Source organism: Polymorphobacter megasporae, assembly GCF_018982885.2.
GTDB classification, from domain to species: Bacteria; Pseudomonadota; Alphaproteobacteria; order Sphingomonadales; family Sphingomonadaceae; genus Polymorphobacter_B; species Polymorphobacter_B megasporae.
The window spans coordinates 2847854-3077606 of sequence record NZ_CP081848.1 but is presented as its reverse complement, the minus strand read 5'-3'; the positions used below and the strand labels follow the sequence as shown (position 1 = coordinate 3077606).

Below are 229753 nucleotides of genomic sequence, written 5' to 3'. Positions count from 1 at the left end.
CGCGGCGAGGCGGACGAACGATCGACGGAAGTCGGCGACGATCCCCGGATAGCCGGTGTTGTCGACAAGCGCGTTTCCGGCGACGGTCAGGCTGCACGCGAAGACGACGCGCAACGGCCGCCCGCGTTCGATGGCAGTCATCGTCCATGTCGTGCACCCCGGCGTGTGGCCGGGCGTAACGATAGGGGTCATCGCGAGGTCGCCGAGGCGGACGGGCTCGCCGTCGACCAGGACCCGGTCGATCTTCACCGGCGGGAACGCGACGACGCCGTAGTCCACCACGCTCGGCGGGACACCGCTTTCTAGCGCGCCGCGGTCGCCCGCGCTGGCCAGCATCGTGGCACCGGTATCGCGCTTGAGGCGGGCAAGCCCGGCTGCGTGGTCGAAATGCGCGTGGCTGTTGAGCAGGATACGGATGTCGCGCAGCCGGAAGCCGAGCGACACGATGTTTGCCTCGATCTGCGGAACGTTCCCCTCGAGCGTGGCGTCGAGCAGGATCAGGCTCCGCGGCGACGCGATCAGATACGCCGCGAGCCCCTTCGTCCCGACATAGTAGATATTTCCGACGATGCGGAACGGCGGAGTGGGTTCGGACCATGCGGGCGCATCCGGCGCTTTGCTAAATCCAGCGAGCAGGAGCGCGAGCAAGGCCCAGCACCGGCGCATCGTCAGAACGGCAGCATCGCGAGGCGCTTCGGCGCGCTTGCCCGCCAGCTTCGCGCCAGCCAGTCCTCGATATGTCCCCAGTCGATCTCGCAATCGAGGCGGATGCCGATCCAGCCTGACGGGCCGAAATAGGCCGGACGATAATACAGGTCGGGATCGCGTTCGATCAGGCTGGTCTGCTCCTCGGTTCCGCTTGTTTTGACCAGCAGGGCGGTCACCCCGTCATTGTGGTGGTCGCGCGTGAAATACGCGAAGAACTTGCCGCCGGTGACGAAGAACCCGGCCATGCCGTGCGACTGCTTCTCGGCGGCGGCGGGGAGCGCGAGTGCGAGGACGCGAAGCCGGTCGAGGATTGGGGGAGTTAAGTCCTTTCCGACAAGATCGGCGATAACTCGCGGATAAAGCTGGTGCTCGGCGATCAGAACTCGCGCCGCGAGCGTCACCGCCGTGTCCCCCGGCAGCACTACGACCTGAACCTGACCCAAGATCGGGCCGCCATCGAGGTCGCTCGTCACGAGGTGAACAGTGCAGCCCGTCACGCTTTCGCCCGCCGCGAGCACGCCCTCATGGACGTCGAGTCCCTTGTGCGCGGGGAGCAGGGAAGGGTGGATATTCACCATCCGCCCCGCCCAGCGCTCGACAAAACCGTCTGAGAGCAACCGCATGTACCCCGCGAGCGCGACATGCGTCGCCCCGGCGCGGGTCAGTTCGGCGTCGATCAGCGTGTCGAAGTCGGCGCGCTTCATCCCGCGATGGTCGTGGGAGAACGTCTCGACGCCCTCGGCGGCGGCGAGGGCCAGCCCGGCGGCATCGGGCACGTTCGACGCAACGAGCACGACCTCGAACGGGCAGTCGGCCAGTCGCGATGCGTACAGCAATGCCGCCATGTTCGACCCGCGTCCCGAGATCAGGACCGCGAGGCGTGCGCGTTCAGCCAAGGTGCGTCGCTTCCCATGCGCCTTGGGCATTCCAGATCTCGTCGGCGCCGAAGACCGTGCAGCCCTTGTCACCGGGCTCGACGGCACCAATGACATGAACGACTTCGCCGTTTGCGTTAAGCGCCGATGTCACCTCGTCGACCCGGTCGGGAGCGACGCAAAGGACCATCCCGATCCCGCAATTGAACGTCCGCGCAAGCTCGCCAGGCTCGATCCGCCCCTGCGCCTGAAGCCATGCGAACAGCGGCGACTGCGGCCATGCGCCCGCGTCGATCCGGGCGTGACACCCGGCGGGCAGGATGCGCGGAACGTTCTCGAGCAGCCCGCCGCCGGTGATGTGCGCGAGCGCACGGATCGCCCCCGACTTGAGGATCGGAAGCAACGAACGGACATAAATCCTTGTCGGCTCGAGCAAAGCTTCGCCGAGCAGAACCTCGATATCGAACGGTGCCGGGCGGTCGAGCCGCGCACCGCTGCGTTCGACCAGCTTGCGGATCAGCGAGAAGCCGTTCGAATGCGCCCCCGACGATGCCAGCCCGAGCAGGACGTCGCCCGCGCGAACCTTGTCCCCGGTCAACTGCTCCCCGCGCTCGACCGCGCCGACCGAGAAGCCCGCGAGATCGTAGTCGCCGGGGGCGTACATCCCCGGCATTTCGGCGGTCTCGCCGCCGATCAGCGCACAGCCGGCTTGTCTGCACCCCTCGGCGATCCCGGCGACGACACGCGCGGCGACTCCGGTGTCGAGCTTCGCGCTGGCGAAATAGTCGAGGAAGAACAGCGGCTCGGCGCCTTGGACGATCAGGTCGTTGACGCACATCGCCACGAGGTCGATCCCGACTGTGTCGTGCTGCCCGGTCTCGATCGCGAGCTTGAGCTTGGTGCCGACGCCGTCGTTCGCCGCAACGAGCAACGGGTCGACGAACCCCGCCGCTTTGAGGTCGAAGAAGCCGCCGAAACCGCCGAGCTCGGCGTCGGCCCCGCGTCGCGCGGTGGCACGGGCGAGCGGCGCGATCATCTTGACCAGCGCGTTGCCGGTGGCGATCGAAACGCCGGCGTCGGCGTATGTCAGGGGCGTCTTGTCATCCATCGGACATCCCGTAACGACTTGCGGCTTGGATTTCGACCCTCCTTCGGCCAAAGACGCTGGCGATGGTCCGGTACGCCCTTTTCTGGCTGATGTTGGCGTTCGCGGTTCCGGCGCTCGCCGTCCCGACCGGTCCGGGTGCGTACAAGATCGGCGGCGTTTCGGTCGACGTCGTCGCGAGCAACTCGACCGACGCGCGCGCCAATGCTTATCGCGACGCCGAGCGCCGAGCATGGCCATTGCTGTGGGCACGGCTGACCGGCGGCGAACCCGCTGCGGCACCCAAGCTCGCCGATGGCGCGATCGAGGGCATGGTCGCCGGTGTCGAGATCGAGGTCGAGCATTTCTCGCTGACGCGTTACATCGGGCGGCTGGCGATCGTCTTCGATCGCGACCGCGCGAGCGGCTATCTCGGCGGTGCCTTTGCCAGCGCCCCGCCGCCGATGCTGCTGCTGCCGGTGACGATCGAGGGTGGGACGCGCACTCTATACCAGACGAAGACGCCGTGGCTGTCGGCGTGGCTGCGTTTCAGAGACACCGCGAGCGCGCTCGATTATGTCATCCCGGCGGCGAGTGCGGGCGATAACGTCGTGCTCACCGCCTATCAGAGCCGCCGCGCCGACCGGACGTTGTGGCGTAACATCCTCAGCCGCTTCAAGGCTGCCGACGTCCTGACCGCCGAGCTTTGGCTGACGCGGACCTATCCCGGCGGCCCCGTGACGGCGACGGTCATCGCGCGCCACGGCCCCGATTCGGCAGAACTCGGGCGGGCCAGCCTGCGTGCGGCGAATACCGCCGGGGTCGACGCGATGCTCGACGACGCGGTGCGGCAGGTCGATGCGATCTACGTTCGCGCGCTTCAGGCGGGCCTGCTGCGCACCGAGAAGGGGCTGACCGTCGAGCTCGAACCGCTGATCGGCACTGCGCCGTTCATCGGTGCGCCGGCGGCCGAAGCGAGCGTCGGCGGGACCGAGGCGAACGTCATCACCCCCGACGCGAAGTCGTGGGCGGCGATGGAGACCGCGGTGCGTGGGACGCCGACGGTGACCGGGGTCGGGCTTATCAGCCTATCGCTCGGCGGGACATCGCGGATCGTCATTCGCCATAGCGACACGCCCGAGATGCTCGCCTACCAGCTCGACCAGCGCGGCTTCCGGCTTGCGCCTGACGGGGCAGGGGTTCTGCTGCGGCGGAAGGTGCCCGGCGACCCCGTCGTGTCCGCACCGCTGTCGGCGGCCGAATTGAACTCGGCAGAGGTCGTTGCCGAGCCCGACGCGGCTCCCGTGGCGAAGCCCGATGCAGCTAAGCCAATCGCGCCTGCGAAACCCGCCGTGGCTAAGCCCGATCTGCCCGCTAAGCCTGCCGCGTCGCCGCCGAAGCCACGGCGCGATCCGCTCGCCCCGAACTAGTGCCGCAGCTCCCGCTGCCGCTTGCCTACCCGCCCGCGCAAGGACGCGCCGATTTCGTCATTGCCGCCGCCAACGCCGATGCGGTCGCGTGGCTGGCGGGGGCACCCGCGCCGCGCTCGCTACTCGTCGGGCCGCCGGGGTCGGGGAAAACCCACCTCGGGCGCATCTTCGCCGAACGGCATCAGGCGACACTGATCGACGACGCCGACCGGCGCGGGGACGACGTCGCTCTGTTCCACGCGTGGAACGCCGCAAGTGCAGCCGCGCCGCTGCTGATGACCGCGCAGGCGCTGCCGCGCTACTGGATCAAGCTGCCCGACCTCGCCTCGCGGCTGGCGGCGACGCCGACTCTGGTCATCGCCGAGCCCGACGACGCATTGCTCGCCGCCGTCATCGCCAAGCAGTTCGCTGACCGCGGCGTCCGCGTCACGCCGGATGTCATCGGCTTCATCGTGCTGCGGATCGAGCGCAGCTTCGCCGCCGCCGCCGCGACCGTCGCCGCGATCGAATCGGTCGGGCTGGCAAGTCGACGCGACATCACCGTGCCGCTCGCCCGCGACGTTCTCGCGCGTGATGTGCTCGGACGCCAGCGCGACTGGATCGACGACGGTACGGTTGATGACGCCGCTATCATCGACCTGTCATCCTCTGTGGGTTAAATAGCCGGATGGATACCGCACTCACCGTGACCGCCGCCCGCAAGCCATCGCCCGTCGTCGACGGCGTCGCCGACACCGAGCGCTATTTCAATCGCGAGCTGTCGTGGCTGTCGTTCAACGAGCGGGTCCTCGACGAGGCGACCAACCCGAACCATCCGCTGCTCGAACGGCTGCGCTTCCTGTCGATCTCGGGCAATAACCTCGACGAATTCTACATGGTCCGCGTCGCGGGGCTGCGCGGGCAGGTCAATGCCGGGATCGAGACGCGCTCGCCCGAGGGCGCAACCCCCGCCGAACAACTCGCCGCGATCGCGCGGACCGCCGACCGGCTGATGGACGACCAGCAGCGCGCGTGGGGGGACCTGCGGCGGCGGCTCGCGGGGGTCGACTTTCACGTCCTCAAAGCGGGCGACCTCAGCCGCGACGACACCGCGTGGCTTGAACGGCATTTCCTCGAGCAGGTTTTCCCGGTCCTGACCCCGCAGGCGATCGACCCGGCGCACCCGTTCCCGTTCATCCCGAACAAGGGCTTCAGCCTGATTCTCGAACTGCGGCGCAATTCGGACGAGGAGATCCTCCGCGCCTTGCTGATGCTGCCGTCGATGCTGCCGCGCTTCACCCGGCTGCCCGGTAAGATCGCGCGCTACATCAGCCTCGAGGACACGATCCGGCTGTTCTTCGACCAGTTGTTCCCGGGCTATGAGTTGCTCGGCGACGGCGCGTTCCGCGTCATCCGCGACTCGGACATCGAGATCGAGGAGGAGGCTGAGGACCTCGTTCGCTATTACCAGAGTGCGATCAAGCGGCGGCGGCGCGGCGAGGTCATCCGGCTCAAGATTGAGGCCGCGACTCCGCCGGGACTCCACGCGCTCGTCCGCGATGCGCTCCATGTCGGCGAGCGCGACGTCACCGTCGTCACCGGCATCCTCGGCATCGCCGACCTCGGCGTGCTCGTCGACGAGGACCGTCCCGACCTCAAGTTCGAGCCGTACACCCCGCGCTTCCCCGAGCGGATCCGCGAGCATGGCGGCGACTGCTTCGCCGCGATCCGCGACAAGGACCTTGTCGTCCATCACCCATACGAGAGCTTCGAGGTCGTCCTCGCCTTCCTCAAGCAGGCGGCGCTCGACCCCGACGTCATCGCGATCAAGCAGACGCTGTATCGCGCGGGCAAGAACTCGCCAATTGTCCGCGCGCTGATCGACGCCGCAGAGGCGGGCAAGTCGGTCACCGCCGTGGTCGAACTGAAGGCGCGCTTCGACGAGGAGCAGAATTTGATGTGGGCGGCGGCGCTCGAACGCGCCGGGGTCCAGGTCGTCTACGGTTTCGTCGAGTGGAAGACCCACGCCAAGCTGTCGATGGTCGTCCGCCGCGAGGGCGAGGAGCTGCGGACCTACGTCCATTTCGGCACCGGCAATTATCACCCGGTAACCGCGCGGATCTACACCGACCTGTCGTTCTTCACCGCCGATCCGGTCCTCGCGCGCGACGCGGCGCAGGTGCTCAACTACATCACCGGCTACGTCCAGCCGACCCGGCTGGCGAAACTCGGCATGTCGCCGCTGACGATGCGTGCAAAGCTGTACGGGTTGATCGACGGTGAGATCGAAAACGCCCGCGCCGGGCGTCCGGCGGCGATCTGGCTCAAGCTCAACAGCCTCGTCGACACCCCGATCATCGAGAAATTGTACGAGGCGAGTAATGCCGGGGTCGAGATCGACCTGATTATCCGCGGCATCTGCTGCCTCCGACCCGGCGTACCCGGCATGTCGGAAAACATCAGCGTGCGCTCGGTCATCGGGCGGTTCCTCGAACACAGCCGCATCCTCGCCTTCGGCAATGGCCAGCCGATGCCGTCGCCCGAAGCCAAATTGTTCATCAGCTCGGCCGACTGGATGCCGCGCAACCTCGACCGCCGGGTCGAAGTGCTGGTGCCGATCGAGAATCCGACGGTTCATGCCCAGATCCTCGATCAGGTCATGCTCGCGAACCTCAAGGATACCGAGCAGTCGTGGACGCTTGGGCCCGACGGCCTGTCGACGCGCATCGTCCGGGGTGCGCACGAGGCGTTCAATCTCCATCGCTACTTCATGACCAATCCGTCGCTGTCGGGCCGCGGCACCGCGCTGCGCGGGCACGATGCGGTCCCGCGGCTGATGCTCGACAGCGATATCGATGAGATGAATGCGCTTCCCGACGCTGGAGCCGCGCGCGAATGAGCTTGATCCTGCCGTGGTCGCGAACCAAGACACCAATCGTGGCGCCCGATAACGACCTTAGCGGTATCATCGACATCGGCTCGAACTCGGTCCGGCTCGTCGTCTATCAGGGGCGCAACCGGACGCCGGCGGTGATCTTCAACGAGAAGGTCATGGCTGGGCTCGGGCGCGGGATCGCCAGCGAAGGCCGGCTGAGCGAAAGCTCGATCCGCGTCGCGGTCACCGCGCTGTCCCGCTTCGCGCATCTCGCGCGCGACATGGGAGTCTCCGACCTGCGCACCGTCGCCACCGCTGCGGTCCGTGAGGCGCGCAACTCACAGCGCTTCATCGATGTCGTCGCCGAGCGCTGCGGCCTGACGATCGAGGTCATCAGCGGCGAGGCCGAGGCGCGCGGCGCGGCGCTCGGCGTGATCGCGGGCATCCCTGCCGCCGACGGCATTGTCGGCGATCTCGGCGGGGGCAGCCTCGAACTGATCCGCGTCGAGGGCGGCGAGGCGCACGAACGCATCTCGCTGCCGATCGGCGCGCTGCGGCTCGATGCGGTGCGGAAGCGCGGCAGCCGGGCGCTGCGCCCGTTCATCGCTGCCGCGCTCGACCAGGTTGACTGGGCGGCGAAGGGCGCGGGCAAGCCGTTCTACATGGTCGGCGGATCTTGGCGCGCGCTCGTCCAGCTCCACATCTACCTCCACGATTACCCGCTGCCGGTAATTCACGAATATTCGATGGACCCCGGCTCGCCCGACCGGCTGGTCCGCTCGCTCGCGCGGATCGACCCGAAGACACTGAAGGACGTCACCGCGATCTCGACCTCACGGCTGCCGTCGCTGCCCGGTGCGGCGCTCCTGCTCGGCGCGGTGGTCAAACGGCTGGGCAGCAGCACGATCGTCGCGAGCGCATACGGCCTGCGCGAGGGGCTGCTGTATGAACGCATGCCGCCCGCGCTCCGCGCCGAAGACCCGCTGATCGCCGCCGCGCGCGACGAGGGCGCACGCCAGGGGCGCTTTCCGGAGCACGGCGACATGCTGATGGCGTGGATGGACGGGCTGTTCGGGACCAAGGAAGCCCCCGACATGCGGCGGCTGCGCCTCGCGACGTGCCTGTTAAGCGACGTCGCGTGGCGCGCGCATCCCGACTTCCGTCCCGAACGCGGGCTCGACGTCGCACTCCACGGCAATTGGGTGGCGGTCGATGCGCGTGAACGGGCGCTGCTTGCCGCCTCGTTGGTTGCGTGTTTCGGCGGCTCTCCGTCGGGGCCGGCGGCGGAGTTGCTCGCGCGGCTCGCCGATGCGCCGAGCCTCGCCACCGCACGCTGCTGGGGTCTCGCGCTCCGCCTCGGCCAGCGGTTGACCGGGGGAACGGCGGTCGCACTGCAATCGAGCCGCCTCGAAGTCGTCGACGGGGTGCTGACGCTGACGGTGGCCGAACGCGATGCGCCGCTTTACGGCGAGGCGGTCGCGCGTCGGCTCAAGCTGTTGGCGACCGCGCTTGGATATGAGGCGGCGCACCGCTTCAACTGACGTTACGCGCGGCGCCACGCGATTCGGCATCGACAATGCCGCATTTTTACTTCCGTCAACCACTAAAATTATTGCGCTGTCGCAATAAAACACGCAAATACCGACGCACAGACCCGAAACGATATGGCTTTCGACTCGACCATTGGTTGTTTTAGAAAGATTGATGTGCGTTATTTATTTGTAGGTTTTTATTCGTTATTTGCGGCTTTCCAGTTATCGGCGGCTCCGTATGTGGTCGATTCGGCTCTAGACCATAATTCGATCGAGAGCCTCGTCGATCACGAACGATCGATTGCGGGCAGGCACGCCGTCGCGGACAGCCCGGCGGTTTTCCCTGGCCAGTCGGCGTCGCCGATGACGCGCGGACCACTCGTGCTCGCCGGCCCGGCGATCGCGTCGTCGATCCCGCTGCCCGCTTTGCGACCGGCAATGACATCGTTCGAATTCTGCAAAATCCCCGAGGCCAAGCCGCGGGAGCAGATGATGGTCACGGCCAAGCGCTATGCCGGTCGTGCGGCGATCATCGTGGCCGGGGCACTCGGGGCTCTCGCCCTGATCGCCGCGCTCATGGAATCGTATCGCCTCAGTCGTCGGACGAAGACCGGCAGCGCCGTCCGCATCATGCGCACCATCGCGCCGGCCGCCCCCGTCCGCACGGGGGTCACGGTATCATTGCGGTCGTACACCGGCCCCGATCGCCGCGTCTGCCAGATGATCGATCAGCGCGCCGGCGAACTGCGTCGCACGACCGACATCCCGCTGAGCGGGCACAAGCGCAACCCGCCCCCGTTTTCGGCGCTGTTCCGCTTTCCCGTCGCGATCGAGAAGCTCGAGGCCTGACGCCGGCGCTTTACGCCGCGGTCGACGTCATCGTCAGCCGTCCGGCCTTGACCGTGAACCCGAGCCGCCCGTCGATCAGCGCGAGCGCGTCCTTGCCGAAGACGTCGTAGCGCCAGCCGCCGAGGACGACCAACCCATCGCGGACCCCCCCGGCGATCGCGTCGAGCTCGTCGCCGCGCGCGATCAGCTTCGGCGCGACGTTCGCCTCCTTGGCGCGGATCTTGAGTAGCAGCTTGAGCAGGTCGGCGATCAGCGCGCCCTCGGTCGACAGTCCCGGTCGGGCGACTTCGCGGGTCGGCATGTCGGCGGCGGCCATCGGCTCGGCCTCCTCCAGCGCCCGCATCAGCCGACGCCCAATGTCGTTCGACGCCCAGGCTGCCGACAGGCCGCGCACCTTGGCGAGGTCGGCCTGCGACTTCGGCGCGGTCGCGGCAAGGTCGCCCAGCGTCTCATCCTTGACGATTCGCCCGCGCGGGACGTCCTTCGACTTCGCCTCGCGCTCGCGCCACGCCGCGAGCGCCTTGAGGCGGCCGAGCACCTCGGGCTTGCGGCTCGGCACGCGGAGGCGGAGCCACGCGGTCTCGGGATCGTTGGCGTAGGTCGCGGGATCGCAGACCCGCGCCATCTCGTCGTCGAGCCACGCGCCGCGCCCGGTCGAGCGCAACTTGTCGACCATCTTGGGGAACAGCTGCGCGAGATAGGTGACGTCGCCGATCGCATAGTCGATCTGGCGGTCGTTGAGCGGACGCCGTGCCCAATCGGTGAAGCGCGCGCCCTTGTCGACCGCGACGCCGAGATACGACTGGACAAGGTTCGTGTAGCTGACCTGCTCGCCCTGGCCGAGCGCCATCGCCGCGACCTGCGTGTCGAACAACGGGGAGGGGGTCTTGCCGGTCAGGTTGTAGATGATCTCGAGGTCTTGCCCGGCGGCGTGGAACACCTTGAGGACGTCGTCCTCGACGAGCAGCTTGAGCAGCGGCGCAAGGTCGATGCCGGGGGCCTTGGGGTCGATCGCCGCCGCCTCGCCGCCGCCGGCGATCTGGAGCAGGCAAAGATCGGGGAAAAAAGTGTTCTCGCGCATGAATTCGGTGTCGACCGTGACAAAATCAACGGTCTTCAGGCGGTCACACAAAGCGGAAAGCGTAACAGTATCGGTAATCAACGGGTGAATCAGCATCGCCTTGCATAACCGTTGCGGCGGATAAGGGCTAGAGGCGTCCCCGCACGCTCGGCCGGAGCCGAAGACCTGGCGACCGGCGTGCGCAAGACGACGATCACGCCGCGACGGGCGCCCGCCGCTGCCGCAACACCGCTCCGGCCAAGGCAAAGCCAGCGATCATCAGTGACCATGCGGCGGGTTCGGGGACCGAAGTGGTCACTGTGACGAAACCGCCGTTATCATTGTAATAGCTCGCCGAGCCGGTCAGCGCATAGCCATCGGCGAACCCGAAGTAGAGCTTGGTCGCCCCGGTCGGCACGACGATCGTGAAGCTCGAGCCGATGTTCAGGACCGCATTCGAGGTGCCGCCGGTAAACGTCCCGAGCAGCCCGAACGAGCGCGTGCCGAGATAGTCGGCGACGCCGCTCCCAGTCGGGTTGGTCACGACCGCGCTGCCGGCGACCGGGTTCGTCGCAAAGCCGTCGGCATCGGTGACGAGACCGGACCCGATCGCCGGGGTCACCGTGCCGAAGGCCGAAATCCGCAGCTTCTCGCCCGCGAACACCGTGATCGACGGCGGCAGCGTTCCGCCGCCGCCGGGCAGCGCCGGGAGGGTGGTCAAGCCGGCCGCGAAGATGATCGAGTTCGCCGGGACGACGAAAGTTGCGGCATGTGCCGAACCAGCCAGCAAAAGCCCGAGCGCCGCGATCGTCCGAACCATCGAAAATTCCCTGTCTACGAGCCTTGGTGACTCGCGGCAGACGAAGCAATATTCGTGCCATATCCGTAACGATATGGGATGGCAGGGCTTTGGCTTGGCACCTGCAGGACAGTGTGTCGGATGTGTAAAGTCCACCGACACTTTTGCGCGAAGTCGCCTGCAAGGCCGATCGCGAAAGTTCGCCTAATTCTGCACCTCGAAACCGGGCATGGGCGGAACGGTCGCCTTGGGATCGAGCGACAGCAGGGCGCGGGCGTGGGTCTTGTAGCGCTCGGCGAGTTGATCGAACTCGGCGCGGCGGCCCTCGATCCGCGCGCTGGTCAGCGCCGACGACAGCATCGCGACCGAATTGCGGTGGAAGGCGATGCGCCGCTCGTTTGCCGCCAGCAGCCAGACGATCGGGCGGCGGCGAAAGTGGAAAAGCACCGCAACGACCACCGCGACGGTGATCAGCCCGAAGCCGGTCGTCATCAATCCAATCAGCGTGCTGCTCGACATCGTGTCCCTAACCGGGCGCGATGCCCATCCGCTCAACTAAGTACAGTGGGCGATGGGTAAAGTGCCGCGATGCCGCAGTCGAGTGCTTCCGCTCAGCCGACCCATTGTGCGAGCCAGTCGGCGAGCGCCTGCGGGGTCATGTTGCGGGCGTCCGACAGCGCAGCGTAGCGGTCGGGATTGCGCGTCTTGCCCAACACCGGATCGACGATCATCACCATCGGCACGCCCTTGACGCTGGCGCCGTACGCCTCGGCGACGTCGAGGTTCTTGTCGCGGCGGCCGATGTCGATCGTCACGACCTCGTAGTGCTTGGCGAGGAACGCCTTGACCTCGGGCACTGCCATTACCCCGGCGAGGACGCGGCAGTCGGGGCACCAGTTGCCGCCGAGGTCGATCAGCAGCAGCTTGTGGCTCGCCTTCGCCCGCTTGCGCGCCGCGTCGACCTGCACCTTGCCGACCGCTTCGGTGTCGTACGGGATGGGGAGCGGCTGGGGCAGGTCGTCGAGGGTCGCGATGCTGACCCGCGGCGCGGCGGCGGCATTGGCAGGTGCCGCGGCGAGCGCGGCGACAATAGCAGCGGCGGCGAGAACGAGCTTCATCTGGGTCTCCAATTGGTTGGTGCCGATTGCCGGAGCGCGCCGCCGCTGACCAACAACAAGTCCTTGCCGGTGCCCAAGCCCTGAAGCGTCCGCCTTGACAAAATCGACGTCAGCGTGTGTCACCCCCGTCGCTCACCGCCCAGTTCGAACGGTTCATCCATGCACGCCTATCGCACCCACACCTGCGCCGCGCTTCGCGCCGAGGACGCCGGCACGACCGCCCGCCTGTCGGGGTGGGTCCACCGCAAGCGCGATCATGGCGGCGTGTTGTTCGTCGACCTGCGCGACCATTACGGCCTGACCCAGATCGTCGCCAACACCGGCTCCGAGGCGTTCGACATCCTCGACAAGCTGCGCGCCGAGAGCGTCGTCACGATCACCGGCGATGTCGTCGCGCGCGCCCCCGAAGCGGTCAACCCGAAGATGCCGACCGGGGCGATCGAGCTTCGCGCTGCCGACGTCACCGTCCAGTCGCGCGCTGACGAACTGCCGCTGCCGGTCGCGGGCGAGGCCGACTACCCCGAGGAAATCCGCCTCAAGTACCGCTATCTCGATCTTCGCCGCGAGCGGCTGCATCGCAACATCATGCTGCGGTCGAACGTCATTGCCTCGCTGCGCCGCCGGATGATCGACCAGGGCTTCACCGAGTTCCAGACCCCGATCCTGACCGCGAGCAGCCCCGAGGGCGCGCGCGACTTCCTCGTTCCCAGCCGCGTCCACCCGGGCAAGTTCTACGCGCTGCCGCAGGCGCCGCAGATGTTCAAGCAGCTGCTGATGGTCGCCGGCTTCGACCGCTATTTCCAGATCGCGCCGTGCTTCCGCGACGAGGACGCCCGTGCCGATCGCTCGCCCGGTGAGTTCTACCAGCTCGACTTCGAGATGAGCTTCGTCACGCAAGACGATGTTTTCGCTGCGATCGAGCCGGTACTTGCGGGCGTGTTCGTCGAGTTCACCGGCTTCGTCGACGGCAAGCCCAAGATCGTGACCGACACCCCGTTCCCGCGCATCGCCTACGCCGAGTCGATGCTGAAGTACGGCAACGACAAGCCCGACCTGCGCAACCCGCTCGTCATCGAAGACGTTACCGAGCACTTCCGTGGCAGCGGCTTCGGCATCTTCGCGCGGATGATCGAAAGCGGCGCCGTCGTCCGTGCCGTCCCGGCTCCCGGTGCAGGCCTCAAGGCGCGCAGCTTCTTCGACGGCATGAACGACTGGGCGCGCGCCGAGGGCTGGGCGGGCTTGGGCTACATGAACTTCAAGAGCGGCGAGCCCGGCGGCCCGATCGCCAAGAACCTTGGCCCCGAGCGCGTCGCGGCGATCGTCGCGCAGCTTGGTCTCGGCCCCGACGACGGCGTCTTCTTTGCCGCCGACAAGCCATTGAAGGCCGCCAAGCTTGCCGGGCTCGCCCGGACGAAGGTCGGCGAGGACCTTGGGCTGATCGAGCAGGGCGTGTTCAAGTTCTGCTGGATCGTCGATTTCCCGATGTTCGAATATGACGAGGACGCGAAGAAGCTCGACTTCAGCCACAACCCGTTTTCGATGCCGCAGGGTGAGCTCGAAGCGTTGGAGACGAAGGATCCGCTCGACATCCTCGCCTACCAGTATGACATCGTGTGCAACGGCGTCGAACTGTCGTCGGGCGCGATCCGTAATCACCGCCCGGAAATCATGTATAAGGCGTTCGAAATCGCCGGCTATTCGCAGGCCGACGTCGACCGCGATTTCGCGGGCATGATCAACGCCTTCAAGTTCGGCGCGCCCCCGCACGGCGGTTCGGCCCCGGGTGTCGACCGCATTGTCATGCTGCTGGCGGACGAGCCGAACATCCGTGAGGTCGTCGTCTTCCCGATGAACCAGAAGGCCGAAGACCTGATGATGAATGCGCCGAGCGCAGTTCCGGTGAAGTCGTTGCGCGAATTGCATATCCGCACGGTCGAACCGATCGGCAAGGCATAACTGCTCCCCTCCCCTTTAGGGGAGGGGTCGGGGGTGGGGCAGTCGCCGCAAAGTCCTCGCCCCGAACTTCCCCACCCCCGGGCCGGCGCAAGCGCGCCGTCTCTCGCCCCTCCCCTGAAGGGGAGGGGAGCAAGGACGAAAAATGAGCAAGATCCGCCTCAAGGACTATGAGGGCACGCCCGAGATCAAGCGGGCCGACTACGACACACAACTCGTCGCGCTCCAGTACAAGCTCCAGCTGATCCAGGCGGCGTACATTACGCAGGGGTTGCGCGGGATCGTTGCGATCGAGGGCTGGGACGCCGCGGGCAAGGGCGGGCTGATCCAGCGGATGACGACCGAGCTCGACCAGCGCTATAGCGATGTCTGGTCGATCGGCGCCCCGACCAAGGACGAACTCAACCACCATTTCCTGTGGCGTTTCTGGGCGAAGCTGCCCGGCTGCCGTGAGATCGCGATCTTCGACCGGACATGGTACGGGCGCGTCCTCGTCGAGCGGGTCGACAAATTGATCCCCAAGCCCGACTGGAAGCGCGGCTACGACGAGATCAACGATTTCGAAGCGCAGCAGATCGCCGACGGCACGCGCATCGCCAAGATCTTCCTCCACATCACCCAGCGCGAGCAGGATAAGCGCCTGCGCGAACGCCTCGAAACGCCGTACAAACGGTGGAAGACCGGGCCTGAGGATTATCACAACCGCTCGATGCGCGACGCTTATTGCGAGGCGTACGAGGACATGTTCGACAAGACTTCGACCCCGCACGCGCCGTGGACGGTGATCGCCGCCGACGACAAGAAGACTGCGCGGATCGCCGCGATCGAGGCGGTGATCGCGACGCTCGGCGAGGATGTCGATTTGACGTATCCGCCGGTTTCGCCGGAGTTGCGCGCGCTGGCGGAAGCGGCGCTTGGGGTCACGCTAAAGGTTTAGGTGCGGCGGGGAGGAGAGGGGCGGCCCAGCAATAACCGACTCCAGTACCACGACAACTAACCGTTAAGTCGTCATTCCGGCGAAGGCCGGGAGCCACGGTTGTGCGCAACGCGGATTTCGTCGCCTGGCACGACGGTGGATCCCGGCCTTCGCCGGGATGACGCTGAGGGTGTGGGGCTGTTAAACGCTCTTTCCCCTGTCCTACACCCCCGAAAAAGCGATACGCCTGCACCTTAGTAGAGTCGCCACCGGGCGGCAGGAAATGTGTGCGTTCTCATCGCTGGTGTCTTGTTCGCCCCGAAAAAGCGCAAGCGAAAAAACACACGCTTTAGTGTGAACTTATTTTGAACTTAGCGTTGGATCGCTGTCGGCAATACTCGACGGATTGTGTACGATCGCGCCTCAACCCGTTGCAATCGCACACTTAATCACCCCGGCGTCCGCTTCCCCAGATACGCGCTCAGCCGGTTCGACGCCGGCATCGTTGCGGTCGACGGGTGGAGCAGGTCGTAGACCACCGCGTTCGCCAGCACCCGCTGGACATAGTCGCGGGTCTCGCTGAACGGGATCAGCTCGACCCAGTCGACGACGTCGGTGCCGGGAATGCGCGGATCGCCGTTGAGCGCGAGGAACTTGCGGACGTTGCCCGGCCCTGCGTTGTACGCCGCGACCGCAAGCACGTTGCTGCCGCCGAGGTTGTCGCGGATGCGCCCGTAATACGCTGCGCCGAGCGTGACGTTGAACACCGGGTCGTCGGTCAGGCGGCTCATCGAGTACGGCAGGCCGAGCTTGGCCGCCTGCTCCGACGCGGTCGCCGGGAGCAATTGCATCAGCCCGCGGGCGTTGGCGGAACTGACCGCGGCGCGGTCGAACTGCGTCTCCTGCCGAGCGATCGCGTGAACCATCGTGAAATCGGCCGCAAGCGTCGGCGGCAGGCTGAGCAACGGGTAGGCGACGTCGAGCAGCGCCAGTTCGCCGCCCAAGCGCGCCGCCTTGCCGGTCAGCACGCCAAGGTCGGGACGGTCGAGCGCGGCACCGAGGTCGGCGAGCAGGCGCTGCTGCTCGGGTGTCTCGGCATGGTCAACGAGCGCCTTCATGAACAAAGTCTGCCGCGCCCGGTCGCCGATCTCGCCGAGCGCGCGCGTCACCCGGACGAGCTCGTCGGCGTTGAACTTGTCGCGCGCCTCGCGACTGACCGCGACCGGGGTGGCGGCGGGGAGGCTCAGCGTCGGGGCGATGTGTTCGGCGGCGAGCTGGCCGTAGTAATAGTCGGCGTGGGTCGCGGCGGCGGCGTAATAGACCCTGGCGTCGGGGTTGGCCGCCGCCTCGGCGGCGCGGCCCGACCAGTAATCGCCGCGTGCCTGGCTGACGGGGGTCAGGGCGGCGTCGCGGACGCGCTCGAAATGGGTCAGCGCCATCGCCGGCTGGTTGAGGCGGCGCAGCGCGATCCAGCCTGCCAGCCACTCGTTGTCGATCAAGCCCTGCCGCTCGCCGAGCGTCTGCTCGCTCAACGGCTTGCCGAGCGCGAAGGCGTGGTGGCCGTCGGCGATCTTGTAGGCTAGGTCGAACTGGCCGTCGCGCATCGCCGCGCGTGCAAGCTCGAGCCGCAGCTTGAGCCACTGCTCGGGATCGGTCACCAGCCCCGGCGCGCCGTCGTAGGTCGCCATCGCCGCCCGCGCGCCAGCCATGTCGCCGGTGCGCTTGAGCCACGTCGCCTGGGCGTAGATCACTCCGGGATCGTTGCGGGCCGCCGCTGGCAGGCTCGCCAGCGCACTGCTCGCACCGACGCCGGTCAGCATCGCGATCCGCGCCGCCGCAACCGCGCGGACGTCGGGCGGAACGAGACCGAGCATCCGGCCCGCGGCGGTCGTCTCGCCGCGCCACAGCAGCCGGTCGAGGCGCGCGACATTGTCGGCGGGGGTCAGCGCGGTGGCGAACTCGTTCTGCAGCTGGATCTCCGCGACGGCGTCGAGCCCGCCCGACACCCACGCGGCGCGGGCATTGGCGTTCGCCGAGGCGAAGTCGCGCGCCACGAGCTGCGCCTCGGCGAGGCGGAACTTCGCCAGCGACGACAAAGGCGGGTAGTCGCGGAAAAAGGCGATGCGTTCGGGGAAGCCGACGCGGTCGTCGATCAGCTTTTCGGCGCGGCGGCGGAGCAGCGTTTCCGATGGCCAGCCAGGGTGTGCCCGGAGGAAGGCGGAAATCTCGGCGAAGCTCGCCGGACCGGTGTCGCGGCGCAGCCGGTCCCACACGACGACGGCGTCCATCAGCGGGTCGGTCGCCGGATTGACGATCGGCGACAGCGGCAGGGTGTTGAACCGCCCCGCCGCGGTTTCGGCCAGCCGGGCGGTGTAATACGCCCTCACCGCAGGGCTCAGCGCCGCCGCCGCGGTCGATGCCGCCAGCAGGATCGCAACCCCGAGCCAGCGGAGTTTGCGGAAGCCGCGCCTTGGCTCCATATCACGCATTGAGATACTCATCCGCGCCTGACTAGACGGTCGAGCGGCGCGGCGGAAGGCAAGGCATGTTTAACGGATCGATTCCGGCGCTGGTGACCCCGTTCAAGGACGGCAAGGTCGACGAAACGGCGTTCGCCAGCTTCGTCGACTGGCAAATTGCGAGCGGCTCGACCGCACTCGTCCCGTGCGGCACCACCGGCGAATCGGCGACGCTGACGATCGACGAGCACAACCGCGTCATCGCGCTGACGGTCGAGGCGGCGGCGGGGCGCGTGCCGGTGATCGCGGGGTGCGGATCGAACGACACCGCGACCGCGCTGGTCCACATGCGCCACGCCAAGCACGTCGGTGCCGATGCCGCGCTCGTCGTCTGCCCCTATTACAACAAGCCGAGCCAGGCGGGGCTGATCGCCCACTTCACCGCGCTCGCCGAGGGCTGCGATCTGCCGATCATCATCTACAACATCCCCGGCCGCTCGGTCGTCGACATGTCGGTCGAGACGATGGCGACGCTGGCGAAGCTGCCGGGCATTATCGGGGTCAAGGACGCGACCGGCAATCTCGGGCGGGTGTCGGCGCAGCGTGCGGCGTGCGGCGTCGACTTCTGCCAGCTGTCGGGCAACGACGAGACCGCGCTCGGCTACATGGCGATGGGCGGCGCGGGGTGCATCTCGGTCACCGCCAATGTCGCGCCCGCCCTGTGCGCGCAATTCCAGACCGCCTGCGCTGCCGGGGATTACGCTGCCGCACTAGCGCTGCAGGACCGCCTCTACCCGCTCCACGACGCGCTGTTCAGCGATGCAAGTCCCGGACCGACCAAGTACGCGCTCGAACGCCTCGGCCGCATGAGCATCGCCACCCGCCTGCCAATTACCCCGCCGTCGCCCGCCGCACGCGCCCGCGTCGATGCGGCGCTCGCCCATGCAGGGCTGGTTTGATGGCGCGCGCATTCGTCAACACCGGCATCAAGGCCAAGATCGTCGCCGAGAACCGCAAGGCGCGGTACGAGTTCTTCATCGACGAGGTCGTCGAGGCGGGGATCGCGCTCGCCGGGACCGAGGTCAAGGCGCTGCGGCAGGGCGAAGGCTCAATCGCCGAGTCGTACGCCGAATTGAAGGACGGCCAGATGTGGCTGGTCAACGCCAACATCCCCGAATTTAGCCACGGCAACCGCAACAACCACGAGCCAAAGCGCCCGCGCAAGCTGCTGATGCACGCCAAGCAGATCAGCAAGTTCAACGGCGCGGTGACGCGGCAGGGGATGACGGTCATCCCGCTGATGATCTATTTCAACGACCGCGGCCGCGCCAAGGTCGAACTCGCGCTCGCCAAGGGCAAGAAACTCCACGACAAGCGCGAGACCGAGAAGACGCGCGACTGGAAGCGCGACGCGGCGCGGATCATGCGCGAGCGAGGGTGACGATGGCCGACGACGATATTACCGCCGAGCCGGGCTTTCGCGACAAGCTCGTTGCGTCGAAGCAGGCGTGGGCGCGCGCCGGGAGGCTGCTGACCGGCAAGGACGCCGATCCCGCCACCGACCGCCTGCCGCCGGGGCAGCGGCTCACCGACAACTGGCCGGTGCTCGATCTGGGTATTCAGCCCGACGTGCCGCGCGATCAGTGGGAACTGACTGTCGGCGGGCTTGTCGAGACGCCGGTGACGTGGAACTTCGCCGCTTTGATGGCCGAGCCGCAGTTCCAGGATACTTCGGACATCCACTGCGTGACGTCGTGGTCGCGCTACGACAATCGCTGGCAGGGTGTGTCGACGCGGCACCTGATCGACGTCGTCCGGCCGAAGCCCGAAGCCGCGCACGTCATCCTCCACGGCTATGATGGCTACGTGACCAACCTGCGGCTCGCCGACTTCGCTGACGACGATTGCCTGCTCGCCCACAGCCACGACGGCCAGCCGATCACCCGCGAGCACGGCGGCCCGGTCCGCGTGATCATTCCGCGTTACTATTTGTGGAAGTCGGCGAAGTGGCTAAAGGCGATCGAGTTCGTCGCCGCCGACCATCCCGGTTTCTGGGAGACACGCGGCTACCACAATATCGCCGACCCGTGGCTGGAACAGCGCTATAGTTGATTACCCTCCTCCATTCAGCATCGGGGCGACGCTAGGCGCGCTCCGTGTCATGAATATCCTCCCGCTCGGGTTGGCGCTGCTCGACGGCGGCGGCCAGTGCATCCAGACGAATGCGGTGTTCAACGAAACCGTCGGCAGCGATTGCACGAGCGGCGACGGCATCCTCGCGCTCGCGGTCGAGGACGACCGGGCACAGCTCGCCAAGGCGATCGTCCAGGTTCTCGACGGGACGGTCGACGGGCAGGAAGTGCGGCTCCGCCTCGCGGCGCGTCCCGACGAGACCGTCGTCGTGACCCTCGCGCCCGCGCCCGCCAACTGGGGATTCGCGGCGCTGATCGCGGTCCGCGATATCCGCGAGCAGGTCCGCCTCGAGCAACAGGTCGCGCAGGCGACGAAGATGCAGGCGGTCGGCCAGCTGGCCGGCGGCATCGCGCACGACTTCAACAATATCCTCACCGCCATTCTCGGCCTGTGCGATCAGCTGCTCGACCGGCATCCGGAAGGCACACCCGACTTCGAGGACATCGATCAGGTTCGCCAGAACGGCAACCGGGCAGCCAACCTCGTCCGCCAGCTGCTCGCTTTTGCCCGCCAGCAGACGCTGCGTCCGCAGGTGCTCGATGTCGCGAGTGTCATCGACGCTTTGAAGCCGTTGCTCCGGCGGCTCGTCGGCCCCGATGTCGACCTCATCGTCGTCAACCATGGCGGTGCGGGATCGGTTCGCGCCGACCCCGGCCAGCTCGAGCAGGTTCTGGTCAACCTGTCGGTCAACGCGCGTGATGCGATGAGCGCCAAGGGACGGCTGACGATCACGATCCGCGGTGTTCCGGCAGCCGAAGTGTCCGGTTTGGGCCACCGCATCATCCCGACGATCGATCTTGTTGCGATTTCGGTCAGCGACACCGGGACCGGCATTCCGCCCGAGATCGCCGCGAAAATCTTCGAGCCGTTCTTCACGACCAAGCCGGTCGGGCAGGGGACGGGCCTTGGTCTGTCGACGGTTTATGGCATCGTCAAGCAGACCGGCGGCTTCGTCTTCGCCGAGCCGGTTGCCGAAGGTGGAACGTGTTTCGTCGTCTATCTGCCGGCAAGCGCGGCGCCGGCGGTGGTGCCCGTCGCGCAACGGCCGCGACAGCGTCCGCCGCTGATGGGGACGGTGCTTTTGGTCGAAGACGACCGCGCGGTCCGGCTCGTCGTCGAACGGGCGCTGCGCCGCCATGGTCTCGGGGTCATCGCGCTCGGCGATGCGTCGACCGCGCTCGATCTGATCGAGCAGGGGGAGACGCTGATCGACCTGCTCGTTTCCGATGTCGTCATGCCGGGAATGGACGGTGTCGATCTGCTCCGTCGCGCTCGGGCGCGTTGCCCGGCACTGCCGGTCGTCTTGATGTCAGGCTATGCCGAGCCGCCGCAGCGGCGTGCGCTGGTTCGCGCCGGCGTCGTCTTCCTGCCGAAGCCATTTTCGGTCGAAGATCTGCTCGACGCGGTCCATACCGCGCTCGCCGCGGTCCCGCTTGACATGCCCCGGCCTCCTTCTATCGGTGCTTAGCGTGAACCAAACTGTAGTTTTGCCATGAATACCGCAGCACAGGCGCAATCGCAGGCGACGGGATCACGCCGCGTCCTCATCGTCGAAGACGAGGTCCTGATCGCCATGGTGCTCGAGGACGTGCTCGACCTGCTCGGACATCGGGTCGTCGGCACCCCATCGACATACGCCGAGGCCGACGCCGCCATTGCAGCGGGCGGGTTCGATCTCGCCATTCTCGACGTCAATCTTGGGAACGACCCGGTCTTTCCGCTTGCCGACAAGCTGCAGGAGAGCGGGGTGGCGATCATCTTCGCGACCGGATCGCACCGCGATTCACTGCCGTCGCGCTTCGCGAATGCGCCTGTTCTTGAAAAGCCGTACGCGGTGCAGGCCGTCGAGACGGCACTCGGCGAACTCGCATAGTTCACGACTTGTTCTTGTAGAACAGACATGGTACGGCTCGGCCCTGGATACGGCAGGGAGACGGGTGATGGCGGCGGCGCTGAAAGTGGTTGGGGGCGACATGGACAAGGCAAAGGCGCTGGAAGCAGCGCTGGCACAGATCGATCGCGCCTTCGGCAAGGGCTCGGTGATGAAGCTTGGCTCGCGCGCCACGATGGAGATCGAGAGCAGCCCGACGGGTTCGCTCGGCCTCGATATCGCGCTCGGCATCGGCGGCCTGCCCCGCGGCCGCGTCATTGAGATTTATGGCCCCGAGAGTTCGGGCAAGACGACGCTCGCGCTGCACGCGATCGCCGAGGCGCAGAAGAATGGCGGGACCGCGGCCTTCGTCGACGCCGAACACGCGCTCGATCCGGCCTATGCCAAGAAGCTCGGCGTCAACATCGACGAACTGATCGTGTCGCAGCCCGACACCGGTGAGCAGGCGCTCGAGATCGTCGATACGCTCGTCCGGTCGAATGCGATCGATGTGCTAGTAATCGATTCGGTCGCCGCCCTCGTTCCCCGCGCCGAAATCGAAGGCGAGATGGGCGACAGCCATGTCGGTCTCCAAGCGCGATTGATGAGCCAGTCGCTGCGCAAGCTGACCGGGTCGATCAGCCGCTCGCGCTGCATCGTCATCTTCATCAACCAGCTGCGGATGAAGATCGGCGTGATGTACGGCAATCCGGAGACGACGACCGGCGGCAACGCGCTCAAATTCTATGCCAGCGTCCGCCTCGACATCCGCCGCACCGGCCAGATCAAGGATCGCGACGAAGTCGTCGGCAACACCACTCGGGTGAAGGTCGTCAAGAACAAGGTGTCGCCGCCGTTCAAGCAGGTCGAATTCGACATCATGTACGGCGAGGGTATTTCGAAGATCGGCGAAATCCTCGATCTCGGCGTCAAGGCAGGCGTCGTCGAGAAGTCGGGGGCGTGGTTCAGCTACGACTCGATCAGGATCGGTCAGGGCCGCGAGAATTCGAAGAAGTTCCTCAAGGAAAACCCCGACATTCGCGACCGGATCGAGAAGGCCGTGCGCGACAACGCGGCTGGCATCGGGGAAGCTTTGATGGTTGGCCCGTCGGCCGACGACGACACGGGTGACGACGAAATGTGAGATGTCGGGCGAGCGTGCCGCGCTTGAGATGCGCGGCTCGCTCGCCTAGGTTCGGCGCATGATTACCACCAACGAAATCCGGCGCTCGTTTCTCGACTATTTCGGTAATACGGGCCACCGTATCGTGCCCTCGGCGCCGCTGGTGCCGCAGAACGACCCGACGCTGATGTTCGTCAATGCGGGCATGGTGCCGTTCAAGAACGTCTTCACCGGCCAGGAGCGGCGGCCTTACGTCTTGGCCACCTCGTCCCAGAAGTGCGTCCGCGCCGGGGGCAAGCATAACGACCTCGACAATGTCGGCTACACTGCGCGGCACCACACTTTTTTCGAGATGCTCGGTAATTTTTCGTTTGGCGAGTATTTCAAGGCGCAGGCGATCGAGCATGCATGGACGCTCCTGACCCGCGACTGGGGCATCGATCCGAACCGGCTGACAGTCACCGTCTACCACACCGACGACGAAGCCTTCGATCTGTGGAAGCGGATTGCCGGGCTGCCCGACGATCGGATCATCCGCATCGCGACCAACGATAATTTCTGGTCGATGGGCGACACCGGCCCGTGCGGACCGTGCAGCGAGATCTTCTTCGATCACGGCGCGCATATTCCGGGTGGTCCGCCAGGATCGCCCGACGAGGACGGCGATCGCTTCGTCGAAATCTGGAACCTCGTCTTCATGCAGTACGAGCAGGTCGATACCGCGACCCGCCTTGATCTGCCGCGTCCCTCGATCGACACCGGGATGGGGCTTGAGCGGATCGCCGCCGTTCTGCAGGGCGTCCACGACAATTACGACACCGATACATTCCGCAACCTGATCGACGCTAGCCGCGAACAGATCGGGCGGGACACCGGGGTGTCGTCGTCGACGCCCGACAGCCGCGTCTCGCACCGGGTCATCGCCGACCACCTTCGCGCAAGCTGCTTCCTGATCGCCGACGGTGTACTTCCTGCCGCCGACGGACGGGGCTATGTCCTTCGTCGGATCATGCGCCGGGCGATGCGCCATGCCCAGCTGCTCGGCGCGCGCGACCCGTTGATGCATCGTCTCGTGCCCGCGCTCGTCGCCGAAATGGGGGTCGCTTTTCCCGAATTGATCCGCGCCCAGTCGCTGATCGAAGCGACGCTCGAGCTCGAGGAAACGCGGTTCCGCTCGACGCTCAGCAACGGTCTGCGTCTGCTTGGCGAGGCAACTGCGACGCTCCGACCCGGCGACACGCTCCCGGGTGATGTCGCGTTCAAGCTCTACGATACCTTTGGCTTCCCCTACGACCTGACCGAGGATGCGTTACGCGCGCAGGAAATCGTCGTCGATCGCGCCGGCTTCGACACCGCGATGGCGGAACAGCGTCGCGCGGCACGCGCGGCGTGGACCGGCTCGGGCCAGACAGCATCGGCGACGGTGTGGTTCGACATCCTCGACGAAAGCGGTGCGACCGAGTTCACCGGCTATTCGACAGATTCCGCTCAAGGCCAGATCGTTGCGATCGTCAAGGACGGCGTCCGCGTCACCTCAGCTACCGCGGGCGATAAGGTGGCGATCGTAACGAACCAGACGCCATTCTATGCCGAATCGGGCGGGCAGGCGGGTGACGCGGGCACGATCGGCAGCGACACGGTCAAAATGACCGTCGAGGACACGTCGAAGCAGCTTGGCAAGCTTCACGTTCACCTTGGCACCATCGACTCCGGATCGGTTGCGGTCGGCGAAACCGTCACGCTGGCGATCGACCACGACCGCCGCGCGCAGCTCCGCGCCAATCACTCGGCGACGCATTTGCTCCACGCTGCGCTGCGCGAGCGGCTCGGCGACCATGTCACGCAAAAGGGGTCACTCGTCGCGCCCGAGCGGCTGCGCTTCGACTTTAGCCAGACCCGCGCGCTGACTCGCGAAGAACTCACCACGGTTGAAGCCGACGTCAACCGGCACATCCGCGAGAATACCACGGTGTCGACACGACTGATGTCCCCTGACGCGGCGATCGCCGCCGGGGCGATGGCGCTGTTCGGTGAGAAATACGGTGAGGAAGTTCGGGTCCTGAGCATGGGACTCGCTGGCGAGGCCAATTACTCGACCGAGCTTTGCGGCGGGACCCACGTTGCCGCGCTCGGCGAGATCGGGCTGTTCAAGATCGTCAGCGAAGGCGCGGTGGCAAGCGGCGTGCGACGGATCGAGGCGCTGACCGGCGAGGCCGCGCGCGTCTTCCTTACCGAACAGGAAAACCAGCTCAAGACTGCGGCGACGCTGCTGAAATCGCGGCCCGACGAAGTGTCCACGCGGATCGCCGCCCTGATCGAAGACCGACGCCGCCTTGAACGCGAACTCGCCGACGCGCGACGGGCGAGCGCGCTCGGCGGTGGCAAATCGGAGGGCGCGGTGTCTGAGCAGGTCGGCGGCACCGGCTTCATCGGCCAGGTCATCCCCGGCCTCGATGCCAAGAACTTGCGCGGCCTTGTCGATGACGCAAAAAAGCAGATCGCGAGCGGCATCGTTGTGCTCGTCGCGGTCAACGACGGACGCGCCACCGTTGCGGTCGGCGTTACCGAAGACCAGGTTTCGCACCACAATGCAGTCGACCTTGTTCGGATAGCAGCCGCTGCGATCGGCGGTCAGGGCGGAGGCGGCCGTCCCGACATGGCGCAGGCCGGCGGGCCCGATGGCGCACGCGCGAGTGCCGCGATCGACGCGGTCCGCGCCGCACTGACCGGCGTCGCTGCGGCGGCTTAAATCCGCGAGGCGACCACGGCAAAGCCCAGCGCCGCCGCGGCCGCGGGCCAGAGTGCGCCGAGGCCAAGCAGCGGAAAGATCAACGCCCCGGTCACGGCGCCGCTCACGAGCCCGAGCCAAAGCAACAAATAGGGTGCCCAAGCGAAGCGCGGGCCGCCAAGTAACGTCGTCGTCAGGCGTTGGCCGAGCTTGACCAGCGTCCCGGTCATGTACGTCAGCCCGACGACCTCGCCGTCGCGCTCGAACACGGCATTTTCCGCGCCCATGGCGAGGACCATCGCGATTGTCGCGCCCTCGGTCGATCCGGCGATACCGAACGCCGCAGCGGCAGCGAGGAGCAGCGCGACGAACGCTAGTACCATCTGCGCGCGACGGGCCTTGGCGCGAACCCCGACATACGATCCAGCGACGACTCCGATAACAAATGTCGCGATTAATCCGGCGGCGAGCGGTTCGGCGGAGGTTTGGTTTGCGATCCCGATCGCCAACCGCGTCGAGTTTCCGCTCATGAACGACGTGAAAAAGCCGCCGAGTGTCAGAAATCCGATCGCGTCGACGTAGCCGGCGAGTGCCGCCAACGCGGCGGCGAGCAGGCGGCTACGCCGGTCGAAACGGTTCACTGGAGCCCGGACAGCATCGTCGAAGCCCCCCTCATCGCGCAGTTTCGCTCGGCCGGCGATCCGCCTTTTCCGTCCTTTGCCCGATCGCCGACCAAGATGACGGCGTTTCTGACGACGGTTCGACTAGCCGGCGACCGGTGCCGCCATCGCCGCGTCGAGGTTCTTGCGAACCGCCTCGAAGAACTGTTCGGTCGTCATCCACGCCTGATCGGGTCCGATCAGGATCGCGAGATCCTTGGTCATTGCGCCCGCCTCGACGGTTTCAACGCAGACGCGCTCAAGCGTCTCGGCGAAGTGCGTCACTTCAGGGGTGCTGTCGAGCTTACCGCGATGCTTGAGGCCACCCGTCCACGCAAAGATCGATGCGATCGGATTGGTTGACGTCGGCTTGCCCTGCTGGTGCATCCGGTAATGGCGCGTGACGGTGCCATGCGCCGCCTCGGCCTCGACGGTCTGGCCATCGGGAGTGAGCAGGACGCTGGTCATCAGGCCGAGCGAGCCGAACCCCTGCGCGACCATGTCCGACTGGACGTCGCCGTCGTAATTCTTGCACGCCCAGATGAAATTGCCTGACCATTTGAGCGCCGAGGCGACGAGATCGTCGATCAGGCGATGTTCGTAGACGATGCCAAGCTTGGCGTACTTGTCCTTGAATTCGGTGACATAAACTTCCTCGAACAGGTCCTTGAAGCGGCCGTCATATGCCTTGAGGATCGTGTTCTTGGTCGACAGATAAACCGGCCATTTCCGGGCGACGCCGTAGGCGAGGCACGCTCGCGCGAAGTCGCGGATCGAGTCATCGAGGTTGTACATGCCCATCGCGACGCCCGCGCTGGGATATTGGAAGACCTCGTGTTCAATGACCTGGCCGTCTTCGCCGGTGAATTTCATTACCAGCGTGCCGGGGCCGGGGACGAGGAAGTCGGTTGCGCGATATTGGTCGCCGAAGGCGTGGCGGCCGACGACGATCGGGCTGGTCCAGCCGGGAACGAGGCGGGGCACCGACGGAATGACGATCGGCTCGCGGAAGACGACGCCGCCGAGGATGTTGCGGATCGTGCCGTTCGGCGACTTCCACATCTTTTTGAGGTTGAATTCGGTGACACGCGCTTCGTCGGGGGTGATCGTCGCGCATTTGACGCCGACGCCGTGCTGCTTGATCGCGTTCGCCGACTGGACGGTAACACGGTCGTCGGTGGCGTCGCGGTTCTCGATCGACAGGTCGAAATAGATCAGGTCGACGTCGAGATACGGCAAAATCAGCTGTTCGCGGATCCATTGCCAGATGATCCGGGTCATTTCGTCGCCGTCGAGCTCGACGACGGGGTTCTTCACCTTGATCTTTGACATAGCGTCCTCGTTCTGGTCGGCACCGTGTAGGGGGCTTGCGCGGCGCGGGTCAACGGTCGACGAACGCGGCGAGGCCGACGAGGTCGACCGTCTCGATCAGTGCGAACAGTCCCGGATAGGCGAACCCGGCGCGATCGAGGTGGCCCAGCAGGCCGAGGAACGGCTGCCAGAAGCGGCCGCCGAGCAGGAAGATCGGCTTCGTGTGGAGGCCGAGGTTGCGCCACGTCATTACCTCGAACAATTCGTCCATCGTGCCGATGCCGCCGGGCAGGACGACGATCGCGTCCGATTTCGCGAACATCAGCGCCTTGCGCTCGTGCAGCGTCGCGGTGACGATCAATTCGGACAGGCCCGGCTGCGCGACCTCGCGTGCTTCGAGCGCCGCCGGGATGATGCCGATGACTTCGGTGCCGCCCGCAAGCGCCGCGCGGGCAGCGATCCCCATCAGACCGAAGGTGCCGCCGCCATAGACCAGCGTCAGGCCGCGTTCGGCGCAGAAAGCACCGAAATCAGCAGCGAGTTCGGCTGCCGCAGGGTCGACCCCCGGCATCGAACCGCAGAACAGGCAGAGCGAACCGATGGTCATTGCGTCGCTTAGCAAGCCGCGTCGTCGTTGTCAGCGCGCTTGCTTCGGACTAGGTGAGTTAGATGCTTACGACAGAGACGCCGAACCTGCCGGCGACGGCAAAATACCACCTCCCCCCAATGCATCCCGAGGGGCGCAAGTTCGTCGGGGCGGCGGCGGTCGTCACGTTGCTTCTCGGCTTCGCGCTGCACTGGACGACCGGCGGCTGGCTGATGGCCGGGATAACGGCGTGGGTCGCGCTGTTCTTTCGCGATCCCGAGCGGACGACACCGCAGGGCGAGGGGCTGATCATCTCGCCCGCCGACGGTATGGTCTGCATGGTCGCCGACGTCGCAATCCCGCGGCAGCTCGACGGCGACGGCGGCCTTGGCACGACGATGGTCAAGCGCGTGTCGGTGTTCATGAACGTATTCGATGTTCATATTAATCGCACACCGATCAGCGGCACGGTCAGCCGCGTGACGTATGTTCCAGGCAAATTCCTCAACGCCGACCTCGACAAGGCGTCGGACGATAACGAGCGCCAGTATTTCATCGTCGAGGCCGCCGATGGAACGCGGGTCGGCTTCACGCAGATCGCCGGGCTCGTGGCGCGAAGGATCATGCGCTTCGTCCAGCCGGGCGATTCGGTCGTCGCCGGGCAGCGGGTCGGGCTGATCCGTTTCGGCAGCCGGGTCGATGTCTATTTGCCAGCGGGTTATCAGTGCCAGGTCCTGCCGGGGCAGCGCTGCGTTGCGGGCGAGACGGTGCTCGCGCGCCGCGACCTCGCCGAAGTCATCGTCGGTATAACGCAATGATCCCGGGCTGGACCCGAGGGTGACCTGTTGATCGAGCCCCGCCGTTTCGGCCGGGTCATTCCGATCCGGGCGTTGATCCCCAACGCCGTGACGGTACTGGCGTTGTGCTTTGGACTGACCGGCGTGCGCTTCGGCATTGCCGGAGAGTGGGAGAAGGCGGTCGCGGCGGTCGTCGTTGCGGGCGTTCTCGACGGGATCGACGGGCGGATTGCGCGGTTGCTCAAGGGCACGAGCCGCTTTGGGGCCGAACTCGACTCGCTGTCGGATGTCATCGCCTTCGGCGTCGCCCCGGCGCTGATCATGTATCTGTGGGCGCTCCAGTTTCTCCCGGCGTTCGGCTGGATCGTCGCACTTGCGCATGCGGTGACGTGTGCGCTGCGGCTGGCGCGGTTCAATGCGGGGATCGGCGCGACCGATCCCGCGGTCAAGCGCGCCGGTTATCTGATCGGGGTACCCGCCCCGGTCGGGGCCGGACTCGCGCTCAGCCCGATCTTCGTCTGGCTGTGGCTCGGGCCATGGCTAGCGGCGGTGGCCCCGAACGATCCGCAGCTCTCGCTTTACGTCCGTGCCGGAGTCAGCGCGGTGGTGATGATCGCCGTCGCGGTGATGATGGCATCGAGCCTGCCGACCTTTAGCTGGGGTTCGACCAGGCTTCGCCCCGAATGGCGTCTGGTTGCGCTGCTCGGAATCGGACTGTTTGCTGGAGCCTTGTTCACCGTGCCGTGGATGACGCTGTCGCTGCTCAGCCTGGCGTATGGCGCCTCGATCCCGTTCGGGATCCGCGCCGCACGGCGGGTCAGGCGGCCACTGCTTGCAGCGGTGCCACCGGCGCAGTGACGGCGGACGCAAGCGGATCGTCGAACAGCGCCGCCGCGATGGCGACCCGCGCCCGAATGAACCCAACCACGATACCCCCAAGCAACCCGACAATCAGCGCCGAGTTGACGATCGAACAAATTAGAACAGCGATCATTGCCCATCTCCCTGTTAGAGGTGCAATGTTCCTCATATGTTCCATGATGTCAAGCCGGTTTGCGGGGGCACCGGCGCGCTGATAGCGTGCCGCTTCAAGGAGACGCTCGATGATCGGCGCGATGCAGGACTGGCCGTTGACGCTCGGACGCTTGATCGATCATGCCGCGGTCAATCATCCGCAGCGTGAGATCGTCAGTCTGCTCGTCGAAGGAGGCGAGCATCGGACCAACTGGGCGGAAGTGCGCGATCGTGCCCGCCGCCTCGCCGCCGGACTGACAGCGCTTGGAATGCGACCCGACGACCGGATCGCGACGCTGGCGTGGAATACGCACCGCCACGTCGAATGCCTGTACGGCATTGCCGGCATGGGCGGGGTCGCGCACACGATCAACCCGCGGCTGTTCGACGACCAGATCGTCTTCATCGCCAACCACGCCGCCGACCGCGTCCTGCTGTTCGACCTGAGCTTTATCGTGCTGGTCGAGCGAATCGCGCCGCGATTGGAGACGATCGAACATTTCGTCGTCCTGACCGATCGCGCGCACATGCCCGAGTCGAGCCTCAACCTGACGTGCTATGAGGAGCTAGTCGCCGCCGCCGACCCCGACTTCGCCTGGGTGGCGCGCGAGGAGAACGCGCCGGCGGGGCTGTGCTACACCAGCGGGACCACGGGCAATCCCAAGGGCGTGCTGTACAGCCACCGCTCGACCGTCCTTCACGCGATGGCGGCGTGCACCGCCGACGCCTTTGCGATCGGTGCGCGGACGGTCGTGCTGCCGGTATCGCCGATCTACCACGCCAGCGCGTGGAGCATTCCGTACGCCTCGGCCGTCGCGGGCGCGAAGCTGGTGCTCGCCGGGCCGCACTTCGACGGGGCGACGCTCCAGCGGCTGATCGTTGCCGAGGACGTCGACTTCGCGCTCGCGGTGCCGACGATCTGGCTGACGATGCTCCATTATCTCGATGCCAGCGGCCTTGGGCTGGGCAAGCTCGACCGGCTGGCGATCGGGGGATCGGCGGTGCCGCGGTCGATGATCGAGGCGTTCGCCGCGCGCGGGGTCACCGTCAGTCATCTATGGGGGATGACCGAGATGTCGCCGGTCGGCAGCGTGGGGGCGCCAACCCCCGAAATCGTCGCGCAGGGCGACGAGGCCGACCTGGCCGCGCGGATGAAGCAGGGGCGCGCGCTGTTCGGGGTCGAGATGAAAGTCGTCGACGACGCCAACGCCGATTGCCCGCGCGACGGCACCAGCTTCGGACGGTTGCTCGTGCGCGGGCCGTGGACCGTCGCGACATATTTCCGCGGCGACGGTGGGCAGGTGACCGACGCCGAGGGCTGGTTCGACACCGGCGACGTCGCGACGATCGATCGCTTCGGCTATATGGCGATCGTCGACCGGTCGAAGGACGTCATCAAGTCGGGCGGCGAATGGATCAGCTCGATCGAGCTCGAGAACGCCGCGGTAGGCTGCCCCGGTGTGCTCGAGGCGGCGGTGATTGGCGTGCCGCACCCGAAATGGGACGAGCGACCGCTGCTGATCGTCGTCCGCAAGCCCGGCGCAAGCGTGACCCGCGCCGACATGCTCGCGTATCTGACCGGTCGCATCGCCAAATGGTGGATGCCCGACGACGTCGTCTTCGTCGACGAGCTGCCGCACACTGCGACGGGCAAGCTCCTCAAGACCGCGCTCCGGGAGCAGTTTCGCGGGCATGTTCTCGCGGCGTGATCGCCGCCGCTCAGAATAGTCCCAACTGCTTCGGCCCCGGCGCGTCGAACAGGTCGGTTCGCAGCGCCGGGCGCGGCGCGTCGAGACCGAGGCGCGCCTTCGCCAGCGCCACGCGGCGATGGAGGAGCGCGGCGTAGGGGCCGGTCCCCTTCATCCGCGTGCCGAATTCCGCATTATTGTCGCGACCCTCGCGCATCGACTGGATCAACGACATCGTGTGCCCGGCGCGGCCGGGATGATGCGTATCGAGCCATTGCCGGAATAGCGGCGCGACCTCGTTAGGCAGGCGGACCGGGCGTGCGAAGGCACCGACTGCGCCGGCAGCGGCAGCGGCTTCGATAATCGCTTCGATCTCGTGATCGGTAATCGCGGGGACGATCGGCGACACCGAGACATAGGCGGGCACGCCTGCGGCGCTCAAAGCCGCAATCGCCGCTAGACGCCTCGTAGGGGTTGCCGCACGCGGTTCAAGGGTGCGGGCGATCGTCCGGTCGAGGCTCGTCACCGAGATCACCACGGCGACAAGGCCGTCGACGGCGAGGCTGGTGAGGATGTCGAGATCGGCGACGACTCGATCGGACTTGGTAGTGATCGACACCGGATGGTTGAACGCGCGCAAAACCTCGAGCATCTCGCGGGTGATGTGATGGGTCGCTTCGATCGGCTGGTACGGGTCGGTATTCGTCCCCATCGCCAACACTGCCGGCATATAGCCCTTGCGGCTCAATTCCTTGCGGAGCAGCGCGGGGGCGGTCGGCTTGGCGAACAGCCGCGATTCGAAATCGAGTCCCGGCGACAGGCCCAGATAGGCGTGAGTCGGGCGGGCAAAACAATAGATGCAACCGTGCTCGCACCCCCGATAGGCGTTGACCGAGCGATCGAACGGGATGTCGGGCGAAGTGTTGCGGGTGATAATCGTCCGCGGCGTCTCGATCGTCACCGTCGTCCGTAGCGGCGGCGCGCCATCATCGACAGTCATCTGGTCATCGAGCCAGTCGAGATCAGCCTCGCGACCCGGCTCGTCAAAGCGCGCACTCGGCGCATTGGTCGGCGCGCCGCGACCGCGAACGGGCAGGGGGATCTGCATCCCCCTGCCTAGCGCGCTTATGAGAACATTACAAGAACAAGCTTACGCGAAGACGCCGTAGCGGACCTCGGCTATGCGTCGCGTCCCGTTCTCGACGAGGAGCAGGTCGGGACCGTAACGGACCCAATGATAGCCGTAAGGCGGCGCGTAGAGCCCGAGCGACTGGTAATCGTTGAAGAAGTACGACGTTGAAAACAGCAGCGACGGCAGCAGCAGGCCCGGCGACCAGCGGCGATACGAGTAGCCGCGTGGATAGTTGTACCCCGACCCTCGCACGCGCGGACGGTTCCAGTTGTTGCCGTTCCAATAGCCCGGGGGCGGGCGATACGATGGCGGGCGCTGGAAGTTTCCGCCGGGGCGGCCGGGACGAATATCGCCCGGACGATTGTCGCCCGGACGTCCGGGACGATTATCGTTGCCGGGACCGCCGGGTCGGTTGTTGCCAAAGCCGGGGCGATCGCCGCCGGGCTGTCCCGGGCGATTATCCCCTCCCGGACGTCCGGGCCGATCGTCGCCGCCGGGGCGACCGGGACGATTGTCGCCACCGGGACGGCCGGGCTGGACCTGCTGCCCGGGCGAAGGCCTTGGCTGCTGAACTTGCGGGCCGGGGCGCTGCCCGCCGTTGACGTCGCCGGGGCGCTGGCCGGGACCGCCGGGGCGCTGTCCACCGGGTTGGCCGCCGCCGGGCCGTTGCCCGCGGTCTTCGCCTGCGCGCTGCCGATCCTGATCGGGGCCGCGATCCTGCGCGGCGGCGAGGTCGGGCACGACGTTCAATGCGGCGACGGCGACGAGGAGCAAACGCTTCATAGGTCGACCTTTACTGTTGCGACGCAACTGTAACGATCGGGCTATTCTAACGCTCCATCAGCCGGGGCATCAGCTCGACGAAGTTGCAGGGGCGGTGGCGGCTGTCGAGTTGGGTCGACAAGATGCCCGCCCACGCGTCGCGCACCGCGCCGGTCGATCCGGGGAGGGCGAAGATATAGGTGCCGCGTGCGACCCCGGCGGTGGCGCGCGACTGGACCGTCGAGGTGCCGATCGTCGCGTAGCTCAGCCAGCGGAACAGCTCGCCGAAGCCGGGGATTTCCTTGTCCCAGACCATCGCCAGCGCTTCGGGCGTGACGTCGCGCCCGGTGACGCCGGTGCCGCCGGTGGTAATGATGCAGTCGATCTCCGGGTCGACGATCCATGCGTCGAACTGCGCAACGAGCGCGGGAACGTCGTCGCGGACGATCTCGCGCGCGGCGAGGATGTGTCCTGCCTCGGTCAGCAGCGCGGCGAGCGTGTCGCCGGATCGGTCATCGGCGCGAGTGCGGGTGTCGGAGACGGTCAGCGTCGCGATGCGGACCGGGCGGAAGGGGAGGGTGAGGTCGATGGGCATGCGGGGAGCCTAGCACACCAAGAAGTGTTGCCCACTCCCCGGGCGTTATCCCCGCGAAGGCGGGGATCCATCAGCCCATCCATTTGAACTTTGCAATGCCGCTCGACCATCCGTGGCCAACACCGATTGTCGCTGGAAAATGGGTCCCCGCCTTCGCGGGATGACGACATTGTCGGGCGAACCGCCGCTCTCGATGTCATCCCGACGAAGGTCGTAATGACATTGAAATGCGGAAAATTGGACTGCCGTACAACGGAGCGTAACCCAGCAGAGCATCGGCCGAGGACAGTAAAGCCACCGCTGCCAGCCACCCGCCGCTAAAGCGAACTTGCAACCACAGTGGTATCGTCGGGCAATATCGGCAGCGGGCGGACGATCGGCATCAGCGGCGCGGTCATCGTCGGGATGCCGACGACGCCGGTCGCGCCCGGCATCCCGGGGAAGCGCGGCCACAGTCCCGCAGCGAGCGCGTCGATCGACGACGGGCTTTGTCCGGCGCGAAGCTGGTACATCCAGTAGTTGCGCAGCACGACCTCGACATAATGCCGTGTCTCGCGGAACGGGATCGATTCGATGAACAGGAGCGGATCGCCGTTATCGCGGACCGTGGCATTCCACTTTTGCACCGATCCGGGACCGGCGTTGTACGCGGCGATCACCTTGGGCAGCAGCCCGGCGGTGTAGCTCATGTCGCGCAGGTCCTCGAGGTAGCTTTGGCCACACTCGATGTTGAACTCGGGATCGGTCAGGTCGCGGGTGACGACGAGGACCTCGGTGCCGTCGGCCATCCGCGCGGACACTTTTTTCGCGGTCGCGGGCATCAACTGCATGATGCCCTTGGCCCCGGCCTTCGACGTTGCGCCAGTGACGAAGTTCGATTCCTGCAGCGCGTGCGCGAAGACGAGGCTCTTGTCGACACGCCAGCCTTTAGCCGGGGTCCATGTAGGTTCGGGGTAGCGCGCCGACAGCGGTGGATCGATCCCCTCGGGCGGGTGGTGCGCGAGCCAGAACTGTGTCGCCGGCAGGTTGAGGCGCGCCGCGAGGCGGAGCAGCGCGGCATAATTGCCGGTGTCGGTGATCGTGGCGAGATACTTGAGCTCGCGGTCGGCAAGGCCAAGCTGCCCGATCTCGACGAGCGCGGCGGCGCGGCGGGCTCCCGGGATCGCCGACAGATGGTTCCAGTCGGCGGTGATGAAGTCGGGTTCGGCCCAGTCGAGCGGCTGGCCGAGACCGAGCGTCCGCAGCGCGAGCATGCCGTAGAAGCTGTCGGGACGCGCGGCGGCGACCTTCAACCGCGCCGCGACCTTGTCGGGTTTGCCGCAGGCGAGATAGGCGCGCGCCGACCAGAACGCGGCTGCGGGCGCGATATCCTCGCCACCGAAGCGCGTGCCGACGAGGTCGAATGCGGTCGAGGCGGCGGCGCAATCACCACGCCGGAACGCGGCGAGCCCGGCGGTCCATGCGCCGAGCGACGACCATTCGCTGCTGCCGGTCGCGGCGATCCGGCCCATCCGCTCCGCCGCCATGTCGTCGCCCGCGCCATAATAGCTCCACGCGGTCCGCTGCGCCCATTCGGCGGCGACGTCGGATGACAGCGCGCCGCGCTGCGAAGCGAGGAATGCCTCAGCATCGGCGTTGCGGTCGGCGGCGAGGAGCGGCTTGAGCCGGGCCACGGCGGCGGCATCGACGCTGCCGGTCGAGAAGCTCGACTTCGGCGACATCGGCGGCTGGAAACTGACCGTGCGGAGGAGGCGGCCGATCGGCAGCGTCGGCATGTCGGGACTGCGGACCGCGAGCGCGATCAGCTTCGGCGCCTGCGGCAGGTCGGCGTTCGCGCTGAGCCACGTCGCGATGCCGTCGCCGCGAACCGAGCCGCGCGCGAGCATCAACTGCGCCTTCGCCGAAGCGTGGAGCGGGCCGTCGCCGAGCGCCGACAGCTTCGCTTCGGCAGCGGCATAGCGTCCGGCATCGATGTCGACGAAGATCGCGTGATACGCGGTGCGCTGCGGGATCGTCAGCTGCTGCGGCACCCGGCGCTGCGCGGCGGTGATCCCGGCGTAACCGGTCACGGTGATCGTATCGCCCGCCATGTCGGGCGCGGCGGGCTCGGCTGCCGCAGCGGTCAGCGGTAGCAGCGCCGCAGCGAGAGCGAGAAGACGCTTCATCCGTCGAGCCTTGCGCGGAACACACACAGGTCGGCCCATGCGAGCGCCTTGTGTCCCGGGTGGAGCAGGAGGTGCGACGGGGCGAAGGTCGGCATCACCGCGACCCCGCCGTCGGCCATCTCGTGCCAGCGCCCGCGCAGCCGGTTGATGCCGGCGGTCGAGCCGGTCAGCGCGCTCGCCGCCGCCTGGCCGAGCGCAAGGATCGCGCGGGGGCGGGCGAGCTGGATCTGGCGGCGGAGGAACGGGGCAAAGGCGGCGACTTCGGCGGCGGTCGCGGCGCGGTCACCCGGCAGCGCGACGATATTGGCGAGCATCGCAGTGTCGCGACCGCGCCCGATGCTCAGCAGCATTTTGTCGAGCAGCGCCCCGGCAGCGTCGCCGAACACGCGGCCCGCGGCGGCATCGGCCATCGTCGGGCGCTCGCCGATCACCATGATGTCGCCCGCGCCGTCGGCGAACAGCGCGGCGGGGTACGCTTCGGCCATCGCGGCGGCGAGTGCGGCGAGGCTGTCGACGTTGATCGCGACGGCTTCGCTGCGGACGACGATGGGGGCCATCGGGGCGGCGGCAGGCGCGATCGGGCCGGCGTCGGCAAGCCACGCGAACGGCGCATCGCCGACGACGGTATCGACCCCGGCGTCGACCAGCCAGCCGAGTGCGGCGGCGATCTCGTGACGGCTTGCGGTGTGGGCCCCGGTCATGCACCGCCATAGTGCGACGCGGCTGGTACTGGTCAAGCGCAACCCGGCCCCGTATCTGACGAACAACACTATTTCAGCGACGTGCCGATGGCCTGGGGAAGATCATGAGCGAAAATAACGCCCAACGGGAGTCCCAAAGGGAGTCTATGCCCTATGACGTCGTCATCGTCGGCGGCGGTCCGGCGGGGCTGTCGGCGGCGATCCGGGTTAAGCAGGCGGCGGCCGAAAAGGGCATCGAGGTGTCGGTCTGCGTTCTCGAAAAGGGGGCCGAGATCGGCGCGCATATCCTGTCGGGGGCGGTCGTCGACCCGCGCGCATTGGACGAGCTGCTGCCGAACTGGAAGGACCTCGACAGCCCGATGACGGTGCCGGTGGTCGAGAACCATCACTGGATCCTGACCGAAGGCAAGAAATACGACTTCCCCCACGGCCTGATGCCGCCGTTCATGAACAACAAGGGCTGCTACACGCTCAGCCTCGGCAATTTCTGCCGCTGGCTGTCGACGCAGGCCGAGGCGCTCGGGGTCGAGATCTTCCCCGGCTTCGCCGCCGCCGAGATCCTTTACGACGAGCACGGCGCGGTGATGGGCGTCGCGACCGGCGACATGGGCGTGGCGCGCGACGGGACGCACAAGGACAGCTACACCCCGGGGCTCGAACTCCACGCCAAATACACCTTCTTCGCCGAGGGCGTCCGCGGTCACCTGTCGAAACAGCTCATCCGCCAGTTCAAGCTCGATGAGAACAGCCAGCCGCAAGTCTATGGTATCGGGATCAAGGAGCTGTGGGACATCGACCCGGCCAAGCACGTCCCCGGCAAGGTCATCCACACTCAGGGCTGGCCGCTCAGCGATGCCAACGGCGGCGGCTTCATCTATCACCAGGCGAACAACCAGGTCGCGCTCGGCTTCGTCGTCTGGCTCAACTATTCCAACCCCTACCTCTCGCCGTTCGACGAGATGCAGCGGTGGAAGACCCACCCCGCGCTCAAGGAGATGCTCACCGGCGGCCGCCGCGTCAGCTACGGCGCGCGCGCGATCAACGACGGCGGCTACCAGTCGGTGCCCAAGCTGACCTTCCCCGGCGGCGCGCTGATCGGGTGCAGCGCGGGCTTCGTCAACGTGCCGCGGATCAAGGGCAGCCACACCGCGATGAAGACCGGCATGATGGCCGCCGACGCCGCCGTCGACGCGATCGTCTCGCAGCGCGCGAACGACAGCCTCGCCGCGTATCAGGACGCGTACGACGCAAGCTGGGTCAAGGAGGAGCTGCGCGGCGTCCGCAACACGCTCCCGGCGGTCGAGAAGTTTGGCAACGTCGCCGGCACCGGCGTCGCCGGCGTAACGATGTGGGCCGAGCACCTCGGGATCCGCATGCCGTTCACGATGGGGCACCACAAGGACAACGAACAGCTCAAGCGCAAGGAGCATGTCCACAAGATCGTCTACCCCAAGCCCGACGGCGTCTTCAGCTTCGACAAATTGACCAGCGTCTTCCTGTCGAACACCAACCACGAGGAAGACCAGCCGATCCACCTGACGCTCAAGGACGCAACCGTCCCCGTCGAGGTCAACCTGCCGCTCTACGACGAACCGGCGCAGCGCTACTGCCCGGCGGGGGTCTATGAGATCGTCGAGGAGGAGCGCGGCCCGCGCCTCCAGATCAACGCGCAGAACTGCGTCCACTGCAAGACGTGCGATATCAAGGATCCGACGCAGAATATCGTCTGGGTGGTGCCGGAAGGCGGGGGCGGGCCGAACTATCCGAATATGTAGCGCGGCGCGGCAAGCGTAGCGAAGCGAACGCACTTCGCGTTCGTTAGCAGCGCGAAGACTCGCGCCGCGCCCGGCCGGCGGGGCGGCGGCCATAGGGCCGCCGAACCCGTCCGACGACCGGCGCGGCTTTGCCGCGACGCTGCCGTTCGGAAGTTGCGCGGATCGTGAGCCGATTGTTGCGGCGGTGGACCGCCATAGCAGACTTTATTCGCAGGCGCATGAATTAAGCTAAAAATGGCGATCGTCAGCAACGGCTGTAACTAATACAGCAATGCGTTCACCAAGTTCTGGATGGTCCTGTAATGTAAATAATTTCGCTTTGGCCAAGTCAAAGTCGGTGAAAAGATCAACATTGTCTCGATTGAGAACTTTGTAGCTGCCCCGATCACTGCTTGTTATCTCGCTCGTCAGCTTTTCGAGTACGCGGACGAACCCTTCATCTGATATAATCTCTTTTTCAATGAGGTGGCGAGGTCCTTCTGGATCGCCTGCTTGACTCCAAGCGTAAAGGAGGTTGGCGGGATCTATCTCATTTAGGACTTGATCTATTGTCATTGACTGGAATCGCGCCAGCATGACCGAATTGATTTGTTCTAATTCTATGTCCGTGAACACCCATTCGTTTTCCGGCCTCCGTTTTTCGCCGAAGCGACCGTGGGCAAAAGTCTCCCGGCGGAACACTCTCGTAAGCCAACCGAGGGCTGCGCCGTTCGAAAACATTTCTGTTAAAGTCGCTTCGCGTCGCTGTAGATTGAGACGTTCGAGGAGAAGTGGCAGGATGCGTTCCGCGCGGTCCCAAACCGAGTTGATCCAAAAGCGGTCGAACGAGCGGCGGCGGTACGCTTCGTCGAGAACCCCGGCTAGCGCAGTCAGCAGTGCTTCAATCTGATCGGGGCTCAGCCTAAGATACTCGCCATCCTTAAGACGCTCCAAAAGTATATCGGCGAGCGTTATCGATCCGCCTGCGCTTTGCATATAAAGATGCAGAAAGGCTGTCCCTGCTTCCGCTGCGCCCAGCGAGAAGGCCTCCCAGACATCTCTTATCTCATTGATCGGTAGCGCGTGTGACGGATCCGTCAGTGCAAAATAGAGGCGGTAGTGATCGGGGCTTGCAAGCCGCCGTCCGCGAAGAGACTCGCTTCGCTCGCGATCAGTCTGTCGTTCAAAGATGCTGAACGGTAATTTGTTCGCGTCGTAGTTAGCCTCTACTCCCGGAAGCTGATCGGCGAAGTGGTTTCGATATTCGAGGGACGCAAAATGGTCTTCAGGCACAGCTTTCATCAACGCCGCTAGCTCGGCAGCCTTTTCAGCCTCATCAATGCGAGCGATGCCGACAGATACAACTGCAGATGTCGCGCAGTAACGTTCGATCCAGCGATAGAGATCGGGATTGCCATCTTTTATTAGCTGCAGCCACACGAGATCAGCTAGGTCGGCTCCGATCTGACGAAGCGGCGGCCAGAAAAACCTTATTGCATCAAGCGCACGTACCACGGAGCGTGGCGTTTTGAACTGTCGGCTACCTTCGAAATCAATGACTTGCTGCAAGCGCTGACGCTCCCTGTCATCTTTGACCGCAGCAATCGAATGAAGTTCATCAGTAAACCACTGCCGCAATCGCATCGGCTCAGGTTCGGGCACCATGATCGTGAGTTGCACAATCTTCTCAAGGTAAGCCCTGCCATTCTCGACCCTCGCAGCCTCCTTGATGCTGTGAGAAAGTATGCCATTAGCATAACATAACAGGTAGATGACATTTGGTAGGTCCATGACAGAGCGCACCAGTCGCAGTACCTCTAGCGCCTCAGCGGGTTCAAGGCGATCAACGTCGTCGATGGTCACGATGAAGCGATGGTCCAGTTCACGCAGCACCCGGATTAGGCGATCCTTGAGTTCCGAGAGTTGAGGCTGTTCTGACTCGCCAGCCGTCACTTCGCCCGCTGCCTTAACACCTTGGCCAGCCAATTCGAGAAGTCCAAGCCCACTTGCCCTGCCGGCGAATTCGAGCACTGCACCGACCTTGCCAAGTCCATTCATAAACCCGCGCAGGGCATCTCCTGCTTCCCGCGCTTTAGCGACCGATACACGTGTTGAATCACCGGCCAGAAGTGCGATCGCGTCGAGTTCCCTTGAAAATTCCCCGAACAGGCTTCGGATCAGCGCATCGCGATCACCAACCAGCCACGGCTGAAATGTGATTCGGGTCGGCCGTCGATCCTGATGCATTTGATCCATTTCAGCGGCAACTAGAAACAAGAGACTCGATTTCCCGGCACCCCAGCTCCCCTCGATGCCTACTACAAGACCGTCGTCAGACGCGTGATCGACAAGCGATGTCGCGATGCGAGCGGCGATGGCTTGGAAGCCCAGCCGATCACTTTCGGCTAAGCCTAGAGCGCGGTCACCACGAATACTTCGTGCGTCATCCTCATGCATTATGTGTCGCTATCATTTAGCCATCCCCGCCCCAACGATATTTCGCCAAATTGACCTGACCGTCCTGCACTTGCAACTTTTCTCTGTCCTACACCCCCCGCCTTACGTTACCCTCTCCCTGTCGCCACCGGGCAACACGCGCTCTTTCTCATTGGTACATCCCCCACGTCGATCCCGCCGGAAAGGCGAGACGAAAAAGCACACGCTTTAGTGTGAACTTATTTTGAACTTAGGGTCGGACCGGCCGACGCCCCCAAAGGCGCGGCGCCAAGAACCGCTGTTCGACGCCCCCCGATCCGCGTTACCCTTGGCCGGTACGAGTCTCGGAGCCTCACCTTATGCCCACCCTCTCGCTCAGCCGCAGCGCCTCGCGGCTCCCTCGCACTGGGAGGAGGTTTCAACTCGACGTGGCGTCAGGTTCGTCAACTTCCGCGGCTTTTGCACTTATCTGGTTAGCACTGGCCGCCCCCGCGCTGGCGACGCCGCGCCCGGCGATCTCGCCGCTCCACGGCTATATCCTCGGGCGCTTCGCCGATGCCGACAACCGGCTCGACGATGCCGCGCATTATTACGACGATGCGCTCAAGGCCGATCCGGGGGACCTGACGCTCCAGCGGCGGACGTTCGACACCGCGGTCGCGGCGGGGGACGAGAAGCTTGCGGTCGAGCTGGCGAAGCGGCTCGATGCGGCGAAGGCGGGGGATTCGACGACCGCGCTGGTCCGCCTCGCCGATGCGCTCAAGCGGCGCGACTGGAACGCCGCCGATGCCGCGCGCCCGGGGCTGGCCGACGCGGGCTATGCCGCGGTCGTCGGGCCGATCGTCGAGGGCTGGACGCTGTACGGGCGGGGCAAGACCGACGAGGCGCTCAGCGTTCTCGACCCGGCCAAGTTCCAGGGCTTCGCGCGGAGCTACGTCACCGAGCATCGCGCGCTGATGCTGTCGGCGGCGAAGCGCTGGGACGAGGCGGCGCCGCTGTACGCCGTGCTGCTGACCGGGGAGGCGCGCGCGGTCGTCCGGCTCCGGGTGGCCGGGGCGGCGGCGCTCCAGGCGGCGCACAAGGATGCCGAGGCGAAGGCGCTGCTGGTCAAGGGTGGGGCGGACCCCGTGCTCGATGCGGCGCTCAAGCGTCTCGATGCGGGGCGGGCGCTCGATGCCGGGCCGACCGAGCCGCGGCAGGGGGTGGCCTTGCTCGTGGCGCGGCTGGCGGGGGATCTGGCGCGCGAGAAGCCGGTGCCGCTGGCGCTGGTGTTCGCCCGGGTCGCGACCTTCCTCAGCCCCGAGACCGCCGATACGTGGCTGATCACCGGCGATGTCCTCGCCCGGAGCGAACGGCCCGAGGCGGCGATCGCGGCGTTCGCGCACATCGCGCCGAAGGACCCGCAAGCGGGCCTCGCGGCGATCCACCGGGCGGCGGCGCTGTCCGACCTGGGGCGCGATGCCGAGGCGCGGAAGCTGTTCGAGGCGGCGGCGAACGGACCGGAGGCGACGAGCGACGACTGGCAGCGGCTGGGGGATTTCGAGCGCAAGCTCAATCGCAACGCGGCGGCGGCGGCGGATTACGGGCACGCGATCAGCCTCGCGACGCCCGCCGATCCGCCGGGGTGGATGCTGTATTTCCTGCGCGGCGCGGCCTTTGAGCAGAGTGGCGACTGGGGGCATGCCGAGCCCGATCTGCGCGCGGCGCTCGCGCTGGCCCCTGAGGAGCCGACGGTGCTCAATTATCTGGGCTATGCGCTGCTCGACCGCGGGTTGAAGCTCCCCGAGGCGCAGACGCTGATCGGGACTGCTGCCAAGCTGCGTCCCGACGACGGCTTCATCGCCGATTCGCTGGGGTGGGCGTATTACCGGACCGGGCAGTTCGCCAAGGCGGTGACGACGCTCGAGGGTGCGGCGCGGCTCGAAACCGGCGACGCCACGATCAACGAGCATCTTGGCGATGCGTATTGGCGGGCGGGGCGGAGGATCGAGGCGCGGTTCAGCTGGCGGGCGGCGCGCGACTTGTCACCGACTCCGGAGCAGGGGGCGCTGATCGCGAAGAAGCTCGACTTCGGGCTCGATGTCGCCACCGCGCAGGCGGCGCAACTTCCCTCAGCCGCCGCGCCCAAGCCTTGATCGAGGCGGCACCGGCGAAGGTCAACCTCGCGCTCCACCTTCGGCGGCGGCGCGAGGACGGCTATCACGATCTCGAAACCGTGTTTGTTTTCACCGAGTTTGGCGACACGCTTCACGTCCGGTCCGGGGCAGGGCTCAGCCTCGCGATGACCGGTCCGCTTGCTCAGGCGGTCGGCGACGGCGACAACCTGGTCCTCCGCGCTGCGAGGGCTCTGGCGGAAGCAGCTGGGGTACCAGCAAACGCGGCATTGACGCTGGACAAGCATATCCCGGTCGCGGCGGGCCTCGGCGGCGGATCGGCGGATGCGGCGGCGGCGCTCCGCCTGCTCAACCGCTTCTGGAAGCTGGAGTGGCCGATAGAGCGTTTGTTGCCGATCGCCGCGTCGCTCGGTGCCGACGTTCCCGCGTGTCTCGTCGGTCGGACGGTTACCGGGACGGGCAGGGGGGAGGTGCTCACCCCTGTCGATCTCGATATCGCGGGCACGCCGATCCTGCTGGTCAACCCGCGCGTCGCGGTGCCGACCGGCCCGGTATTCTCCGGCTGGGACCGGATCGATCGCGGGCCGCTCGACCCAACGGCGTGGCGCGGGGCGCGCAACGATCTGGCTGAGCCAGCGATCCGGCTTGCACCCGTCATCGCCGAAGTCCTTGCCGCACTCGCGAACACAGGGGCTTGTCTCGTACGCATGTCGGGGTCGGGAGCGACGTGTTTCGCGCTCTACGCTAGCGCAGCGGGGCGCGACTCGGCAGCGCGATCGCTCAGTGAGGCTAGCCCGGGATGGTGGACCTGCCCGACGAGCATCGTCTGAGCCGGCATCCGACGATTCTTGTTGCGCCGCAGCATGAGCCGTGCTCAAAACAATTTTGATTTACGCTCAGTTCTCGCTTGACGATCTTCTGAGTGTAACTTAGATCGGCCTCAGTTGTTCTGAGTGAAACTCAAGTCTGCCCTCCCCCGTGTCGCTTGTCAGGAGATCCACCATGTTCGCCCGCTTCATCACCACAGCCCCGGTTGCCATCGCAATCAGCGCCGCTTTCATTGCAGCCGCCGCTCCCGCAGCAGCCGCGCAGTCGGCAGCGACCTGCACGACCACCCCGAACCAGCTCCGCGCTGCCGCGAGCACCGCAACGACGGACCGGCAGAAGTCGGCGTTGATTCTGATCTCGACCGGCGAGCGCCTGTGCGCGGTCGACGCAACGTCCGAAGCTGCCAAGAAGTTCGCCGCCGCTGCCCGCACGCTGGGCGTCGACATGGCGGCGTTGCCGGCGTCGACGACGGCTTCGACCCAGTAAGTTTCGACCTTCGACCCAGAACTGGCCGCGCACTCGATGGGTGCGCGGCCTTTTTGTTGGGGTTGCCCGATGCGGCCCGATCGGTGACACGCGGGAGATGACCGATTACCTTCATCTCCAGATAGACGGCGGCGTCGCCCGCCTTGTCATCGACCGCGCTGCCAAGCGCAACGCCTTCGACCAAACGATGTGGGAAGCATTCCCCAAACTGGTCGATCGAGCCATGGCCGACCCCGCGGTCCGCGTCCTGATCGTCGGCGGCGGACAGGGGCCGTTCTGCGCCGGGGCCGACATCGGTGAATTTGCAACCCATGCCGCCGACCCGGTCTGGCGGGGGCGCAACAACGCCGCCATCCGGGCGACGCAGATTACGCTTGCCCGTGCCCCTAAGCCGACGCTTGCAGCGATCGATGGCGATTGCATCGGCGGCGGGCTCGGCATCGCGCTGGCGTGCGATGTCCGGCTGGCGTCGCCCGCGGCGCGCTTCGGCCTGACCCCGGCGAAGCTCGGGCTGGTCTATCCGCTCCACGATACCAAGCTGCTCGTCGACCTCGTCGGCCCGAGCCAGGCCAAGCGCATGCTGTTCACCGCACGCACCTTCGATGCGGCCGAGGCGCTCAGACTCGGACTGGTCGATGACGTCGCCGATAGCCTTGCCGCAGCGGTCGACGACTTCGCCGCCCGGGTCGTCTCGCTGTCGCCCGCGACCCAGTTGGCCGCCAAGGCGATCGTCTGGCGGATCCTCGACGGCGCGAGCGACGACGATGCCGCTTCGGCGGCGCAGTTCGATGCGGCCTTCGACTCGCCCGACTTCGCCGAAGGCGTTGCTGCCTTCCTCGCCAAGCGGCCGCCGCGCTTTACTTGAGGGCGCGGTTACGGCCATGAACAGGCCCATGAGCTTCGATAAATCACGGCTGCCGAGCCGCCACGTCACCGTTGGACCCGAGCGCGCGCCGCACCGGTCGTATTATTATGCGATGGGCCTGACCGCGGAGGACATCGCCAAGCCGTTCGTCGGCGTCGTCTCGGCGGGCAACGACTCGGCGCCGTGCAACACGACGCTCGATGCGCAGGCCGATGCGGCGCGGGCCGGGGTGATCGCCGCCGGGGGGACGCCGCGCCGGTTCAACACGATCACCGTCACCGACGGCATCGCGATGGGCCACCAAGGGATGAAGTCGTCTCTCGTCAGCCGCGAGGTCATCGCCGACTCGGTCGAACTGTCGATGCGCGGCCACAGCTACGACGCGCTCCTGACCTTCGCCGGCTGCGACAAGTCGCTGCCGGGAATGATGATGGCGATGCTCCGCCTCAACGTGCCCGCGGTGTTCGTCTATGGCGGGTCGATCCTGCCGGGGCGGTTCGAGGACAAGGACGTCACCGTCGTTGACGTCTTCGAGGCGGTCGGCCAGTTCGCCGCTGGGGCCTGCCCGCTCGCCCGGCTGACCGCGCTAGAGAAGGTCGCGTGCCCGGGGCACGGCGCGTGCGGCGGCCAGTTCACCGCGAACACGATGGCGTGCGTTGCCGAGGCGATCGGCCTGTCGTTGCCCAATTCGAACATGATGCCCGCGCCGTACGAGGGGCGTGCCGCGCTCGCCGTCGCGGCGGGGGAGGCGGTGATGCACTGCCTCGAAGCTAACCTCCGTCCGCGTGACATCTGCACGCGCAAAGCCTTTGAAAATGCTGCGACGGTCGTTGCCGCGACGGGCGGGTCGACCAACGCCGCGCTGCATTTGCCGGCGATGGCGAACGAGGCGGGGATCGAGTTCACGCTGTTCGACGTCGCCGAGATCTTCAAGCGGACCCCGTATATCACCGACCTCAAGCCCGGCGGGCGCTACGTCGCGCGCGATCTCTACGACGCGGGCGGCATCTACATGGTGATGAAGACGCTGATGGACGGCGGCTTCCTCCACGGCGACTGCATGACGGTGACCGGCAAGACGCTCGCGGAAAACCTCGCGCAGGTCACGTGGAACGCGAACCAGGACGTCATCCGCCCGGTGTCGAACCCGATCACGCCGACAGGCGGCGTCGTCGGCCTGCGCGGGTCGCTCGCCCCCGATGGCGCGATCGTCAAGGTCGCGGGGATGCACACGCTCGTTTTCGAGGGCCCGGCGCGGGTGTTCGACTGCGAGGAAGACGCCTTTGCGGCGGTCGAGGCACGCTCGATTCGCGAGGGCGAGGTCCTCGTCATCCGCTACGAGGGGCCCAAGGGCGGCCCCGGGATGCGCGAGATGCTGTCGACCACTGCCGCGCTCTACGGCCTCGGCATGGGCGAGAAGGTCGCGCTGATCACCGACGGACGCTTCTCGGGCGGAACGCGCGGCTTTTGCATCGGCCATGTCGGACCCGAAGCCGCCGACGGCGGACCGATCGCGCTCGTCGAGAACGGCGACCTTATCCGCATCGACGCCGAAGCCGGGACGATCGACTTACTCGTCGACCCCGCCGAACTCGCCAGCCGCCGCGCCCTATGGCAGCCGCGGGTCAACGCCTATCAGGCGGGGGCGCTTTGGCGCTACGCGAAGACCGTTGGCCCGGCATGGACGGGCGCGGTGACCCACCCAGGAGCAAAGGCGGAACGGCACGTTTACGCGGACATTTGAACGACTTAGCCGGATCAAAAATACTCCTTGAGCTGGTAGCGGCTACTAGGCGTGACGCTAAGTTCAAAATAAGTTCACACAAACGACGGTGTTTTTCGCGTTCGCCCCTGCCTTGAGGCGGGTGCCCTTATTGCCGTAATTGCGCGACCCGCTTCCGCCTCGAGCGTGGACGCGCTCGCCCCGCGTGACTCTAAGTTCAAAATAAGTTCACACAAACGACGGTGTTCTTCGCGTTTGCCTCTGCCGCGAGGAGGGTGATGCTATCGCCCCCATAGCGCGACCCGCTTCCGCAAAGCGCGCGATCAAAAATGCACCGATGAGAAAGAACACGCGCCGCCCGGTGACGACGAGGGGCAGGCTAGCGCAGGCCGTGGGGTGTAGGACAGCGCGTTTTTTTGAGGCTCGTCACGCGCCTGTCGAGGACCGATGATGCTGTTTCCCGGGAATCATGCGTCGTCGCATCGAAGGTCGGCTGAGCGGCCGATCAGCGTCGTCAGCTAATTGCCGCGCAGCGTCCGGTCGAACAAAGCGAGCATCGCGACCCAGCCGCGCTCGGCTTCATCATGGTCGTAGACGGGAAAGTCCGGCATCATCCAGCCGTGTGCCGCGCGGTAAGTCGCGGTATCGTAGCGCACGCCGGCTTGATCGAGTGCCTGCTCGAACCGCTCCGCCATGTCTGGCGGATAGCTGCCATCGTTCTCGGCGGCGCCGATATAGACTTCGGCCTCTAACCTCGGCGCCAGCCGGTGTGGGCTCGCCGGGGCGTCGGTCGCAAGATTGCCGCCGTGAAAACTGGCCACGGCGGCGAATCGATCCGGATACGTCCCGGCCGCCGCAAGCGCCATTCCGCCGCCCATGCAAAACCCGACCGCGCCGCACTTGCTGCCCGCCACGTCGTCACGCGAACCGAGATAGGCGAAGAACGCCTCGCTATCCTCGGCGGCCCTGTCGTTGCCGGTCGTCGCCATCAGCGGACCGATAATCGCGCGAAAATCACCGGCGAAAACTTCGGCGGGGACGAGCGGTCCATAGGACCCATAGCGGTAGAATAGGTCAGGGAGCAGGACGACATAGCCGGCGTCGGCGAGGCATTGCGCCATGTCGAGCATGGCAGGCCGCATGCCGCCGGCGTCGGTGTAGAAGATGATTGCAGGCCATGGGCCGCTACCGTCGGGCGTGACGGCGTAGCAAGGGCAGATGCCATCGCGGGTCGTAATGGCGACGTGCTTATGCGGCATCAGGCGGACCTCATAACCCATTGTTGTTGTTTGAACGACCAACGCGGCCTCGCACGCGGCGGCGAAATCGGTGCTACGGCGCGACCGGCTTCGGCTGGGCCAGCGCGAGTGAGCCAACCGGGATCGGACGGACCGCGCCGAGCATCGGCTCGCCGTTACCGTCGCGCGGGACCTCGTCGTGGGTGCCGCCGGCGACAGCCTTGCTGTCGTACAGCGGCGACTGGGCGCAGGCTCCCAGCGCGGCGACTGCGGCGAGCGCGAGGGCGGGGGCGAGGAAGCGGGGTGTCATCGGGAGCGAGTGATACTACAGCATCGCATTATGGCAAGCCGATTGACCCTGCCGCCGGTGCTCGATGCCGGCGAGATGCGCGCTGCCGAAGCGGCGCTGTTCGCGAGCGGCATCGACCCGCTCGACCTGATGGAGCGCGCGGGGGCAGCAGCGGCGCGCGCGGTGCTCGCTTTTGCCTCGCCGCGCGATGTCGTCGTGGCGTGCGGGACCGGCAACAACGGCGGCGACGGCTATGTCGTCGCGCGGCATCTCGCGATTGCTGGGGTCGCGGTGCGGGTGGCGGCGACCGGCGAACCGGCGACCGCCAACGCGCGCGCGATGGCGGCGCGCTGGGGCGGTACGGTCGAGCCGATCGCAACCGCCAAGCCAGCGGACTTGCTCGTCGATGCGGTGTTCGGGATCGGGTTGAGCCGTCCGGTCGAGCCGGGGTTGGCGGGCGAACTGGCGCGGCTGGCGGCGGGGGCCCGCGTCGTCGTCGCGCTCGACGTGCCGAGCGGGCTGTTCACCGACGATGGCGGCGGCGAAGGAGTCTCTGCCGACCTGACAGTCGCCTTCGGGACGCTCAAGCCGGTCCATCTCTTCGCTGCCGCGCGCTGCGGCCGGGTCGTCGTCGCCGATATCGGGATCGATGCGAGCAGGGCGCGGACGTGGGGAACCGTGCCGCCGCCGTCGTTCGAACCTGCTGCCGACAGCTATAAATATGCGCGTGGTGCGGTGCTGACGCTCGGCGGCCCGGCGGGGCAGGGGGGAGCGGCGCGGCTCGCGGCGCGCGCAGCGCTGCGCGGTGGCGCTGGGCTGTCGATGATCGCGTGTCCTGCGGGGGCGCTCGCCGAGAACGCTGCGCGGCTCGACGCGGTCATGGTTCGTGAAGCGCACGATGCGGGGGCGGTGACGGCGTTGCTTGCCCGCCACCGCTTCGCCGCGATCGCCGCCGGCCCGGGGTTGGGCGACGACCGCAGCCGGCTCGACGCGGTGATTGCGAGCGGGTTGCCGCTGGTGCTCGATGCCGACGTCTTCACGCTGTTCGCGGGTGACCCCGCCGGATTGTCGGCGGCGCTGACCGGCCCGGCGGTCCTGACGCCGCACGAGGGCGAGTTCGTCCGCCTGTTCGGCGACCTGCCCGGATCGCGCCTCGACCGCGTCCGCGCCGCTGCTGCGAAGGTCGGCGCGATCGTCCTGCTTAAGGGGGTGGCGACGGTGATTGCCGCTCCCGACGGCCGTGCCGCGATCAACACCCATGCGACGCCGTGGCTGGCGACGGCGGGATCGGGCGACGTGCTGACCGGAGTCATCGCCGCGTGTCTCGCGCAGGGCTATGATGCGTTCGAGGCAGCGTGTGCCGGGGCGTGGCTCCACGGTGACGCCGGGCGGCGATGCGGGGCAGGGCTGATTGCCGAGGACCTGCCCGAGGCGCTTGTCGCAGTGCTCGCGGGGTTGTCCGCGTGACCGACTGGATCGACATCGTCCGCATGGCAGCGCGCGGCGACGGCGTCACCGCCGACGGGCGCTTCGTGCCCGCGACAGTAGCCGGTGACCGGGTCCGCTTCGATCCGTTCGAGATCGCGCCCGGGCCCGACCACGCGACGCCGCCGTGCCGCCACTTCCCCGAGTGCGGCGGCTGCCAGCTCCAGCACGTCACCGACCCGGCGTACGAGCGCTGGGTCGCGGCGCGGATCATGTCGGCGCTCGACGCCGCCAAGGTCGCAGTCGGCGCGATCGAGCCGGTTTCCCTGTCGCCGTCGCGGAGCCGCCGCCGCGCTTCGCTGCGCGCGGTCAAGCGGGGCAAGACGCTGACGCTCGGCTTCAACGCCGACGCGAGCCATCGCATCGTCGACATGCACGAATGCTGGGTCCTTACCCCCGGGCTGTTCGCGCTTGTCGCGCCGTTGCGGGGCCTGCTCGACGCCGCGCTCAAGGACGGTGAAGGTGCGGGGGTGACGTTGACCGAGAGCGAGAGCGGGGTCGACCTGCTGCTCGCCAATGTCGCCGCGCGCAGCCTGACCGAGATCGAGCGGCTCAACGCCTTCGCCGCCGCCAACGACCTCGCGCGCCTGTCGGTCGAGGGGCCCGACGGGGTCGAGACGGTGACCGAAGCGCGCCCGCCGGTGCTGCGCTTTGGCGGTGTTCCCGTGATCCTGCCGCCCGCGCCGTTCCTCCAGGCGACACGCGAGGGAGAGGCGGCGCTGCAAGCAGCGGTGATCGCCGCGGCCGGCGGGGCGGGGGCGGTCGCCGACCTGTTCTGCGGGCTCGGGACATTCGCACTGCCGCTCGCCCGGACGGCGAAGGTGCTCGCGGCGGACGGGTCGATGAGTGCCACTGCGGCGCTTGCGTCCGCTGCGCGACTTGGTGGGGCGCGGGTGTTCGTCGAGCATCGCGACCTGTTCCGCAAGCCGCTGAACGGGCCCGAGTTGGCGCGGTTCGACGCAGTCGTGTTCGATCCTCCGCGCGCCGGAGCGGTGGCGCAGGTCGCCGAACTCGCGGCGAGCAAGGTCCCGGTCATCGTCGCGGTATCTTGCAATCCCAACACCTTCGCGCGCGATGCGGCGATGCTGGTCGAGGGCGGCTACCGGCTCGAACGGCTCTGGCCGGTAGGTCAGTTTCGCTGGTCGACGCATGTCGAGCTAGTGGCGAAGTTCGTTCGGTGACTTGGGTTGGCGGAACACGGGCAAAGCCCGCGCCTTCGTCGGACGGGTTCGGCTGCGTTAAGCAGCCGCCCCGCCGGCCGGACTTCGCGCGAGTCCGAGGTTAGCCGACGAACGCGAAGCTGCGTTCCTCAGCTAACCTCTGGCCGCGCTCAGTCGTCGAACATCTTCCCGTATCCGCGAACCACCCGGTCCTTCCAGTGACCGCGGTGGTATGCATCCGAAGCGAGGAGCGGCATGACCGACCCGGCTTCGGCGAAGACCATCTGCTCCTGCGTCGTCTCGACCTTGCCCCAAGACGCCGCTTCCTTGAGCGTCGACGAAGAACACGCGCCGTCGCGGACGTCGGCGACGGTGATCTGGACGGCGTATTTGTGCATCTTGACGTCTTCGTGGCCGAGGATCTCGGCACAGACGACGGTGTCCTGGATAAAGTTCTTCGGCACGCCGCCGCCGATCATCAGCAGGCCGGTCGTCCCCGCCTTGATCTTGATGTCGGTCAGCTCGCGGAAGTCGGCGATCGCATCGAGAACCATGTACGGCTGCTTCGCCTTCATCCGCTCGACCTGGTGCTTGACCAGCCCGAAGCCCGCCGACGAATCGACGAACGCGGGGCAGAAGATCGGCACGTCGTGCTCGAAGGCCAGCTTGACGAGGCTGTTGTCCTTCTTGCCGTGCTTCGACAGATAGCGGCCCATCTCACGGATGAACGCGCGGCTGCTGTACGGCTTGGCCTCGAGGCTCTCGGCGATCTCGAAAATGGTGCCGTCGCAGTCCTGGAGCTGCTCCTCGTCGATATAGGTGTCGTAGATGCGGTCGATGTAGAGCGAGCGCAGGATGTTATCGTCGGGGATTTCAAGCGCCTGATAGTGCTTGTGGCCAAGACCCTCGAAGAAATCCATGTCCACGATCGACGCGCCGGTGGCGACGATGCCGTCGATCATGTTCGACCGCAGCAGTTCGGCGTACAGGTCCATGCACCCGCCCGCGCTGGTCGATCCGGCGATCACGAGGAAGATCGAGCAGTCCTTGTCGGCAAGCATCGCATTGTAGATGCCCGTCGCGCGCGCAAGGTCGCGGCTGGTGAAGCTCATCTTCGCCATTCCGTCGATGATCGGCCGCGCGTCGAAGCTGCGGATGTCGATGTGCTCGACTTGGGTCGAGAGGAGTTCGGCCTTGCGGTTGGTCAGGTCGGTCATGATGGTCCTTTCTTCCCTCTCCCCCTGAGGGAGAGGGACGGCGCGTTTCAGCGCCAGGGTGAGGGTGAGTGATGCGCGGGTGACGCTCCCTCACCCTGGTCGCGCAAGTGCGCAACCGTCCCTCTCCCTTAAGGGGAGAGGGAAGCGGCTAGCTCCGCGCTTCGCGAATCGACGTAATGACTTCGCGTGACGGTTCGGTGACGGTGTAGTTCGACGCCATCGGCTCGTCGTCGGCGACCAAAGTCTCGCCGTTGCCGAAGCCGTTGAACGCCGTCCGCATCGCGCAGCCGTACGCGCCGAGCATGCCAATTTCGATATAGTCACCGGCGCGGATATCGGCGGGGAGCATGAACGGGCCGCGCATGAAGTCGGCGTCGTCGCACGTCGGCCCGTAGAAGCTGAACGCGAGCTTCTTGGTGTTCGATTCGACATCGCGGACGAGATCGACGGGGAAGCGCCAGTCGACGTGCGCCGCATCGAACAGCGCGCCATAGGCACCGTCGTTGATGAACAGCACGTCGTCGCGGCGCTTCTCGACGCGGACGACGATCGACGCATATTCCGCCGACAGCGCGCGGCCCGGCTCGCACCAGAGTTCGGCCGAATAGCTGATCGGCAGGTCTTCGAAGGCGCGGTGGATGACGGCGAAGTAGCGCTCGATCGGCGCGGTTTCCATCCCGGGATAGATCGACGGAAAGCCGCCGCCGACATCGATCACGTCGACGGTGACGCCCGCCGAAACGATCGCTGCGCGGACGAGGCCCATCGCGTCGCTGTACGCCTGCGGGCTCATCGCCTGCGAGCCGACGTGGAAGCAAATGCCGAGCGCATCGGCGGCCTGCCGGGCAGCGTGGAGGACCGGCGCGGCTTCATCGACGCCAACGCCGAACTTCGCCGCGAGGCTGAGCTTCGAATGCGCCGACGACACGCGCAGGCGGACGCACAGCGTCAGGTCGGTCGCAGCAACGCCACCGGTCGACGTGACCTCGACGATCTTCTCGACCTCCTCGACGCTGTCGAGGCTGAAGGTGCGGACACCGTGGACGTGATACGCCTCGGCGATTGCCTCGGCGGGTTTGACCGGGTGCATGAAGCACAGCACGGCCTCGGGCAGAAGCGACCGCACCAGCCGGACCTCGGTGATCGAGGCGACGTCATAGTGCGTGATCCCGCCATCCCACAGGAGGCGGATCAGGTCGGGCGACGGGTTCGCCTTGACCGCGTACATCGACGTGCCGGGGAACTTCTGCGCGAAGAACTCGGCGGCGCGGGTAGCGGCGTGCGGGCGGACGAGGGTAACGGGCTGCGACGGACGACGGTCGCGGGCTACCCCCAGCGCGTTGCTGGGCTTATGCAATTCAAGGGACCTCCGGGAGTCAGTTCGCTACAAGCGGGTAGCACCGAAACTGCCTTGCGGTGGAAGTCCCTTGGGGCAGCGAGGGCGTATCTAGGGACGAGGGTGGTTCGTGTAAAGCAGTTTTTTTCGATGGTGTTTTTTGATGTATTCGCTTGGCCGATCAACAGCTTAGCTCGGGCCAAAAAGGGACGCTTTTTCAATGGTTTCAATTGATGATGTGCGAACCGCAGCGGTTCGCTTGCATGGTGTGACGGTCCGCACTCCGCTCCTGCGCGCCGATGCTCTCGACGCGATTTGCGGGGGTCAAATCTGGCTAAAACCCGAGTGCCTCCAGCGCACCGGCTCGTTCAAGATTCGCGGCGCGTACAACCGCTTGGCCGCAATGACCGCCGCCGAACGCGCGCGCGGAGTCGTCGCTTTTTCGAGCGGAAATCATGCGCAGGGAGTGGCGCTCGCGGCGCGGCTGCTCGGCATCGACGCGACGATCGTCATGCCGAGCGACGCCCCGGCGGTGAAGGTCGATGCGACCCGCGACTACGGCGCCGACGTCGTCTTCTACGACCGCTCCACCGAGGATCGCGCCGCCGTCGCGGCGCGTCTCGCCGCCGTCACAGGCGCCACGGTGGTGCCGTCGTACGACGACCCGCACATCGTCGCGGGGCAGGGGACTGCGGGCCTCGAAGTCGGTGAGCAGCTTGCGGCGGCAGGCGTCGTCGCCGACCTCGCGCTCGTCTGTTGCGGCGGCGGCGGGCTCGCAAGCGGATTCGCGGTCGGCTCGGGCCTCCCGGTCATCACGGTCGAGCCGACTGGCTATGACGACGTCGCGCGTTCGCTGTCGGGGGGGGCGATCGTTCCGGTCGATTCGCCGCGCGCAACGATTTGCGACGCGCTCCAGACGCTGGTGACGGTACCGCTGACCTTCGACATCCTGCGCGATCACGGCACGACGGGAGTCGCGGTGACCGACGCCGAGGCCGCGCAGGCGGTTGGCTTCGCTTTCCGCACCTTGAAGCTGGTCGTCGAACCGGGCGGCGCGGTCGCCCTCGCGGCGGCGCTGACAGGGCGGGTCGACCTGCGCGGCAAGACCGCGGTGGTGGTGCTGTCGGGCGGGAATGTCGACGCCGATATCTTCGCGCACTGTCTGGCGGCTTAGGCCAACTTCGAGTCGATTCGGCGCGCGCCGTCGATTCGCAGTCCTGAAAGTGTCAGGCCAGCTTGACGAAGTTGACGAACCTGACGCCACGTCGAAACGAAATCTACGTCCCATCGTAGCGGTGGCACGCCGCCGATCGCTATTGAAGGGAAAGTAGGAAGTCATCCTGTCAGGCTGGCGGATAAGTTGCGTGTAGGACAGGGTTATTTCGCGAAAGCGGATCAGGGGTGTGGTCAGCTTTGCGAGGATAACAACGACGGGCCCTCCCACCCGTCATTCCGGCGAAGGCCGGGACTCAACTCCCCGCGCAACGCGAAATTCGGTGCCTGCACGACGATGGGCCCCGGCCTGCGCCGGGGTGACGCTGATGACTGGAGCCGCGATCTCGGCTGAGGTAATTTTATACAGCGGGGTGATGATCGGAAATCTCGGCTGCTGCCACGGATGATCGCGCAAACTTCGGGGTGGCCAGCCTGCGGCTTGCGCGATAGGCGCGGCGCGATGTTCCGCCGCTTGTTCACAATCGGTCTCGCCCTGGTCGCGGTGCCCGCCGCCGCCGGGCCGCCGTACGTCACCGACGACCCGCAGCCGACCGATCTCGGCCATTACGAGGTCTATTTCTACGGTGCGGCCTCGCAGGTTCCCGGCGCGGTATCAGGAGCGGGCGGGGTCGATTTCAACTATGGCGGATTCCGCGACGTCCAGCTCACCGCAGTCGTCCCGCTCGCGTTCGACACGTCGGACGGCGGGCGGATCGTTGGGGCGGGCAACGTCGAGCTCGCGGTCAAATACAAGGTCTTGCACCAAAGCGAGGGCTCGGCGCTTCCCGATATCAGCCTGTTCCCGCGCGTGTTTGTGCCAACCGGGGGACGCCGCTTCGGCCCGGGGCGGGTTGCGCTCCTGCTGCCGGTGTGGGCCGAGCGCGACTGGGGCAAATGGTCGGTGTTCGGCGGCGGTGGTTACCAGCTCAACCCCGGCGAGCGCGACTTCTGGACGGGCGGGATCGCCGTCAGCCGGGCGATCGGCGAGCGGGCGTCGGTTGGGGCGGAAGTCTATCACCACGGACCCGACGCGCGTGACGCCCGCGCCTTCACCGGGATCAGCGTCGGCGGCACCTACCGCCTGTCGCCGCATTGGTCGTTCATCGCCGCCGGCGGGCCGGGGATCGAGAACGCGCGCGACGGCGGGCAGGTCTCGGGTTACGCCGCGTTGAAGGCCGACTTCTAGTCCTGCCCAGGCACCGCGAATCGATGCGTTGCGGCTTCGATGCCGTCGTCGGGCGGGGTTGCCTCGCCGAACCACGCCGCGACGCGCGCCTTTGCGGCTGCGTCGAGGTGGAGCCCGAGCTTGGTCCGCCGCCACAGCACGTCGTCGGCGGTCGTCGCCCATTCGGCGTCACGGAAGTGCTGGAGTTCGGCCTCGAAGACCCCGCCGAGATTGTCGCCAAGCCCGGCGGCGAGTAACGGCTCGGTCGCGGTGCCAAGCGTGTGACCGAGGCGTTCGATCAGCTTCGGATCATAATTCTCATAGGCTTGCGTCAGGTGGCCGAGCCAGCGCTTGAATGCTGTCTGGCCGTTTTCGCCCGGCAGGCGCGCGATGGCTCCGCCGGGGAGAGGGGAGGTCGCGGTCCACTTCTTCGACTTCGGCGCGATCTTCGCCAGCACCGCTTCGGCAAGGACGCGGTAGGTGGTGATCTTGCCGCCGACGACGGTCAGCGCGGGGACGCCGGCGTGCTCGACGAGGGTGTAGTCGCGGCTCGTCTCGCGCTCGCCCTTGCCCGCCTCGAGGATCAGCGGGCGCACCCCGGCGTAGCGATGGACGATGTCGGCCTGCGTCAGCGGACGCGCGATGTAGCGGTTGACCGCCGCGAGGAGATAATCGGCCTCGTCGGCGGTGACTGCGACCGCATTGGCGTCGTCGACGCTGTGCTCGGTCGTGCCGATCAGCGAGAAGTCGTGCTCGTACGGCAGGACGAAGACGATCCGCCCGTCGGGCTGCTGGAACATGAAGGCGTCGCGGCCGAGGTGAACCCGCCGCGTGACGATATGCGAGCCCTGGACCAGCCGCAACGCGGGGGCGTCGTTGCGCCCGAGGACGGTCCGCGCGACCTCCCCCGCCCACGGCCCGGCGGCATTGACGATCTGGCGGGCGAAGAGTTCGCTCCCGTCGCCGAGCGTCGCGGTCCACAACGCACCATCGTAAGTCGCGCGGACGACGCGGGTTCGCGGCAGGACGGTCCCACCGCGCGCGGCGACATCCTGCGCGTTGGCGATCACGAGGCGGGCGTCGTCGATCCAGCCGTCCCAATAGCGGAACGCGGTGCGGAACTGCGGCTGGAGCGCGCGCCCCGCCCGGTCCTGCCGCAGGTCGATTCGGCTCGAGCCCGGCACGACGTCGCGATGCGCGAGGTGGTCGTACAGCCACAGTCCGGCGCGGAGCATCCATTCGGGACGCTGCTCGGGCGAGTGCGGCAGGACGAACGATTGCGGCCAGCTGATGTGCGGGGCGATGTCGAGCAGCACCTCGCGCTCGGCCAACGCCTTGCGGACGAGTCCGAAGGCATAGAATTCGAGGTAGCGCAGGCCGCCGTGGATCAGTTTCGTCGACGCGCTCGAGGTTGCGCCACCGAGATCCCCGGCGTCGAGCAACGCGACTTTCAGCCCGCGCCCGGCGGCATCGCGCGCGATACCCGCGCCGTTGATGCCGCCACCGATGACGAGAAGATCGAAGATATTTTCCACGCGCCGCTATTGCCGGTCCTCGGCCCGCAAGTCGAGGGATGCCGCAGCGCGAGCGGACGCCGCGACATGGTTAAATCCAGCGAGGGGGAATTCGCGACCGACCAACGTATGCACTCGATGCCGGAATGGTGTCGGGGTCCGGGAGTGTAGTTTTGCATCGTCACCGTCTGTTTTGCGGCACCGCCGCGTCGCTCGCGCTTGCCACCATCACTACAGCGGCACGCGCCGACGACCTCAGCATCTCGGCCTCGCAGACGACGCCGGTGGCGACTGCAACCGCCGCGAACAACAGCGCCGGCAACATCACGCTCGTTACCGGCGGCGCTATCGCGGTGACGAGCGGCACCGCGGCGACGATCAATTCGAGCAATACGCTGACCAACGGCGGGGCGATCAGTTCGAGCGCGACGACCGGGTCGATCGGCGTGCTGATCAATTCCGGCAATCCGATCGGCTTCGTCAACAATGGCAGCGTTGCGCTGTCGGCGACCGGCGGCAGCGGCAATGTCGGCGTGTCGATCGCCGGCCCGGTGACCGGCACGATCTCGTCGGGCACGGCCGGGTCGGTGACCGTGGCGGGCGACGGGGCGATCGGCGTTGCGGTCGCGGCTCCGTTCACCGGCTCGATCGGGCTGCGCTCGGTCGGGGTGACCGGCGCGAATTCGACCGCGGTGTCGGTCACCGCGCCGCTCACCGGCAGCCTGACGCTGACGGGGACGAACGAGACCTCGGGAGCGGGCGGCTATGGCCTGCTCATCGCGGCGCCGGTCAGCGGCACGGTCAATACCGGCGGCTCGATCTCGGCGGGAACGATCCGCGCCGCCGATGCGACGACCGGCGTGCTCGTCGCCGGGGTCCAGGCGATCGCCGCCGAACGCGTCAGTGCCAGTGTCGGCGGCGGGCTGATCAATGACCGCTATTATATCGATTCGACGGGTGCGACGGTCGCCGCTGCGGCGGTCGATACGACGCTCGACACGCTGGTCACCGGCTCGATCATTGCCACCGGCGCCGCACCCGCGCTGTGGGTCGCGCCCGATGCGACCAATCCGACCGCGATCACGATCGGCGCCGCGGGCACGGGGACCGATGCCTATGCGATCGTCAACCGCGGGGTCCTCCAGACGAGCATCGCCAACACCGGGCTCGCAGCGGTTGCCCTCCGTGTCGGCGGCGGCGGGGCGACGACGACGCTGATCGGCGGGATCAACAACCAGAGCACCGCGACGATCTCGTCGGCGAGCCTCGACGCGAGCTCGACGGGCGTCGACCTGCTCGCTGGGGCGGTCGTTCCGCAGGTCGTCAACGCCGGCGTGATCACCGTCGCGACTTCGGCCGTGGCCGCGAGCGGATCGACGCCGGTCGGACCGGGCGGCGCGGGCTATGGTGTCGTCGCCGAGGTGGGGTCCAATCTCGGCGCGATCGTCAACAGCGGCACGATCATCGTCTCATCGGTAGGTGCCGGCAACGGCAGCACCGCGATCCTCGACCGGTCGGGCACGCTGACCTCGATCAACAACTCGGGAACGATCACCGCCACCGCGACCGGTACCAACGGCTTCGCGCGCGCCATCGACCTGACCGGAAATACCGCGGCGGTCACCGTGACCAACAGCGGCACGATTACCGGCGATGTCGTTCTTGGCAATGGCCCGACGACGCTGGCGTTGACCGCCGGAACGATCAACGGCGCGGTCAGCTTCGGCACGTCGACATCGAACCTGCTGGCGTTGAGCGGCACCTCGACACTGACCGGCGCGCTGACCACCGCCGCGCCGATCGCGGTGACGCTGACCGACACCGCGCGCCTCAGCCTGGCGAGCGGACCGACGGTCCTCGCTTCGCTCGCGGCGATGGGCAATTCGGTGCTCGTCCTGCCGATCCGTTCAGGGGGCGCAGCACTGACCGTCAACGGATCGGCGAGCTTTACCGGCACCAGCACGATCTCGGTCGCGCTCCAGTCGCTCGCGCTGAACCAGAACGTGACGATCATCCAGGCGGCGGGCGGCATCACCACCGACCACCTCGCGACGCTGGTCGATGCGACGAGCTCGCCGTACCTGTTCACCGCGACCGCGCCCGTCCTGACGCCCACGACCCTTTCGCTCGGCCTGACGCGCAAGACCGCAGCGCAGGCCGGCCTGACCGGTGCGCAGGCGACGCTGTACGATCAGTCGGTGATCGCGCTCGCGAGCAGCCCGACCGAAGCGGGGGCGATCGCAAACCTGCCCGACCAGGCGTCGGTGCTGTCGGCGTATCGCCAGATCACCCCGCCGAGCTTCGGTCGCGCGCAGCTTCGCGCCGCGCAAAGCGCCGCCGATGCTGGCTTCGGCGCTGCGGCGGATCGTGTCGCGCTGCTGACCGACTTCGCGCGGCCGGTGCGCAACGACGACAGCTACGGCGTCAAGATCTGGGCGCAGGAACTCGGCGACTTCTCCACCCAGGCGGCGGGGACCAACGAGGACCGCTTCACCACTGCCGGGTTCGGCTTCGCCGGCGGCGTCGACACGTCGCTCCTTGGCATCGACGCGGTCGGTCTCGCCTTCCTCGCCGACTACACGACGATCCATCACGACGGCGTCGGCACTGCGCCGGGGTTCAACGTGCCGGTGACGACGACCGGCGTCGAACCCTATGCGGCGTGGACATGGCGCGGCTTCTTCGTCACCGCGACCGGCCTCGCGGCGCACGTCAAGTATACGTCGAAGCGGACGCTGGCGATCGGCTCGATATCCGACACTGTCGGCGCAGCCTGGACGGGGACGCAGTTCGGCGCCGGACTGACATTCGGGGCAAAGCTCAACTTCGGCGCGTTCCGCCTGACCCCATCGAACGCGATCGCGTGGACGAGCCTGCGCCAGGGCGGCTACACCGAGAGCGGAGCGGGGAACTTCGCGCTCGCGGTCGCGGGCCAGCGCGACACCGTGACGACCGACACCGCCAAGCTCGCGCTGGCGTACATCCACGCTTATGGCGACGGCAAGCTCAAGGTCGAGGCGCACGGGGCCTACGCGCACCAGTTCAACGCCAGCCCGACGACGACCGTCGCAAGCTTCGTCAGCGGCGGCGGCCCGGTCGAACTGGTCGGCGACGCCGCGCGCGCCGAGGAGACGAGCTACGGTGCCGATCTCGGTTACGCGCAGGACATGGTCGCCTTGCGGGTCGGCTACGACCGCCGTTCGTCGAGCGGCGGCTACCGTGACCAGGCGATCGCGGTCACCGCGGGGATCGCCTTCTAGCGGCTGCGTCGTGTACACACCCGCCGGAACGACGCCGGAGGACGAATGCCGAAGCCTGACCTGATCGTCGTTCGTGACGCGCAAGCGACGTCGACCAAGGCGGCGGCGGTCGTCTTCGTTGGCGCTGGTTTCGTGGCCGCTCGGGCGCTGTTGCTCGCGACCCGCGGGCAGGGGCTCGCGGTATGATCGAGACGTTACTGTCGCTCGGCGCACTCGCCGGACTGCTTCTCGCCGGGTTCGGTATCTGGGCGCTGGTGACCGGCTACGGCAACCGGTTGAAGGCAGGATTGATGGTCGGCGCGGGCGTCGTCGTCCTGATCAACGTCTGGCTGTATTCGCTCCCGCCACCGCCTGGGGCTTAACGGTCCCAGCCAACTGCGGGCCGGCCGTCGAGCATACCCTCGACGCTGAGGTCTTCGTCGATGTCGGGCCAGTGGATGCCGATGCCCGAGCCATTGAGCCGCCAGTTGCCGCGCTCCTCATCGGACGCATCGCGAAGACGCGGATACCAAATAATTGGTGTTGAAATCGTTCGTCCATCGCGGAGATCGACGACAAGCTGATCATCTGCGAAGCGAACGTCCATTGCACGCTCGCTTCCTCGATACCCTTCATTCGTCTGTCGTGCCAAAGTGGCCATGCCACGCGTCCTCGAACATTTTCGCGCTGAGCCTTACCATGGTTTCGAGCCGCGCCAAATCTCGCGCCTTGAAGCCATCGTTCGAGGCTATTCGCACCGGGCGCAGAAAAAAGCTGGCGGAGCGACCGTCCTTTTCGACATGCACATGCGGCGGAGCGTGGTCCTGTGCATAGAAGTGGAAGCGGTAGCCTGCTTCGCGATAGATGGTGGGCATGCAATTTCCTGAAGAAGCATGCATTCCATTGATACGACACCTGCCGACTCGTCTAGTGACATGATCCGAATATTCAGAACTCAGCCGACAGATCGAAATTACAAAGCTTACCGAGCCCGCGTCAACTCCCGCATAGCCAGATCCAGCCCACCGAGCGTCAGCGGGTACATCCGGTCCTCCATGATGCTCTTCATCATCTGGATCGACTGGCCGTGGCTCCAGCTTGCCTCTGGGATCGGGTTGAGCCAGACCGCTGCCGGGTAGACCTCGAGCATCCGGCGCATCCACGTCTCGCCGCTCTCCTCGTTCCAATGCTCGACCGAACCGCCGGGGTAGTTGATCTCGTACGGCGACATCGATGCGTCGCCGACGAACACCAGTTTGTAATCGTGGGGAAATTTGTGGAGCAGGTCGAGCGTCGGCGTCCGCTCGGTCCAGCGCCGCCGGTTGTCCTGCCACAGCGCCTCGTACGGGCAATTGTGGAAGTAGAAAAATTCGAGGTGCTTGAATTCGGTCCGCGCCGCCGAGAACAGCTCCTCGCACAGCTTGATGAACGGGTCCATCGACCCGCCGACGTCGAGGAACAGCAGCACCTTGACCGCATTGTGCCGCTCGGGGCGCATGACGATGTCGAGATACGCCTTCTTCGCCGTGCCGCTGACCGTCGCGTCCATGTCGAGTTCGTCGGCCGCGCCATCGCGGGCGAAGCGGCGCAGGCGGCGTAGTGCGAGCTTGATGTTGCGCGTGCCGAGCTCGACCGTCGCGTCGAGGTTCTTGAACTCGCGCTTGTCCCAGACCTTGATCGCCTTGCCCTGCCGTCCGGCATCCTGGCCGATGCGGACGCCCTCGGGGTTGTAGCCGTTCGCGCCGAACGGCGAGGTACCGCCGGTGCCGATCCACTTCGACCCGCCCTCGTGGCGGCCCTTCTGCTCCTCGAGGCGCTGCTTGAGCGTCGCCATGATCTCGTCCCACGACCCGAGCTTCTTGATCTCGGCCATCTCCTCCTCGGTCAGATGGAGCTCGGCGACCTTGCGCAGCCATTCCTCGGGGATCTCGGCGGTGCCGGTGTCGATGACGGTCTCGATGCCCTTGAACACCTTGCCGAACACTTGGTCGAAGCGGTCGAGAAGTCCTTCGTCCTTCACGTAGCACGACCGTGCAAGATAATAGAATTGCTCGACCTTATAGTCGATCACATCCGCCTTCATCGCCTCGAGCAGCGTCAGATGCTCCTTGAGCGACGCGGGAATCTTCGCGGCGCGAAGTTCGGCAAGGAAGTTGAGGAACACAGGCGCACTCCGGAGGCGGACAGCTGGACGGTAGCGCGTCGCCGGGGCATCGTCACGCGCAGAACCAAAGCGACCGAGGGATCGAGACCGGCCATGATCCGTATCCGCGACCGCCTGCTGACAACGATAGACCTCGCCGCGACGCTGATCTTGTCGACCGAGTTCGCACTGGCGGGGGCACGTGCCGACCTCGATATCTTCGGCATCGCGGTGCTCGCGTTCGTCGGAGCGGTCGGCGGCGGGGTGATGCGCGATATTCTGCTCGGCGAACACCCGCCGGCGGCGTTCCGCGACCGGCGCTACCCGATCATCGCACTGATCGGCGCGAGCGCGGTCGTTGTCGCTGGTTTGGCAACCGGTCCAGTCGCAACATGGACGCCGCCGCGCGTGATCGACGTCATCGAAGCCGCCGGGCTCGCCCTCGCCGCCGTTGCGGGTGCGCGCAAAGCGCTCGACTACGACCTCAACGGCGCGAGCGTCATCGCCATCGCGGTCGTCAACGGCTGTGGTGGCGGGGTGCTGCGTGATGTGTTGACCGCGCAGATCCCGCGCATCCTCCGCGCCGACTTCTACGCCACCGCAGCGATCTCCGGGGCGATCGTGATGGTGTTGCTCGTCCGGCGGACCGGCGCGTCGAAGTCGCTTGCGGCGTTCTGCACCGGGGTAACGGTATTCGCTTTGCGGACCGCCGCGATATTCGGCGACTGGTCGCTCCCGCATTTGCGCTGAGGTCAGCCCTGTCCGCCCTGCCGCCGCGACATGAAAGCCAGCCGCTCGAACAGCATCACGTCCTGCTCGTTCTTGAGCAGCGCGCCATGCAGCGGCGGGATCAACGTCTTGGTATCACGCGATTTGAGCACCTCGAGCGGCAGGTCCTCGTGCATCAGCAGCTTGAGCCAGTCGAGCAATTCGCTCGTGCTCGGCTTCTTCTTCATCCCCGGCACTTCGCGGATGTCATAGAAGATATTGAGCGCCTCGCGGACCAACGTGTTCTGGATATCGGGGAAGTGGACCGCGACGATCGACTCCATCGTGCTGCGGTCGGGAAACTTGATGTAGTGGAAGAAACAGCGGCGCAGGAACGCGTCGGGCAGGTCCTTCTCATTGTTCGACGTGATGATGACGATCGGGCGCTGGGCGGCGATGACGCGCTCGCCGGTTTCGTAGACGTCGAACTCCATGCGGTCGAGTTCGGTCAGCAGGTCGTTCGGAAACTCGATGTCGGCCTTGTCGATCTCGTCGATCAGCAGGACGGGGAGGGCGGGTGAGGTAAACGCCTCCCACATCTTGCCGCGACGGATATAGTTCGAGATGTCGCGAACGCGCGCGTCGCCGAGCTGGCCGTCGCGCAGGCGGCTGACCGCGTCATATTCGTACAGCCCCTGCTGCGCCTTGGTCGTCGACTTGACGTTCCATTCGATCAGCGGCGCGCCGAAGCTGCGGGCGATTTCACCGGCGAGGACGGTCTTGCCGGTCCCGGGCTCGCCCTTGATCAGCAGCGGGCGGCGGAGCGTCGTCGCCGCATTGACCGCGACCTTGAGGTCGTCGGTGGCGACATAGCCGGCGGTGCCTTCGAATCGCATGGGGGCGGAGCCTTGGTGGTTGACGTATGGGTCAACCGTAGAGCGGCTCCGCCATGCGGGCAACCTCAGACGTCGAGGAAGCTCCGCATCTTGCGCGACCGCGACGGGTGCTTGAGCTTCCGCAGCGCCTTCGCCTCGATCTGCCGGATACGCTCGCGGGTGACCGAGAACTGCTGACCGACTTCCTCGAGCGTATGGTCGGTGTTCATTCCGATGCCGAAGCGCATCCGCAGCACGCGTTCCTCGCGCGGGGTCAGCGACGCCAGCACGCGCGTCACCGTCTCCTTGAGATTGGCATGGATCGCGGCGTCGACCGGGATGATCGCATTCTTGTCCTCGATGAAGTCGCCAAGGTGCGAATCCTCCTCGTCACCGATCGGCGTCTCGAGGCTGATCGGCTCCTTGGCGATCTTCATCACCTTGCGGACCTTTTCGAGCGGCATCGACAACCGCTCGGCAAGTTCCTCGGGCGTCGGCTCGCGGCCGATCTCGTGGAGAATCTGGCGGCTGGTGCGGACGAGCTTGTTGATTGTCTCGATCATGTGGACCGGGATGCGGATCGTCCGCGCCTGGTCGGCGATCGAGCGGGTAATCGCCTGGCGGATCCACCACGTCGCGTAGGTCGAGAACTTATAGCCGCGGCGGTACTCGAACTTGTCGACCGCCTTCATCAGGCCGATGTTGCCTTCCTGAATAAGATCAAGGAATTGCAGGCCGCGGTTGGTGTACTTCTTCGCGATCGAGATGACCAAACGCAGGTTCGCCTCGACCATCTCCTTCTTGGCGATCCGCGCCTCGCGCTCGCCCTTCTGGACCATGTTGGTGATCCGGCGAAACTCGCCAAGGTCGACGCCGGTCGCCTGCGCGATGTCGGCGATCTCGAGGCGCACGTCCTCGACCGCCTGCTTTTCAGCAAGCGCGAAGGCACCGAACTTCTTGTCGATCCCAGCGACGCGCGCGGTCCAGCCGGCATCGAGCTCGTGGCCCATATATTCGTCGAGGAACGACTTGCGGTTAATCTTGTGGCGGTCGGCGAGACGCATCATCGTCCCGCCGAGGCCGAGCAGCCGCCGGTTGTAGCTGTACAGCTGGTCGACGAGATATTCGATCTTGTTGTTGTTGAAGTGGACCGACTGCACCCCGGCGGTCAGTTCTTCGCGCAGTTTCTGATACTTGCGCTCATCGGCGGGGGGATACGCGGCGTTGACGCGGAACGCCGACAGCCGGTTCTCCTGCAGCTTCTTGAACTTGCCGTACGTCGCGGTGATCTCGGCGAACTTCGCCAGCGCGTCGGGCTTGAGCAGTTCCTCCATCGCCGCGAGCGACAGCGTGTTGTCCTCGTCGTCCTCGTCGGGGATCGCGGCGGTGCCGTCGGGCTTGGTCCGCCCGGTGAACGCGGCTTCCTCCTCGTCCTCGTCGGCCGAAGCCGAGACGATATCGGGCTCGCCGTCTTCCTTGTAGGCGACAGCGGGCAGGCCAGTGCCGACCTCGCCCGAATCGCCCTCGACCGGCGGCTTGACCAGCATCGCGTCGAGATCGAGAATCTCGCGGAGCTGCATCCGGCCTTCGTTGAGCGCGTCGGACCAGTCGATCATCGACGTGAAGGTCATTGGCGATTCGCACAGGCCGGCGATCATCGTGTTGCGCCCGGCCTCGATGCGCTTGGCGATCGCGATTTCGCCCTCGCGGCTGAGCAGTTCGACCGCGCCCATCTCGCGCAGGTACATGCGGACCGGGTCGTCGGTACGGTCGAGCGGGGCGGCCTTGACCGCAACCGGAGCGGCGACGGCGGGGTCGCCCTCGACGGCTTCCTCTTCCTCGTCATCGTCGGCGGCGGCGCGCGGGGTCTCGGTGCCTTCCTCGGCGGGCTCGTCGTTTTCGATGAGGTTGATCCCCATCTCCGACAGCGCCGCCATGACGTCCTCGATCTGCTCGGAGGAGACCTGCGGCAGTGCGTCGTTCAATTCGTCATAAGTGATGTAGCCGCGCTTCTTGGCGCGCGCGATCAGCTTCTTGATCGATGCTTCGTTGAGATCGAGCAACGGCGCACCGTCGGTATCGGGCTTCGTATCGGTTTCCACGACGGCGCCATTCGCTTTTGCCATAATCTGCTTTCGTCCAATCAAGCGTGTCGCGCCAACCGATAACGACGACTCGGGCGAGGGCGGTGGAGCCGCTTACTCGGTATCGGCGACAATTCCAATAACATGATCCTTATCGGACAATTCGGCACGCGCTTGATGGTTGCGTCGCACCGCGTCAAAATCGGCCTCGGCCATGCTCATCCGGAAATGGGAATTGGTTGCGGCAATGTCATCCCCCACGCGCGCCGTTGCGAGCAAGGCATCGAGAAATTTGACGAATTGTTCGCGGGCGTCGGCGCTGGGAGTGCTCGCACGGACAAAACCGAGGTTGCCGACGCCTGGCCGATGCCGTGCGAGGATGGCATCGGCGGCGGCACCGGCACCGGCACCCCGCGCGTCGAGATGGGCGCGGAGGGCGACCGGGCTGGCGTCAGGGTCGGCGGTCGCGGCGTCGAGTAGCGCGGTCACGAGCGCGGCGTGTGCAGGGTCGGCGACCGGCAGCCCGGCCAGCCGTTCGAACCCCGCGTCGATCAACTCGGGGCGTAGGAGGCAGGCAACGAGGACCTGACGCACCATCGCGTCGCCCATGTCGGGCCGCGCCGCGCGCAGGATACCCGGCGACGCGGCACGGGGCGGGGGGCCGCCTTTTTGCCACGGGGTCCGCTCGGGGCGCTTGAACAAAGCGTAGAAACGCTCGCGGAGCTCGGTCCGGTAGAAGCGCTGGAGGGTGGTGTCGGCGATCTCCGCAGCGCGGGCATCGAGCGCGGCGAGGACGGCGGCGCGGCGTTCGGGGGTGGCCGTGTCGACGCCCTCGGTCTCGCTCCGCCACAGCCGGTCGATCAACGGCTCGGCGGCGGCGAGGACGGCGTCGAACGCGGCAGGCCCGCCAGCGCGGACGAGATCGTCGGGGTCCTTGCCCAGGGGGAGGGTGGCGAAGCGCAGCGATTTGCCCGCCTCGAGCAGCGGCAGTGCCCGGTGGAGCGCGCGCAACCCGGCCCGCTGCCCCGCCGCGTCGCCGTCGAAGCACAACACCGGCTCGGGTACGATCCGCCACATCAGCCCGAGCTGCGCCTCGGTCAGCGCGGTGCCGAGCGGGGCGACCGCATCGGCAAACCCCGCCTGCGCGAGGCCGATGACGTCCATGTAGCCCTCGACGACGATCAGCCGAAGCGACTTGCGCGCAACCGGTCCGGCGCGGTCGAGATTGTAGAGCGTGCGGCCCTTGTCGAACAACGGTGTGTCGGGCGAATTCAGATACTTCGGCTGGCCGTCGCCAAGGATGCGTCCGCCAAAGCCGATAACTCGACCGCGCGGATCGCGGATCGGAAACATCAGCCGTCCGCGGAAGCGGTCGTACGGATCGCCCGGCTTCGCATTCCCCTCGGCCTCGGGCTGGATCAGCAGCCCTGTCTCGATCAGCTTGGCGTCACCGACGCTGGCAAGCGCGGCGCGGAGGCGGGTCCGGCTATCGGGCGAGTAGCCGAGGCCGAAGTCTGCGACGGTCTTGTCCGCGAGACCGCGCTTGGCGAGATATTCGCGCGCGGTCGCGCCCCCGGCGTCGCGCAACTGGCTGGAAAACCACGCCGCCGCCTTGCCGGTGACGTCGTGAAGCCCCTCTGCCGCCTGTGCCCGCTCACGCGCCTCGGGCGTTTCCTCGGGCACCGCCAGTCCAGCTTCGGCGGCGAGCGACTTGACCGCGTCGATGAAGCCGAGCCCCTCCTGCTCGACGACGAAGCGGATCACGTCGCCGTGCGCCCCGCAGCCGAAGCAATGGTAGAAGCCCTTGTCGTCGTTGACGAAAAAGCTCGGCGACTTCTCGTTATGAAACGGGCAGCAGCCCTTCATCTCGCGCCCGGCGCGGGTCAGCTTGACCCGGCGCGCGACAACCGTCGACACGGCGACACGGGCGCGGAGTTCGTCGAGAAAGGCGGGAGCGAGAGCCAAGGCTCACCTTATCCCGAAAGCGCCGTCTTCACCATCGCCGACGCCGACGACATGTCGATCTGTCCGGCGAAGCGTTCGCGCAGCGCCGCCATGACCTTGCCCATGTCCTTGACACTGCTCGCGCCGAGTTCCTCGACGAGCCCGCGGACGACCGCCATCGCCTCGCCCGCCGCCATCTGCTGCGGCATGAACCCCTCGATTACGCCGAGCTCGGCGCGTTCGGCGTCGGCCAGCTCGGGACGGTTGCCGGTGACGTACATCTCGATCGATTCGCGGCGCTGCTTTGCCATCTTGGTCAGCACGTCGGCGACGAGCACGTCGTCGTCGGCGGGCGGCGTGCCGGTACGCAGTTCGATGTCCTTGTTCTTCAACGCCGCCGAGATGAGGCGCAGCGCACCGAGGCGGGCGCTGTCTTTGGCTTTCATCGCGGTGATCGTCGCGGCCTTGATGTCGTCGCGGATCATGATTGTCCTGTCGAGTCGGGGGCAGTATCATAACGCGCACACCGGTCCGCACCTAACCGCACGCCGTCGGAACGGTTAGAGATTGACCGGACACGGCGCGCCCCGTAGTTCGCCATGCGTTTGCCCATCCGCCAACCTGAAGGAAGCCACTTGGCCGACGCCCCCGCGCATGCCCGACCGACCGGCGCGACAGGTGTTCTCGTTTTAGCCGATGGCACGATCGTCTGGGGCCACGGCATCGGCGCCGAGGGCGTCGCGGTCGGCGAGGTCTGCTTTAACACCGCGATGACCGGCTATCAGGAGGCGATGACCGACCCGAGCTATGCCGGCCAGATCATCACCTTCACCACCCCGCATATCGGCAACACCGGCGCGAACCCCGAGGACATCGAGGCGACCAACCCGCATGCGCTCGGCTGCATCGTCGCCGCCATCCCGAGCGAAGCAGCGAACTGGCGTGCCGACCGGACGTTCGATGCGTGGCTCAAAAGTTGGGGGCGGATCGGGCTGGCGGGCGTCGACACTCGCGCGCTGACCCGCCGGATTCGCGATCTCGGCGCGCCGAACGCGGTCATCGCGCATTCGGCGAGCGGTGACTTCGACGTTCCGGCGTTGCTGGCACAGGCGCAGGGCTGGCCGGGGCTCGAGGGGATGGACCTCGCCAAGGCGGTGTCGACGACACAAAGCTATGGCTGGGACGACGGGCTGTGGACGCTTGGGCAGGGGTACGCGACCCACGCCGCCAATCCGAACGGTCCGCACGTCGTTGCGATCGACTACGGAATGAAGCGCAACATCCTCCGCAATCTCATCGCTGCAGGAGCGCGGGTGACGGTTGTCCCGGCGACCGCGACCTTCGACGAGATCATGGCGCACAAGCCCGACGGCATCTTCCTGTCGAACGGCCCCGGCGATCCGGCGGCGACGGGCGTTTATGCGGTACCGACGATCCAGGCGGTGCTCAATTCGGGCACGCCGCTGTTCGGCATTTGCCTCGGCCACCAGCTCCTCGGCCTCGCGGTCGGCGCGAGCACGTACAAGATGCACCAGGGCCACCGCGGCGCGAACCATCCGGTCAAGCGACTGAGCGACGGCCGCGTCGAGATCACAAGCATGAACCACGGCTTCGCGGTCGACAGCGCGACGCTGCCGGAGAACGCGCGGGCGACGCATGTGAGCCTGTTCGACGGGTCGCTGGCGGGGTTGGAGCTGACGGATCGCAGCGCGTTCAGCGTGCAATATCACCCCGAGGCGAGCCCGGGGCCGCAGGACAGTCACTATCTGTTCGAGCGGTTTGTTGGGTCGCTGGTGTGATCGAAAGCAAGCGACATACCCGAGCTAAGACCTACGTTTTCCTCGACGATTCGTCTTTGCCCGTCAGTCAGTCCAAGGATCGATTAGGGCGAGGCCCAACCCTTCGAAGTGCTTCGTATTGCGTGTCGCCAGCAACATCCCGTACGCCAGCGCGATCGCCGCAATCTGCGTGTCTGCAGTTCCCGGCGCTTGCCCTGCTCGCTCTTGCGCAGCGAGAACCGGCCCATAATGAAGCGACGCGGCAAGGTCGAACGGCACAATGCGATCGGCATGTGCCGCGATCAATTCATCATAGTTCGCCAGAAATGCCTGCTTACGCTTACCTTCGGGCAGGAGATGCGCTCCCGACAGCAGTTCGCCGATCACTACGGTCGCGAGCCATAGACGGTCGGCATTCGCAGCCTCCCAGACCAGTACGGCCGGATCGGGTATTGCCCGGGTCAACTCGCTCCAGACATTGGTGTCGACAAGGATCATTCGAGATCGGGAACCCGCGCGGGGCTACGCGGAGGGATCGGCAGGTCGATTCCGGGTCGACTCATTTCGTAGATCATCTGTCCGATGGATTTGCGCGGCGGAGGCACAGTCTCGGTGACGGCGGCAATGACCAGGCGCCGCGCCTCCGCTTCCATCGACATTCCCTTGGCCGACGCCTGTGCGCGGAAGCGCCGTTGCACGTCGTCGGGGATGTTGCGGATCGTCAGACTCGCCATCGGTCGCCTCCAGTGATTGCAGTGCTAGCAACGTATGCAATGAGAGCAATCTAATCAAATGCCCAAACGCACCGACATCCACACGATCCTCATCATCGGCGCCGGCCCGATCATCATCGGGCAGGCGTGCGAGTTCGATTATTCGGGGACACAGGCGTGCAAGGCTCTGCGGGCCGAGGGGTATCGGATCGTGCTGGTCAACTCGAACCCGGCGACGATCATGACCGATCCCGACATGGCCGACGCGACCTATGTCGAGCCGATCACGCCCGCGGTCGTCGCCAAGATCATCGAGATCGAGCGGCCCGACGCGCTGCTGCCGACGATGGGCGGGCAGACCGCGCTCAACACCGCGCTCGCGCTGTTCCGCGACGGCACGCTCGAGAAATACGGCGTCGAGCTGATCGGAGCCGATGCGGTGGCGATCGACAAGGCCGAGGACCGGCTCAAATTCCGCGACGCGATGGACAAGATCGGCCTCGAAAGCCCGCGTTCGCGGATCGCGCACAACGTCGCCGAGGCGCTCGAAGCGCTTGAGTTCGTTGGCCTGCCGACGATCATCCGGCCATCGTTCACGATGGGCGGGACGGGGGGCGGGATCGCCTATAACCGCGAGGAGTTTCTCCACATCGTCGGCACCGGGCTCGACGCCTCGCCGACGACCGAGGTGTTGATCGAGGAGTCGGTGCTCGGCTGGAAGGAATATGAGATGGAGGTCGTCCGCGACCGCCACGACAATGCGATCATCATCTGCGGCATCGAGAATATCGACCCGATGGGGGTGCATACCGGCGACAGCATCACCGTCGCGCCGATCCTGACGCTGACCGACAAGGAATACCAGATCATGCGCAACGCGTCGATCGCGACGCTGCGTGAAATCGGTGTCGAAACAGGGGGTTCGAACGTCCAGTTCGCGGTCGACCCGAAGGACGGGCGGCTCGTTGTTATCGAGATGAACCCGCGCGTGTCGCGCTCGTCGGCGCTCGCATCGAAGGCGACCGGCTTCCCGATCGCCAAGGTCGCGGCGCTGCTCGCGGTCGGCTACACGCTCGACGAGGTTCAGAACGACATCACCGGGGCGACGCCGGCGGCATTCGAGCCGACGATCGACTATGTCGTGACGAAGATTCCGCGCTTCGCTTTCGAGAAGTTCAAGGGCGCCGAGGCGGTCCTCGGCACCGCGATGAAGTCGGTCGGCGAGGTCATGGCGATTGGGCGGACGATCCATGAATCGATGCAGAAGGCGTTACGCGGGCTCGAGACCGGGCTGACCGGCTTCGACGAGGTCGAGAGCTTGGCCGGTGCATCGGACGAGGAGATCGCGGCGGCGCTGTCGATCCCTGGACCCGATCGGTTGCTCATCGCGGCGCAGGCGCTGCGGAGCGGCTTTTCGGTCGAGCGGGTCAACGCGATCACTTTCTACGAACCGTGGTTTCTCAACCGCATTGCCGAGATCATTGCGGCGGAGGCTGAAGTCCGCGCGAGCCGCTTGCCCAACGACGCGGCGGGGATGCGCCGGCTGAAAGCGATGGGTTTCGCCGATACCCGCCTCGCGAAGCTGACCGGCGGAACCGCGGCCGAAGTCGCCGCGCACCGTCACGGACTCGGCGTCCGCCCGGTGTTCAAGCGCATCGACACCTGCGCCGCCGAGTTCGCCGCCAAGACCCCGTACATGTACTCGACTTACGAGGCGCCGAGCTTCGGCGAGCCCGAGTGCGAAAGCCAGCCGACGGCGGCGCGCAAGGTCGTGATCCTCGGCGGCGGACCGAACCGGATCGGGCAGGGGATCGAGTTCGACTATTGCTGCTGCCACGCGTGTTTCGCGCTGGCGGACGCCGGGTTCGAGACGATTATGGTCAACTGCAACCCCGAGACTGTCAGCACCGACTACGACACCTCCGATCGGCTGTATTTCGAACCGCTGACCGCCGAGGACGTCCTCGAGGTCCTCCACAAGGAGATGGAGAACGGCGAACTCGTTGGGGTCATCGTCCAGTTCGGCGGGCAGACGCCGCTCAACCTCGCGAGCGCGCTCAAGGCGGCCGGCATCCCGATCCTCGGCACCTCGCCCGACAACATAGACCTCGCCGAGGACCGCGAGCGCTTCGCCGCGCTGGTCGAGCGGCTTGGATTGAAGCAGCCGAACAACGGCATCGCGGTCGATCGCAACGCCGCGGTCGCGATCGCCGAGCGCGTCGGCTACCCGGTGTTGATGCGCCCGTCGTTCGTCCTCGGCGGGCGGGCGATGGAGGTCGTCGAGACCCCCGCTGCGCTCGACGCCTATCTCCGCGACAATGCGGCCGCGCTGAGCGGCGGGCCGGTGCTGATCGACCAGTATCTGCGCGACGCGGTCGAGGTCGACGTCGATGCGCTCGCCGATCCCGATACCGTCTTCGTCGCGGGCGTCCTCCAGCATATCGAGGAGGCAGGGGTCCATTCGGGCGACAGCGCGTGTTCGATCCCGCCGCACAGCCTCGGCCCGGACATCATCGCCGAGATCGAGCGCCAGACCGCATTGCTCGCGCGCGCGCTCGAGGTCCGCGGGCTGATGAACATCCAGTTCGCGGTCAAGGACGGTGAGGTCTTTCTGATCGAGGTCAATCCGCGCGCCTCGCGGACCGTCCCATTCACCGCCAAGGCGACCGGCATCCCGATCGCCAAGATCGCGGCGCGGGTGATGGCGGGGGAGAGCCTCGCGAGCTTTAACCTCAAGCGCCCGGCGTGGAAGCATATCGCGGTCAAGGAGGCGGTGTTCCCCTTCGCGCGCTTTCCCGGCACCGATCCGGTCCTCGGGCCCGAGATGAAGTCGACCGGCGAAGTCATGGGGATCGATAGCGATTTTGCGATGGCGTTCGCCAAGGCGCAGCTTGCCGCGGGGACGGTACTGCCGATGGCGGGCACGGTATTCCTGTCGGTCAAGGACAGCGACAAGGCGGTCATCCTCGAGGCGGCGCGCGACCTCGTCGGCATGGGTTTCGGCCTAATCGCGACCGACGGTACCGCAAAATTCCTCGACGGCGAGGGGATCGCGGTCGAGCGGGTCAACAAGGTCCAGCAGGGGCGGCCGCATATCGTCGACCGCATCAAGGACGGCGGCATCGCGCTGATCGTCAACACGACCGAAGGCACGCAGTCGATGAAGGACTCGGCGTCGATCCGCGCGTCGGCGCTTTACGGCAAGGTGCCATATTTCACGACAGCGTCGGCAAGCGTTGCAGCCACACAGGCGATTGCTGCGTTAAAGCAGCGACCGCTTGAAGTACGGTCGCTCCAGTCATACTATTCAGCGCTGGATTAAGAAGCCCCCGGACAGAGAGTTTGCCGTCAGCGGTGGTCACTCCGCCGAGGGCGAAGCGTCAACTAGGGAAGTCAGCGAATGGCGACGGTCGATAAGTACCCCATGCTTGCGGAGGGGCACGCCGAATTGATGGCGACGCTGCGCAACCTCAAAGAGGTCGAGCGGCCGAAGAACGTCGAGGACATCGAGACCGCGCGCGCTCACGGCGACCTGTCGGAGAACGCCGAATATCATGCCGCCAAGGAGCGCCAGGGGCATATCGAAGCGCAGACGATGGAGCTCGAGGACAAGCTCGCGCGCGCCGTCGTCATCGATCCCAAGACGCTGTCGGGTGACAAGGTCGTCTTCGGCGCAACCGTCGGTCTGCTCGATGAGGACGATAAGCCGATCACGTATCAGATCGTCGGCCAGACCGAGGCCGATGCTCATCGTGGGCGGATCAGCTATTCATCGCCGCTCGGCCGCGCGCTGATTGGCCGTAAGCTCGGCGAAGAGGTCGAAGTGACGACCCCGTCTGGCGACAAATATTACACGATCGAAAAGGTCGAGTTCATTTGAAGCCCGAGGGCGGTTTCGGCGGCGCATCGTTCACGCCGCCGGCCGCCCCAGTTACGCGCGCGCTCGTCGCAGTCTGCGTCCTCGTCCAGGTCGCGGCAACGATCGGTGGGATGGCGTTCAGCGAGACGCTGGCCAGTCATGCGGCCCTGATTCCGGCTCGAGTGACCGGGTCGGTGCCGTCGAGCCCCGGTGACGTTCCCGCGGCGCTCACGCTGCTGACCTCGCTATTCCTCCATGCCGGCTGGATCCACCTGACGCTCAACCTGACCTTCCTGTGGTGGGTCGGGCGGCATGTCGAGGTTGAAATCGGCCGCGCCCGGTTTCTCGTTCTGTACGCCTTGAGCGGGATCATCGGCGGACTGCTGCAGGTTGCCGTAGCACCCCATTCCACCGAGGCGGTCGTCGGGGCCAGCGGCGCGATCGCGGGCGTCTTCGGAGCCTATGCGGTCCTGTTCGCACGCAGCCGGGCGCGGGCGCGTCGCTTGCTCGGCATACAAATCTCGACCGAGGTTGCGACCGCATTATGGTACGCTGCGACGTGGATCGGACTGCAGTTGCTGACAGCCGTCGCGTTCAACACGGGGGAGGGCGGCATCGCGATCTGGACGCACATCGGCGGCTTCATCGTCGGGCTGATCTTTGCCCAACCCTTCGTCCGACGGGTCGCCTAGGCCGCCGGAACGTCGGGCTCGAGCATCCGGTGAAGATGCACGACGACGTATTTCATCGCCGCATCGTCGACCGTGCGCTGGGCATTCGACCGCCATGCCTTTTCGGCGGAGGCATAATCGGGGAAAATGCCGACGACGTCGAGCTTGGCGGGATCCTCGAAATCGAGGGTTCGCGGATCGGTAACGCGACCGCCGAAAACGAGATGGAGCTTGTTCATGCCGCAGGATTTAGCGCGGCATACTCGGCTTGCACAGAGGCCATGATACCTGCCGCCCAATCTTCGAACTCCGGCCCATCCCATGCGCGATGATTTCCGGCCGAATACGCCAGTGCATTGCGGTGATAGAATAAAGCGTTGATCCGGTTCGCGATCCAGTTGTTCGCGGTGCGGATCACCTTCGCTGGCGATCCGACGACGATCGAGTTGGGTGGGACGATCGTCCCGTCTTTCACATAGGCGTGCTGTCCGACGATCGAGTTGTCGCCGATCACGGCTCCGCCATAAACGGTCGCATTGATCCCCACGAGAACATGATTGCCGATCGTGCAGCCATGGAGCGTCGCGTGATGCGTGATCGAACAATGTGTACCGACCACGACCGGTCGACCGGGGTCGGTGTGGATCATCACGAAGTCCTGGATGTTCGAGTATGCGCCGATCTCGACGTGCGCCGCCTCGCTACGGATGACTGCATTGCACCAGATCGACGAGCCCTCACGCATCGCGACACGGCCGTATAGTTGCGCGCTGGGATCGATGTACGCAGCTTCGGCCGTGTCGAGGAGCGCGGTCACGCCGACTTGGCGTTCGACGCCTTCATCAGCGCAACCAGACCGTCGAAGCCCTGCTTCGAGATGATCGCCGAGAAGTCGGCTTCCTGCGTCAGCGACAGGTTCACGCCCGACACGGTGACGTTGCCGACCAGCCACTTACCCGACGAACCCTTCTGGACGTACCAGATAATGTCAAAGGGCGCTTTACCAGCGACTTCGACCTTGGTGAAAACGTCGACGCCGCCGGTCGAGCCATGCGGCTGGGTGCGAACGATTTTCACGGTGGCATCGGAGTAATTGATCAGGCGGTCGGCGTAGATGTTGACGACATAGTCAGGAAGCACCGCCTGGTACGCCGCCAACTGTGCCGGGGTGATCTGATTGCGATAACGGCGGATCAATCGCGCACCGGCATCCTCGACCGCAAAATTATCCTTGAGCATGGCGCGGAACTTCGCCTTGATCGCCGGCTTCGACGACGTCTCCTTGAGCACGGCGAACGCGTTGTCGGAGAGCGTCGAGATGAACTGACCCGCCGATGCCGCCTCGGCCGGTGTCGCGGCCGTCTGGGCGACGGCGGGGGCCGCGACGATGGGAGCTGCGATGATGGCGAGAGCGGTGAGCCCGAGAGAAAAACGACGCATCTAGAGCTCCTGATATGCGGGCCGCGATCGGCCGGATCGACGCTTTAGTGACTAGCCACTGAATGTGGCGTTAAGCGGACGAGGTCGGCTTGCGCAACAAGGCACCGCCCGCCGCGCCGACGATGCTGAGCAACGACTGCACCGCGCGGTCCATGATCCCGGCGGTGCCGCCGGCAAACGACAGTTTCGAGAGATCGAGCTCGACTTTGGCCGACGCGATCGCCGCATCTCCAGCGGCCTCGAGACGGGCGCCGATATCGCCGAATGCGGCATATTCGATGTCGCTGACGGGCATGATCGCACCGATCAAGGCGCCGGTCGCGACACCGACGAGGACCACTGTGAGCGGGTTATCGTCGACCGCGACGTGCGCCTTGTGCTGGATCGCTTCGATGCGTTGGCGAGCCGGGCCGGCGGGGATATCGTCGGCGGCAAGGTTCGCTGCATAGCCGTCGTCGTAATCGGCGTAAGCAGCGTAGCTGTCGCCATATTCGATCGTTGCACGCTTGACTTTGCTCCGGGCCAGCAGCGCGATCCCGGCGGCAAGGCCTGCCCCGGCAATGGCGATGGGATGTGCCATCGCCGCGCCTTTGACCGATTCGAACGCCCGCGAGCTGCTCGCATTCAACGAATCGACGGCATTATCGACGAGCGCCCGCGGCGATAGACGCGCCTGCAGGTCGTCGATCGTCGACGCAATCCGTTCGCGGGTCGATTCGGCTTCGCGTTCGAGAGTGGCGGTATCGCTCACGTCAGTTCCCCTTGATGACTTCAGCGTCGCGGCGCAGCGAAGCCGCCGCGCGGTCCGGCATGATTGACGTGCTTCCGATCTTCTTGCCACCGCTGGCGATCAGCAAACCACCAATCAGCGCCGCGACGACGCCGACGATCAGCGCCGCGAAGCCGGCACCGACGAATGGGGTCAGGAACCCCACTGCCGCACCGAGCAGCGTGAAGATCGCGCCCAGCAGCAGGATCATGCCGACCGCGATCGCCCCCGCACCGGCCTTTGCCGACGCGACGTTGTCACGCACCTCCGCCTTGGCAAGCCGGATTTCGGTTCGGACGAGGTGGTTGCCGTCTTCGACCAGTCGACGAAGCAGGTCTGCGATCGACGGTGCAGCGACCTCAGCGTCGGTTTCGGCCACGGCGCGCGCATCTCGTTCGCTCACTGCGCGGTACCGGTCGTCGATGCCTTGACGAGGCGCGCCAGCACGAAGCCCGCGACGATCGACAGCCCGACGGCAACGGCCGGGCTGGTTCGAACGAGCGTCCGCGTATCGTCGATCAAGTCATCGACCGAACGACCATCGACCGCAGACGACCAGCCCGCAACGGTATCGGCGGCCTGATGGACAAAACCGGCAAACGGCGCGGCACCGTTGGCGTCGAGCTTGTCGGCGAAGTCGCGGACGGTCGAGGCGAGGCCGTCGAGCGTCCCAGTGACCTGCGCCTTGCCTTCGTCGGCAAAGCTCAGGACCTTGCTGGTGAATGGGCTGCGGATATCGGTAGCCTGGACCGGAACGACGTCGAGCGCATCGTGGCTCGGCGCGATCGGCGGCATCCCGGCGGAAGTGGTATCGGTCGTCATCAGCGTAGCCCCTGCTAGACACGAGGAAGTCGCTTCCCAAACGTAACTATCCTAGCCGAGTTCCGCCGCTAGCAGCCAGCCCGTTACGGGAGCGTAGCAAGGATGGCTCCGCGCCTGTAACCGGTGATGCGCGCGTTGTCGCCGGGGCCGCGAATGGCTAGGACCGCCGTAATAGTTCGTCCGGAGCCAGAGCATGACCGCCATCGTCGACATTCACGCGCGCCAGATCCTCGATAGCCGCGGCAACCCGACCGTCGAAGTCGAGGTCCTGCTCGACGACGGCAGCTTCGGTCGCGCCGCGGTCCCGTCGGGCGCGTCGACCGGCGCACACGAGGCGGTCGAGCTGCGCGACGGCGACGCATCGCGTTACGGCGGCAAGGGTGTCCTCAAGGCATGCGCTGCGGTCAACGGCGAAATCTTCGATGCGCTGTCGGGCATGGACGCCGAGGACCAGGCCGACGTCGACGCCGCGATGATCGAGCTCGACGGGACGTCGAACAAGAGCCGGCTGGGGGCCAACGCGATCCTCGGGGTCAGCCTCGCCGCCGCCAAGGCCGCCGCCGAATCGCGCGGCATGTCGCTCCACAAATATATCGGCGGCGTCTCGGCGCACGTCCTGCCGGTGCCGATGATGAACATCATCAACGGTGGCGCCCACGCCGACAATCCGATCGACTTCCAGGAATTCATGATCATGCCGGTCGGCGCGCCGACCATCGCCGAGGCGGTCCGCTGGGGGGCGGAGATCTTCCACACCCTTAAGAAGGGCCTGTCCGACGCCGGCCTATCGACGTCGGTCGGTGACGAGGGCGGCTTCGCCCCGAACATCGCCTCGCCCGCCGCCGCGCTCGATTTCATCATGGCCTCGATCGAAAAGGCCGGCTACCGCCCCGGCGAGGACGTCATGCTCGCGCTCGACGTCGCCGCGACCGAGTTCTTCAAGGGCGGAAAGTACGAGTTGGCCGGGGAAGGGCGCTCGCTCTCGGCCGCCGAGATGGTCGACTATTACGTCGAACTCGCGGGCAAATACCCGATCCTGTCGATCGAGGATGGCATGTCCGAGGACGATTTCGACGGCTGGAAGCTGTTGACCGACCGTCTCGGCGCGACGCATCAGCTCGTCGGCGACGACCTGTTCGTGACCAATCCCGAGCGGCTGCAGGACGGCATCGGGCGCGGCCTCGCCAACTCGCTCCTGGTCAAGGTCAACCAGATCGGGACGCTGACCGAGACCCTCCAGGCCGTCGAGATGGCACATCGCGCGCGCTACACCTGCGTCATGTCGCACCGGTCGGGCGAGACCGAGGACGCGACGATCGCCGATCTCGCGGTCGCGACCAACTGCGGGCAGATCAAGACCGGCAGCCTGGCGCGGTCGGACCGGCTGGCGAAGTACAACCAGCTGATCCGCATCGAGGAGGAATTGGGCGATGCCGCGCGCTACGCCGGGCGCGCGATCCTGCGCTGAAGCGTGGCTTGCGGGACTCACCCGCGCAATTACTTTCACGCTGGCAGATAACGGCTTGAATGCCTTCGAATCGCGTGGTCTAGCTAGGGGATGATCGATCGGGTCAATCCCCTAGCCCTTGCTCGCGCCGCGATCCTCCCGGCGGCGTGCATCACCGTGATGGGGTATTTCGCCTTCCACGCCATTTCGGGCAACGCCGGGCTCATCGCGTGGCAGGGCTATAAGACCGAGCGCGCCGCGGTCGATGCCGATGCCGCGAAGGTCGGGGCCGTAAAGGCCGCACTCCAGCGGCAGGTCGCGCTGCTCGACCCGCATCACGTCGATAAGGATTATGCCGATGAACGCGTCCGGCGCGATCTTGGCGTCGTCGGTCCCAATGAGGTTATAATCCCGCTTCCCGACGCCAAATAGCGCGTTGTACCTGCGGTACGGAGGCGTATAGACGGCGGGAGCAAACCTCCCGGAGCCGTGCTGCATGGCCAAGTCACCACCGTCCACCGAACCGAAATCGCCGATGCGCGAACGGCCAGTCGAGCCGAAACGGTACAATGCGTCGCCCGACGAACTTCTCGCATTCTATCGCGAAATGCTCCTCATCCGCCGCTTCGAAGAACGCGCCGGGCAGATGTACGGCATGGGGCTGATCGGCGGCTTCTGCCATCTCTATATTGGTCAGGAAGCGGTCGTTACCGGCGTTCAATCGGCGCTGAAAAACACCGATAGCGTGATTACCGGCTATCGTGATCACGGCCACATGATCGCCGCCGGCATCGAGCCGAAGGTCGTCATGGCGGAACTGACCGGCCGTGCCGCCGGGATCAGCAAGGGCAAGGGCGGCTCGATGCACATGTTCTCGGTCGAGCATGGCTTCTACGGCGGCCACGGGATCGTCGCCGCGCAGGTCCCGCTCGGCACCGGGCTCGGCTTCGCACACAAGTACAAGAACGACGGCGGCCTCGCGGTGACCTATTTCGGTGACGGCGCGTCAAACCAGGGGCAGGTCTACGAAAGCTTCAACATGGCCGAACTGTGGAAGCTGCCGGTCATCTACGTCATCGAGAACAACCAGTATGCGATGGGCACCAGCGTCAACCGCTCGTCGTCCGAAGACCAGTTGTTCCGTCGCGGCGAGAGCTTCCGTGTCCCCGGGCTCCAGGTCGACGGCATGGACGTCTGCGAAGTCCGCGGCGCGGCGAATGTCGCCGTCGACTGGGTGCGTTCGGGGAAGGGACCAATCCTGCTCGAAATGAAGACGTACCGGTATCGCGGCCACTCGATGTCCGATCCGGCGAAATACCGTAGCCGCGAGGAAGTCGCCGCCGTCCGCGAGAAGTCCGACCCGATCGAGCACACCAAGCGCGACCTGCTCGCGTCCGGCAAGATCGACGAGGCAGGGTTGAAGGAACTCGAGAAGGAGGTTCGCGCGATCATCGCCGATGCCGCCGACTTCGCCGAATCCGCGCCCGAGCCCGAGGCAAAAGAACTTTATACCGACGTGCTGGTGGGAACCTACTGATGGAGATCAAGCTCCCCGCGATGTCGCCGACGATGGAGGAGGGCACCCTCGCCAAGTGGCTCGTCAAGGAAGGCGACACCGTCAAGCCGGGCGACGTCCTTGCCGAGATCGAGACCGACAAGGCGACGATGGAACTCGAAGCCGACGAGGGCGGGGTGGTCGTGAAGCTCCACGTTCCCGACGGCAGCGATGCGGTCAAGGTCGGCACGCTGATCGCGACGATCCGCGGCGAGGACGAGGCGGCGACGCCCGCTTCGTCGCCGGTTGCCGAGCCCGAAGCCATTGCACCGGCGTCGCAGGTCGTCGCCGAGCCCGCCGAAGCCCCCAAGCAAGCCGACGCCGTTCCCGCCACCGCCGCACAACCCGCCGCCAAGCCGAAGGCCGGCGAGACCCCCGCCAGCCTCGACGTCAAGCCCGAGGGAGACGGCCCAACGCACCGCCAGACCGTCCGCGAAGCATTGCGCGATGCGATGGCCGAGGAAATGCGGACCGACCCGACGGTTTTCGTCATGGGCGAGGAAGTCGCCGAGTACCAAGGCGCGTACAAGGTTACGCAGGGCCTGCTCGAGGAGTTCGGCCCGACCCGCGTCGTCGACACCCCGATCACCGAATATGGTTTCGCCGGGCTCGGTACCGGCGCGGCGATGGGCGGATTGAAGCCCATCGTCGAGTTCATGACCTTCAACTTCGCGATGCAGGCGATCGACCACATCATCAATTCGGCCGCCAAGACCAACTATATGAGCGGTGGGCAGATGCGCTGCCCGATCGTTTTTCGCGGCCCGAACGGCGCTGCCTCCCGCGTCGCCGCGCAGCACAGCCAGAACTACGGCCCGTGGTACGCGAGCGTCCCCGGCCTGATCGTCATCGCGCCGTACAGCGCCGCCGACGCCAAGGGCCTCCTCAAAAGCGCAATCCGGTCACCCGACCCGGTCGTCTTCCTCGAGAACGAACTGCTTTACGGCCACAGCTTCGACGTTCCCGACGCCGATGTCGCGATTCCGATCGGCAAGGCGAGCATCGTCCGGCAGGGCAAGGACGTGACGATCGTGTCCTATTCGATCGGCGTCGGCATCGCGCTCGACGCGGCGACCAAGCTCGCCGAGGCGGGGATCGAGGCCGAGATCGTCGACCTCCGCACGCTGCGCCCGCTCGACCGCGCAACGGTCCTCGCCAGCCTCAAGAAGACCAACCGCATGGTCGTCGTCGAGGAAGGCTGGCCGACCTGCTCGATCGCCAGCGAAATCATCGCCATCGCGATGGAAGACGGCTTCGACGACCTCGACGCCCCGGTATTGCGAGTGACCAACGAGGACGTGCCGCTGCCGTACGCTGCGAACCTCGAGAAGCTGGCGATCGTCAAGGTCGATGACGTCGTCGCGGCGGTGAAGAAGGTCTGCTACCGATGATCGACATCACCATGCCCGCCCTGTCGCCGACGATGGAGACCGGGACGCTCGCCAAGTGGCTCGTCAAGGTCGGCGACGTCGTCAAGTCGGGCGACATCCTGTGCGAGATCGAGACCGACAAGGCGACGATGGAGGTCGAATCGATCGACGAGGGGACGGTTGCCGAACTGCTTGTTGCCGAGGGGGCCGATGCGATCCCCGTCGGGCAGGTTATCGCGCGGTTGAGCGCTGAGGGTGAGGAAGCTGCTCCTGCCAAGGCCGCGCCGACGCTAAAAGCCAACAGTCCTCCCCCGTCTTCGGGGGAGGGGGACCGCGCCGTTTCAGGCGTGGGGGAGGGGGCTTTACAGGCTCCAAAGCCTGCGCTTGCGCCTGCTCCCACCGACACCAAAGCAACTCCCGAGCCCGCCGCCCCCTCCACCATCGCGAAGAGCGATGGTCCCCCTCCCCCGAAGTCGGGGGAGGATCAAGGGGCGCCGCCGGCAAAGACCGATGGAACGCGTGTCAACGCCTCTCCGCTAGCCCGGCGTCTCGCGTCGGCGCAGGGGATTGATCTTTCTACGGTCACCGGCTCGGGACCGCATGGACGTATCGTCAAGGCGGACCTCGACGGAGCGACAGCCAAGCCGGCTACGCAGCCTTCTGCTGCACCGACCGCCGCTCCGGCAGCCGAGGCGAAGCCTGCCGCCGCACCCGTGCCTGCATCCATAGCGCCCGCCGCTGCACCCTCGTACCCGCCCCCCGCCGGCGTCCCCGCCGAGGCGATCAAGCTGTCGAACATGCGCAAGACGATCGCGCGCCGCCTCGCTGAATCGAAGCAGACGGTCCCGCACTTCTATCTGACCGTCGACGTCCGCCTCGATGCGCTGCTCAAGCTGCGCGGCGACCTCAACAAGTCGCTCGAGGCTAGCGGCGTCAAGCTGTCGGTCAACGACCTGCTGATCAAGGCTCTCGGCCTTGCGCTCGTCGCGGTGCCCGACAGCAACGTCCAGTTCGCCGGCGACACGCTGTACAAGTTCGGCCGCGCCGACGTCTCGGTCGCGGTCGCGATCCCCGGTGGCCTCATCACTCCGATCATCGCCGATGCCGCCAACAAGCGGCTGAGCGTGATCGCCACCGAGATGAAGGACCTCGCCGCCCGCGCCAAGGACGGCAAGCTCAAGCCCGAGGAATATACCGGCGGCACCGCGTCGATCTCGAACCTCGGCATGTTCGGGATCAAGCAGTTCGACGCGGTGATCAACCCGCCACAGGGCCTGATCCTTGCGGTCGGCGCGGGCGAGAAGCGGCCGTATGTCGTCGACGACGCCCTCGCCATCGCCACCGTGATGAGCGCGACCGGCAGCTTCGACCACCGCGCGATCGACGGCGCGGTCGGCGCGCAGTTCATGAGCGCGTTCAAGGCTTTGGTCGAAAGCCCGATGAGCATGTTGGCATGACCGAGACCTTCGATCTCGCGATCCTCGGGTCAGGCCCCGGCGGCTATGTCGCGGCGATTCGTGCCTCGCAGCTTGGCATGAAGGTCGTCATCGTCGAGCGTGAGCGGCTTGGCGGAATCTGCCTCAACTGGGGTTGTATCCCGACGAAGGCGCTGCTGCGGACATCGGAGATCTATCATTATATGCAGCACGCCGATGCCTATGGACTGAGCGTGACCGGGGTCAGCTTCGATCTCGCCAATGTCGTCGAGCGATCGCGCAAGGTCGCGGGGCAGCTTAACGCCGGGGTCAAGGGGTTGATGAAGAAGAACAAGGTCACCGTCGTCGAGGGCGAGGGGCGGCTGACCGGGGCGACGCAGATCACCGTCAAGACCGGTGACCAGGAGCGCGTCCTCGACGCCAAGAACGTCATCGTCGCGACCGGAGCGCGGGCGCGCGACCTGCCGGGGCTGGCGGCGGACGGGCAGCGGGTGTGGACCTACCGGCATGCGATGGTCCCGCCGGCAATGCCGACCAAGCTGCTCGTCATCGGCTCGGGGGCAATCGGGATCGAGTTCGCCAGCTTCTACAGCGACATGGGAGCCAAGGTCACCGTCGTCGAAATGCTAGACCGCGTGCTTCCGGTCGAGGATGCCGACGTCTCGGCGCACATGCACAAGGCGTTGACCAAGCAGGGGATGACGCTCGTCACCGCGGCCAAGGTGTCCGACGTCAAGCCGGGGGCCGACGGCGTTTCGGCGACGATCACCACCGCCGACGGCAAGGCGACGACCGACACCTACAGCCATGTCATCGTCGCGATCGGTATCATCGCCAACATCGAGAACATCGGGCTCGAGGCGCTCGGTGTGAAGGCCGACCGCGGGCATATCCTTGTCGATCCGTACGGCATGACCAACGTCCCGAACCTGTGGGCGATCGGCGACGTCACCGGCGCGCCGTGGCTGGCGCACAAGGCGAGCCACGAGGGCGTCGTCGCGGTCGAGAAGATCGCCGGCCTGAACCCGCATCCGTTCGAGATAAGCAACATCCCTGGCTGCACATATTCGCGGCCGCAGGTGGCGAGCGTGGGGATGACCGAGGCCGCGGCGAAGGCGGCGGGGCATGAGGTCAGGGTCGGCAAGTTCCCCTTCATCGGCAACGGCAAGGCGATCGCGCTCGGTGAGGCCGACGGCTTCGTCAAGACGGTGTTCGATGCCAAGACCGGCGAGCTGCTCGGCGCGCACATGATCGGCGCCGAGGTCACCGAGCTGATCCAGGGTTATGTCATCGCCCGCCAGCTCGAGACGACCGAGGCCGAGTTGCAGGAGACGATCTTCCCGCACCCGACGCTGTCGGAGATGATGCACGAGAGCGTCCTCGACGCCTATGGTCGGGCGCTGCATTATTAGCGCATGATCGTGGTCGCCCTCGCTGTTGCGGCCGCCTTGAGCGGGCTCGATGCGGCGATCAAGGCGAGCGTCGCGCCGTGTCCGCCGCCGGTAGCAGGCGAGATTACCGTCTGCGGCAAGCGCGGTGAAGATGAGGCGCGGCGCTATATGTCGCCGCTGCCGAGCGACTACGAGGTCGGGGATACGCGCGCGCAGAGCATCTCGGCAGCGCGTAACGGGTTGTTCGATTACGACGGCGGCGGGACCGGATCGTGCTCGGCGACCGGAGCAGGCGGGAGCGTCGGGTGCGGCTTCCAGAAGCATAAACACTGGGCGCTGCAGCGGGCCGGAGCCAAGGACAGTCGCGGGCCGCTCTACGACAAGTGACGGAAATGCCGCAGGAACCCTGTGGCGGTGCGCCGGTTTGGGCCTGCGGGGCTAACCGGGAGACACGTCATGGCCGCTCATCCAGTATCCGCGCTGATGTTCGTCACGTTTGGGATCGTGCTCGTGCTGTTGATCGGCGGCTATCTCGCTTTCATCCGCAAGCCATCGAACCGCAAGGCGGGTGACAGGATGCCCGAGCGTGGCGAGCCCGGCGCGCCGAACGTTCCGCGGGGTGTTCCAATCGACCCCGCGTACCGCGAGAAGGGCAAGGTCTAACGCCAGTCGACCGGGACCGGCTCATACCGGTCGGTGGCCGGGTCGAGAATCCGCAGGATGCCGTCGGCGATGTCGAAGTGCGCGCCCTGCAGCGCGAGCGTTCCAGCAGCGACCCGCTCGGCGACGAACGGGAAGCTCATGAGATTGTCGAGACTTAGCCGGATCGCTGCGAGTTCGAGCGCCTGTTGCGCGTCGATATCGGGGCTGATCGCCTGCGCGGCGCGAATGCGGTCGCGAGCCGGTTCGATCTTCGCCATCCAGCGACCGATGAAGGCGCCCTGACCCTCGGCGGCGGCGTCGAACTTGCCGGTCAACGAGGCGGTAATGCCGCCGCAGCGGGCGTGGCCGAGGACGACGATATGCTCGACTTCGAGCTGGGTGACGGCGAATTCGATCGCCGCCGATGAGCCGTGCGTCGCGCCATCAGCTTCATAGGGCGGGACGAGGTTGGCGACGTTGCGCATGACGAACATCTCGCCGGGAGCCGAATCGAAGATGCGGGTCGGGTCGACGCGGCTGTCGGCGCAGGCGATGATCATGATCTTGGGCGACTGACCGATGTGCGCGAGCGCGTCGAAGCGCGCGCGTTGGTCGTTGTACGGTCCGGCGCGGAAGCGTCGGTAGCCTTCGAGGAGGGTGTCGAACGCGGCCATCCTGTCAGCTCCAGGCGATATTGAAGGGAATTGGCTGGGTGTAACGAACCAAATGCGCTAAGTTTAGAATAAGTTCACGCAAACGCCGGTGTAGTTTGACCTTCGCCCCTGCCGTTATGAGCGGCATCGCCCCCCGGTTGGAGGCGGTAGTGAGAAGCGTGGGCAGCGGTGCTATCATGGTCTCGCAATAGCCGAAGGTCGGGGGTGTAGGACAGGGGGAATTGGGGCGGCGTTGGGTAGAGCTTCTCGGCAAGAGTGCTGCCCGCGGAGCAGGAAGCCGATCGTGCGTCACCGTACCGTGCAATCAGCGCCATCTCCTGCGTTGGCTTTGCGCGATACCGAGCCTATCTAGTCGGCATGACCGACGCCGTCCCCGTCCTGACCCCGCGCGCCCGCAAGCCCGACTGGCTCCGCGTCCGCGCACCGACCTCGCCCGCCTTCGCCGAGACGCGCAAGCTGATGCGCCGCCTCGGGCTCAATACGGTCTGCGAGGAGGCGGCGTGCCCCAACATCGGCGAGTGCTGGACGCAGAAGCACGCGACGGTGATGATCCTCGGCGACACCTGCACGCGCGCGTGCGCCTTCTGCAACGTCAAGACCGGGATGCCGCAGCCGGTCGACCTGCTCGAACCCGAGCACGTCGCCGAAGCCGCGGGTGAGCTTGGCCTCGAGCATATCGTCATCACCTCGGTCGACCGTGACGACCTCCCCGACGGCGGCGCGGGGCAGTTCGTCCGCGTCATCGAGCAACTTCGCCGCCGCGCGCCGAACACGACGATCGAGATCCTGACGCCGGACTTCCGCAACAAGGCCGACCGCGCGGTCGCGACGATCGTCGCCGCGCGCCCCGACGTCTATAATCACAACCTCGAGACGGTGCCGCGGCTGTACCCGACGATCCGCCCGGGGGCGCGCTACTTCCATTCGCTGCGGCTGCTCGACAGGGTCAAGCACCTCGATCCGTCGATCTTCACCAAGTCGGGCCTGATGGTCGGGCTGGGGGAGGAGCGGCAGGAGATGCACCAGGTGTTCGACGACATGCGCTCGGCCGACGTCGATTTCCTGACAGTCGGGCAATATCTCCAGCCGACCCCGCGCCACGCCAAGGTGATCGACTTCGTCACCCCCGACACGTTCCGCAGCTATGCCGCGATCGCGCGGGCGAAGGGATTCCTCCAGGTCGCGGCGACCCCGCTGACCCGGTCGAGCTATCACGCCGGTGCGGACTTCGCAGTCATGCGGGCGAAGCGCGAGGCGGCGCTGGCTGGCGCGCGGGCGGCGACGGGCGTTTCCGCCTGATGCCGCGCCACGTCGAGGATCGGTTCCTGCCGTATACCCCCGAGCAGATGTTCGACATGGTTGCCGACATCGGGCGCTATGCCGAGTTCCTGCCATGGGTGCAGGCGACGCGGATCACCGGGCGCACCGACAACGTCGTCACCGCCGACATGGTCGTCGGCTTCAAGATGGTTCGTGAGCGCTTCACCAGCCGGGTGACGCTCGACCGGCCACAGGCGTTGCACGTCGAATACGTCTCGGGGCCGCTCAAGTATCTGCGCAACGACTGGCGGTTCGAAGCCGCGCCGGGCGGGTGCACCGTCCATTTCGCGGTCGACTTCGAATTCGCCTCGCGGCTGTTCGAGAAGCTCGCCGGGGTGTTCTTCGGCGAGGCGTTCCGGCGGATGGTGGCGAGCTTCGAGAAGCGGGCGGGGGAGTTGTACGGCAACCCGGCACGCGCGCCGATCGCACCGAGCGCCCAGCGCACTGCTTGACGGGTGGCCGCCTGCGGCTTGGCTAGCGAGCGCATAATGCAGTCAGCCTTGATCCGTCGAGGCGTACGGACCTTGGCGAAGGACGATTATTGTACCGACGCTGGCGTACCAGATTACCTGGGCGGTCAGGATCAGCGAGATATTCTGGACATTGAGCCGCTCGCCACCGAAGGTCAGGAGTCCGAACTGGACCGCCGCCGAGCATAGACCGAGAATGCCCGCGATCCGCGCGCCGTTTCTGCGCAGGATGAGATCGCCCGCCCACAGTGCCGTTGCGCTAGCGAGGGCGAGAAGAGCGAGCCGGGTGAGGAACTCGATCTGGAGCCCGCCATATCTCAGTAGGGCCTCGGTCTGCTCGACGCAGTCTTTCCCGATGGTCGTGCACCGCAGCGCCAGGGCGGGGGCGACGAAGCCATCGAGCAGCACGGCGAGGGAGATCAGGACCAGCGCGAGCGCAGATGCCACTGCGCCGAGGAGGACATGGGGACGAGCGAGGCCCAGCCGCATGGCGAAGCCCAGCATGAGCGACGTCATCACCGTCATCGCGGCGGCGAGCGTGCCGTGGACGAAGCGATCGGCCGATGCCTGGCGAGCGATGCTGTTGATAACGCCGGCGGCATCGGTCTGCCGCGCGACCGGATGGTGCATCACCATAAGCAGCATGAGCAGGATTAATCCGATGATCCCCGACGCGGTCAGGACATCCGCGCGCCTCGATGGGTCGGTAATATTAGTCGCAGCGGTCATTCACGCCTCCTTGTTGAGGCACCGTGCTAGGCGTTAGACTGTGAAAGATACTGGACGATCGCGCCGATCCGTCCCGAATCAAACGGGGACGTGATTTGCCCGAGATCAAGGCCTTGCGCGGCGCTTCGCCCAAAGCCGCCGGGGGCGATCGGCGGATCCGCCGGAGCCGCGCAGCGCTGACGGCGGCGTTTTCGGAATTGGCGCTCGAACGCAGCTATCCCGACATCGGCATTCGTGACGTCGCGGAGCGCGCGAACGTCGGGCGGTCAACGCTCTACAGTCATTTTTCGGACATCGACGATCTGCTCGCGCAAAGTCTCGAGCCGCATTTGAGCACGATCGCACGATGCTCGGTCGAGCCGGAGATGAAGCCCGAGCTCAAGCTGATTATCGCCCATTTCTGGGATCAGCGGAGCATTGCCCGAACGATGCTCCGCGGCGCTGCGGGCGTTGCGATCACTCGTCTGCTGGTCCGCCATCTCGAAGAGGCGCTGCTTGGTCTTCGCCGCGCGCATAAATCGCGATCCAGTCTGCCCGTGGCGCTCGTCGCTGAGCAACTCGCCGCGGGGCAGTTGGCGATGCTCGGGACTTGGCTTGCCGGTCGAGCACCGGCACCTTCCGGGGACATGGCGCAGCTGTTGCACAGGACGAGTTACGCGGCAGCGATGGCGTCGCTTTAGAGCCCGAGGCGCTTCCTCTCGCCATCCGGCCTGCAACCGGCATCGCCGCGCAACTTGTTAATATATGTCCCTTACGAATTACCGCGAAAGCGTGCGTAAAGGTTGGTGAGGATGACCGACGGGCGGCCGGTTCGCGATAGCCGGGCGGTATCGCTGGCGGCGGCGGGGATCATGGCGTCGGGAATCGCGTGGCGATACTGGATGATCCCGCGGCTCCACGATTCGCAGTATAAGCTCGGCGAGGCGTTCAACGTCGCACGATCGTTCGCGCAGCACGGGACGCTCGCCGATGCATTCCGCATCGGGCAGGGGCCGACCGCACATCTGATGCCGCTGCCGGGGGTGATCGCCGGGACGGTCTACCGCTCGCTCGGCATTTTCACGCCGTTGTCGAACCTGGCGCTCACGACGGTCGCGATGGCGTTCGTCTTCACCGGCTTCTGGCTGCTGTTCATCTCTTTCCGCGAGCTTGGCGCACCCGCGTCGGGGCGGCTGCTCGCACTGGCACTGTTGTGCTGGTCGCCGGTCAATGTCCTGATCGAGGTGATCTGGTTCCGCGTCTGGGACGGGGGGATGGCGGTCGCAATCGGCATGGCGATGCTCTCCGCGGTGCTGCGGGTCGACCGGATGGAGCGGATCGGGTGGCGCGCGGTCGCCGGGCTGTCACTGCTCGCGGCGGCGACGCTGTTCGTCTCGCCGCCGTTCGGGGTCGCTGGATACCTATGCGCGCTGCTGCTGATGGCCCGCCGCCTGCCGCCACGCCGCTGGCTGGCGACCACCGCGATCGCAATCGCCGCTATGGTCGTTGTGCTCGCGCCGTGGACGATCCGGAACGCGGTAGTGATGGGAACGCCGATCGTCCTGCGCGATAATTTCGGGCTCGAATTCGCGCAGGCGAACGACGCGTCGCTGCTGTCCAATGCCGACGGCGATGGCGGCTTTCACGCGCGGCACCTGCTGATCCACCCTTATCCCGGGGCGTCGGGCTATACCGCGCTGATCGCTTCGGGTGGGGAGATCGCCTATTCGCAGAAACTCGAGCGATCGGCACTGGCATGGGTCGCGGCGAACCCCGGTGGCTTCGTCACGCTGACGCTGCGCCACCTCGGCCAAATGCTGTTTCCGCCGTACTGGATGTTTCCCGACTTCCCGAACATGGGGTCGATCGCCGAGCGGCTGGCGATCCACTGGTTCGTCACCGTAGAGGGGCTTGCCGGGGTCGGCTATGCGCTGTGGCGGCTCGATCGGCGCTATCGCTACGCGGCGATCATGACGCTGGTGCCGATCCTGCCTTACCTGATCGTCCAGCCGATCCTGCGCTACCGCTACCTGATCTTCGGGCTGCTGACCTTCTTCGCCTTCGACCTGATCGCGCGAGTCTTTGCGCGCATCGCCGGGGGCTTCAGCCCGGCATCAGCAGCTGAAGCGCGCACAGCACCGCCTGCCGCCTGATCTCGCTGCGGCCGAGGTCGCCGAAGAACTTGGTATCGGCGATCTTGCAGTCGGGGTCGTTGCGCCGCGCCAGCGCGAAGACGACGGTGCCGACGGGCTTTTTCTCCGATCCGCCACCGGGGCCGGCGATGCCGGTGACTGCGACCGCGACGTCGGCGTGGCTATGCTTGAGCGCGCCTTGCGCCATCGCCCACGCGACCGCGATCGACACCGCGCCGAAGGTGTCGAGGATGTCGATGCTGACGCCGAGCGATTCGATTTTCGCCTCGTTCGAGTAGGTGACGAAGCCGCGGTCGACGACGTCGGACGATCCCGCGATCTCGGTCAGCGCCCCCGCGACGAGCCCGCCGGTGCACGATTCGGCGGTGACGACGGTCAGCCCGGCGGCGCGGTTGGCGTCGATTACCGTCGCGGCGAGGGTCAGGACTTCGTCGCTGAAGATCATGCCGGGACCCTGATGCTGGCGACGCCCTGCGCCGCAATGCCCTCGCCGCGCCCGGTGAAGCCGAGGCCCTCGGTCGTCGTCGCCTTGATGCTGACCGAGGCGCAGCCGGTGATTTCGGCGATGCGGGTGGCGAAGGCGGCGCGGTGCGGGCCGACCTTGGGACGCTCGGAGATAATCGTGAGGTCGAGATGGTCGATGACGCCGCCTTTAGCCGCGACGAGCGAACAGGCGTGCGCGAGGAAACGGTCGGACGACGCCCCGCGCCAGCGTTCGTCGCTCGGCGGGAAATGCGTGCCGATGTCGCCAGCGCCGATGCACCCGAGCAGGGCGTCGGTCAGCGCGTGGAGCCCGACGTCGGCGTCCGAATGGCCGATCAGCCCGAAGTCGTGCGCGACGCGAACACCGCACAGCCAGACATGATCGCCGGGGCCGAAGCGGTGGACGTCGTAACCCATGGCGGTGCGTGAAATCATTAGGGGGGCGAGCATCCGTTCGGCGCGGACGAAATCGTCGGCGGTGGTGAGCTTGAACGCGCGTTCGTCGCCCACGACCAGCGCGACGGTCATTCCCGCGGCGACCGCGACGGCGACGTCGTCGGTGACCGCCGGGTCAGCAATTCGGTGCGCGGCGAGGAGGGGGGGGAGCGCGAAGCCCTGCGGGGTCTGGACGCGGTGGAGCCGGTCGCGGGAGACCTCGCCATCGACGAGGGTGTCACCGGTCCGCAGCGAATCGACGACGGGTAGGGCGGGGGTGGCGCCGTCGCTGCTGCCGAGTGCGGCGATGACCCGGTCGATCATGCCGGGGGTGACGAACGGGCGGGCGGCGTCGTGGATCAGGACGTGACTGGCGTCGACCGCCTCGAGCCCGGCAAGGACCGAGGCCTGCCGGGTCGCCCCGCCGTCGACCGGCGCAGCCAGCGCGAGGCCCTCGGCGGCAGCCTCGTAAAGTGCGCGGTCGTCGGGGTGGATCACGACCTGGACCCCTGCAATGCCGGGGTGCGCGAGGAAGGTCTCGAGCGAATGGCGCAGCACCGGCTTGCCGCCGACCGCGCGATATTGCTTGGGCACGCCGTCCCCGGCGCGGACTCCGCGGCCGCCGGCGACGATGAGGGCGTGGACGATCACGAGGGGCCGTATAGGCGCGCGAGCGACGGCGGCAAGGGGGCGCGTCGAAGCCGTTGCGCAACCGAATTGACAACCGCCGCTTCGGCGCGCAGCTTTCGACCAAAGACGAGCAGGGGGGATGGAATGCGGACACTCATCGGAACGATATTGCTTGCGGCTATGGCGGCAGCGCCGGTGACGGCGGCGGAGGATCAATCCGTGTCGACGCCGATCCGCCAATTCGTCGACGCGTTCAACAAGGGTGACCTCAAGGCCGCGCTGGCGAACTACGCGACCGGCGACATCGCGATCATCGACGATCTCGCGCCGCACCTCTGGGTCGGAGCCAAGGCAGCGCAGGCGTGGGCCGCCGACCTGGCCAAGGCAGGCGCAGCGAACGGCATCACCGAGGGCGCGGTCAAGATCGGCGCGCCGACCCGGACCGAGGTCGAAGGCAATGTCGCCTATGTGATCGTGCCGTCGCGCTACACCTTCAAGGACCACGGCAAGGCGATGACCGAGGAGGGGCAAATGACTTTCGCGCTCAAGGGCGGGGCGAAGGCGTGGAAGATCAGCGGCTGGACGTGGACCGGGCCGGTGCCGCACGGGAGATAGCGTCGGCTTGCCGCTCGGCGCGAAAGCCGGTAGGAGGATTGCCCGCTTTTTAGGCAATTACGTGCGCAATCTCACTGCCATTCCCATCGGTCCGCATCGCATCGATCCAGTGATCCTTGCGCCGATGACCGGCGTCACCGACCTGCCGTTCCGCCGGCTGGTCAAGCGCTACGGTGCGGGATTGACGGTGACTGAGATGATCGCGTCGCAGGCGATGGTCCGCGAGACGCGCCAGAGCTTGCAGAAATGCGCGTGGGATGCCGCCGAGAACCCGGTGTCGATGCAGCTGGCCGGGTGCGAGCCGGGGGTAATGGCCGAGGCTGCGAAGCTCAACGCCGACATGGGCGCAGCGATCATCGACATCAACATGGGCTGCCCGGTGAAGAAGGTCGTCAACGGCCATGCGGGGTCGGCGCTGATGCGCGACCTGCCGCTGGCGACCGCGCTGATCGCCGCGACGGTCGCCGCCGTCGACGTGCCGGTGACACTCAAGATGCGGATGGGGTGGGATCACGCCAGCCTCAATGCCCCCGAACTCGCGCGCATCGCCGAGGACCTTGGCGTGCAGCTTATCGCCGTCCACGGCCGGACGCGGTGCCAGCTGTACAAGGGCGACGCCGACTGGGGATTCGTCCGCAGTGTCAAGGACGCGGTCCGCCTGCCGGTCGTCGTCAACGGTGATATCTGCAGCATGGATGACGTCGACGCGGCGCTCGATGCGAGTGGGGCTGACGCGGTGATGATCGGGCGCGGAGCATACGGCAAGCCGTGGCTGCTGGGGCAGGCGATGCATTACCTGACAACCGGCGAACGGCTGGCTGATCCGAGCCTCGCCGAACAATATGCTTTGATCGTCGAGCATTACGGCATGATGCTCGACCATTATGGCAGCGTCATCGGGGTCAACCTGATGCGCAAGCATCTCGGCTGGTACACCAAGGGGCTCACCGGTTCGGCCGAGTTCCGCAACGCGGTCAACCAGCAGGACAGCGCCCCGCGCGTGTTGGCGATGCTCGACGATTTCTACGCGCCGCTGATCGCCGAGGCCACGAGCCCGAACTCGCTCAGCCTCGCGGCATGAGCGTCTTTCCGCTGCTGCGGCGGGCGGGCAAGGCGAAACCTACGGTCGAGCTCCCGCCGGTCGACCTGCTCGCGACGTTGCCCATCCCGGTAATCGTCCTCGGCCCCGACGGTGGGCTCGCGCTGGCCAATGCGGCGGCGGAAACGCTCCTCAATGCGAGCCAGGCGAGCCTGATCGAGCGCGGCTGGTCGAGCGGCCTGATCCCCGGCTCGTCACTCGTCGCATTCGTCGCCGACGCCCGCGGTCACGGCGGCCCGATCACCGCCTTCGACACCGAACTCGCCTTTATCGGCGGCCGGACCGCGCGGGCCGACGTCTTCATCACCCCGCTCGCCGACGCGCCGGACTGGACGACGGTGTGCTTTCAGGCGCGCCCGGCAGCGACGCTGGTCGACCGCCAGCTCGTTCACCAAGGCGCGGCGCGCTCGGCGATCGGCGTCGCCGCGATGCTCGCGCATGAGATCAAGAATCCGCTGTCGGGCATCCGCGGCGCGGCGCAATTGCTCGCTGCCAACGCCGATCCCGAGGCGCGCGAGCTGACCGAGCTGATCCGCGATGAGGTCGACCGCGTTGCGGCGCTGATCGACCGGATGGAGGGTTTCACCGACACCCGGCCGGTGGCGAAGGCAGCGGAAAACATCCACTCGGTCCTCGGCCACGTCCGTCGGGTCGCCGAGAGCGGCTTCGCTTCCGGTATCATGATCCGTGAGCGCTATGATCCATCGTTGCCTGCCGTCGCCGGTAACCGCGATGCGCTGATCCAGGTCTTCCTCAACCTCGTCAAGAACGCCGCCGAAGCGATTGTCTCGGCCGGCGGCAGTGCCGGCGAAATCACGCTGACGACCGCATATCGGCACGGTGTTCGCGTTGCCACCGAGGGCTCCGGCGTCCGCGTTTCGCTGCCGCTTGAAGTCTGCGTGATCGACACCGGAGCCGGAGCGGGCGATGTCGCCCGGCACATGTTCGAGCCGTTCGTCTCGTCGAAGCGCGCTGGTGGCGGCCTCGGCCTCGCGCTCGTCGCCAAGATCGTCAGCGATCACGGTGGCATCGTCGAATACGAACGCAGTACCGACCCGCCGCGAACGGTGTTGCGCGTCCTCCTGCCGATGGCCCCAGCTTGAACGGAAACTTGTGACCGGCCCCTTCACGATCATCGTCGCCGACGACGACGCCGCGATCCGCACCGTCGTCCGTCGCGCGCTGACTCGCGACGGCTATCTCGTCCGAACCACCGAATCGGCGGCCGGCCTGTGGCGGCTGATCGACGAGGACGTGGGTGACGTCGTCATCACCGACGTCATGTTTCCCGACGGCAACGGGCTCGACGCGCTACCGCGGATCATCGAGCGCCGCCCCGGGCTCAAGGTCATCGTGATGAGCGCGCAGAACACGTTGTCGACCGCGGTGCGCGCGACCGAGCAGGGGGCATTCGACTATCTGCCGAAGCCGTTCGACCTCGACGAACTGACTCGCGCGGTGGCGAGCGCGCTCGCGGTCGCGGGCGTGATGGGCGAAGAAACGCTCGGCGAGGACATGCCGCTGATCGGCCGCTCGGCGGCGATGCAGGAGGTCTACCGGACGATCGCCCGTGTCGTCCCGACGTCGCTGACGGTGATGATCCTCGGCGAATCCGGGACGGGCAAAGAACTGGTCGCACGCGCGATCCACGATCTCGGACCGCGCCGCCGCGAGCCGTTCGTCGCGGTCAACATGGCGGCGATCCCGCGCGAATTGATCGAATCCGAGCTGTTCGGCCACGAGCGCGGTGCCTTTACCGGTGCGGCGGCGCGCGCGAGCGGGCGTTTCGAGCAGGCGCAGGGCGGGACGCTGTTCCTCGACGAAATCGGCGACATGCCGATCGACGCGCAGACCCGGCTGCTGCGCGTCCTCCAGTCGGGCGACTTCACCGCGGTCGGCAGCGCCCGCGTCCAGCGCGCCGACGTCCGCATCGTCGCCGCGACCAATCAGGACCTCCGCCGCCTAATCGAGGCAGGGCGCTTCCGCGAGGACCTGTTCTACCGGCTCAACGTCATCCCGCTCAAGCTGCCGCCACTGCGTGCCCGGATCGACGATATTCCGGTCCTCGCGCGCCATTTCCTCGACCGCGCCGCTGCCGAGGGACTCCCTCGCAAGGGGCTCGATGCAGGGGCGATCGAGGCGATCCAGCGGCACAGTTGGCCGGGCAACGTCCGTGAGCTCGAGAATCTGATGCGGCGGCTCGCGGCGCTGACCCGCGGCGACACGATCGGTGAGGCGACGATCAGCGAGGGTCTCGACGGCGAAACGCCGCCGGTTGTCGTCGTCCCCGATTCGACCGGGTCCGACGGCCTCGCCGCATCGGTCGAGCTTCACCTCGCGCGGTACTTGACGATGTTCGGCGAGGAGCTGCCGCCCGATGGGTTGTACGACCGGGTTCTGGCCGAGATCGAGCGGCCGTTGCTTCGGCTTAGCCTCGCCGCGACCGGCGGCAACCAGATTCGCGCGGCGCGGCTCCTCGGGATCAACCGCAACACACTGCGTAAAAAGCTGACCGAGCGCGGGGTCGATCCGGGCGCACGCGGCGGCTGACCGACGAAAATCGACATTCGTCGCAATGCGGCAACGCGTGTGTTCCTTTTGCCACGCAGGCGCGGTAACATGCGTGTCATGAAGCCCAAGCCCGCTCGCCGTATCGGAGCCCGCCGCTGGCGGTCGCTGCGACGGCGTTTCAATCGCTGGGTGACCCGGGTCGATCTTTATCCCCGGCTCGAGGTCGCGATTGCGGCGATCGTCGTCGTCCTCGGCCTGTCGAGCTACGCGATCCTGACCGGCCAGGGCGCGCCCGCCGCGGGCTTCTCGCCGCCGATGGTGACGTTGCTGCTTGTCGCCAACCTTCTACCGCTGATGGCGCTGCTCGTCCTGATCGCGCGGCGAATCGCGCTGCTGCTGACCGCGCGGCGCAAGGGTACGGCGGGGGCCAAACTCCATGTCCGTCTTGTCGCGCTGTTTTCGGCGGTGGCCGCCGTGCCGACGTTGCTCGTAGTCGTCTTCGCGTCGCTCCTGTTCCAGTTCGGCGTTCAATTCTGGTTTTCCGACCGGGTAAAGACCGTGCTGGGCAACGCCGACCATGTCGCGCAGGCGTATGTCGACGAGAAGCAGCAGCGCATCCTCGAGGACGGCATCGCGATGGCCGCCGACCTGCGCAGCTACGGCCAGCAGTTCGGCTATGGCTCGAAGGACTTCGTCGAGGGCGTCCAGTTCCAGCTGCCGCGGCGCCACCTGACGACCGCCGCGGTGTTCTCGCCGACCCCGCACGGCTTTGTCACCTATGCGGCCGTCAAGATGGAGACGCGGCCGCTCGCGGTGCGGGTATCGCCGCAGGACCTCAAGCTCGCGCGCGTCGGCGTGCCGCGAGTCCTGACGAACGCGCGCGACCGGATCGAGGCGGTGATGCGGATCGACGACAGCGCGAGCCACTATCTTTACATCAGCACGCCCGCCGACCCGCAGGTTCTCGCGCAGGTTGCGCGGACGCGGCAGGCGCTCGACGAATATCAGTCATTGATCTCGCGGTCGCGGAATATGGTCCTTCGCTTCAACGGACTGTTGATCGTCGTCTCGCTGCTGATCCTGTCGGCGGCGATTTGGTTCGCCTTATGGCTTGCCAACAGCCTCGTGACCCCGATCGCGCGACTTGCCGACGCTGCCGAGCGGGTTGGCGCAGGCGACCTCGATGCGCGGGTGCCGACGCGCGGCTCGCCCGACGAACTCGGCACGCTGGCGCGCGCGTTCAACCGCATGACCGGGCAATTGAAGGCGCAGCAGACCGCGCTCGTCACCGCGAACAGCCAGCTCGACGGGCGGCGCCAGTTCAGCGAGGCGGTGCTGGCCGGGGTCTCGGCGGGGGTGCTGTCGATCGACGCCGGCGGGATCATCCGGCTGGCGAACCACTCGGCGGCAACGCTCCTTCAGACGACCGAGCGCGCGCTTGCCGGGCAACCGCTCGCCGAGGCGGTGCCGCAGCTTGCAGCATTGCTCGACGAGGCAGCGGCGCGCGGCGATGCGTCGGGCGTGGTCGAGATCGTGCGCGGTCCCGACACGCAGACGCTCGCGGTCCAGATCGCCGCCGAGCGTTCCGGCGCACGGACCTATGTGCTGACGTTCGACGACATCACTGCGCAGCTCGCCGACCAGCGGCAGGCAGCATGGGCCGATGTCGCGCGGCGGATCGCGCACGAGATCAAAAATCCGCTGACCCCGATCCAGCTCTCGGCCGAGCGGCTCCAGCGCAAATATGCCCGGCAAATCGTCGACGATCCCGCGACCTTCGCCAATCTTACCGGCACGATCGTCCGCCAAGTCGGTGACCTCCGGCGGATGGTCGACGAATTCTCGTCGTTCGCACGGATGCCCAAGCCGGTGTTCAAGCCCGAGCCGGTCGTCGACATCGCGCGCGAGGCGGTGTTCATGCAGGAAGTCGCCAACCCGGCGATCGCGTTTGAGATCGAGGTACCCGACGCGGTGCCGCTGCTCGTCTGCGACCGCCGCCAGATCGCGCAGGCGCTGACCAACCTGCTCAAGAACGCGACCGAGGCCGTGGCTGCCCGCACCGACCGCGACGGCACCAACGACGGGCGGATCATCCTCGCGATCGAGGTCGACGCGACGAAGCTCGTCCTCCGTGTCACCGACAACGGCATCGGCTTGCCCATCGAGCAGCGCGACCGGCTGACCGAGCCGTATGTCACGACCCGCGCGCGCGGCACCGGGCTTGGCCTCGCGATCGTCAAGAAGATCGTCGAGGAACACGAGGGCGTGCTCGACCTCGGCGATGCGGCGGGGGGCGGGACCGTGGCGCGGCTATGCTTCAACCGCACCGCGCTCGCCGATCACATCGACATCAATACCGGCTCCGACGACGCGATACCCGCGCGCCGGCAGCTGGGTTAGGAGACGCATGGCGCTCGAAATTCTCGTCGTCGACGACGAAGCCGACATCCGCGAACTCGTCGCCGCGATCCTCGCCGACGAGGGCTATGCAACGCGCACCGCGAAGGACAGCGACACGACGCTCGCCGCGCTCGCCGAGCGACGCCCGTCGCTGCTGATCCTCGACATCTGGCTGCAGGGGTCGCGGATGGACGGCCTCGAGCTCCTCGAGGAGGTCAAGCGCCGCGACCCGACGCTGCCGGTCATTGTCATTTCGGGTCACGGCAACATCGAGACCGCGGTAACCGCGATCAAGCGCGGCGCATACGATTTCATCGAAAAGCCGTTCCAGGCCGACCAGCTCCTTCTTGTCGTTCAGCGCGCTACCGAGACCGAGCGCTTGAAGCGCGAAAACGAAGAGCTCCGCGAGCGCGCCGGCTTCGATACCGAGCTAACCGGATCGTCGACGGTCATCAACGGCGTCCGGGCGACGATCAAGCGCGTCGCGGCGACCGGCAGCCGCGTCCTCATCACCGGCGCGGCCGGGTCGGGCAAGGAGATCGCGGCGCGGCTGCTCCACCAGTGGAGCCCACGATCGGGATCGCCGTTCGTCGTCGTCAGCGCCGCACGGATGGACCCCGAGCGCGTCGAGGAGGAACTGTTCGGGCGTGAGGACAGCGGCCATCTCGCACGGACCGGGCTGTTCGAGCAGGCGCACGGCGGCACCCTGTTCCTCGACGAGGTCGCTGACATGCCGCTGCCGACGCAGGCGAAGATTCTTCGCGTTCTGACCGAGCAGACCTTCCAGCGGATCGGCGGCTCGCGCTGGGTCCGCGTCGACGTCCGCGTTATCAGCGCGACGTCGCGTGACCTGCCCGCCGAGATCGAGGCGGGGCGCTTTCGCGAAGACCTGTACTACCGCCTCAACGTCGTCCCCGTGCGGCTGCCCGCGCTGAGCGAACGCCGCGAGGATGTCGCCGAACTCGTCGCCTATTTCCTGGCGCGCTATTCGGCCGAGCGGCGTGTCTCGACGCCGATCCTGTCGGACGACGCGGTCGCCGCGCTCCAGACGTATGATTGGCCGGGGAACGTCCGCCAGCTCCGCAACGTCGTCGAACGGACGCTGATCCTTGCGCCGCCCGAGCGCGTCGGGCGGATCGACGTCGACATGCTCCCCGCCGAAATTACCACCGAGCCCGCCAAGCTGCTGCCCAATCAGGCGGTCAAGTCGATCATGGGGACGCCGCTCAGGGAAGCGCGCGAGGCGTTCGAGCGCGAATATCTCCGCGCCCAGATCAGGCGCTTCTCGGGGAATATCTCGCGGACAGCAGCGTTCATCGGCATGGAACGCTCGGCTTTGCACCGCAAGCTGAAGGCGCTCGGATTGAGCGAGGGAACGCGCGACGAGGATGCGGAGGAAGTGGCGGTCTAACGGTTGCCGCACCACCTACGAGAGCGGCGAGTGCCGCGAGTTCGGCTGGACGACACACCACCTTGACTGGTCGCCGCAAGACGGCGAACGCGAGCAGAAAACGCTTGATCTGCCCAAGCCGACCGTAGGGTTCTTGAGCATCTTCGATGATCGAGCGCCGCGGCTTACGCTGATCCAGCGTCCCGACGGCCATCTGCTGGCTGAGCTAGATTTGTGCAACGCCCGGGGCGATATCTGCCGGACCGCCTATCAGGATTGGGTCCCTATCGATGCGGCGGCGATGGTCGACCAGTCGCGCTAGCCGAGCAGCGCGGGTGATCAACTTAATTGGCGGCTTGAGCCGAACCCTTCGCCGCCCTACATTCATGTCTTCCGGCGGTTCGCCGCCGGGGAGCGGTGGCCGCGATCAACGCGGTCATCGTGCAAACCGCAGTTTGCCAAGAACAAGAAGGACGAAAAATGGCCGAGAAGCCGAGCAGCCTCCAGGACGTATTCCTCAACACGGTCCGCAAGACCAAGACGCCCGTGACGATGTTCCTCGTCAACGGCGTCAAGCTCCAGGGCAACATCACGTGGTTCGACAACTTCTCGGTGCTGTTGCGCCGCGATGGCAGTTCGCAGCTGGTGTACAAGCACGCGATCTCGACCGTAATGCCCGCCGGTCCGATCCAGTTGTTCGACGCTGAAAAGGTCGACGACGACGGCCTTGATTGATCCTGACGCGGACGATGTCCGCACCGATCCACTGGACGAGAGCGTCGCGGCCCCCGAGCGGGTGCGCGGTGAGTCGACCCAGGCTCAGCCCGGCTTCGATGCCCAGCGCGGCATCCGCTTCGGCGCGAACACGCTCGTCGTCATGCCCGAGCGCGACGGTGCCGGCGGCAAGCGCGACGGATCGGCGGCGAAGCGTGACGGCTCCGCCAGTCGCGACGCCGATTCGCGGCTCGAGGAGGCGGTCGGCCTCGCGGCGGCGATCAACCTCAACGTCGTCGAGCGCGAGATCATCCGCATCCGCAAGGCGACCGCGTCGACGCTGTTCGGTAAGGGCCAGATCGAGCGGCTGACCGCGACGGTCGCCGCGAACGACATCGAGGTCGTCGTGATCGACGGCGCGCTGTCCCCGATCCAGCAGCGCAATCTCGAAAAGGCGTTCAGCGCCAAGGTCATCGACCGGACGGGGCTGATCCTCGAAATCTTCGGCGAGCGCGCGACGACGCGCGAAGGCTCGCTCCAGGTCGAGGTCGCGCATCTCGATTATCAGGCGAGCCGTCTCGTTCGCTCATGGACCCACCTCGAGCGCCAGCGCGGCGGCGTCGGCTTCCTCGGCGGTCCCGGCGAGTCGCAGATCGAGTCCGACCGGCGGCAGATTCGCGACAAGATCGCCAAGCTCAAGAAGGAGCTCGAGGAGGTCAAGCGGACCCGCGCGCTCCACCGCGACCGGCGGCAGAAGGCGCCGTATCCGGTCGTCGCGCTCGTCGGCTACACGAATGCCGGCAAGTCGACGCTGTTCAACCGGCTGACCGGGGCGACGGTAATGGCGGAGAATTTGCTGTTTGCGACGCTCGATCCGACGATGCGCGCGATCGAATTGCCCGGTGTCGATAAGGTCATCCTGTCGGACACCGTCGGTTTCATCTCGGCGCTGCCGACTCAGCTGGTCGCGGCATTCCGCGCGACGCTCGAAGAGGTGATCGAGGCCGACCTGATCGTCCACGTCCGCGACGTCGCCCACCCCGACAGCGACGCTCAGGCCGCCGATGTCGCCGACGTGCTGCGCGGGCTTGGCGTGATCGACGGCGAGACGCGGGTGCCGATCGTCACCGCGCTCAACAAGCTCGACCTGCTCGATCCCGAGGCGCGCGCTGGCCTGCTCGCCAACCTGCCCGAAGACGCGATGGCGATCTCGGCGGTGACGGGGGAGGGGGTCGACGCGCTGCGGACGCTCGTCGCCGAGATGCTCCAGAGGTCGGCGCGGACGGTCGACTTCGTCCTCGGCGCGCACGAAGGCCGCCGCGCCGCGTGGCTGTACGCGCACGGCGACGTCATCGAGCGGATCGATGGCGACGACGGCGGGGTGATGCTTAAGGTCCGGCTGACACCGGAGATGGCAGCACGCTTCGCCACCATTTAGCGCGAGAGAGCGTCAGCTCCGCTCGGCGGCCTTCGCTTCGTCCCACAGCGCATCCTTCGCGGCGAGATCGAGGCCGTGGAACGACGACCCGGCGATCGCCTCCATCGCCTTGAATCGCCGTTCGAACTTGGCGTTCGCGCCGCGCAGGGCGACTTCGGGGTCGATGCCGCGGTGGCGGAGGACGTTGACGACCGCGAATAGCAGGTCGCCACCTTCGTCGAGGCGCTCGGCATCGTTCGCTGCCGCTTCAAACTCGGCGAGCTCCTCGACGACCTTGGCGCGCGGGCCGCTCGCGTCGGGCCAGTCGAAGCCGGTGCGGGCGGCACGGCGCTGGAGCTTTTCGGCACGCATCAGCGCGGGCAGGGCGCTCGCCACTCCCGACAAAGCGCCGTCGCGGGGGCGCTCCGCCGCCTTAATCGTTTCCCAGTCGGCAAGCTGCGCGGTCGCGTCGGCGGCGGGCGTGGCGTCGCCGAAAACGTGCGGGTGCCGCCGTTCCATCTTCGCGGCGATCCCGGCGACGACGTCGGCAAGCGCGAAATGCCCGGCCTCCTCGGCCATCCGCGAATGAAACACGACCTGAAAGAGCAGGTCGCCGAGCTCGTCGCGGAGGCCGGGCATGTCGCCGGTGTGGATCGCATCGGCGACCTCATACGCTTCCTCGATCGTGTACGGCGCGATCGTGACAAAGCTTTGCGCGCGGTCCCACGGGCAGCCGCCGGGGTCGCGCAGCCGCGCCATGATCGCGGCGAGGCGTTCGAGCTGAAGGCCGGCGGGGCCGGGTCCGGTGGTCGTCATGCGATCGGCCTAGACAGGGCGGGGCGGTCGGGCAAGATGGCGACATGACGATCTCCCGCCGCACGCTCATCATCGCCACCAGTGCTGGGGCCGCCGTCGCGCTTGCGGGGTGCAACAACCTCGCGACGCTTAACCGGTTGAACGCCCTGACCCCGGGCGATGGCGGCGTGGTCAAGCGTATCGACGGCGCGGCGTATGGGAGCGATCCGCGCCAGCGGCTCGACGTCTACGCCCCGGCCGATGCCACCGCGCCGCTGCCGGTGGTAATCTTCTTTTACGGCGGCGGGTGGAACTCGGGGTATCGCGGCGGTTATGTGTTTGCCGCGCGGGCGATCGCGGCGCGTGGCTTCGTCGTCGTCGTCCCCGATTATCGCCTCGTGCGGAAGGTCCGCTTCCCGGCATTTATCGACGACGGCGCGGCGGCGGTGCGCTGGACGGTCGACCACATCGCGGCGTCGGGCGGCGACCCGAGGCGGATCGCAGTCGCTGGGCATTCGGCGGGCGCGCATATCGCGATGATGCTCGCGCTCGACGGGCGCTATATCGCTGCGGCCGGAGCAGCCGGGGCGATCAAAGCCGTGGTCGGTCTGGCGGGGCCGTACGACTTCCTGCCGTTCGACCAGCCGTCGGCGATCGCGGCGTTCGGCAAGGCACCCGACCCGAGGGCGACCCAGCCGATCAGCTTCGTCCGCGCCGATGCCCCGCCCGCGCTGCTTTTGACCGGTGACGCCGACGACGTCGTTCGTCCGCGCAACAGCCGCGCGCTGGCGGCAGCGCTCCGCCTCAAGGGCGCGAAGGTCGAGGAGAAAGAATATCCCGGCGTCGGCCATGTCGGCCTTTTGCTCGCGTTATCGAAACCGTTTCGCGGCAAGGCCGACGTCCTCGACACGATGACGTCATTCCTGCGCAGAACCTTGCCGCGCTAGGTGCCGCCATGCCCTGCAAATGCCGCTTGCGGAAACGGTAGTCACGGCTACTGTAACGCGATCGTCATGCGGGGTGTTCGATGCGTCAGCTTCCGGTCTGCTTTCTAGCCAGCGTCTCGGTCGCCAGTGTGGCGTTGGCGCAGCAAGCTCCACCCGCTGCCGCCCCGGCCGTCGCAGCCGGTGTCGAGGATATTGTCGTCACTGCGCAAAAGCGATCGGAAAACCTGCAGGAAGTCCCGATTGCGATCACGGCAATCACCGCCGAAGCGCTGAAGAACAAGCGCGTCGAGAACCTGCTTGGCCTGTCGGGGCTTGCCCCTGGGCTCCAGATCAAGACCGACGACAACGCCGCCAACCCGCGCATCTTCATTCGCGGCGTCGGGGTCAACGACTTCAACCCGTCGACTAACAGCGCCGTCGGCATCTATGTCGACGGCGTCTATATCGCCTCGCCGCTGGCGCAGCTCGCCTCGTTCTACGACCTTCAGCAGGTCGAAGTCCTGCGCGGGCCGCAGGGAACGTTGTACGGTCGCAACACCACTGGCGGCGCGATCAACGTCACCACCAAGGCCCCATCGGACAGCCTCGCCGCCGATGCGTCGCTCGACTATGGCCGCTTCAATGCGGTCAATCTCGAGGGTGGGGTCGGCGGACCGATCGCGGGCGACAAGCTTACCGCGCGCGTTTCGGGCCTGTATGCGCGCGACGACGGCTATACCCTCGACCGGACAAGCGGGCGGTACGGCAATAATACCAACCGCTGGGCGATCCGCGGCGCGTTGCGCTGGCGTCCGACCGACAATTTGACCGACGACCTGAAGGTTAGCGCCAACCAGTCGCACGGCGGCTCGATCCTCGCGTATAACCGATCGATATTGCCGCAAACGACCGCCGCAACGGGTGCCGATGGGCTTTGCGCGCCGGCGTTCTACACGTCGGGCCAGTGCACCAACGTCCTCGGCTATGCCAACACCAGCAAGAACCTTTACGCCGGCGATTATCAGTTCCTCGGCCGGGATGTCGTGCGGCTGTTCGCGGCGACGAATACGCTGACGTACGACTTCGGCCCGGTGTCGCTGGTGTCTGTGACCGGCTACCAGCATGCGGCGCGGAACGACCAGGAGGAGACCGACGCCAACCCGCTGCCGATCTTCACCGCGAGCTACATCGCGCGGCAGAACACGACGAGCCAGGAGGTCCGGCTGCAGTCGAACGGCAAGACCCCGCTGCGCTACGTTCTCGGCGGCTATTTCTCGTACGACGACCTCGACAACCGCTCGCAATACGACATCCTCCGGGCGCTGCGCGATCCGACGCCGGAGAACCAAGGCGGGGCCGACGTGGCGAACAGCATCGGTCTGTTCGGCTGGCCGCTACACCAGAAAACCACGAGCTATGCGGTGTTCGGGCAGGTCGATTACGACGTGACGTCGCGGCTTACGCTGACCGGCGGACTGCGCTTCGCCAGCGACCACAAGTCGTTCCATTATGTTAGCGAGGCCGAGAACGGCGCGATCCCGATCTTCACCTTCGACGAGAGCAAGACATTCAAGTCGCTGTCGGGCCGGGTCGGCATCCAGTATAAGGCGACCGACGACATCAATTTGTATGCCAGCTATAATCGCGGTTCGAAAAGCGGTGGGTTCTTCAGCGGCCAGACGACCGATCCCGCCGACATTGGACCGTACCGCGACGAGAAGGTCAACGCGTATGAGATCGGGGCCAAGACCCAGTTCTTCGACAATCGCCTGCGCGCCAACTTCTCGGCATTCTATTACGATTACAAAGACCTGCAGGTTTATACGACGGTCCAGCGCGGGCTGTTGACGGTCCAGCTGTTCACCAACGCGTCGGCGGCCCGAATCTACGGCGGCGAGGCCGAGTTCGAAGCGACGCCGTTCACCGGGCTCGACTGTCGCTCGGCGTCTCGCTACTCCACGCCGAATACGTCAACTTCGTCTCGGCCGGGACGAGCTACTCGGGCAACACCTTGCCGTCGGCACCCAAGGCGAGCGTCAACGGCACCGCACACTATGAACACGACCTGCCGGTCGGCAGCTTCGTCGGGCAGCTCGATTTTACCTACCGCTCGAAGGTCTTCTTCGACACCGCCAACACCGAGCGGCTGAGCGATCCGCGGCGCATCTTCGTCAATGGGCAGGTCGGCTGGCGACTGGGCGAGAGCCGCTACGAGCTCGGCGTCTTCGGTCGCAATATCTTCAACACGACCAACATCGTCGACATCACGCCAGTCCCCAGCCTCGGTTTCGATATCTTCAGCGTCGGCCAGCCGCGGACCTACGGCCTGTATCTCCGCTTCAAATATTGACCGCCGCGGGAGCCTGGATCGGCTCGCCGCCGCCGGTCGGTCAGCAGGTCGCGGCGTATGTCGTCGGCATCGTCGGCGTGCTGTTCGCCGGCGTCGGACCGCTGCTGCTCGGCGGACTCGAGGCGACGCACCGGCTCAGCGCGACGCAGCTTGGCGAGGCGGGGACGGTCGAGCTGCTGGCGATGGGTATCGGCGCTGGCCTTGCAGGGGCCGTGTTCGGCTCCCGTCACCTGCGGGTCATCGCGGTCGTCTGCGGCCTGCTGCTTGCAGCGCTCAACGTCGCGACGATCAGAGTTTCCGGCGATATGCTGACACTCGTGCGCGGTCTCGCCGGGCTGCCGAGCGGCATCATGATCTGGCTGGTGACCGGGCTAATCGTGCGCTCGCCGCGCCCTGAACGCGGTGCCGGACTCTATCTGACAGTCCAGACGCTTGCGCAGCTCGTCATGGTCGCGGCGATCACCGCATTCGTTATCGGTCCGTTCGGCGTCAACGGCGGCTTTCTCGCGCTGGCCGCGGTCGGTCTGGTGTCGGCGATTGTCGGGGTAGCCGTGCCGCCGTCCTACGCCCCGCTGCCAGCGACCGACAATCCGCGCGGACTGCCCGGAGCGCGCGGCTGGGTCGCCCTCGCGGCGACTTTCTGCTTCCAGGCGTTCATCCTGGCGGCGTGGATTTATGTCGAGCCGCTATCGCGTCAGTCGGGGCACGCTGCGGGCACGGCCGGGTTGGCGATTTCGCTGTCGCTCGGCGCGCAGGTCGCGGGCGGAACGCTGGCGACGATCGCGGCGGGGCGGATCGCGTGGCTGTGGGCGCTGGTCGGATCGCTGATCGGCATGATCGTGTTGCTTGGCGTCTTCGCGACACTACCGTCGACCGTCGTGTTCCTCGCCGCGTCGGCGGCGTTTGGCTTTCTATGGATTTTCTCCGCCCCTTATCTCACGCCGATGGCGATCGAGGCCGACCCGACGCGCCGCGCCGCGATCCTTGGGCCGGGCGCATCGTTGCTCGGGTGCGGGGCAGGGCCGTTCCTTGCCTCGCTCGTCGTCACCGATAGCGATGTGCGCGGGAGCCTGTATCTTGCGGCGGGGATCGCCGCGATCTGCGCAGTCATCGTCGCAGCACTGCATTTGACCCGCCCGCGTGTCGACCCGATCGGCTAGAAGTCGCCAAACACTGGAGTTGGCGATGCCATCAAACACGGCCGCGATCGCGATACAAAAGCCTGCGGAGATCCCTCTCGCGACCAAGCTTCAGCCGACACAGGCGCGGTCGCTCGATACTTATGAGGTTGTTCTTGCCACTGCTGGCGAGATGCTGCGCGAGGTCGGTTTCGAGCAGTTGACGACCAACTCGATTTGCGGACGCGCCGGGCTGACGCCGCCGGCGCTCTACCGCTACTTCCCGAACAAATACGCTATCCTCAAGGTCCTCGGTGATCGGCTGATGGACGAGCAGGATCGCGCGGTGCTCGACTGGCTCGATCGCGGCGGTCTCGACGGGACGAGCGACGAGCGACTGGGCAAGAGCGTCGAGCTCCAGCGCGAGGTCGTCGCGATCACCCGCCGCTTCCCTGGCGGCGCCGCGATCGGGCGGGCGTTGCGCGCGGTGCCGATGCTCCAGCGCCTGCGCTTTACCTCGCGCGACATGATCGCCGATCGCTTTCTCGACGCGGTGCGTGCGCGCTATCCGAACACCCCTGAGGCACGGCTGCGCGTCGCGATGCGGATGATGATCGAATTGAGCTATGCTGCGGGCGAGATGGTTGTCGAGGAACCGGACCGCGATGCCGAGTTGCTCAATGTCGAGGTCTGCCGCCTGTTCGCGATTTATTTCGATACCTTCGACTAAAGGGCAGCTTGCAAGAACAGTAGTTATAGCTATCGTAATTGCGGATACGAGGAGTTGGCAGTGAGCCAGTGGCAAAACTGGTCGGGAAGTGTCGTTGCCGAGCCGGCGCGCGTTGCCCGTCCCAAATCGGCAGACGAACTTGCGAGTCTCGTCGTCCAGGCGAGCAAGGTTCGTGTCGTCGGTGCAGGACACTCGTTCATGCCATTGTGCGCGACCGAGGGCACGCTGATCAGCCTCGCTGGCTACGACGGCAGTATCGAGGTCGCGCCCGACCGCCGCACGGTCTGGGCGCCGGCGGGGTGGGGGCTCGACCGGCTCACCGCGGCGCTGTGGGCGGAAGGCCTGTCGCTAATCAATCAGGGCGACATCAACCCGCAATCGCTTGCCGGTGCGACCGCCACCGGCACTCACGGGACGGGTGCCGATCTCGGCAGCATCGCGACGCAGGCGTGCGGTTTTCGGCTCATGCAGGCCAACGGCGAGATCGTCGAATGCGGCCCGGACCAGCGCACCGAATTATACGAGGCGCAGCGCCTCTCGCTCGGCCTGTTCGGCGTCGCGGTGGCGATCCGCATACATGTCGTCCCGGCGTACCACCTCGAGGAGCGCGTCGAACGGCGGCCGCTGGCCGAGATCGCCGAGCGCATCGATGAACTCGGCGCGGCTACCCGGCACATGGAGTTCTTCGTCTTTCCCTATTCCGACCACGTCATCTTCAAGACGCTCCACCCGGTCGAGCCTGAGGGCGACTACCAGGACGGCAAGGACATCGACGAGACGATCTTCCGGCTGGTCTGCGACCTTGGCGCTGCCGCGAACCGCATGATCCCGACGCTCCAGCGGCTGATGATGCGCGCGTCGGCCAAACCCACGCGGCGCGTCGGTCCGGCGTACAAGATATTCCCCTCCGAACGCACGATCCGCTTCGAGGAGATGGAATACGAACTGCCGCGCGCGAACGGCATCGGTGTGCTCAAGGAGGCGATCGCGCATATCCGGCGCCAGCGCATGCCGATCGCGTTTCCCTTCGAATTCCGCCTGACCGCCGCCGACGATATCTGGATGAGCCCGTTCAACAACGGCCCGTGCGCGTCGATCTCGTTCCACCAATACGCCAAGATGCCGTGGACCGCGGCGTTCGCCGAGATGGAGACGATCCTCCAACGCGGCGGCGGGCGGCCGCATTGGGCGAAGCGGCACACGCTGACCACCGCCGACGTCCACCGCCTGTACCCGCGGACGCCCGATTATCTCCGCGTCCGAGCCGAAGCCGATCCGCAAGCGAAGTTCGCCAACGATCACCTGTCCGCGCTGTTCGGCATTTCCGAGGGAGCCACCGCATGACCGACGAAGAGCTGCACGGCCATTTGATCGACCGCCAGGGTTCGCGACGCGATTTCAACACGCCGGTGCTCGTCGTCGACCTCGACGCGCTCGACCGAAATATCGCGCGGATGGCCGAATTTGCCGCCGCCAACGGCCTCCAGCTTCGCCCCCACGCCAAGACCCACAAGAGTCCCGAAATCGCCCGCCGCCAGGTTGCAGCAGGGGCGATCGGCGCGTGCTGCGCCAAGCTCGGCGAAGCCGAGGTGCTCGCCGATGGCGGGATCCACGGTCTGCACATCACCTCACCGGTGGTGTCGCCGCCGGCGATCGCGCGGCTCGTTGCACTCAATGCACGCGTCGATGGGCTGATGTGCGTCGTCGACAATGTCGACAACGTCCACGCCCTCGGTCGTGCGGCAACGGGCGGCAAACCGCTGAGCGTGATCATCGACATCGATCCCGGCATCCGGCGCACCGGCATCGGCTCTCCCGCTGCGGCGGTCGAGCTGCTTGAGGCCATCCGCAGCGAGCCGGGGCTGAGTTATACCGGGGTCCAATGCTATTGCGGGATGCAACAGCACATCGAGGGTTATGCCGACCGCGCAACATCGATGACCGACCGCGCGAATTTCGTCCGCGAGGTTATCGCTGCACTGACCGGGGCAGGCGGCTCCCCAAACATCGTGACCGGCGGCGGCACCGGCACCCACCGGATCGACGCGACGCTCGACCTGTTCACCGAACTCCAGGTCGGGTCGTATGTCTTCATGGATAGTCAGTATCTTGCATGCGACCTGACCGGAGACGAGGGCGGCTCACCGTTCGAGACCGCGCTGATGATCGACACCCGGGTCGTCAGCAACAATGCGACCGGCATGGCGACCGTCGACGGCGGCTTCAAGGCATTCTCGACCGACGCCGACCCGCCGCTGGTCCTCGCTGGAGCGCCCGATGGATCGAAGTATTTCTTCATGGGCGACGAGCACGGCGCGCTGATCGTCCCCGAAGGCAAGGTGCCGGGGCTAGCCGAGATCGTCACGTTCGCCGCGCCGCACTGCGACCCGACGGTCAATCTGTACGACACTTATCATGTCGTACAGGGCGATACGCTGCGGGCGTTGTGGCCGGTGGCGGCACGCGGCCGGTCGCGCTAGGCGAGGAGGCCGGCTGATGCGACCGGCCCGAACATCGGCAACTCCACGAACAAAAATATCCGATAATATGTATTATGTTAAATCGCGTGTATCAGATGGTGATCGTCTGTCCGTCAAAACCCGGCTCAATTCCATCCGGTAGCGATCGAGCCAAGGCCGCATAGTCCATCGAATTATCCATGTGCGTCAGGATCGTGTGCCGTGGTTTGGCCTTGGCGATCCAGCCAAGCGTCTGGTCGAGGTGGCTGTGTGTGGGATGCGGCTTCTGGCGGAGCGCGTCGACGACCCATAGATCAAGGCCTTGGACGAACGCTTCAGATTCCGGCGGCAGCACTTTAACATCGGTCGAGTACGCGATCGCCTTGCCGGCAGTCTCGATGCGAAATCCGAGGCTGTCGATATTCCCGTGGTTTTGATTGAACGACCGGATATTTATGCCGCCAACGGTGAGTATCGGCGGCATGGGATTGGCGGTCGCGCTCGCCGGATAAAACGCCGTCCCGGCAAAAACGTAGCTGAAGCGTGGGATCAAGACGTCCCATGTCACCGGGCTGGCATAACACGCGACTGGTTCTTTCATCAGATGAAAGAACTGCCGCAAGTCGTCGATGCCGTGGGTGTGGTCGGCGTGGTCGTGAGTGTAGAGGACCGCGTCGAGCCGCTGGACGTTCGCCGCCAGCATCTGCTCGCGGAAGTCGGGTCCCGTGTCGATAACGATCGTTGCGCCGTCATGCTCGACGAGCAGCGACACCCGCCGCCGCCGATTTTTCGGCTCGGCCGGATCGCAGTAGCCCCAGTCGTTGCCGATCCGCGGAACGCCGCTCGAGGTCCCCGAGCCGAGGATCGTGACTTTCATGCCGGGCGCGTTGCCTTCGAGAACAGGCGGAAGAAATTGTCGCTGGTTTGCGTGGCGAGTTTGGCGACATCGACGCCGCGGAGCCCGGCGAGGACAGTCGCGGTGTGAGCGACATACGCCGGTTCGCAGACCTTGCCGCGCATCGGCACCGGCGCGAGAAACGGCGAGTCGGTCTCGATGAGGATACGATCTTCGGGCAACGTAGCTGCAACCGCCTGCAGGTCGCGAGCATTTTTGAATGTCAGGATTCCTGACAGCGAGATGTAGAAACCGAGTGCAAGCGCCTGTTCGGCAAAGGCCGCGCTTGCCGTAAAGCAATGGATGACACCAAGGAAAAACCCAGCCGCCATTTCCTCCGCCAGGATCGCGGCGGTGTCATCCTCGGCGTCACGGGTATGGACGATCAGCGGCAAACCGGTCGCCCGCGATGCGGCGATGTGCGACCGAAAACTCGTCCGCTGCTGGTCGCGGTCGCTTTGGTCGTAGAAATAATCGAGCCCCGTTTCGCCGATGCCGATGACTTTCGGGTGCGCCGCGGCCTCGATCAGTCGGGCCGCATCGACCTCAGGGTGCGCGTCGGCCTCGTGCGGGTGGATGCCGATCGTCGCCCAGATGTCGGGGTGCGCGTCGGCGAGCGCGACGACCTCGTTCCACTCCCCTGCCCGCGTCGAAATGCCGAGCATCGTCCCGACACCGGCCGCCCGCGCGCGTTCGATCACCCCGTCCTGATCCTCGCGCAAGCCTTTGTAATTAAGGTGGCAGTGCGAATCGACGAACATCAGGCCGGCTCCACCCAGCGCGGGAAGACACCGGTAGGCGCTGGCAGCAGTGTTCCGGCCTGGACGCGAACGTCGAGATCGGCGAACCGGCGCGCTTCGGCAGCGACACCGAGCTGGTCGAGCAGACGGGCAGCCGCGCCGGGTATGATCGGCTGGATGAGGATCGCAATCCGTCGCGTCGCATCGGCCACCGCCGCGAGCACTGCAGCCATGCGCGCCGGGTCACTCGTCTTGAGCGCCCAAGGCGCAGCATCGGCAAAATAGACGTTGGCAGCCGTGACCATGGTCATCACAGCTTCGAGCGCGCGGTGAAGCTTGAGCGCATTCATCTCCGCCATGAAGACCGCGGCATGCTCGCTGAACGTTTCTGCGAGCGCATCTTCGGCCGGTCCGCCAACCCCTTGATCGGGCAGGCGGCCATCGCAGTTCTTGGCGATCATCGACAACGATCGCTGGGCGAGGTTGCCGATGCCGTTGGCGAGGTCGGCGTTGGTCCGCTCGACGATTGCGGCGTGGCTGTAGCTGCCGTCGTCGCCGAATGCGACGTCGCGGAGCAGGAACCAGCGCAGACGATCGACCCCCAATGTATCGGCGAGTTCGAGCGGATCGACGACGTTGCCGAGCGACTTCGACATCTTCTCGCCGCGGTCGAGGATGAAGCCGTGACCGAACACCGTTGTCGGCAGCGCCAGCCCCGCCGACATCAGGAACGCCGGCCAATAGACCGCGTGGAAGCGGACGACGTCCTTGCCGATGACATGAAGGTCGGCGGGCCATGTCGCGTCGTATCCGGCAGCGGGATACCCTGCCCCGGTCAGGTAATTGGTCAGCGCATCGACCCAGACGTACATGACGTGGCCGGGCGCTTCAGGCACCGGCACTCCCCAGTCGAAGCTCGTCCGGGATATCGACAGGTCGCGCAGTCCGCCGGCAACGAAGCTGCGCATCTCGTTGAATCGGCTCGATGGCTGGATGAACTCGGCGTGGCTGTCGTACCAGTCGAGCAGCCGGTCCTGATACGCCGACAGCTTGAAGAACCAGCTTTCCTCGATCGTCCATTCGACCGCGGTGCCCTGTGGCGACAGACGCGTCGGGCTGCCGTCGGCCCCCGTCGCGTCGATCAGTTCGCTCTCGTCGTAATAGGCCTCGTCGCGAACCGAGTACCAGCCTTCGTAGCGGTCGAGATACAGGTCGCCCGCGTCGCGCATCGCCCGCCACAACGCCTGGCTGGCGGCGGCATGGTCGGTGTCGGTGGTACGAATGAAACGGTCGTGGCTGATGCCGAACACCGTCGACATCGTCTGGAATGCCTGGACCATGTCGTCGACATACGCCTTGGGGGCGATCCCGGCGGCGCGTGCGGCCTGCGCGATCTTAAGGCCGTGCTCGTCAGTGCCGGTCAGGAAAGTGACGTCGCGCCCCGCAAGCCGGTGGAACCGTGCGATCGCATCGGTTGCGATCGCCTCATAGGCATGCCCGATATGCGGCTTGCCATTGGGATAGGCGATCGCCGTCGTGATGTAATATTTGTCAGGCGATTTCATGGGCATCCAACGGATTGCGCGACGGCGTGGCAAGTCCGGCGACGAGTTCGGCGAGTTCGAAGGCGACGCTCTGCGGATCGAGGCTGAGCCCGAGCGCCGACGCCGCGAGCGTGTTCGCTTTCTCCCACAGCGCCAGTGCCCGTGCAAGCCGCGCGCCCGTCCGATCGCGCGACGCGCTGGCGATGTAGGCGGGGACCAGCCCGAGGAAGGCCTCGTAGCGCGGGGTCGCGGCCTTGCTGCTCAGGCTGCGTGCGACCGCCAGCGCCTTCCCCGCCGCCATTGCCGCCGGGGCCGAGGCGAGCGCGTCGAGATCGGCGACCAGCCCGGCGATGTTCGCGCTGGCGAGTTGCATCGCCCGTCCCGGACTCCCTTCGGCAGCAGCGACAAGCGCGGCGCGTTCGCCATCGGGCAGGTCGGGCAACAGCCGGCCGATCACCGCCTCGACCTCGGGGTCGGCGAGCGGCTGGAAGCGCAGCACCCGGCAGCGCGAGCGGATCGTCGGCAACAGGCGGCTCGGTGAATGGCTGATCGCGAGAAACAAGGTATTCGGCGGCGGCTCCTCGAGGTTTTTGAGGAAGGCGTTGGCGGCGTTGCGGTTGAGGTCGTCGGCGGCATCGACGACGATCACCCGCCAGTCCGACAGCGCGGGCTTGGTCCGGAAGATCGACGCGAGCGGTTCGCCGATCGTCGAGTCCGACTTGACGAACTGGTCGACCGAAATGCCGGGGCGCATCTTGCCGGTCTTGGGGTTCTCGAGGATCTCGACAAGGCGGTAGTCGAGGTGGCTCCCCGCCGCGAGCAGCCGTGCGGTGGGGTGGTCGTAGTCGAGTTCGAAGCTGTCGTCGGCAGTCCCGCCGCTCGCGGCGCGCGCCAACACCCATGCGGCGGCGGCGCGGGCGAAGCTCGCCTTGCCCACTCCGCGCGGTCCGGCGAGCAGCCACGCATGGTGCATCCGCCCAGCGGCGAAGGCATCGCGGAGCGCCTGCCCCTGCTCGGTGTGTCCGGCGATCACGCGAGCAGCGGCTCGACTTCGGCCCAGATCGCGGCGGCAACGGATGCAGGGTCGCGGGTCGCGTCGATCAGCCGGACACGCGCGGGGTCATCGACAACCGAGGCGCGGAAGGCCTTGGCGACGCGGTCGTGGAACCCGCCTCCGGTGAGTTCGAAGCGGTCGAGGCGGCCGCGCCCGATGGCGCGCGTCTCGCCGAGGTCGACCGGCAGGTCGAGCACCAGCGTCAGGTCGGGCCACAGATTGCCCGTCGCCAGCCGGTGCTGGTCTATCAGCGCTTCACGCGGGACACCCTTCCCCGCCCCCTGATACGCAAGCGTCGAATCGACATAGCGGTCGCACACGACCCATGCCCCACGTTCGAGCGCCGGCCGGATCAGGCGGGCTACATGGTCGGCGCGGGCAGCATTGACCAACAGCAGTTCGGTCAGCGCGCTCCAGCGGTCGGGGTCGCCCTCGACGATCAGCGCGCGGATCGCTTCGGCACCCGGAGTTCCGCCGGGCTCGCGCGTCGCCACGACCTCCAGCCCCTCGGCACGAAGCGCGGTGACGAGGAGCGCCGCCTGGGTCGACTTGCCCGCCCCCTCCCCGCCTTCGAGCGTGATGAATCTGCCCGTCATTTCCCCATGACGAGGTGGCGGAACGCGCTGCCGACGCGCCCGAACGGACCGGCAACGGCAACGGCTTCGGTCGCGACGAGCGGCAGGCGCGCGGTCGGCAGGCCGGGCGTGGTGACGACGAGTTCGGCGATTTTCTGGCCCTTGGCGATCGGCGCCTTGATCGGGCCGTCATAGACAAGCGTCACCTTGCGCTCGGCACCGTATCCGCGCGGGACGGTGATCTTGAGGTCGGTCGCCCCGGTCAGGCCGACGTCGTTTGCCGCGCCCATCCAGACCTCGGCACGCCCGACTTCCTGCCCCGCCTTGACCAGCGGCAGCTGGGTCCACGCGCGGAAACCCCATTCCATGAACGCGACCGACTGGGAGATGCGCTCGTTGAACGACTTGAGCCCGGCGAGGACGAGCACCAACCGCCGCCCGTCCTGCTCGGCCGAGCCGGTGAAGCCATAGCCTGCTTCCTCGGTATGCCCGGTCTTCAAGCCATCGGCTCCAGCGACTCGCCCGAGCAGCGGGTTGCGGTTGGCCTGGGTGATGTCGTCGCCCTTGCCGAGCGTCTTGCCCCAGGTGAACGACGGGGTGCCGTAGAACTTCTTGTAGAGCGCCGGGAAGTCCTTGATCGTCCGCTCGGCGATGATCGCGAGGTCGCGCGGGGTGACCATCTCGTTCGGGTCGGGCCAGCCGTTGGTGTTGGCGAAGTGCGACCCCTTGAGTCCCATCTTGGCGGCGGCGCGGTTCATCAGCGCCACATACTGATCCTCGGTCCCGCCGAGACCTTCGCCGAGCGTGACGCAGGCGTCGTTGCCCGACAGGGTGATGATACCGTGAAGCAGGTTCTCGACGCTGACCTGCTCGTTGACCGACAGGAACATCGTCGAGCCCTGCGAGTGCCACTTGGTCCATGTCTCGGGCCGGACGGTGACCTTCTGGTCGAGCTTCGCCTCGCCGCGGGTGATCATGTCGAACGCGACATAGACGGTCATCATCTTGCCCATCGACGCCGGCGGCATCGGCGTGTCTGCGCCCTTGTCGAGCAGGACCATGCCGTTCGAAAGGTCCTTCATGTACGCATACGGCGCAGGGGTGTCGAAGGCTGGCATCACCGGGACGGCGGCGGTGCTGGCGGTCGCCGACATCAGCAGGACGAGGATCAGGGGACGCATAAGGGCGAATACTCCGGTGGCGATCAGGCGCCGGGGACGGCGACGATGGTGCGGGCGTCGGTGTAGCCCGCCGCCTGCACCTGCGCCAGTATCGGCGTGGCGGCATCGCGCGTCGCGAACGGGCCGAGGCGGACGCGCCACAGCCCCGACGGCGAGCGGGCGATGATGGTCGGCGCGTATTGCTGGAGATAGCCGATCAGCCATTCGGCGCGGCCCTGGTCGGAGACGGCGGCGACCTGGATGAAGACCGTTCCCGGCGTTGCGGCGGGGAGGACGACCGGCACCGGCGGCGGCTCGGCGGTGACCGGCGGTGGTGGTGGCGCGGGCGGGGGTGCTAGCGAGGCGATGACGCTCTGGTCGGGGAAGACCCGGCGGACGCGGACGTGCGCGGTGCCGGGGCGATCGACCCCGAGGAGCTGGGCGCTGCGCCGCGACAGGTCGATAATCCGGCCGTCGACGAAGGGCCCGCGGTCGTTGACCCGGACGACGAGGGTGCGGCCGTTGTCGAGGTTCGATACCTCGACGTAGCACGGCAGCGGCAGCGTCTTGTGCGCCGCCGAGATCGCATCCTGGTCGTAGCGCTCGCCGCTTGCGGTCGATAGCGCATGAAAGCCGGGGCCGTACCATGAGGCGATGCCGGTGACGTCGTAGCTGCGGTCGTCCGATGGCGTGTACCAGTGGCCGAGCACCATGTACGGCTGGCCGATCTTGACGCGGCCATCGGGGGTCGAGGGTGCAGCGCGCGCGGTGGCGGGGCGAGCCGCAACCGGGCGATGCGCGACCTCGGGCCGATGCGTCGCGCAGCCAGCGGCCGCGACCGCAAGCAGGGCCGCCCTAGCGCAGCGCATCGCCGAGGAGTCCGACCGACAGGGCGTAGAAGTTGGAGCAATTGTAGGCGAGCAGGACGCGGAAATTGCCGAAGGTCAGGAAAGCGCGGCCCCCGGGACCGTCTGGCTCGACCAGCGTCGCCAGGGTGTCGTCGGCCGACGTGCCGGCAGCGCCCCAGCCGGTCGCGCTGACGAAACCGAGTGCCTTCCATTCCGACACCGGGATCCAGCGGCTGTGCTTTTCATAGACGCGGGTGCACGATGTCGGGGCGACGAGGTTGCGGACTTTGGCGCGGTCGAACCCGGCGGGGACGATGATCGGCAACCCCCACCCCTGCCCGCGCTTCCAGCCGCTGGTGCCGAGGTAGGTCGCGATCGACAGCGCGACGTCGGGGCGCGAGTCCCAGATGTCGACGCGGCCGTCATGGTCGGCGTCACGGGCGTATTTGAGGTAAGATGACGGCAGGAACTGCGGTTGGCCCATCGCGCCCGCCCATGACCCGGTCAGCCGGTCGCGCCCGATCAGCCCTCGCTCGACGATGCTAACCGTCGCTTCGAGCTCCTTGGTGAACAGCGCGCGGCGCCGTCCGTCGAAGGCCAAGGTCGCCAGCGAGCGCGGAATGTCGAAGTTGCCGGTGACCGCGCCGTAGCTCGACTCCATTCCCCAGATGCCGAGGACGATCGCCGCTGGGACGCCGGTGGTCGCTTCGTTGGCCGCGAGATCGGCCGCCATCGCCTCGGCGACCGACCGGCCCCGACCGATGCGGACCGGCTCGACGCGCTTGTCGACATAGTCGGAAAATAGGGCGATCCGGCCGCTGTCGTCGGGCTGGGCGCGATCGAGCTCGACGACGCGGGGCGAGTAGTGGAGGCCGCCAATTACGCTATCGAGCGCGGCCGGGGATACACCCTTGGCGATCTCGGCGGCGCGAAAACCAGCGACCCACGCAGCAAAATCTCCGTCACGATCTGACACCGCCTCGTCGGGAACCGGCTGCGCGACGACCTGCGCCGAGGCCTGCCTGCCGAGGAGGAGACAGCAGATTGCGAGTGGGATGAGGCGCTTCACCCGCGTCTGATGCCACACCCCCTGCCCGCGGCCAACGCGCTTTTGATGGCTGAGTTTACATAGGTAACACCAAACGCATCTCGTTTCGTACGCGTTACGCTGACAAGATTTCCTATAGTTCCGCGCGACGGCGAGGCCATGACATAGGCGGGGCTGTGTAGGACAGAGCCTCGGTCAGTAATCGCGCGAGTATTTCAATCCAACATTCGACGTTCCGAACGAGCTGACTGCCGACAACAGCCGCAGCGTCCGCGTCAGCCCGATCTCCAGCTGCGTCGTGCTATAGCCCTTCGCGTCGGTCGTCACTTCGACGTAAATCCGGTTGCTGATATACTTGCCCGCCGCGACCGACGGACCCGCGCCCGTCGTATTATCGGCCCCGAGCAGCCGCAGCCGGTCGATCCCGGTCGCCTTCCGCAAGGTGCCGAGCGGGTTGAAGCCGCCGCCCGAACTGCCGCGCAGCGTGTTCAATGACGACGCGAGCTGGAGCGCCTGCGTCGGGGTGAGCGCGGCGATCGAGCTGCCGAACAACAGCCGCGACAGCACCTCGTCCTGCGCGAGCGCGGGGGTCGAGGAGAAGGCGATCTCGGGCGCATAAGCGCGGCCGGTGATGTCGATCGTCGCGGTCAGCCCGTCGACCGTCGTCGTCGCCTCGATGTCGAGCGTCGGGTTCGGCGGAACCTCGCCGGCGAAGCGGATGATGCCGCGCGACAGGTCGAATCGCCGACCGCCGAAGGCATAGGTGCCGCGTTCGAGGTTGACCGAGCCGACGATCACCGGGGTGTCGGCGGTGCCGCCGACGGTGAGCGCGGCGCGCCATTCGGCCTCGAGACCCATGCCCTGGACGAAGATCTGGTTCGGCGCGTTGACCTTGATCGCGAGCTTGAACACGTTCGGCGGCCCGGCGGCAGGGTTGACCACGACCGGCGCGGCATTCTTGCGGCGGACGCCGTCGAGCTCGACCACCTCGGCGGCGGCGGGGCGGAGGATGTTGTAGCGGGTTCGGTCGAGGACGAGATCGCCTGCAATTAAAGCGCCCTTGGCCTTGTCGTTGGTCACCGCGAGCGTGCCCGAGACCGTCGCCTCGATCGCCTTGCTGCGGGCGAGGCGCGCCTTCGCCAGCTTGACGCGAATGTCGATCGGGAAGCCCTTGTCGGCGGCGAGGTCGGCATAGCCCGATGCGCTGACGGTGCCGCCGTCCCCGGCACGCCCGGTCAGACTGACGATGTCGAGGCGGGTGTCGTTAAACCGGCTGTCGAGGTCGATCTGGTCGACGACGGTGCCGTATGCGCTGTTTTCATAGCGTAATCCCTTGCCGCGGAGCAGCCCGCGAACCTGCGGCGCACCGATGTGGCCTGAGAAGTCGGCGCCGATCGCCAGCGGGCCACTCAACTGCTGGCCGGAGATGCCACCGAGCGCCCAGAGAAGTTCGGCCGGGCCGTTATAGCGGACGCCGCCGGTGAGCGGAGCCGCCATCAGCCGGTCGGACCAGCCCGCGCCGGTCGCTGGTATCGACGCCAATCTTGCTTCTGCGCGCCCGAGCACAAGGCCCGCACGACGCAGCACCGCATGCGCTTCGCCCCCGCTCGCCGAGAGTGCACCGAGCACGGCGATATCGACCGGGGTCGACAGACTGGCGATCCCGGCACGGTTGAACCCGGCGATCGTCAAATTGACGTTCGCGGTCGGCACGCCACCACCCGCGGGCAGCGTCGCGGTAATCGTGCCCGACGCCTTGCCGCCGAGGCCGAGACCGGGCTTGAACGCCTCCGATAGCCCCAGGTCGACCGCGTCGAGCCGGGCATCGAGCGCGGTCGTCGCGCCGCTGCTGCCCGCAACAATGATCCGTCCATTCGGCAGGACGATCGTCGCCGGGAGCAGCCGGTAGCCGTCGCGGGTGCGGGCGATTGCGGCGGGCGCGGCGAGGCGGACCGCCACGCCGCTGATCGTGCCGTGGCCGTCGACCTTGATCGCCGACGGCGTCAGCGCGGCGTTGGCGGCGATGGTGAACGGCACACCGCTGGTGCCGTCGGCGGCGAGGTCGATGTGCCCGCTGCCGCCGCGATAATCGCCGCTCGCCTTGGCATGCGCGATCGCCAGCGATCCTTGGCGGATGCCGGTGAAGCTGCCCGACCCGTTGACCTGCGGCGCATTGGGATAAAGCATCGCGGTCGCGGTCGCATCTCCCGCCGCGATCAACAGCGGCTCAGGGAGGGGAATCCGCGCATTCGCGGCATGGAGGGTAACGTCGGCGCGCTGGATCTTGCCCGCCGCCGCAAGCCGGATCGATCCGGTCAGCCCCGGCCCGGTCAGGTTAAGCGCCCCGGTGTACGGTCCGGCGGGTGTCGCGGCGACCTCGCCCGTCACGATCAGCCCGGCAAGCGAGGCTCGGCGGATATTCGCCACCAGCGGCCCCTTGCCGACGCGCAATCCGGCATCGACCGCGAACGGCCCGTACGGGCTACCGCCGCTCGCGGTGATCGCATAGCCGCCGGGCGCGGGCTTGAGCGTCGCGACGACGTCGCTGAGCTGGACGCCGACGTTGGGTCGCTTGGCACGGAGCGTGACTTGCGGTTTGGCGACGGTGCCGCTCGCGTCGAGGCTGAACGGGCCGTATTGCGCCTGTGATCCGCTGGCGGTGAAGGCGATCCGCCCGTCGCTACGGTAGGTTCCGCGCCCGTTGGTGATGCGGAACTTCGGCGCGGTGACCCGAAGCGAGCCGACGCTGGTTAGTCCGTTCGGCGCGCGCTCGATCACCGCCGTCGCGACCGCGTTGCCGCCGAGAAAATCGCGCGCGGACGGGTTGTCGATCCGCAGCGTCGTCGCGCGAACATTACCCTTGAGCGCGACCTGCCCCTTCCCCGCCGGGACAAGTCTTGCATCGGTGACGAGATCGACGATCCCGACGCCAGCGACGACGTAGCGGTTGATCCGGCCCTTAAGGGCGGCGGTGTAGTCACCGGTCGCGAGCGTCAGCGCGGCGACGACGGTCGCGTCGATCTGGTCCGACCGCAGACGCAGGTTGTCCGATGCAACCTGCGTCGCCGTGACCAAGATGTCGCCGTCGATGCGGACATTCCGCAGCAGCCCGCCGACCGCGGCGTCGACCCCGGTGACCCGGCTTGCCGTCAAATGCAGCGGCAGGCGGATCTGCTTCGCATCGACCGTGGCGACGCCCTTGGCGCTGAGGTTCTCGACCCCGTTCGCGCCGAAGCCAAGCGCGGCGGCGGTGACGGTATAGTCGATCGTCGGGGTTGCGAACGGCCCGTCGAGCGCGAGCGCGGCGCGGACGTCGCGGCCGGTGACGCTCGCCATAGCCGCATCGGGCTTGAGCAGCCGCGCATCGACTTTCACCCCGTCGTAGCGCCCCGCCCCGAGATCGAGCTTGCCGCGCGCGGTCAGGTCGAGCGCAGGCGACGACAGATGGATATCGGTGTCGAGGATGCGGTTGGCCGCAACCGCGCTTGCCGTGATCGCCACCGCCGGGTCGGTCAGTTTCGCAACCGACGGCACGACGAGGCCCGGGCGAGCCTTGCCGGCCGCGGTGAACTTCCCGGCGTTCGCGGTCAGCGCGAGATTAACCAGCGGACTGCCGCCGAGCGTCGCGCTCGCCTTGCCCTGCCACGCGGTCCACGTTCCATTCCCGCCGACATCGGCAGTGATCGGCTTGCGAAGCTTGGCGAAGCCGTCAACCACACCGCCGGTGGGGGCTATCAGATGCGCGTCGACCATGAAGCGATCAGCGTCAGGGACCGCGTCGAGCTTGACCGTGAGCCGGTCGCCGCCGGTGACCGCGGTGACGTCGGCGTTCACCTTCGCCCGGCCGCTGGCGATATCGGTATCCCCGCTCAGCGCGATGACCTCGTGCTTACCGGTGACGGGGGCCTCGAGGACAAGCTGGCGGACGGTGAAGCGCCCGATCGCGATATCGATGTCGGGAAGCAGCGGGCCGGGCTGCGGGATCAATTCCGGACGGCGGAGGACGGTGACGAGATCGGCGGCGATCAGGTCGGCGGCGACCTTCTTGTGGACCAGCGACCCCGGATGCCAGTCGATCGTCACCGCCGGGATCGTCGCAACGACGCCCTTTAGGTCACTGACGACGACGTCGCGCAACGTCATCCGTCCGTAGATCGACCCGTCGATCGCGCCGACGCCGTAACGCATCCCGTTCGCCGGCTTGAGGCCCGCGATCAGCCGCGTCACGAGGCCATGCCCCGGACCGGTGTCGATCGCGACGACCGCCGCAACGAGCAGCGCGATCAGCAGCAGCAGGCCGAGGAAGATGCGAGCGACAATCCGCCCCATCAGAAAGCCTGCCCAATGGAAATGTAGACCGACACCGGCGACTCGCCGGGCTTGCGTCCGAGCGGCGTCGCGACGTCGAAACGCAGCGGGCCGAAGTTGGTGTAATAGCGCCCGCCGATGCCCGCTCCGTAGCGGAGCCCCGTCAACTTGGGCAGCGAAGCATCGTACACCTGCCCGCCATCGAGAAACGGCACGACGCCGAAATTGCCGAAGCGGTAGCGGACCTCGGTGCCGAACTCGACCGAGCTGCGCCCGCCGATCGGGGCATTCGTCGCGTCCTTGGGGCCAAGCTCCTGATAGCCGAAGCCGCGGACCGAACCGCCGCCGCCGGCATAGATACGCCGCGTCGGCGCGATCTCGGCGGTCGACGCGCCGACGATCTCGGCGGTGCGGAGGCGCGCGGCGAGGACAATGTTCTTGCCGACGCGGCGATACGCGGTGCCCTCGATCTGGCTGCGGTCGTAGCCGAACACCGTGCTTTGATAGCTGAGCTCGGGGCTGTTGCGGATGGTGACGCGGAAACCGCGGGTCGGGTCGAGCAGGTTGTCACTGCTGTCGAAACCGAGCTGCAATGGCACCGCGACGATACCGTACAGTCGCGCATCCGACGTCGAGCGCGACTCGTCGAAGTCATGCTCGCGCGACGCGGTAAGTTCGAGCCCCGCCGACCACGTCCAGCGCTTCTGCCAGATCGGCGTGCTCAGCCGCGCGAGCGACGCGGCGAGCGTCACGGTCTTGGCGTTATACGCCGCAAAATCCTGGTTGGCCGCGGTCAGCGACGCCTGGAAGCTTCGGTCACGCTGCCCGGCGTTCGAGCGGCGAAAGCTCGCGCCGAGCGACTGCAGCTGATTACCGGCGATGACGTCGTATTCGAGCGCGCCTTCGGGCGGGAAGCGGTTGCGGTTGATGTACGATCCCTGGAGCTTGACGCCCTCGCCGGTGGCATAGCCCGCGCTGCCGCTCAGCGTCCGCCGTGGCCCGCGCCCGCCCTTGACGAGCAGGTCCACCGGCGCGGTGCCGTCGCTGTCGACTGCGCTATCGGCGGGCGGCACCGGCTCGATCGACACCGACGAATACAGGCTCGTCGCCACTAGCGCGCGGCGGAGGTCGTCGACCTTGCGGTTGTCATACAACTCGCCCGGCTTGAAGCGGGCGATGACCGCGACGTGCGCAGGGGGTAGGACCGGGTCGCCTTCGAGCCGAATGCCGGCAAAGCGCGATCGCACGCCCGGCGCGACCGGCAACGTATAGTCACCGCCGTGGGTGACGTCGTCGAGGACGATATCGCGCTGGCCGAGCGTAACGAACGGGTAGCCCTGCTCGGGCAGCCGCAACTTGATGTTCGCTTCGGCGCTTTCGATGTCGATGGCGACAATCGGCGCCCCGGGTTGGAGCTTGAACGCCGACCGCGCGAGCAGCGGCGGCACCGTCGCCGGACCAGTCAGGGTGATCGTCGTCAGCCGGTAGCGCTCGCCCGGAGTCGCTGTCAGCACCACCTTGAGCCGCGCCGCGTCGCCCGGCACCGGGGTAATCGCCGAATCGGCCTGTGCGTCGAAATAACCGTCGGCGCGGAGCAGCTTTTCGAGCAGCTTGACGTCTTCGTCGGCGCGGATCGCGACCTGCGCCATGCTTTCGCTCTTGCGGCCGTTCTCGCGCAGCGTCGAAAGCGCGTCGAACTGATCCCCGACCCCGGTTGCGGCGATGCCGGCGACGCTGACGTCGTAGTGGATTACGACCGGCTTGCCGTCGCTCGCCGTCGGGGGAGCAACAGGCTCGACGGTGAAATCAGCGAGCGGCGTCAGCGGGCGCAACAGTTCGGGGTCGGTCGCGGGCGCCCCCGGAGCCCGCATTTCGACCGGCGCTGCTGCCGTTTGTGCTTGTCCCGGCACCGCGATCAGCGCCGCCGCCAGCAGCGTAAGATCGCCCGGTCGAATCATCCGGCGTCCAATGCCCCGGCGGCGGACGGGTTGCAACCGCCGGAGGATATGGCCAGAAGCGGTTTCGCGCGCGAGGATAGGTGGCCGAGTGGTTTAAGGCAGCGGTCTTGAAAACCGCCGTGGGTGGAAGCTCACCGTGGGTTCGAATCCCACCCTATCCTCCAGCCCGCGGCGACTATCGTCCCTCAGGATGACGTGCAGGCCGGCGTCCCCTGCCCGGTCATCGGCACCCGGTTGCCGCACTGCATCACCGACCCGCCTTTGACGATAAGCTGGGCGCGGTGCCAATAATTGGGCAGCGAATTGACGTCGTTGTCGCGGACGGTGCAGCCCCGGCAGTCATAGACCGCGAGGCCGTTGCCGAACGTGTTGAGAACGGTATTGCCGCGGATCGTGACGCGGTCGAAGCCGCCGTCGTCGACGCCATCGCGAACATGGTTGAACAGGCTGATCCCCTGCATCTCGCCGACCGCGCTGTTGTTGGTGATTGTGATATCGGCGACCGGCGCGACATTGGGACGCGACCATAATTGGATGCAGTCGGGATGCGCTGCCGGTCCCGGCTTGAACTCGGTGCAGGCGTTGCGGTCGATGACGATATTGCGCGCCAAAGCGACGTCGATCCCGTCGGCACTCATCCGGGTAAACCAGTTTCCGGCGATCTTGCCGCCGTTGACGAGGTTGTAGCCGACGCCGGTGCGGAAGTCGCTGAAGTGGACCCCCGAGACGCTGATGTTGGCGCTGCTCGCGTTGGCGGTAAAACCGTAACCGCCGGCGACCCCCGCGGCGACGACGGTGCCCGCCATGTCGCCGCCGACCCAGCTGACGCCGGTCGATCCAACGATCGCGACACCGACGACGTTCGATCCGCTCGCATCGATCGTAATCGCCGGAGCCCAGCTGCGTGCCTTGATTGTGATGAGCGGGTAGTTACCAGGAACGAGCTTGATAACGTCGCCGGGCTTGGCGGCGGCGAGGACACCGCTCAAAGTGGTCGGGGTCGCGGCCAATAGGGCCAGCGCAAGCAGAATCATGGTCATACTCCGGTCAAGCAACACGATACCGAGCCGCCGGGAAGCGCGGCTCGAAGAGATTATCGGGCGCGACGGTGAGAACTTTAGGCCTCGGGCGTTGACGACCGTACCGTCACAGTCGAGACCAGTCGCATGTCCACTGAAGTCTATGTCGCCGCCGGTGCCGCGGTATTCCTCGCATTTGGCGGCGCGCTGCTGACCCCCGTCGGCGCATGGTATGCAAGCCTCCGCAAGCCCGCGTGGAACCCGCCCAATTGGGCGTTCGGTCCGGCTTGGACGATCATCCTCGGGCTCTGGGCGTGGGCGGGTGTCCTCGCGTGGCGCGGCGCGGCCGACGACGCCGGGCGGACGGCGGTGTTGATCCTCTTCGGGGTCAACGCGGTCTGCCATTTCCTGTGGAGTCCGCTGTTCTTCAAGCTGCGGCGGCCCGATTGGGCGATCGTCGAGGTCGTGTTCCTGTGGGCGTCGCTCGTCGCGCTGCTGATCGGGCTAAGGCCGTACTCCGTCCTCGCAAGCTGGCTGATCGTGCCGTATTTCATCTGGGTCAGTTTCGCCGCGTGCCTCAACGCCGCGATCGTCCGCCTCAATCGCCCGTTCGGCCGCGCCTAAGCGCAGTCGATTACCGCCTTGCCGACGAGCGTCCCGTCGGCCATCGCTGCGAAGGCCGCTGCCGCTTCGGCCAGTTGAACACGCAGCCCGATGCGCGGCGCGAGACCGGCCGCCGCGAGCGCATCGATCGCCACGAGGTTCGCCGCTCCCCGAGCCGGATCGCGCCGGGCGTATTCGCCGGCGCGGACGCCGATGACCTCGATCTCTCCAAGCCGATCGAACGCGACCTCGGCGATCCCGCCGACAAAGCCGATGATGAGATAACGCCCGCCGCGCCGGAGCGAGGCGAGCAGCGGCACGGTCAGCCGCCCGCCGACGGGGTCGAAGACGACGTCGACCGGTGGCAGCGCGGGCACCTCAGCCGATCGTTCGACGAGGATACACTCGTCCGCCCCCGCATCACGCGCCGCCGTCAGCTTGGCGTGGTCCGAGGCCAGCGCGACGACGCTCGCGCCGAGCGCCTTGGCGACGCCGATCGCCGCGAGCCCGGTCCCGCCTCCCGCTCCCGCGACCGCGACACGCTCGCCAGGGGCCAGACGCCCGCGCCGGACCAGCCCGACATACGCGGTCAGCGCGGCGACGGTGAAGGCCGCCGCCGCCGCGTGGCTCATTCCCGGCGGAATAACCCGGGTCGCCGCAAGCGGCAGCGTCAGCCGTTCGGCGAGGCAACCGAAGCGCGCGCCGACAATGACCGCACGTCCGATCGCCGATGGATCGACCCCCTCGCCGACAGCGATGATCGTCCCAGACCCCTCGACTCCGGGCACGAACGGCAGCGGCGGCGCGAACTGGTAGCCGCCCGACAGCATCAGCACGTCGGGATAGTTGAGCGCGGCGCACGCCATCGCCACCGTCACCTCGCCCGCTCCCGGCGGCGGCGCTTCGGCCCAGTCGCGCTCGAAGATCAGCCCCGACCGGTCGCGGCTCAGATGATGACAGACCATCGCGCGCATCGTCTTCGCCCTCCGCCCGCATTGGGATTGGCGGGCCAGCCCGTCGTGTGTCAAGCTGCGGCAAAAGCGCGGGGGAGATCGACGATGAGCTGGAGCTTCGGCAAGGTCTTCACCGCTGTCGGCAAGGTCGTGCCGCCTGGCGACGCCGCGTTGATCCACGGCGACGCGGTGACGACGTGGGGCGACTTCGACCGGCGCACCGATGCCCTCGCCGCCGCCTTTGTCGCTGCCGGAGCGGTCCCTGGCGACAAGCTCGCCCACCTGATGCGCAACGGCCCGGCGTATAGCGAGACGAGCGTCGCCGGGTTCAAGGCGCGGCTGGTCCATGTCAACGTCAACTACCGCTACACCGGCGAGGAGCTGTTCTACATCCTCGACAATAGCGACGCCGCAGTGCTGGTCCACGACCCCGAGTTCGCCGAGACCATCGCCGCGCTGCGCCCGCGTCTGCCGAAGCTAAAGCTCGTCGTCGAGACCGGGGCCGCGTTCGATGCGCTGGCGAATAGCGGTGCCGCCGCCCCGCTGCAGGATTTCGACCCGAACGACCTGCTGTTCATCTACACCGGCGGCACGACGGGGTCGCCCAAGGGTGTGATGTGGGCGCAGTCCGACCTGTGGCTGCTGATGGGCGGCGGCGCGGCGATCGGCGGCGCGCCGCTGTCGGGGCTCGACGAACTGCTCGCCAACATCACCGCCGGACACGGCCGCAACCGCGCGCTCGTCCTGCCGCCGCAGATGCACGGCACCGGCTATCTCGCGACGCTCAGCACGCTCGCCCGGGGTGGGTGCGTCGTCACCCTCCCCTCCCCGGGCTACAGCCCGCTCGAGGCGCTCGCGGCGTGCGCGGCGCATTCGCCCGACTATGCCGCGGTCGTCGGCGATGCCTTCGCCCGGCCATTGCTCGCCGCGCTCGATCACGGCGGGGGGAGCATCGCCTCGCTGCGGACGATGCTGTCGTCGGGCACGATGTGGTCGCCTGAGGTCAAGGCCGGGCTACTCCGCCACAATCCCGAGATGATGCTGCTCGATGCGTTGAGCTCGTCCGAAAGCCTCGGCATCGGCGTCGCGATCCAGACCGCCGCGACCGCCGGCGAGCCGACCCGCTTTACCCAGGGCGTCGAGACGCTGGTGCTCGACGAGGATATGCAGCCGGTCGCGCCGGGGTCGGGCATCACCGGGCGACTGGCGCGCGGCGGGCTCAACCCGCGGGGCTATTACAAGGACCCGGCCAAGTCGGCGGCGACCTTCGTCGACATCGGCGGCAAGACCTATTCGATCGCGGGTGACTGGGCGACGGTCGACCCCGACGGCTCGATCGTCCTGCTCGGACGCGGCAGCCACTGCATCAATACCGGCGGTGAGAAGGTTTTCCCGGAAGAGGTCGAGGAGGCGCTCAAGACGCATCCGGGGGTCGACGATGCCCTCGTATTCGGGGTCGCCGACGCAAAATGGGGACAGGCGGTGACCGCCGTCGTCGCCGGGTCAGCGGTGGCCCCAGCTGACCTTATCGCCTATGTAAGAACCCATCTGGCACCGTATAAGGCGCCAAAGCAGGTCTTCCACGTTGCTAATGTCCCGCGTGCGCCCAACGGCAAGGCCGATTACGCGCGGGCAAAGGAGATGGCCGCCGCCGCGAGCGCGTTCGCGGCGGCGTAGATCCCGAAATTACTTCTTGCCGAGCCCGAAGCCGGAGAAGCGCTTGTTGAAGCGCGCGACCTGGCCGCCAGCGTCGAGCATCTTGCCCGCGCCGCCGATCCACGCCGGGTGCGACGTCGGATCGATATCGAGCGACATCGTGTCGCCCTCCTTGCCCCACGTCGACCGCGTCTGAAACTTCGTCCCGTCGGTCATCGTGATGTTGATCATGTGGTAGTCGGGGTGGATGCCGGGCTTCATGGTCGTTCCTTGGCTGTGCGGCTGGTTCCGACCAGCCCGAAATGGAGGCGGCACTATAGGCGAAGCGGGCGTTGGAGGCAAGGCGACGAGCGAATCCAACGCTAAGTTCAGAATAAGTTCACACAAAAGACGGTGGTTTTCGTCGTGCCGTTTGCTGGAAGTTGACGAACCTGACGCCACGTCGGAGTGAAATGCACCTTCCGCGCGACTGCTTGCGCGATTGCTGGGGCGTATCTATCGGGTTGAGGGCACGGGTTCATAGCCCGACCCAATCACATTATCGGGCGTATAGGACAGCGCCTTCTAACTCCTCCCTCGCCCTTGCGGGGGAGGGGGACGATCGCTCTTGCTATGGTGGAGGGGGCGCTCCGCAACGAGAGTTCCGCCCGGAAAGCCCCCTCCACCACGCCTGAAGCGGCGCGGTCCCCCTCCCCCGCAAGCGCGAGGGAGGAGTTAGGTCAGTCCAGCTTGAGCCGCACAAAACCCATCCCGCTCGTCTGGTCCCCCCCGTAAGCGGGGTCCAGCCCACCCGGGGTCAGGCTGCGCGAAACCAGTGCCCCAACGCCGAACTTGAGATGCGCCGCCACCTGGAAGTCGCGGATCGCGCCGCCCGAGACTTTGCCGACGGTAAATGTCGGCCCCTGCTGCGCGCCCGGCGCGGGCAAGAGTTCGTTATTATCGATGCGTTCGGCGCGGGCGAACAGCGTCCAGCGCGGGTCGAGATGGACCGTGCTTTCGAGGATGAACGCGTCGAGCGGGTCCTCGCGGTGCCCGCCTTCGAGGACGATGCGCCGTCCCCATGCCACCGTCGTCGCCCAGTAACCGCCGTCTCCGAACGGCTTGGTATGGATCGCGCTCGCCGACCAGCGCTCGAGGTCCTCGTTCGGCGACAATTGCTCGGGGCTTTTCTGATGGGCGAACGACGCCTGCAGCGACAGCTGGGGCACCGGGTTCCAGCCGACCCGGACCGCAGTCGAATCGAGGTTGGGGGTTTCGATGTCGTAGCGGTTCTGGTCGGGCTCGCGCCCGCGGAAGCGCGAGGCCTCGACCTTGACCCCGTTCCACGTCGCCCCAACCGTGACGACCCCCTCGCTGACGTGGGTGCTGTCGAGCCAATGGTGGCTGATCGGCGCTTCGGGATCGTCCATGATCGACGCGCGGTGGATATAGGCGGGCGGGCCGAACGCCGGTTCACCGGGCAGGCCGGCATAGACGAACACGCTCGCGTCGCCGGACAGCCGGTGCGACAGCGACACCGACACCTCGCTGAACAGGTCGTGCGGGTGCTGGCGGTCGATCAACTGGGTGCGTCCGTCGGCGGTCTCGCCGCTCGCGAGCAGCAGCGGATAGCCCTGCGGCCCCATGAACGGATCGGGCGAGACCGCGAGGCGGAACTGAATGTGATCGCGGTCGGACAGGTCGCGCGACGCCATGCCCATGATGTGCCCGGCGAGGAACGCCTTGTCGTCGCCGCGCCGCCCCGACTGATCGGTGTATGCCCCGACGAGCGTTCCGTGGAGCATGAACGCCCAGCCGCCGCTGCTTAGATGCAATCCCTCATGCACCGAGCTATCGGGCTGCCAGCTCGTCCCCGACGCCTCACGCGTGCCGGGATAGGGACCATAGGCCCCCTTCATCATATGCACGTGGCCGCCATGGCCCATGTCCATCCCGGCCATCGCGTCGCCGTGGCCGCTGTCCATTCCCGCCATGTCATGCGCTTCCGCGGGCGCACTGGCCGATGGCATCGCCATCCCGGGCATATCCTGCGCCAAAGCAGGTGCCGCGATCAGGGCGAGGCCAAGCAAAGACAATCTCATCGGGCACTCCGCTCGAGCAACATCACAAGTTCTGCAGCCTTCGCGCGCTGGTCGGCGGCGTTGCCGCTGGCAATGGCCCCCTCGATGCAATGGCCGAGATGGCTCTTCAGCATCTCGCTCTCGACTTTGGCCAAGGCAGCGCGCACCGCCTGCAACTGCGTCAGGACATCGATGCAATAGCGATCGGCCTCGACCATGCCGGCAATGCCGCGCACCTGCCCCTCGATCCGGCGGAGGCGATTGAGCAACTTTGTCTGGGTATCGGGGACCATGTCCGGCCCCTACATACCCCCGGGGGGTAAGACAAGCGCACAGGGTTGAGCCATCGGGTCACGCCGCCTATACCCTCGCCATGCCCAATCGCATCGGTACGCCCCTCCCCGCCAACGCCGAGACGCGGCGCAATGCGAGCGCGATGGGCGATCTTGTCGCCGGTCTCGGCGAACTTGTCGCGACGATCGCCCAAGGCGGCCCGGCGGCATCGCGCGAGCGTCATGTCGCACGCGGGAAATTGCTGCCGCGCCAACGGGTTGAACGCTTGCTTGATCCTGGCACTGCCTTCCTCGAGATCGGCCAGCTTGCCGCGCATGCGGTCTATGACGACGAGGTTCCGGCGGCGGGAATGATCGCCGGGGTCGGGCAGGTCTCGGGGCGGCTGTGTGTCGTCGTGGCGAACGATCCGACGGTGAAGGGCGGCAGCTACTACCCGCTGACCGTCAAGAAACACCTCCGCGCGCAGGAGATCGCGGCGCAGAACAAGCTGCCGTGCATCTACCTCGTCGACAGCGGTGGCGCGAACCTGCCGCGGCAGGACGAGGTGTTCCCCGACCGCGAGCATTTTGGCCGCATCTTCTTCAACCAGGCGAACATGAGCGCGCAAGGCATTGGCCAGATTGCGGTCGTCATGGGCAGCTGCACTGCTGGCGGCGCGTATGTCCCCGCGATGTCCGACGAAAGCATCATCGTCCGCGGCCAGGGGACGATTTTTCTCGCCGGGCCGCCGCTGGTCAAGGCGGCGACCGGCGAGGAGGTCACCGCCGAGGATCTCGGCGGTGGCGACGTCCATGCCCGGCTGTCGGGGGTCGTCGATCACCTCGCCGACGACGACGCGCATGCGCTCGAACTCGCCCGGAATATCGTCGCGACGCTGCGCGCACCAATACCCGCACAGGCCCGCACGCCTGCGGCACCGCGCTATCCCGCGAGCGATCTCCACGCCCTCATCCCGACCGACACCCGCCAGCCGCAGGACGCGCGTGAGATCATCGCGCGGATCGTCGATCACAGCCAGTTGGACGAGTTCAAGAAGCTGTACGGCGAAACGCTTGTTACCGGCTTCGCCGCGATCGAGGGCATGCCGGTCGGCATCGTCGCCAACAACGGCATCCTGTTCTCCGAAAGCGCGCAGAAGGGCGCGCATTTCATCGAACTGTGCTGCCAGCGAAAGGTCCCGCTGCTGTTCCTCCAGAACATCTCGGGCTTCATGGTCGGCCGCAAGTACGAGAACGAGGGGATCGCCAAGCACGGTGCGAAGATGGTCACCGCGGTCGCCTGCGCCGCCGTCCCCAAGATCACCGTCATCACCGGCGGCAGCTTCGGCGCGGGCAATTACGGCATGTGCGGCCGAGCATATTCGCCGCGCTTCCTGTGGATGTGGCCGAACGCGCGGATCAGCGTCATGGGCGGCGAGCAGGCGGCGTCGGTGCTGGCAACGGTCAAGACCGGAGGCTTCCGCAACGCCGCCGACGAAGCCGCGTTCAAGGCCCCGATCCGCGAGCGCTACGACCGCGAGGGCCACCCTTATTATGCCAGCGCGCGGCTGTGGGACGACGGCGTGATCGACCCGGCGGATACGCGGCGGGTGGTCGCGCTTTCGCTCGCGGCGAGCCTGCAGGAACCGATCGGCGAGACGCGCTTCGGCACGTTCCGGATGTGATCGGGGTCATCAGGCAATGACCGACGCCCCCCTCCTCGTCACCGTCGACGCCGGTATCGCCCGCGTCACGCTGAACCGCCCCGAGGTTCGCAACGCGTTCGACGAAGTGCTGATCGCCGCGCTGACGACGACATTCGCGCGCTTCCATGCCGACCCGCCGCGCGCGGTCGTTCTCGCCGGCAATGGTGCGGGATTCTGCGCCGGAGCCGACGTTGCGTGGATGAAGCGTGCGGGCGGGTGGACCGAAGCGGAGAACCGCGCCGACGCCATGCTCTTGTCGGGGATGCTCGATACGATCGACCGCTGCCCGTGTCCGGTCATCGCCGTTGCGCATGGCAACGTCCTCGGCGGCGGGGTCGGGCTGGTCGCGGCGGCGGATATGGTCGTCGCCAGCAGCGACGCGCGGTTCTGCCTGAGCGAGGTGCGGCTCGGACTGACCCCCGCGACGATCTCACCGTTCGTGCTGCGGGCGATCGGCGCGCGGGCGGCGCGGCGCTGGTTCCTCACCGCCGAGATGTTCGACGCCGACGACGCGCTCGCGATGGGGCTCGTCCATGTCGTCAGCGACGCGCCCGAGATTCAGGTCGCGGCGTGGCTCAAGGCGTTGCGTGGCGTCGCCCCGGGTGCCGTCGCTGCGGCCAAGGCGCTGATCGCCGATGTCGCCGGAACACCTGTGACCGACACGTTACGTGGTCTCACCGCCGACCGCATCGCCGCCCGCCGCGCCTCGGCCGAAGGCAAGGAAGGGCTCGCCGCCTTTCTCGACAAGCGTCAGCCCGATTGGACAAAGTCTTGAAAAAGCTCCTCATCGCCAACCGTGGCGAGATCGCGCGGCGGATCATCCGCACTGCGCACGCGATGGGGATCGAGACCGTCGCGGTCTATTCCGACGCCGATGCCGGCGCGCTCCACGTCCGCGAGGCGACGCAGGCGGTCCACATCGGCCCCGCCCCCGCCGCCGAAAGCTACCTCGACTCCGCCAAGCTGCTCGGGGCCGCCGCGCGGTCGGGGGCCGACGCGGTCCACCCGGGCTATGGCTTCCTGTCGGAGAATGCCGATTTCGCCGATGCTGTTCGGGACGCTGGGCTGATCTTTGTCGGACCGCCTGCGGCCGCAATGCGCGCGATGGGATTAAAGGACGGCGCCAAGGCCTTGATGAAAAAGGCCGGGGTGCCGACGACGCCCGGCTACCAGGGCGACGACCAGTCGCTCGTCCGCCTCGAGCGCGCTGCCGCACAGATCGGTTTTCCGCTGCTGATCAAGGCGGTCGCGGGCGGCGGCGGCAAGGGGATGCGCGCGGTCGACACCAAGGCCGAATTCGCCGAAGCACTCCTCGCCGCGCAGCGCGAGGCGGGGCGCGCATTCGGCAACGACGGGGTCCTGCTCGAAAAGTTGATTGCCCGCCCGCGCCACGTTGAGGTCCAGGTCTTCGCCGACGCCGCGGGCAATGTCGTCCATCTGTTCGAGCGCGATTGCTCGCTCCAGCGCCGCCACCAGAAGGTCATCGAGGAGGCCCCTGCCCCCGGCCTGTCCGACCGACTGCGGCACATCCTGGGCGTCGCCGCGTGCGCCGCCGCGACCGCGATCGACTATGAAGGCGCGGGCACGGTCGAGTTCATCCTCGATCTCGACGCCGTCGACGAGAACGGCGACCCGGCGTTCTATTTCATGGAGATGAACACCCGGCTTCAGGTCGAACATCCGGTAACCGAAGCTATCACCGGGTTCGATCTCGTCGAATGGCAACTGCGCGTCGCGCGCGGCGAGATGCTCCCGGCGAACCAGACCAACATCGTCGCCACCGGCCACGCGGTCGAGGCGCGGCTGTACGCCGAGGACCCCGACAACGGCTTCCTGCCGTCGACCGGAGTGCTGTCGCGCGTCCGCTTTCCGGGCACCGCGCGCTTCGTCAATGGCGGGATCGCGTCGCCGCGGATCGACAGCGGCGTCGAGACCGGCAGCGAAATTAGCGTCTTCTACGACCCGATGATTGCCAAGGTGATTGCCTATGGCCCCGACCGCTCCCGCGCGATCGATGCGCTGGTCGCGGCGCTCGACGGCTGCATCATCGACGGGGTGCGGACCAACCGCGCCTTCCTCGCGCGGCTGATCGACCATCCCGCGTTTCGCGCCGCCGAGATCGACACCGGCTTCATCGCGCGCCACGCCGACGACCTCGCGCCGCCGGTCGGGGTGAGCGACGACAGCGTCGTCGTCGCCGCGCTCGCGACAGCTCCGGTTACGCCGCCCGCGCCGACGATGTTCGAGCGGCTCGGCGGGTGGCGGCTCAACCTGCCCGTGCCGCGCTATGTCGACCTGTTCAAGCCCGACGGCGAGCGGGTCGCGCTGACGGTCGATGGTGACCGGATCGAAGGGATGGCCGCCCCCCTCACTGCCACCGGGCGCTTTCTCGACGACATCCGTTTCGAGGCCGACATCGGCGGGCGCTTGGTCCATGCCATCGTCATCCGCGGCGAAGGCTCGATCGAGGTCCGCATCGCCGGGCGCGCCGACACGCTTTCGCTCCGCGCGCCGCGTATCGCTGGAATCGAGCCCGGTGGCGACGGCCGCGTTCTCGCGCCGATGCCCGGGCGCGTCCTCGCACTCGATGTCGCGGTCGGCACTGCGGTCGACGCGGGTGACCGCCTCCTCGTCCTCGAAGCGATGAAGATGGAGCACCGGCTCGTCGCGAAGGTCGCGGGGAAAGTTAGCGCGGTCCACGTCGCCGAAGGGGATCAGGTCGGCGACGGCATGCTGCTCGTCGAGATCGAGGGCCTCGCCGCCTAACGCGCGTCCGCCGCCATTTCGGCGCTACGCCGCGCGGCTGCCGCAAGCGTCTCGCCGATGAGCTTCACCAGCGCATCGTCGCGGTCGAGCACGGCGAGCCCCGCGAGTGTCACCCCGCCCGGGCTGGCGACGCGGTTGGCCATGTCGCCGGGGCTGTCGTCGCTCGCCATCAGCATCTGCCCCGCACCCGTCATCGTCGCGGCGAACAGGCGGCGCGCGGTGTCGGCATCGAGACCTTGTGCAACGCCCGCCTGCACCACCGCGTCGGCAAAGCGGAACAGGAAGGCGGGACCGCAGCCAGAGACCGAGGTTGCGGCGTCGATCTGCGCTTCGCGGTCGAGCCACTCGACCGGGCCGAGCGGGTCGCACAAGCCGGTCACCAGCTCGCGGTCGGCGGGATCGAGGCCGTCCGCCGCCAGCGCCGTTACGCCTGCGCCAATCGCGCCGGGCAGGTTCGGCACCGCGCGAACGATCGCGCGAGCACGCGGCAGGTGACGGCGCAGGCTGGCGATCTCGACCGCCGCGAGGACCGACAGCAGGATCGTCTCGGGGCCGACGACATGCTCGATCGCCGGGGCGACGACGGCGAGCATCTGCGGCTTCACCGCGAGGACGACGACGCGCGGCGCGGGCTCGTCGGCGGGGAGCACGCTCATCGCCCTCACGCCCGCCGGGATTCGCTCGACGCCGGGGTCGACGACGATGAGCCCGGTGCGGTGCTGCGCGAGCCAGCCGCGGAGCATCGCGCCGCCCATGTTGCCGCAGCCCACGAGTAGAACGTCTTCGGTCATCGGTATTTCCTGGTTGAATGATGATCGCGCGCGCCGTGGCAGCGTCAGGCGAACGCGGCCTCGGGATCGACCGTCGGCGCAAGCAGGCGGCCGGCGAGCTTGCGGACGAGCAGCAGGATCAGCGCTGCGACCGCGATCAGTCCGGCATGGAGCAGCCAGAACGACGCCCCCGACATCGTCGACAACAGGCCGCCCAAGCGCCCGACGAGGACATTCGCCGCAAACAGGTGGAGAAAGTAGATCGCGATCATCGTGCCGCCGAGCGCGCGCGGGGCGCAGCGTGAATACAGCGCCATGCCGACGGGATAGACGTTGGCGAAACCGACCTCGTTGATCGCGTGGAACACCAGCCCCCAGCCGAGGCTGACGCGGTGCCCGCCCGCCGCGTAGAGCGACGCGACCGACAGCACGAGCGGCGCGAGCGCGCAGATCATCGTCCCGATCGTCAGCTTGGTGATCTCGTCGGGCTCGTGCCGCCGCTTGCCCCACCAGCGCCAGAACAACAGCGACCCGCTCATCGCCAGGATCGCGATGACCGAATCGATCGAGATCAGCCACGTGATCGGCATCGTCATCCCGAAGAAGGTCAGCTGGTAGTTCGCCTCGCCCCACAGCAGATAGGCGTTGAACATCTGCTCGTTGCCGACGGTCGACAGCGTCAGCACCGGGAGCAGCAGGACGAGGATCAGGATGACGCGCCCCTCGCCGGGCGCAAGCCTGGGTCGTGGCTCGACGACGCCGCCGCGTTTTTTCGGCGCGGGTTCGGGCGGCAGCCAGCGACGCCCGCCGAGGTAGGTGAACAGGCCGACGACCATGCCGATACCGGCCGAGCCGAACCCCCAGCTCCAGCTGACCTTCTCGCCGAGCGTGCCGCAGACGAGCGGCGCAGCGACCGCGGCGATGGCGATGAACAGGACGAAGATCTGGAAGGCGCGGGCCCGGCGCGGATCGCCGAGGACGTACAGGTCGCCGACCTGCCCGGTGATGTTGGTCTTGAAGCAGCCGACGCCGAGGACGAGGCAGGCGAGCGCGATGAGGAAGCTCTGTTCGTATGCCATCAGCCAATGGCCGGCGGTCAGCAGCACCGCGCCGATGATGACCGTTCGCGTCTTGCCGAGCAGCCGGTCGGCGAGCAGCCCGCCGAGGATCGGGGTCAGATAGACGAGCCCGGCGTAGATGCCGAAGGTGCTCGACGCGAGCGCCGCCGTCGATAGCGGGCCGTACAGCGCCTCGAGCGCGCCGCGGAAACCGGCGAACCCCCAGATCTTGCCGATGTTCTCGGGCTGGAACAGCGAGTGTGCCGTGTAGAGCACGAGCAGGGTCTGCATGCCCGAATAGGAAAACCGCTCCCACGCCTCGGAGAATGCTAGAACTGCGAGGCCGCGCGGATGGCCGAGGAACGCGCGATCGGACGCGGGGGACGCGACGGCCGCCGGGGCGATGGCGACCGTGTCGTTCAGAGCGCGACGCCGGGAGTGATGGCGCGGTCGGCGACCGTCGCCGCCACGCGAAAATGCGCTCGCAATTCGAAACGAGGGCGACGGTCTCGCAGGGTCATGGGCGGTTAAGAATCATCGCTGAAGCCGAGTTTAGCCAGATCGTTGCGGGCCGCAACCGAAACACGCTGCGGTGCATCATTGCCTGCCGAACTTGTTGTCGAGACCCGACGAATCCGGAAGACATCGTTACGCCGAGCGGGCTAAAGACTTGAGCGATCAAGCCGCAGGGGAGCATATGGCCGACACCGACAACACTGGTCCGCTGCGCATCGGCATCCTCAGCACCGCGAATATCGGGCGTCATTTCATCGCCGGGGTCAAACCATCGGACAAGGTCAAGGTCGTCGCCGTCGCGAGCCGCGATCTCGCTTCGGCGCAGGCCTTCGCCGACCGCCATGCAATCCCGCGCGCTCTAGGCAGCTACGACGCGCTGCTCGCCGACCCCGAGGTCGAGGCGATCTACAATCCGCTGCCGAACTCGATGCACGCCGAATGGACGATCCGCGCGCTCGAAGCCGGCAAGCATGTCCTGTGCGAGAAGCCGATCGCGGTCACCGCCGCCGATGCCCGTGCGATGTTCGCCGCCGCGCACAGCGCCGGGCGTTGCCTTGTCGAGGCGTTCCCGTACCGCGCGCAGCCACAGACGCATGCGGTCGCCGAACTCGTCCATTCGGGCGAGATCGGGCTGCCGAAGATCATCCAGGCGGCGTTCGGCTTCCCGGTAGCCAACCCATCGAATATCCGGCTCGATCCCGGTCTTGGCGGCGGCGCATTGCTCGACGCCGGAACGTACCCGGTCAGCCTGATCCGCCTGCTTGCGGGGGTTAAGCCGATCCGCGTCAGCGCTATGGCGACATGGACCGAGAGCGGAGTCGATGCGACGCTGATCGCCAACATCGAATTTCCCGGCGGGCTGCTCGCGCAGGCGGCGTGCTCGTTCGGCACCGGCGTCTACCGCCGCGCGACGATCGCATGCGAGGGCGGTGTCGTGATGACCGAATATCTCAACCACCTGACCGCCGCCGCGCCCGGGGTCGTCGACATCAGCCGCGGCGGGTGGGACGCTACCAACGAGACGCGCCGGTTCGAACCTTTGGACGGCTTCCGCGCCGAGGCCGACTCGTTCGCCGACCTCGTCCGCGGCGACCCCGCAGGCTGGACCGGGATCGGCGAGGCCGAATCGATCGAGGTCATGGAGATGCTCGAGGCGATCATCGCCAGCGCCGCGGCCCACGGCGCCCCGGTCGAGCTTTGAGCCGGGCGCGCGATGGCGGGTAGCCAGGACTTCGTCGACGATCCGCGCAACGCCGGCATCCTTGCGTATGTCGGCGGCGCGCTCGTCCCTGCGAGCACGGCATCGGTATCTATCTTCGACGCCGGGTTCGGGCTCGGTGACGGCGTGTGGGAGGGATTGCGGCTCCATCGCGGGGCGCTGCTGTTCCTCGATGCCCATCTCGACCGGCTGTTCGCCAGCGCAGGTGCGATCCGCATCGACATCGGCCTGACGCGCAGCGAGCTGACCGCCGAACTCGTGCGGCTCCTCACCGCGAACCGCATGACCGACGGCGGACACCTCCGGCTGATGGTCACGCGCGGGCGCAAGCGGACGATCAACCAGGACCCGCGCCACATGGCGGGTAGCGCGACGATGGTCGTCACCGCCGAGTTCAAGGTGTCACCGCCGCGGGCAGCGGGCGACGGACTCGTGCTGCGGACCGCTGCAACCCGGACTTCGGGGCCGGACATTTTCGACATGCGGCTCAACTCGCACAGCCGCCTCAACCTGATCCGCGCCCTGCTCGAAGTCATCGATGACGGCGCCGACGAGGCGGTGATGCTCGATCCGCACGGCAACGTCGCCAGCTGCAACGCGACCAACCTGTTCTGGGTCAAGGACGGCACCGTCTTCACCTCGGGCGACGTCTATTGCTTCAACGGCATCACCCGGCAGAATGTGATCGCGGCGTGCGCGGCTGGCGCGGCGCCATTGCGGCAGGGAGATTTTCCGGTGGACCAGCTACGTGAAGCCGACGAGGTTTTCGTGACCGGGACAATGGGCGGCATCACCGCGGTTCGCGAGATCGACGGCCGCGCAATGCCGGGAACTGGCGCACCGGTGACCGCCCGGCTGCTCGCCGCCTACGAGGCGATGAAAGACGCCGACGCCGCAGCGAACCGCCTCGTATGACGCTCAGGATCGCGATGTGGTCGGGGCCGCGCAACATCTCGACGGCGATGATGCGCGCGTTCGAGAACCGCGACGACACCGTCGTCAGCGACGAGCCGTTCTACGCCGCCTATCTCGCCGCCACCGGACTCGATCATCCGATGCGCGCCGAGGTGCTCGCGTCGCAGCCGACCGACTGGCGCGACGTCGCGGCGGCAGTGACCGGCCCCGTGCCTGGGGGCAAGCCGGTCTGGTACCAGAAGCACATGTGCCACCACATGCTCGACGGCTTCGGCCTCGACTGGTCCGATGCGTGCACCAACGCCTTCCTCATTCGCGACCCCGCAGCGGTGCTCGCGTCGTATGTGCGCAAGCGCAGCGACGTCACGCTCGGCGAAATCGGCGTCGTTCGGCAGGCCGAGATCTTCGACCGCGTCGCGCAGCGGACCGGCACCGCGCCGCCGGTGATCGAGACTGCCGACGTGCTCGCCGAGCCGCGGGGAATGCTGACAGCGTTGTGCGAAGCACTCGGTGTCGACTTCTCCGAGCGGATGTTGAGTTGGCCCGCCGGACCGCGCGCGAGCGACGGTGTCTGGGCCCCGGCGTGGTACGACGTCGTCGAGCAGTCGACCGGCTTTGCTCCGTCCTCGCCTGCTGCACCGGCCCCCGCCCTGCCCGACGACCTCCGGGCGATCGCCCACGCTGCGCAGCCGTATTACGACAATATGGCGCGCTGGCGGCTCGCTGCTGCGACAGCGTGATCCGTCCGACCCAAGCGAGCGGCGGGGCCCCGGTCGACTATCGCGCGGTGATGCGCGACGGCCATTGGCTCGCGCATCGCTACGACCCCGGGGCCGACGCCATCCGCTTCCTCCGCCTGTCGCGCGAGGATCATGCCCGCGCGACCTTCATCACCGACGAATATCTCCCCGTCGGGCGGCCCGCGCTGGCACTCCACCGGAGCGAGGTGATGGCGTCGGCGGCCGAACCGGCGCGGCTTCATCTCGTGCTCCATTCGGCGTTCTGCTGTTCGACGCTGGTGGCACGCGCGCTTGACGTGCCGGGGGTGGCGACAACGTTGAAGGAGCCTGTCCTGCTCAACGATATCGTCGGCTGCCGCCGCCAGGGGATGGACCCCGAGCGCCTTGCGCCGCTGCTCCGCGACGCGCTGATCGTGCTCGCCCGGCCGTTGCAGCCCGGCGAGGCCGTCGTGGTCAAGCCGTCGAACGTCGTCAACGGCCTCGCGCCGGCGATGATGGCGATGCGCACCGACATCCACGCGCTGATCCTCCACGCGCCGCTCCGCGTGTTCCTCGCCTCGGTTGCGCGCAAGGGGATGTGGGGGCGGCTGTGGGTCCGCGAATTATTCGCCGGTCTCCACGCTGAGGGGCTGGTCCAGATGGGGTTCGAGCCGGGCGATTATATCAAGCAGACCGACCTGCAGATCGCCGCGGTCGGCTGGCTGGCGCAGCAGGCGTTGTTCGTCCGCATGGCCGCGCGCTTCGGCGACCAGCGCATCCGCACGCTCGACAGCGAACACCTGCTGCGCCAACCGGCGGCGGCGATGAGCGCGATCGCGACGCTGTTCGGGCTGAAGATCGATGTCGCGGCGGTCGTCGCCGGCCCTGCCTTTACCACCAGTTCGAAGACAGGCGACACGTTCGGCGCGGACGACCGCGCCCGCGAACAGCGCGAGGGCCTATCGCTCCATAAGGACGAGGTCGACAAGGTCGCGATCTGGGCCGAGGCGGTGGCGGCGGCGGCGGGCATCCCGCTGGCGCTCCCCGCCCCGCTGATCGCGGGCTGATCTCTCATAGTCTGTTCCCCTCCCGTTTGCGGGAGGGGAACGATAGCCCTTCGCCTAGAAGAACTTGAGCCGGGCCGAGACAGCGTAGCGGCGGCCGAGCGTGTCGTAGGTCGACGGGTACGTGTTGCCGCTGTTGAAGAACGTCGTGCCGATGTCGTAGCCGACGATCGGGGGCTGCCGGTTCGTCAGATTCTGGCAGCTGATCGTGAATTCGAGCGCCTTGGTCGCGGCGAGGCGAAGGCTGGCGTCGAAATAGTCGTACGGCTTGATGTGGGCGAAGGCGGGAAGCGCGGGACCGTCGCCGTTGAGCGCGTCGTCGGGCTCCTGGTTCATCTCGCTGATGTGCCGCCACAGTAGCGAGAGATCGACCCCGCCAATCGAGTAGCTGGTCCGCTGGTTCCACGTGTACTTCGGCTGGAGCGATCCCTTCTCCGGTGCGCCGGCACCGCCGCAGTTGGTGCTGTAATAGCCGACGCATTCACGGCTGATCGCGGTTGGCGTCGCCTTGAACAGTGCGCGATGCGTCCACGTCCCCTGGAACGACAGAGCAAGCGTGCCCGGGCCGACATCGTGGCGGTAGTTCGCCCCGAGATCGATACCGTCGGTCAGCAACTGGCCCTGGTTGGTCAGCGGCAGGTACAGACCGGGGGTCGTCGCCGGATCGCCGTCGAGCGCGCCGGTGCTGGGGTTACGCCGGATGACGGTACATCCCGAGCTCGCGGCGCTCGCGGCGGTCACCGCCCCGAAGCATGCGCTGATCGAGTCGAGCGGCGACAGCGACGTGATCGCGTTGGTCACCTTGATGTTGAAATAGTCGACCGTCAGCGAGAAGCCCGAAACATACCGGCGCGGCTGGAGGACGATGCCGAGGGTGAAGCTGTTCGAGTTTTCCGGCTTGAGGCCGAGGTTGCCCGCGGTCGTTGTGTTCGGCTGGCCCGATGCCGGATCGCTGATCTTGCCGATCGATGCCGCCGGTGCGCCCTGCGCGAGGCAGATCGCGGTCAGGTTGGCGTTGCCGACGGGCTTCGATCCCGAACACGGGTCGGCCGACAGGTTGGTCGAGCTCGGGCTCGCCGGCTGGAACAGTTCGTTGATGTTCGGCGCGCGAACTGCATGCTGATAGACGCCGCGGAACTTGAGGCCGTCGACCGGGGTCCAGTTCGCACCCGCCTTGTACGTCGTCGTGTTGAAGGTCGGGTTGGTCGGCGCGTCGACCTTATAGTGCGAGTAACGCAGGCCGCCTTCGAAGGTCAGCTCCCGGAAGAACGGCTTGTCCTCGACCAGCGGTGCGATCAATTCGGCGAAGCCTTCGAGGACGTCATAGCCGCCGTTGAACGGGGTCAGCGTCGAATCCAGACCGAGTTCGCCCGGCGTCGTCTTCTCGATGTCACCGTTCTGCGACGCCTGGTATTTGCGGTAGTCGCCGCCGACCGCGAAGTTGATCGGCTTGCTGGCAAACGGGCTGGAGATGCCGACGTCGCCGTTGATCTGCGCCGACCCCTGCGCGAGCGACGCGCGGACGACGCTGAAGGCCGGGACGACGACGTACTTGTTCATCGCGGCCGTCGTTGATCCCGCCGCACCGAAGATGTTGAATGGGACGCAGCCGACGTTGCCGCTCAGGCAGGTCGTGGTGTTCGTTGCGAGCAGCGCATCGCGAACCCGCGAGACCGAGATATAGCCCGCCTCGGTGTGGTCGTTGGTGCTCTCGCCGTAGCTGCCGGCGATGTCGAAGTTGAGGTGGTCGGTGATCGCGCCGCGCAGGCCTGCGCGGTAATCGAACACCTGCGTCTCGTAGCGGTCGACGCGCGGACCGGCATCGACCGAGCGGAGGCGCAGTTCCTCGGTGACGGTGCGATACGCCGGGTTGGTCGGGCTCGTCGCCGTCGCGGCCGCGGTGCACTCCGCCGCCGTAAAGCCGGCGTCGCCGCAGAACACGTTGCGCTCGGAGGCCGTCAGGTACGGGTTCGACAGCGGGATCGTGACGTTCGATCCGGCGACGCCCGACGGCGCGACGATCGTCTGCGTCACGTTCTTCGAATACAGGCCGCGCATGTAGATTTCGATGTTGTCGGCGACCTCGTAATGGCCCGAGCCGTAGACGTTGTACCGCTGGAACGGCAGCTGGAAGATGTTGTACGGGTTGAAGTTGAACGGCTGGTAGACGCCGGTGTTGAACGTGCCGGACGACGGCACCGTCTGGACCCGGCCGCCGGTGTTGCCGAGCAGCGTGAAGACCGCCGGGTTCGAGAAACTCGAGCCGGCTGGCTTGCCCGAGAACGAGTCGAGCGCGGTGATCGAGTAGGGGCGGTCGCCCTGATAGACCGCCGACGCGTTCTGGTAGCCGAACGAAAAGATGGCGTTGCCCTTGCCGTCGGCGAACCCGACCCCGAGCGTGCCGTCGACGCGGAAATAATTGCCGTCGCCCTTTTCGGTGAGCTGGTTCGACGCGTCGATCTGGACCCCGGTGAAGTCCTTCTTGGTGACGAAGTTGATGACGCCCGATATCGCGTCGGCGCCGTAGGTGGTCGATGCGCCGCCGGTCAGGTTCTCGACGCGGTCGACGATCGCCAGCGGGATGTTGTTGAGGTCGACGCGCCCGATGACGTCGGCCGGAGCGATGCGCTGGCCGTCGAGCAGGACGAGGTTTCGGTTCGGACCGAGGCCGCGAAGGTCGGCGAACGAGAAGCCGGCGTTGCCGTTGTTGACCGCGTTGCCGATGCTCGGGACGACGCCGGGAAGCCCGCGCAGCAGGTCTTCGGCGGTGTTCGACTGGCGCAGCTGGATTTCCGCCTGGCCGGTGACGAGGACCGGGGTAGCCGACACCAGTGCCGGGTTACGGATCAGTGTACCGGTGACGACGAGCTCGTCGGGATTAACAGTTACGCTCTCGGTTGCTTGCGATGCCGGGTTCGCAATTCCCGCTGAAGCAGCGCCACTTGCCTCCTGCGCAAACAGGGGTGCGGACACGGCCATGCATCCGGCAAGTAAACTCGACGCGAGAAGACGCCCGCGGGAAGATACAATCATAGCCCACTCCCTGTTATGAAGTTCTACGCGACAATATGGTCCCGGCTTTACCCCTCCGGTACTCTTGGTCTTTTTATATGCTGCCGATCACTTCGCACTTGCACAATAGAGTTTTCGGCCATTTTCATACAAAATTCTGCGTTGTCTCCATTTTGCCACACTCGTTAATGTCCGTCACCGCGAACCGCTCCGCCGCAGGCCGTCGCCGACCAAATTGACTGCGAGAATCGTCAGGAAGATCAGCACGCCCGGCGGCATCGACAGCCACGGCGCGCTGACCAGCCAAGGCTGCGACTTGTTGAGCAGGCTGCCCCAACTCGGCGTCGGCGGCTGGACACCGAAGCCGAGGAACGACAACGCCGATTCGAGGAGGATCGCGCCGCCGACCGCGATCGTCGCCGACACCGCAATCGCGCCGCCGACGTTGGGCAGGATGTGGCGGATGACGATCATCACCGGATGCACACCGAGCGTGCGCGCCGCCGCGACGAAATCGCTCGTCTTGAGCCCGGCGACCTGTGCCCGGACGAGCCGCGCCGACGGGGTCCAGATCAGCCCCGCGACGAGCAGCACGAGGAGGGTCGGCGTCGGCCGGATCAGCCCCGATACGACGAGGACGAGCGGCAATGCCGGGATCGACAGCATGACGTCGGTCAACCGCATCGCGATGCTGTCGACGATGCCCCCGGCATAACCGGCGAGCGCCCCGACGAAGGTGCCGAACAGCGTCGCCACCGCCGCCCCCGCCAGGCCGATCGCGAGCGAGATGCGCCCGCCGTAGAGCAGCCGGGTCAGCTCATCGCGACCGAGTTCGTCGGTGCCGAGCCAGTTCGCCCATGACGGCGGGCGCGGCAGGCCGAGGAGCGCGAGGCTCTGCTCGTCGTAAGTGTACGGCGATAGCATCGGACCGAACACCGCCGCGAGCAGCAGCGCGAGAAGGATCGTACCGCCAGCGATGACCGGCATCGGCAGGCGGGTCCGGCGGAGCCACACGCGGACTGCAATGGCCCGGCTAACCATTGCGGAGCCGCGGATCGAGTGCGGCCTGCGCGAGGTCGGCGATGATGTTGGCGAGGATCACAGCGAGCGATCCCATCATCAGCACGCCCATCAGCACCGGATAGTCGCGCCCGTCCATGCTCTCGACGAACAGGCTGCCGACCCCCGGCCACGCGAACACCGCCTCGGTGATGACCGCGCCCGAAACCAGCCCGGCAAGGTCGAGCGCGATGATGCTGATCGCCGGGACGATGGCGTTGCGCAGCGCGTGGCGCAGCAGGACGGTCTGCGTCGACAGGCCCTTGGCGTAGGCGGTGCGGATATAATCCTGCCGCAGCGCGGTGATCATCCCGGCACGGAGGTAGCGCGTCCAGCCCGCTCCGGTGGCGAAGGCGAGGACTGCGGCGGGCATCACGAGATGCGCGGCGCGGTCGGCGAACGAACTCCCGCCGATCGTCTCAAGCCCCGCCGACGGCAGCCAGCCGAGCCGGACGCTGAGGACATATTGCAGGACCAGCCCGAGCCAGAACACCGGGATCGACAGGCCGCCGAGCGTGACGGCGACGATCACGCGGTCGATCCGCCGCCCCTCCTCGAACGCCGCGATGACGCCCAACGCGACCGCAGCGACAAACGCGATCGTCATCGCCACCGCGCCGAGTTCGAGCGTCGGGCCGAGCCGCTCGACGATCTCCTGGAGGACCGGACGGCCGGTGCGGATCGAATAGCCCCAGTCGCCGGTCAGCATCGAGCGCAGCCACAGCCCGTATTGCTCGGGCCACGGCAGGTCGAGGCCGTACGCCTTGGCGATCCGCGCGAGCGCTTCGGGGGTCACCGACGGATTATCGGCATAGACGTCGAGAGGGCCGCCGGGAGCCAGATGAACGACCGCGAACAGGACGAGCGAGATGCCGAGCAGCAGCGGAATGATCCCGAGCAGCCGCGCGATGAGTCCCCGCCCGCTCATGCCTGCAACCGCCAGCCGGCGCACGAGACGAACGCCGTCATGTTGGTCGGGTTCGGCGTATAGTCGCGCAGCCGGGTCCGCTTGCTCGCGACGGCAGCGCCGCTGGTCAGCGGAATCGTTGGCAGGTCGACCGCGAGCAGCTGTTGCATGGCGAACGCGGCGCGCCGCCGCTCGGCGGGATCGAGCGTCGACTCCATCCGGGTGAGGATGCGGTCCATCGCCGGATTGGCGTAGCCCTGCCCGTTGTTCGACCCCTTGGTCGAAAAGAAGCGGCTGTACACGGGGTCGGCCCCGGTCACCCACGTGCTATAATTCAGGTCGTAGTCGCCCTTGTACCGCGCCTGACGGTACGACACCCCGGTCTTGTTGTCGGCCGACGCGGCGATGCCGATCGCGCTCAACTGTGCGAGGATGACTTGCTGGGCGAGCTCGTCGTCGCCCTTCCCCGCCTGACAGACGAAGCGATACGCAAGCCGCGCATCGCCCTTTGCGCGAACGCCGTCGCGCTGGACGCGGTACCCCGCCGCGTCGAGGATTGCGCGCGCCTTCGCCGGGTTGAACGGGTAGTCGGGCGTCGCGGGATCGTAGAAGTCGAAGGTCGGCACGACGACCGACTTGATCGGCCGCTGGAAGCCGCCGTTGACCCGGACCAGCGCGTCGCGGTCGATCGCATGGGCGATCGCGCGGCGGACGGCGGGATCGCGCAGCGTCGGGTTCTTGAAGTTAAAATCGAGGTGCTGCCACGACAACACGGCCGAGCGAACCAGCTCGACTCCGGGGAGTGCGCCCATCTGCTTCGCCTGATCGTACGGCGTCTGGGTGACGAGATCGAGCTCGCCCGACCGCAGCTGAGTCAGCAACGTGTTCGAGTTGGGAATGATCTTGAAGATCAGCCGGTCGATATACGGCAACTGCCGCCCCGCCGCGTCTCGACGCCAGTAATACGGGTTGCGCTCGGTCAGCACATACTGCCCGCGCTTGAACGCCGTGACGCGGAACGGCCCGGTGCCGATCGGCCGCTCGTTATAGCCCGCGGTGTTGAGGTCGACCCCGTCGAGCAGGTGCTTCGGCAGGATGCCGAAGGTGAACATCGTCGCGGCAAAGGTCGGCGCGACCCGGTCGTAGCGGCAGATCACGGTGTAGGGATCGGGCGTATCGACCGCGACGATCACGTCGGACCCGTCCTTCGATTCGGCGATGAACGCGGGGTTGCGGACCGCTGCCCAGGTGAAGGCGACGTCGGCGGCGGTGAACGGCGCACCGTCGTGCCAGCGGACGCCGCGACGAAGCTGGTAGGTGATCGTCATGCTCTGCCCGTCGGGCGCGACGACGATGCCGCCGTTGGCGAGCGTCGGCACTTCGAGCGCGAGCACCGGGACGTAGCGCGCCTGTTGATCGGGCGCGATCAGCCCTTCGACCACTGCGGCCTGAACGTCGCCGAGGAAGCCGGTCGAATAGACGTTGAGCGTGTCGAGGTCATAGGTCAGGCCGACGACCAGCGTGTTGTCGTCGCGGCGGTGAACCGGACTGCAGCCGGGCAAGGTGCTTGCGACGATCGCCGCCAACGCGCCGCGTCGGGACCACGCACCCGTTATCGCGTCGAGGCCCCCCGGCGGCATGGGTCAATACCCTCGGGCGCGGTCGACGACGTGGAGCAGCGGATCGCCGCGTTCGTGGCGGCGGATGGTGTCGGCCATGACCGCGACCGAGGTGCGCGCATGGCTGATCGCGGCGACGTGCGGCGTGACGAAGACGCGCGGGTGGCCCCAGTATGGATCGCCGTCAGCGAGCGGCTCGGCGCGGAAGACGTCGAGCGCAGCAGCGGAGAGGCGTCCATCGTCGAGCGCGGCGAGCACGTCGCGGTCGACGAGCGTCGCCCCGCGTCCGCCGTTGACCAGCAAGCCGCCCGGCGCCATCCGGTCGAGCAAGGCTTGGTCGATCAGGTCGGTCGTCGCGGCGGTCGACGGCAGCAGGTTGACGAGGACGTCGGCTCCCTCGACCGCCGCCGCGAGCCGGTCGCGCCCGGCGAAACCGGTGACGCCGGGGATCTCGCGCGGCTCGCGGCTCCAGATGCGGGTGCGGAAGCCGATCGTGGCCAGCAGCGCCGCCGCCGGGCGGCCGAGTTCGCCCGCGCCAAGCACGGTTACCGTCCGCTCGCCCGCCAGTTTCTCCGGGAGCGGCTTCCAGCGCGCTTCGGATTGGAGCGCGGCGTAATCGAACAGGTTGCGGTGCCATGCAAGAACGCGCGCGGCGACCCATTCGACCATGCCCGCGACGAGGCCGGGGTCGACCATGCGCACCAGCGGCACGCCGTCGGGCACCTCCCCCGATGCGAGCAGATATTCGACCCCAGCGTTGAGACTAAGGACGACTTCAAGGCCATGCAGGCTCGCGAGCAGGCCCGGTGGCGGCAGGCCGACGACAGCATACGCAGTCGGTGTCTCATCGTCGGGCTCCGTCGTCACGACGTCGTGGCCAGGGAGTTCGGCGCGGAACAGGTCGGCGAAGACCTCGCGGTTGTTGCGGACGGCGATCAGGATCCGGCGCATTCTTCAGACCTCGTGCTGGCGGATGCAGGCGGCGGCGTGCCCGTCGGCATCGGCTTCGAGCGGCGGCACGACCTCGGCGCAGGCGGCGATCGCGTGCGGGCAGCGTGTGCGGAAGACACAGCCCGACGGCGGCGCGAGCGGACTCGGCGGGTCGCCCGTGAGCAGGCGCCGCGGCTCCCCCGTCGGCACGAGGCGCGGCACTGCATCGAGCAGCGCGCGGGTGTAGGGGTGGCGCGGATCGGCGAAGACGTCGGCGGTGCGCCCCGTCTCCATCACCCGGCCGAGGTACAGGACCATGACGCGGTCGCAGAAGTGCCGGACGACATCGAGATCGTGCGCGATGAACAGCATCGCCAGACCCATCTCCTCGCGCAGGTCGAGGAGCAGGTTGACGATCCCGGCCTGGACCGAGACGTCGAGCGCCGACACCGCTTCGTCGGCGATCAGCAGGTCGGGCGCGACGATCAGCGCGCGCGCGATGCCGACCCGCTGGCGCTGCCCGCCCGACAAGGCCCCGGGGTAATTCTGTGCCGTGCCGCGCGGCAGCCCGACGCGGTCGAGCATCGCCGCGACGCGTTCGGCGCGATCGGCGCGGGTGCCGATACGGTGGACGCCAAGCCCCTCGCCGACCGCCGCGCCGACCGTCATCGTCGGGTTGAGGCTGCTCGTCGGGTCCTGGAACACCGCCTGCATCCGGCGGCGCACCGGCCCGAGCTGGCGGCCCGACAGGCGGTCGATGCGGCGTCCGGCAAAATGCACCTCGCCGCCGCTGATCGGCAGCAGCCGGAGAACCGCGCGGCCAAGGCTGGTCTTGCCCGATCCACTCTCGCCGACGACCCCGAGAATTTCACGCGGAGCGACGGTGAACGACACGCCGCGAACCGCGTGGAGGACGAGCGGCGGACGCCACGGTGGCGACTTCAGGCGGAACTCGACGCCGAGGTCGGTGACGTCGAGCAGCGCAGTCACAGCTCGGCCCAGCGGTGGCAGCGTGACGCCCGGCCGGCGTCGATCATCACTGCCGGCGGCATCGTTACCGCACACGGATCTGCCGCCATCGCGCACCGCGGCTCGAACGCACACCCCGGCGGCGGGCGGCGGACGTCGACGACCGAGCCCGGGATGACGCGCAGGCGCTTGCCGGTCGCGTTGCCCGGCAGGCTTTCGAGGAGCGCGCGGGTGTATGGGTGGCGCGGGCGGGCGAACAGCGCGGCGACCGGGGCCTGCTCGACGATCCGGCCGGCGTACATCACCGCGACGCGGTCGGCGATCTCCGCGACGACCGCGAGGCTGTGGGTGATGAACAGGATCGCCATGCCGCGCGCGCGCTGGATCGTGCGGAGCAGATCGAGGATCTGCGCCTGGACGGTGACGTCGAGTGCAGTCGTCGGTTCGTCGGCGATCAGCAGGCGCGGGTCGCACGCGAGTGCCAGCGCGATCAGCACCCGCTGGCGCATGCCGCCCGACAGTTCGTGCGGGAAAGCGGCGGCGCGGCGGACCGGATCGGGGATGCCGACCTCGGCGAGCGATGCGAGCACCGCGGCATCGAGCGCCCGGCCGCGCAGGCCCCGATGGAGCCGCAGCGACTCGCCGATCTGGGTCCCGACCCGGTGGACCGGGTTGAGGCTCGTCATCGGCTCTTGGAAGATCATCGCCACTTGCGCGCCGCGGACCGTCGTCATCGCGCGCGACGACATGCTGAGCAGGTCGGCCGGCGGCCCTGTCCCGGTCGCGAGCCACACTGCGCCGCCGACGATCGTCCCGCGCGGGCGGTGGAGGCGCATGATGCCGAGGCTCGTCGCCGACTTGCCCGACCCGCTCTCGCCGACGAGCGCGAGCGTCTCGCCCGCCGCGATCGTCAGGTCGACGCCGTGAAGGACACGGACCGTGCCGCCGTCGCGATCGATGAAATCGAGCGTCAGGCCACGGACGTCGACGACCGGGTCTGATGCGGCCGACGTCACGCGAGCAATCCCGCCCGCGCCATCTCGTCGCCCGCCCACACGACGGGTACGTGGCCATAGCCGATCAGCGTGTCGTGGAAGTCGCGCGTCTCCCCGCGCCAGCGGCGGCGAAGGTCGCGGATCGCGTCGACGCCGAGCGCGTACATCAGGCGGGTCGCGGGGAGCATGACGTTGCGCGTGATTTCGGCGTCGATGCGCTCGGGCGCGAACCCGGCGTCGCGGTAGAATGCCGACGCTTCGGCGGGCGACCATTCGCCGGTGTGGAGGCGGATATCGACGATGATGTTGGCGACGTTCCGCCGCTCCATCTGCTTGAGGTAGACGAGCTCGGCGGGCGAATAAAAGCCCGGCGCCTCGGCCATCATGTCCTGGACGTAGCACGCCCAGCCCTCGACCATCGATCCCGACGACAGGAAGGCGAGGCCGAGCGCGCAGTCGGTCCCCGCGACCCGCGCGAGCCGCGATGCCGCACCGCGCGCGCGGGCGTTCTGCGTGTGATGACCGACGCTGCCGTGGTGGACGGCGTGGATGATCTTGACGTTCGCCTCGCAATTGCCGCGCAGATAGGCGGCGGTGTCGGACGGCGGCGGGGCGACCCAATAGACGCTGCCGGTGCCTGAGCTGTCTGCGGGCGGCGAGCGGTACGGCAGGAAATACAGGCTCTGCGCCACAGTCCGAAAACACGGTGCCATCGTGCGATACTCGAGCGCGTAGTCGTCGGCGGTCGTCACCAGCGACACCGCGCCGTCGCGCGCCACGCGGTCGAGCGCGCGGTAAGTGCCGATCACCGCGTCGGGGGATTGCGCGACATGCTCGCTCAGCCCGGCAATGATCTCGTCGGCTGAAATTGCCGGGTCGACACGCGCGGCGAGTTCGGCGAGTTCTTCGCCAAGCTCGGCATAGCTCGCGTCGGCGGCTTTGAGCGCGGCATCGGCGGTTAGGTCGAAGCCATGGACCTGCCGCATGAGCAGTTCGAGATACGCGGTGCCGCACGCCGCCGCCCGGTCGGGCACCTCGGCGATCGCATCGGCGAAGGCGGTGAACGCCGCCGCCGCGCGTGCGGCCGGCTCGGCCCATGCATCGTCCCAGTCGGGATGAAGCCGCAGGTCGCCGGTCAGGAATGTGGCCGCCGCCGCTGCCTCGCGCATCGCGCGCAGCGTCTGCCCGCGCGGGGCCGCTGCGCCCGCCAGCCGGGCGCGGCCATCAGCGAGAAAGTCGGGGATGCCTTTCAGCCGCGCCTTGACCGCATCGCGCGGCGTCGGCCGTCCGCTCGGGAGCAACAGCCCGATGACCGCAAACGCCGCCTCGCCGGTGTACCACGCCGGGTTGGCGAAGCGCGGCAGATGATCGAGCGCCGCTTCGCTCATCGCGATCTGCGCTTCGACGAGGCGATGGTCGAGCCGCGCGCCGATATCGTCGTCATCGGGCCGCTCGCCGAGGATTGCTCGCAGCTTGTCGAGCCCGCGACGCTCGGCGTCTGCCGCCCCCGCCGACGCGTCGGGCAGGCGGTCGTCGTAGCCGGGCAGCCCCATGAAGCTCGCGTCGACCGGCCGGAAGTTGAAATGGTGTTCGAGATAGGCGTCGGCGATCGTCATCCGCCGACCTCGACCCAGCGCCGCTCGATGTGCGCGGCGATGATCGCGTCGACGATCTGCTGGCTCTTGGCCCCGTCGAAGAAGGTGCATTCCTCGGGCCGGTCCTCGACGATCTCGTCGACGAAGAAGCGGATCAGGTTGCGGAAATACAGCTCGGGCCACGGCGTGCCGAGGTCGGTTCCCGGCGGCAGGTCGGCGGCGGCGACCTCGACCGCGCGGAACTCGACATCGTCGGCGCGCGCGAGGTGGAGCGTCTCGGCGACCCCGGCTTCGGTCACCAGCCGCGCGACCGCCGCGCCCTTCGAGCCGTAGACGCGGAGCTCGATCCCCGGATAATTGCCGATCGCGACATAGCTCGTCTGGAGCATTCCCTGCGCGCCGGCGGCGAACTCGACGAGCGCGACCGTCCCGTCCTCGACCTGAAAGCGCTGGCGGCCCTCGAGCCCGCGGACCAGCCGTTCGGGGACGAAGTTGCGCATCGTGCTCGCCACCGCAGAAAAGTCGCCGCCGAGCCAGCGCATCAGGTCGACGAGGTGCGAGCCGTAACCGACGATCGACGCCGGGATCAGCCGGTCGCGCGGGCTGGTGATGTCGAACTGGCGGAGCGGGTAATCGGGATCGAGGAACTGCGAATTCTGCTCGAGCCCGTGAATGTGGAAGATGTCGCCGAGCGTGCCGTCGTCGATCCAGCGCTTGAGACGGCGGACGGCGGGCGAATAACGGAAGGTGAAGCCGAGCTTGGTCCGCACGCCGCGTTCGGCTGCGCGCCTTGCCGCGTCGAACGCTGGAGCGGCGTCGGTATGCAACGGCTTCTCAGACAGCACATGTTTGCCGGCGGCGATCGCGTCGAGGCTGAGCGGCAGATGCGTCGCGGTCGGGGTGCAGACGTCGATCAAGTCGATCGAGGCATCGGCGAGCATTGCGCGATGGTCGGTGTAGACCGCCGCGATGCCGAACTTCGCCGCCATCTTCTCGGCGCGGCCAATATCGATGTCGCAGATCGCGGCAAGGTCGACGCGGTCGTGCGCGGCATAGCCCGGCAGGTGCGCCTGCTCGGCCCAGTTATGCGCGCCGATCACGCCGATCTTGAGCTTGCCGGTCAAGCGGCGACGCTCATGTCGAACATTTCGAGGCTGCGCGGGCTGTGTACCTGCGCGAACAGATAAGCGTTGAACGCGGCGCGGTCGGGCGCGGCGACGCGCTCGCGGACCCGGCGGACGCTTTCGTTGCCTGCGTAATAGCTGGCGATGAACGGCCCACGGAATGGGTGGCTCGCCATGTTGAGGCGCCCGCGGACCCATGCTTCCTGGCCGCAGCCGGTCTCGCGGAGATAGTCGGCGACGGTCTCGGCGGGTTCGCCGCCGTCCATCAGGCGCCACGCCGCCGTCGTCTGGACCGCGCTCTTGAGCGACCGCAGCGACAAATGAATGTCGTCGTCGTCGTCCTCGATCCAGTCGATCAGCTCGACGCCTTGATCGCCGATGCCTTCCTGGACGCAGCCGGTCACGGCGTTCGCCGTGCACAGCAACGCGTCGGCTTCCGACCGTCCAGCTTCAACTTCGGCGAGCGTGTAAAGAAGCTGCGTCGCGTGACCGGGGAAGACCTCGTGGCAGACAAGGTGCTTGAGTGCTGCACGGGTGAAGGCGATATCGACGTTCAGATCCATGCGCCGCTCGGCGAAACCACAGCGCGCGGTAAACGGGATGTTGCGCAGCGGGTTGAGCGCCATGTCATAGTCGCCGGGATCGAAAATCATCGCCGCGGTCCGGGCCCGCGCAGCGGTCATCAATTCGCGGAACTCGGCTTCGATCTTGTCGGGCGCGATCGCCCGCTCCTCCTCCCACGCCTCGACGCGCTCGCGGAGCGAGCCGCGAACGAAGCCGGCGCGCGCCAGTCCGGCGGACAGGCGGTCAGCGTGAGCGTCGATCTCGGCATCGGGAACCGGCGCGGCTTCGGCCCCGACGAGGTTGCGGACCTTTTCGGCGTAGGTCATCTCCGCGCCCGAAAACAAGCGCGCGGCCGCCTTGAGCGAGGAGACCATTTCGCGAAGGAAGACCCCGCGTGCATCGTCGGGAGACGTCGCCGCGCGGGCACCAAGCTTGTCGAGGTCGGCAAAAATTTCGAGCCATCCCGCATAGACCTTCGCGGTGACGAGGTCGTCGCCGAGATAGATCGGCACCAAACCCTCGCCGTCGAGCAGGCTGCCGCCCGTCGCTGCCGTCCGTTCGAAGCGGTCGATGCCCATCGTCACCGCTGCGAGATCGGTGCCGATGGCGTCAGGGGCCTGTGACAATGCGACGTCCTCGATCAATAATTGTTACAGGTCGAGTATGCCTGACGCCGACCGGCAGACAACCGCGATCGCGGCTCGTTTCGGGCACAAATAATCATGGGCTTGGGAAAACTTTACCGCTCGCCAACCACGCCATCTGGCGCGAGTTTCAGCAGTCGGAACGCCGAAGGCAGCCGCAGTGAGCGCGCGTCAGTTGCGGCTTTCGGCGAGCAGCCAGTCGCGGAACGCACGGATCTTGGGGAGCTCCGACCGCCCGCGCGGGCAGATCAGATAATAGCCGCCGTCGTAGATCGTGCTTAGCGTCAGCGGCATGACCAAAGCCCGGCTCCGCAGCTCGTCCTCGATGAGGAAGCGCGGCAATAGCGCGACGCCGAGACCCGCAACCGCCGCCTGGATGATCATGAAGAAGTGCTCGAAGCTCGGGCCGCTCGGGTCGATATCGGTCATCCCGGCGGCGCTGAGCCAATGCGGCCACGCCCCAGCCCGCGTCGAGTGGCGGAGCAAAACGTGGCCGCGCAACGACTGCGGCGTCTCGATCGGCGGCGGGCCCGCGGCGCGCTCGGGGCTGCATACAACGACCATCTCCTCGACGAGACCGAGGCGGTAGACGTCGTTCTCGGGCCAGTCGCCGGTGCCGAAGCGCAGCGCGACGTCTTCGCCCTGCGCGCCGAGCACGAGCGGGCCGTCGCCCGAGATGATGTTGACGGTGATCCGCGGATGGGCGTCGCTGAACGACGACAGCCGCGGGATCAGCCAGCGCATCGCCAGCGTCGGCAGCGTCCCGATCGTGAGCACGCCGCCGCCGCGCTCGTTCGCCATGACCTGCAGCGTCGCCAGCTCGATCCCGTCGAGCGCGTCCTTGACGGTGGCCGCATAGACCCGCCCCTCGGGCGTCAGTTCGAGCGCGCGCTTGCCGCGAACGAACAGCGGCAGGTCGAGGAATTGTTCGAGCGCGCGAACCTGGCGGCTGGCGGCGCTTTGAGTGACGTTGAGCTCGGCGGCGGCTTCGGTGAAGCTCATCGAACGGGCCACTGCTTCGAACGTCCGTAGCGCGGTCAACGACGGCAGCAGGCGACGCCGCATCAAAGGTGCAATGAAATCATGTCAGCCGGACTTTAAAGTCGCTGGTCAGCCCACGGCAAGCCGGTAAACCGATCGTCGAACCGACACGGACACCCGATGAGCCCATTCCACCTCGCCTTTCGCATCGATGCGATCGAGCCGACACGACATTTCTACGCCGGGCTGCTCGGCTGTCGGCAGGGCCGCGAGGCGGCGAACTGGATCGACTTCGAATTCTACGGCCACCAGATTTCGGCGCACGTCGGCCCGCGCCCCGAAAAGGTGCTGATGACCCGCGTCGACGATGAGGAGGTGCCACTGTCGCACTTCGGCGCGATCGTCGATTGGCCAGAATGGCAGCGCCTCGCCGAGCGGATCGCTGCGTCCGGCAACGACTTCGTCGTCACGCCGCACGTCCGCTTTGCCGGACAGCCCGGCGAGCAGGGCACATTCTTCGTCGCCGATCCGTCGGGCAATGTCCTCGAATTCAAGGCATTCCGCGACCGCTCGGCGATTTTCGCCAACGATCACAACGACGGCAGCGTCGGGGAACAAGCGGCATGAAGGTCACGATCATCGGCGCGGGCGCGATCGGCGGGCTTGCCGGGGCGTATATGACCCGCGCCGGGCACGATGTCCTGCTCGTCGATCGCTGGGCCGAGCATGTCGACGCGATGAACCGCGACGGCATCTTCATCGACGGCATCCGTGGCGAAATGCGTGTGCCGGTCCGCGCCGCGCACATCGACGCGCTCGCCGATGTTGTAAACGGGCCGCTTGAAGCGGTGCTGATCGCAACCAAATCACAGCACACCGAAGCGGCATTGCGCCAGGTCGTGCCGCTGCTCGGCGCCGACAGCTTCGTCGTCTCGTTCCAGAACGGCTTCAACGAGCCGCGTATCGCCGAGGTGCTCGACGAGACCGGCGTCGGGTCCGCGGGCCGCGTCATGGGGTCGATCCCGAACTATGGCGGGGCGCTCGTCGATCCTGGGCATCTCGAATTCGTCCACGAAGGCCCGATCCAGCTCGGCGAGATGTCGGGTGCGCCGACGCCGCGGCTTACCGAACTTGCCGCGATGCTCGGCGAACTGACCGAGGTGCAGGTGTCGTCGAACATCTGGGGTCAGATCTGGGCGAAGGAAGTCTATTCGGCGCAGGTCGTATTCTCCGCACTCGCCGATGCGCGGATCCACGAGACGCTCGGCAACGAACGCTATGCGCGTGTCGCTGGGGCGGTCGTCCGCGAGGCGCTCGAAATCGCCGACGCGAACGGGATCGCGGTCGAGGCGTTCGACTTCTTCGATCCCGCCAATTACCGCGTGAAGACCGCCGACGACACCGCGCGCCTGATCGCCAACATCAATCACGCGATCTGGTTGTTGAAGAAGGACCAGAAGCCAGGCGGGCACGTCTTTCGCAAGCAGGGGTCGGGCATCTGGTGGGACATCGTCTACCGCAACCGCCCCTCCGAGGTTCGCTCGTCGAACGGCAAGCTGGTCGATTACGGCAACGCGGTCGGTGCCGACACACGGCTCAACGAGCGGCTTTGCGGCATGATCTACGAGATCGAGCAAGGCGAGCGCCAACTCGGACTGCATAATTTTGTCGAGCTGGAAGAGTATGTTACCAGCATCGGCAAGGCGCTGCCGTAGCGGCAGACAGAATTAGCGGGTGGCAACGGAACGGGGGGACTGAGATGCGACGTAAGGTTTTGACTGGCTTGGCAGTGTGCGCGATGGCGCTGGCCGATACGATCGCTGCCGCTGCCGCTCCGCCGGTCCTCCCGTTGCGCGAGCAGGCCGCCGTGATCGACGCCGACCTCAAGACCCGCCTCGACACGATCGTGCCGCGCCTGATGCGCGAGCAGCACGCCGACATGTGGGTGCTCGTCGCGCGCGAATATGCCGAGGATCCGGTCGTCGCGACGATGCTCGACGCGCGCAGCCTGCACGCGCGGCGACGGACGATCCTGATCTTCTTCGATCCCGGCGGCGGCAAGCCGCTCGAACGCCTGACGGTCAGCCGCTACGGTCTCGCCGGACTGTTCGCTCCGGTTTGGGACCCATCGAAGGAGCCCGACCAGTGGCGCGCCTTCGCCGCGATCGTCGCAGCGCGAAACCCGCACAAGATCGTCGTCGACGTGTCACCGCTGACGGCGTTCGGCGACGGGCTGACGCATTCGCAATACGAAGCGCTCGCCGGGTCGCTCTCGCCAGCGCTCCGCAGCCGGATCGTCGAAAGCGAGGCGCTGGCGGTCGGCTGGCTCGAAACGCGCAGCCCCGACCAGCTCGCGCGCTATCCGGGCATCGTCGCGATCGCGCATTCGATCATCGCCGAGGCGTTCTCACGCAAGGTCATCACCCCCGGCGTGACGACGACCGAGGACGTCCAGTGGTGGATGCGCGAGCGGATCCGCACGCTCGGCTTCGACACGTGGTTCCACCCCTCGATCGATTCGTTCCGCAAGGGTGCGCCAGAGCCGCTGGAGGGCGCGACGGTGATCGAGCCGGGCGACATGCTGTGGTGCGACTTTGGCATCACCTACCTCCGTCTCAACACCGATACCCAGCAGCTTGCCTATGTCCTGCGTCCCGGCGAGACCGCCGCACCGGCGGGATTGCGCGCGGGGCTCGCAGCGGCGAACAAGCTTCAGGACATGCTGACCTCGCGGTTCCGCCTCGGCGTGACGGGCAACACGCTCCTCGCGGAGACGCGCGCGGATGCCATCAGCAAAGGCCTGAAGCCCTCGATCTATTCGCACCCGCTCGGCTATCACGGCCATGCGGCGGGGTCGTCGATCGGGTATTGGGACAATCAGGGGCCGAGCCCGACCGGCGAGCATCCGCTCGTTGCCGACACCGCGTTCTCGATCGAGCTCAATACCGAGGCGGCGGTGCCCGAGTGGGGCGGGCAGACCATCCCGTTCCGCCTCGAGGAAGACGGCTGGTTCGACGGGAAAGCCTTCCACTGGCTCGATGGCCGCGAGACCGAATTCTATCTGATCCGCTGACGGCGGTCAGCCATCGAGGTTCGGTCGCAGCCACGTCTCCGCCTGCTCGACATCGACCCCGCGCCGCCGGGCATAGTCGGCGACCTGGTCCTTGCCGACGCGCGCGACGCCGAAGTAGCTGGCCTCAGGCGATGCGAAATAATAGCCGCTGACCGCCGCGGTCGGCAGCATCGCGAAGCTTTCGGTCAGGGTGATGCCGGTCGCATTGGTCGCGCCCAGCAGCTCGAACAGCTCGGGCTTGACGCTGTGGTCGGGGCACGCCGGGTAGCCGGGCGCCGGACGGATGCCGGCGTATTTCTCGCGGACGAGGTCCTCGGGACTGAGCTGTTCGAGCGGGGCGTACCCCCAATATTCCTTACGGACGCGCTCGTGGAGGTGTTCGGCGAACGCCTCGGCCAACCGGTCGGCGAGCGCCTTGAGCAGGATGTCGTTATAGTCGTCGTGGTTCGCCTTGAAGCGCGCGAGGTGGGGCTCGATCCCCTGCCCCGCCGTCACCGCAAAGCCGCCGAGCCAGTCGTCGCCGTCGCTGACGAAGTCGGCGAGGCACGAATTCGGGCGGCCCTCGCGCTTCTCGACCTGCTGGCGGAGGAAGGGCACGCGCGACCGGACGGTGGTGCGGGTCTCGTCGGTGAACAGCAGGACGTCGTCGCCGTCGCGGCGCGCAGGCCAGAAGCCGACGACGCCGTTCGCGGTCAACCACTTCTCGCGGACGATCTGTTCGAGCATCGCCTGCGCGTCGGCGAACAGCGACGTCGCCGCCTCGCCGACGACCGGGTCGGTGAGGATCGCGGGGTAGTTGCCCGCCAGCTCCCACGCGCGGAAAAACGGCACCCAGTCGATGTACGGGATCAGGTTCTCGAGCGGATAGTCGGCGAGGATCGAGCTCGTCGTCGCGGGCTTGACCGGCGGGTGCTTGGCGAAGTCGGCGCGGTAGGCATTGGCGCGCGCAACCGCGAGCGGCACGAGCTTCGAATCGCCCTTGTTCGCGCGGGCGACACGGATCGCCTCGTATTCGTCGCTGGTGCGCTGGACGAGTTCGTCCTTGATTGTCTCGCTGACCATCGCGCCGGCGACGCCAACCGCGCGGCTCGCGTCGAGGACGTGGATCGTAGGGCCCTTGTACGCCGGCGCAATGCGGAGCGCGGTGTGGACACGGCTGGTCGTCGCGCCGCCGATCAGTAGCGGCATCGTCATCCCCGCGCGCTGCATCTCGGCGGCGACGGTGACCATCTCGTCGAGCGACGGCGTGATCAGCCCGCTCAAGCCGATCATGTCGGCGTTATGGTCGTTCGCGGCTTTCAGGATCGTCGACCACGGCACCATCACGCCGAGGTCGACGACCTCGAAATTATTGCACTGGAGGACGACGCCGACGATGTTCTTGCCGATGTCGTGGACGTCGCCCTTGACCGTCGCCATGACGATCCGGCCCTTCGACGACGCGCCCTCCGACTTCTCCGCCTCGATGTACGGGAGGAGGTGCGCGACCGCCTTCTTCATCACGCGTGCCGACTTGACCACCTGCGGCAGGAACATCTTGCCCGCGCCGAACAGGTCGCCGACGACGTTCATCCCCGCCATCAGCGGGCCCTCGATGACGTCGATCGGGCGCGTCGCGAGTAGCCGCGCTTCCTCGGTATCGTCGACAACATAGGCGTCGAGGCCTTTGACCAGCGCGTGTTCAAGCCGCTTGGCGACCGGCCAGCCGCGCCATTCCTCGGTCGCCTTTTCGGCCTGGACGCCGCCCTTGAACTTGTCGGCGAGCTCGACCAGCCGCTCGGTGTTGGTCAGGCCGGGAACGCGCGCCGGGCGGTTGAGGATGACATCCTCGCACGCGTCGCGAAGCTCGGGGTCGATCGTGTCGTAGACATCGAGCTGCCCGGCGTTGACGATGCCCATGTCGAGCCCCGCCGCGATCGCGTAATACAGGAAGACCGAGTGCATCGCGCGGCGGACCGGCTCGTTGCCGCGGAAGCTGAACGACATGTTCGACACGCCGCCCGAGATGCGCGCGTGCGGGCAGCGGAGCTTGATCGCGCGGCACGCCTCGATGAAGTCGACACCGTAATTGTCGTGCTCCTCGATCCCCGTCGCGACGGCGAAGATGTTGGGATCGAAGATGATCTCGTCGGCGGGGAAGCCGTCGGCGACGAGCAGGTCGTACGCCCGGCCGCAGATTTCGACCTTACGCGCGGCGGTGTCGGCCTGCCCCTGCTCGTCGAACGCCATGACGACCGCAGCGGCACCGTACATCCGGCACTTGCGCGCGGCGGCGAGGAACGGCTCGACGCCTTCCTTCATGCTGATCGAATTGACGATCGGCTTGCCCGAGACGCAGCGCAGGCCCGCCTCGATCACCGCCCATTTCGAGCTGTCGATCATCACCGGCACGCGGGCGATATCGGGCTCGGCGGCGATCAGCTTGAGGAAGGTGGTCATCGCCACCTCGGCATCGAGGAGGCCTTCGTCCATGTTGACGTCGATGATCTGCGCGCCGTTCTCGACCTGGCTGCGCGCGACTTCGACTGCGGCGGTATAGTCGCCGCCCATGATCAGCTTCTTGAACGCCGCCGAGCCGGTGACGTTGGTCCGCTCGCCGATGTTGACGAAGGTCGCGCGCGACGGTGCCGGGGCGTCGTCGTCGAGCTTGAACGCGGTTGCCACTATGCTGCCTCTGCCATGACCATCGGGTCGAGCCCTGCCAGACGCAGCGACGGCGCAGGACTCGGGATTGCGCGAACCGGCTTGCCCGCGACGGCCTTCGCCATCGCGGCGATGTGCGCGGGCGTCGAGCCGCAGCAGCCGCCGACGATGTTGACCAGCCCCTGCGCGACCCATTCGCCGATGAACTCGCCGGTCGTGTGCGGGTGCTCGTCATATTCGCCGAGGTCATTGGGAAGCCCGGCGTTCGGGTAGACCATGACCAAGGCGTCGGCGATCGGGCTGAGCGCCTGGACGTGCGGGCGGAGCAGGTCGGCACCGAATGCACAGTTGAGGCCGATCGTCAGCGGCTGCGAATGGCGGACGGTGTACCAGAACGCCTCGACCGAATGGCCCGACAGGTTGCGCCCCGACATGTCGGTGATCGTCATCGAGATCATCAGCGGAATCTCGGTACCGCGTTCCTCGGCAAGCTCCATCACCGCGACGATCGCCGCCTTGGCGTTGAGCGTGTCGAAGATCGTCTCGATCAAAATGAAGTCGCAGCCGCCGTCGAGCAGCGCCGCCGCCTGGTCGGCGTAAACTGCCTTAACCTCGTCGAAGTCGACCGCGCGATAGCCCGGATCATTGACGTCGGGGGATAGCGACAGCGTCTTGTTGGTCGGCCCGACCGCCCCGGCGACGAAGCGCGGGCGGCCATCCTTGGCTTCGTAATCGTCGGCAGCGGTGCGCGCGATCCGCGCCGCCGCGAGGTTCATTTCGCGGACCAGATGGACGGCGTTGTAATCGCCCTGGCTGATGGTGTTGGCGTTGAAGGTGTTGGTCGAGACGATGTCCGACCCGGCGTCGAAATAGGCACGCGTGATCGCGTCGATGACGTCGGGGCGGGTCAGCACGAGCAGGTCGTTATTGCCCTTCTGGTCGTCGGTCAGGTCATAGTCGCCGCGATAATCGGCCTCGGTCAATTTGTACGATTGGATCATCGTGCCAAATGCGCCATCGGTGATGAGGACGCGCTTGGCTGCCTCGTCGCGAAGGCGCGCAGCCGCGGTGGACTTGATCATGCTGCGAGTTCCTGAGGGATAGCGGCGGCCTCGACCGGGCGCAGGCCAAGCATGTGGCAGATCGCGTAGCTCAGCTCGGCGCGGTTGAGCGTGTAGAAATGAAGATCGCGGACCCCGCCTGCGTACAGGCGGCGGCAGAGTTCGGCGGCGACGGTCGCCGCCACGAGCTGCCGCGTCGCGGGCTTGTCGTCGAGGCCGTTGAACAGCCGCGCGAGCCACGGCGGAACCGCGGTGTTGCAGCTGCCCGCCATCTTGCTCAGCATCGCGAAGTTGCTCACCGGCAGGATGCCCGGGACGATCGGCGCGGTGATGCCAGCGGCGGCGGCGGCATCGCGGAAGCGGAAATACGTGTCGGGTTCGAAGAAGAACTGGGTGATCGACCGTGTCGCCCCAGCGTCGAGCTTGCGCTTGAGGTTATCGATGTCGTCGGTCGGCGAGCGCGCGTCGGGGTGCATTTCGGGATAAGCCGAGACCGAGATCTCGAAGTCGGCGACGCGCTTCAATCCGGCGACGAGCTCGGCGGCGCTGGCGTAGCCGTCGGGGTGCGCTGTGAACTTCTCGCCAGCGCGCGGCGGGTCGCCGCGGAGCGCGACGATGTGGCGAACCCCCGCCTCCCAGTAATCGCGCGCGACCGCGTCGATCTCATCGCGCGAGGCATCGACGCAAGTCAGGTGCGCGGCGGCCTTGAGCGGCGTCTCGCGGGCGATGCGGGCGACGGTGGCGTGGGTCCGTTCGCGCGTCGTCCCGCCCGCGCCATAGGTCACCGAGACGAAGCTCGGTGCGAGCGGGGTCAACGCCTCCACCGACTCCCACAACGTCCGCTCCATCGCTTCGGTCTTCGGCGGGAAGAACTCGAACGACACTGCAATGTCGCCCGGCACATCGGCATAGAGCGGCGCATTAAGCGCGAGTCCGGCCTCGGCCATTTGTGAAAGCGACAGGCTCATGCGGCGCGCCTTTCAGCTTGGGGGGTTCGTTCGCCAAGCCACAGGCTGACGGTCAGCGGAAATCCGGGGGTGGTGACATGCGCAGTGCGCGTTACGGCGAGCCCGGCCCCGTGGAGCCAGCCGCCGATCTGGGCATCGTCGAAGCCGAGCCGGGCATGGGCGTGACGGGCGCGAAGCTCCTCGCGGTCGTGCGGCGCGAAGTCGACCACGAGCAGCCGTCCATCGTCGCCGAGCACCCGCGCCGCTTCGCCGATAACGCGCTCGGGGGTCGCCGCGTAGTGGAGGACTTGGTGGATGACGACGGTATCGGCGCTGCCGTCGGCGCGCGGCAGGTCGTACATGTCGGCGTGGCGGACTTCGGCATGGCCAAGTCCCGCCGCCTCGATCTTGCCGCGTGCAAGCCGGAGCATCTCGGGCGAGCGGTCGACGCCGATCGCCGAGACCGCGCCAGGACCGAGCAGCTCGATCATACGCCCGGTGCCGGTGCCGATGTCGAGCAGCCGTCCGACCGGGCGATCGACCAGCAGGTCGACGATCGCGCCCTCGACGTCGCAGTCGGCCGCGTGGAGCGAACGGATGCCGTCCCAGTCGGCGGCGTGCGCTGCGAAATACGCTGTTGCGGCGGCGGCGCGCTCGTTGCGGACATCGGCCAACCGCACGAGGTCGGCCGCCGCCGACTCGCCGAGCGCGTCGAGCATCGCCAGCGCCGGGCCGACGCGGGCCGCGTCACCGAGCCGCACGAATACCCACGCGCCTTCCTTGGCGCGGTTGAGCAGGCCGGCATCGGCCAGAATCTTGAGGTGACGCGAAACCCGCGGCTGGCTCTGGCACAGGACAGCAGCTAATTCGCCGACCGCGAGTTCGATGTGGCGCACGAGCAGCACGATTCGCAGCCGGGTCGGATCGGCGAGCGCGCGAAAGATCGGCAGCGAAGAATTCATGATTGGGATATAAACATATCCTTATATGAGGTCAACCGACCGGCGTGCTTGTACCCCCGAAAGCTTTGTGGCAACCGCATCGACGCCGCGTTTCGAGGGTCAACATGCGCCATTTCGCCGTCGAACGAGTCTGCACCATCGAACGCATCGTCGCCGCTGCCCTGCTTGTCGCGGTCGGCGCCTGCGCGACACCGCACCCGGGCAGCATGGCCGAGGCGTATCGCGACCCGTACGAGAAGACCAATCGCAAGCTGTATGCGATCAACAAGAAGCTCGATCACTATGCGCTGCTCCCCGCGGCGCATGTGTATCGCGCGGTCGTTCCCGGCGCGGCGCGCCACGGCGTGACCAACGGGTTCAACAATCTCGGCGAACCGGTGTCGTTCATCAACGCGGTGCTCCAGGGCAAGATCAAGCAGGCGTTCCGCACCGTCGACCGCTTCATGCTCAACACGGTGCTGGGGGTCGGCGGGCTCGCCGACGTCGCGACCGATCTTGGTCGTCCCGAGGAAAAAGAGGATTTCGGCCAGACATTCGCCGTGTGGGGGATCAAGTCGGGTCCGTACCTGATGCTTCCGTTCTTCGGCCCATCGACGCTGCGCGACGGCGTCGGGCTTGGTGTCGAGTTCGCGGTCGATCCGGTGCCGTATATCCGCAACGCCGTGATCGACTGGAAATTCTATTACTCGGTCGCCGAGTTCGGGCTGAAGGCGGTCGACCTGCGGTCGCAGCTGATCGACGCCGGTGCCGACGGGCTGCTCGCGGGCAGCCTCGACGAATATGCGACGGTGCGGTCGGCGTATCTCCAGCATCGCCAGTCGCAGATCTACGACGGCAATCCGCCCGACGAGGACGATATGACCCCAGCCGATGCGCCGCTCGCGCCAGGCGGCACGCGCCAGCCGGACTCGTCGACGCCGCAGCCCCCGTCGGCGGTGCCGACGACCCCGGTGCCGAGCGCGACCGACCAGCCGACGGCGGCCGACAAGCCCGCGGGCGACGCGACAACGCCGCCTGCCGCGACTTCAGCCGACGCGCCCAAGGCGCCGTGATCCGCCTCGCTGCCCTCGCGGGATTGCTTGCGCTCGCAGCGTGCAACAAGGCTCCCGACCCGGCGGCGAGCGCGAGCGCGCGCGATATCGACGCCGGAATGCGCAAGGCGGTCGACGATACCGATGCGGCACGCAGCGAGGCGACGACGCCTGCGCGACCCCTCGCCGCACCGGAACCAACGTCGAAGTGATCGGGTTGTGCGGCTGATTGCCAGCAACCGAGGATAAATTAATGCGCACCGCCATCAGCATCGTCGCCATCGCCGCCGCACTCAGCCTCGGCGCGTGCGGCAAGAAGGCCGACGACGCGACGACGACGACGACATCATCGACCGCGACCGATACGGCAGCCAGCGGCAGCGCGATGGGCAGCACCGGGACCGCGGACACGTCGACCACTGCCGGAAACGGCGCCGCGGCAACCGGCGGTGACGTCAGCGGCGGTGCAGCCGGTTCGACCCCGTCGAGCGGTGCGACCGACGCGGGTTCGGGCGCAACGACGACCGCCGGCAGCTCGGGTAGCAGCATGGCGGGCGGCAGTGTCGGAACCACCCCGGCGAACAGCGCCGGCAGCGAGACCCCGGCACCCGCTTCGCGTTAAGCGCCAGTCGGATACGGAAAGGCCGCGGCGTTCGCCGCGGCCTTTTTCGTATCCGCTGCAGACCATCGTCTCGGCGAACGAAAAAGGGCCGCGGTTCGCACCGCGGCCCTTCGTCCGTTCAGCGGTTGGGGTGGACTAGAAGTCCATCCCGCCCATGCCGCCCATTCCGCCGCCGCCCATGCCGCCGCCCATTCCGCCCGACTTGTCGTCGGCCGGCTGGTCGGTGATCGCAGCTTCGGTGGTGATCAGCAGCGAGGCAACCGACGCCGCATCCTGAAGCGCGGTGCGGACGACCTTGGTCGGGTCGATCACGCCGCTGACCAGCAGGTTCTCGTAGGTGTCGGTCTGCGCGTTGAAGCCGATGTTCTGATCGTCGCCATCGAGCAGCTTGCCCGAAATCACCGCGCCGTCATGCCCGGCATTCTGGGCGATCTGGCGAACCGGCGCGAACAGCGCCTTGCGGATGATGTCGATGCCGCGGGTCTGGTCGTCGTTGGCACCCTTCATGCCCTCGAGCGCCTTCGTCGCGTAGAGCAGCGCGGTGCCGCCACCGGGGACAACGCCTTCTTCGACCGCAGCGCGGGTCGCGTGGAGGGCGTCGTCGACGCGGTCCTTGCGCTCCTTGACTTCGACTTCGGTCGAGCCGCCGACCTTGAGAACGGCGACGCCGCCCGCAAGCTTGGCGAGACGCTCCTGGAGCTTCTCCTTGTCGTAGTCCGAGGTCGTGATCTCGATCTGCGCACGGATCTGCTCGACGCGGCCCTTGATCGCTTCGGCATCACCCGCGCCGTCGATGACGGTCGAATTGTCCTTGTCGATCGTGACGCGCTTGGCCTGACCGAGCATCGCCAGCGTGACGTTCTCGAGCTTGATGCCGAGGTCTTCCGAGATCATCTGACCGGCGGTCAGGATCGCGATGTCCTCGAGCATCGCCTTGCGGCGATCACCGAAGCCGGGAGCCTTGACGGCAGCAACCTTGAGGCCGCCGCGCAGCTTGTTGACGACGAGCGTGGCCAGAGCCTCGCCCTCGACGTCCTCGGCGATGATCAGAAGCGGACGCGACGACTGGACGACGGCCTCGAGGACCGGGAGCAGCGCCTGCAGGTTCGATAGCTTCTTCTCGTGGATGAGGATGTACGGGTTGTCGAGTTCGACCGTCATCTTCTCGGGGTTGGTGATGAAGTACGGGCTGAGGTAGCCGCGGTCGAACTGCATGCCTTCGACGACATCGAGCTCGGAGGCCATACCCTTGGCTTCCTCGACGGTGATGACGCCTTCCTTGCCGACCTTTTCCATCGCCTTGGCGATCATCTCGCCGATTTCGGTCTCGCCGTTTGCCGAGATCGTACCGACCTGGGCGATTTCGGCGGTGCCGGCGACATCCTTCGAGCGCGCCTTGAGGTCGGCGACGACGGCGGTAACCGCCATGTCGATGCCGCGCTTGAGGTCCATCGGGTTCATGCCGGCCGAGACCGACTTCATGCCCTCGCGAACGATCGCCTGAGCGAGGACGGTCGCGGTGGTGGTGCCGTCACCGGCCTTGTCGTTGGTCTTCGAAGCGACTTCACGGACCATCTGCGCGCCGAGGTTCTCGAAGCGGTCCTTGAGCTCGATTTCCTTGGCGACGGTGACGCCGTCCTTGGTGATGCGCGGGGCGCCGAAGCTCTTTTCGATGACGACGTTGCGGCCCTTGGGACCGAGCGTCACCTTCACTGCATCGGCGAGAATGTCGACGCCGCGGAGAATGCGTTCACGAGCGTCGCGCGAAAAGCGGACATCTTTCGCTGCCATGTGATTATTCCTTAGCTGATTGAATGGATTGGACTGCGAAGCTCGGGATCGGAATTAACCGATGATCCCTAAGATATCGCTTTCCTTCATGATGAGCAGGTCTTCGCCGTCGACCTTGACCTCGGTGCCCGACCACTTGCCGAACAGGATCTTGTCGCCGGCCTTGACGTCCATCGGCGTGATGCCGCCGTCGTCGCGACGGCCACCGGAACCGGCGGAGACGACTTCACCTTCCTGGGGCTTTTCCTTGGCGGTGTCGGGAATGATGATCCCGCCCGCGGTCTTTTCCTCGGCTTCGATACGACGGACGAGCACGCGATCGTGCAGCGGCGTGAACTTCATGAGGGTCTCACCTTCAACGGATGAATGGGCTCGCTGGCACTCACCATAAGCGAGTGCTAACGCCGGACGCATATGGTCGTGGGGCTCACGATCGTCAACCTTCGTCCATGTTAAGTTCTTGTGTCGCGCCCCGGTTGTACGGTCTCGCCTCGTCCCGCTATAGCTGCGCCACGGTTCGTCCAAGGTGATCCTTCGAATGACTTTCGTCCGCGGTGCGTGGCGCTTCCTCGTCGGGGTCAAGGACCTTGGCGTCCTGATCCTGCTGTTGATTCTCGCGCTCGCCATATGGGCGGCGTTCCACACCCGTACAGCGAGCATTCCCAACGGCAGCGCGCTGGTCCTCGACCTTGACGGCCCGGTTGTCGACCAGTCGAGCGAGCGGTCGCCGTTCGCCGCGGTCACCGGCGGCCCGACCGGCGGCAACGAGATCGAAGTGCGTGACGTCGTCCGCTCGATCGATGCTGCGCGAACCGATGGCCGGATCAAGCTGATCGTCCTCCAGCTCGACACCTTCATCGGCGCGGGCGAGGCCAACCTCCAGTCGATCGCGGCGGCGTTGCAGAACTTCAAGCGCAGCGGCAAGCCGGTCTACGCCTATGCCACCGCCTACACCGATGCGAGCTACTACCTTGCGGCGCAGGCGAACCACGCGTGGATCAACCCGCTCGGCGGCGTCCTGCTGACCGGTCCCGGCGGCACCAACCTGTATTTCAAGAAGGCGCTCGACAAGCTCGATGTCGACATCAACGTGTTCCGCGTCGGCAAGTACAAGTCGTTCGTCGAGCCGTTCACCCGCACCGAAGCCTCGCCCGAGGCCAAGGCTGCCGAGCAGGCGCTGGTCGACGGGTTGTGGAAGACCTACACCGCCGACGTCCACGCCGCGCGTCCCAACGTCGACGTCACCGCCGCCTTCGCCAACCTGCCCGCGCGGATCAAGGCGGCGAACGGTGACTTCGCCAAGGAAGCGCTCGACGCCCACCTGATCGACCAGATCGGCACCCGCGTTGCCTTTGGCCAGACGATCGCCAAGCTCGTCGGCACCGGCGACGACAAGCAGCCGGGCGCGTTCAACGGCGTCAGGCTCGACACCTACGCCAACGCGACCAAGCCGAACCGCAGCGGCCCGGCGGTGGGCATCGTCTATATTGCCGGCAACATCGTCGACGGCGAGGCCGGAGCCGGCACCGCTGGCGGCGACACGATCGCCAAGCTAGTCGCCAAGGCGTTGACCAACAGCGACATCAAGGCGCTCGTCGTCCGCATCGACTCGCCCGGCGGATCGGTCCTCGCGTCCGAACGCATCCGCGAGGCGCTGGCGCAGGCGACGGCGAAGGGCCTGCCGGTCATCGCCTCGATGGGCCCGGTTGCGGCATCTGGCGGCTATTGGGTCTCGACCGCCGCGTCACAGGTCTTCGCCCAGCCGTCGACGATCACCGGCTCGATCGGCGTATTCGCGGTCATCCCGACCTTCAACCGCGCGCTCGACAAGCTCGGCATCACCACTGATGCGACGAAGTCGACCCCGTACACTGGTGACCCCGATATCCTGCGCGGGCTGACTCCCGACAGCGCGACGATCCTCCAGGCGTCGATCGACGACGTCTATCGTCGTTTCACCGGGCTCGTCGCCACCGCGCGGCATTTGCCGATCGCCCGCGTCGACGAGATCGCACAGGGCCGGGTGTGGACCGGGGCCGACGCGCTCAACCTCAAGCTCGTCGACCATCTCGGCGGCCTCGACGCGGCGGTCGCGGCGGCGGGCCGCGCGGCAAAGCTCGGCGATACGCCGCGGACGATCGACGTCGAGAAGACGCCGTCGCTGCTATTCCAGCTCGTCGGCCAGTCGCTCGGGCTCGGTGGCGGCGACGACGACCAGGCGCGCGCCCGCGACCCGTTCGCCAAGATCGCCGCGGCGAGCCGCGCACGGATCTTCGGCGCGATCGGCGAAGCGGCGGCGATCGCGGGTGGATCGACGATCCAGGCGCATTGCCTCGACTGTTCAACCCTCGCCCCGCCCCGCCCCGCCAACATCGCCCGCAGCGCCGACTGGCTCGCCACGGCTAGCGCCGCTATCCGCTAAGCACCGCGACTCTAAACCCATTCAGGGGGACGCCGAATGACCAAGACCGTGATCGACCGCCGGACAATGCTGCTTGCGGGCGGTGCGACCGTTGCCGCTGCTGCCCTGCCGCAGGCGGCATGGGCCGCTGTCGCGGGTGATGCCGGCGACAAGCTTGCGCGCGAACTCGATGTCTTCGCCGACGAGATCCTCGCGCTCGCCCCCGAGATGGCGACCGGCCTTGGTGTCGACAACGGCGCGCGGATCGCCCTCAAGTCCGAACTCAGCGATATCTCACCCGCCGCCAACGCGCGCTGGGCCGCGCAGGCGGTGGCAATGAAGCGGCGGCTCGGCGCGATCGACCGGAGCCGTCTCGACGAAGCGGCCAAGATCCGCCTCGACACGGTCATGTATTCGTCCGAGCGCGCGATCGACGGGACGAAATTCGCTTATGGCGGCGGCGCCAAGTCGGGCTTCCTCGGTGGCGCGCAGCCGTACGCAATCTCGCAGCAAGATGGCGCGCTGAGCAGCGTTCCCGAATTCCTCGACTCGCAGCACATCGTCAAGACCCGCGCCGACGCCGAGGCGTATCTCGCGCGCGTCTCGGCGTTCGCCAAGCAGCTCGACGGCGAAACCGACAAGATTGCGCGCAACGCCGCTATCGGGGTCATTCCGCCAAGCTTTGTCGCGTCGAACGTCATCGGCCAGCAGCGCGGCTTTCGCGCCACCCCGGCGGCGAGCCAGCGGCTTGTCGCGTCGCTCGCCACCCGCGCCAAGGCCGCCGGAATCGACGGCGACTGGGCGGGACGTTGCACCGCGATCGTCGAGCGCGAGGTCTACCCTGCCCTCGACCGCCAGATCGCCGCCTTCGCCAAGTCGACCGCGCACGCCCCCGACGTCGGCAGCATCCAGCGCCTGCCCGACGGCGACGCTTTCTACCGCTACGCACTTCGCCTCGGCACGACGACCGAGCTGTCCCCCGCCGAAATCCACCGCACCGGGCTCGAGCAGAACAAGATGCTCCAGTCGCGCATGGATTCGATCCTGAAGTCGCAGGGCATGACGCAAGGCAGCGTCGGCGCACGCGTCGCCGCGCTCAATACCGATCCGCGCTTCGCATTTCCCGACAATGCCGAAGGGCGCGCGGCGATCATCGCTTATTGTAACGAGCGGCTGGCGAAGATCCGCAAGCTGCTGCCGGAGATGTCGAACCTCGGACTTCGCGCCGACGTCATGGTCAAGCAGGTCCCGGCCGACATTCAGGACGGCGCGGCGCTCGGTTACATGAACCCCGCCGCGCTCGATGGGTCGCGCCCGGCGATCTATTACATCAATTTGAAATCGACCGCGTTGTGGCCGAAGTACCAGCTGTCGACGCTGACCGCGCACGAGGGCGTCCCCGGCCACGGCTTCCAGTTCGCCTATCTCGCCGAGGCGAAGGTCAAGCCGCCGCTGATCACGTCGCTGACCGGGTTCAACGCCTTCGTCGAAGGCTGGGCGCTGTACGCCGAACAGCTCGTCGACGAGCTCGGTCTGTATGCCGACGACCCGTTCGGCCAGCTCGGCTACCTCCAGGCGCAGCAGTTCCGCGCGTGCCGGCTTGTCGTCGACACCGGGCTGCACTCGATGCGCTGGACGCGCGAACAGGCGGTCGTCTTCCTGACGAGCGAGACCGGCAAGGGCAAGCAAGCGATGACGAGCGAGGTCGACCGCTACTGCGTCGCTCCCGGACAGGCGTGTGGCTACAAGATCGGCCACAACGAGATCCTGCGCCTGCGGGCGAAGGCGAAGGCAGCGCTCGGACCGAAGTTCACGCTCGCCGGGTTCGACGACGCGGTGGTGATGACCGGCGGCGTTCCGCTGACCGTGCTCGCGACGGCGATCGACAGCTATATCGCGGCGGCGCGAGGCTGAGCGAAAACGGCGAGCATATGCGTGCTCGCCGTATCGTCGGGGTGCCGGTCGCGGAGCGCCGTTGTGCGGGGTGGCGTGCGCGTGGCGGTGCGCGCGGGTTTTAGAACGCGTTACGCGGCAGGATGACAGCGACGACGGTGCGGCAGAGGACGTAGAAGTCGAACCAGATCGACCAGTTCTCGATATAATAAAGGTCGTGTTCAAAGCGCTTTATGAGCTTTTCCTCAGTGTCGGTCTGACCCCGCCAACCACACACCTGCGCCCATCCGGTAATCCCCGGCTTGACCTTGTGCCGCGCCGCATACGACGACAACACGTCCGAAAACAACCGTCCCCCCGCCCGAGTAGAAGCCGCATGCGGCCGCGGCCCAACGACCGACATGTCGCCGCCAAGAACGTTCATCAACTGCGGCAGCTCGTCCAGGCTCGTCCGGCGGAGCAGCGCGCCGACGCGGGTAACGCGCGAATCACGACGGCTTGCTTGAACAATCTCAGTATCTTGTGCTCGATTGTGGTGCATCGTCCGGAATTTGTAGACGCGGAACGGACGGTTGTTGAATCCTTCGCGGGCCTGGCGGAAAAACACAGGGCCGGGTGAATCAAGTCGGATCGCCAGCGCGATCAGCAGCATCGGCAGTCCGAGGACGGCGAGCGAGAGGACGGCGAGAACGCGATCCTCGGCCGCCTTCACCCACGCATCAACGCCTGAGATCGGACGCTCGAACAGCGTCATCACCGGCATGTCGCCGAGCAGCACGACCGGGCGGCGCGCAAAAACGAAGCTGGCAAGGTCGGGCGCAAGCCGAATACGAACCGGGGTCAAGGCGAGACGCCCGACGACCGCCTGCAGCCGCGCCTCGGCGGACCAGGGAAGTGCGACGATGACCTGATCGATGCCACCGCCCCGTATTGCCGCCATCAACGCCGTAAGGTTGCCATGAACAGGAATCCCGTGGTGCGACGTCGGCACACGCCCATCGAGCCGATCATCGTAGAAACCAACAAGCGTGATCGTCAATTTGTCGGTTGTCAGAATGTAGTTCGCCAACCGCGCGCCCTGCGGCCCCGCTCCGAAGATCGCGACGCGCTGGTTGAAGATGCCCTGGCGCTTGAGCCGCCGAACCCAGATCGTCATCGCCAGCCGGCTCGAAAGCAGAAGGGCGCCGCCGGTCATAAACCAGCCGAATGCCCATTCGCGCGATACCTGATCGGACGCCTTGAGCAAGAAGCCGAGTGTGACGAGGAATAATGTCGTCGTCACCCACGCGGTTGCGACGCGTTGCCATGCTTGTCGCAACGAGAATTGCGCCTCGATATCATAGCTGCCGACGGTTTCAGCGAGGACCGCGAACGCCACCGCGGCAACGAATACGATCCGCGAATAGACCGGCCCGGACTCGACGGTTGGCGGCATGAGCACCGAACTGGCGATCATCCCTGAGATGATGACAAGCGCGAATTCAACCGTTCTGACGGTCAGAATCACCGCGTCGAGCGGGATCGCGGTCTTGCCGCTGGGTGCCGCGACCACAGTCCTTGGATTCAATTCGTTCAAACCGTCGCCCCGAACTTACGCCAACGACGGCCACGGCAGGGCATCATGCCAAACCGCATCGATCCATGATTTGTTTTGTCAACCAATGGCTGTAGCCTCGATACTGGGTAGTAGTGTACCGACGCTTAAGTGGCGCGGGATTGTTTTGGGGAGTATCGATGCAGACCGTTTACGATTGGTCGACAATGATCGTCTTTGCAGGACTGGTCGTTCTTTTTCTGCAGCGATCGCAGGGTGAGGCCCGCGACCAGCTGTGGCATTATCTCGTCGCCGCAGTCGGTTGTGCAGCGACGAATTATATCGGTAACGAAGGGTACGACCTCGTCGCGATTGCCGCCGGCGGTGCCACCCTCGCATTTATCTTCGTGGTGCTTCGCCCGCTCGACGGTTTCCACGGCTAGACGCCCAGCCGAGACAGCTCGGCAGCAAGCGTCGGTCCGATCAGAATGGCACGGTCCGCAGGCTTGACCCCGAGCACCAGCGCACGACCGAATTCGGTCAATGCCTTGAATGTCTCGGGGGTTGGCTCTGCAACCGTCGACAAACGAACGAGGATACCGTCCGGAATAATCCCAGCAAGCTGCTCTCGGAACCGCATCGTCCGCTGTTCATGCTTATCGGTCGGGAGATAGTCGCCAATCCTCGTCCAGTAGGCGATCGGTTCGACCCGGTTTTCCGTCGAGGCGGTCAACTCGCGGAGCGGGATCGCAACCTTGGGCGCGACCGGGAGGGCCGTCCGAGTAGAGTTCGATATCTGGAAGCCGACCGCGGCGTAGCAGGTCTCCGGCCGGTGAAGCTGGAGCAGGTCGCTTTGTAAATTGCCGTAGGCGAGCACCATCATGATCGGGAGCTGGTTCGGCGCGACATACAGGCGGGTGACGGTGTCGCTGTACAGCCGGTCGGCAAGACTGCCCGGAGTTTTGGGGAGCACGAATGCACTTGAGGGTGTCATGCGCCACGCGCCAAACGATTCCGGGATGATCGAGTCGAGCTTACGACCGTGGAGTAGTTCGACATGGTGCCGCGGGGTCAGCGCCGCCGCGCCGGCCGCCGCCAGCAGCATGCCGCCGCCGAGCAAGATATCGCGCCGATCGATCATCGCGCTTTCTCGAGCCACGTCCGGACCGGGCTAAGCAACGCGTCGATAAGGAAGATGAACAGCAATGCCGAAGTGAAAGTGACCATGCCGGCAAATTTGTGCAAAAACCCCTGCGCGACGGCGTCACCAAAATAATAAGTCAGCAGGACGAGCGCCGCGACCCGGATGCAGTTCGCCAAGATCGCGATCGGCAGGACGAGAATGAGCAGCAGCACCGAATAGCGCCAATTGGTGTTGCGCATGACGTAGACATAGAACAGGCCGATCGCGGTCAAGCTGATCAACGAATTCAGTCCGGCGCATGCGTCCTCGACGAGCAACTGATACTGCGCGACGTAAATCGTGACCCCGACCCGTGCGACCGGATAGCCAAAGCTGCCGAGGACGCTGGTGACCGATTGCGAAACGATCGCCTTGAGCGGCTGCGTCGCCGTATCGAGTACCGAGCCCGGGATCGGGATCATGAACGCGAGATACACGATCGGAAACCACATCAATCGCAGGACGGCGGCACCGAGGAAGCTGTAGGCGACCGCGCCGTAAGCGAGCAGCATCGACGCGACTTCGACACTGATGAAGTCGAACGCGCGGCCAAACGTATAGCCGATCACCGCGACAGCCATCGCTGCGACTGCGATGCCGAGCGATCCCGGCTGAGCCGCGGCACGAATTTCCGCACTGCGCCGAACGATCAGCCAGATACCGGTGGCGAGGACGAGCGGGCCATGGACGCCGGCCTCGGTCGACCACGGTCCGACGCCAAGGCTGGCGATCGTCGGCAGGAATAGCGCCGTTGCTCCGACGAACAGAAGCGCATGGACCGACAAAAGCCGCGGCCAGTCGATCGTTCGCCGGCCGTGATCAGCAATCGTCGCCACGTTCAAAATTCGCTCAGAACCGAACCGACGACCGAACTGCGCGCCGCGGCGAGCTGCCCGGCCAAGGTCGCGACATCCCCGACGAAGGTCTTGTCGCGTCGCGCGACGATGACCGCATAGCCGATCACCGAAGAAATCGTCAGGGCGTCGGCACAGCTGTTCGCCGCCGGCGTGTCGAACAGCGCGATGTCATACTCGCGAAGGAGCATGTTCATGCCGTCGCGAAACCGCGTGCTCGACAGCAATTCTTGAGGCCGTGACACCGGCGGTCCCGCAGTGATGACCGAGAGATTGGGCAGCACATTGGCATGGATGACGCGCTCGGGACGCGACACTTGCAGCGACAGATAGCTCGACAGGCCGGGACCATTTGCAGCCAAGCCGAAGATTTGGTCGATCCGCGGCGATCGCAGATTGCTATCGACGAGCAGGGTTTTCGTCCCAACCTGCGACAGCGCCGCGGCGAGGTTGGCGACAAGATAACTGCAGCCGACGCCGTCGACCGGTGCAACGAATGCCATTGCCCGACGGCCCGGCTTGATATGCTGGGCGATCACCTGCGTCCGCAACAGCCTGATCGATTCGGCCTTGGCGCTGACCGGGTCGCTGAGCACGACAAGCTCGTCGGACACGCCGCGCCGGACATCCTCCTGGAGGGCGAGGCTGTTAACCAGCTGATCACGCGCGCGATCGAGTTCCTCGGCGCCGATGAAACCAAGCTGGAGCGCCGCCTGGTCGAAATCGACACCCTGCGCCGCCTGATGCTCCGCAACCCGCGTCGCCTCATCGTCGGTAAGTAGCCCAAGACGCAGGAGAGCGTCGCGGATCGGCGCATCGGCACCGATCCGTCCATCACTGACCGTCGTCGCCAAGCTCGTCGGGATGGTATTCATCGGGCGGGTGACAATCCAGTCGCTGGCGGCGTTTCGCTGCCGATATGGAAGAAACGAAGGACTCGCTGCCCGAACGTCATCCGGATCGGACCCGCGATGACCGCCAGTACAGCGACCTTCGACGCACGGGCTAGATCCTCCGGACCGCGAATTCGCCGCGAGAGCAGTTCTGTCGCAATCGCCAATATGATGCCGAGGCCCAATCCGCCGGCCGCCCCAAGGGCCAGGATCAGCGGCTTGTTCGGAAACGCAGGAACGCCACTGACGACCGCGTCGCCGAGCGAAACCAGCCCGGTTTCCGAAACATCGGCCTCGAGCTTGAGATCGGCGGCGCGCTGTGCCGCTTTCTCGTACTGCGATCGGCGAAGGTCGACTTCGCGCTGGAGCTGGGCCAGCTGGTCGAGCTGCGGCTTGAGCGCCAGGACCTTCGCCTTTTGCGCCGTCACTTCAGCCTCGAGGCGTGACGCGTTGCCTTGGCTCGCCGAGGCGCTGCTGCCACCCTGCGAACGTGCCAGCGCGGTCTCACGCGCGAGCTGCTGCTGCAGGACCTTACGGCGTTCCGCGAGCGCGATGTAAGTCGGATGCGATGTCCCAAGCTTCTGGCTCGCCGTCGCCAGCGAATCCTCGACCCCGTTGAGCTGCGCCTTGATCGAGGTCACCGGAACGCTCTGATCGGCCCGGATGTCCTTGTTGCTATCGACCATGCCCGCAGCGGTGCGCGCAGACAGCATCGCGCTCTGCATCGCTTCGAGCTTCATTGTTTCGGAATCAGCGCCTCCGGGCGCCATGACGATCCCGTTTTCACGTTCGTAAGCCGACTTCTTGGCTTCGGCACTGGCCAGCGCCTGCTGCGCCTTTTGTGCCTGATCGACGTACCAATCCGCCGAACGGCCTGCAGCGTCGGTGCGGAAACGGAGGCTGGCATCGATGTACGCCGACCGCAGTGCGCTGACGACGGTACGCGCAATGATCGGATTACCCGCCGTGTACGTGATCTCAAGGATATTGCTTCCCTGGACCAGTTCGGCATCGGTGCCCTCAATAATACCGCGCGCCTTGTACCGCCTGAAGTCCTCGGTGCCGTTCGAGTTCTTCTGGTAGTCCTCGACCATCAGCGGGTTGCGTTCCCAGCCCAGCTTGTCGACGACATCACCGGCCACCCGGTAGTCGGTGATCAATTCGATCTGCGTCCGGGTATACCCGCGCACGAAGCTCGACGCGATGACCTGTCCCGACACCGGATCAGGCTTGATCACGTCCATCAGGATACGTGCAGTCGCCGGATAGCGCGGCTTCAGGATGAAGCACAGCGCGAGAGCCGACGCCAATCCCACGAACAAGGTGATGACTATGATCATCCGGCGCGCCATCAAGATGCGCAGGAATTGGGCGATACTCATCCGACGCTACTCCTGCGCGCGATAATCGACCGATGTTAAAACAACCGCTCCTTGACGATATAAACATCACCCTTGCGTACGGGCTCGTCGATCGCAGCCTTCACTTCCTTACCACCACCCCGGATCAATGCAACTTTGCGTTCCGACCCTGATGAAGTTACGCCGCCGGCGATCGCCAGCGCCTCACGAAGGGTCATGTTCGGCGTGATCGCGAAAGAACCCGGGTGGGCAATCTGGCCGTAGACGAAAAACGTATCCGCGTCGGGGACGAACAACGTGTCGCCCGGCGCGAGAATCAGGTTCTTGTCGGGACTGCCACGCACAAGCGCTTCGGTCTCAAGCCGGATTTCCTTGCTGTCGTTGGCGCGGCGCAGATAGATGTACGACGCGCCCTGCTCACGCAGCCAGCCGGATTTGAGGAGCATCTCGAGCACGGTATACTGCTTGTCGAGCGGATAGACGCCCGGGGTCGCGACCTTGCCCGCGACGTTCACGGTCTTCGACACATAGGCGCTGACCTCGACGTTGACGAACGGGTCCTTGAAATAGCCGCCCTTGACGAGCTTTTCCTTGATCGTGTCGGCGAGCTGGAGCTGCGTCGCGCCCTCTGCCTTGACGGTGCCGATCAACGGCATGACGATCGTCCCGTCGGCCTTGATCCGTGTGGTCACGCCGGCATCGGGCTGGCCATAGACCTGGACCGCGATCGTGTCGTTTGGCCCGAGGACGTATCCGTTATCCCTCGCCACAACCGGCGCATCCTTCGCCAATGCCGGCGCGCTCGCGGTCAACCACGCAGCGATGAGAGCGAGGCACAAGAGCAATAGGCGACGCATGTTCGGCTCCTTGAGACTAGACATGAACCGAGAGTGTGAGACTGACCCGGGTGCTGTCGTAGTTATACAGTCTTGGATTGGACGAGCGGAATATTTCGCTGACCTGAACGGCAATATCGTAGAGCGGCCTCGGCGCGTAATTCATACCGACCCCGACAATCTTCGACGTGTCGCTCACTCGCGCTATTTCTCCCGGTATCGTGAAGGGCTGCTTATAGTTGTTGGCAGTTAACCCCACATTAGCGTGCGTCGAAATTGTGTTGCTCACGTCGTAGGTAGCAGACAGCTGGAACGCATCGACGACCCGGAACAGCGCGCCGGACGACGAACTCGACAGCACGCTCCGCGATCCGACCGCCGCGAAGCTCAGCCGCGGCGAGGGATGATAGTTCAGACTGACGTCGTAAGCGGGCGCGCTATACGGGGACTGCCCGCCTTCGGGCCGCGCGGTGAGGTAAGACAAGCCGATCGATCCGCTCAATTTCGCGCCGATCGGGCGGGAATAGGTCAGCCCGGCACGGTATGTCTTGACCCCGGTGTTGAGACCAACCGGGGAGATGGTCGAGCCGAGCGGGATCAACCGGTTGGGGTAGTCGATCGTCGAATAGCTGCCGTTGATCTGCAGCTGGCCAGGCCGAAAAACGCCGAGGCCGGCATACAGCGAGTAGACCATCGAATTGCTATTTGCGAAGCTGCGCAGCTGCGATCCGTTATCGATCGTCGAACGGACCACACCGCCGCCGAACGACAGCCGTCCGCCCGGCGATCCGCAATTCGCATTCGCGCCGTAGGTCGCGAATATCTGGCGATTGTCGATCAATCGGCCGACGTCGTCGGGCGGGCCATCCACGATCACTGGCAACGTTGGGTCGAGCGGTATCGTCGAGAGATTGTTCGACGAATAAATCCCGTTCTGCCGGCTGCTATAGTTGCCGTTGACGACGGCGGTGCAACGCGAGCCGATGCTCTGGTTCAAAACACCACCGGCACCAAATCGATTGCGATCGAGATAGTGATTATATTGGAAGAAATCGTGGCCGACGAGACCGGTCAGCGCGATCGTTCCACGCCCTAGCCGGTGATTATAGTCCAGCACACCCGCGGGCGAATAGCGGATGTCGTCACTGTGCGAGTTCGTAGCGCTCAGACTACGCAGCTGATTGCTGTCGTAGAGCACCTCGCCCGTCGCCGTCGCCGACAGGCCAGCTGGAGCCGACAAGGCATCCGCGAGCGCTGGCGTCGCGACAAGAACGGCACCAACCGCGGTGAGCAGCCCAACGCTGTATCTCAAGCTAAAACTCCTGCGACAGTCCATCCACCCGCCGTTCCGGTAGCAGTGCCGCGCCCTACCCGCAACTGCCTCACGATCACCATCCGGGCTTGCACTCCACCGGACAATTTGCGCAAGGAAGGGAAATTACCGGACGTTGTTAAAGTAGTGGTGGCATAGACGGCACGCTGCGGCCCGGCACGGTATCCGGGCTACCGGCGCGGGAGTTAAGACGGACATGGCAACTCTTTTTAAACGCTGGACGCGCGGCGCGGCGCCTGAAGCGGAACTGTCGTCCGCTGCTTTTGCCGACGCGGCAGCACGTCAGCGTCCAGCCTTCCTCGACGCTTTATGGCTCGACGATGCGGCGCCGGTCCGCGAGTCAGACCTTCCGCGGTTCTCCGCCATGGCATCCGATGACGTCGAGGGTGTCGGCGAGGAGCCCACGCTTGCCCGGGCGCGGCTCGCGCTGCGCGATACGCTCGGCGCATCGCAGCCGGTGACCACACGCGACCGCTTTTCAGGCCGGCACGATGCGCTGACCCAGCTGATCGCGGCGATTGAGCAGCAGCGCGTTCATGTTGTCGTGTACGGCGAGCGCGGGATCGGCAAGACCAGCCTCGCGCACGTCTTTGCCGACACCGCACGCGAGGCGCGCTATATCGTCCTGTACGGCAGCTGCGGGACCGACGGGCGTTTCGACGAGATTTTTCGGGCGTTCGCCGCGAAGATTCCGATGCTTTACCATCGCAGCGTTCTGCCGACGACGGTCGAGGTCGAGCAGGCGCTCAATTTCGACAGCCTGCTGCCGGCGGGCCCGTTCGGCCCGCGCGAAGTCAGCGACCTGTTCTCCGATGTCGTCGGTACACGGGTCATTTTGATCCTCGACGAGTATGACCGGATCGCCGATCCGCACTTCCGCCGGGATGTTGCCGAACTGATCAAGAACCTCTCGGATCGGGCAGCGCGGGTGCAGCTCGTCGTGACCGGGGTCGCGTCGAACCTCGATGAGCTGATTGGCTTCGCGCCGTCGATCCGCCGTAACATCATCGGTCTGCCGATGCGTCCGCTCAATCTCGGCGAGGTCGCCGAGATCCTTCACCTCGGGCAGGATGCGGCAGGGCTTTATTTCACCGATGCCGCCGTTCAGATGATTTCGACGATGGCGAACGGATCGCCGTATCTCGTCCGGTTGCTCGGCCATCGCGCCGGGATAGCCGCGCTCGACCAGCGTCGCACGCAGATCGATCCGGCGCACGCCAAGCTCGCGGTCGAGCGCGTCCTGACTGAATGGAACGCGACGCTTCCCCGCCGCATCCAATCGCTGCTCGCCCGCGAAGAGGCGCGTGCGCAGTGGCCGCTGCTCGTCGCGGCGGCCGAAGCCGGAACGTATTCCGACGGCTGGTTCGTCGCCGCGGATGTCGCGGCCGAGATGCCGGGCGGCCCCAGTCCGGCGTCAATCGAAAGCGAACTGCGCAAACTTGCGACTGCGCATGAACTGCTCGAGAGTGAGGTCGTCGGCCCCGAGACGCGGTTCCGTTATCGTTTTCCGGGGGTTGCCTCGCTATTGTTGATGTCGGCGTCGCTGGCGCGGCTCGACGTCTAAGAGATCGGCTGGCGTCGCCCTATTGCAGTGCACCATAGCCCCGACTAGAGCGTTGCGGCGACGCATCGATAGGATGACATGACCGACGCTGGCCCATTCTGCGTGATCAGTGTCGGGGATTGTCTGCCGCTGGCGTTGGGCGCCGGACGCTGGGTTTTGGCATGATCGACGGCCCCTCCCCGCGGCTCGGTGTCGTGCTGGTCAACTGGAACCGTTGGTCTGATACGATCGAGTGCCTCGAAACATTACTCCGTTCGACGATCCCGCTGCGGATCGTGGTTGTCGACAATGCGTCGAGCGACGGGTCGTCCGACCGCATCGCCGAGTGGGCGGCAGGCGCGACCCCCGCGAGGGCGCTGTCCCCGGTGTTTGCCGACATGTCGCAACCGGGATGGCCCAAGCCGATCGTTTTGCGCCGCCTCGACGCCGGGACAGCAGCTACGGCGACCCCCGACACCTCAACCATCACGCTGATCGATGCGGGCGGCAATCTTGGCTTTGCCGGCGGCAACAATGTCGGACTGCGGTTCCTGTTTCGCGCTTCCCCGATTCGTCACGTCTGGCTGCTCAATAACGATACGGTCGTCGAGCCTGATGCGGCGATGGCGCTGCTCGCCCGGATGGAGGCAACGCACAAGATCGGCATGTGCGGCACGATCGTCCGCTATTATCATCGCCCCGATGTCGTCCAGGCGCTCAACGGCAGCCGCTTCAACCTGTTCACCGGGCAATCGCGGGGCATCGGCGAGGGCCAGCCGGGGTCGATGCCGTTCGATCCGGCGAAGGTCGCGCGCGAAACCGATTTCGTCCTCGGCGCGTCGCTCGGGGTTTCACGCGCTTTTTTCGAAACCGTCGGGCCGATGACCGAGGATTATTTCCTCTACTTTGAGGAGATTGACTGGGCGGCGCGCAACGCCGGCCGCTTCGCGATCGCCTTCGCCCATGGCGCAGTCGTCTACCATAAGGAGGGCGGATCGATCGGGTCGAGCGCGGTCAAGGGACGGCGGAGCGACGCATCGGACTATTATCTGCTGAGGTCGCGGCTCGGCTTTATCCGACGGCGAGCATTGTGGCTGCTCCCGCTCCACTGGCTCCTCGCGCTTGGCCAGATCGCACGGCGACTCTTGCGCTTGCAGCCGAAAAAGGCATTGGTCCTGTTGCGCGCCCTGCTAGGGCTGCAAATGAAAACCATTTCGAGGGGTTGAGGATGTCGATGAGCGGAAAAACGCGGATTGCGGCAAGTTTGGCGATCGTTGCGCTCGTTGCGGGCTGTAACCGGGGCGGCGAAACGCCCAAGGGCCAGGTCGTCGCGACGGTCAATGGTGACGACATCACGATCCACGAGCTGAACTCGGAACTCTCGCTCGCCCGTCCGCCCGCCGACGTTCCCCGCAAGACCGTCGAGCAGGTCGTCCTCGCGCGCGTCATCGAGCGCAAGATGCTCGCCGACGTCGCCCGCGAGCGCCAGCTCGACAAGAACCCGAACTTCATTCTCGCGCAGCGTCGCGTCGACGACGGCTTGCTCGTCCAGGCGCTGCAGAGCGACATCGCAAAAAAGGTACCCGTCCCGACGCGCGAAGCCGCCGAGAAGTATATCGAAGCGCACCCTGACCAGTTCGGTCAGCGCAAGCTATATACGATCGACCAGATCCAGTTCCTGCGTCCCGCCAACATCGCGTCGATCGGGCTCGAGCCCGCCAAGACGATGAGCGACGTCGCCGACGTGCTGACCAAGAACAAGATCGAATTCCGCCGCAATAACGCCGGGATCGATGCGCTCCAGGTCAACCCCGCGCTCGTCGCCGAAATCGGCAAGATCCTCGCGCGCAACCCTAACGAAGTCTTCATGTTTGCCGACCAGCCGCAGGGCGCACCGGCACCGATCATGTACGTCAACAAGGTCACCGACGTGAAGGTCCAGCCGTTCACCGGCGAGCCCGCCATCACCTTCGCGCAGCAGGTCTTGCAGCGCGAGAATATCCAGAAGGCGCTGGTCGACAACCTCGCGACCTTCAAGAAGGCGTCGGATCCGAAGATCAAGTACGCTGCCGGCTATGGTCCGCCGCCGGCACCCAAGGCCGTAGCAGCCCCGGTCACCGGCACCGGGTCGGTTCCCGCCGCCCCGGCACCCGCGCCGGCGTCTTAATCAGCCCATGGCGGGGCAACAAACCCCGCCAACGCGGAGTGTCGTTTTGGACCTTGCCCGGCCCATCCGGCACTTGATGCCCCACTTTGCCGCCAATCGGCTTGGCGGCCAGTCGGTGCTCGCGTTCGGCCTGAAACTATGGGGTGCGGTCGCGAGCTTCGGCTTGAACTGGCTGATCGCGCGCCACTTCGGCCCCGCCGGAAGCGGCGAATTCGGTATCGCGCTGACGACGCTGACGATCACGTCATATTGTGTCCTCGCCGGGCTCGACACGATCGTCGTCCGGTCGGTTGCCGGTGATCTCGCCGAGCATAAGACAGGCGACGCGCGCGGCGTTGTCAAAACCGTCGCAACGGCGGTAGCGATCGCCGGGCCATTGGTCGCCGCGACGCTGTACGTCTTCCGCCAGCCGCTCGCGACGCACATCCTCCACCAGCCCGAGATGGCGACGATGCTCGGCATCATGATCTGGGCGGTCGTGCCGCTGACCCTCCAGCGGATCGCGTCGGCGGCATTGCGCGCGTCGGGCAACGTGATGCTGTCGCAAGTCATCGACGGGCCTGCCGGGACGACGCTCGCTGCGGTCGGCCTCGCGGTCGGCATCGCCGCCGGGGTCGCCCAGAGCATATTGCTCCCCGCCGGACTTTACCTGACCGGGGTCCTCGCCGGATCGGCGATCGGCTGGCTCGCGTTCCGCCGGATATCGCACGGCTGGGCCGCGCCGGTCCCGCTCGCAGTCGTGCCGCTGATCGTCGCCGGCCTGCCGATCCTGCTATCGAACCTCAGCCAGCTCTTCACCGAATGGTACACCACGGTCTCGCTCGGCGCGCACTGGCCGGTCGAGGTCGTCGGGCAGTATCGCGCGGCATGGCAGTTCGTCATGCTGGCCGGTCTCGTCCAGCTCGCCATGGAGGTGATCATCGGCCCGCGCATTGCCGCCGCCGCGCGTATCGGCGACACCGATGGCATTGCGCGGACCGCGCGGCGGATGGTCGGCCTCGTCCTCGTCCTCGCCGCGCCGCTGTTCATCGTCATCTTCGCCGCCCCCGGGTTCCTCCTCGGCATCTTCGGCCCGCGCTTCGTCGGCGGTGCGCTGGCATTGCAGATCCTCGGTGTCGGGCAGCTTGTCCGCCTTGCCTCTGGGCCGCTCGGGGTTATCCTCGTGATGACGGGCAACCAGCGTTGGGTTCTCGTCTACGCCGGGAGCGCGGTGGTCCTCTGCGTCGGCTTCGCGCTGTGGCTGATCCCGCTGTACGGCGCGGCGGGCGCGGCGGCGGCGACGGCCGCGGCGATCATCGGCCGCAACCTGATCGCGATCGCGGTCGTCCATTTCGTGCTCAGGATCAATCTTTTCCGCAAGCCCGCCGCGTGATCCCCTCCCCCGCACTCGACCGCGTTGCGCGCGGCCAGTTGTGCACCGGCTGCGGCCTGTGCGCGAGCCTCGCCGACGGCGCGATTGAGCTCACCACCGTCGCCCCGGGCTTCACTCGCCCGCATCAAATCGCGGACATTTCAGGCCCCGCCGAAGCCGCGATTGCCGCCGCTTGCCCCGCGCTCGTCATCGATAACCGCCCCGCCGCGCCGCACTACGACGCCTTGTGGGGACCATGGTTCACGACCGCCACCGGCTACGCGACCGACGCCGCGCTCCGCCACCAGGCGTCGTCGGGCGGTGTCATCTCGGCGCTTCTCGTCCACGCCCTCGCGACCGGCATGGTCGACTATGTCGTCGAGACCGGGATGGACGCGCACCAGCCGCTCGCCAACGTCACCGTCACCGGTCGCACCGCGAGCGAGGTCTTCGCCGCAGCGGGATCGCGCTACGCCAGCTCGTCGCCGCTCGCAGGGATTTCGGCGCTGCTCAATGGACCCGGGCGCTTCGCCTTCGTCGGCAAGCCGTGCGACGTTTCGGCCCTGCGCGCGCTCGCCCGGATCGACCCGCGCGTCGATGCCAAGGTCCCACTGATGCTCGCGTTCTTCTGTGCCGGTGTCCCGAGTGGCGACGGGGCACGGCGCATCCTCAAAGCGATCGACGCGCCCGAAAACGAGGTCACCGCCTTCCGCTACCGCGGCGACGGCTGGCCCGGCAGTGCCACCGCGACGCTGCGCGACGGCACGACACGGAGCATCAGCTATCACGACAGCTGGGGCAAGATCCTGTCGAAGGAGGTCCAGTTCCGCTGCAAGATCTGCCCCGACGCGGTCGGCGGCGCGGCCGACGTCGCCTGCGCCGATGCTTGGTACGGCGACGAAAAAGGCTATCCCAGCTTTGCCGAGCAGGCCGGGCGTAGTCTCGTGATGACGCGAACCGCGTTCGGCGAGGCACTGGTCCGCGCCGCCGTCGATGCCGGTGCGATCGTCACCGAGCCGCTCGATCCCGGCGAAATCGTCCGGATGCAGCCGTCGCAGGCGCGGCGGAAGCGCGAACTGATCGCCCGCCTCGCGGCGGTCAGGGTTGCGGGCCGTCCGGTGCCCCGTTACCGCGGCGTCCGGCTGCTCGCGGCGGCGCGGCAGGCTTCGGTCGTACAGCATGCGCGCGCCTTCGCCGGTCTCGTTCGGCGGCTGGCCCTGCGGCGAACATAGGAGACGACGTGGCGCGACGTGGAATCATACTGGCCGGCGGTTCGGGGACGCGGCTGTATCCGTTGACCAAGCCGGTCAGCAAGCAGCTCATGCCCGTCTACGACAAGCCGATGATCTATTATCCGCTGTCGGTGCTGATGCTCGCGGGCATTCGCGAGGTGTTGATCATCACCACTCCCGGCGACGCTGCCGCCTTCCGCCACCTGCTCGGCGACGGCTCCGACTGGGGCATGACGATCGCTTATGCGGTCCAGCCTGAGCCGAAGGGACTGGCACAGGCGTATCACATCGGCGCGGACTTCATCGGCGATGCGCCGTCGACGTTAATCCTCGGCGACAACATCTTCTACGGCCACGGCCTGCCCGAACTGCTCCACGCCGCCGACGCGCGGACCGACGGTGCGACGGTGTTCGGCTATTACGTCAAGGACCCGGCGGCATACGGCGTCGTCTCGTTCGACGAAGCGGGTCGCGCGGCGACGATCGAGGAGAAGCCGGTCGCACCGAAATCGAATTATGCGGTGACCGGGCTGTATTTCTACGACGGCACCGCGGTCGCCCGAGCGCGTGACATCCGCCCGTCCCCTCGCGGTGAGCTCGAGATCACCGACCTGAACCGGGCGTATCTCGACGACGGCAAGCTCGCGGTCGAACTGATGGGGCGCGGCTTCGCGTGGCTCGACACCGGCACGCACGGCTCGCTGCTCGACGCCGGCCTCTATGTCCGGATCGTCGAGGAGCGCCAGGGGCTCAAGATCTGCTGTCCCGAGGAAATCGCGTGGCGGCAGGGCTTCATCGACGCCGAGCAACTCGCCCGGATTGCCGAGCCGCTGCGCAAGAGCGGCTACGGCGAATATCTGCTCGACCAGCTGAAGACCGCGGCATGAAGGTCGTCGACACCCCCCTGCCCGGCGTCAAGCTGATCGAGCCGCGCGTCTTCGGCGACGACCGCGGCTTCTTCCTCGAAAGCTGGAACGCGAAGACTTTCGCCGACGCCGGTCTCGATCTCGAGTTCGTCCAGGACAACCACAGCCGGTCGGCCAAGGGCGTGTTGCGCGGCCTGCATTATCAGCTCGACAATCCGCAGGGGAAACTCGTCCGCGTGACGATCGGGCGGGTGTTCGACGTCGCGGTCGACCTCCGCCGATCGAGCCCCGATTTTGGGCGCTGGGTCGGCTATGAGCTATCGGCGGAGAATAAGGCAATGCTGTGGGTGCCGCCGGGCTTCGGTCACGGCTTCGTCGTCCTCAGCGACACCGCCGACTTCCTCTACAAGTGCACGACGCTCTACTCCCCGCCCGACGAGCGCGCGATCCGCTGGGACGACCCCGATCTCGCGATCGACTGGCGGCTCGACGGGATAACCCCGTTGCTGTCGGCGAAGGATGCCGTTGCGTCGAGCTTCGCCGCTGCCGAGGTGTTCGCATGAGAGCATTGATCGCCGGGTCGGGCGGGCAGCTCGGTCGCGCACTCCAGGCGACCGCGCCCGCCGGGGTCACCGTCATCGCCCCGCCCGAAGCCGGCTTCGACATCACCGATGCCGAGGCGGTTCGCGCCATCGTCGCCGAGGCTCGCCCCGATGTCATCATCAACGCCGCCGCTTACACCGCCGTCGACAAGGCCGAGGCCGACGAAGCCGCCGCGCGCCGGGTCAACGTCAATGCGGTCGGCACGCTCGCCGCCGCCGCGCGGATCGCCGGGGCAGGCTTTGCGCATGTCTCGACCGACTTCGTCTTCGACGGTACCGCGCACCGTCCCTACCCGCCCGACGCGGCGCCGAATCCACTCGGCGCCTACGGGCGGACCAAGCTCGATGGCGAACTCGCGGCAACCGAGTTCCATGCCAACCCGCTGATCGTGCGGACGGCTTGGGTCTATGCTGCGGTCGGCAACAACTTCGTCGCGACGATGCTGCGCCTGATGCGCGACCGCCCCGAAATCCGCGTGGTCGCCGATCAGATCGGGACGCCGACACACGTCCCGACGCTCGCGCGGACACTGTGGACGCTGATCGCCGGCGGTCACACCGGCACTTTCCACGCGACCGACGCGGGCGTCGCATCTTGGTACGACTTCGCGGTCGCGATCCACGATGAGGCGTTGGCGATCGGGCTGCTGACGACGCCGGTCGCGGTGCTGCCGATCCGGACCGAGGATTATCCGACCCCCGCGCGCCGCCCGGCGTTCGGGGTGCTCGACAAGACGACGACATGGGCGATCACGGGGCCGGGGCGGCACTGGCGCGCCGAACTGCGCGACTGCCTAGCGGCGATGAAGGACCCGACATGAAGCTGCTTGTCACCGGCGGGGCCGGCTTCATCGGGGCGAACTTCGTCCATTACTGGCGCGACCGTCACCCCGGCGATACCGTCGTCGTCCTCGATGCGCTGACCTATGCCGGCAACCGCGCGAGCCTCGCCGGAGTCGATGTCGATTTCGTCCACGGCGATATCCACGACGAGTCGCTGGTCGAAGGGCTGCTGCGCGACCGGGGCATCGACACGCTCGTCCACTTCGCCGCCGAAAGCCACGTCGACCGCTCGATCCACGGCCCCGACGCATTCGTCGACACCAACATCCTCGGCACCCATAGCTTGTTGAAGGCGGCGCGGACCGTCTGGCTTAAGGGCAGCGGCACGCCACATCGCTTTCACCACGTCTCGACCGACGAAGTCTATGGCACGTTGGCGGCGAACGATCCGGCGTTCAGCGAATCGACGCCGTACGCGCCCAACTCGCCATATTCGGCGACGAAGGCAGCGTCGGACCACCTCGTTCGCGCCTATCACCATACCTACGGCCTGCAGGTGACGACGTCGAACTGCTCGAACAATTATGGTCCGTACCAATTTCCCGAGAAGCTGATCCCGCTGTTTCTGATCAACGCGCTGCATGGCCGGGCCTTGCCGATCTATGGCGACGGCCAGCAGATCCGCGACTGGCTCCACGTCGAGGATCACTGCCTCGGCATCGACCTCGTCATCGCGAAGGGCCGGGTCGGCGAGACGTATAACGTGGGCGGCGGCGCCGAACTCGCCAACCTCACCGTGATCGACACGCTTTGCGCCGCGGTCGACGCCGCCTTCGCCGCCGACCCGTGGCTCGCCGCGCGCTTCCCCGACGCCGCCGCGGCTAAGGGCGCGCCGAGCGCAAGCCTCAAGACCACCGTCGCCGATCGCCCCGGCCACGATCGCCGCTACGCAATTGACGCGCGCAAGATCAGCGATGAGCTGGGCTATGCCCCGCAGCGCAGCTTCGCGCAGGGGTTCGCGGCGACGCTCGACTGGTATCTGGCGAACGAAGCCTGGTGGCGGAGCGTGATCGACGGCAGCTACCGCGACTGGGTCGCAACCAACTATAGCGCGCGGTAGAGCGCGAAGCGCGTCAGCCCGAGGTCAGCGTTCGTGCTGCGTTCGGGCTTGTGCGGGTGCTTGTGCGCGCGGCGAAAAGACCACCGCACGCCGCCCGGCAAGCGGTGGTCCCCATCTTATTTAGGGGTCGACGCTGTGTCTGTGGTCGTCGTCGATGTATTGCCGGCGGCATCGGTGGTCTTCGTAACAGCCGTTTTGTGCGCGACCCGGTGATGGGCACGGTGCCGAGCGTGGTGGTGGACGACAACCACCGGCTTGGTTTCGCTGGTATGTTCGGAGGTCGTCGTTGTCGTCGACTGGCTGGCCGTCTGCGCCGAGACGAGCGCAGGCGTGCCAAGCATCGCTGCCGCGATCACCAATGTTTTGAAGGTCATATCAGTCTCCCCAGTTCCCGTCGGCGGATTATCCGGCTCGACGCGCGCGAGATGCGCCTCACTATAATAATCCCAACCGTTCGATATGCCAGCGCTCGCGCACTGCGCCTTATCACCGGCTTGGCGTTCGGCGATGGCAGCGTTATCAGCGTAACGGTCAACCTTGGCATCATCGTCACCGCCTTCGCACAGGCGTAATATCTGGTTCTTGCAGGAGCACGGCGATGAGTCGCATCCGTTACTTCAACTTCTGGCTGTTCGTCGTGGCGATGATCGTCGTCGCCCTCGCGACCGGCCCGGTCGTCGGTCCTGCACGCAGCGTCCTGATCGGCTTCGACGCCGGTGCCCTGCTCTGGATCATCCTGACGCTGCGGATGATGTGGGGCAGCAAGACCGACACGATGCGCGCGCGCGCCAAGGAGAATGATCCCGACAGCCATATCCTGCTGGCGATCGCCTTGCTCATCGTCGCGGTCGTGCTGGTCGCAGTGACGGTCGAACTCGTCGGTGTCAGCGGCGGCCACGGCAGCGCACTCGGCGTCGCTGGCGGCACGCTCCTGATCGTTTGGCTTTTCAGCAACCTCCTGTTTGCGCTGCATTATGCCCATGGCTTTTATGCCCCGGGCGATATCGACGATGAGCCAGGCCGCGGTGACGGCGAAAAGCAGGATAGCGGTGGTCTCGAATTTCCCGGCGACGCGATGCCGAACTACAGCGACTTCGCCTACTTCTCGTTCGTCCTCGGGATGACCTTCCAAGTGTCCGACGTGCAGATCACCTCGCAGTCGATGCGGCGGCTCGCGCTCGGCCATGCGCTCGCTGCGTTCCTGTTCAACATCATCGTCGTCGCGCTCAGCGTCAGCCTGATCGGCAACATGCTGCAAAAGTAGTGAGGTCCGGGGCATGGTGGGCGCGACAGGGTTTGAACCTGTGACCCCACCCGTGTGAAGGGTGTGCTCTACCGCTGAGCTACGCGCCCATGCCGGGGAGCACCGCGTCTAAGAGGCTGACGGCCCGGTGTAAAGCCGGCAGTGCTCGCCGACGTCAGTTGACCGCTGCCTTGAGCAGTTTGCCGGGAGTAAACTTCGGCTGATTGCTCGCGCCGAGTAACATCGGATCCCCGGTACGCGGATTGCGGCCTGATAATGCCTTGCGGTGGGTGACGTGAAACGTCCCGAAGCCGACCAGCCGGACGTCGTCGCCCGCTCTCAGCGCGACCTGGATCGCTTCGAGGGCAGCGTCGAGGGCCCGTCCCGAATCGACCCGTCCAAGCCCCGTGGATTCAGCAACGAAGGTAACAAGGTCATACTTGTTCATGGTGGTTGCAGTCTCCGGCGGACATCGTGCCCCCCTGCCGACCCCCAGTCGATCTTACGCCCTAGCCCTGTCCTCTAGTCAAAAAGAAACCGCGCCGAATGCGCGGTTTCTCTTTCGAATAGGTGGTTGCCCGCAGTTAGTGACGAATGGCGACACCGTCACCGATCGAGGCCGCAACGGCGGCCGGATCGGGGCGCGCGGCGAGATCGTCGGCCTCATTCCAGATGATCGGCACCAGCGGCGAAACCAGCGCGTGTTCGAGCACCTGATCGGCGTGCGCCACCGGGATAATGCGTAGTCCCTCGGTGACGTTCTTCGGGATCTCAGCGAGATCCTTCTCGTTCTCCGCCGGAATCAGGACCGTGGTGATCCCGCCACGTAAAGCCGCGAGCAGCTTCTCCTTGAGCCCGCCGATCGGCAGCACCCGCCCGCGCAACGTGACTTCGCCGGTCATGGCGATGTCCTTGCGAATCGGGATACCCGTCAGCGTCGAGACGATCGCGGTGACCATCGCCACGCCCGCGCTTGGCCCGTCCTTCGGAGTCGCGCCTTCGGGAACGTGGATGTGGATCTCCTTCTTCTCGAACAGGCTCGGCTTGATTCCGTAGGTGACCGACCGCGCCTTGACGAACGACAATGCTGCCGAAATCGATTCGGTCATGACGTCGCCGAGCTTGCCGGTCGTCTTGATCGTCCCCTTGCCGGGCGAAGTGACCGCCTCGATCGTCAGCAATTCACCACCGACTTCGGTCCAGGCAAGCCCGGTGACCGCGCCGATCTGGTCCTCGATCTCACCGACGCCGAACTTGTACTTCCGGACCCCGGCAAACTCGTGGAGGTTGTCCGAGTCGACAGTCACCGACGTCGCCTTGCCCTCGAGGATACGCCGCAACGACTTGCGCGCCAGCTTCGCCAGCTCGCGCTCGAGTGTCCGCACCCCAGCCTCGCGGGTGTGGTACCGAATCAGGTCGCGCAACGCCCCATCGGTCACGGCAAACTCAGTCTTCTTGAGACCGTGGTTGTCGTACTGCTTCAACAGAAGGTGACGCTTGGCGATCTCGACCTTTTCGTCCTCGGTGTAACCCGCGAGCTGAATGATCTCCATCCGGTCGAGCAGCGGCTGCGGCATATTGAGCGAGTTCGCCGTCGTCACGAACATCACGTCGGACAGGTCGTAGTCAACCTCGAGATAATGGTCGTTGAAAGCCTTGTTCTGCTCAGGGTCGAGCACCTCAAGCAGTGCCGACGACGGATCGCCACGGAAATCCTGGCCGAGCTTGTCGATTTCATCGAGCAGGAACAGCGGGTTCGATGCGCCAGCCTTCTTGAGGTTCTGGATCACCTTGCCGGGCATCGATCCGATGTACGTCCGGCGGTGGCCGCGTATTTCGGCTTCGTCGCGCATCCCGCCGAGCGATTGGCGGATGAATTCACGACCGGTCGCCTTGGCAATCGAGCGTCCGAGCGAGGTTTTGCCGACGCCCGGAGGGCCGACGAGGCACAGAATTGGCCCCTTCAGCTTGCTCGTCCGCGCCTGGACCGCGAGATACTCGATGATCCGGTCCTTGACCTTTTCGAGGCCATAATGGTCGCCGTCGAGCACCGCCTGCGCGGCGACGATGTCGCGCTTGACCTTGGTCTTCTTGCCCCACGGCAAGCTGAGCACGGTATCGAGATAGTTGCGCACGACGGTCGCTTCCGCCGACATCGGCGACATCGCCTTGAGCTTCTTGAGCTCGCCGATGACCTTCTCGCGCGCCTCCTTGCTGAGCTTGGTCCGCGCGATCTTCTCCTCGATCTCGGCGGTCTCGTCCTTGGGCTCGTCGCCCTCGCCGAGTTCGCGCTGGATCGCCTTCATCTGCTCGTTGAGATAATATTCGCGCTGCGTCTTCTCCATCTGGCGCTTGACGCGCGAACGGATCTTTTTCTCGACCTGGAGGACGCCCATCTCGCCCTCCATGAAGCCGAATACGGCCTCGAGGCGCTTGACGACTTCGAACTGGCTGAGCAGCGCCTGCTTGTCGGCGATCTTGAGCGTCAGGTTGGCGGCGATCGTATCGGCGAAGCGTCCCGCCTCGTCCATCTGGCCGACCTGCACCGCGATTTCGGGCGCGGTCTTTTTGTTGAGCTTCACATAGGCTTCGAACTGCTTGATCGCCGAGCGGACAAGTCCCTCGACGAGCGTCGGGTCACCTATCGTCTCCTCGACTTCATCGGCGCGACCGACGAGATACTCACCCGACGTGTCGAGCTTGCCTAGTTTGGCGCGAGACTGGCCCTCGACAAGGACCTTAACAGTGCCATCGGGCAACTTCAGCAGCTGAAGGACGGTCGCCAGCGTACCGACGTCGTAGAGGTCACCCTCGCCAGGATCCTCGTCGCCGGGGTTCTTCTGCGAGAGCAGGAAAATCTGCTTGTCGCCACCGTTCATCACGGCTTCGAGCGCCTTCACCGACTTATCTCGGCCGACGAAAAGCGGGACGATCATTTGCGGGAACACGACAATGTCGCGTAACGGAAGGACGGGAAGGGTCTGCATTCGTTCAACTCCACACCGCCCGGTGGCGGACGTTACGATCGTAATCCCGACCGCTCCACGCGGATATGGGAGCGCCCTGCCCCCGCATCAATCCACCCGCCTCACTCGCCTAATGTTGTATTACGGCGCCCGGAATATCAGCCTAACATGACCGAACGATACCGGAAGCGAAGATGACGGTTACCGCGACAATCGGCACGTCGATTTCGGCGACAGTGTGGCCGAGTTGACGAAAAAAGACGTCGTTCACGTAATGCAAAAATGGCATTTCGCCAGTGGCCGCAGATCATGACCGGCGTTTTGCAGTTAGCAGATATCGCGATCCTTGGTTTCCGGCAGCGCGAATAACGTCACGACGAAGGCCACTGCAACTACCGCGAACGTATACCACAGGCCACCGAATGGGTCGCCGGTTCGGGCGATGATGAACTGCGAGATCAGCGGCAGGAAGCCGCCGAAGTAGCCCGTTCCGATATGATACGGGATCGACATCGAGGTGTAGCGGATGCGCGCCGGAAACAGCTCCACGAGTACCGCCGCGACGGGACCATAGGTCATCGCCGACAGGATCCCGAGCGCCAGCCCGGTGGCGACGATGAGCAGGTTGTTACGCGGCCCCGGGTTGTCCTTGGTCGGGTAACCGGCTTTGGCGAGCGCTGCCTCGACTGCTGCCTTGTCGAACTGCCCGCCGACGCTGTCGAGGTCGACCGCAATCGTGCCCCCGACCGTAATGCGCAGTGGCAGGCTTCCCGATTCGTGTCGGTGAAAGCCGATCCCGCGCGCTGAGAAATACTGCATCGCCTCGCCGCACGCGGTGTCCTGTTTGTGAGCGAAAGGATCATAATGGCAAAGGACCCCGGTCACGATGATCGGCGCGGCGGCCGAGGCCTTCGCCAGCGTTGGGTTCGCTGCGCTCGAAAGCAAATGGAATAGCGGAAACAGCAACAGCAGGGTCAGGCCGTAGCCGCCGATGATCATCGGCCGGCGCCCCCAGCGGTCGCTCAGGTGTCCGGAAAGTACGAAGAACGGCGCTGAAAGCAACGCAGTGGCACCGCACAACAGCTTCGCGTCGGTCTCGTCGACGAGAGCAGTCTGCTGGAGAAAATACAGCACCGAGAATTGCGCGGTGTACCAAATTACGGTCAACCCGGCGGCGATCCCGAAGAGCGCGACGAACAGCAAGCGGACGTTGCCTGGGGTACCGAAGGTCTCACGCAGAGGGTTTGCGCTCGTCTTGCCCTTAGCCTTCATTGCCATGAAAATCGGGCTCTCGCGCAACTTGAGCCGGATATAGAGCGATATTGCGAGCAGCAGGAGCGAAACAATGAAAGGAATGCGCCAGCCCCACGCTGCGAACGCATTCTTTCCGACGAGCGCCGTCGTCCCGAGAACGACCATCAGCGACAGGAGAAACCCGCCGACGACCGACGCCTGAATGAAGCTCGTGAAGAAGCCACGGCGGCCTTTCGGGGCGTGCTCGGCGACGTAGATCGCCGCGCCACCATACTCCCCGCCGAGTGCCAGTCCCTGCAAAAGGCGAAGTCCGACGAGCAACGCCGGCGCCCAGATGCCTACTTCAGTGAAGGTCGGCAGAAAGCCGACGAGCGCAGTCGCGATACCCATCAGCGTGATCGTGGCGAGGAAAGTGTGCTTGCGCCCGATACGGTCGCCGAGGACCCCGAAAATTAACGCGCCGATCGGCCGGACGCCAAAGCCGGCACCGAAGGTTGCAAGGCTGAGCAAGAGCCCTGCGGTCGGATTGTCGCTCGGAAAGAACAAACGCCCGAGGAGCGCTGCCAGTGTCCCGTAGACGAAGAAATCATACCATTCGAAGATCGTGCCGAGCGACGACGCGACGATGATCAGGCGGTCGCGTTGCGGATGAAGAGCGACATCCCCCGTTCCCGTCGCAAGCTGCGTCGCCATCGCTCAGTGTCTCCCCGCTCCGTCTTACGAAGGCGCGACCGGAACGGCAAGGAACGCAGGCCTATGCAGGCGGATCGGCGATCATCGCGGTAAATCGCGCTTCGGCGACGACCTTGCCGCTGACGGTTGCGCGACCGGCGAACTTGCAGACCGTCGCGCGGCGCTGGATGAACTCGACGTTGAGATCAAGCAGGCAACCGGGTTCGACGGGAGCGCGAAACTTCGCTTCCTCGATCGCCATGAAATAGACGAGCTTGCCGCTGCCCTGCAGGTCCATCGACAGGATGGCAAGGACGCCGGCGGTTTGCGCCAGCGCCTCGACGATGAGAACGCCGGGCATGATCGGACGTCCCGGAAAGTGCCCAGCGAAAAACGGCTCGTTGATCGACACCGCTTTGATCCCGCGAGCCGACCGGTCGCGGACGATGTCCTCGACTCGGTCGACGAGCAGCATCGGGAAGCGATGCGGGATCAGCCCCATTATCGCCTGGACGCCGACCGGTTCCAGCGGCGGAAGCTCGGTCGGCGGCCCGGCGTCGTACACCGCTATATTACTTCGCGGCCGCAGCGGTCGACACGCGCGGCAGCGCCTTGTCGAGACGCGCGAGGACATCGGCGGTGACGTCGATTGCCGCCGAATGCTGGAGCGTCGCGCCTTCAGCGAGAACGATCGTCGCGTTGCGCTCACGCATCACGGTAGAGATGACCGGCTGCGCGGCGTCGTTGATCTGCTTGAGCACAAGCTGGCGCGACGCCTGGAAGTCGCGATCGCGCTTCTGGAGGTCAGCCTCAGCCGCCTGCTGGCGCGACTGCAGATCGCGCGCCTTGGTCTGCCATGCGGTGATCGCGGCGGGAGCAGCGGTCTGCGCAGGCTGCGCCTTCTGCAGCGCTTCGCCCTCGGTGCCGAACTGGGTCCGCAGCGAGGCGAGACGCGCCTGGATGGCATCGGCACGCGTCTTGAGATCGGCAGCGGCCTGCTTGCCGGCAACCGATCCGTTGATGACCTGATCCATGTCGACAATGATCACGACCGGGGGCGGGAGTGCCTGCGCCAGTGCCGCAGTGCCACCAAGCATCGCGGCGAGCAGAATTGCAGTCTTCGAGATGATCTTCATTAGAATTGCGTCCCTACGTTGAATTGGAAGAGTTTGGGCTGATCGCCTTCTTGTTTCAACAACGCCTTGGCGAGGTCGAAGCGGAACGGACCGAACGGTGAGTTCCACGAGACACCCGCGCCGACCGCCAGACGAGGTTTGGCGGAGTTGCCGTAGAAGAACTCCTGGAAGCCGGTCCCACCGGTATTAGCGCTGCAGTTCAGGCTGGCCGGAAGTTGCTTGGCCGTTGCCGGTGGCTGCTGACAGATCAACGTCGGCTGGGCAACCTTGAAGACAGCGCCGACGTCGGTAAAGATCGACGGACGCAGGCCGAGTTCGGCACCGGCAGCACCTAGCGGGATCTGGATCTCGATGCGGCCGCGGTAATACGCCTCACCACCGATCGAGTCGTCGGTGAAGGTCGTCGTATCTGCCGAGACACTTCCATCGGCGTTGAGGGTCTTGCGAACGACGCGCGGACCGACACCGCGGATACCGAACCCGCGCAACTGGCCTTCACCGAGGAAGAAGCGGTCGGTCAGCCGGACAGCCTGCCCGCCGTAGCCGAAGATGTAGCCGCCCTCGCCGCCGATGTTGAGGACGAAGCCGCTGCTGTCGCCGAACAACGGGTGATACCAGTCGTAATTGAGCCGGGTCCGCAGGTAATTGACGCCGAAGCCGACGCCCGCGAGGTCCTGGCTGAAGACAAAGCGCTGGCCGCGGCTCGGCTTCACCGGATTGTTCACGCTATTGTAGATCAGGCTGTAGCCGACCGACGACGTCGTGTAGCTGCCGAGCGAATCGCACAGGTAGCGGCCAGCGAGCAGCGGGTCGCAGACGCCGTTGGTGTAATACGTCGCCTGATCGAGCGTGACCTTGTCGAAGGTCAGGCCGTAGCGCAGCGACGCCGCCCAGAATTCCGTGATCGCGAAGCCGAGGCGGAGCTGGCCGCCGGTCGTCGTCTGCGAATAGGTCGTGTTGCGCGAATTATCGGCAAGCGTGTTGAACGCGTTGTAATCGCGACGGAATAGGTCGAAACCGAGTGCGAGGTTGCGGCCGAACAGATATGGCTCGGTGAAGCCCGCCTCGATCGACTTCGAGTAGCTCGAGATATTTGCCGAAAGGCGAAGCTCCTGAGCCTTGCCGCGGAAGTTGCGCTGGGTGATTGAGCCCGACAGGATGAAGCGCTCGAGGCTCGAGAAACCCGCCGAGATCTGCAGTTCGCCGGTCGACTTCTCCTGGACGTTCGCCTCGAGGACGACCTTGTCGGGCGTCGATCCGGGCTTCTGCTCGATCTCGAGCTTGTCCTGGAAGAAGCCGAGACCTTGGAGTCGGTCCCGGGTGCGCTTGACCTTAAAGGTGTTGAACGCGTCGCCTTCGGCCAAGCGGAACTCGCGGCGAATGACGTCGTCCTTGGTGCGGACGTTGCCGTTGATGTTGATCTTCTCGACGTAGACGCGCGGTGCTTCCGCGATCTGAAACACGATGTTCATCTCGCGCTTGTCTTTGTCGCGATTGAACTGCGGCCGAATGTCGGCGAATGCATAGCCGAGCAACCCTGCAGTTTCCTGCAGCGTGTCGACCGTGTTCTCGATCTTCTGGGCGTTGTACCAGTCGCCCTTCTTCTCGGTCAGCAATTTCTCGAACGTTTCCGCCTTGATGTCGCGGATATCGCTCTCGATCTTCAGGTCGCCGAACTTGTAGCGCTCGCCCTCATCGACGACGTAGGTGACGATGAAGTCCTTGCGATCCGGAGTCAGTTCAGCGACCGCCGAAACGACGCGGAAGTCGGCGTACCCCTGGGTCAGGTAGAACTGACGCAGCTTTTGTTGGTCGTAGGCCAAGCGGTCAGGGTCGTACGTGTCGTTCGACGCAAAGATACGCCACGGGCGCGCCTGACGCGTCGCCATCGAGTTGCGCAACACGCCGTCCTTGAACTTGGTGTTGCCGAGAATGTTGATCTGTCGGACCTTCGACTTCGATCCTTCACTGATCTCGAAAACGACGTCGACGCGGTTCTGGTCGAGCTGGACGATCTTAGGTTCGACTGCGGCAGCGAAGCGCCCGCCGCGACGATAAACTTCGAGGATGCGGCTGACGTCGGCGCGCGCCTTCGAGCGCGTGAAGATCTGGCGCGGAGCAAGGCGAACTTCCTCGCGGACTTTCTCTTCCTTGACCCGCTTCGCGCCCTCGATGAGCACGCGGTTGATCACCGGGTTCTCCTTGACGGTGATCGTCAGCGTGCCGTTGTCGTCCAAAATCGTCGCGTCGGCGAACAACTCGCTCGCGTAAATTTCCTTCAACGCCTTGTCGAGCCGATCGCGGTCGTACGCGTCCCCGACGTCGAGGTTAATATACGACCGGACCGTCTCGGGCTCGAGACGCTCGGTCCCCTTGACGATGATCGCGCGGACCGTGCCCGACGTGTTCGGAACAGGAGTCGGAAAACTGTCAGCGGGCGCGGCGACGTCGATTGCCGGAGCAACTTGCGCGACTGCGGCATGGCTCAGTGATGTTCCGGCGAGCAACGCAAGCGTCAGGCGCGCGGCCCGGCTTGGCGCGGTACGACGCGATGCCGGCAGCATCAAACGTTCTTCATTCACGCGAAACCCGCCCTTCACACAGCCCCGTGGCTCCGGTCGCCCTGATGGACCACCGGCAATTCGCCCCCGCGAACCGCACTTTCACCCGAACAGCCCCGAAAGGTGCTGCCAGACACCGACCGCAGCCAGATCGTTCCACGTCAGGAAAACCATCAGCGACAAAAGTGCGGCAAACCCCGACATGAAGGCAAATTCCTGAACCTTCGGTGCCAAGGGTCGCCGACGGACGGCTTCGACCGCGTAGAGGAACAGATGCCCCCCGTCCAGCATCGGAACTGGCAGGAGATTGATGAATCCGAGATTAATCGAGATTAGCGCCATGAACTGCACGAGGTTGGGCAACCCGAGCGCCGCCTGCTGGCCCGAAATCTGCGCGATCTTGATCGGCCCGCCAAGTTCGGTAACGGCGCGACGGCCAGTGACGACATCGACGATACCATCGGCCATCGTCCCGGTAAGCAGCCAGACTTCCTTGATAGCGTAGCCGAGCGCGACGGGCGGTGCGACCTTGACCACGATCCGCCCGCCGCTACCGACGCCGAGCTGGCCCTGCTGGTAGTGATTGCCGAAGCGGTCGATTTCATCGATGATTTTAGGGCGCACCGTCAGGTGGAGGCGCTTCCCGGCGCGATCGACCTCGGCATCAATGGGAACGCCGGTGCTCATCGTCACGACGCGAATGACGTCTTCGAAGCGCTCGACCGGCGCGTTGTCGAGCGTGACGATACGGTCCCCTGCGACGAACCCGGCGCGCTCGGCAGGGCTCCCGGCGACGACTTTCGCCACGCGTGCGGGCGTGAAGGCATGCCCGTAGATCGCGAAGAAAGCCGCGAATACAGCGATCGCGAAAGCAAAATTGGTGAGCGGTCCAGCGAGAATGACGATCGCCCGCTGCCACAACGGTTTCGATTGAAACATCACCGCGCGTTCCGCTGGGGTCGCTTCAGTGACATCAGCAGCTTCGCTCGCTGCGTTCATGTCCCCCGCGAATTTGACATACCCGCCGAGCGGCAGCAGTCCAACCTTCCAGCGTGTCCCGCGGCGGTCGGTCCAGCCGACGATCTCGCGCCCGAACCCGATCGAAAAAGCGTCGGCCTTTACCCCGAAGATGCGTCCTGCAAGGTAGTGGCCGAACTCGTGGATGAAGACGAGGACACCGATGACGACGGCGAAGGTTGCAAGCGTGAGGATCAGGCTCGGTTGCGGCATCGTCTCCATCAGCGCATCCTCTCCGCCATGAGCCGCGTCGCCTCGATGCGAGCGCGGGCATCGATCGCCACGACCTCGTCGAGCGACGCGATCGGTGCGGCATCGAGGCAATCGAGGGTATCCGCGACGATTGCGGCGATATCAAGAAAGCCGATCTGACCGGCGAGGAAGCCCGCGACGGCAACCTCATTTGCGGCGTTGAGCACCGCGGGCGCCGATCCGCCGATACGAAGCGCCGCCCATGCGAGGCCGAGCGCAGGGAAGCGCTCGAAGTCTGGCGCTTCGAACTCGAGCCGCGCGACGGCCGCGAGGTCGAGCCGCGCGCTCGGCGTCGCCATACGCTCGGGCCACGCGAGGCAGTAGGCGATTGGGGTCCGCATATCGGGGGACCCGAGCTGCGCGAGCATCGACCCGTCGATGTATTCGACGAAGCTGTGGACGACTGACTGCGGGTGGACGATGACCTCGAGTTGGTCGGCGGTGACCGGGAACAGATGATGCGCCTCGATCAGCTCGAGTCCCTTGTTCATCAGCGTCGCTGAATCGACCGAGATCTTCGCGCCCATTGACCAGACCGGATGATTGCATGCCTGCTGCGGGGTCGCCGCACGCATCGTCTCGATCGAGGCGGTCCGGAACGGACCGCCCGATGCCGTCAGGATGACCCGCGTGACGCGCTCGGGCCGCGCGTGGTCGAACACTTGGAAAATCGCATTATGCTCGGAATCGACCGGCAGCAGGACCGACCCCGATGCTTTCGCTGCCGCGCGCACGAGATCGCCCGCGCAGACCAAGGTTTCCTTGTTGGCTATGGCGAGCGTCGCGCCCCGCTCGACCGCTGCGAGCGTCGGCGGCAAGCCCGCCGCGCCGACGATCGCCGAGAGGACGACCTCGGCAGGTCGCCGTGCGGCATCGCAGAGCGCGCTTGCACCTGCCGCGACCTCAATGCCGCTCCCGGCGAGCGCGACCTTAAGCGCGGCGTAGCAGGTCTCGTCGGCGACGACTGCCAATGCTGCGCCGACGGCACGCGCCGCACTTGCCAACCCGGCGACATCGCGGTGGGCCGTAAGCGCTTCGACCTTCCAATGAGCGGGCGCGCGCTTGATCAGGTCGAGCGTCGACGCCCCGACCGACCCGGTCGCGCCGAGAACGGTAATTCCGCGCGGGCTCATGGTGTAATCCCGCTGATCGCGACGATTGCCGCAGCGAAGACCGCGACCGGCACAAGGCCGTCGATCCGGTCCATCACGCCGCCATGCCCCGGCAGCAAATTTCCGGAATCCTTGACCCCGGCGCGGCGCTTGAGCCAGCTCTCGAACAAATCGCCCACGATCGCCGCCACAGCGAGAAACGCCGCGATGATGCTGAAGATGACGATCGTCTGGATGTGACTGACGTCGCCGTCCACGGTAGGACCAATCGCCAGCGAGGTCAGGATCGCGCCGGTAATAATCGCCGCGACGACGCCCCCGATCGCGCCTGCCCACGTCTTGTTCGGGCTGATCGCCGGCGCGAGCTTGCTCCCGCCGATCGCGCGGCCGGTGAAATACGCCCCGATATCGGTCGCCCAGACAACGGCGAGGACCGCAATCGTCAAGGCAATCCCGGTGTTGGGCAGGCCGCGTAGCCAGATCAGCGCGATCATCGGCAGGCCGCAATAGAGCAATCCTGCGGCAAGCCAGAAGGCACGCTGGCGGTCGAAGCTGCGCATGAAGAGGCCGAGCAGCCCGGCGGATGCCGCGAGAACGATGATCGCATCGACCGACGATTGACGCGCGGCGACACCGCCGGTGAACGCGAGCACGATGAGGCTTGCGAGGCGAAACCCCCGGCCGATGCCGTGCATGACACACCATTCCGCGCTCATCAGAAGAACCGCGATTGTAACCAGCGCAGTGAAGGCGAGCCCGCCGTACCAGACTGCGGCGCAGGCAACGACGATCAGCGCGGCACCGACGACGATACGGGTTATCAGCCCACCGCTGGCGGTCACGTCAGCGCCCACCATAACGCCGGTCGCGTGTGCCGAACGCCGTCACCGCCGCCGTCAGCGACGCGGCGTTGAAATCGGGCCAGAGTTCGTCGGTGAAGACGAGTTCGGCGTACGCCGCCTGCCACAGCAGGAAGTTCGACAGCCGCTGCTCGCCGCTGGTACGAATGAGGAGATCGGGCGGCGGCAGGTCGACGGTGTCGAGCCGCGCCTCGATCGCCGCAGCATCGATCGCCGCCGGATCGAGCGTGCCCTCGAGCGCCGCCGTCGCGAGTTCGCGCACGACGCGCGTCAGTTCGTCGTGCGACCCGTAATTAAGCGCGAGAACCAGCGTCATCTTCGTATTGTCGCGGGTCAGTTCGGCGGCTTCGCCCAGAAGGGTGACGAGGTCGCCGTTCAGCCCCGACAAGTCGCCAATGAAGCGCATACGGATGCCGTTGCGATGGAGTTCGGCGATTTCGGTGCGGAGATAATGGCGGAGGAGGCCCATGAGGTCGCTCACCTCGTCGGCGGGGCGGCGCCAATTCTCGCTTGAAAAAGCGTACAGCGTCAGAACTTCGATGCCGAGCGTCGGCGCGGTCTCGACTGCACGACGGACCGCCTCAACGCCCTTGCGATGCCCGGCGAGGCGCGGCAAATGACGCTTTTTCGCCCAGCGCCCGTTGCCGTCCATGATGATCGCGACATGCCGCGGCGGTGCCCCCGCGCCCCCGCCAGCGGCTAAGGCCCCTGCGTCGCGATTGGCGGGACGCAGGCTCACTTGCCGAGGATTTCCTTTTCCTTCGCGCCCGACACGGCATCCATCTCGCCGGTGATCTTATCGGTGATCTTCTGGACGTCGGTCTCGAGCTTCTTCTGCTCGTCCTGGCTGATGTCGCCCTTCTTCTCGGCGGCCTTCAAGCTCTCCATCCCGTCACGGCGGACGTTGCGGACGGCGATCTTGGCCTTTTCCGAATATTGCGAGGCAAGTTTGGCAAGTTCCTTGCGGCGCTCCTCGGTCAGGTCGGGAATCGGCAAGCGCAACGTCTGACCATCGGTGATCGGGTTGAGCCCGAGCCCGGCCGAGCGGATCGCCTTCTCGACCATCTGAACGTTCGACTTGTCCCAAATCTGGACCGACAGCATCCGCGGCTCGGGCGCGGTCACCGTTGCAACCTGCGACAATGCCATGTTCGAACCGTAAACCTCAACCGTCACCCGGTCGAGCAGCGACGTCGACGCACGCCCGGTCCGCAACCCGCCGAGGTCGGACCTGAGCGCATCGACCGCTGAGTTCATCCGCCGTTCGAGATCGGCCTTGTGCGCCACTGCATCGAATATCGCCATCGTCTTATCCTTCCCCGCCAACGGTCGTCGACACACCTTCGCCTGCGAGGACCGCCGTCAGGCTGCCCTCGGCGCGGATGTTGAACACGACGATCGGAATGTTGTTGTCGCGGCACAAAGCAACCGCGCTTGCATCCATCACCTTTAGATCGTCCGCCAGGACCTTGGAAAAGCTCAGCGTTTCGTAACGCTTGGCGGTTGCGACCTGTTTCGGGTCGGCGTCGTAGACACCGTCGACGCTCGTGCCCTTGAACAGCGCGTCACAACCCATTTCAGCGGCGCGGAGGGCGGCGGCGGTGTCGGTGGTGAAGAACGGATTGCCGGTACCGGCAGCGAAGATCACCACCCTGCCCTTTTCGATGTGCCGCTCGGCACGCCGCCGGATGTAGGGCTCGCAGACGCTTGCCATTGGAATTGCCGACTGTACGCGGGTATCGACCCCGGCGCGTTCGAGTGCGTTCTGCACCGCGAGTGCGTTCATCACCGTCGCAAGCATGCCCATGTAATCGGCACTCGCGCGATCGAAGCCCTTCGCTGCCGCTGCCAAGCCACGAAAGATGTTGCCGCCGCCGACGACGAGGCACAGCTCGTAGCCGGCGTCGCGGGCGCGCTTGACCTCGACCGCGATGCGCGCGGTTTCGGCGGGGTCGATGCCATACTGGCCCGACCCCATCAGCGCTTCGCCCGACAGTTTGAGCAGGATGCGCTTATACGCTGGTCGAGCCATAGGGGTCGTCAACTCCGGGAACCGCGGCGACACTAGAGACGGGGCTGGACGCTGCCAACCCCGGCGATCAGGCGCGAGGTTCAGACGGCGACGCGATCCCCGAGGCAGCAGCGACTTCGGCGGCGAAGTCGCTGGTTTCGCGCTCGATACCCTCGCCGAGCTGGAAGCGGACGAATTCGGTGACGGTAATCGGCGTGCCGGCGGTCTTGGCGGCGGCAGCGACGACATCAGCTACCTTCGATTTGCCATCGATCACGAACACCTGCGTCAGCAGCGCATTCTCTTGGCGGTACTTGCGAACGCCGCCTTCGATCATCTTTTCGAGGATGTCGGCAGGCTTGCCCGAACCGGCGGCCTTCTCGCGGGCGATCGCACGCTCGCGCTCGACGACGGCGGGGTCGAGACCATTCTCGTCGAGAGCCAGCGGGTTGGCGGCGGCGATGTGCATCGCGATCTGGCGCCCGAGCGGCTCGAGGACTTCGGGCGACGCCGATGACTGAAGGCCGACGAGGACGCCGATCTTGCCCATGCCGGTGACGACTGCGTTATGGACGTACGAGACGACGACGCCTTCGGAGACTTCGACGATCTTGGCGCGGCGCAGCGACTGGTTCTCACCGATCGTCGCGATATTGTGGAGGAGGACGTCCTTGACGCTCATGCCGGCGCGCTCGGGGTACATTGCGCCAAGCAGCAACTCGACGTCGTCGCCGTGGGTCGCCGACATGCCGGTGACGGTGCGGACGAAGCTCTGGAACTGGTCGTTCTTGGCGACGAAGTCGGTTTCTGAGTTCACCTCGACCGCTGCGCCGCGCTTGCCGCTGACCTGAACGCCGACGAGGCCCTCGGCGGCGGTGCGCCCGGCCTTCTTCGCGGCCGAGGCGAGACCCTTGGTACGCAGCCAATCGACCGCAGCTTCCATCTCGCCGCCGTTTTCGCTCAGCGCCTTCTTGCAGTCCATCATGCCCGCGCCGGTACGGTCGCGCAGGTCCTTGACCATGCTCGCGGTGATGTCGGCCATGGGATGCTCCTTATGCTAGTGGCGTCATCCCCGCGGAAACGGGGGCCCGTCACCCCAGCCAGTGGTGGTGACTGGCCCCCGCCTTCGCGGGGATGACGATAGATTTAATCAGCGAATTTAAGCGGTTGCCGTCTCGTGCTCGACCGTCGCGGCAGTCGCGACATCGATCATCTGCGCAGCAACTTCGACGTCGGGCGCCGGAGCGACGTGCACGCCAACATCGCCCAGAGCTTCGACCATCGTCGTCGGCAGCGGCTCGGCGTGAACCGGAGCAGGCGCGGCGTAGACTTCGACCGGCGGCTCGTCCATCGCGCCAAGGTCGATGCCCTGGCTGGCCTGGCGACCCTGCCGGGCGTCGATGATCGTGTCGGCGATCGCGTTGCAATACAGCAGCACGGCGCGGCTCGCGTCGTCGTTACCCGGAACCGGGAAGGCGATGCCGCTCGGATCGGTGTTGGTGTCGAGGATCGCGATGACCGGGATGCCGAGCGTGTTGGCTTCCTTGATCGCGAGGTCTTCCTTGTTGACGTCGATCACGAAGATGATGTCGGGAAGGCCGCCCATGTCGCGGATGCCGCCGAGCGACAGCTCGAACTTGTCGCGCTCACGGGTAAGCTTGAGGACTTCCTTCTTGGTCAGTCCGGCGGTGTCGCTCGACAGCTGCTCCTCGAGCATCTTGAAGCGCTTGATCGAACCAGAGATCGTCTTCCAGTTGGTCAGCATCCCGCCTAGCCAGCGGTGGTTCACGTAATGCTGGCCCGACCGGCGCGCGGCCTCGGCGACCGGGTCCTGCGCCTGGCGCTTGGTGCCGACGAAAAGGACCTTGCCGCCGCTGGCGACGGTGGCGCGGACGAAGTCGAGCGCGCGTGCGAACAGCGGCACGGTCTGCGACAGGTCGATGATGTGGACGCCGTTGCGGTCACCGAAGATGTAGGGCTTCATCTTCGGGTTCCAGCGGTGGGTCTGGTGGCCGAAGTGGGCACCGACTTCCAAAAGCTGCGCCATCGAGACGACGGGGGTCGCCATAAGTCTTGCTCCTCTATCCGGTTGGACCGCCGCAGGGGGTGTAACGGGCGAGCCCGGCACCGGATGGGTTGCCCCTGCGTGAGTGGTTTCGTGAGGCGCGGCCATTAGCCGGATGGCGCGCCGAATGCAAGCTTTTCAGGAGCAGCTGCCCCGAATACACGAATTCGCCTAGCCGCCGCGCTCCTCGACATGCTCGTCGATGCGGATGCGGACCCAGACACCGATCAGCGCCTTCCCGCCGACGCGCGGCGGGCGGACATGGAATTGGAACGCCGCCTGCCGCATCCCGCGCGACAATCCGAGCCCTGGTTGCGAATCGCCGAGTTCCTGGCAATCCTCGACGCGGTTGCGCTCGGCGGTACGGCAGGCGATCACCCCCCAGCTTGCGTTCGGCAGATTGCGTGGCAGGTACGTCGACAACTCGGCGTTGGTCGGCTCGGTGACCCATTCGGCGTTGTACAGCGGCTCGCCGCCCGGGGCACCGTTGGCGCTGTAGAGCGACCCCGACTCGTTGCCCGCGCCGACCTTGCCGGGGCCGATGCCGGTGCCGTCGGTCGCCGATGCGACGTCGCTCTTATGGTTGGGCAGCGCGGATATGTCGACCGCGTCCATCAACTCGGTGGTGAACGGCTTGGTCGAAGGCTGGTCGGACTTCGGGACTGCGACGAGCGGCTTGGTCACGGCGCGGCTCGGGGCCTTGCGCGGCGGCGCGCCGGCATGGGCGTGCTTCGCCTGGACGACCGGCTTCTTCGCCGGGGTCGGTGCCTGGATCGGCGACAGCGTGAAAGTCTTCGGCCCCGGCGGCGCCTTCTCGCGCTTGGGGTTGAGCGACAGCAACAGCAGCGCGAGCAGCAGGTGGACGAGGATGACCGCGATCAGCCCGGTCGCGCGACGGCTGAGCTTCGGGCGATCGAAGACCGCAAACTGGGGGAAGAACGCCGCGCGCATGGGCCGTCGCGCTACCCCGCGCTGCGGTGCGGCACAAGGCGGCGCGAGGGGTTTCGTCGAAAAGGCATTCACCGCAGGGGGGTACGCCGGCGCGGCGAAAATCCCTTGGCGGCGGGCTGGGCGCCATGCCCCCTACCCTCCGACGCCAAACGGTAATATCGGCGTGGCATCGGTTCGCAAATGCTGGGGAACTTCGCGATGACACGGATGCGGACACGGATACTCGGGCTCGGCGCCCTCCTGCTCGCCGCATCGGCGGTCACCAAGCCAGCTTTGGCAGCGGCTGCGGCCCCGGTCGCGAGTACCGCGCCGCCGGTGCCGAAGCTGATCGTCGCAATTTCGGTCGACCAGTTCTCGGCGGCGCTGTTCGACCAGTATCGCAGCCATTTCACCGGCGGGCTCAGGATGATGACCGACCACGGCGTCGTCTTTCCCAACGGCTACCAGAGCCATGCCGCGACCGAGACCTGCCCCGGGCATTCGACGATCTTGACCGGGCGGCACCCCTCGGCGACCGGCATCGTCGCCAACAGCTGGTACGACCGCGCGACCAAGACGCAGGCCTATTGCATGCTCGACCCCGCCTCGCCCGTCCCCGGGCGTCCCGATGCGCCGCGCGGCCCGGCCAATCTCAAGGTGCCGACGCTTGGCGAGTGGATGAAGGCGGCGAACCCAGCAAGCCGCACATTTGCGGTGTCTGGCAAGGACCGCGGCGCGATCACGATGGCGGGCCACGGCGCCGACGGCACGTTCTGGTGGGACGACGCCAACGGCGGCTTCACCACCTACATCCCCGCGGGCACGAACGAGGCGGCGCGGCTCGCCCCCATCGTCGCGTATAATGCGGCGCTCGCGGCGAAGTGGCTCAAGGCCGCGCCGAAGTGGGTGCCGCTCGACCCGCGGTGCAAGGTCGACCTCGGCGCGCGGCGCTATGGGCGGCTGACGGTCGACGACGAACTGCCCCCGCTCGGCTGGATCGCCCCCGCACCGGGGACAGACTTCTCGAAGGACAGCTATTTCCAATCGTGGTTCCGCGCGTCGCCGATTTACGACCAGGTCGCGCTCGACCTCGCGACGCAATTGATCGCGACGCAGAAGCTCGGCCAGGGCGGCGCTCCCGACGTCCTCGCGATCAGCCTCAGCGCGACCGATTACGTCGGCCACCGCTACGGGGCCGAAAGCGCCGAGCAATGCGATAACCTCGCGCACCTCGATGCGATGCTCGGAGTGTTCCTCGGCAAGCTCGAGGCGCTTAAGATCCCTGTCCTCGTTGTGCTGACCGCCGACCACGGCAGCATCGACGTTGCCGAGCGTGTCGCGGAGCGCGGCTTCCCTGCAGTCCGGGTCAACCCGAAGACTCTGATGACCGAAGTCGGCGCGGCAGTGCAGGCCGATCTCAAGCTCGACGCCAGCCCGCTCGCGGGCGACCCGTACGAGATCACGATCGTTCCGCCTGAAGGGGCGAACGCCAAGCTGATCGAGCGGATCGGCGAGGTCACGATCGCAGAACTCCGCAAGCGCCCCGAGGTCGTCGAGGTCTACACCAGGGCGCAGGCGCTCGCCGGTCTGCCGCCGAAGGGCAAGCCCGCCGACGAAATGACGCTGCTCGAACGCATCGCCGAGTCAACCGATCCGGTCCGCAGCGGCGACATCATGGCGGTGCTGCGGCCGTACACCACGCTCGGCGACCCGCAGTCGCTCGGCGACACCGTCGCCGGGCATGGGTCGGTGTGGAACTACGACCGCCGCGTCCCGATCCTGTTCTGGTGGCCGGGAGCCGCGGGCTTCGAACAGCCGCTGCCGGTCGAGACGGTTGACATCGCGCCGACGCTGGCGGCGGTGGTCGGGGTGAAGACGCCGATGGTCGATGGGCGCTGCCTCGATCTCGATCGGACCGGGGCGACGACCTGCCGGTAGGACGGCCGCCCGGAGCTTATTGTGTCATGCGGCGATGGCACTAACTTCATTGGTCTCTGCCGCGAAGACATGATCTTCGCCGCATAATCGGGAGACCCTGCTAACTCGCCGCCATCAACCGTACCCCGGCGACCCCGCGCAGCCGTTCGACCTTCGCCACGACCTCGTTGTCGATCGCAAAATCCATGCCGAGCGACAGGTTCGCGCGGCCGCCGCCGCCGAGCGGGACCAGCGCGACGATCTCGCCTTTGCCCCCTCGCCTGCTCGACACCAGCCCTGCGAGCGCGTCGATCCCTGCCCCTGACAGCTCGACCGTCAGGCGGCAGCGAGACGCCTTCGCCAGCGCGGCGAGCGGCTTGACCCCTCGGATCGTCACGCGCGGGGTGTCCTCGCCGGGCCGCCACATCAGCTCGGCGTTGACCAGCACCGCGTCGGCGGCGGCATGCGCGGCGACGATCTGTGCCTGCGCGGCGTCGTCGAAGCAGCTCGCGACATACTGGCCGCTCGCGTCGGACATCGTCAGCAGCAGATACTTGTCGCTCTTGCCGTTCTGCGGGGTCCGCCACTTGAGGTCCTCGATCAGCCCCGCCATCGTCGCTGGCAGTCGCCCGCCCCCGGGGGGTGGCTCGACCGTCGCGCACTGGGCATAGGTTCGTGCGCCGTGGGCGGTGAGAATATGCGCGAAGCCCTCGACCGGGTGGCCCGAGAAGTAGAAGCCGAACGCATCCTTCTCGTGTGCCATCGTCTCGGCAAGGGTCCAGCCCATCCCCGGCGGCACGAGCATCGCCAGCCCGCGGTCGTGGCTCTCGCCGAACATCGCGACCTGCGCGCTCTCGCGGGCGGCGGCGGCGTTCTGCGCGGTGCCGAGGATTGCCTCGGCGAGCGCGTGTACCCCGGCGCGGTTCTTCTCGATCCCGTCGAATGCGCCGCCGCCGACGAGTGCCTCCAATTGGCGCTTGTTGAGCAACTTCGGGTCGACCCGGCGCGAGAAGTCGGCGAGCCCGGTGAACCGGCCGCCGCGCGCGCGCTCCTCGGCGATCCCCGCCATCGCTTTCTCGCCGACGCTCTTGAGCGCCGCCAGCCCGAAGCGAACGCCGCTGTCCTCGACAGTAAAGTCGGCGTCGCTCGCGTTGATGCACGGCGGCAGGCACGGCACCGCCATCCGCCGCATGTCGTCGACGAAGATCGCCAGCCGGTCGGTGTTGGTGATGTCGAACGCCATCGACGCGGCGTAGAACTCGACCGGATGGTGCGTCTTGAGCCACGCGGTGTGGTAGCTGACGAGTGCGTACGCCGCGGCGTGACTCTTGTTGAAACCGTATCCGGCGAACTTGTTGACGAGCTCAAAGATCGCCGCCGCCTGGCGCTTATCGACGCCGTTCTTCGCCGCGCCATCGGCGAAGCGCGCCTTTTGCGCCTGCATCTCGGCGGCGATCTTCTTGCCCATCGCACGGCGCAGCAGGTCGGCCTCGCCGAGGCTGTAGCCAGCGAGGATCTGGGCGATCTGCATCACCTGTTCCTGGTAGATGATGACGCCGTAGGTTTCCTTGAGGACGCCCTCGAGGCTCAGATGGAGGTAGTCGGGCACCTCCTCGCCATTCTTACGGCGGCCGAAGCTCGGGATATTCTCCATCGGCCCCGGGCGGTACAACGCGCCGAGCGCGATGATGTCGGCGAAGCAGTCGGGCCGGACCTGTGTCAGCGCGCGCCGCATGCCCTCGGATTCGAACTGGAACACCCCAACGGTATCGCCGCGCGCGATCAGCCGGTAGGTCTCCTCGTCGTCAAGCGGGAGCGCGGCGAGGTCGAGCACGACGCCCTTCGCCAGCAGCAGTTCGCGGGCGCGTTCTAGTACCGACAGCGTCTTGAGCCCGAGGAAGTCGAACTTGACCAGCCCGGCTTTCTCGACCCACTTCATGTCGAACTGGGTCACCGGCATGTCCGAGCGCGGGTCGCGGTACATCGGCACGAGCTGGCTCAGCGGCCGGTCGCCGATGACGACGCCGGCAGCGTGAGTCGACGAGTGGCGCGGCAGGCCTTCGAGCTTGAGCGCGATCTCGAGCAAATGCGCGACCTTGGGATCGCGGTCGCGCTCGGCCACCAGCTCGGACACGCCGTTGATCGCGCGCGCCAGCGTCCACGGATCGGTCGGATGATTTGGGATCAGCTTGGCGATGCGGTCGATCTGCCCGTACGGCATCTGCAGCACCCGCCCGACGTCCTTGAGGACCGCGCGCGCCTTCAATTTCCCGAAGGTGATGATCTGCGCGACCTGCCCACGCCCGTAGCGTTGCTGGACATAGCGTATGACCTCGCCGCGGCGGGTTTCGCAGAAGTCGATGTCGAAGTCGGGCATCGACACACGCTCGGGGTTGAGGAAGCGCTCGAACAGCAGGCCGTGCTGCAACGGGTCGAGGTCGGTGATCGTCAGCGCCCAGGCGACGACCGATCCCGCGCCGGATCCGCGCCCGGGACCAACCGGAATGCCCTGCGCCTTCGCCCATTGGATGAAGTCGGCGACGATCAGGAAGTAGCCCGGGAAGCCCATCCGCGCGATGACGCCGAGCTCGAATACGCAGCGCTCACGGTAGGGCGTCGCCGCGTCGCCGCTCAGGCCGAGCGCCTCGAGCCGCCGGTCGAGCCCCGCCGTCGCCTGCTCGGCGAGCGCGCTCACTTCGGCGGCGGGATCACCCGCGAGGCTCGGCAGGATCGGCTCGCGCGACGGCGCCTTGTACGCACAGCGCTGCGCCACGACGAGCGTCGTCGCGCACGCCTCGGGCAGGTCGGCGAAGAGCTCGAGCATCGTCTTCGCCGGCTTGAGCCAATGCTCGGGGTTCGACCGCCGCCGCTCGGTCGTCTCGACATAGGCACCGTCGGCGATGCACAGCATGACGTCGTGCGCGGCGTGGACCTTGGCGTCGATGAACCGCGCCGGATTGGTCGCGACGATCGGCAGGTCGCGGGCGTGGGCGAGCTCGACGAGTGCGGCTTCGGCCTTGATCTCGATCGGATCGCCGCTCCGGCTCAACTCGATATACAGCCGGTCGGGGAACAGCGCGACGAGCGCGTCTGCATAGGCGGCCGCGTCCTGCCCCTCGGCGAGCAGCCGCGCGAGCGCACCCTCGGGCCCCGCCGTCAGCGCGATCAGCCCATCGGTCCGGCCTTCGAGCTCGGCGAGCGTCAGATGCGGCTCGTCGGCGGCATCGCAGCCGAGATGCGCGTCGCTGACGATGGCGATGAGGTTGTCGTACCCGGTCTTGTCCTGCGCTAACAGCACCAGCCAATCGCACGTCATTCGTCCCGCCGGGGTTCGCGAGCCCGGCCGCTCGAACGCGACGAGCGCGCCGATGATCGGCTGGACCCCCTGCCCGCGGCACGCTTCCGAAAACTCCATCGCGCCGAACATGTTGTTGCGATCGGTCAGCGCGACCGCCGGCAGCTTCATCGTCCGGCACGCCGCCGCGATCGCATCGGGCGTCATCGCGCCTTCGAGCATCGAATACGCCGACTGGACGCGGAGGTGGACGAACGGAGCGTGGGGCATCGGGAGAGGATAAGACGCGGGCGGCGATTCGGCTATGGCACGGGCGACCGCAGTCCGAGATCGCTGTGGATATCGTCGGGGAGCCTCGTGTCCGGTTTAGGCGAGCGGTCCCACGGCAAAGCCTTCGCGGTCGATCGCGTAGATGACGTGGCGTACTATCCCGCTGGGGTAATAGGCGTCGTAGGTGCGGTCGGTGAGCCGTCCGCCGATCTTCTCCATCGCCCGGCGCGAGCGGATGTTCGCCTCGCCGACGAGGAACAATGCGCGGTCGAAATGGCGCAGGGCGTGGCCGATCATCAGCCGCTTCATGTCGGCGTTGGCCGCACCGCCCCAGTGGCTGCGGGCGAGGAAGGTCCAACCAATCTCGACCTCGCCCGGTTCGACGCGCGCGAGATCGTAGCGCGAGAAGCCGATGACAGCGCCCGATGCCGGATCGGTGGCGACCAGTCCGCCACCGCTCGCCAGCGCCTCGTCGAAGAAGCGGCGAAAGACCGGCTCCCGCCAGCGGTCGCTGACCGGGTGGACTGCCCAGATCAGCGGATCGGACGCGACGGTGTAGAGCGCCGCCCAGTCGCCGGGCGCGATCGGACGCAGCGCGACCAGATCGCCGCTCAACGTCGGTTGAAGATCGACGCTCATGGCCGCGGCACCGCGAAGACCGCTGGCGACAACGGCGCAGTGTCGACGCTGTCGATATCGAGCGTCGTCGTGTGCGCCGGATTACCGTCGGTCTGGATCGCGAGGGTCGGCGCGCAGACCCCCGACACGGTACGATAGTTACGCAGCTCGGCGACCTGATTGCCGACGACGATCCGCGCGACCCGGTGGCTCGCCCGATCGATCCATAAGGCGAAGTCTTCGCTGCCGGCCGGGCGAACCGTGACGACGTCGTAGACGGTGGTGCCAACGGTTCGCGGGTCCTCCGCGACGACAGCCGCCGGAAAGCGCGTGGGAAGGAAATACGCAAAATTGCTCAAATAGGCGTCGCGGAGGTGGAGCCGGCTCGGTCCCGATGCAGAGCCGACGTCGACGCCGCCCGCAGGCAGCCGGCGCCACGACGTCGTCCCGTCGGTGCCGATATGGCTCACCGCTGCGCCGCCGGGCTCGGTCCGCATTGCCATCGCGAGGGAGGTGATCGCGCTCCACTCTTCGTAGCTGCCCTCGGGATGACCCGCGATCGTGATGCGTCCGCGCTCGTGCCAGCCGGCAATCCGGTCCCACGCCTGACCGCCGCACGCGGCACGGGCCTCGGCGAGAATGCTCTGCCCACGCGCGACATCGAGCGGAATGTCCGCCGCGACCGCGCTCGTACTCACCGCCAGCATCGCTGCCAGTCGCAAATCTGCCTGCATTCTCGCCCCCGCGCCCCCGAACATCCGCGACCCTAGTCGCCCGTCCCGTAATCGCAAAGCCGCTCGGTCAGCCCGCCGTTGTTGTGGCGCCAAAGGATAGCCGACGGTCACCCGACCCCCTATCTGCTGAAACGATGGACGTCGACACGCCAGCGATCATCGCCGCGGTGCTGCCTCACGGCGAGCACGGCGCAGTCGTCCGCTTTCTTACTGAAAAGGGCGGGTTGGTCGCCGGCTACGTACCCGGCGGACGATCGCGCGCGCTGCGTCCAGTCCTGCAACCCGGCAACGGCGTTGCAGTCCGGCTGCGCGGTCGTGCGGCGAGCCAGCTTGCCAGCGCAGCGGTCGAGCTTGTCCGCGGGCGGACCGTCCTCGCCACCGGGCGGGTGTCGGCAGCCGCGCTCGACTGGCTTTGCGCGCTGACCGCGACGGCGTTGAGCGAGGCGACCCCCTCCCCCCGGCTGTACGTGGCACTCGACGGCCTGCTCGACGCGATGACCTTCGCCGAAGACGCAAGCCAGTGGCTACCCGGCGTCGTTCGCTACGAATTGCTGCTCCTCGCCGAACTCGGCTTCGGCCTCGACCTGACGGCGTGCGTCGCGACCGGCGCGACGACCGATCTTGCGTTCGTCTCGCCCAAGTCGTCGCAAGCAGTCAGCCGTGGCGCGGGGTCGCCCTATGCGACGAAGCTCCTGCCGCTCCCGGCATTCCTGCTCGGCAGCGGCCCCGCGACCGCTGCCGACCTCGCCGACGGGCTACGCACGACCGGGTGGTTTCTCGAACGCGATGTCCTCATCGGGCGAGCCGCCAGCCTCGTCCCTGCACGTCAGCGTTTCGTCGGGATGGCGTAGGGGGTTTACGCACAGGTCAACGCGGTCTAGCAGCGCGGCACCGGGGGGCTATCGATCGATCAAGGACCCTGAATGAACCGAAGCTTTATCGTCGCCGCTCTCGTTACCGCCAGCGGTGCCGCCCCTGCGATCGCGGGGGGCTTCTACCTTCAGGAACAGTCTCCGCTCGCGGTCGGACGTGCGTTCGCCGGTGAAGCCGCAGCTGCCGACTCCGCCGCGACGGTCTTCTACAATCCCGCCGGGATGACCAACCTGCCCGGTGTCAGCGTCGATACCGGCGGCCATTTGCTGTTCGTCCAGTCGAGCCAGACCAACCGTGGCAGCACGCGCTCGGCAGCGGGCAACCAGGGCAGCTTTCCCACCGGCGGCGGCAACGGCGGTAATCCGTTCGACCAGCCGGTGATCATCCCGTCGGGCTATTTCTCGGCGCAGATCGAGGGCTCGCGGCTGTGGCTCGGCCTCGGCATCAGCGCGCCGTTCGGGGTCAAGGTGGTCTATGACAACGGATGGTTCGGCCGCTACGATTCGATCCGCTCCGACGTCGAGAGCCTCAACATCCAGCCGACCGCGGCGTACAAGCTGACCGACCGCATCTCGATCGGCGGCGGCTTCGACATCCAGCGGATGACCGCGAAGCTGTCGAGCGCATTGCCCAACGTCTCGCCGCTCCTCCCCGACGGCCTGCTTGAGATCCGTGGGCAGGACATGGCGTTCGGCTGGAATGCCGGCGTCAGCGTCGACCTCGGCGCGGTCCGGCTCGGCGCGCATTACCGCAGCCACATCGACCATCAGCTCTCGGGCGTCGCGGCGATCAGCGGCCTGCTCGGCCCGCTCGCGGCGAGCAACGGCGGCACGCGCGGTTTTGCCCCGCTCAGCACCCCCGACATCGCCAGCGTCGGCGCGACATTCGGCACCGGCAAGCTGCGCCTCCTCGCCGGGGGCAGCTTCTATAAGTGGAGCCGTTTCAAGGACATCAACGTCAATACGCCGACCGGTGTTACCTTCCTATCGAGCGCGCAGAACTATCGCGACACGTATAGCGTCAGCGCCGGCGCCGAATATGCGCTATCGCCGAAGCTGACGCTCCGCGCGGGCACGATGTACGACCAGACGCCGACCCGCGACGCCTACCGCACGACCCGCGTTCCCGACGGTGACCGGATCTGGGCGACGACCGGCGTCACCGCGCATCTGACCAAGGCGGTCGCGGTCAACATGTCGTATGCGCACATCTTCGTGAAGAGCGAAGCGGTCAATCGGACCGACCCACTGTTCGCCGGGAGCCCTGCGGTGACGACGATCAACACGCTGTCGACCAACCAGGGCCACGCCAACGAGATCGCGTCGAGCATTTCGCTGCGGTTCTGACGCCCGAGACCCAAACTCTAGCCATGGCGCGAGCGAACCCGTATCGCTCACGCCATGCTCGAAGACCCAAGAATTCTCGATACGCCGTTCGCCGATGCGCTGAGCGAACGCTACCTCGTCTACGCGCTGTCGACGATCACCGCGCGGTCGCTCCCCGATGTCCGCGACGGGCTCAAGCCGGTCCACCGGCGCATCCTGTGGGGGATGCGGCTGCTCAAGCTCGATCCGGCGACCGGCTACAAGAAATGCGCGCGGATCGTCGGCGACGTGATGGGCAAATACCATCCGCACGGCGATGCCTCGATCTATGACGCGCTGGTGCGGCTCAGCCAGTCGTTCGCGCTCCGCTACCCGCTGATCGACGGGCAAGGCAATTTCGGCAACATCGACGGCGATAACGCTGCAGCGATGCGCTACACCGAGGCGCGGCTGACGATCGCCGCCGCCGACCTGATGGACGGCCTCGACGAAAACAGCGTCGCCTTCCGCGAGACGTATAACGGCGAGGAGGAGGAGCCCGAGGTCTTCCCGGCCGCCTTCCCCAACCTGCTGGCGAACGGCGCGAGCGGCATCGCGGTCGGCATGGCGACGTCGATCCCGCCGCATAACGTCGCCGAGATCGCCGATGCAGCCACGGTGCTCCTCGATAATCCCGACGCTTCCATCGACGACCTAATGCAGCACCTCAAGGGTCCCGACTTCCCGACCGGCGGCGTCGTGGTCGAGCCGGCGTCAGCGATCACCCAGGCCTATGCCACCGGTCGCGGCAGTTTCCGCCTGCGCGCGCGCTGGTCGGTCGAACCCGCGGGCAACGGGACGTGGGTCATCGCGGTCACCGAAATCCCGTATCAGGTCCAGAAGGGCAAGCTGATCGAGGACATCGCCGCGCTGATCAACGACAAGAAATTGCCGATCCTCGCCGACGTCCGCGACGAGTCCGACACCGCGATCCGCCTGGTCCTCGAGCCGCGCTCGCGCAACGTCGACCCCGGCGTTTTGATGGAAAGCCTGTTCAAGCTGACCGACCTCGAGACGCGGTTTCCGTTGAATCTCAACGTGCTCGACCGCGATCACGTCCCCCGGGTGATGCCATTGAAGGCCGTGCTCCAGGCGTATCTCGACCACCAGATCGAAGTCACCGCCAATCGCACGACCTTCCGGCTGACGAAGATCGACGACCGCCTCGAACTCCTCGACGGCTATCTCAAGGCATATCTGTCGATCGACGAGGTGATCCGCATCATCCGCGAGGAGGATGAGCCGAAGGCCGAGTTGATCCGGCGGTTCGGTCTCAATGAGCGGCAGGCCGAGGCAATCCTCAACCTCCGGCTGCGCGCGCTGCGGCGGCTCGAAGAGATCGAGATCACCAAGGAACACAAGGCGTTGACGGCGGAAGCTAGCAAGCTGCGTGCGCTGCTCGACAGCCCCCAGGCGCAGGCGAAGCGCCTCCGCGACGACCTCGCCAAGCTGCGGACGCGCTACGGCCCCGAGACTGCGCTTGGAGCGCGGCGGACCGAGATCGGCACGGCGCCGGTGGTGACGATGATCCCGCTCGAGGCGATGATCGACCGCGAGCCGCTGACGGTGATCGTTTCGGCGAAGGGCTGGATCCGCGCGATGAAGGGTCACGTCGACCTTACCGCGCCAGACCTGCTGAAGTTCAAGGAGGGCGATGGTCCCGCCTTCGCCTTCCACGCCCACACCACCGACCGCATCGTCATCGCAGCAGCAACCGGGCGATTCTATACACTTGGCGCAGATCGCCTACCCGGCGGGCGAGGCTTCGGCGAGCCCGTGCGGCTGATGATCGACCTCGACGGCGCGGCGGCGATCGTCGCGCTGTTCGTCCACCGGGCGGGCGAGCGACTGTTGCTCGCGGCATCGGATGGGCGCGGGTTCGTCGTGGGCGGGGACGATTTGCTCGCGGAGACACGGAAAGGGCGCCAGGTGATGACGCCGCGTGCCGGCGCGAGCCTCAAGATCGTGCGGCCGATCCCGGCCGACGACGATCACCTCGGCGTCGTCGGCGAGAACCGCAAGCTGTTGATTATAAAGCTCGACGATGTCCCGGTGATGGCGCGGGGACAAGGCGTGGCGCTGCAGAAATACCGCGATGGCGGGGTCGCCGACATTACCAGCTTCAAGCGTGCCGACGGCCTGTCGTGGGCGATGGGCGGATCGGGGACGCGGACGCGGACCGAGGCCGATGTCGGGCCGTGGGTCGGGCCGCGCGGCGGGACCGGGCGGATGCCGCCGGTGGGTTTCCCGCGCGACAACAAGTTCGCTTAAGCCGCTAACACCCTGGAAACGATGGGGTCGATGTCGGCGGGGAAGCCGGCGGCGATCCATTCGCGCTCGACTTCGCCGAGGCGGCGGCTGACTTCCGGGCCGGGTGGCAGTCCACGCGCGATCAGGTGGCGTCCCGAAACCGGCAGCACGGGTTTCGACCATGCCGCAATGAAGTCCGGCAAGTCTTTGTTATCCGACAGGATGCCGCGATCGATCGCGCTCTCGATGCCGTCGCGATACGCCATTTCGCCAAGGCTTCTGCCCCGGTCGGCGGTCAGCACCAGACGCCGGCGCTCGACCTTCGACAGCCGCAGCCGCGTCGCGAGATCGTCGAGGAGCGCCGCATCAACCGGCAATAGTGCCGCCAGACGCCGTGCGAACCCCGCCCGCACACCGGCCGCACCCTCACCCGCACGGACGCGACTGAGATGCGCAATTAGGCCACGGTCGATTTCGGGCAGAACCGGCGCAAGAATGCCGTGATCGAGCATTACCGCGAGCGTCGGCGCCGGATCATCGGTCACAAGCAGCTTCGCTAATTCATCGCGAACCCGCTCCCGCGACAGGGCCATCAGGTCGTTGGCGCGCGCGATACAAGCCGCCAGCCCGTCGGGGTCGATCGTCGTGGCGAAGCGCGCCGAGAAGCGGAAGAAGCGGAGGATGCGCAGATGGTCCTCGGCGATGCGGTCGAGTGCGACGCCGATGAAGCGGACCCGCCGCGCCGCAAGATCGTCGACCCCGCCAAAGAAATCGTCGATCTCGCCGCTGACCGGGTTGGCGTAGAGCGCGTTGATCGTGAAGTCGCGGCGCGCGGCATCGGCGCGCCAATCGGCGGTGAAGGCGACCGTCGCATGCCGGCCGTCGGTCGCGACGTCGCGACGCAGCGTCGTCACCTCGGCATAGAAGCCGTTGGCGACCGCGGTGATTGTGCCGTGGGCGATGCCGGTCGGAACCGCCTTGAGCCCTGCCCCCTCCAGCCGGGCGACGACTTCGGCGGGCTCGAACACCGTCGCGAAATCGATGTCGTTGACCTTCAACCCGAGCAGGCTGTCACGAACCGCGCCGCCGACCAGCCGGGTCGACCCGCCGTCGACGTCGAGCGCGGCAGCGATCGCGCGCGCGCCCTTGCCGGCGAGCCACGGCTGCGGCCCCAGCTTCATGCTGGCCACTTCATGCCAGCCGTCGCGACAGGTTGACGATCATCGCTGCAGTCGCCCCCCAGATCTCGTGCGTCTCCCACGTAATGACATAATATGATCGCAGCCGCCCCTGCCATTCGGTCTGGCGCAGCTGATGATTGACCGGATCGAGGACGAAATCGAGCGGCACCTCGAAGATCGACGCGACTTCATCGGCGGCGGGGACGAGCGGCAGGTTCGGCGCGATCAGCCCAATGACGGGAACGATGTGATACCCCGTCCCTGTCGAATAGGGGTCGGTCACGCCGACGACATCGACCGCATGCGGCGGCAGCGCGACCTCCTCGTGCGCTTCACGCAGCGCGGCGGCGGTCGGGTCGGCGTCTTCGGGGTCGATCCGCCCACCGGGGAATGCGACCTGGCCCGCATGGCGGCGCAACGTGTCGGTGCGCCGGGTCAGCAGGATCGTCGGACGATCATGGGTGACGACGCCGATCAGCACCGCCGCCGGAGTCAGCGCCACCGGAGCCTCGTGCTCGTTGCCGGGAAAGTCCCAGTCGCCGCGCCTCCCCTCACCCGGTCCGGTCGCGCGGGCGAGCCGCTCGCGCAGCGTCATGCGGCGAACGGAAAGAAGACGCCGCCGCTCCACAGGCCGGGCGGAGCCGCATCCTCGGCGATCGCCCAGTCGGCGAGTTCGTAGAACGTTGCTCGGTTGACCAGCGCGTCGAGACCGCCGCGGATGTGGACATACGGGCGCGGGGTGCCATCGTCGGCGGTCTCGACGCGGAGCAAATTGTCAGGCCCGGCAACGACATGGTCGCCGGTGTTGAGGCGGAAGGCGAGCTGGCGCGACATCCCCTCGCCTTCGCTCGTCACTGCGACCGCGACGAACGGCGCGTCGTCGACGACGATATCGAGCTTCTCGCCGGGGGTGACGAGGACGTACCCGCCATCGGCCTCGCGCCGCAAAATCGTCGAGAACAGCCGGACGAGTTCGGGGCGACCGATCGGCGTGCCGCCGTGAAACCAAGTCCCGTCGGCGGCGATCCGCATGTCGCTGTCGCCACAATGCGCCGGATGCCATTGATCGACCGGCGGGAGCTTGCGCTCGCAGAGCAGGGTCGCGATCTCGGCGAGCGTCGGAGCGGTTTCGGTCGGCATCGATTATCCTGTTGCGAAACGGCTATAGTCGGCGGCGGCGCTTTGAACGAGTCCGGTCGATGTCGCGGCTCAACCCGGCAGCATCACGCACTCATCCCCGGAGCCGCGAGCGCCGAGGCGTTGACCGCGCGGACGGTGGCGATCTTCGGCAGGACGATCGAGCCGGTCTGGCGGAGGAGCAGCCGGTGCCGGTCGACAGGGCCCGGCAGCTGCCAGTCCCCGGTGGCGGCGGCGTCGAATCCGAACGGCCCGTAATAGCTCGCGTCGCCGATCAACAGGATCGGATCGAAGCCATGCGCCTCGGCGACCGCAAGCGACGCCGCAAGCAATCTCCGCCCAAGCCCGAGCGTGCGGGCGTCTGCCGCCACCGCGACCGGGCCAAGCAGAGTCAGCGGTGTCACGGCGTCGCCGGTGACGAGTTCGATCGGCCAGTATTGGATCGACCCGAGAAGCCGCCCGCCGTCGCGCGCAACTAGGCTGACCCCGGCGATCGGCTCGGCCCCTGCGCGGAGGAGCGACGCGGTACGGGCGTGGCGGCCGGGGCCGAAGGCGGCGTCGAGCAGCGAGTCGATGTCGGGCGTGTCGGCGGTGGTAGCGGCGGAGACATCCATTGGGGCGCGAAGCGCCGGAGGGAGATCGATCGCCGGATCGGGCCGGGCCTGCCTTCCCTCCCCTTCCGAGGGGAGGGGCACGTTGCTGGCGTCCTGCACTCCGACGCCGGTCAGCGATAAAATGTCCGTCTGCGTCATTCCCACCTAACGCGCCAACGCCGCCCTGAGCGCCGGCGCGACGAGCGGCATCCACACGCTCGGCTCGCCCAGCGTCGCATGCCCGCTCGTCGCCGCCGATGCTGGCACCGTGATCCGGGTGAAGCGCGCGGGCAGCGGCGGGCGCTCGGCCACCGGATAGAGGATGTCGTCGGCGAAGTTGAGTTCGACGACCTTGGCCGTCACCCGCTCGATCCCGGCGGCAGGGGAATAATTCCGCACGGCGTCGAGCTGGAAAGCGAAATCGACCGAGTCGGGCGCACCGTCCAGCCGCGCGTCGATCAGATGCTGCAGGGTCGGCGCATCAGGGGCGAGCTTGGTCAGGAGCGCCGCGGGGACGGTGGCGACGAGGATGATTCCCGTCGCAACCCGCGCTCCGCTGCCGCCCGGAAGCGGGCTGACGAGCAGGGCATCGCGCGCGGCGATACGCCAGACGAGGTTGCGCCCGGCGACCGCAGTCGGCCATCCGCCCATCGCGACGAGGGTGTCGATTTCGTTCGGATACGCCTCTGCCCACGTCCAGCCGAGCATCGCCCCCATCGACGTGCCGACAACCGCGCGGACCTTGGTCACCTTGAGTTCGGCGAGGACCGTGCGGACGCCCTTGACCATGTCGCCATAGTCGTAATGCGGAAAATTGACCCCGAGACTGTCGCTCGGCTTGGTCGACGAGCCGATGCCGATCGTGTCGGGAAGGATGACATAGGTCCGCGTGATGTCGAATGGTGCACCCGGTCCGAATAACAGTCCCGCTTTCGGGCCGAGGAACGCCGCCCCCGATCCGCCGGTGCCGTGGAGCAGGACGACGGCGTTGTCGATACTGCCGTCGGGTCCCTTATGCGGGCTGCCGAGCGTCCGGTAGCCGAGCTTGAGCGGGGCCGACCGCCCGCCGGAAAAATCGAATTGGCGGACACGGAGGTGCTCCACGGGGACGCTCGCGGGAACGGTGAAGTCGACCGGCGCCGCGGCGATCACGATCGGGGCCAGCGCCGCGACCACGGCGATCAGGGCGCGGTTCAATGAACCGGCTCCGCCATCAGTTCGACCAGCACCCCGCCCATGTCGCGCGGGTGGACGAAGATTACCGGCACGCCGTGGGCACCGATCCGCGGCTCGCCAGTGCCGAGAACGGTTGCACCCTTCGCGCGCATTGCATCGCGTGCGGCGATGATGTCGGGCACTTCGAAGCAGACGTGATGTTGACCGCCAGCGGGGTTCTTGACGAGGAAACCGTGGATCGGCGAGGCATCGCCATAAGGCTCGATCAGCTCGATCTGGCTGTTCGGCAGGTCGACGAAACAGACCCAGACGCCCTGTTCGGGGAGCACGAACCGCTCACCGATTCGCGCCGCGCCGAGCAGATCGCGATAGACCGCGATGCTCTTTTCGATCGACGGCGTCGCGATGCCGACATGGTTGAGGCGTCCGATCATCGCTGGCTCCCTAGGCGCGGTGCACGATAGCTTGCCTTTATCGCGCTGCAATGCGGTAAGTCGCGCTGGTTAGCGAGAGGTAAGCGATGCGAGCTTTGGCGGCGGCACTGGTTGCGATGACGGCGGTGCCGGCGGCGGCAGCCGACCCGATGGCAGCGGCGGCGATGCTCCGCGACCGCGCGCTGATAGCGAACCCGGCATATTCGATCGTTGCCGGGCTAACGACCGAGATCGGGCCGCGCCTCGCGGCGACGCCCCCCGAAGCGCGAGCACGCGACTGGGTCGCGGCGCGGATGACCGCGCTCGGCCTGACCAATGTCCACATCCAGACCTACGCCGTCCCGCATTGGGAGCGCGGGATCGAAACCGCCACGACGATCGGGACGAACCCGCAGCGGCTGGTCCTAACCGCGCTCGGTGCGAGCGGCGCAACTCCGGCGGCGGGGATCGACGCCGACGTCGTTCAGTTCGCGGACCTCGACGCGCTCAGGGCGGCACCGGCAGGCAGCCTGACCGGCAAGATTGTCTACATCGACCATGCGATGAAGGCCGCGCAGGACGGGTCGAGCTACGGCGCCTTTAATGCGATTCGAACCGCCGGGCCGGCGATCGCCGCAAGCAAAGGCGCTGCCGCCTATCTCCACCGCTCGCTCGCGACCGGACCGGCGCGGCTGCCGCATACCGGCGTGACGCGTTGGCCCGATGGCGTAACCCCAATCGCCGCCGCCGCGCTCAGCGTCCCCGATGCGATGCAGTTGACGCGGATGATCGCGAGCGGCCCGGTCCGCCTCCACCTCGTGCTGACACCGAAGCGCTTTGCCCCCGGCGTCTCGGGCAACGTCATCGGCGAGATCACCGGGACCGAGCTGCCGCACGAGGTCGTCCTCGTCGGCGGGCACCTCGACAGCTGGGATCTCGGCACCGGCGCGATCGACGACGCCGCAGGCGTGGCGATCACGCTCGCCGCCGCGAACACGATCGTTGCCGCGATCAAGGACGGCACCCTGCCCCCGCCGCGACGGACAATCCGCGTCGTCGCGTTCGGCGACGAGGAGAGCGCTGGCCCGTTGGGCGGGGCGACCTACCTCACGGGCTATCCCACCGACACCGTCGTCGTCACCGCCGAATCTGACTTCGGCGCCGATCGCGTCTGGTCGCTGCGGGCAAAGAGCGGCAACCCCACCGCAGTCGCCGCACTGGCACGGGTACTCGCCCCGCTCGGCATCGCCGCGTCGCCGCTGCCCGCGCAAGGCGGAACCGACGTCGAGGCGGCGGGCGAGGCTGGCGCGGCAGTGGTCGACCTCGCGCAGGACGGCACGCGATATTTCGACCTCCACCACAGCGCCGACGACACGCTCGACAAGATCGATCCGGCGCAGATGACGCAGAACGTCGCGGCGTGGTCGGCGATGCTCTGGTGGGCGGCGAACACCAGCGGCGAGCTTCGCCCCAAGCCCGGTGGCGCGGCCCCGGCCGGTGCCCCGTGATCGCCGCGACTGGCCCAATCGTTGAAATCCCGTTAAACGCAGCCGCGGGTTAGGGGAAACGCGGTGCAGCTGACCGACGTCGGCATCATCAGTCATTTGATCGCGTGCGTCGGCTTCAGCGCGCTCGCGCTGAGCGTGCTGATGCGCCCGCAGCGCGACGGTGCCAGCAGCTGGCTCGTCATCGCCGCGCTGGTCACCGCCGCATGGGCGGGCGACTTCGTCCTGTCGGCGCGGCTCGGCGGCGGGTATGCGCTGCTGCTTTCGCCGATGGAGACGTTGCGCACCGCGTCGTGGATCGGCTTCCTCGTCGCCCTGCTGCGGACGTCGTGGGCGCTCGACGACCGGCTGAGTTCGTCGTTCATCATCGCCAGCGCGATCGGCTTCGTCACCGCGATGCAGTTCGGCCTCGATTTCGTAGACATCGTCGGTAGCCACGGCGGGTCGCTGCATGCACGCCCGGTTATCGCCGCGCTCTTCGTCGTCGGACGGCTGACCGTCGCGATCAGCGGCCTCGTCCTGATCCACAACCTGTACGTCAACGCCGAACCCGGCAGCCGCATCGGCATCCGCTTGCTGTGCATCGGGCTGGCGGGGTTCTTCGTCTACGACCTCAACCTCTACACGCTGCGTTTCCTGCTCGGCAGCATGTCGTCCGACCTGTTCAATATCCGCGGCGCGGTCGATGCGATCGTCGTGCCGCTGCTGTTGCTGTCGGCGCGGCAGGCGTGGGTCGCCCGGGTCCAGGTGTCGCGGCAGGTCGTATTCCATACAATGTCGATGTCGATCATCGGCGGGTATCTGATCATCATGGCGCTGACCGCCTACGGCCTGCGGCTCGTCGGCGGCGACTGGGGACGACTCCTCCAGATCACCTTCCTGTTCGCGACGATCATTCTTGGGTCGACCGTCTTCGTCCTGCCGCGCTACCGGGCGATGCTGCGGATCCAGATTTCGAAGCATTTCTTCGCCTACCGCTACGATTACCGAACCGAATGGCTGCGCTTCATCCAGACCGTGTCGGGGGTCGATGCCGACAAGGGTCGCCTACCCGAGCGCGTCGTTGAGGCGGTGTGCACCGTCGTCGATTCGCCCGGCGGAGCGCTGTTCGCTCCCGGCGACGACGGCAAGTTCGACGTCCTCGCGCAGTGGCACTACAAAGGCTTCGTGCCGAGCGCGGTCGCGGTCGATGGCGACCTGGCGACGTTCCTGACGGTCCGCCAGCGGATCGTCGATCTCGACGAATTGCGCGATGGCGAGGGCGATTATGACGGCCTCGTCCTCCCGCCCTGGGCAGCGGGCGACCGGCGCGCGTGGCTGATCGTGCCGTTGCTTTATCTCGACTCGCTCAAGGGCTTTATCGTCGTCGAGCGGACCGTCGTTGCGCGGACTCTCAACTGGGAAGATTTCGAGCTATTGCGGACGCTCGGCCGCCAGTCGGCGAGCTATATCGCCGAGGCCTCGACCCAGGCCGAGCTCGACGAGGCCGGCAAATTCGACGAATTCAATCGCCGTTTCGCCTTCATAATGCACGACATCAAGAACCTCGTCAGCCAGCTCAGCCTCGTTGCGCGCAACGCCGAGCGCCATGCTGACAACCCGGCGTTCCGCGCCGACATGGTCGCGACGCTCCAAGGATCGGTCGGGAAGATGAACGACTTGCTCGCCCGCCTCGCCCAGCGCACGTCGGGTCGCGCCGAACATGGCGAGGCGGTCGACCTCGCGCTCCTCCTCGCCGAGATCGTTTCGGTCAAATCGCGCCAGCACGCGGCGCTCGAGCTTGCGCAGGCGCGCGAGCAGCTGTTCGTCACCGCCGACCCGGTTCGCCTCGAGCAACTGTTCGGCCACCTGATCCAGAACGCGATCGAAGCAAGCCAGCCCGGTGCGGCGATCCAGGTCGACCTGCGGCAGGATGCGGCGACGGCGGTGATCGAGATTGCCGACCACGGCTCGGGTATGTCGCCGGCGTTCGTCCGCAACGAGTTGTTCAAGCCGTTCCGTTCGACCAAGGCGGGCGGTTTCGGCATCGGGGCGTATGAGGCGCGCGAGCTCGTCCGCGCCGCTGGCGGCCGCCTCGATGTCACGAGCCGCGAGGGCGAAGGGAGCATTTTCACCATCCGACTGCCCCTCGCCCTGTTGATCGCGGCGTCGCAATCGCGGACAGGGGTCGAGAGCCCGATGAGGATAAGTGCTTGAATAGTCCGATTGCGTCACGGAAATTACTGGTGGTCGAGGACGACGAGGGGCTGCAGCGGCAATTACGCTGGAGCTATGAGGATTATGACGTCGTTACCGCCGGCGATCGCGCCACCGCGCTCGACGCGGTCGAGGAACATTCGCCCGCCGTCGTCACGCTCGACCTCGGCCTGCCG

Annotated in this window: 204 protein-coding genes, 2 tRNA genes and 2 pseudogenes (2 of these 208 cut by a window edge); 99 read left to right on the top strand and 109 right to left on the bottom strand. The window is 66.6% G+C overall.

Annotated features, from left to right (window positions below):
* The 3 genes in view from bla to purM are tightly spaced (at most 43 nt apart) and all read right to left on the bottom strand, a layout consistent with a single transcriptional unit that may run on beyond the window.
* A protein-coding gene (gene bla, locus KTC28_RS14370; RefSeq protein ID WP_216707825.1) for a subclass B3 metallo-beta-lactamase crosses the window boundary here: on the bottom strand, window positions 1-666 show its 5' portion. Its footprint begins 201 nt before the window's first position; 666 of the gene's 867 nt are visible here — the first part of the coding sequence; its start codon is at window positions 664-666; its stop codon lies off the left edge, out of view.
* A gap of 2 nt (window positions 667-668) precedes the next feature.
* Window positions 669-1553 (bottom strand): phosphoribosylglycinamide formyltransferase, encoded by an 885-nt coding sequence (gene purN, locus KTC28_RS14365; protein WP_255602454.1) that lies wholly within the window; start codon window positions 1551-1553, stop codon window positions 669-671.
* 43 nt (window positions 1554-1596) lie between these two features.
* Window positions 1597-2691, bottom strand: coding sequence for a phosphoribosylformylglycinamidine cyclo-ligase (gene purM, locus KTC28_RS14360; protein ID WP_216707823.1), 1095 nt, complete (start codon window positions 2689-2691; stop codon window positions 1597-1599).
* Between the two features lie 62 nt (window positions 2692-2753).
* On the opposite strand from purM, the gene KTC28_RS23165 reads away from it, so the two are divergent.
* The 5 genes from KTC28_RS23165 to KTC28_RS14335 all read left to right on the top strand — a co-directional run bounded on the left by KTC28_RS23165 (window position 2754) and on the right by KTC28_RS14335 (window position 9332).
* Window positions 2754-4097 carry a DUF2066 domain-containing protein gene (locus tag KTC28_RS23165; RefSeq protein ID WP_216707822.1) on the top strand — a complete coding sequence of 448 codons (1344 nt, stop codon included), beginning with the start codon at window positions 2754-2756 and terminating at the stop codon, window positions 4095-4097.
* Window positions 4097-4756: an HdaA/DnaA family protein gene (locus KTC28_RS14350; protein ID WP_216707821.1), complete on the top strand. Its 660-nt coding sequence runs from the start codon at window positions 4097-4099 to the stop codon at window positions 4754-4756. The genes KTC28_RS23165 and KTC28_RS14350 overlap by 1 nt, the downstream gene beginning before the upstream one ends.
* Window positions 4757-4764: 8 nt before the next feature.
* A complete protein-coding gene (locus KTC28_RS14345; RefSeq protein ID WP_216707820.1) occupies window positions 4765-6975 on the top strand; it encodes an RNA degradosome polyphosphate kinase in 2211 nt (736 codons plus the stop codon).
* A 38-nt stretch (window positions 6976-7013) separates the two neighbouring features.
* The gene (locus KTC28_RS14340; RefSeq protein WP_369426554.1) at window positions 7014-8492 is read left to right on the top strand and encodes a Ppx/GppA phosphatase family protein; all 1479 of its coding nucleotides are present in this window, start codon (window positions 7014-7016) and stop codon (window positions 8490-8492) included.
* 354 nt (window positions 8493-8846) lie between these two features.
* Complete coding sequence (locus KTC28_RS14335; protein WP_216707818.1) at window positions 8847-9332, top strand: hypothetical protein; 486 nt, start codon at window positions 8847-8849, stop codon at window positions 9330-9332.
* Between the two features lie 10 nt (window positions 9333-9342).
* On the opposite strand, the gene rnd is transcribed toward KTC28_RS14335, so the two are convergent.
* From rnd to KTC28_RS14315, 4 genes are all read right to left on the bottom strand, one after another.
* On the bottom strand, window positions 9343-10509 hold the full coding sequence (rnd, locus tag KTC28_RS14330; protein ID WP_216707817.1) for a ribonuclease D: 1167 nt from the start codon (window positions 10507-10509) through the stop codon (window positions 9343-9345).
* A gap of 97 nt (window positions 10510-10606) precedes the next feature.
* Window positions 10607-11212 carry a PEPxxWA-CTERM sorting domain-containing protein gene (locus tag KTC28_RS14325; protein ID WP_216707816.1) on the bottom strand — a complete coding sequence of 202 codons (606 nt, stop codon included), beginning with the start codon at window positions 11210-11212 and terminating at the stop codon, window positions 10607-10609.
* A gap of 183 nt (window positions 11213-11395) precedes the next feature.
* Window positions 11396-11710 carry a hypothetical protein gene (locus KTC28_RS14320; RefSeq protein WP_216707815.1) on the bottom strand — a complete coding sequence of 105 codons (315 nt, stop codon included), beginning with the start codon at window positions 11708-11710 and terminating at the stop codon, window positions 11396-11398.
* Window positions 11711-11802: 92 nt separating this feature from the next.
* Window positions 11803-12309 (bottom strand): thioredoxin family protein, encoded by a 507-nt coding sequence (locus tag KTC28_RS14315; RefSeq protein ID WP_216707814.1) that lies wholly within the window; start codon window positions 12307-12309, stop codon window positions 11803-11805.
* Window positions 12310-12468: 159 nt separating this feature from the next.
* Here KTC28_RS14315 and aspS point away from each other — a divergent pair, with 159 nt between their 5' ends.
* Window positions 12469-14265 carry an aspartate--tRNA ligase gene (gene aspS / locus KTC28_RS14310; RefSeq protein WP_216707813.1) on the top strand — a complete coding sequence of 599 codons (1797 nt, stop codon included), beginning with the start codon at window positions 12469-12471 and terminating at the stop codon, window positions 14263-14265.
* Between the two features lie 142 nt (window positions 14266-14407).
* Window positions 14408-15199 carry a polyphosphate kinase 2 family protein gene (locus KTC28_RS14305; protein ID WP_216707812.1) on the top strand — a complete coding sequence of 264 codons (792 nt, stop codon included), beginning with the start codon at window positions 14408-14410 and terminating at the stop codon, window positions 15197-15199.
* Between the two features lie 428 nt (window positions 15200-15627).
* Here the strand turns inward: KTC28_RS14305 and KTC28_RS14300 are convergent, their stop codons facing one another.
* Window positions 15628-17667, bottom strand: coding sequence for a lytic transglycosylase domain-containing protein (locus KTC28_RS14300; RefSeq protein ID WP_216707811.1), 2040 nt, complete (start codon window positions 17665-17667; stop codon window positions 15628-15630).
* Between the two features lie 56 nt (window positions 17668-17723).
* Here KTC28_RS14300 and dapA point away from each other — a divergent pair, with 56 nt between their 5' ends.
* The 7 genes from dapA to alaS all read left to right on the top strand — a co-directional run bounded on the left by dapA (window position 17724) and on the right by alaS (window position 25572).
* Window positions 17724-18596, top strand: coding sequence for a 4-hydroxy-tetrahydrodipicolinate synthase (dapA, locus tag KTC28_RS14295; RefSeq protein WP_216707810.1), 873 nt, complete (start codon window positions 17724-17726; stop codon window positions 18594-18596).
* Window positions 18596-19078: an SsrA-binding protein SmpB gene (gene smpB / locus KTC28_RS14290; RefSeq protein ID WP_216707809.1), complete on the top strand. Its 483-nt coding sequence runs from the start codon at window positions 18596-18598 to the stop codon at window positions 19076-19078. Before dapA ends, smpB begins: the two co-directional genes overlap by 1 nt.
* A 2-nt stretch (window positions 19079-19080) precedes the next feature.
* Window positions 19081-19749: a sulfite oxidase-like oxidoreductase gene (locus tag KTC28_RS14285; RefSeq protein ID WP_216707808.1), complete on the top strand. Its 669-nt coding sequence runs from the start codon at window positions 19081-19083 to the stop codon at window positions 19747-19749.
* 49 nt (window positions 19750-19798) lie between these two features.
* Window positions 19799-21298, top strand: coding sequence for an ATP-binding protein (locus KTC28_RS14280; RefSeq protein WP_216707807.1), 1500 nt, complete (start codon window positions 19799-19801; stop codon window positions 21296-21298).
* A 24-nt stretch (window positions 21299-21322) separates the two neighbouring features.
* Window positions 21323-21703 carry a response regulator gene (locus KTC28_RS14275; protein ID WP_216707806.1) on the top strand — a complete coding sequence of 127 codons (381 nt, stop codon included), beginning with the start codon at window positions 21323-21325 and terminating at the stop codon, window positions 21701-21703.
* Between the two features lie 67 nt (window positions 21704-21770).
* Window positions 21771-22844 (top strand): recombinase RecA, encoded by a 1074-nt coding sequence (gene recA, locus KTC28_RS14270; protein ID WP_216707805.1) that lies wholly within the window; start codon window positions 21771-21773, stop codon window positions 22842-22844.
* A gap of 58 nt (window positions 22845-22902) precedes the next feature.
* Window positions 22903-25572, top strand: coding sequence for an alanine--tRNA ligase (alaS, locus tag KTC28_RS14265; RefSeq protein ID WP_216707804.1), 2670 nt, complete (start codon window positions 22903-22905; stop codon window positions 25570-25572).
* On the opposite strand, the gene KTC28_RS14260 is transcribed toward alaS, so the two are convergent.
* The 3 genes from KTC28_RS14260 to KTC28_RS14250 form a co-directional block, all read right to left on the bottom strand.
* Window positions 25569-26192 carry a YoaK family protein gene (locus KTC28_RS14260; RefSeq protein ID WP_216707803.1) on the bottom strand — a complete coding sequence of 208 codons (624 nt, stop codon included), beginning with the start codon at window positions 26190-26192 and terminating at the stop codon, window positions 25569-25571. The two genes, alaS and KTC28_RS14260, sit on opposite strands and share 4 nt — an antisense overlap.
* A 123-nt stretch (window positions 26193-26315) precedes the next feature.
* Window positions 26316-27542 carry an NADP-dependent isocitrate dehydrogenase gene (locus tag KTC28_RS14255; RefSeq protein ID WP_216707802.1) on the bottom strand — a complete coding sequence of 409 codons (1227 nt, stop codon included), beginning with the start codon at window positions 27540-27542 and terminating at the stop codon, window positions 26316-26318.
* A gap of 49 nt (window positions 27543-27591) precedes the next feature.
* Window positions 27592-28128: an LOG family protein gene (locus KTC28_RS14250; protein ID WP_216707801.1), complete on the bottom strand. Its 537-nt coding sequence runs from the start codon at window positions 28126-28128 to the stop codon at window positions 27592-27594.
* A gap of 62 nt (window positions 28129-28190) precedes the next feature.
* Here KTC28_RS14250 and KTC28_RS14245 point away from each other — a divergent pair, with 62 nt between their 5' ends.
* Window positions 28191-28925, top strand: coding sequence for a phosphatidylserine decarboxylase (locus KTC28_RS14245; RefSeq protein WP_216707800.1), 735 nt, complete (start codon window positions 28191-28193; stop codon window positions 28923-28925).
* A 27-nt stretch (window positions 28926-28952) separates the two neighbouring features.
* On the top strand, window positions 28953-29762 hold the full coding sequence (locus tag KTC28_RS14240) for a CDP-alcohol phosphatidyltransferase family protein (RefSeq protein ID WP_255602044.1): 810 nt from the start codon (window positions 28953-28955) through the stop codon (window positions 29760-29762).
* Here the strand turns inward: KTC28_RS14240 and KTC28_RS14235 are convergent.
* Window positions 29722-29898 (bottom strand): hypothetical protein, encoded by a 177-nt coding sequence (locus KTC28_RS14235; RefSeq protein WP_216707799.1) that lies wholly within the window; start codon window positions 29896-29898, stop codon window positions 29722-29724. The genes KTC28_RS14240 and KTC28_RS14235 overlap by 41 nt on opposite strands.
* A 109-nt stretch (window positions 29899-30007) precedes the next feature.
* Here KTC28_RS14235 and KTC28_RS14230 point away from each other — a divergent pair, with 109 nt between their 5' ends.
* A complete protein-coding gene (locus KTC28_RS14230; RefSeq protein WP_216707798.1) occupies window positions 30008-31627 on the top strand; it encodes a long-chain-fatty-acid--CoA ligase in 1620 nt (539 codons plus the stop codon).
* A gap of 10 nt (window positions 31628-31637) precedes the next feature.
* On the opposite strand, the gene KTC28_RS14225 is transcribed toward KTC28_RS14230, so the two are convergent.
* From KTC28_RS14225 to KTC28_RS14205, 5 genes are all read right to left on the bottom strand, one after another.
* Entirely contained in the window at window positions 31638-32714 is a 1077-nt protein-coding gene (locus KTC28_RS14225; RefSeq protein ID WP_216707797.1) for a PA0069 family radical SAM protein, read from the bottom strand.
* Between the two features lie 42 nt (window positions 32715-32756).
* Complete coding sequence (locus KTC28_RS14220) at window positions 32757-33521, bottom strand: RcnB family protein (protein WP_216707796.1); 765 nt, start codon at window positions 33519-33521, stop codon at window positions 32757-32759.
* 46 nt (window positions 33522-33567) lie between these two features.
* On the bottom strand, window positions 33568-34095 hold the full coding sequence (gene moaB / locus KTC28_RS14215; RefSeq protein WP_216707795.1) for a molybdenum cofactor biosynthesis protein B: 528 nt from the start codon (window positions 34093-34095) through the stop codon (window positions 33568-33570).
* Between the two features lie 317 nt (window positions 34096-34412).
* Window positions 34413-36260, bottom strand: a complete 1848-nt coding sequence (locus tag KTC28_RS14210; protein ID WP_216707794.1) for a lytic transglycosylase domain-containing protein — start codon at window positions 36258-36260, stop codon at window positions 34413-34415.
* Window positions 36257-36961, bottom strand: coding sequence for a uracil-DNA glycosylase (locus KTC28_RS14205; RefSeq protein ID WP_216707793.1), 705 nt, complete (start codon window positions 36959-36961; stop codon window positions 36257-36259). Before KTC28_RS14205 ends, KTC28_RS14210 begins: the two co-directional genes overlap by 4 nt.
* A 146-nt stretch (window positions 36962-37107) precedes the next feature.
* Here KTC28_RS14205 and KTC28_RS14200 point away from each other — a divergent pair, with 146 nt between their 5' ends.
* Complete coding sequence (locus KTC28_RS14200) at window positions 37108-38736, top strand: electron transfer flavoprotein-ubiquinone oxidoreductase (RefSeq protein WP_216707792.1); 1629 nt, start codon at window positions 37108-37110, stop codon at window positions 38734-38736.
* A gap of 228 nt (window positions 38737-38964) precedes the next feature.
* On the opposite strand, the gene KTC28_RS14195 is transcribed toward KTC28_RS14200, so the two are convergent.
* The gene (locus tag KTC28_RS14195; RefSeq protein ID WP_216707791.1) at window positions 38965-41172 is read right to left on the bottom strand and encodes a KAP family P-loop NTPase fold protein; all 2208 of its coding nucleotides are present in this window, start codon (window positions 41170-41172) and stop codon (window positions 38965-38967) included.
* A 407-nt stretch (window positions 41173-41579) separates the two neighbouring features.
* On the opposite strand from KTC28_RS14195, the gene KTC28_RS14190 reads away from it, so the two are divergent.
* From KTC28_RS14190 to ilvD, 5 genes are all read left to right on the top strand, one after another.
* Window positions 41580-43286, top strand: coding sequence for a tetratricopeptide repeat protein (locus tag KTC28_RS14190; protein WP_216707790.1), 1707 nt, complete (start codon window positions 41580-41582; stop codon window positions 43284-43286).
* Entirely contained in the window at window positions 43283-44095 is an 813-nt protein-coding gene (locus KTC28_RS14185) for a 4-(cytidine 5'-diphospho)-2-C-methyl-D-erythritol kinase (protein ID WP_216707789.1), read from the top strand. The genes KTC28_RS14190 and KTC28_RS14185 overlap by 4 nt, the downstream gene beginning before the upstream one ends.
* Window positions 44096-44267: 172 nt before the next feature.
* Window positions 44268-44579 carry a hypothetical protein gene (locus KTC28_RS14180; protein WP_216707788.1) on the top strand — a complete coding sequence of 104 codons (312 nt, stop codon included), beginning with the start codon at window positions 44268-44270 and terminating at the stop codon, window positions 44577-44579.
* Window positions 44580-44676: 97 nt separating this feature from the next.
* On the top strand, window positions 44677-45444 hold the full coding sequence (locus KTC28_RS14175) for an enoyl-CoA hydratase/isomerase family protein (protein WP_216707787.1): 768 nt from the start codon (window positions 44677-44679) through the stop codon (window positions 45442-45444).
* Window positions 45445-45472: 28 nt separating this feature from the next.
* The gene (gene ilvD, locus KTC28_RS14170) at window positions 45473-47188 is read left to right on the top strand and encodes a dihydroxy-acid dehydratase (protein WP_216707786.1); all 1716 of its coding nucleotides are present in this window, start codon (window positions 45473-45475) and stop codon (window positions 47186-47188) included.
* A gap of 497 nt (window positions 47189-47685) precedes the next feature.
* On the opposite strand, the gene KTC28_RS14165 is transcribed toward ilvD, so the two are convergent.
* Entirely contained in the window at window positions 47686-48426 is a 741-nt protein-coding gene (locus KTC28_RS14165; protein WP_216707785.1) for a dienelactone hydrolase family protein, read from the bottom strand.
* 73 nt (window positions 48427-48499) lie between these two features.
* The gene (locus tag KTC28_RS14160) at window positions 48500-48715 is read right to left on the bottom strand and encodes a hypothetical protein (protein ID WP_216707784.1); all 216 of its coding nucleotides are present in this window, start codon (window positions 48713-48715) and stop codon (window positions 48500-48502) included.
* A 30-nt stretch (window positions 48716-48745) separates the two neighbouring features.
* Between KTC28_RS14160 and KTC28_RS14155 the strand changes: the two genes are divergently transcribed.
* Entirely contained in the window at window positions 48746-50161 is a 1416-nt protein-coding gene (locus KTC28_RS14155; protein WP_216707783.1) for an NAD(P)H-hydrate dehydratase, read from the top strand.
* A complete protein-coding gene (locus KTC28_RS14150; protein ID WP_255602042.1) occupies window positions 50158-51360 on the top strand; it encodes a class I SAM-dependent RNA methyltransferase in 1203 nt (400 codons plus the stop codon). The genes KTC28_RS14155 and KTC28_RS14150 overlap by 4 nt, the downstream gene beginning before the upstream one ends.
* A gap of 149 nt (window positions 51361-51509) precedes the next feature.
* On the opposite strand, the gene KTC28_RS14145 is transcribed toward KTC28_RS14150, so the two are convergent.
* Window positions 51510-52556: a 1,9-bis(guanidino)-5-aza-nonane synthase gene (locus KTC28_RS14145; RefSeq protein ID WP_216707781.1), complete on the bottom strand. Its 1047-nt coding sequence runs from the start codon at window positions 52554-52556 to the stop codon at window positions 51510-51512.
* A gap of 148 nt (window positions 52557-52704) precedes the next feature.
* The gene (locus tag KTC28_RS14140; RefSeq protein ID WP_216707780.1) at window positions 52705-53913 is read right to left on the bottom strand and encodes a type III PLP-dependent enzyme; all 1209 of its coding nucleotides are present in this window, start codon (window positions 53911-53913) and stop codon (window positions 52705-52707) included.
* A 199-nt stretch (window positions 53914-54112) separates the two neighbouring features.
* Between KTC28_RS14140 and KTC28_RS14135 the strand changes: the two genes are divergently transcribed.
* Window positions 54113-55066 (top strand): threonine ammonia-lyase, encoded by a 954-nt coding sequence (locus KTC28_RS14135; protein ID WP_216707779.1) that lies wholly within the window; start codon window positions 54113-54115, stop codon window positions 55064-55066.
* A gap of 501 nt (window positions 55067-55567) precedes the next feature.
* The gene (locus KTC28_RS14130; protein ID WP_216707778.1) at window positions 55568-56293 is read left to right on the top strand and encodes a transporter; all 726 of its coding nucleotides are present in this window, start codon (window positions 55568-55570) and stop codon (window positions 56291-56293) included.
* Here KTC28_RS14130 and glpD read toward each other — a convergent pair.
* Window positions 56290-57807, bottom strand: coding sequence for a glycerol-3-phosphate dehydrogenase (glpD, locus tag KTC28_RS14125; protein ID WP_216707777.1), 1518 nt, complete (start codon window positions 57805-57807; stop codon window positions 56290-56292). The genes KTC28_RS14130 and glpD overlap by 4 nt on opposite strands.
* A gap of 152 nt (window positions 57808-57959) precedes the next feature.
* Here glpD and KTC28_RS14120 point away from each other — a divergent pair, with 152 nt between their 5' ends.
* The 3 genes from KTC28_RS14120 to KTC28_RS14110 are packed head-to-tail and all read left to right on the top strand — an operon-like array spanning window position 57960 to window position 61408.
* Window positions 57960-61046 carry an autotransporter outer membrane beta-barrel domain-containing protein gene (locus tag KTC28_RS14120; protein ID WP_216707776.1) on the top strand — a complete coding sequence of 1029 codons (3087 nt, stop codon included), beginning with the start codon at window positions 57960-57962 and terminating at the stop codon, window positions 61044-61046.
* A gap of 45 nt (window positions 61047-61091) precedes the next feature.
* Complete coding sequence (locus KTC28_RS14115) at window positions 61092-61232, top strand: hypothetical protein (RefSeq protein ID WP_216707775.1); 141 nt, start codon at window positions 61092-61094, stop codon at window positions 61230-61232.
* Window positions 61229-61408, top strand: coding sequence for a hypothetical protein (locus KTC28_RS14110; RefSeq protein ID WP_216707774.1), 180 nt, complete (start codon window positions 61229-61231; stop codon window positions 61406-61408). The genes KTC28_RS14115 and KTC28_RS14110 overlap by 4 nt, the downstream gene beginning before the upstream one ends.
* Here KTC28_RS14110 and KTC28_RS14105 read toward each other — a convergent pair.
* The 3 genes from KTC28_RS14105 to KTC28_RS14095 all read right to left on the bottom strand — a co-directional run bounded on the left by KTC28_RS14105 (window position 61405) and on the right by KTC28_RS14095 (window position 63189).
* Entirely contained in the window at window positions 61405-61686 is a 282-nt protein-coding gene (locus tag KTC28_RS14105; RefSeq protein WP_216707773.1) for a DUF2442 domain-containing protein, read from the bottom strand. The two genes, KTC28_RS14110 and KTC28_RS14105, sit on opposite strands and share 4 nt — an antisense overlap.
* Entirely contained in the window at window positions 61658-61900 is a 243-nt protein-coding gene (locus KTC28_RS14100) for a DUF4160 domain-containing protein (protein ID WP_216707772.1), read from the bottom strand. The genes KTC28_RS14105 and KTC28_RS14100 overlap by 29 nt, the downstream gene beginning before the upstream one ends.
* Window positions 61901-62007: 107 nt before the next feature.
* Window positions 62008-63189, bottom strand: a complete 1182-nt coding sequence (locus tag KTC28_RS14095) for a vWA domain-containing protein (RefSeq protein ID WP_216707771.1) — start codon at window positions 63187-63189, stop codon at window positions 62008-62010.
* Between the two features lie 93 nt (window positions 63190-63282).
* Here KTC28_RS14095 and KTC28_RS14090 point away from each other — a divergent pair, with 93 nt between their 5' ends.
* Entirely contained in the window at window positions 63283-63918 is a 636-nt protein-coding gene (locus KTC28_RS14090) for a trimeric intracellular cation channel family protein (protein WP_216707770.1), read from the top strand.
* 2 nt (window positions 63919-63920) lie between these two features.
* Here the strand turns inward: KTC28_RS14090 and KTC28_RS14085 are convergent, their stop codons facing one another.
* From KTC28_RS14085 to KTC28_RS14070, 4 genes are all read right to left on the bottom strand, one after another.
* On the bottom strand, window positions 63921-64772 hold the full coding sequence (locus tag KTC28_RS14085) for an AAA family ATPase (protein ID WP_216707769.1): 852 nt from the start codon (window positions 64770-64772) through the stop codon (window positions 63921-63923).
* A 65-nt stretch (window positions 64773-64837) separates the two neighbouring features.
* A complete protein-coding gene (rpoD, locus tag KTC28_RS14080; RefSeq protein ID WP_216707768.1) occupies window positions 64838-66877 on the bottom strand; it encodes an RNA polymerase sigma factor RpoD in 2040 nt (679 codons plus the stop codon).
* Between the two features lie 72 nt (window positions 66878-66949).
* Entirely contained in the window at window positions 66950-68800 is a 1851-nt protein-coding gene (gene dnaG / locus KTC28_RS14075; protein WP_216707767.1) for a DNA primase, read from the bottom strand.
* An 8-nt stretch (window positions 68801-68808) separates the two neighbouring features.
* Complete coding sequence (locus KTC28_RS14070) at window positions 68809-69264, bottom strand: GatB/YqeY domain-containing protein (protein ID WP_216707766.1); 456 nt, start codon at window positions 69262-69264, stop codon at window positions 68809-68811.
* A 114-nt stretch (window positions 69265-69378) separates the two neighbouring features.
* Between KTC28_RS14070 and carA the strand changes: the two genes are divergently transcribed.
* On the top strand, window positions 69379-70578 hold the full coding sequence (gene carA / locus KTC28_RS14065) for a glutamine-hydrolyzing carbamoyl-phosphate synthase small subunit (RefSeq protein ID WP_439650102.1): 1200 nt from the start codon (window positions 69379-69381) through the stop codon (window positions 70576-70578).
* A 63-nt stretch (window positions 70579-70641) separates the two neighbouring features.
* Here carA and KTC28_RS14060 read toward each other — a convergent pair whose 3' ends face one another.
* Together KTC28_RS14060 and KTC28_RS14055 are read right to left on the bottom strand one after the other, a co-directional pair.
* Window positions 70642-71055 (bottom strand): type II toxin-antitoxin system VapC family toxin, encoded by a 414-nt coding sequence (locus tag KTC28_RS14060; protein WP_216707764.1) that lies wholly within the window; start codon window positions 71053-71055, stop codon window positions 70642-70644.
* The gene (locus tag KTC28_RS14055; RefSeq protein WP_216707763.1) at window positions 71052-71291 is read right to left on the bottom strand and encodes a FitA-like ribbon-helix-helix domain-containing protein; all 240 of its coding nucleotides are present in this window, start codon (window positions 71289-71291) and stop codon (window positions 71052-71054) included. Before KTC28_RS14055 ends, KTC28_RS14060 begins: the two co-directional genes overlap by 4 nt.
* Window positions 71292-71349: 58 nt before the next feature.
* On the opposite strand from KTC28_RS14055, the gene carB reads away from it, so the two are divergent.
* The 3 genes from carB to KTC28_RS14040 all read left to right on the top strand — a co-directional run bounded on the left by carB (window position 71350) and on the right by KTC28_RS14040 (window position 75821).
* Complete coding sequence (gene carB, locus KTC28_RS14050) at window positions 71350-74592, top strand: carbamoyl-phosphate synthase large subunit (RefSeq protein WP_216707762.1); 3243 nt, start codon at window positions 71350-71352, stop codon at window positions 74590-74592.
* Window positions 74593-74670: 78 nt separating this feature from the next.
* Complete coding sequence (gene greA, locus KTC28_RS14045) at window positions 74671-75150, top strand: transcription elongation factor GreA (protein ID WP_216707761.1); 480 nt, start codon at window positions 74671-74673, stop codon at window positions 75148-75150.
* Entirely contained in the window at window positions 75147-75821 is a 675-nt protein-coding gene (locus KTC28_RS14040; RefSeq protein ID WP_216707760.1) for a rhomboid family intramembrane serine protease, read from the top strand. Before greA ends, KTC28_RS14040 begins: the two co-directional genes overlap by 4 nt.
* Here KTC28_RS14040 and KTC28_RS14035 read toward each other — a convergent pair.
* The 6 genes from KTC28_RS14035 to KTC28_RS14010 all read right to left on the bottom strand — a co-directional run bounded on the left by KTC28_RS14035 (window position 75818) and on the right by KTC28_RS14010 (window position 78831).
* Entirely contained in the window at window positions 75818-76039 is a 222-nt protein-coding gene (locus tag KTC28_RS14035) for a DUF4170 domain-containing protein (protein ID WP_216707759.1), read from the bottom strand. The genes KTC28_RS14040 and KTC28_RS14035 overlap by 4 nt on opposite strands.
* The gene (locus tag KTC28_RS14030) at window positions 76036-76617 is read right to left on the bottom strand and encodes a gamma carbonic anhydrase family protein (RefSeq protein ID WP_216707758.1); all 582 of its coding nucleotides are present in this window, start codon (window positions 76615-76617) and stop codon (window positions 76036-76038) included. The genes KTC28_RS14035 and KTC28_RS14030 overlap by 4 nt, the downstream gene beginning before the upstream one ends.
* A complete protein-coding gene (locus tag KTC28_RS14025; protein ID WP_216707757.1) occupies window positions 76614-77240 on the bottom strand; it encodes an MlaC/ttg2D family ABC transporter substrate-binding protein in 627 nt (208 codons plus the stop codon). Before KTC28_RS14025 ends, KTC28_RS14030 begins: the two co-directional genes overlap by 4 nt.
* 70 nt (window positions 77241-77310) lie before the next feature.
* On the bottom strand, window positions 77311-77991 hold the full coding sequence (locus KTC28_RS14020; protein WP_216707756.1) for a DUF3618 domain-containing protein: 681 nt from the start codon (window positions 77989-77991) through the stop codon (window positions 77311-77313).
* A 1-nt stretch (window position 77992) separates the two neighbouring features.
* Window positions 77993-78388, bottom strand: coding sequence for a phage holin family protein (locus KTC28_RS14015; protein ID WP_216707755.1), 396 nt, complete (start codon window positions 78386-78388; stop codon window positions 77993-77995).
* A 20-nt stretch (window positions 78389-78408) separates the two neighbouring features.
* Window positions 78409-78831 (bottom strand): hypothetical protein, encoded by a 423-nt coding sequence (locus KTC28_RS14010; protein WP_216707754.1) that lies wholly within the window; start codon window positions 78829-78831, stop codon window positions 78409-78411.
* Between the two features lie 193 nt (window positions 78832-79024).
* Here KTC28_RS14010 and eno point away from each other — a divergent pair, with 193 nt between their 5' ends.
* From eno to KTC28_RS13970, 8 genes are all read left to right on the top strand, one after another.
* On the top strand, window positions 79025-80299 hold the full coding sequence (gene eno, locus KTC28_RS14005; protein WP_216707753.1) for a phosphopyruvate hydratase: 1275 nt from the start codon (window positions 79025-79027) through the stop codon (window positions 80297-80299).
* 90 nt (window positions 80300-80389) lie between these two features.
* Window positions 80390-80710 carry an FtsB family cell division protein gene (locus tag KTC28_RS14000; RefSeq protein WP_216707752.1) on the top strand — a complete coding sequence of 107 codons (321 nt, stop codon included), beginning with the start codon at window positions 80390-80392 and terminating at the stop codon, window positions 80708-80710.
* A 64-nt stretch (window positions 80711-80774) separates the two neighbouring features.
* Window positions 80775-81815, top strand: a complete 1041-nt coding sequence (gene pdhA, locus KTC28_RS13995; protein WP_216707751.1) for a pyruvate dehydrogenase (acetyl-transferring) E1 component subunit alpha — start codon at window positions 80775-80777, stop codon at window positions 81813-81815.
* Window positions 81815-83224: a pyruvate dehydrogenase complex E1 component subunit beta gene (locus tag KTC28_RS13990; protein ID WP_216707750.1), complete on the top strand. Its 1410-nt coding sequence runs from the start codon at window positions 81815-81817 to the stop codon at window positions 83222-83224. The genes pdhA and KTC28_RS13990 overlap by 1 nt, the downstream gene beginning before the upstream one ends.
* Window positions 83221-84660 carry a pyruvate dehydrogenase complex dihydrolipoamide acetyltransferase gene (locus KTC28_RS13985; RefSeq protein ID WP_216707749.1) on the top strand — a complete coding sequence of 480 codons (1440 nt, stop codon included), beginning with the start codon at window positions 83221-83223 and terminating at the stop codon, window positions 84658-84660. Before KTC28_RS13990 ends, KTC28_RS13985 begins: the two co-directional genes overlap by 4 nt.
* Window positions 84657-86051 (top strand): dihydrolipoyl dehydrogenase, encoded by a 1395-nt coding sequence (gene lpdA, locus KTC28_RS13980; protein ID WP_216707748.1) that lies wholly within the window; start codon window positions 84657-84659, stop codon window positions 86049-86051. The genes KTC28_RS13985 and lpdA overlap by 4 nt, the downstream gene beginning before the upstream one ends.
* 3 nt (window positions 86052-86054) lie before the next feature.
* A complete protein-coding gene (locus KTC28_RS13975) occupies window positions 86055-86417 on the top strand; it encodes a hypothetical protein (protein ID WP_216707747.1) in 363 nt (120 codons plus the stop codon).
* A 69-nt stretch (window positions 86418-86486) separates the two neighbouring features.
* Entirely contained in the window at window positions 86487-86693 is a 207-nt protein-coding gene (locus tag KTC28_RS13970; protein ID WP_216707746.1) for a hypothetical protein, read from the top strand.
* Here the strand turns inward: KTC28_RS13970 and KTC28_RS13965 are convergent.
* Window positions 86690-87346, bottom strand: coding sequence for a carbonic anhydrase (locus tag KTC28_RS13965; RefSeq protein WP_216707745.1), 657 nt, complete (start codon window positions 87344-87346; stop codon window positions 86690-86692). The genes KTC28_RS13970 and KTC28_RS13965 overlap by 4 nt on opposite strands.
* A 357-nt stretch (window positions 87347-87703) precedes the next feature.
* Between KTC28_RS13965 and lipA the strand changes: the two genes are divergently transcribed.
* A complete protein-coding gene (gene lipA / locus KTC28_RS13960; protein ID WP_216707744.1) occupies window positions 87704-88645 on the top strand; it encodes a lipoyl synthase in 942 nt (313 codons plus the stop codon).
* Window positions 88645-89118 carry a type II toxin-antitoxin system RatA family toxin gene (locus tag KTC28_RS13955; protein ID WP_216707743.1) on the top strand — a complete coding sequence of 158 codons (474 nt, stop codon included), beginning with the start codon at window positions 88645-88647 and terminating at the stop codon, window positions 89116-89118. The genes lipA and KTC28_RS13955 overlap by 1 nt, the downstream gene beginning before the upstream one ends.
* Window positions 89119-89160: 42 nt before the next feature.
* On the opposite strand, the gene KTC28_RS13950 is transcribed toward KTC28_RS13955, so the two are convergent.
* Window positions 89161-89865, bottom strand: a complete 705-nt coding sequence (locus KTC28_RS13950) for a hypothetical protein (RefSeq protein ID WP_216707742.1) — start codon at window positions 89863-89865, stop codon at window positions 89161-89163.
* A 95-nt stretch (window positions 89866-89960) separates the two neighbouring features.
* On the opposite strand from KTC28_RS13950, the gene KTC28_RS13945 reads away from it, so the two are divergent.
* Together KTC28_RS13945 and KTC28_RS13940 are read left to right on the top strand one after the other, a co-directional pair.
* Window positions 89961-90545, top strand: coding sequence for a TetR/AcrR family transcriptional regulator (locus KTC28_RS13945; RefSeq protein WP_216707741.1), 585 nt, complete (start codon window positions 89961-89963; stop codon window positions 90543-90545).
* A gap of 111 nt (window positions 90546-90656) precedes the next feature.
* Complete coding sequence (locus KTC28_RS13940) at window positions 90657-91997, top strand: hypothetical protein (protein ID WP_223132252.1); 1341 nt, start codon at window positions 90657-90659, stop codon at window positions 91995-91997.
* Here the strand turns inward: KTC28_RS13940 and KTC28_RS13935 are convergent.
* Together KTC28_RS13935 and KTC28_RS13930 are read right to left on the bottom strand one after the other, a co-directional pair.
* The gene (locus KTC28_RS13935) at window positions 91948-92442 is read right to left on the bottom strand and encodes a CinA family protein (RefSeq protein ID WP_216707739.1); all 495 of its coding nucleotides are present in this window, start codon (window positions 92440-92442) and stop codon (window positions 91948-91950) included. The two genes, KTC28_RS13940 and KTC28_RS13935, sit on opposite strands and share 50 nt — an antisense overlap.
* Window positions 92439-93566 carry a bifunctional 2-C-methyl-D-erythritol 4-phosphate cytidylyltransferase/2-C-methyl-D-erythritol 2,4-cyclodiphosphate synthase gene (locus tag KTC28_RS13930; protein ID WP_216707738.1) on the bottom strand — a complete coding sequence of 376 codons (1128 nt, stop codon included), beginning with the start codon at window positions 93564-93566 and terminating at the stop codon, window positions 92439-92441. Before KTC28_RS13930 ends, KTC28_RS13935 begins: the two co-directional genes overlap by 4 nt.
* 123 nt (window positions 93567-93689) lie before the next feature.
* Between KTC28_RS13930 and KTC28_RS13925 the strand changes: the two genes are divergently transcribed.
* The 9 genes and pseudogenes from KTC28_RS13925 to hflX all read left to right on the top strand — a co-directional run bounded on the left by KTC28_RS13925 (window position 93690) and on the right by hflX (window position 103712).
* The gene (locus KTC28_RS13925; RefSeq protein WP_216707737.1) at window positions 93690-94160 is read left to right on the top strand and encodes a nuclear transport factor 2 family protein; all 471 of its coding nucleotides are present in this window, start codon (window positions 93690-93692) and stop codon (window positions 94158-94160) included.
* Between the two features lie 61 nt (window positions 94161-94221).
* Complete coding sequence (gene dusB, locus KTC28_RS13920) at window positions 94222-95241, top strand: tRNA dihydrouridine synthase DusB (protein ID WP_216707736.1); 1020 nt, start codon at window positions 94222-94224, stop codon at window positions 95239-95241.
* Window positions 95238-96362 (top strand): two-component system sensor histidine kinase NtrB, encoded by a 1125-nt coding sequence (locus tag KTC28_RS13915; protein ID WP_216707735.1) that lies wholly within the window; start codon window positions 95238-95240, stop codon window positions 96360-96362. The genes dusB and KTC28_RS13915 overlap by 4 nt, the downstream gene beginning before the upstream one ends.
* 10 nt (window positions 96363-96372) lie before the next feature.
* Window positions 96373-97809, top strand: a complete 1437-nt coding sequence (gene ntrC / locus KTC28_RS13910) for a nitrogen regulation protein NR(I) (protein WP_216707734.1) — start codon at window positions 96373-96375, stop codon at window positions 97807-97809.
* A gap of 69 nt (window positions 97810-97878) precedes the next feature.
* Complete coding sequence (locus tag KTC28_RS13905) at window positions 97879-100170, top strand: sensor histidine kinase NtrY-like (protein WP_255602041.1); 2292 nt, start codon at window positions 97879-97881, stop codon at window positions 100168-100170.
* 7 nt (window positions 100171-100177) lie between these two features.
* A complete protein-coding gene (gene ntrX, locus KTC28_RS13900) occupies window positions 100178-101581 on the top strand; it encodes a nitrogen assimilation response regulator NtrX (RefSeq protein ID WP_216707733.1) in 1404 nt (467 codons plus the stop codon).
* A complete protein-coding gene (locus KTC28_RS13895; protein ID WP_216707732.1) occupies window positions 101559-101882 on the top strand; it encodes a hypothetical protein in 324 nt (107 codons plus the stop codon). Before ntrX ends, KTC28_RS13895 begins: the two co-directional genes overlap by 23 nt.
* Window positions 101883-102040: 158 nt before the next feature.
* Window positions 102041-102280 (top strand): annotated as a pseudogene (gene hfq / locus KTC28_RS13890) (RNA chaperone Hfq); the annotation flags it as partial.
* 157 nt (window positions 102281-102437) lie between these two features.
* Entirely contained in the window at window positions 102438-103712 is a 1275-nt protein-coding gene (gene hflX / locus KTC28_RS13885; protein WP_216708158.1) for a GTPase HflX, read from the top strand.
* Window positions 103713-103724: 12 nt separating this feature from the next.
* Here the strand turns inward: hflX and mazG are convergent, their stop codons facing one another.
* Window positions 103725-104507 (bottom strand): nucleoside triphosphate pyrophosphohydrolase, encoded by a 783-nt coding sequence (gene mazG, locus KTC28_RS13880; RefSeq protein WP_216707730.1) that lies wholly within the window; start codon window positions 104505-104507, stop codon window positions 103725-103727.
* A 44-nt stretch (window positions 104508-104551) separates the two neighbouring features.
* Between mazG and KTC28_RS13875 the strand changes: the two genes are divergently transcribed.
* The 6 genes from KTC28_RS13875 to KTC28_RS13850 all read left to right on the top strand — a co-directional run bounded on the left by KTC28_RS13875 (window position 104552) and on the right by KTC28_RS13850 (window position 112090).
* Window positions 104552-105433, top strand: a complete 882-nt coding sequence (locus KTC28_RS13875) for an alpha/beta hydrolase (RefSeq protein ID WP_216707729.1) — start codon at window positions 104552-104554, stop codon at window positions 105431-105433.
* Between the two features lie 80 nt (window positions 105434-105513).
* Window positions 105514-107562: a TonB-dependent receptor gene (locus KTC28_RS13870; RefSeq protein WP_216707728.1), complete on the top strand. Its 2049-nt coding sequence runs from the start codon at window positions 105514-105516 to the stop codon at window positions 107560-107562.
* A 196-nt stretch (window positions 107563-107758) separates the two neighbouring features.
* Window positions 107759-108922 carry an MFS transporter gene (locus tag KTC28_RS13865; protein WP_216707727.1) on the top strand — a complete coding sequence of 388 codons (1164 nt, stop codon included), beginning with the start codon at window positions 107759-107761 and terminating at the stop codon, window positions 108920-108922.
* Window positions 108923-108947: 25 nt separating this feature from the next.
* On the top strand, window positions 108948-109610 hold the full coding sequence (locus tag KTC28_RS13860; RefSeq protein WP_216707726.1) for a TetR/AcrR family transcriptional regulator: 663 nt from the start codon (window positions 108948-108950) through the stop codon (window positions 109608-109610).
* A gap of 60 nt (window positions 109611-109670) precedes the next feature.
* Window positions 109671-110954, top strand: a complete 1284-nt coding sequence (locus tag KTC28_RS13855) for a D-arabinono-1,4-lactone oxidase (protein ID WP_216707725.1) — start codon at window positions 109671-109673, stop codon at window positions 110952-110954.
* Window positions 110951-112090 carry a DSD1 family PLP-dependent enzyme gene (locus KTC28_RS13850; protein ID WP_216707724.1) on the top strand — a complete coding sequence of 380 codons (1140 nt, stop codon included), beginning with the start codon at window positions 110951-110953 and terminating at the stop codon, window positions 112088-112090. Before KTC28_RS13855 ends, KTC28_RS13850 begins: the two co-directional genes overlap by 4 nt.
* Window positions 112091-112181: 91 nt before the next feature.
* Here the strand turns inward: KTC28_RS13850 and KTC28_RS13845 are convergent, their stop codons facing one another.
* From KTC28_RS13845 to KTC28_RS13800, 10 genes are all read right to left on the bottom strand, one after another.
* Window positions 112182-112946: an MBL fold metallo-hydrolase gene (locus KTC28_RS13845; protein WP_216707723.1), complete on the bottom strand. Its 765-nt coding sequence runs from the start codon at window positions 112944-112946 to the stop codon at window positions 112182-112184.
* A complete protein-coding gene (locus KTC28_RS13840; protein WP_216707722.1) occupies window positions 112943-113725 on the bottom strand; it encodes a TatD family hydrolase in 783 nt (260 codons plus the stop codon). Before KTC28_RS13840 ends, KTC28_RS13845 begins: the two co-directional genes overlap by 4 nt.
* Window positions 113725-115269 carry a methionine--tRNA ligase gene (metG, locus tag KTC28_RS13835; RefSeq protein WP_216707721.1) on the bottom strand — a complete coding sequence of 515 codons (1545 nt, stop codon included), beginning with the start codon at window positions 115267-115269 and terminating at the stop codon, window positions 113725-113727. Before metG ends, KTC28_RS13840 begins: the two co-directional genes overlap by 1 nt.
* Complete coding sequence (locus KTC28_RS13830) at window positions 115256-116281, bottom strand: DNA polymerase III delta subunit-related protein (protein ID WP_216707720.1); 1026 nt, start codon at window positions 116279-116281, stop codon at window positions 115256-115258. Before KTC28_RS13830 ends, metG begins: the two co-directional genes overlap by 14 nt.
* Window positions 116278-116898: a dTMP kinase gene (gene tmk, locus KTC28_RS13825; protein ID WP_216707719.1), complete on the bottom strand. Its 621-nt coding sequence runs from the start codon at window positions 116896-116898 to the stop codon at window positions 116278-116280. Before tmk ends, KTC28_RS13830 begins: the two co-directional genes overlap by 4 nt.
* Window positions 116895-118058 carry a D-alanyl-D-alanine carboxypeptidase family protein gene (locus tag KTC28_RS13820; protein WP_439650101.1) on the bottom strand — a complete coding sequence of 388 codons (1164 nt, stop codon included), beginning with the start codon at window positions 118056-118058 and terminating at the stop codon, window positions 116895-116897. Before KTC28_RS13820 ends, tmk begins: the two co-directional genes overlap by 4 nt.
* A 23-nt stretch (window positions 118059-118081) precedes the next feature.
* Entirely contained in the window at window positions 118082-118906 is an 825-nt protein-coding gene (locus KTC28_RS13815; RefSeq protein WP_216707718.1) for a septal ring lytic transglycosylase RlpA family protein, read from the bottom strand.
* Window positions 118893-119954, bottom strand: coding sequence for a lytic murein transglycosylase (locus tag KTC28_RS13810; RefSeq protein ID WP_255602037.1), 1062 nt, complete (start codon window positions 119952-119954; stop codon window positions 118893-118895). The genes KTC28_RS13815 and KTC28_RS13810 overlap by 14 nt, the downstream gene beginning before the upstream one ends.
* 174 nt (window positions 119955-120128) lie before the next feature.
* On the bottom strand, window positions 120129-124262 hold the full coding sequence (locus KTC28_RS13805) for a translocation/assembly module TamB domain-containing protein (RefSeq protein WP_216707717.1): 4134 nt from the start codon (window positions 124260-124262) through the stop codon (window positions 120129-120131).
* The gene (locus KTC28_RS13800; protein WP_216707716.1) at window positions 124262-126199 is read right to left on the bottom strand and encodes an autotransporter assembly complex protein TamA; all 1938 of its coding nucleotides are present in this window, start codon (window positions 126197-126199) and stop codon (window positions 124262-124264) included. Before KTC28_RS13800 ends, KTC28_RS13805 begins: the two co-directional genes overlap by 1 nt.
* Before the next feature lie 74 nt (window positions 126200-126273).
* Between KTC28_RS13800 and KTC28_RS13795 the strand changes: the two genes are divergently transcribed.
* Window positions 126274-126363: transfer RNA gene (locus KTC28_RS13795), tRNA-Ser, on the top strand.
* A 21-nt stretch (window positions 126364-126384) separates the two neighbouring features.
* On the opposite strand, the gene KTC28_RS13790 is transcribed toward KTC28_RS13795, so the two are convergent.
* A complete protein-coding gene (locus tag KTC28_RS13790; RefSeq protein WP_223132251.1) occupies window positions 126385-127233 on the bottom strand; it encodes a right-handed parallel beta-helix repeat-containing protein in 849 nt (282 codons plus the stop codon).
* Window positions 127234-127365: 132 nt separating this feature from the next.
* Between KTC28_RS13790 and KTC28_RS13785 the strand changes: the two genes are divergently transcribed.
* A complete protein-coding gene (locus KTC28_RS13785) occupies window positions 127366-127842 on the top strand; it encodes a TspO/MBR family protein (protein WP_216707714.1) in 477 nt (158 codons plus the stop codon).
* On the opposite strand, the gene KTC28_RS13780 is transcribed toward KTC28_RS13785, so the two are convergent.
* Window positions 127839-128795 carry a zinc-binding dehydrogenase gene (locus KTC28_RS13780; protein WP_216707713.1) on the bottom strand — a complete coding sequence of 319 codons (957 nt, stop codon included), beginning with the start codon at window positions 128793-128795 and terminating at the stop codon, window positions 127839-127841. The genes KTC28_RS13785 and KTC28_RS13780 overlap by 4 nt on opposite strands.
* A gap of 84 nt (window positions 128796-128879) precedes the next feature.
* On the opposite strand from KTC28_RS13780, the gene KTC28_RS13775 reads away from it, so the two are divergent.
* On the top strand, window positions 128880-130451 hold the full coding sequence (locus KTC28_RS13775; protein WP_216707712.1) for an AMP-binding protein: 1572 nt from the start codon (window positions 128880-128882) through the stop codon (window positions 130449-130451).
* 9 nt (window positions 130452-130460) lie between these two features.
* On the opposite strand, the gene rpmE is transcribed toward KTC28_RS13775, so the two are convergent.
* The 3 genes from rpmE to KTC28_RS13760 form a co-directional block, all read right to left on the bottom strand.
* Window positions 130461-130691 carry a 50S ribosomal protein L31 gene (gene rpmE / locus KTC28_RS13770; protein WP_216707711.1) on the bottom strand — a complete coding sequence of 77 codons (231 nt, stop codon included), beginning with the start codon at window positions 130689-130691 and terminating at the stop codon, window positions 130461-130463.
* A 458-nt stretch (window positions 130692-131149) separates the two neighbouring features.
* Window positions 131150-132511 carry a hypothetical protein gene (locus KTC28_RS13765; RefSeq protein WP_216707710.1) on the bottom strand — a complete coding sequence of 454 codons (1362 nt, stop codon included), beginning with the start codon at window positions 132509-132511 and terminating at the stop codon, window positions 131150-131152.
* The gene (locus tag KTC28_RS13760) at window positions 132508-132783 is read right to left on the bottom strand and encodes a metal-sensitive transcriptional regulator (protein WP_216707709.1); all 276 of its coding nucleotides are present in this window, start codon (window positions 132781-132783) and stop codon (window positions 132508-132510) included. The genes KTC28_RS13765 and KTC28_RS13760 overlap by 4 nt, the downstream gene beginning before the upstream one ends.
* 143 nt (window positions 132784-132926) lie before the next feature.
* Here KTC28_RS13760 and KTC28_RS13755 point away from each other — a divergent pair, with 143 nt between their 5' ends.
* From KTC28_RS13755 to KTC28_RS13745, 3 genes are read left to right on the top strand one after another with little or no spacing between them, the layout of a single operon-like run.
* Window positions 132927-134447: a carboxyl transferase domain-containing protein gene (locus KTC28_RS13755; RefSeq protein ID WP_304610489.1), complete on the top strand. Its 1521-nt coding sequence runs from the start codon at window positions 132927-132929 to the stop codon at window positions 134445-134447.
* 16 nt (window positions 134448-134463) lie between these two features.
* Window positions 134464-135243 carry an enoyl-CoA hydratase-related protein gene (locus KTC28_RS13750; RefSeq protein ID WP_216707707.1) on the top strand — a complete coding sequence of 260 codons (780 nt, stop codon included), beginning with the start codon at window positions 134464-134466 and terminating at the stop codon, window positions 135241-135243.
* On the top strand, window positions 135240-137234 hold the full coding sequence (locus tag KTC28_RS13745; protein ID WP_216707706.1) for an acetyl/propionyl/methylcrotonyl-CoA carboxylase subunit alpha: 1995 nt from the start codon (window positions 135240-135242) through the stop codon (window positions 137232-137234). Before KTC28_RS13750 ends, KTC28_RS13745 begins: the two co-directional genes overlap by 4 nt.
* Here the strand turns inward: KTC28_RS13745 and proC are convergent.
* The gene (gene proC / locus KTC28_RS13740; RefSeq protein ID WP_216707705.1) at window positions 137231-138025 is read right to left on the bottom strand and encodes a pyrroline-5-carboxylate reductase; all 795 of its coding nucleotides are present in this window, start codon (window positions 138023-138025) and stop codon (window positions 137231-137233) included. The genes KTC28_RS13745 and proC overlap by 4 nt on opposite strands.
* A 44-nt stretch (window positions 138026-138069) precedes the next feature.
* The gene (locus tag KTC28_RS13735) at window positions 138070-139467 is read right to left on the bottom strand and encodes a peptide MFS transporter (RefSeq protein WP_255602453.1); all 1398 of its coding nucleotides are present in this window, start codon (window positions 139465-139467) and stop codon (window positions 138070-138072) included.
* A 292-nt stretch (window positions 139468-139759) separates the two neighbouring features.
* On the opposite strand from KTC28_RS13735, the gene KTC28_RS13730 reads away from it, so the two are divergent.
* The 4 genes from KTC28_RS13730 to KTC28_RS13715 are packed head-to-tail and all read left to right on the top strand — an operon-like array spanning window position 139760 to window position 143498.
* Window positions 139760-140779 (top strand): Gfo/Idh/MocA family protein, encoded by a 1020-nt coding sequence (locus KTC28_RS13730; RefSeq protein WP_216707704.1) that lies wholly within the window; start codon window positions 139760-139762, stop codon window positions 140777-140779.
* A 12-nt stretch (window positions 140780-140791) separates the two neighbouring features.
* A complete protein-coding gene (locus KTC28_RS13725; RefSeq protein ID WP_216707703.1) occupies window positions 140792-141712 on the top strand; it encodes an aminotransferase class IV in 921 nt (306 codons plus the stop codon).
* On the top strand, window positions 141709-142452 hold the full coding sequence (locus tag KTC28_RS13720) for a sulfotransferase-like domain-containing protein (protein WP_216707702.1): 744 nt from the start codon (window positions 141709-141711) through the stop codon (window positions 142450-142452). Before KTC28_RS13725 ends, KTC28_RS13720 begins: the two co-directional genes overlap by 4 nt.
* Window positions 142449-143498: a hypothetical protein gene (locus KTC28_RS13715; protein WP_255602036.1), complete on the top strand. Its 1050-nt coding sequence runs from the start codon at window positions 142449-142451 to the stop codon at window positions 143496-143498. The genes KTC28_RS13720 and KTC28_RS13715 overlap by 4 nt, the downstream gene beginning before the upstream one ends.
* Window positions 143499-143552: 54 nt before the next feature.
* Here the strand turns inward: KTC28_RS13715 and KTC28_RS13710 are convergent, their stop codons facing one another.
* The 11 genes from KTC28_RS13710 to gcvA form a co-directional block, all read right to left on the bottom strand.
* Window positions 143553-146474, bottom strand: coding sequence for a TonB-dependent receptor domain-containing protein (locus KTC28_RS13710; RefSeq protein ID WP_255602035.1), 2922 nt, complete (start codon window positions 146472-146474; stop codon window positions 143553-143555).
* Window positions 146475-146702: 228 nt separating this feature from the next.
* Window positions 146703-147548 carry an ABC transporter permease gene (locus KTC28_RS13705; protein ID WP_216707700.1) on the bottom strand — a complete coding sequence of 282 codons (846 nt, stop codon included), beginning with the start codon at window positions 147546-147548 and terminating at the stop codon, window positions 146703-146705.
* The gene (locus KTC28_RS13700) at window positions 147541-148494 is read right to left on the bottom strand and encodes an ABC transporter permease (protein WP_216707699.1); all 954 of its coding nucleotides are present in this window, start codon (window positions 148492-148494) and stop codon (window positions 147541-147543) included. Before KTC28_RS13700 ends, KTC28_RS13705 begins: the two co-directional genes overlap by 8 nt.
* On the bottom strand, window positions 148491-150113 hold the full coding sequence (locus tag KTC28_RS13695) for a peptide ABC transporter substrate-binding protein (protein ID WP_216707698.1): 1623 nt from the start codon (window positions 150111-150113) through the stop codon (window positions 148491-148493). The genes KTC28_RS13700 and KTC28_RS13695 overlap by 4 nt, the downstream gene beginning before the upstream one ends.
* A 3-nt stretch (window positions 150114-150116) precedes the next feature.
* Window positions 150117-151043 carry a 2-hydroxyacid dehydrogenase gene (locus tag KTC28_RS13690; RefSeq protein WP_216707697.1) on the bottom strand — a complete coding sequence of 309 codons (927 nt, stop codon included), beginning with the start codon at window positions 151041-151043 and terminating at the stop codon, window positions 150117-150119.
* A 3-nt stretch (window positions 151044-151046) separates the two neighbouring features.
* A complete protein-coding gene (locus tag KTC28_RS13685; protein ID WP_216707696.1) occupies window positions 151047-152012 on the bottom strand; it encodes an ABC transporter ATP-binding protein in 966 nt (321 codons plus the stop codon).
* Window positions 152009-153007: an ABC transporter ATP-binding protein gene (locus KTC28_RS13680; RefSeq protein ID WP_216707695.1), complete on the bottom strand. Its 999-nt coding sequence runs from the start codon at window positions 153005-153007 to the stop codon at window positions 152009-152011. Before KTC28_RS13680 ends, KTC28_RS13685 begins: the two co-directional genes overlap by 4 nt.
* Window positions 153004-154602: a DUF885 family protein gene (locus KTC28_RS13675; RefSeq protein ID WP_216707694.1), complete on the bottom strand. Its 1599-nt coding sequence runs from the start codon at window positions 154600-154602 to the stop codon at window positions 153004-153006. The genes KTC28_RS13680 and KTC28_RS13675 overlap by 4 nt, the downstream gene beginning before the upstream one ends.
* Complete coding sequence (locus tag KTC28_RS13670) at window positions 154599-155705, bottom strand: Gfo/Idh/MocA family protein (protein WP_216707693.1); 1107 nt, start codon at window positions 155703-155705, stop codon at window positions 154599-154601. Before KTC28_RS13670 ends, KTC28_RS13675 begins: the two co-directional genes overlap by 4 nt.
* Entirely contained in the window at window positions 155702-156895 is a 1194-nt protein-coding gene (locus tag KTC28_RS13665) for a hypothetical protein (RefSeq protein WP_216707692.1), read from the bottom strand. Before KTC28_RS13665 ends, KTC28_RS13670 begins: the two co-directional genes overlap by 4 nt.
* A 189-nt stretch (window positions 156896-157084) precedes the next feature.
* Entirely contained in the window at window positions 157085-157978 is an 894-nt protein-coding gene (gene gcvA / locus KTC28_RS13660; RefSeq protein WP_216707691.1) for a transcriptional regulator GcvA, read from the bottom strand.
* A 96-nt stretch (window positions 157979-158074) separates the two neighbouring features.
* Here gcvA and KTC28_RS13655 point away from each other — a divergent pair, with 96 nt between their 5' ends.
* The 3 genes from KTC28_RS13655 to KTC28_RS13645 are packed head-to-tail and all read left to right on the top strand — an operon-like array spanning window position 158075 to window position 160967.
* On the top strand, window positions 158075-158521 hold the full coding sequence (locus KTC28_RS13655; RefSeq protein WP_216707690.1) for a VOC family protein: 447 nt from the start codon (window positions 158075-158077) through the stop codon (window positions 158519-158521).
* Window positions 158518-159609: a ketopantoate reductase family protein gene (locus KTC28_RS13650; RefSeq protein ID WP_216707689.1), complete on the top strand. Its 1092-nt coding sequence runs from the start codon at window positions 158518-158520 to the stop codon at window positions 159607-159609. The genes KTC28_RS13655 and KTC28_RS13650 overlap by 4 nt, the downstream gene beginning before the upstream one ends.
* A gap of 44 nt (window positions 159610-159653) precedes the next feature.
* Entirely contained in the window at window positions 159654-160967 is a 1314-nt protein-coding gene (locus KTC28_RS13645; protein ID WP_216707688.1) for a M24 family metallopeptidase, read from the top strand.
* Window positions 160968-160973: 6 nt separating this feature from the next.
* Here KTC28_RS13645 and metH read toward each other — a convergent pair whose 3' ends face one another.
* From metH to KTC28_RS13625, 4 genes are read right to left on the bottom strand one after another with little or no spacing between them, the layout of a single operon-like run.
* Window positions 160974-163631 (bottom strand): methionine synthase, encoded by a 2658-nt coding sequence (metH, locus tag KTC28_RS13640; RefSeq protein ID WP_216707687.1) that lies wholly within the window; start codon window positions 163629-163631, stop codon window positions 160974-160976.
* Window positions 163631-164692, bottom strand: a complete 1062-nt coding sequence (locus KTC28_RS13635; protein ID WP_216707686.1) for a homocysteine S-methyltransferase family protein — start codon at window positions 164690-164692, stop codon at window positions 163631-163633. The genes metH and KTC28_RS13635 overlap by 1 nt, the downstream gene beginning before the upstream one ends.
* The gene (metF, locus tag KTC28_RS13630; protein ID WP_216707685.1) at window positions 164689-165639 is read right to left on the bottom strand and encodes a methylenetetrahydrofolate reductase; all 951 of its coding nucleotides are present in this window, start codon (window positions 165637-165639) and stop codon (window positions 164689-164691) included. Before metF ends, KTC28_RS13635 begins: the two co-directional genes overlap by 4 nt.
* Window positions 165636-166580: an ArsR/SmtB family transcription factor gene (locus KTC28_RS13625; protein WP_216707684.1), complete on the bottom strand. Its 945-nt coding sequence runs from the start codon at window positions 166578-166580 to the stop codon at window positions 165636-165638. The genes metF and KTC28_RS13625 overlap by 4 nt, the downstream gene beginning before the upstream one ends.
* Before the next feature lie 104 nt (window positions 166581-166684).
* On the opposite strand from KTC28_RS13625, the gene KTC28_RS13620 reads away from it, so the two are divergent.
* The 3 genes from KTC28_RS13620 to KTC28_RS13610 are packed head-to-tail and all read left to right on the top strand — an operon-like array spanning window position 166685 to window position 168233.
* The gene (locus tag KTC28_RS13620) at window positions 166685-167632 is read left to right on the top strand and encodes an MlaA family lipoprotein (RefSeq protein WP_216707683.1); all 948 of its coding nucleotides are present in this window, start codon (window positions 166685-166687) and stop codon (window positions 167630-167632) included.
* Window positions 167629-167823: a hypothetical protein gene (locus tag KTC28_RS13615; protein ID WP_216707682.1), complete on the top strand. Its 195-nt coding sequence runs from the start codon at window positions 167629-167631 to the stop codon at window positions 167821-167823. Before KTC28_RS13620 ends, KTC28_RS13615 begins: the two co-directional genes overlap by 4 nt.
* A 41-nt stretch (window positions 167824-167864) precedes the next feature.
* Entirely contained in the window at window positions 167865-168233 is a 369-nt protein-coding gene (locus tag KTC28_RS13610) for a hypothetical protein (protein WP_216707681.1), read from the top strand.
* A 135-nt stretch (window positions 168234-168368) separates the two neighbouring features.
* On the opposite strand, the gene groL is transcribed toward KTC28_RS13610, so the two are convergent.
* Both groL and groES read right to left on the bottom strand, forming a co-directional pair.
* Window positions 168369-170024, bottom strand: a complete 1656-nt coding sequence (gene groL, locus KTC28_RS13605) for a chaperonin GroEL (protein ID WP_216707680.1) — start codon at window positions 170022-170024, stop codon at window positions 168369-168371.
* Between the two features lie 54 nt (window positions 170025-170078).
* Window positions 170079-170366 carry a co-chaperone GroES gene (gene groES, locus KTC28_RS13600; protein ID WP_216707679.1) on the bottom strand — a complete coding sequence of 96 codons (288 nt, stop codon included), beginning with the start codon at window positions 170364-170366 and terminating at the stop codon, window positions 170079-170081.
* 196 nt (window positions 170367-170562) lie between these two features.
* Between groES and sppA the strand changes: the two genes are divergently transcribed.
* Both sppA and KTC28_RS13590 read left to right on the top strand, forming a co-directional pair.
* Complete coding sequence (gene sppA, locus KTC28_RS13595; RefSeq protein WP_216707678.1) at window positions 170563-172446, top strand: signal peptide peptidase SppA; 1884 nt, start codon at window positions 170563-170565, stop codon at window positions 172444-172446.
* A 36-nt stretch (window positions 172447-172482) separates the two neighbouring features.
* Entirely contained in the window at window positions 172483-174339 is a 1857-nt protein-coding gene (locus KTC28_RS13590; protein ID WP_216707677.1) for a DUF885 domain-containing protein, read from the top strand.
* Window positions 174340-174439: 100 nt separating this feature from the next.
* Here the strand turns inward: KTC28_RS13590 and KTC28_RS13585 are convergent, their stop codons facing one another.
* A complete protein-coding gene (locus KTC28_RS13585) occupies window positions 174440-175894 on the bottom strand; it encodes an undecaprenyl-phosphate glucose phosphotransferase (protein ID WP_216707676.1) in 1455 nt (484 codons plus the stop codon).
* Window positions 175895-176052: 158 nt separating this feature from the next.
* On the opposite strand from KTC28_RS13585, the gene KTC28_RS13580 reads away from it, so the two are divergent.
* Window positions 176053-176295: an XrtV sorting system accessory protein gene (locus tag KTC28_RS13580; RefSeq protein ID WP_216707675.1), complete on the top strand. Its 243-nt coding sequence runs from the start codon at window positions 176053-176055 to the stop codon at window positions 176293-176295.
* On the opposite strand, the gene epsI is transcribed toward KTC28_RS13580, so the two are convergent.
* The 6 genes from epsI to KTC28_RS13550 are packed head-to-tail and all read right to left on the bottom strand — an operon-like array spanning window position 176292 to window position 182291.
* Window positions 176292-176993 carry an exosortase-associated protein EpsI, V-type gene (gene epsI, locus KTC28_RS13575; protein WP_216707674.1) on the bottom strand — a complete coding sequence of 234 codons (702 nt, stop codon included), beginning with the start codon at window positions 176991-176993 and terminating at the stop codon, window positions 176292-176294. The genes KTC28_RS13580 and epsI overlap by 4 nt on opposite strands.
* Complete coding sequence (xrtV, locus tag KTC28_RS13570) at window positions 176990-177871, bottom strand: exosortase V (protein ID WP_255602027.1); 882 nt, start codon at window positions 177869-177871, stop codon at window positions 176990-176992. Before xrtV ends, epsI begins: the two co-directional genes overlap by 4 nt.
* 2 nt (window positions 177872-177873) lie before the next feature.
* Window positions 177874-178764 carry a protein tyrosine kinase gene (locus KTC28_RS13565; protein WP_216707673.1) on the bottom strand — a complete coding sequence of 297 codons (891 nt, stop codon included), beginning with the start codon at window positions 178762-178764 and terminating at the stop codon, window positions 177874-177876.
* Window positions 178761-180164, bottom strand: coding sequence for a GumC family protein (locus KTC28_RS13560; protein ID WP_216707672.1), 1404 nt, complete (start codon window positions 180162-180164; stop codon window positions 178761-178763). The genes KTC28_RS13565 and KTC28_RS13560 overlap by 4 nt, the downstream gene beginning before the upstream one ends.
* A 35-nt stretch (window positions 180165-180199) precedes the next feature.
* Window positions 180200-181000, bottom strand: coding sequence for a polysaccharide biosynthesis/export family protein (locus tag KTC28_RS13555; protein ID WP_216707671.1), 801 nt, complete (start codon window positions 180998-181000; stop codon window positions 180200-180202).
* A 16-nt stretch (window positions 181001-181016) separates the two neighbouring features.
* On the bottom strand, window positions 181017-182291 hold the full coding sequence (locus tag KTC28_RS13550; RefSeq protein WP_216707670.1) for an outer membrane beta-barrel protein: 1275 nt from the start codon (window positions 182289-182291) through the stop codon (window positions 181017-181019).
* Window positions 182292-182508: 217 nt separating this feature from the next.
* Here KTC28_RS13550 and KTC28_RS13545 point away from each other — a divergent pair, with 217 nt between their 5' ends.
* The 11 genes from KTC28_RS13545 (at window position 182509) to KTC28_RS13495 (ending at window position 193240) form a co-directional block, all read left to right on the top strand.
* Window positions 182509-183876 carry an ATP-binding protein gene (locus tag KTC28_RS13545; RefSeq protein WP_216707669.1) on the top strand — a complete coding sequence of 456 codons (1368 nt, stop codon included), beginning with the start codon at window positions 182509-182511 and terminating at the stop codon, window positions 183874-183876.
* A gap of 161 nt (window positions 183877-184037) precedes the next feature.
* The gene (locus KTC28_RS13540) at window positions 184038-185081 is read left to right on the top strand and encodes a glycosyltransferase family 2 protein (protein WP_216707668.1); all 1044 of its coding nucleotides are present in this window, start codon (window positions 184038-184040) and stop codon (window positions 185079-185081) included.
* Window positions 185082-185089: 8 nt separating this feature from the next.
* Window positions 185090-186022 (top strand): hypothetical protein, encoded by a 933-nt coding sequence (locus KTC28_RS13535; RefSeq protein WP_216707667.1) that lies wholly within the window; start codon window positions 185090-185092, stop codon window positions 186020-186022.
* 76 nt (window positions 186023-186098) lie between these two features.
* Window positions 186099-187394 carry a lipopolysaccharide biosynthesis protein gene (locus KTC28_RS13530; RefSeq protein ID WP_216707666.1) on the top strand — a complete coding sequence of 432 codons (1296 nt, stop codon included), beginning with the start codon at window positions 186099-186101 and terminating at the stop codon, window positions 187392-187394.
* The gene (locus tag KTC28_RS13525) at window positions 187391-188605 is read left to right on the top strand and encodes a Coenzyme F420 hydrogenase/dehydrogenase, beta subunit C-terminal domain (protein WP_255602024.1); all 1215 of its coding nucleotides are present in this window, start codon (window positions 187391-187393) and stop codon (window positions 188603-188605) included. The genes KTC28_RS13530 and KTC28_RS13525 overlap by 4 nt, the downstream gene beginning before the upstream one ends.
* An 8-nt stretch (window positions 188606-188613) precedes the next feature.
* Window positions 188614-189492, top strand: coding sequence for a glucose-1-phosphate thymidylyltransferase RfbA (gene rfbA / locus KTC28_RS13520; RefSeq protein ID WP_255602022.1), 879 nt, complete (start codon window positions 188614-188616; stop codon window positions 189490-189492).
* Window positions 189489-190034 (top strand): dTDP-4-dehydrorhamnose 3,5-epimerase, encoded by a 546-nt coding sequence (gene rfbC, locus KTC28_RS13515; protein ID WP_216707665.1) that lies wholly within the window; start codon window positions 189489-189491, stop codon window positions 190032-190034. The genes rfbA and rfbC overlap by 4 nt, the downstream gene beginning before the upstream one ends.
* The gene (gene rfbD / locus KTC28_RS13510) at window positions 190031-190894 is read left to right on the top strand and encodes a dTDP-4-dehydrorhamnose reductase (protein ID WP_216707664.1); all 864 of its coding nucleotides are present in this window, start codon (window positions 190031-190033) and stop codon (window positions 190892-190894) included. The genes rfbC and rfbD overlap by 4 nt, the downstream gene beginning before the upstream one ends.
* Entirely contained in the window at window positions 190891-191976 is a 1086-nt protein-coding gene (rfbB, locus tag KTC28_RS13505) for a dTDP-glucose 4,6-dehydratase (protein WP_216707663.1), read from the top strand. Before rfbD ends, rfbB begins: the two co-directional genes overlap by 4 nt.
* A 197-nt stretch (window positions 191977-192173) precedes the next feature.
* Window positions 192174-192548, top strand: a complete 375-nt coding sequence (locus KTC28_RS13500; RefSeq protein WP_216707662.1) for a hypothetical protein — start codon at window positions 192174-192176, stop codon at window positions 192546-192548.
* A gap of 26 nt (window positions 192549-192574) precedes the next feature.
* Entirely contained in the window at window positions 192575-193240 is a 666-nt protein-coding gene (locus KTC28_RS13495; RefSeq protein ID WP_216707661.1) for a DUF1345 domain-containing protein, read from the top strand.
* A 14-nt stretch (window positions 193241-193254) separates the two neighbouring features.
* Here KTC28_RS13495 and KTC28_RS13490 read toward each other — a convergent pair.
* The 16 genes and pseudogenes from KTC28_RS13490 to KTC28_RS13415 all read right to left on the bottom strand — a co-directional run bounded on the left by KTC28_RS13490 (window position 193255) and on the right by KTC28_RS13415 (window position 210076).
* Window positions 193255-193329 (bottom strand) — tRNA-Val (locus KTC28_RS13490).
* A 65-nt stretch (window positions 193330-193394) separates the two neighbouring features.
* The gene (locus KTC28_RS13485; RefSeq protein WP_216707660.1) at window positions 193395-193667 is read right to left on the bottom strand and encodes an HU family DNA-binding protein; all 273 of its coding nucleotides are present in this window, start codon (window positions 193665-193667) and stop codon (window positions 193395-193397) included.
* Window positions 193668-193803: 136 nt separating this feature from the next.
* Window positions 193804-196206: an endopeptidase La gene (gene lon / locus KTC28_RS13480; protein ID WP_216707659.1), complete on the bottom strand. Its 2403-nt coding sequence runs from the start codon at window positions 196204-196206 to the stop codon at window positions 193804-193806.
* A 306-nt stretch (window positions 196207-196512) separates the two neighbouring features.
* Complete coding sequence (locus KTC28_RS13475) at window positions 196513-198132, bottom strand: MFS transporter (protein ID WP_216707658.1); 1620 nt, start codon at window positions 198130-198132, stop codon at window positions 196513-196515.
* A 61-nt stretch (window positions 198133-198193) separates the two neighbouring features.
* The gene (gene fabZ, locus KTC28_RS13470; protein WP_255602452.1) at window positions 198194-198613 is read right to left on the bottom strand and encodes a 3-hydroxyacyl-ACP dehydratase FabZ; all 420 of its coding nucleotides are present in this window, start codon (window positions 198611-198613) and stop codon (window positions 198194-198196) included.
* 70 nt (window positions 198614-198683) lie between these two features.
* A complete protein-coding gene (locus KTC28_RS13465) occupies window positions 198684-199247 on the bottom strand; it encodes an OmpH/Skp family outer membrane protein (protein ID WP_216707656.1) in 564 nt (187 codons plus the stop codon).
* On the bottom strand, window positions 199247-201811 hold the full coding sequence (bamA, locus tag KTC28_RS13460) for an outer membrane protein assembly factor BamA (protein ID WP_216707655.1): 2565 nt from the start codon (window positions 201809-201811) through the stop codon (window positions 199247-199249). The genes KTC28_RS13465 and bamA overlap by 1 nt, the downstream gene beginning before the upstream one ends.
* A gap of 99 nt (window positions 201812-201910) precedes the next feature.
* The gene (gene rseP, locus KTC28_RS13455) at window positions 201911-203047 is read right to left on the bottom strand and encodes an RIP metalloprotease RseP (protein WP_255602021.1); all 1137 of its coding nucleotides are present in this window, start codon (window positions 203045-203047) and stop codon (window positions 201911-201913) included.
* Window positions 203047-204210, bottom strand: coding sequence for a 1-deoxy-D-xylulose-5-phosphate reductoisomerase (locus KTC28_RS13450; protein ID WP_216707654.1), 1164 nt, complete (start codon window positions 204208-204210; stop codon window positions 203047-203049). The genes rseP and KTC28_RS13450 overlap by 1 nt, the downstream gene beginning before the upstream one ends.
* Window positions 204207-205031 carry a phosphatidate cytidylyltransferase gene (locus KTC28_RS13445; RefSeq protein ID WP_255602020.1) on the bottom strand — a complete coding sequence of 275 codons (825 nt, stop codon included), beginning with the start codon at window positions 205029-205031 and terminating at the stop codon, window positions 204207-204209. The genes KTC28_RS13450 and KTC28_RS13445 overlap by 4 nt, the downstream gene beginning before the upstream one ends.
* Window position 205032: 1 nt before the next feature.
* On the bottom strand, window positions 205033-205701 hold the full coding sequence (locus KTC28_RS13440) for an isoprenyl transferase (protein WP_255602451.1): 669 nt from the start codon (window positions 205699-205701) through the stop codon (window positions 205033-205035).
* Between the two features lie 83 nt (window positions 205702-205784).
* Window positions 205785-206354: a ribosome recycling factor gene (frr, locus tag KTC28_RS13435; protein WP_216707652.1), complete on the bottom strand. Its 570-nt coding sequence runs from the start codon at window positions 206352-206354 to the stop codon at window positions 205785-205787.
* Window positions 206355-206358: 4 nt separating this feature from the next.
* Window positions 206359-207081: a UMP kinase gene (gene pyrH / locus KTC28_RS13430; RefSeq protein WP_216707651.1), complete on the bottom strand. Its 723-nt coding sequence runs from the start codon at window positions 207079-207081 to the stop codon at window positions 206359-206361.
* Window positions 207082-207148: 67 nt separating this feature from the next.
* Window positions 207149-208102: a translation elongation factor Ts gene (gene tsf / locus KTC28_RS13425; RefSeq protein ID WP_216707650.1), complete on the bottom strand. Its 954-nt coding sequence runs from the start codon at window positions 208100-208102 to the stop codon at window positions 207149-207151.
* 270 nt (window positions 208103-208372) lie between these two features.
* Window positions 208373-209128 (bottom strand): annotated as a pseudogene (gene rpsB, locus KTC28_RS13420) (30S ribosomal protein S2); the annotation flags it as partial.
* Between the two features lie 168 nt (window positions 209129-209296).
* Entirely contained in the window at window positions 209297-210076 is a 780-nt protein-coding gene (locus KTC28_RS13415; RefSeq protein WP_216707648.1) for a hypothetical protein, read from the bottom strand.
* A 198-nt stretch (window positions 210077-210274) separates the two neighbouring features.
* Here KTC28_RS13415 and KTC28_RS13410 point away from each other — a divergent pair, with 198 nt between their 5' ends.
* Window positions 210275-211993 (top strand): alkaline phosphatase family protein, encoded by a 1719-nt coding sequence (locus KTC28_RS13410; protein ID WP_255602019.1) that lies wholly within the window; start codon window positions 210275-210277, stop codon window positions 211991-211993.
* A 100-nt stretch (window positions 211994-212093) separates the two neighbouring features.
* Here KTC28_RS13410 and dnaE read toward each other — a convergent pair whose 3' ends face one another.
* From dnaE to KTC28_RS13395, 3 genes are all read right to left on the bottom strand, one after another.
* The gene (gene dnaE, locus KTC28_RS13405) at window positions 212094-215537 is read right to left on the bottom strand and encodes a DNA polymerase III subunit alpha (protein WP_216707647.1); all 3444 of its coding nucleotides are present in this window, start codon (window positions 215535-215537) and stop codon (window positions 212094-212096) included.
* A 96-nt stretch (window positions 215538-215633) separates the two neighbouring features.
* Window positions 215634-216176 (bottom strand): GNAT family N-acetyltransferase, encoded by a 543-nt coding sequence (locus tag KTC28_RS13400; RefSeq protein ID WP_216707646.1) that lies wholly within the window; start codon window positions 216174-216176, stop codon window positions 215634-215636.
* The gene (locus KTC28_RS13395; RefSeq protein ID WP_216707645.1) at window positions 216173-216889 is read right to left on the bottom strand and encodes a hypothetical protein; all 717 of its coding nucleotides are present in this window, start codon (window positions 216887-216889) and stop codon (window positions 216173-216175) included. Before KTC28_RS13395 ends, KTC28_RS13400 begins: the two co-directional genes overlap by 4 nt.
* A 134-nt stretch (window positions 216890-217023) precedes the next feature.
* On the opposite strand from KTC28_RS13395, the gene recO reads away from it, so the two are divergent.
* The 3 genes from recO to parC all read left to right on the top strand — a co-directional run bounded on the left by recO (window position 217024) and on the right by parC (window position 221397).
* A complete protein-coding gene (gene recO / locus KTC28_RS13390; RefSeq protein ID WP_216707644.1) occupies window positions 217024-217740 on the top strand; it encodes a DNA repair protein RecO in 717 nt (238 codons plus the stop codon).
* Window positions 217741-217812: 72 nt separating this feature from the next.
* Window positions 217813-219108 (top strand): OmpP1/FadL family transporter, encoded by a 1296-nt coding sequence (locus KTC28_RS13385; RefSeq protein ID WP_216707643.1) that lies wholly within the window; start codon window positions 217813-217815, stop codon window positions 219106-219108.
* 54 nt (window positions 219109-219162) lie between these two features.
* A complete protein-coding gene (gene parC / locus KTC28_RS13380; RefSeq protein ID WP_216707642.1) occupies window positions 219163-221397 on the top strand; it encodes a DNA topoisomerase IV subunit A in 2235 nt (744 codons plus the stop codon).
* Here the strand turns inward: parC and KTC28_RS13375 are convergent.
* The 6 genes from KTC28_RS13375 to mce form a co-directional block, all read right to left on the bottom strand.
* A complete protein-coding gene (locus tag KTC28_RS13375) occupies window positions 221394-222557 on the bottom strand; it encodes a CCA tRNA nucleotidyltransferase (protein ID WP_216707641.1) in 1164 nt (387 codons plus the stop codon). The two genes, parC and KTC28_RS13375, sit on opposite strands and share 4 nt — an antisense overlap.
* A gap of 10 nt (window positions 222558-222567) precedes the next feature.
* The gene (locus KTC28_RS13370; protein ID WP_216707640.1) at window positions 222568-223152 is read right to left on the bottom strand and encodes a CoA pyrophosphatase; all 585 of its coding nucleotides are present in this window, start codon (window positions 223150-223152) and stop codon (window positions 222568-222570) included.
* Window positions 223149-223697, bottom strand: a complete 549-nt coding sequence (locus KTC28_RS13365; protein ID WP_216707639.1) for a DUF1285 domain-containing protein — start codon at window positions 223695-223697, stop codon at window positions 223149-223151. Before KTC28_RS13365 ends, KTC28_RS13370 begins: the two co-directional genes overlap by 4 nt.
* Window positions 223698-223780: 83 nt before the next feature.
* Window positions 223781-224446: a GNAT family N-acetyltransferase gene (locus KTC28_RS13360; protein WP_255602018.1), complete on the bottom strand. Its 666-nt coding sequence runs from the start codon at window positions 224444-224446 to the stop codon at window positions 223781-223783.
* A gap of 6 nt (window positions 224447-224452) precedes the next feature.
* Window positions 224453-225484 carry an alpha/beta fold hydrolase gene (locus KTC28_RS13355; RefSeq protein ID WP_216707638.1) on the bottom strand — a complete coding sequence of 344 codons (1032 nt, stop codon included), beginning with the start codon at window positions 225482-225484 and terminating at the stop codon, window positions 224453-224455.
* Window positions 225481-225897, bottom strand: coding sequence for a methylmalonyl-CoA epimerase (mce, locus tag KTC28_RS13350; protein ID WP_216707637.1), 417 nt, complete (start codon window positions 225895-225897; stop codon window positions 225481-225483). Before mce ends, KTC28_RS13355 begins: the two co-directional genes overlap by 4 nt.
* 86 nt (window positions 225898-225983) lie before the next feature.
* Between mce and KTC28_RS13345 the strand changes: the two genes are divergently transcribed.
* The 3 genes from KTC28_RS13345 to prsR form a co-directional block, all read left to right on the top strand.
* On the top strand, window positions 225984-227384 hold the full coding sequence (locus KTC28_RS13345) for a M28 family peptidase (RefSeq protein WP_216707636.1): 1401 nt from the start codon (window positions 225984-225986) through the stop codon (window positions 227382-227384).
* 63 nt (window positions 227385-227447) lie between these two features.
* Window positions 227448-229577 (top strand): XrtA/PEP-CTERM system histidine kinase PrsK, encoded by a 2130-nt coding sequence (gene prsK, locus KTC28_RS13340; RefSeq protein WP_216707635.1) that lies wholly within the window; start codon window positions 227448-227450, stop codon window positions 229575-229577.
* Window positions 229574-229753: the start of a PEP-CTERM-box response regulator transcription factor gene (gene prsR, locus KTC28_RS13335; protein WP_439650100.1), read on the top strand. The gene runs 1179 nt beyond the window's last position; only the first 180 of its 1359 coding nucleotides appear in the window; the start codon lies at window positions 229574-229576; the stop codon falls past the right edge of the window. The genes prsK and prsR overlap by 4 nt, the downstream gene beginning before the upstream one ends.

What these genes read in the sequence shown, in the direction of transcription:
- KTC28_RS14145 (WP_216707781.1), bottom strand. Translation starts at nt 52,556, where the DNA reads ATGACCGACCTGACCAACCGCAAGGCCGAACTCCTCTCGACCCAAGTC.
- KTC28_RS13565 (WP_216707673.1), bottom strand. Translation starts at nt 178,764, where the DNA reads ATGAATACCATCCCGACGAGCTTGGCGACGACGGTCAGTGATGGACGG.
- KTC28_RS13580 (WP_216707675.1), top strand. Translation starts at nt 176,053, where the DNA reads ATGCAGACCGTTTACGATTGGTCGACAATGATCGTCTTTGCAGGACTG.
- KTC28_RS13700 (WP_216707699.1), bottom strand. Translation starts at nt 148,494, where the DNA reads ATGAGCGGGCGGGGACTCATCGCGCGGCTGCTCGGGATCATTCCGCTG.
- ilvD (WP_216707786.1), top strand. Translation starts at nt 45,473, where the DNA reads ATGAGCTTCGATAAATCACGGCTGCCGAGCCGCCACGTCACCGTTGGA.
- rfbC (WP_216707665.1), top strand. Translation starts at nt 189,489, where the DNA reads ATGAAGGTCGTCGACACCCCCCTGCCCGGCGTCAAGCTGATCGAGCCG.
- KTC28_RS13655 (WP_216707690.1), top strand. Translation starts at nt 158,075, where the DNA reads ATGAGCCCATTCCACCTCGCCTTTCGCATCGATGCGATCGAGCCGACA.
- KTC28_RS14035 (WP_216707759.1), bottom strand. Translation starts at nt 76,039, where the DNA reads ATGAACAAGCTCCATCTCGTTTTCGGCGGTCGCGTTACCGATCCGCGA.
- pdhA (WP_216707751.1), top strand. Translation starts at nt 80,775, where the DNA reads ATGGCCAAGTCACCACCGTCCACCGAACCGAAATCGCCGATGCGCGAA.
- KTC28_RS13675 (WP_216707694.1), bottom strand. Translation starts at nt 154,602, where the DNA reads ATGACGATCGCCGACGCCTATCTCGAACACCATTTCAACTTCCGGCCG.
- KTC28_RS13385 (WP_216707643.1), top strand. Translation starts at nt 217,813, where the DNA reads ATGAACCGAAGCTTTATCGTCGCCGCTCTCGTTACCGCCAGCGGTGCC.
- greA (WP_216707761.1), top strand. Translation starts at nt 74,671, where the DNA reads ATGGCGACGGTCGATAAGTACCCCATGCTTGCGGAGGGGCACGCCGAA.
- KTC28_RS13560 (WP_216707672.1), bottom strand. Translation starts at nt 180,164, where the DNA reads ATGAGTATCGCCCAATTCCTGCGCATCTTGATGGCGCGCCGGATGATC.
- KTC28_RS13540 (WP_216707668.1), top strand. Translation starts at nt 184,038, where the DNA reads ATGATCGACGGCCCCTCCCCGCGGCTCGGTGTCGTGCTGGTCAACTGG.
- bamA (WP_216707655.1), bottom strand. Translation starts at nt 201,811, where the DNA reads ATGCTGCCGGCATCGCGTCGTACCGCGCCAAGCCGGGCCGCGCGCCTG.
- hflX (WP_216708158.1), top strand. Translation starts at nt 102,438, where the DNA reads ATGCCCGAGCGCGACGGTGCCGGCGGCAAGCGCGACGGATCGGCGGCG.
- KTC28_RS14060 (WP_216707764.1), bottom strand. Translation starts at nt 71,055, where the DNA reads ATGATCCTTGTCGACACCAATGTCTGGAGCGAGTTGACCCGGGCAATA.
- KTC28_RS13620 (WP_216707683.1), top strand. Translation starts at nt 166,685, where the DNA reads ATGCGCCATTTCGCCGTCGAACGAGTCTGCACCATCGAACGCATCGTC.
- KTC28_RS13840 (WP_216707722.1), bottom strand. Translation starts at nt 113,725, where the DNA reads ATGTTCGTCGATTCGCACTGCCACCTTAATTACAAAGGCTTGCGCGAG.
- KTC28_RS13985 (WP_216707749.1), top strand. Translation starts at nt 83,221, where the DNA reads ATGATCGACATCACCATGCCCGCCCTGTCGCCGACGATGGAGACCGGG.
- KTC28_RS14300 (WP_216707811.1), bottom strand. Translation starts at nt 17,667, where the DNA reads ATGCGTGATATGGAGCCAAGGCGCGGCTTCCGCAAACTCCGCTGGCTC.
- KTC28_RS14070 (WP_216707766.1), bottom strand. Translation starts at nt 69,264, where the DNA reads ATGATCCGCGACGACATCAAGGCCGCGACGATCACCGCGATGAAAGCC.
- KTC28_RS13905 (WP_255602041.1), top strand. Translation starts at nt 97,879, where the DNA reads ATGCGTGTCATGAAGCCCAAGCCCGCTCGCCGTATCGGAGCCCGCCGC.
- KTC28_RS14130 (WP_216707778.1), top strand. Translation starts at nt 55,568, where the DNA reads ATGTTCCGCCGCTTGTTCACAATCGGTCTCGCCCTGGTCGCGGTGCCC.
- rfbD (WP_216707664.1), top strand. Translation starts at nt 190,031, where the DNA reads ATGAGAGCATTGATCGCCGGGTCGGGCGGGCAGCTCGGTCGCGCACTC.
- KTC28_RS13395 (WP_216707645.1), bottom strand. Translation starts at nt 216,889, where the DNA reads ATGCAGGCAGATTTGCGACTGGCAGCGATGCTGGCGGTGAGTACGAGC.
- KTC28_RS14055 (WP_216707763.1), bottom strand. Translation starts at nt 71,291, where the DNA reads ATGGCGAGTCTGACGATCCGCAACATCCCCGACGACGTGCAACGGCGC.
- KTC28_RS14115 (WP_216707775.1), top strand. Translation starts at nt 61,092, where the DNA reads ATGCCGAAGCCTGACCTGATCGTCGTTCGTGACGCGCAAGCGACGTCG.
- KTC28_RS14175 (WP_216707787.1), top strand. Translation starts at nt 44,677, where the DNA reads ATGACCGATTACCTTCATCTCCAGATAGACGGCGGCGTCGCCCGCCTT.
- KTC28_RS13535 (WP_216707667.1), top strand. Translation starts at nt 185,090, where the DNA reads ATGAGCGGAAAAACGCGGATTGCGGCAAGTTTGGCGATCGTTGCGCTC.
- proC (WP_216707705.1), bottom strand. Translation starts at nt 138,025, where the DNA reads ATGACCGAAGACGTTCTACTCGTGGGCTGCGGCAACATGGGCGGCGCG.
- KTC28_RS14255 (WP_216707802.1), bottom strand. Translation starts at nt 27,542, where the DNA reads ATGTCAAAGATCAAGGTGAAGAACCCCGTCGTCGAGCTCGACGGCGAC.
- KTC28_RS13465 (WP_216707656.1), bottom strand. Translation starts at nt 199,247, where the DNA reads ATGAAGATCATCTCGAAGACTGCAATTCTGCTCGCCGCGATGCTTGGT.
- KTC28_RS14305 (WP_216707812.1), top strand. Translation starts at nt 14,408, where the DNA reads ATGAGCAAGATCCGCCTCAAGGACTATGAGGGCACGCCCGAGATCAAG.
- KTC28_RS13845 (WP_216707723.1), bottom strand. Translation starts at nt 112,946, where the DNA reads ATGAAAGTCACGATCCTCGGCTCGGGGACCTCGAGCGGCGTTCCGCGG.
- metF (WP_216707685.1), bottom strand. Translation starts at nt 165,639, where the DNA reads ATGAGCCTGTCGCTTTCACAAATGGCCGAGGCCGGACTCGCGCTTAAT.
- KTC28_RS13750 (WP_216707707.1), top strand. Translation starts at nt 134,464, where the DNA reads ATGACCGACGCCCCCCTCCTCGTCACCGTCGACGCCGGTATCGCCCGC.
- KTC28_RS13690 (WP_216707697.1), bottom strand. Translation starts at nt 151,043, where the DNA reads ATGCGCCGGATCCTGATCGCCGTCCGCAACAACCGCGAGGTCTTCGCC.
- KTC28_RS14110 (WP_216707774.1), top strand. Translation starts at nt 61,229, where the DNA reads ATGATCGAGACGTTACTGTCGCTCGGCGCACTCGCCGGACTGCTTCTC.
- KTC28_RS13555 (WP_216707671.1), bottom strand. Translation starts at nt 181,000, where the DNA reads ATGCGTCGCCTATTGCTCTTGTGCCTCGCTCTCATCGCTGCGTGGTTG.
- KTC28_RS13965 (WP_216707745.1), bottom strand. Translation starts at nt 87,346, where the DNA reads ATGGCCGCGTTCGACACCCTCCTCGAAGGCTACCGACGCTTCCGCGCC.
- KTC28_RS13590 (WP_216707677.1), top strand. Translation starts at nt 172,483, where the DNA reads ATGACCAAGACCGTGATCGACCGCCGGACAATGCTGCTTGCGGGCGGT.
- KTC28_RS13800 (WP_216707716.1), bottom strand. Translation starts at nt 126,199, where the DNA reads ATGATTCGACCGGGCGATCTTACGCTGCTGGCGGCGGCGCTGATCGCG.
- rpoD (WP_216707768.1), bottom strand. Translation starts at nt 66,877, where the DNA reads ATGGCAAAAGCGAATGGCGCCGTCGTGGAAACCGATACGAAGCCCGAT.
- KTC28_RS14200 (WP_216707792.1), top strand. Translation starts at nt 37,108, where the DNA reads ATGCCCTATGACGTCGTCATCGTCGGCGGCGGTCCGGCGGGGCTGTCG.
- pyrH (WP_216707651.1), bottom strand. Translation starts at nt 207,081, where the DNA reads ATGGCTCGACCAGCGTATAAGCGCATCCTGCTCAAACTGTCGGGCGAA.
- KTC28_RS13415 (WP_216707648.1), bottom strand. Translation starts at nt 210,076, where the DNA reads ATGCGCGCGGCGTTCTTCCCCCAGTTTGCGGTCTTCGATCGCCCGAAG.
- KTC28_RS14315 (WP_216707814.1), bottom strand. Translation starts at nt 12,309, where the DNA reads ATGAAGCTCGTTCTCGCCGCCGCTGCTATTGTCGCCGCGCTCGCCGCG.
- purM (WP_216707823.1), bottom strand. Translation starts at nt 2,691, where the DNA reads ATGGATGACAAGACGCCCCTGACATACGCCGACGCCGGCGTTTCGATC.
- KTC28_RS13860 (WP_216707726.1), top strand. Translation starts at nt 108,948, where the DNA reads ATGCCATCAAACACGGCCGCGATCGCGATACAAAAGCCTGCGGAGATC.
- KTC28_RS14135 (WP_216707779.1), top strand. Translation starts at nt 54,113, where the DNA reads ATGGTTTCAATTGATGATGTGCGAACCGCAGCGGTTCGCTTGCATGGT.
- tsf (WP_216707650.1), bottom strand. Translation starts at nt 208,102, where the DNA reads ATGGCCGACATCACCGCGAGCATGGTCAAGGACCTGCGCGACCGTACC.
- KTC28_RS13790 (WP_223132251.1), bottom strand. Translation starts at nt 127,233, where the DNA reads ATGATTCTGCTTGCGCTGGCCCTATTGGCCGCGACCCCGACCACTTTG.
- parC (WP_216707642.1), top strand. Translation starts at nt 219,163, where the DNA reads ATGCTCGAAGACCCAAGAATTCTCGATACGCCGTTCGCCGATGCGCTG.
- KTC28_RS14320 (WP_216707815.1), bottom strand. Translation starts at nt 11,710, where the DNA reads ATGTCGAGCAGCACGCTGATTGGATTGATGACGACCGGCTTCGGGCTG.
- mazG (WP_216707730.1), bottom strand. Translation starts at nt 104,507, where the DNA reads ATGACGACCACCGGACCCGGCCCCGCCGGCCTTCAGCTCGAACGCCTC.
- KTC28_RS14085 (WP_216707769.1), bottom strand. Translation starts at nt 64,772, where the DNA reads ATGCGATTCGAAGGCACCGCCGGCTATGTCGCCACCGACGACCTCAAG.
- KTC28_RS14010 (WP_216707754.1), bottom strand. Translation starts at nt 78,831, where the DNA reads ATGACGACCGATACCACTTCCGCCGGGATGCCGCCGATCGCGCCGAGC.
- KTC28_RS13940 (WP_223132252.1), top strand. Translation starts at nt 90,657, where the DNA reads ATGACCGACGGGCGGCCGGTTCGCGATAGCCGGGCGGTATCGCTGGCG.
- rpmE (WP_216707711.1), bottom strand. Translation starts at nt 130,691, where the DNA reads ATGAAGCCCGGCATCCACCCCGACTACCACATGATCAACATCACGATG.
- KTC28_RS14105 (WP_216707773.1), bottom strand. Translation starts at nt 61,686, where the DNA reads ATGGCCACTTTGGCACGACAGACGAATGAAGGGTATCGAGGAAGCGAG.
- KTC28_RS13755 (WP_304610489.1), top strand. Translation starts at nt 132,927, where the DNA reads ATGGGCGATCTTGTCGCCGGTCTCGGCGAACTTGTCGCGACGATCGCC.
- KTC28_RS14025 (WP_216707757.1), bottom strand. Translation starts at nt 77,240, where the DNA reads ATGCGTCGTTTTTCTCTCGGGCTCACCGCTCTCGCCATCATCGCAGCT.
- lpdA (WP_216707748.1), top strand. Translation starts at nt 84,657, where the DNA reads ATGACCGAGACCTTCGATCTCGCGATCCTCGGGTCAGGCCCCGGCGGC.
- KTC28_RS14245 (WP_216707800.1), top strand. Translation starts at nt 28,191, where the DNA reads ATGCTTACGACAGAGACGCCGAACCTGCCGGCGACGGCAAAATACCAC.
- KTC28_RS13915 (WP_216707735.1), top strand. Translation starts at nt 95,238, where the DNA reads ATGAGCGTCTTTCCGCTGCTGCGGCGGGCGGGCAAGGCGAAACCTACG.
- KTC28_RS13650 (WP_216707689.1), top strand. Translation starts at nt 158,518, where the DNA reads ATGAAGGTCACGATCATCGGCGCGGGCGCGATCGGCGGGCTTGCCGGG.
- KTC28_RS13475 (WP_216707658.1), bottom strand. Translation starts at nt 198,132, where the DNA reads ATGGCGACGCAGCTTGCGACGGGAACGGGGGATGTCGCTCTTCATCCG.
- KTC28_RS13530 (WP_216707666.1), top strand. Translation starts at nt 186,099, where the DNA reads ATGCCCCACTTTGCCGCCAATCGGCTTGGCGGCCAGTCGGTGCTCGCG.
- KTC28_RS13870 (WP_216707728.1), top strand. Translation starts at nt 105,514, where the DNA reads ATGCGTCAGCTTCCGGTCTGCTTTCTAGCCAGCGTCTCGGTCGCCAGT.
- moaB (WP_216707795.1), bottom strand. Translation starts at nt 34,095, where the DNA reads ATGCCCATCGACCTCACCCTCCCCTTCCGCCCGGTCCGCATCGCGACG.
- KTC28_RS14180 (WP_216707788.1), top strand. Translation starts at nt 44,268, where the DNA reads ATGTTCGCCCGCTTCATCACCACAGCCCCGGTTGCCATCGCAATCAGC.
- fabZ (WP_255602452.1), bottom strand. Translation starts at nt 198,613, where the DNA reads ATGGGGCTGATCCCGCATCGCTTCCCGATGCTGCTCGTCGACCGAGTC.
- KTC28_RS14325 (WP_216707816.1), bottom strand. Translation starts at nt 11,212, where the DNA reads ATGGTTCGGACGATCGCGGCGCTCGGGCTTTTGCTGGCTGGTTCGGCA.
- KTC28_RS14160 (WP_216707784.1), bottom strand. Translation starts at nt 48,715, where the DNA reads ATGACACCCCGCTTCCTCGCCCCCGCCCTCGCGCTCGCCGCAGTCGCC.
- groL (WP_216707680.1), bottom strand. Translation starts at nt 170,024, where the DNA reads ATGGCAGCGAAAGATGTCCGCTTTTCGCGCGACGCTCGTGAACGCATT.
- KTC28_RS13705 (WP_216707700.1), bottom strand. Translation starts at nt 147,548, where the DNA reads ATGGTTAGCCGGGCCATTGCAGTCCGCGTGTGGCTCCGCCGGACCCGC.
- KTC28_RS13990 (WP_216707750.1), top strand. Translation starts at nt 81,815, where the DNA reads ATGGAGATCAAGCTCCCCGCGATGTCGCCGACGATGGAGGAGGGCACC.
- KTC28_RS14195 (WP_216707791.1), bottom strand. Translation starts at nt 41,172, where the DNA reads ATGCATGAGGATGACGCACGAAGTATTCGTGGTGACCGCGCTCTAGGC.
- KTC28_RS14275 (WP_216707806.1), top strand. Translation starts at nt 21,323, where the DNA reads ATGAATACCGCAGCACAGGCGCAATCGCAGGCGACGGGATCACGCCGC.
- KTC28_RS14235 (WP_216707799.1), bottom strand. Translation starts at nt 29,898, where the DNA reads ATGATCGCTGTTCTAATTTGTTCGATCGTCAACTCGGCGCTGATTGTC.
- rfbB (WP_216707663.1), top strand. Translation starts at nt 190,891, where the DNA reads ATGAAGCTGCTTGTCACCGGCGGGGCCGGCTTCATCGGGGCGAACTTC.
- KTC28_RS13545 (WP_216707669.1), top strand. Translation starts at nt 182,509, where the DNA reads ATGGCAACTCTTTTTAAACGCTGGACGCGCGGCGCGGCGCCTGAAGCG.
- KTC28_RS13645 (WP_216707688.1), top strand. Translation starts at nt 159,654, where the DNA reads ATGCGACGTAAGGTTTTGACTGGCTTGGCAGTGTGCGCGATGGCGCTG.
- KTC28_RS13730 (WP_216707704.1), top strand. Translation starts at nt 139,760, where the DNA reads ATGGCCGACACCGACAACACTGGTCCGCTGCGCATCGGCATCCTCAGC.
- tmk (WP_216707719.1), bottom strand. Translation starts at nt 116,898, where the DNA reads ATGACGGGCAGATTCATCACGCTCGAAGGCGGGGAGGGGGCGGGCAAG.
- KTC28_RS13345 (WP_216707636.1), top strand. Translation starts at nt 225,984, where the DNA reads ATGCGAGCTTTGGCGGCGGCACTGGTTGCGATGACGGCGGTGCCGGCG.
- KTC28_RS13850 (WP_216707724.1), top strand. Translation starts at nt 110,951, where the DNA reads ATGACCGACGAAGAGCTGCACGGCCATTTGATCGACCGCCAGGGTTCG.
- KTC28_RS13720 (WP_216707702.1), top strand. Translation starts at nt 141,709, where the DNA reads ATGACGCTCAGGATCGCGATGTGGTCGGGGCCGCGCAACATCTCGACG.
- KTC28_RS13400 (WP_216707646.1), bottom strand. Translation starts at nt 216,176, where the DNA reads ATGAGCGTCGATCTTCAACCGACGTTGAGCGGCGATCTGGTCGCGCTG.
- KTC28_RS13820 (WP_439650101.1), bottom strand. Translation starts at nt 118,058, where the DNA reads ATGCGTCCCCTGATCCTCGTCCTGCTGATGTCGGCGACCGCCAGCACC.
- lipA (WP_216707744.1), top strand. Translation starts at nt 87,704, where the DNA reads ATGACCGACGCCGTCCCCGTCCTGACCCCGCGCGCCCGCAAGCCCGAC.
- gcvA (WP_216707691.1), bottom strand. Translation starts at nt 157,978, where the DNA reads ATGCGGCGTCGCCTGCTGCCGTCGTTGACCGCGCTACGGACGTTCGAA.
- KTC28_RS14285 (WP_216707808.1), top strand. Translation starts at nt 19,081, where the DNA reads ATGGCCGACGACGATATTACCGCCGAGCCGGGCTTTCGCGACAAGCTC.
- KTC28_RS13725 (WP_216707703.1), top strand. Translation starts at nt 140,792, where the DNA reads ATGGCGGGTAGCCAGGACTTCGTCGACGATCCGCGCAACGCCGGCATC.
- KTC28_RS13410 (WP_255602019.1), top strand. Translation starts at nt 210,275, where the DNA reads ATGACACGGATGCGGACACGGATACTCGGGCTCGGCGCCCTCCTGCTC.
- KTC28_RS13495 (WP_216707661.1), top strand. Translation starts at nt 192,575, where the DNA reads ATGAGTCGCATCCGTTACTTCAACTTCTGGCTGTTCGTCGTGGCGATG.
- KTC28_RS13375 (WP_216707641.1), bottom strand. Translation starts at nt 222,557, where the DNA reads ATGAAGCTGGGGCCGCAGCCGTGGCTCGCCGGCAAGGGCGCGCGCGCG.
- lon (WP_216707659.1), bottom strand. Translation starts at nt 196,206, where the DNA reads ATGCAGACCCTTCCCGTCCTTCCGTTACGCGACATTGTCGTGTTCCCG.
- alaS (WP_216707804.1), top strand. Translation starts at nt 22,903, where the DNA reads ATGATTACCACCAACGAAATCCGGCGCTCGTTTCTCGACTATTTCGGT.
- rseP (WP_255602021.1), bottom strand. Translation starts at nt 203,047, where the DNA reads ATGGAGACGATGCCGCAACCGAGCCTGATCCTCACGCTTGCAACCTTC.
- KTC28_RS14000 (WP_216707752.1), top strand. Translation starts at nt 80,390, where the DNA reads ATGATCGATCGGGTCAATCCCCTAGCCCTTGCTCGCGCCGCGATCCTC.
- KTC28_RS14220 (WP_216707796.1), bottom strand. Translation starts at nt 33,521, where the DNA reads ATGAAGCGTTTGCTCCTCGTCGCCGTCGCCGCATTGAACGTCGTGCCC.
- KTC28_RS13610 (WP_216707681.1), top strand. Translation starts at nt 167,865, where the DNA reads ATGCGCACCGCCATCAGCATCGTCGCCATCGCCGCCGCACTCAGCCTC.
- KTC28_RS14230 (WP_216707798.1), top strand. Translation starts at nt 30,008, where the DNA reads ATGATCGGCGCGATGCAGGACTGGCCGTTGACGCTCGGACGCTTGATC.
- KTC28_RS13775 (WP_216707712.1), top strand. Translation starts at nt 128,880, where the DNA reads ATGAGCTGGAGCTTCGGCAAGGTCTTCACCGCTGTCGGCAAGGTCGTG.
- dnaE (WP_216707647.1), bottom strand. Translation starts at nt 215,537, where the DNA reads ATGCCCCACGCTCCGTTCGTCCACCTCCGCGTCCAGTCGGCGTATTCG.
- KTC28_RS13625 (WP_216707684.1), bottom strand. Translation starts at nt 166,580, where the DNA reads ATGAATTCTTCGCTGCCGATCTTTCGCGCGCTCGCCGATCCGACCCGG.
- KTC28_RS13450 (WP_216707654.1), bottom strand. Translation starts at nt 204,210, where the DNA reads ATGAGCCCGCGCGGAATTACCGTTCTCGGCGCGACCGGGTCGGTCGGG.
- KTC28_RS13710 (WP_255602035.1), bottom strand. Translation starts at nt 146,474, where the DNA reads ATGGCCGTGTCCGCACCCCTGTTTGCGCAGGAGGCAAGTGGCGCTGCT.
- recO (WP_216707644.1), top strand. Translation starts at nt 217,024, where the DNA reads ATGGACGTCGACACGCCAGCGATCATCGCCGCGGTGCTGCCTCACGGC.
- eno (WP_216707753.1), top strand. Translation starts at nt 79,025, where the DNA reads ATGACCGCCATCGTCGACATTCACGCGCGCCAGATCCTCGATAGCCGC.
- smpB (WP_216707809.1), top strand. Translation starts at nt 18,596, where the DNA reads ATGGCGCGCGCATTCGTCAACACCGGCATCAAGGCCAAGATCGTCGCC.
- KTC28_RS13895 (WP_216707732.1), top strand. Translation starts at nt 101,559, where the DNA reads ATGCGGAGGAAGTGGCGGTCTAACGGTTGCCGCACCACCTACGAGAGC.
- KTC28_RS13815 (WP_216707718.1), bottom strand. Translation starts at nt 118,906, where the DNA reads ATGCGCTGCGCTAGGGCGGCCCTGCTTGCGGTCGCGGCCGCTGGCTGC.
- ntrX (WP_216707733.1), top strand. Translation starts at nt 100,178, where the DNA reads ATGGCGCTCGAAATTCTCGTCGTCGACGACGAAGCCGACATCCGCGAA.
- KTC28_RS13785 (WP_216707714.1), top strand. Translation starts at nt 127,366, where the DNA reads ATGTCCACTGAAGTCTATGTCGCCGCCGGTGCCGCGGTATTCCTCGCA.
- KTC28_RS13970 (WP_216707746.1), top strand. Translation starts at nt 86,487, where the DNA reads ATGGCCGCTCATCCAGTATCCGCGCTGATGTTCGTCACGTTTGGGATC.
- KTC28_RS13635 (WP_216707686.1), bottom strand. Translation starts at nt 164,692, where the DNA reads ATGATCAAGTCCACCGCGGCTGCGCGCCTTCGCGACGAGGCAGCCAAG.
- mce (WP_216707637.1), bottom strand. Translation starts at nt 225,897, where the DNA reads ATGATCGGACGCCTCAACCATGTCGGCATCGCGACGCCGTCGATCGAA.
- KTC28_RS14155 (WP_216707783.1), top strand. Translation starts at nt 48,746, where the DNA reads ATGGCAAGCCGATTGACCCTGCCGCCGGTGCTCGATGCCGGCGAGATG.
- sppA (WP_216707678.1), top strand. Translation starts at nt 170,563, where the DNA reads ATGACTTTCGTCCGCGGTGCGTGGCGCTTCCTCGTCGGGGTCAAGGAC.
- KTC28_RS13440 (WP_255602451.1), bottom strand. Translation starts at nt 205,701, where the DNA reads ATGGACGGCAACGGGCGCTGGGCGAAAAAGCGTCATTTGCCGCGCCTC.
- KTC28_RS13765 (WP_216707710.1), bottom strand. Translation starts at nt 132,511, where the DNA reads ATGAGATTGTCTTTGCTTGGCCTCGCCCTGATCGCGGCACCTGCTTTG.
- KTC28_RS13780 (WP_216707713.1), bottom strand. Translation starts at nt 128,795, where the DNA reads ATGCGCGCGATGGTCTGTCATCATCTGAGCCGCGACCGGTCGGGGCTG.
- KTC28_RS14225 (WP_216707797.1), bottom strand. Translation starts at nt 32,714, where the DNA reads ATGCAGATCCCCCTGCCCGTTCGCGGTCGCGGCGCGCCGACCAATGCG.
- KTC28_RS13365 (WP_216707639.1), bottom strand. Translation starts at nt 223,697, where the DNA reads ATGCCGACCGAAACCGCTCCGACGCTCGCCGAGATCGCGACCCTGCTC.
- KTC28_RS13975 (WP_216707747.1), top strand. Translation starts at nt 86,055, where the DNA reads ATGATCGTGGTCGCCCTCGCTGTTGCGGCCGCCTTGAGCGGGCTCGAT.
- KTC28_RS14210 (WP_216707794.1), bottom strand. Translation starts at nt 36,260, where the DNA reads ATGAAGCGTCTTCTCGCTCTCGCTGCGGCGCTGCTACCGCTGACCGCT.
- purN (WP_255602454.1), bottom strand. Translation starts at nt 1,553, where the DNA reads ATGGCGGCATTGCTGTACGCATCGCGACTGGCCGACTGCCCGTTCGAG.
- KTC28_RS13370 (WP_216707640.1), bottom strand. Translation starts at nt 223,152, where the DNA reads ATGACGCTGCGCGAGCGGCTCGCCCGCGCGACCGGACCGGGTGAGGGG.
- KTC28_RS23165 (WP_216707822.1), top strand. Translation starts at nt 2,754, where the DNA reads ATGGTCCGGTACGCCCTTTTCTGGCTGATGTTGGCGTTCGCGGTTCCG.
- metG (WP_216707721.1), bottom strand. Translation starts at nt 115,269, where the DNA reads ATGAAATCGCCTGACAAATATTACATCACGACGGCGATCGCCTATCCC.
- KTC28_RS14205 (WP_216707793.1), bottom strand. Translation starts at nt 36,961, where the DNA reads ATGACCGGGGCCCACACCGCAAGCCGTCACGAGATCGCCGCCGCACTC.
- aspS (WP_216707813.1), top strand. Translation starts at nt 12,469, where the DNA reads ATGCACGCCTATCGCACCCACACCTGCGCCGCGCTTCGCGCCGAGGAC.
- KTC28_RS13695 (WP_216707698.1), bottom strand. Translation starts at nt 150,113, where the DNA reads ATGCCGCCGGGGGGCCTCGACGCGATAACGGGTGCGTGGTCCCGACGC.
- KTC28_RS13875 (WP_216707729.1), top strand. Translation starts at nt 104,552, where the DNA reads ATGACGATCTCCCGCCGCACGCTCATCATCGCCACCAGTGCTGGGGCC.
- KTC28_RS13955 (WP_216707743.1), top strand. Translation starts at nt 88,645, where the DNA reads ATGCCGCGCCACGTCGAGGATCGGTTCCTGCCGTATACCCCCGAGCAG.
- KTC28_RS14335 (WP_216707818.1), top strand. Translation starts at nt 8,847, where the DNA reads ATGACGCGCGGACCACTCGTGCTCGCCGGCCCGGCGATCGCGTCGTCG.
- KTC28_RS13760 (WP_216707709.1), bottom strand. Translation starts at nt 132,783, where the DNA reads ATGGTCCCCGATACCCAGACAAAGTTGCTCAATCGCCTCCGCCGGATC.
- carB (WP_216707762.1), top strand. Translation starts at nt 71,350, where the DNA reads ATGCCCAAACGCACCGACATCCACACGATCCTCATCATCGGCGCCGGC.
- KTC28_RS13925 (WP_216707737.1), top strand. Translation starts at nt 93,690, where the DNA reads ATGCGGACACTCATCGGAACGATATTGCTTGCGGCTATGGCGGCAGCG.
- frr (WP_216707652.1), bottom strand. Translation starts at nt 206,354, where the DNA reads ATGGCGATATTCGATGCAGTGGCGCACAAGGCCGATCTCGAACGGCGG.
- KTC28_RS13805 (WP_216707717.1), bottom strand. Translation starts at nt 124,262, where the DNA reads ATGGGGCGGATTGTCGCTCGCATCTTCCTCGGCCTGCTGCTGCTGATC.
- dapA (WP_216707810.1), top strand. Translation starts at nt 17,724, where the DNA reads ATGTTTAACGGATCGATTCCGGCGCTGGTGACCCCGTTCAAGGACGGC.
- KTC28_RS13935 (WP_216707739.1), bottom strand. Translation starts at nt 92,442, where the DNA reads ATGATCTTCAGCGACGAAGTCCTGACCCTCGCCGCGACGGTAATCGAC.
- epsI (WP_216707674.1), bottom strand. Translation starts at nt 176,993, where the DNA reads ATGATCGATCGGCGCGATATCTTGCTCGGCGGCGGCATGCTGCTGGCG.
- groES (WP_216707679.1), bottom strand. Translation starts at nt 170,366, where the DNA reads ATGAAGTTCACGCCGCTGCACGATCGCGTGCTCGTCCGTCGTATCGAA.
- recA (WP_216707805.1), top strand. Translation starts at nt 21,771, where the DNA reads ATGGCGGCGGCGCTGAAAGTGGTTGGGGGCGACATGGACAAGGCAAAG.
- KTC28_RS13950 (WP_216707742.1), bottom strand. Translation starts at nt 89,865, where the DNA reads ATGACCGCTGCGACTAATATTACCGACCCATCGAGGCGCGCGGATGTC.
- KTC28_RS14250 (WP_216707801.1), bottom strand. Translation starts at nt 28,128, where the DNA reads ATGACCATCGGTTCGCTCTGCCTGTTCTGCGGTTCGATGCCGGGGGTC.
- carA (WP_439650102.1), top strand. Translation starts at nt 69,379, where the DNA reads ATGCGTTTGCCCATCCGCCAACCTGAAGGAAGCCACTTGGCCGACGCC.
- KTC28_RS13360 (WP_255602018.1), bottom strand. Translation starts at nt 224,446, where the DNA reads ATGACGCAGACGGACATTTTATCGCTGACCGGCGTCGGAGTGCAGGAC.
- KTC28_RS13485 (WP_216707660.1), bottom strand. Translation starts at nt 193,667, where the DNA reads ATGAACAAGTATGACCTTGTTACCTTCGTTGCTGAATCCACGGGGCTT.
- rnd (WP_216707817.1), bottom strand. Translation starts at nt 10,509, where the DNA reads ATGCTGATTCACCCGTTGATTACCGATACTGTTACGCTTTCCGCTTTG.
- KTC28_RS14165 (WP_216707785.1), bottom strand. Translation starts at nt 48,426, where the DNA reads ATGCCGCATAAGCACGTCGCCATTACGACCCGCGATGGCATCTGCCCT.
- KTC28_RS14280 (WP_216707807.1), top strand. Translation starts at nt 19,799, where the DNA reads ATGAATATCCTCCCGCTCGGGTTGGCGCTGCTCGACGGCGGCGGCCAG.
- KTC28_RS14100 (WP_216707772.1), bottom strand. Translation starts at nt 61,900, where the DNA reads ATGCCCACCATCTATCGCGAAGCAGGCTACCGCTTCCACTTCTATGCA.
- KTC28_RS14345 (WP_216707820.1), top strand. Translation starts at nt 4,765, where the DNA reads ATGGATACCGCACTCACCGTGACCGCCGCCCGCAAGCCATCGCCCGTC.
- KTC28_RS14090 (WP_216707770.1), top strand. Translation starts at nt 63,283, where the DNA reads ATGATCCGTATCCGCGACCGCCTGCTGACAACGATAGACCTCGCCGCG.